General features: G+C 35.2%; 168 protein-coding genes, 4 tRNA genes, 3 rRNA genes, 1 other RNA gene and 2 pseudogenes (1 of these 178 cut by a window edge). 97 read left to right on the top strand and 81 right to left on the bottom strand.

What is annotated here, in order from left to right:
* Positions 1–179 precede the first annotated feature (179 nt).
* The 6 genes and pseudogenes from MG290_RS14385 to MG290_RS14365 all read left to right on the top strand — a co-directional run bounded on the left by MG290_RS14385 (position 180) and on the right by MG290_RS14365 (position 2,598).
* Positions 180–574: pseudogene (locus MG290_RS14385) on the top strand (acyl-CoA thioesterase).
* 181 nt (positions 575–755) lie between these two features.
* Complete coding sequence (locus MG290_RS14380) at positions 756–1,127, top strand: VOC family protein (protein WP_264561908.1); 372 nt, start codon at positions 756–758, stop codon at positions 1,125–1,127.
* Positions 1,128–1,135: 8 nt separating this feature from the next.
* Positions 1,136–1,351 (top strand): hypothetical protein, encoded by a 216-nt coding sequence (locus tag MG290_RS14375; protein WP_264561907.1) that lies wholly within the window; start codon positions 1,136–1,138, stop codon positions 1,349–1,351.
* Between the two features lie 9 nt (positions 1,352–1,360).
* Positions 1,361–1,618, top strand: a complete 258-nt coding sequence (locus MG290_RS14825; protein ID WP_319800363.1) for a DUF4199 domain-containing protein — start codon at positions 1,361–1,363, stop codon at positions 1,616–1,618.
* 22 nt (positions 1,619–1,640) lie between these two features.
* Positions 1,641–2,079 (top strand): annotated as a pseudogene (locus MG290_RS14370) (VOC family protein).
* Positions 2,080–2,598 (top strand): hypothetical protein, encoded by a 519-nt coding sequence (locus MG290_RS14365; RefSeq protein WP_264561906.1) that lies wholly within the window; start codon positions 2,080–2,082, stop codon positions 2,596–2,598.
* Between the two features lie 223 nt (positions 2,599–2,821).
* Here MG290_RS14365 and MG290_RS14360 read toward each other — a convergent pair whose 3' ends face one another.
* Positions 2,822–3,214: a group III truncated hemoglobin gene (locus MG290_RS14360; RefSeq protein WP_264561905.1), complete on the bottom strand. Its 393-nt coding sequence runs from the start codon at positions 3,212–3,214 to the stop codon at positions 2,822–2,824.
* A 99-nt stretch (positions 3,215–3,313) separates the two neighbouring features.
* Between MG290_RS14360 and MG290_RS14355 the strand changes: the two genes are divergently transcribed.
* Positions 3,314–3,733, top strand: a complete 420-nt coding sequence (locus MG290_RS14355; RefSeq protein WP_091521677.1) for a nucleoside-diphosphate kinase — start codon at positions 3,314–3,316, stop codon at positions 3,731–3,733.
* A gap of 108 nt (positions 3,734–3,841) precedes the next feature.
* The gene (locus tag MG290_RS14350) at positions 3,842–4,315 is read left to right on the top strand and encodes a lipocalin family protein (protein ID WP_319800362.1); all 474 of its coding nucleotides are present in this window, start codon (positions 3,842–3,844) and stop codon (positions 4,313–4,315) included.
* Positions 4,316–4,374: 59 nt separating this feature from the next.
* On the opposite strand, the gene MG290_RS14345 is transcribed toward MG290_RS14350, so the two are convergent.
* Entirely contained in the window at positions 4,375–6,933 is a 2,559-nt protein-coding gene (locus MG290_RS14345) for a gliding motility-associated C-terminal domain-containing protein (RefSeq protein WP_264561904.1), read from the bottom strand.
* 377 nt (positions 6,934–7,310) lie between these two features.
* On the opposite strand from MG290_RS14345, the gene MG290_RS14340 reads away from it, so the two are divergent.
* Positions 7,311–7,976, top strand: a complete 666-nt coding sequence (locus tag MG290_RS14340) for a potassium channel family protein (protein WP_264561903.1) — start codon at positions 7,311–7,313, stop codon at positions 7,974–7,976.
* A gap of 49 nt (positions 7,977–8,025) precedes the next feature.
* A complete protein-coding gene (locus MG290_RS14335; protein WP_264561902.1) occupies positions 8,026–9,027 on the top strand; it encodes a bestrophin family protein in 1,002 nt (333 codons plus the stop codon).
* Positions 9,028–9,131: 104 nt separating this feature from the next.
* Here the strand turns inward: MG290_RS14335 and MG290_RS14330 are convergent, their stop codons facing one another.
* Genes MG290_RS14330 through MG290_RS14320 form a run of 3 tightly spaced genes read right to left on the bottom strand, consistent with a single transcriptional unit; the run spans position 9,132 to position 11,462 of the window.
* Positions 9,132–9,941: a hypothetical protein gene (locus tag MG290_RS14330; RefSeq protein WP_264561901.1), complete on the bottom strand. Its 810-nt coding sequence runs from the start codon at positions 9,939–9,941 to the stop codon at positions 9,132–9,134.
* Between the two features lie 2 nt (positions 9,942–9,943).
* Positions 9,944–10,708, bottom strand: a complete 765-nt coding sequence (locus MG290_RS14325; protein ID WP_264561900.1) for a hypothetical protein — start codon at positions 10,706–10,708, stop codon at positions 9,944–9,946.
* A gap of 4 nt (positions 10,709–10,712) precedes the next feature.
* Positions 10,713–11,462: a hypothetical protein gene (locus tag MG290_RS14320; RefSeq protein ID WP_264561899.1), complete on the bottom strand. Its 750-nt coding sequence runs from the start codon at positions 11,460–11,462 to the stop codon at positions 10,713–10,715.
* Positions 11,463–11,739: 277 nt separating this feature from the next.
* Here MG290_RS14320 and MG290_RS14315 point away from each other — a divergent pair, with 277 nt between their 5' ends.
* From MG290_RS14315 to MG290_RS14295, 5 genes are all read left to right on the top strand, one after another.
* On the top strand, positions 11,740–12,438 hold the full coding sequence (locus MG290_RS14315) for a hypothetical protein (protein WP_264561898.1): 699 nt from the start codon (positions 11,740–11,742) through the stop codon (positions 12,436–12,438).
* Positions 12,438–13,430 carry an E3 ubiquitin ligase family protein gene (locus MG290_RS14310; RefSeq protein ID WP_264561897.1) on the top strand — a complete coding sequence of 331 codons (993 nt, stop codon included), beginning with the start codon at positions 12,438–12,440 and terminating at the stop codon, positions 13,428–13,430. The genes MG290_RS14315 and MG290_RS14310 overlap by 1 nt, the downstream gene beginning before the upstream one ends.
* Positions 13,431–13,441: 11 nt before the next feature.
* Positions 13,442–13,930 carry a hypothetical protein gene (locus MG290_RS14305; protein ID WP_272585771.1) on the top strand — a complete coding sequence of 163 codons (489 nt, stop codon included), beginning with the start codon at positions 13,442–13,444 and terminating at the stop codon, positions 13,928–13,930.
* Positions 13,931–14,124: 194 nt separating this feature from the next.
* Complete coding sequence (locus MG290_RS14300) at positions 14,125–14,808, top strand: hypothetical protein (protein ID WP_264561895.1); 684 nt, start codon at positions 14,125–14,127, stop codon at positions 14,806–14,808.
* Between the two features lie 18 nt (positions 14,809–14,826).
* Positions 14,827–15,456, top strand: a complete 630-nt coding sequence (locus MG290_RS14295) for a hypothetical protein (protein ID WP_264561894.1) — start codon at positions 14,827–14,829, stop codon at positions 15,454–15,456.
* 324 nt (positions 15,457–15,780) lie between these two features.
* Here the strand turns inward: MG290_RS14295 and MG290_RS14290 are convergent, their stop codons facing one another.
* Positions 15,781–18,156, bottom strand: a complete 2,376-nt coding sequence (locus MG290_RS14290; protein ID WP_264561893.1) for a heavy metal translocating P-type ATPase metal-binding domain-containing protein — start codon at positions 18,154–18,156, stop codon at positions 15,781–15,783.
* Positions 18,157–18,253: 97 nt separating this feature from the next.
* On the opposite strand from MG290_RS14290, the gene MG290_RS14285 reads away from it, so the two are divergent.
* From MG290_RS14285 to MG290_RS14260, 6 genes are all read left to right on the top strand, one after another.
* Positions 18,254–18,934 (top strand): Crp/Fnr family transcriptional regulator, encoded by a 681-nt coding sequence (locus MG290_RS14285; protein ID WP_264561892.1) that lies wholly within the window; start codon positions 18,254–18,256, stop codon positions 18,932–18,934.
* A gap of 48 nt (positions 18,935–18,982) precedes the next feature.
* The gene (locus MG290_RS14280; protein ID WP_264561891.1) at positions 18,983–19,996 is read left to right on the top strand and encodes a DHH family phosphoesterase; all 1,014 of its coding nucleotides are present in this window, start codon (positions 18,983–18,985) and stop codon (positions 19,994–19,996) included.
* Position 19,997: 1 nt separating this feature from the next.
* Positions 19,998–20,534: a gliding motility-associated peptidyl-prolyl isomerase GldI gene (gene gldI, locus MG290_RS14275; protein ID WP_264561890.1), complete on the top strand. Its 537-nt coding sequence runs from the start codon at positions 19,998–20,000 to the stop codon at positions 20,532–20,534.
* A gap of 2 nt (positions 20,535–20,536) precedes the next feature.
* Positions 20,537–21,598, top strand: coding sequence for a peptidylprolyl isomerase (locus tag MG290_RS14270; protein ID WP_272585770.1), 1,062 nt, complete (start codon positions 20,537–20,539; stop codon positions 21,596–21,598).
* A gap of 10 nt (positions 21,599–21,608) precedes the next feature.
* Positions 21,609–22,709 (top strand): peptidylprolyl isomerase, encoded by a 1,101-nt coding sequence (locus MG290_RS14265; RefSeq protein ID WP_264561889.1) that lies wholly within the window; start codon positions 21,609–21,611, stop codon positions 22,707–22,709.
* Between the two features lie 61 nt (positions 22,710–22,770).
* Positions 22,771–24,324, top strand: a complete 1,554-nt coding sequence (locus MG290_RS14260; RefSeq protein ID WP_264561888.1) for a M28 family peptidase — start codon at positions 22,771–22,773, stop codon at positions 24,322–24,324.
* A gap of 105 nt (positions 24,325–24,429) precedes the next feature.
* Here the strand turns inward: MG290_RS14260 and lon are convergent, their stop codons facing one another.
* The 4 genes from lon to MG290_RS14240 form a co-directional block, all read right to left on the bottom strand.
* Positions 24,430–26,895, bottom strand: a complete 2,466-nt coding sequence (lon, locus tag MG290_RS14255; RefSeq protein ID WP_264561887.1) for an endopeptidase La — start codon at positions 26,893–26,895, stop codon at positions 24,430–24,432.
* 144 nt (positions 26,896–27,039) lie between these two features.
* Positions 27,040–27,636: a hypothetical protein gene (locus MG290_RS14250; RefSeq protein ID WP_264561886.1), complete on the bottom strand. Its 597-nt coding sequence runs from the start codon at positions 27,634–27,636 to the stop codon at positions 27,040–27,042.
* Positions 27,637–27,720: 84 nt separating this feature from the next.
* Positions 27,721–29,031 (bottom strand): MFS transporter, encoded by a 1,311-nt coding sequence (locus MG290_RS14245; protein WP_264561885.1) that lies wholly within the window; start codon positions 29,029–29,031, stop codon positions 27,721–27,723.
* Positions 29,032–29,069: 38 nt separating this feature from the next.
* The gene (locus tag MG290_RS14240; protein ID WP_264561884.1) at positions 29,070–29,876 is read right to left on the bottom strand and encodes a M48 family metallopeptidase; all 807 of its coding nucleotides are present in this window, start codon (positions 29,874–29,876) and stop codon (positions 29,070–29,072) included.
* Positions 29,877–29,966: 90 nt separating this feature from the next.
* On the opposite strand from MG290_RS14240, the gene MG290_RS14235 reads away from it, so the two are divergent.
* Both MG290_RS14235 and msrB read left to right on the top strand, forming a co-directional pair.
* On the top strand, positions 29,967–30,821 hold the full coding sequence (locus tag MG290_RS14235; protein WP_264561883.1) for an alpha/beta fold hydrolase: 855 nt from the start codon (positions 29,967–29,969) through the stop codon (positions 30,819–30,821).
* Positions 30,822–30,903: 82 nt separating this feature from the next.
* On the top strand, positions 30,904–31,287 hold the full coding sequence (gene msrB, locus MG290_RS14230) for a peptide-methionine (R)-S-oxide reductase MsrB (protein WP_264561882.1): 384 nt from the start codon (positions 30,904–30,906) through the stop codon (positions 31,285–31,287).
* Here msrB and MG290_RS14225 read toward each other — a convergent pair.
* Positions 31,284–32,012: a biotin--[acetyl-CoA-carboxylase] ligase gene (locus MG290_RS14225; RefSeq protein ID WP_264561881.1), complete on the bottom strand. Its 729-nt coding sequence runs from the start codon at positions 32,010–32,012 to the stop codon at positions 31,284–31,286. The two genes, msrB and MG290_RS14225, sit on opposite strands and share 4 nt — an antisense overlap.
* A gap of 86 nt (positions 32,013–32,098) precedes the next feature.
* On the opposite strand from MG290_RS14225, the gene rsfS reads away from it, so the two are divergent.
* From rsfS to MG290_RS14190, 7 genes are all read left to right on the top strand, one after another.
* Positions 32,099–32,479: a ribosome silencing factor gene (gene rsfS / locus MG290_RS14220; RefSeq protein WP_257498409.1), complete on the top strand. Its 381-nt coding sequence runs from the start codon at positions 32,099–32,101 to the stop codon at positions 32,477–32,479.
* Between the two features lie 7 nt (positions 32,480–32,486).
* Entirely contained in the window at positions 32,487–34,427 is a 1,941-nt protein-coding gene (gene ftsH, locus MG290_RS14215; protein ID WP_264561880.1) for an ATP-dependent zinc metalloprotease FtsH, read from the top strand.
* 108 nt (positions 34,428–34,535) lie between these two features.
* On the top strand, positions 34,536–35,135 hold the full coding sequence (locus tag MG290_RS14210; RefSeq protein WP_264561879.1) for an LUD domain-containing protein: 600 nt from the start codon (positions 34,536–34,538) through the stop codon (positions 35,133–35,135).
* A gap of 1 nt (position 35,136) precedes the next feature.
* Positions 35,137–35,931 (top strand): phosphatidate cytidylyltransferase, encoded by a 795-nt coding sequence (locus MG290_RS14205; protein ID WP_264561878.1) that lies wholly within the window; start codon positions 35,137–35,139, stop codon positions 35,929–35,931.
* Entirely contained in the window at positions 35,931–36,584 is a 654-nt protein-coding gene (locus MG290_RS14200) for a phosphatidylserine decarboxylase family protein (protein WP_264561877.1), read from the top strand. The genes MG290_RS14205 and MG290_RS14200 overlap by 1 nt, the downstream gene beginning before the upstream one ends.
* Positions 36,585–36,845 carry an acyl-CoA-binding protein gene (locus tag MG290_RS14195; RefSeq protein WP_264561876.1) on the top strand — a complete coding sequence of 87 codons (261 nt, stop codon included), beginning with the start codon at positions 36,585–36,587 and terminating at the stop codon, positions 36,843–36,845.
* Between the two features lie 4 nt (positions 36,846–36,849).
* Positions 36,850–37,614 carry a superoxide dismutase gene (locus MG290_RS14190; RefSeq protein WP_272585766.1) on the top strand — a complete coding sequence of 255 codons (765 nt, stop codon included), beginning with the start codon at positions 36,850–36,852 and terminating at the stop codon, positions 37,612–37,614.
* Positions 37,615–37,667: 53 nt separating this feature from the next.
* On the opposite strand, the gene MG290_RS14185 is transcribed toward MG290_RS14190, so the two are convergent.
* The 3 genes from MG290_RS14185 to MG290_RS14175 are packed head-to-tail and all read right to left on the bottom strand — an operon-like array spanning position 37,668 to position 42,569.
* Positions 37,668–38,411, bottom strand: a complete 744-nt coding sequence (locus tag MG290_RS14185; protein WP_319800347.1) for a hypothetical protein — start codon at positions 38,409–38,411, stop codon at positions 37,668–37,670.
* Between the two features lie 20 nt (positions 38,412–38,431).
* The gene (locus MG290_RS14180; protein ID WP_264561875.1) at positions 38,432–40,888 is read right to left on the bottom strand and encodes a TonB-dependent receptor; all 2,457 of its coding nucleotides are present in this window, start codon (positions 40,886–40,888) and stop codon (positions 38,432–38,434) included.
* 10 nt (positions 40,889–40,898) lie between these two features.
* A complete protein-coding gene (locus MG290_RS14175; protein ID WP_264561874.1) occupies positions 40,899–42,569 on the bottom strand; it encodes a M23 family metallopeptidase in 1,671 nt (556 codons plus the stop codon).
* A 157-nt stretch (positions 42,570–42,726) separates the two neighbouring features.
* Between MG290_RS14175 and MG290_RS14170 the strand changes: the two genes are divergently transcribed.
* The 4 genes from MG290_RS14170 (at position 42,727) to rny (ending at position 45,112) form a co-directional block, all read left to right on the top strand.
* Positions 42,727–43,026, top strand: a complete 300-nt coding sequence (locus tag MG290_RS14170; protein ID WP_264561873.1) for a hypothetical protein — start codon at positions 42,727–42,729, stop codon at positions 43,024–43,026.
* Between the two features lie 5 nt (positions 43,027–43,031).
* Complete coding sequence (locus MG290_RS14165; protein WP_257498400.1) at positions 43,032–43,337, top strand: cell division protein ZapA; 306 nt, start codon at positions 43,032–43,034, stop codon at positions 43,335–43,337.
* 53 nt (positions 43,338–43,390) lie between these two features.
* A non-coding RNA gene (ssrS, locus tag MG290_RS14160) (6S RNA) lies at positions 43,391–43,497 on the top strand.
* A 49-nt stretch (positions 43,498–43,546) separates the two neighbouring features.
* Positions 43,547–45,112 (top strand): ribonuclease Y, encoded by a 1,566-nt coding sequence (gene rny, locus MG290_RS14155; RefSeq protein ID WP_264561872.1) that lies wholly within the window; start codon positions 43,547–43,549, stop codon positions 45,110–45,112.
* Between the two features lie 44 nt (positions 45,113–45,156).
* On the opposite strand, the gene MG290_RS14150 is transcribed toward rny, so the two are convergent.
* The 6 genes from MG290_RS14150 to MG290_RS14125 form a co-directional block, all read right to left on the bottom strand.
* On the bottom strand, positions 45,157–45,789 hold the full coding sequence (locus MG290_RS14150; protein WP_264561871.1) for a DEAD/DEAH box helicase: 633 nt from the start codon (positions 45,787–45,789) through the stop codon (positions 45,157–45,159).
* Positions 45,790–45,794: 5 nt separating this feature from the next.
* Positions 45,795–46,958 carry a sigma-54-dependent transcriptional regulator gene (locus tag MG290_RS14145; RefSeq protein WP_264561870.1) on the bottom strand — a complete coding sequence of 388 codons (1,164 nt, stop codon included), beginning with the start codon at positions 46,956–46,958 and terminating at the stop codon, positions 45,795–45,797.
* A gap of 2 nt (positions 46,959–46,960) precedes the next feature.
* A complete protein-coding gene (locus MG290_RS14140) occupies positions 46,961–48,250 on the bottom strand; it encodes an ABC transporter permease (RefSeq protein ID WP_264561869.1) in 1,290 nt (429 codons plus the stop codon).
* Entirely contained in the window at positions 48,250–49,173 is a 924-nt protein-coding gene (locus tag MG290_RS14135) for an ABC transporter ATP-binding protein (protein WP_264561868.1), read from the bottom strand. The genes MG290_RS14140 and MG290_RS14135 overlap by 1 nt, the downstream gene beginning before the upstream one ends.
* A gap of 141 nt (positions 49,174–49,314) precedes the next feature.
* Positions 49,315–50,436 (bottom strand): molecular chaperone DnaJ, encoded by a 1,122-nt coding sequence (gene dnaJ, locus MG290_RS14130; RefSeq protein ID WP_264561867.1) that lies wholly within the window; start codon positions 50,434–50,436, stop codon positions 49,315–49,317.
* A gap of 9 nt (positions 50,437–50,445) precedes the next feature.
* Positions 50,446–50,979 (bottom strand): nucleotide exchange factor GrpE, encoded by a 534-nt coding sequence (locus MG290_RS14125; RefSeq protein ID WP_264561866.1) that lies wholly within the window; start codon positions 50,977–50,979, stop codon positions 50,446–50,448.
* 178 nt (positions 50,980–51,157) lie between these two features.
* Here MG290_RS14125 and MG290_RS14120 point away from each other — a divergent pair, with 178 nt between their 5' ends.
* Positions 51,158–51,823 (top strand): YceI family protein, encoded by a 666-nt coding sequence (locus MG290_RS14120; protein ID WP_264561865.1) that lies wholly within the window; start codon positions 51,158–51,160, stop codon positions 51,821–51,823.
* A 72-nt stretch (positions 51,824–51,895) separates the two neighbouring features.
* Here the strand turns inward: MG290_RS14120 and MG290_RS14115 are convergent, their stop codons facing one another.
* Positions 51,896–53,092 (bottom strand): pyridoxal phosphate-dependent aminotransferase, encoded by a 1,197-nt coding sequence (locus MG290_RS14115; RefSeq protein ID WP_264561864.1) that lies wholly within the window; start codon positions 53,090–53,092, stop codon positions 51,896–51,898.
* Positions 53,093–53,202: 110 nt separating this feature from the next.
* Complete coding sequence (locus MG290_RS14110) at positions 53,203–54,456, bottom strand: T9SS type A sorting domain-containing protein (protein WP_264561863.1); 1,254 nt, start codon at positions 54,454–54,456, stop codon at positions 53,203–53,205.
* Between the two features lie 129 nt (positions 54,457–54,585).
* Here MG290_RS14110 and rsmG point away from each other — a divergent pair, with 129 nt between their 5' ends.
* The gene (gene rsmG, locus MG290_RS14105) at positions 54,586–55,215 is read left to right on the top strand and encodes a 16S rRNA (guanine(527)-N(7))-methyltransferase RsmG (protein WP_264561862.1); all 630 of its coding nucleotides are present in this window, start codon (positions 54,586–54,588) and stop codon (positions 55,213–55,215) included.
* 128 nt (positions 55,216–55,343) lie between these two features.
* Here the strand turns inward: rsmG and MG290_RS14100 are convergent, their stop codons facing one another.
* From MG290_RS14100 to MG290_RS14075, 6 genes are all read right to left on the bottom strand, one after another.
* Positions 55,344–55,775: a nuclear transport factor 2 family protein gene (locus tag MG290_RS14100; RefSeq protein ID WP_264561861.1), complete on the bottom strand. Its 432-nt coding sequence runs from the start codon at positions 55,773–55,775 to the stop codon at positions 55,344–55,346.
* A gap of 1 nt (position 55,776) precedes the next feature.
* On the bottom strand, positions 55,777–56,130 hold the full coding sequence (locus MG290_RS14095) for a DoxX family protein (protein ID WP_264561860.1): 354 nt from the start codon (positions 56,128–56,130) through the stop codon (positions 55,777–55,779).
* Between the two features lie 66 nt (positions 56,131–56,196).
* The gene (locus MG290_RS14090; protein ID WP_264561859.1) at positions 56,197–56,952 is read right to left on the bottom strand and encodes an SDR family oxidoreductase; all 756 of its coding nucleotides are present in this window, start codon (positions 56,950–56,952) and stop codon (positions 56,197–56,199) included.
* An 85-nt stretch (positions 56,953–57,037) separates the two neighbouring features.
* Positions 57,038–57,424: a helix-turn-helix domain-containing protein gene (locus MG290_RS14085; RefSeq protein ID WP_264561858.1), complete on the bottom strand. Its 387-nt coding sequence runs from the start codon at positions 57,422–57,424 to the stop codon at positions 57,038–57,040.
* 217 nt (positions 57,425–57,641) lie between these two features.
* Positions 57,642–58,550 (bottom strand): TIGR01777 family oxidoreductase, encoded by a 909-nt coding sequence (locus MG290_RS14080; RefSeq protein WP_264561857.1) that lies wholly within the window; start codon positions 58,548–58,550, stop codon positions 57,642–57,644.
* A 2-nt stretch (positions 58,551–58,552) separates the two neighbouring features.
* Positions 58,553–59,005 (bottom strand): DUF4442 domain-containing protein, encoded by a 453-nt coding sequence (locus MG290_RS14075; RefSeq protein WP_264561856.1) that lies wholly within the window; start codon positions 59,003–59,005, stop codon positions 58,553–58,555.
* Between the two features lie 285 nt (positions 59,006–59,290).
* Between MG290_RS14075 and MG290_RS14070 the strand changes: the two genes are divergently transcribed.
* Together MG290_RS14070 and MG290_RS14065 are read left to right on the top strand one after the other, a co-directional pair.
* The gene (locus tag MG290_RS14070) at positions 59,291–59,629 is read left to right on the top strand and encodes a PadR family transcriptional regulator (protein WP_257499423.1); all 339 of its coding nucleotides are present in this window, start codon (positions 59,291–59,293) and stop codon (positions 59,627–59,629) included.
* Entirely contained in the window at positions 59,622–61,130 is a 1,509-nt protein-coding gene (locus MG290_RS14065) for a PspC domain-containing protein (protein WP_264561855.1), read from the top strand. The genes MG290_RS14070 and MG290_RS14065 overlap by 8 nt, the downstream gene beginning before the upstream one ends.
* A gap of 387 nt (positions 61,131–61,517) precedes the next feature.
* Here the strand turns inward: MG290_RS14065 and MG290_RS14060 are convergent, their stop codons facing one another.
* From MG290_RS14060 to MG290_RS14040, 5 genes are all read right to left on the bottom strand, one after another.
* Positions 61,518–61,766: a hypothetical protein gene (locus MG290_RS14060; protein ID WP_264561854.1), complete on the bottom strand. Its 249-nt coding sequence runs from the start codon at positions 61,764–61,766 to the stop codon at positions 61,518–61,520.
* A gap of 127 nt (positions 61,767–61,893) precedes the next feature.
* Entirely contained in the window at positions 61,894–63,966 is a 2,073-nt protein-coding gene (locus MG290_RS14055; RefSeq protein ID WP_264561853.1) for a gliding motility-associated C-terminal domain-containing protein, read from the bottom strand.
* A 393-nt stretch (positions 63,967–64,359) separates the two neighbouring features.
* Positions 64,360–65,853: a gliding motility-associated C-terminal domain-containing protein gene (locus MG290_RS14050; protein ID WP_264561852.1), complete on the bottom strand. Its 1,494-nt coding sequence runs from the start codon at positions 65,851–65,853 to the stop codon at positions 64,360–64,362.
* A 64-nt stretch (positions 65,854–65,917) separates the two neighbouring features.
* Positions 65,918–66,922 (bottom strand): tetraacyldisaccharide 4'-kinase, encoded by a 1,005-nt coding sequence (gene lpxK, locus MG290_RS14045; RefSeq protein WP_264561851.1) that lies wholly within the window; start codon positions 66,920–66,922, stop codon positions 65,918–65,920.
* A complete protein-coding gene (locus MG290_RS14040; protein ID WP_264561850.1) occupies positions 66,919–67,431 on the bottom strand; it encodes a PH domain-containing protein in 513 nt (170 codons plus the stop codon). Before MG290_RS14040 ends, lpxK begins: the two co-directional genes overlap by 4 nt.
* A gap of 180 nt (positions 67,432–67,611) precedes the next feature.
* On the opposite strand from MG290_RS14040, the gene MG290_RS14035 reads away from it, so the two are divergent.
* From MG290_RS14035 to rluF, 6 genes are read left to right on the top strand one after another with little or no spacing between them, the layout of a single operon-like run.
* Positions 67,612–68,088, top strand: coding sequence for a DUF6932 family protein (locus tag MG290_RS14035; RefSeq protein WP_264561849.1), 477 nt, complete (start codon positions 67,612–67,614; stop codon positions 68,086–68,088).
* Between the two features lie 18 nt (positions 68,089–68,106).
* Complete coding sequence (locus MG290_RS14030; protein ID WP_264561848.1) at positions 68,107–68,415, top strand: hypothetical protein; 309 nt, start codon at positions 68,107–68,109, stop codon at positions 68,413–68,415.
* A gap of 4 nt (positions 68,416–68,419) precedes the next feature.
* Positions 68,420–69,514, top strand: a complete 1,095-nt coding sequence (locus MG290_RS14025; RefSeq protein WP_264561847.1) for a Nif3-like dinuclear metal center hexameric protein — start codon at positions 68,420–68,422, stop codon at positions 69,512–69,514.
* A gap of 2 nt (positions 69,515–69,516) precedes the next feature.
* Entirely contained in the window at positions 69,517–70,296 is a 780-nt protein-coding gene (locus MG290_RS14020) for a zinc ribbon domain-containing protein (protein WP_264561846.1), read from the top strand.
* Positions 70,297–70,330: 34 nt separating this feature from the next.
* The gene (locus tag MG290_RS14015; RefSeq protein ID WP_257499432.1) at positions 70,331–71,191 is read left to right on the top strand and encodes an alpha/beta fold hydrolase; all 861 of its coding nucleotides are present in this window, start codon (positions 70,331–70,333) and stop codon (positions 71,189–71,191) included.
* Between the two features lie 9 nt (positions 71,192–71,200).
* Positions 71,201–72,055 (top strand): 23S rRNA pseudouridine(2604) synthase RluF, encoded by an 855-nt coding sequence (gene rluF, locus MG290_RS14010; protein WP_264561845.1) that lies wholly within the window; start codon positions 71,201–71,203, stop codon positions 72,053–72,055.
* A gap of 129 nt (positions 72,056–72,184) precedes the next feature.
* Here the strand turns inward: rluF and MG290_RS14005 are convergent, their stop codons facing one another.
* Positions 72,185–72,901, bottom strand: a complete 717-nt coding sequence (locus tag MG290_RS14005; RefSeq protein ID WP_257499280.1) for a carboxypeptidase-like regulatory domain-containing protein — start codon at positions 72,899–72,901, stop codon at positions 72,185–72,187.
* Between the two features lie 78 nt (positions 72,902–72,979).
* Entirely contained in the window at positions 72,980–74,794 is a 1,815-nt protein-coding gene (locus tag MG290_RS14000) for a DEAD/DEAH box helicase (protein WP_264561844.1), read from the bottom strand.
* Positions 74,795–74,947: 153 nt separating this feature from the next.
* Here MG290_RS14000 and MG290_RS13995 point away from each other — a divergent pair, with 153 nt between their 5' ends.
* Complete coding sequence (locus MG290_RS13995) at positions 74,948–75,583, top strand: hypothetical protein (protein WP_264561843.1); 636 nt, start codon at positions 74,948–74,950, stop codon at positions 75,581–75,583.
* Here the strand turns inward: MG290_RS13995 and MG290_RS13990 are convergent.
* Together MG290_RS13990 and recG are read right to left on the bottom strand one after the other, a co-directional pair.
* The gene (locus MG290_RS13990) at positions 75,564–76,154 is read right to left on the bottom strand and encodes a non-canonical purine NTP diphosphatase (protein ID WP_264561842.1); all 591 of its coding nucleotides are present in this window, start codon (positions 76,152–76,154) and stop codon (positions 75,564–75,566) included. The genes MG290_RS13995 and MG290_RS13990 overlap by 20 nt on opposite strands.
* A gap of 3 nt (positions 76,155–76,157) precedes the next feature.
* Positions 76,158–78,266: an ATP-dependent DNA helicase RecG gene (gene recG, locus MG290_RS13985; protein ID WP_264561841.1), complete on the bottom strand. Its 2,109-nt coding sequence runs from the start codon at positions 78,264–78,266 to the stop codon at positions 76,158–76,160.
* A gap of 114 nt (positions 78,267–78,380) precedes the next feature.
* On the opposite strand from recG, the gene MG290_RS13980 reads away from it, so the two are divergent.
* The gene (locus MG290_RS13980) at positions 78,381–79,406 is read left to right on the top strand and encodes a peptide-N-glycosidase F-related protein (RefSeq protein WP_264561840.1); all 1,026 of its coding nucleotides are present in this window, start codon (positions 78,381–78,383) and stop codon (positions 79,404–79,406) included.
* Between the two features lie 68 nt (positions 79,407–79,474).
* Here MG290_RS13980 and dnaB read toward each other — a convergent pair whose 3' ends face one another.
* From dnaB to fahA, 6 genes are all read right to left on the bottom strand, one after another.
* Positions 79,475–81,001: a replicative DNA helicase gene (gene dnaB / locus MG290_RS13975; RefSeq protein WP_264561839.1), complete on the bottom strand. Its 1,527-nt coding sequence runs from the start codon at positions 80,999–81,001 to the stop codon at positions 79,475–79,477.
* 150 nt (positions 81,002–81,151) lie between these two features.
* A complete protein-coding gene (locus MG290_RS13970; RefSeq protein WP_257499286.1) occupies positions 81,152–82,105 on the bottom strand; it encodes an acetyl-CoA carboxylase carboxyltransferase subunit alpha in 954 nt (317 codons plus the stop codon).
* Between the two features lie 53 nt (positions 82,106–82,158).
* Positions 82,159–83,043 carry a DMT family transporter gene (locus MG290_RS13965; RefSeq protein ID WP_264561838.1) on the bottom strand — a complete coding sequence of 295 codons (885 nt, stop codon included), beginning with the start codon at positions 83,041–83,043 and terminating at the stop codon, positions 82,159–82,161.
* The gene (locus MG290_RS13960; protein ID WP_257499288.1) at positions 83,030–84,103 is read right to left on the bottom strand and encodes an LptF/LptG family permease; all 1,074 of its coding nucleotides are present in this window, start codon (positions 84,101–84,103) and stop codon (positions 83,030–83,032) included. The genes MG290_RS13965 and MG290_RS13960 overlap by 14 nt, the downstream gene beginning before the upstream one ends.
* Before the next feature lie 9 nt (positions 84,104–84,112).
* On the bottom strand, positions 84,113–85,243 hold the full coding sequence (gene tgt, locus MG290_RS13955; RefSeq protein WP_257499289.1) for a tRNA guanosine(34) transglycosylase Tgt: 1,131 nt from the start codon (positions 85,241–85,243) through the stop codon (positions 84,113–84,115).
* Positions 85,244–85,439: 196 nt separating this feature from the next.
* Positions 85,440–86,729, bottom strand: a complete 1,290-nt coding sequence (fahA, locus tag MG290_RS13950; RefSeq protein WP_264561837.1) for a fumarylacetoacetase — start codon at positions 86,727–86,729, stop codon at positions 85,440–85,442.
* 92 nt (positions 86,730–86,821) lie between these two features.
* Between fahA and glyA the strand changes: the two genes are divergently transcribed.
* Both glyA and MG290_RS13940 read left to right on the top strand, forming a co-directional pair.
* On the top strand, positions 86,822–88,096 hold the full coding sequence (gene glyA / locus MG290_RS13945; protein ID WP_264561836.1) for a serine hydroxymethyltransferase: 1,275 nt from the start codon (positions 86,822–86,824) through the stop codon (positions 88,094–88,096).
* 104 nt (positions 88,097–88,200) lie between these two features.
* Positions 88,201–89,367, top strand: a complete 1,167-nt coding sequence (locus MG290_RS13940; RefSeq protein ID WP_264561835.1) for a carboxypeptidase-like regulatory domain-containing protein — start codon at positions 88,201–88,203, stop codon at positions 89,365–89,367.
* Between the two features lie 7 nt (positions 89,368–89,374).
* Here MG290_RS13940 and MG290_RS13935 read toward each other — a convergent pair whose 3' ends face one another.
* Positions 89,375–90,013: a peptidylprolyl isomerase gene (locus tag MG290_RS13935; protein WP_264561834.1), complete on the bottom strand. Its 639-nt coding sequence runs from the start codon at positions 90,011–90,013 to the stop codon at positions 89,375–89,377.
* Positions 90,014–90,223: 210 nt separating this feature from the next.
* Between MG290_RS13935 and MG290_RS13930 the strand changes: the two genes are divergently transcribed.
* From MG290_RS13930 to MG290_RS13865, 14 genes are all read left to right on the top strand, one after another.
* Entirely contained in the window at positions 90,224–92,446 is a 2,223-nt protein-coding gene (locus tag MG290_RS13930) for an NADP-dependent isocitrate dehydrogenase (RefSeq protein ID WP_264563215.1), read from the top strand.
* 72 nt (positions 92,447–92,518) lie between these two features.
* Entirely contained in the window at positions 92,519–92,917 is a 399-nt protein-coding gene (locus MG290_RS13925; RefSeq protein ID WP_264561833.1) for an NUDIX hydrolase, read from the top strand.
* Positions 92,918–92,995: 78 nt separating this feature from the next.
* On the top strand, positions 92,996–95,368 hold the full coding sequence (locus MG290_RS13920) for a TonB-dependent receptor (RefSeq protein ID WP_264561832.1): 2,373 nt from the start codon (positions 92,996–92,998) through the stop codon (positions 95,366–95,368).
* Between the two features lie 2 nt (positions 95,369–95,370).
* Entirely contained in the window at positions 95,371–96,180 is an 810-nt protein-coding gene (locus MG290_RS13915) for a DUF4249 domain-containing protein (protein WP_264561831.1), read from the top strand.
* A 69-nt stretch (positions 96,181–96,249) separates the two neighbouring features.
* Positions 96,250–96,858 (top strand): flavin reductase family protein, encoded by a 609-nt coding sequence (locus MG290_RS13910; protein WP_264561830.1) that lies wholly within the window; start codon positions 96,250–96,252, stop codon positions 96,856–96,858.
* Positions 96,855–99,149, top strand: coding sequence for an oxidoreductase (locus MG290_RS13905; RefSeq protein WP_264561829.1), 2,295 nt, complete (start codon positions 96,855–96,857; stop codon positions 99,147–99,149). Before MG290_RS13910 ends, MG290_RS13905 begins: the two co-directional genes overlap by 4 nt.
* Positions 99,150–99,151: 2 nt before the next feature.
* On the top strand, positions 99,152–100,732 hold the full coding sequence (locus MG290_RS13900; protein WP_264561828.1) for an AMP-binding protein: 1,581 nt from the start codon (positions 99,152–99,154) through the stop codon (positions 100,730–100,732).
* 30 nt (positions 100,733–100,762) lie between these two features.
* Entirely contained in the window at positions 100,763–101,182 is a 420-nt protein-coding gene (locus MG290_RS13895) for an acyl-CoA thioesterase (protein WP_264561827.1), read from the top strand.
* A gap of 3 nt (positions 101,183–101,185) precedes the next feature.
* Positions 101,186–101,665 carry a DUF1572 family protein gene (locus MG290_RS13890; protein WP_264561826.1) on the top strand — a complete coding sequence of 160 codons (480 nt, stop codon included), beginning with the start codon at positions 101,186–101,188 and terminating at the stop codon, positions 101,663–101,665.
* Between the two features lie 55 nt (positions 101,666–101,720).
* The gene (locus MG290_RS13885) at positions 101,721–102,686 is read left to right on the top strand and encodes a carbon-nitrogen hydrolase family protein (RefSeq protein ID WP_264561825.1); all 966 of its coding nucleotides are present in this window, start codon (positions 101,721–101,723) and stop codon (positions 102,684–102,686) included.
* 336 nt (positions 102,687–103,022) lie between these two features.
* On the top strand, positions 103,023–103,469 hold the full coding sequence (gene tnpA, locus MG290_RS13880; protein WP_264561824.1) for an IS200/IS605 family transposase: 447 nt from the start codon (positions 103,023–103,025) through the stop codon (positions 103,467–103,469).
* 12 nt (positions 103,470–103,481) lie between these two features.
* Positions 103,482–104,591, top strand: coding sequence for a cupin domain-containing protein (locus MG290_RS13875; protein ID WP_264561823.1), 1,110 nt, complete (start codon positions 103,482–103,484; stop codon positions 104,589–104,591).
* 69 nt (positions 104,592–104,660) lie between these two features.
* The gene (locus tag MG290_RS13870; RefSeq protein WP_264561822.1) at positions 104,661–105,575 is read left to right on the top strand and encodes a fumarylacetoacetate hydrolase family protein; all 915 of its coding nucleotides are present in this window, start codon (positions 104,661–104,663) and stop codon (positions 105,573–105,575) included.
* A gap of 141 nt (positions 105,576–105,716) precedes the next feature.
* Positions 105,717–106,466 (top strand): maleate cis-trans isomerase family protein, encoded by a 750-nt coding sequence (locus MG290_RS13865; RefSeq protein WP_272585735.1) that lies wholly within the window; start codon positions 105,717–105,719, stop codon positions 106,464–106,466.
* Between the two features lie 84 nt (positions 106,467–106,550).
* Here MG290_RS13865 and MG290_RS13860 read toward each other — a convergent pair whose 3' ends face one another.
* From MG290_RS13860 to dapA, 8 genes are all read right to left on the bottom strand, one after another.
* Positions 106,551–107,144 carry a matrixin family metalloprotease gene (locus MG290_RS13860; RefSeq protein ID WP_264561821.1) on the bottom strand — a complete coding sequence of 198 codons (594 nt, stop codon included), beginning with the start codon at positions 107,142–107,144 and terminating at the stop codon, positions 106,551–106,553.
* A 44-nt stretch (positions 107,145–107,188) separates the two neighbouring features.
* Positions 107,189–108,841, bottom strand: coding sequence for a DNA repair protein RecN (gene recN / locus MG290_RS13855; protein WP_264561820.1), 1,653 nt, complete (start codon positions 108,839–108,841; stop codon positions 107,189–107,191).
* Between the two features lie 11 nt (positions 108,842–108,852).
* Positions 108,853–109,740 carry a type IX secretion system protein PorD gene (porD, locus tag MG290_RS13850; RefSeq protein WP_264561819.1) on the bottom strand — a complete coding sequence of 296 codons (888 nt, stop codon included), beginning with the start codon at positions 109,738–109,740 and terminating at the stop codon, positions 108,853–108,855.
* Positions 109,730–110,938 (bottom strand): bifunctional phosphopantothenoylcysteine decarboxylase/phosphopantothenate--cysteine ligase CoaBC, encoded by a 1,209-nt coding sequence (coaBC, locus tag MG290_RS13845; protein ID WP_264561818.1) that lies wholly within the window; start codon positions 110,936–110,938, stop codon positions 109,730–109,732. Before coaBC ends, porD begins: the two co-directional genes overlap by 11 nt.
* A gap of 7 nt (positions 110,939–110,945) precedes the next feature.
* Complete coding sequence (locus MG290_RS13840) at positions 110,946–111,254, bottom strand: DNA-directed RNA polymerase subunit omega (protein WP_257499314.1); 309 nt, start codon at positions 111,252–111,254, stop codon at positions 110,946–110,948.
* Positions 111,255–111,258: 4 nt separating this feature from the next.
* The gene (locus MG290_RS13835) at positions 111,259–112,068 is read right to left on the bottom strand and encodes an outer membrane protein assembly factor BamD (RefSeq protein ID WP_264561817.1); all 810 of its coding nucleotides are present in this window, start codon (positions 112,066–112,068) and stop codon (positions 111,259–111,261) included.
* Between the two features lie 153 nt (positions 112,069–112,221).
* On the bottom strand, positions 112,222–112,731 hold the full coding sequence (locus MG290_RS13830; RefSeq protein ID WP_264561816.1) for a ferritin: 510 nt from the start codon (positions 112,729–112,731) through the stop codon (positions 112,222–112,224).
* 17 nt (positions 112,732–112,748) lie between these two features.
* Positions 112,749–113,624, bottom strand: a complete 876-nt coding sequence (gene dapA / locus MG290_RS13825) for a 4-hydroxy-tetrahydrodipicolinate synthase (protein WP_264561815.1) — start codon at positions 113,622–113,624, stop codon at positions 112,749–112,751.
* 103 nt (positions 113,625–113,727) lie between these two features.
* Here dapA and MG290_RS13820 point away from each other — a divergent pair, with 103 nt between their 5' ends.
* Positions 113,728–114,507 carry a 5'-nucleotidase C-terminal domain-containing protein gene (locus MG290_RS13820; protein ID WP_264561814.1) on the top strand — a complete coding sequence of 260 codons (780 nt, stop codon included), beginning with the start codon at positions 113,728–113,730 and terminating at the stop codon, positions 114,505–114,507.
* Complete coding sequence (locus MG290_RS13815) at positions 114,507–115,418, top strand: bifunctional metallophosphatase/5'-nucleotidase (protein WP_264561813.1); 912 nt, start codon at positions 114,507–114,509, stop codon at positions 115,416–115,418. The genes MG290_RS13820 and MG290_RS13815 overlap by 1 nt, the downstream gene beginning before the upstream one ends.
* A 278-nt stretch (positions 115,419–115,696) precedes the next feature.
* Here the strand turns inward: MG290_RS13815 and ligA are convergent, their stop codons facing one another.
* The 15 genes from ligA to porU all read right to left on the bottom strand — a co-directional run bounded on the left by ligA (position 115,697) and on the right by porU (position 134,890).
* Entirely contained in the window at positions 115,697–117,706 is a 2,010-nt protein-coding gene (gene ligA, locus MG290_RS13810; RefSeq protein ID WP_264561812.1) for an NAD-dependent DNA ligase LigA, read from the bottom strand.
* Between the two features lie 8 nt (positions 117,707–117,714).
* Entirely contained in the window at positions 117,715–118,188 is a 474-nt protein-coding gene (locus MG290_RS13805; RefSeq protein ID WP_264561811.1) for a DUF6495 family protein, read from the bottom strand.
* 1,160 nt (positions 118,189–119,348) lie between these two features.
* Positions 119,349–119,460 (bottom strand): 5S ribosomal RNA (gene rrf, locus MG290_RS13800).
* Positions 119,461–119,655: 195 nt separating this feature from the next.
* Positions 119,656–122,533, bottom strand: a 23S ribosomal RNA gene (locus MG290_RS13795).
* A 265-nt stretch (positions 122,534–122,798) separates the two neighbouring features.
* Positions 122,799–122,872: transfer RNA gene (locus tag MG290_RS13790), tRNA-Cys, on the bottom strand.
* A 115-nt stretch (positions 122,873–122,987) separates the two neighbouring features.
* Positions 122,988–123,061 (bottom strand) — tRNA-Ile (locus MG290_RS13785).
* Positions 123,062–123,131: 70 nt separating this feature from the next.
* Positions 123,132–124,649, bottom strand: a 16S ribosomal RNA gene (locus MG290_RS13780).
* The 16S, 23S and 5S rRNA genes sit together here with 3 tRNA genes alongside, the layout of an rRNA operon.
* A gap of 201 nt (positions 124,650–124,850) precedes the next feature.
* A tRNA-Val gene (locus tag MG290_RS13775) sits at positions 124,851–124,925 on the bottom strand.
* A 279-nt stretch (positions 124,926–125,204) separates the two neighbouring features.
* Positions 125,205–126,158 carry a T9SS type A sorting domain-containing protein gene (locus MG290_RS13770; protein ID WP_272585727.1) on the bottom strand — a complete coding sequence of 318 codons (954 nt, stop codon included), beginning with the start codon at positions 126,156–126,158 and terminating at the stop codon, positions 125,205–125,207.
* The gene (locus MG290_RS13765; protein WP_272585725.1) at positions 126,089–126,301 is read right to left on the bottom strand and encodes a hypothetical protein; all 213 of its coding nucleotides are present in this window, start codon (positions 126,299–126,301) and stop codon (positions 126,089–126,091) included. The genes MG290_RS13770 and MG290_RS13765 overlap by 70 nt, the downstream gene beginning before the upstream one ends.
* Positions 126,302–126,311: 10 nt before the next feature.
* Complete coding sequence (locus tag MG290_RS13760) at positions 126,312–127,328, bottom strand: hypothetical protein (RefSeq protein ID WP_264561809.1); 1,017 nt, start codon at positions 127,326–127,328, stop codon at positions 126,312–126,314.
* Between the two features lie 482 nt (positions 127,329–127,810).
* On the bottom strand, positions 127,811–129,202 hold the full coding sequence (locus MG290_RS13755) for a nucleotide sugar dehydrogenase (protein WP_264561808.1): 1,392 nt from the start codon (positions 129,200–129,202) through the stop codon (positions 127,811–127,813).
* Between the two features lie 73 nt (positions 129,203–129,275).
* Positions 129,276–129,758 carry a cytidine deaminase gene (gene cdd / locus MG290_RS13750; RefSeq protein WP_264561807.1) on the bottom strand — a complete coding sequence of 161 codons (483 nt, stop codon included), beginning with the start codon at positions 129,756–129,758 and terminating at the stop codon, positions 129,276–129,278.
* A 62-nt stretch (positions 129,759–129,820) separates the two neighbouring features.
* Positions 129,821–131,029: a type IX secretion system outer membrane channel protein PorV gene (porV, locus tag MG290_RS13745; protein ID WP_264561806.1), complete on the bottom strand. Its 1,209-nt coding sequence runs from the start codon at positions 131,027–131,029 to the stop codon at positions 129,821–129,823.
* Positions 131,030–131,086: 57 nt separating this feature from the next.
* On the bottom strand, positions 131,087–134,890 hold the full coding sequence (gene porU, locus MG290_RS13740; protein ID WP_264561805.1) for a type IX secretion system sortase PorU: 3,804 nt from the start codon (positions 134,888–134,890) through the stop codon (positions 131,087–131,089).
* Positions 134,891–135,081: 191 nt separating this feature from the next.
* Between porU and gldJ the strand changes: the two genes are divergently transcribed.
* Positions 135,082–136,704, top strand: coding sequence for a gliding motility lipoprotein GldJ (gene gldJ / locus MG290_RS13735; protein WP_272585720.1), 1,623 nt, complete (start codon positions 135,082–135,084; stop codon positions 136,702–136,704).
* 71 nt (positions 136,705–136,775) lie between these two features.
* On the opposite strand, the gene MG290_RS13730 is transcribed toward gldJ, so the two are convergent.
* From MG290_RS13730 to MG290_RS13720, 3 genes are all read right to left on the bottom strand, one after another.
* Positions 136,776–137,432, bottom strand: coding sequence for a peptidoglycan-binding protein LysM (locus tag MG290_RS13730; RefSeq protein WP_264561803.1), 657 nt, complete (start codon positions 137,430–137,432; stop codon positions 136,776–136,778).
* 165 nt (positions 137,433–137,597) lie between these two features.
* Positions 137,598–138,698: an HmuY family protein gene (locus MG290_RS13725; protein WP_264561802.1), complete on the bottom strand. Its 1,101-nt coding sequence runs from the start codon at positions 138,696–138,698 to the stop codon at positions 137,598–137,600.
* Between the two features lie 12 nt (positions 138,699–138,710).
* Complete coding sequence (locus MG290_RS13720; protein ID WP_264561801.1) at positions 138,711–140,828, bottom strand: TonB-dependent receptor plug domain-containing protein; 2,118 nt, start codon at positions 140,826–140,828, stop codon at positions 138,711–138,713.
* 147 nt (positions 140,829–140,975) lie between these two features.
* On the opposite strand from MG290_RS13720, the gene MG290_RS13715 reads away from it, so the two are divergent.
* Genes MG290_RS13715 through MG290_RS13700 form a run of 4 tightly spaced genes read left to right on the top strand, consistent with a single transcriptional unit; the run spans position 140,976 to position 144,685 of the window.
* On the top strand, positions 140,976–141,836 hold the full coding sequence (locus MG290_RS13715; RefSeq protein WP_264561800.1) for a heme/hemin ABC transporter substrate-binding protein: 861 nt from the start codon (positions 140,976–140,978) through the stop codon (positions 141,834–141,836).
* The gene (locus MG290_RS13710) at positions 141,836–142,864 is read left to right on the top strand and encodes a FecCD family ABC transporter permease (RefSeq protein ID WP_264561799.1); all 1,029 of its coding nucleotides are present in this window, start codon (positions 141,836–141,838) and stop codon (positions 142,862–142,864) included. Before MG290_RS13715 ends, MG290_RS13710 begins: the two co-directional genes overlap by 1 nt.
* Positions 142,861–143,634, top strand: coding sequence for a heme ABC transporter ATP-binding protein (locus MG290_RS13705; protein ID WP_264561798.1), 774 nt, complete (start codon positions 142,861–142,863; stop codon positions 143,632–143,634). Before MG290_RS13710 ends, MG290_RS13705 begins: the two co-directional genes overlap by 4 nt.
* 13 nt (positions 143,635–143,647) lie before the next feature.
* A complete protein-coding gene (locus MG290_RS13700; RefSeq protein WP_264561797.1) occupies positions 143,648–144,685 on the top strand; it encodes a hemin-degrading factor in 1,038 nt (345 codons plus the stop codon).
* Between the two features lie 40 nt (positions 144,686–144,725).
* On the opposite strand, the gene mltG is transcribed toward MG290_RS13700, so the two are convergent.
* From mltG to dapF, 3 genes are read right to left on the bottom strand one after another with little or no spacing between them, the layout of a single operon-like run.
* Positions 144,726–145,763: an endolytic transglycosylase MltG gene (mltG, locus tag MG290_RS13695; RefSeq protein WP_264561796.1), complete on the bottom strand. Its 1,038-nt coding sequence runs from the start codon at positions 145,761–145,763 to the stop codon at positions 144,726–144,728.
* Positions 145,753–146,289 (bottom strand): GNAT family N-acetyltransferase, encoded by a 537-nt coding sequence (locus MG290_RS13690; RefSeq protein ID WP_257499537.1) that lies wholly within the window; start codon positions 146,287–146,289, stop codon positions 145,753–145,755. The genes mltG and MG290_RS13690 overlap by 11 nt, the downstream gene beginning before the upstream one ends.
* A 2-nt stretch (positions 146,290–146,291) precedes the next feature.
* Positions 146,292–147,086, bottom strand: a complete 795-nt coding sequence (dapF, locus tag MG290_RS13685; protein WP_264561795.1) for a diaminopimelate epimerase — start codon at positions 147,084–147,086, stop codon at positions 146,292–146,294.
* 120 nt (positions 147,087–147,206) lie between these two features.
* On the opposite strand from dapF, the gene MG290_RS13680 reads away from it, so the two are divergent.
* From MG290_RS13680 to MG290_RS13660, 5 genes are all read left to right on the top strand, one after another.
* Positions 147,207–148,601, top strand: coding sequence for a Do family serine endopeptidase (locus tag MG290_RS13680; RefSeq protein WP_264561794.1), 1,395 nt, complete (start codon positions 147,207–147,209; stop codon positions 148,599–148,601).
* Between the two features lie 117 nt (positions 148,602–148,718).
* On the top strand, positions 148,719–150,164 hold the full coding sequence (locus tag MG290_RS13675) for a glyceraldehyde-3-phosphate dehydrogenase (RefSeq protein ID WP_264561793.1): 1,446 nt from the start codon (positions 148,719–148,721) through the stop codon (positions 150,162–150,164).
* Positions 150,165–150,237: 73 nt separating this feature from the next.
* On the top strand, positions 150,238–151,338 hold the full coding sequence (locus MG290_RS13670) for a hypothetical protein (protein ID WP_264561792.1): 1,101 nt from the start codon (positions 150,238–150,240) through the stop codon (positions 151,336–151,338).
* A gap of 57 nt (positions 151,339–151,395) precedes the next feature.
* On the top strand, positions 151,396–151,959 hold the full coding sequence (locus tag MG290_RS13665) for a thioredoxin family protein (RefSeq protein WP_264561791.1): 564 nt from the start codon (positions 151,396–151,398) through the stop codon (positions 151,957–151,959).
* 191 nt (positions 151,960–152,150) lie between these two features.
* A complete protein-coding gene (locus tag MG290_RS13660; RefSeq protein WP_264561790.1) occupies positions 152,151–153,695 on the top strand; it encodes an FMN-binding glutamate synthase family protein in 1,545 nt (514 codons plus the stop codon).
* Between the two features lie 39 nt (positions 153,696–153,734).
* Here the strand turns inward: MG290_RS13660 and MG290_RS13655 are convergent, their stop codons facing one another.
* Complete coding sequence (locus MG290_RS13655) at positions 153,735–154,280, bottom strand: hypothetical protein (RefSeq protein WP_264561789.1); 546 nt, start codon at positions 154,278–154,280, stop codon at positions 153,735–153,737.
* Positions 154,281–154,510: 230 nt separating this feature from the next.
* Here MG290_RS13655 and MG290_RS13650 point away from each other — a divergent pair, with 230 nt between their 5' ends.
* The gene (locus MG290_RS13650; RefSeq protein ID WP_264561788.1) at positions 154,511–154,894 is read left to right on the top strand and encodes a hypothetical protein; all 384 of its coding nucleotides are present in this window, start codon (positions 154,511–154,513) and stop codon (positions 154,892–154,894) included.
* 49 nt (positions 154,895–154,943) lie between these two features.
* Here the strand turns inward: MG290_RS13650 and MG290_RS13645 are convergent, their stop codons facing one another.
* Positions 154,944–155,624, bottom strand: coding sequence for a sterol desaturase family protein (locus MG290_RS13645; RefSeq protein WP_264561787.1), 681 nt, complete (start codon positions 155,622–155,624; stop codon positions 154,944–154,946).
* Between the two features lie 52 nt (positions 155,625–155,676).
* Positions 155,677–156,684 (bottom strand): 3-oxoacyl-ACP synthase III family protein, encoded by a 1,008-nt coding sequence (locus MG290_RS13640; RefSeq protein ID WP_264561786.1) that lies wholly within the window; start codon positions 156,682–156,684, stop codon positions 155,677–155,679.
* A 184-nt stretch (positions 156,685–156,868) separates the two neighbouring features.
* Between MG290_RS13640 and MG290_RS13635 the strand changes: the two genes are divergently transcribed.
* The gene (locus MG290_RS13635; RefSeq protein WP_264561785.1) at positions 156,869–159,292 is read left to right on the top strand and encodes a S9 family peptidase; all 2,424 of its coding nucleotides are present in this window, start codon (positions 156,869–156,871) and stop codon (positions 159,290–159,292) included.
* A gap of 38 nt (positions 159,293–159,330) precedes the next feature.
* Here MG290_RS13635 and MG290_RS13630 read toward each other — a convergent pair whose 3' ends face one another.
* Together MG290_RS13630 and trxB are read right to left on the bottom strand one after the other, a co-directional pair.
* Entirely contained in the window at positions 159,331–160,260 is a 930-nt protein-coding gene (locus MG290_RS13630) for an ABC transporter ATP-binding protein (RefSeq protein WP_264561784.1), read from the bottom strand.
* Between the two features lie 37 nt (positions 160,261–160,297).
* Positions 160,298–161,242, bottom strand: a complete 945-nt coding sequence (gene trxB / locus MG290_RS13625) for a thioredoxin-disulfide reductase (protein WP_264561783.1) — start codon at positions 161,240–161,242, stop codon at positions 160,298–160,300.
* A gap of 192 nt (positions 161,243–161,434) precedes the next feature.
* Between trxB and MG290_RS13620 the strand changes: the two genes are divergently transcribed.
* The 21 genes from MG290_RS13620 to MG290_RS13520 all read left to right on the top strand — a co-directional run bounded on the left by MG290_RS13620 (position 161,435) and on the right by MG290_RS13520 (position 186,833).
* Positions 161,435–161,509 (top strand) — tRNA-Pro (locus MG290_RS13620).
* A gap of 51 nt (positions 161,510–161,560) precedes the next feature.
* Entirely contained in the window at positions 161,561–161,809 is a 249-nt protein-coding gene (locus MG290_RS13615) for a GIY-YIG nuclease family protein (RefSeq protein ID WP_264561782.1), read from the top strand.
* A gap of 69 nt (positions 161,810–161,878) precedes the next feature.
* Positions 161,879–162,160, top strand: coding sequence for a GIY-YIG nuclease family protein (locus tag MG290_RS13610; RefSeq protein WP_319800346.1), 282 nt, complete (start codon positions 161,879–161,881; stop codon positions 162,158–162,160).
* 348 nt (positions 162,161–162,508) lie between these two features.
* The gene (locus MG290_RS13605; RefSeq protein ID WP_264561780.1) at positions 162,509–163,741 is read left to right on the top strand and encodes a site-specific integrase; all 1,233 of its coding nucleotides are present in this window, start codon (positions 162,509–162,511) and stop codon (positions 163,739–163,741) included.
* A 125-nt stretch (positions 163,742–163,866) separates the two neighbouring features.
* Positions 163,867–164,145 (top strand): helix-turn-helix domain-containing protein, encoded by a 279-nt coding sequence (locus tag MG290_RS13600; protein ID WP_264561779.1) that lies wholly within the window; start codon positions 163,867–163,869, stop codon positions 164,143–164,145.
* A 299-nt stretch (positions 164,146–164,444) separates the two neighbouring features.
* Positions 164,445–164,762, top strand: coding sequence for a hypothetical protein (locus MG290_RS13595; RefSeq protein ID WP_264561778.1), 318 nt, complete (start codon positions 164,445–164,447; stop codon positions 164,760–164,762).
* 2 nt (positions 164,763–164,764) lie between these two features.
* Positions 164,765–165,400, top strand: coding sequence for a hypothetical protein (locus tag MG290_RS13590; protein WP_264561777.1), 636 nt, complete (start codon positions 164,765–164,767; stop codon positions 165,398–165,400).
* Positions 165,401–165,492: 92 nt separating this feature from the next.
* Positions 165,493–166,149 carry a sensor histidine kinase gene (locus MG290_RS13585; protein WP_264561776.1) on the top strand — a complete coding sequence of 219 codons (657 nt, stop codon included), beginning with the start codon at positions 165,493–165,495 and terminating at the stop codon, positions 166,147–166,149.
* Complete coding sequence (locus MG290_RS13580; RefSeq protein ID WP_264561775.1) at positions 166,146–166,838, top strand: response regulator transcription factor; 693 nt, start codon at positions 166,146–166,148, stop codon at positions 166,836–166,838. Before MG290_RS13585 ends, MG290_RS13580 begins: the two co-directional genes overlap by 4 nt.
* A gap of 526 nt (positions 166,839–167,364) precedes the next feature.
* Positions 167,365–167,931 carry a hypothetical protein gene (locus MG290_RS13575; protein WP_264561774.1) on the top strand — a complete coding sequence of 189 codons (567 nt, stop codon included), beginning with the start codon at positions 167,365–167,367 and terminating at the stop codon, positions 167,929–167,931.
* Positions 167,932–168,002: 71 nt separating this feature from the next.
* Positions 168,003–168,686 carry a hypothetical protein gene (locus MG290_RS13570; RefSeq protein WP_264561773.1) on the top strand — a complete coding sequence of 228 codons (684 nt, stop codon included), beginning with the start codon at positions 168,003–168,005 and terminating at the stop codon, positions 168,684–168,686.
* A gap of 16 nt (positions 168,687–168,702) precedes the next feature.
* Positions 168,703–169,167, top strand: coding sequence for a lipocalin family protein (locus MG290_RS13565; RefSeq protein ID WP_264561772.1), 465 nt, complete (start codon positions 168,703–168,705; stop codon positions 169,165–169,167).
* Positions 169,168–169,246: 79 nt separating this feature from the next.
* Positions 169,247–169,780, top strand: a complete 534-nt coding sequence (locus MG290_RS13560) for a hypothetical protein (protein WP_264561771.1) — start codon at positions 169,247–169,249, stop codon at positions 169,778–169,780.
* A 437-nt stretch (positions 169,781–170,217) separates the two neighbouring features.
* Positions 170,218–175,095 (top strand): PKD domain-containing protein, encoded by a 4,878-nt coding sequence (locus MG290_RS13555; RefSeq protein WP_272585708.1) that lies wholly within the window; start codon positions 170,218–170,220, stop codon positions 175,093–175,095.
* A 180-nt stretch (positions 175,096–175,275) separates the two neighbouring features.
* On the top strand, positions 175,276–177,141 hold the full coding sequence (locus MG290_RS13550) for a T9SS type A sorting domain-containing protein (protein ID WP_264561770.1): 1,866 nt from the start codon (positions 175,276–175,278) through the stop codon (positions 177,139–177,141).
* Positions 177,142–177,186: 45 nt separating this feature from the next.
* Entirely contained in the window at positions 177,187–179,130 is a 1,944-nt protein-coding gene (locus MG290_RS13545; protein ID WP_264561769.1) for a T9SS type A sorting domain-containing protein, read from the top strand.
* 53 nt (positions 179,131–179,183) lie between these two features.
* The gene (locus tag MG290_RS13540) at positions 179,184–181,097 is read left to right on the top strand and encodes a T9SS type A sorting domain-containing protein (RefSeq protein WP_264561768.1); all 1,914 of its coding nucleotides are present in this window, start codon (positions 179,184–179,186) and stop codon (positions 181,095–181,097) included.
* Positions 181,098–181,580: 483 nt separating this feature from the next.
* Positions 181,581–182,273, top strand: coding sequence for a toll/interleukin-1 receptor domain-containing protein (locus MG290_RS13535; RefSeq protein ID WP_264561767.1), 693 nt, complete (start codon positions 181,581–181,583; stop codon positions 182,271–182,273).
* Between the two features lie 85 nt (positions 182,274–182,358).
* Complete coding sequence (locus tag MG290_RS13530; protein WP_264561766.1) at positions 182,359–183,207, top strand: hypothetical protein; 849 nt, start codon at positions 182,359–182,361, stop codon at positions 183,205–183,207.
* A 7-nt stretch (positions 183,208–183,214) separates the two neighbouring features.
* Positions 183,215–184,456 carry an AAA family ATPase gene (locus tag MG290_RS13525; RefSeq protein ID WP_264561765.1) on the top strand — a complete coding sequence of 414 codons (1,242 nt, stop codon included), beginning with the start codon at positions 183,215–183,217 and terminating at the stop codon, positions 184,454–184,456.
* Positions 184,457–184,583: 127 nt separating this feature from the next.
* On the top strand, positions 184,584–186,833 hold the full coding sequence (locus tag MG290_RS13520) for an AAA family ATPase (protein WP_264561764.1): 2,250 nt from the start codon (positions 184,584–184,586) through the stop codon (positions 186,831–186,833).
* Positions 186,834–187,406: 573 nt separating this feature from the next.
* Here the strand turns inward: MG290_RS13520 and MG290_RS13515 are convergent.
* The 3 genes in view from MG290_RS13515 to MG290_RS13505 are tightly spaced (at most 20 nt apart) and all read right to left on the bottom strand, a layout consistent with a single transcriptional unit that may run on beyond the window.
* Positions 187,407–188,117, bottom strand: a complete 711-nt coding sequence (locus MG290_RS13515) for a HesA/MoeB/ThiF family protein (RefSeq protein WP_264561763.1) — start codon at positions 188,115–188,117, stop codon at positions 187,407–187,409.
* 20 nt (positions 188,118–188,137) lie between these two features.
* Positions 188,138–189,247, bottom strand: a complete 1,110-nt coding sequence (thiH, locus tag MG290_RS13510; RefSeq protein WP_264561762.1) for a 2-iminoacetate synthase ThiH — start codon at positions 189,245–189,247, stop codon at positions 188,138–188,140.
* 15 nt (positions 189,248–189,262) lie between these two features.
* A protein-coding gene (locus tag MG290_RS13505) for a thiazole synthase (RefSeq protein ID WP_264561761.1) crosses the window boundary here: on the bottom strand, positions 189,263–189,449 show its end. It continues 584 nt past the right edge of the window; 187 of the gene's 771 nt are visible here — the last part of the coding sequence; the start codon falls outside the window, past its right edge; its stop codon occupies positions 189,263–189,265.

Here is a 189,449-nt window from a genome sequence, read left to right as displayed (position 1 = left end):
TTTTATTAAAGATAATAGTGTTTAATAATAGTGTTTTAGAGAGTTACATAAAACACATTTACGTTTACAAATATGTGAATAAAAATCATCAAAAAAAATGATTTTACTATTTGATTTTTAGAAATAATATTGTAAGTGGATTTTTTATTGGAATTATAAAATTTTTGAAACATTTTTTTATGCAAGAACACAAAATTAGCATACGTGTGCGATACGCCGAGACCGACCAAATGGGGGTGGTTTACCATGGAAATTATGCCCAATACTTTGAGATGGGGCGCGTGGAATGGCTTAGAAACAAAGGGATTTCATACAAAGAACTTGAAAAAAGCGGTGTGATGCTACCGGTGGTTTCTTTGAGTATGAATTATAAAAAACCTGCCTTTTCGATGATGTTTTAACTGTGGTTACCAAGATGGTGTTTATTGGTGGCGTGAAGATTGAATTTACCTATGAAATTTACAATCAAAACCATGACTTATTAACAACTGCCCACACTGTTTTGGTCTTTGTGGACATGCAGACAAAACGCCCGATTGCTGTACCCGATTTTTTGATGGAGTTGGTGCGTTAAATTATACCATCTATAAAACCTAAAGCAATAAAATATTTTGCTCAAGAAAAATATACAAAATTGTGATTACGAGAAATTGTGAATTAAAAAACTATAGCTACTTTTTTTTATTATATTTGATATGTTAATTTTTTAACAAAAAAATAGCAAGCAATATATAAACATCTTAAAAATAAAAATCATGAAATTAGGCGCATTCTCCATAAGTTTGGCAGTAAAAGACATTCAAAAATCTAAAGCTTTTTACGAAAAATTGGGATTTGAATACAAAGGTGGAAATATCGACCAAAATTGGATCATTTTAAAAAATGATAATGCTGTTATTGGACTCTTTCAAGATATGTTTGAGGGAAATATTATTACATTTAACCCGGGTTGGGACAATGATGCGCAAAATTTGGAAACATTTGATGATGTAAGAACCATACAAGAGCATTTAAAAAAGCAAGGAATTGCATTAACTGCAGAAGCAGATCATAACACATCAGGCCCCGCTCACATCACACTAATCGATCCAGATGGTAACCAAATATTAATTGATCAACACAGATAAATTTAACAATGAAAAATATTAGAATTGAAGTAAAATGGGCGCTACTTTTTGCAATCATGAGTTTAGTTTGGATGTGGCTAGAAAAACTCAGCGGCTTACACAGTACGTATATCGATTATCACATGTATATAACCAACTTGTTTGCAATTCCTGCTATTTGGTTTATGGTTATGGCTTTAAAGGATAAAAAGAAAAATTTTTACAATGGCATCATGACTTATTAACAAGGATTAATTTCCGGAGTCATCCTATCTGTATGCATCGCTATATTAAGCCCTATAACACAATGGATTACTTCGTATGTCATAACTCCTGAATACTTTCCAAACGTAATAAAACGCTCAGTAGAGTTGGGTTCCTATCCATCCACATCTGCGGCTGAAGCATACTTTAATTATAATAACTATGCCATAAAAAGTGTCATCGGAGCGCTAGCAATGGGTATTGTTACTACTGCAATTGCAATGATTTTTATTAGAACAAAGAAATAATCTAAAATTTTAAATATATAAAATGGCAACAGTACACACTTACTTAAATTTCAACGGAAATTGCGAAGAAGCGTTCAATTTCTACAAGTAGGTTTTTGGGGGAGAATTCACTTACCTTGGAAGATTTAATGAAATGCCTCCGCAAGAAGGAATGCCACCAATGAGTGAAGCCGATCAAAATAAAATTATGCATGTTGGTTTACCAATTGGTTCAACAGTTTTAATGGGTAGCGATATAGGTGGTGAATGGGCACCGGCATTTTTGCAAGGAAATAATTTTTCAATCTCGATTAATCCTGAAAGCAAAGAAGAAGCAGATCAATTATTCAATGGTTTATCGGCAGGTGGACAAATTACCATGCCCATGGCTGATACTTTTTTGGGGTGCTTATTTTGGTATGTTTACCGATAAATTTGGTATTAATTGGATGATTAATTTTGAATCACATCAAAATGCATAAATGAATATAGAAGATTTGTTTAAAGATAAAACCATAAAAGCAAAAGCAAAAGTCAAAATTTTGGGTGAATGGTTACTAAGCGATGAAATGCCTATTGAAGAATTATTGGCTTTTGCAGAACAACAAAAATCCACAGACAAAGCAACTTGTATAGAAGCAATAGAATGGGCTACTAAGAAAACTCCCAGTATTGCAAACGAAGCTGTTTTTGAATATGTTACTGAATTGTTGAAAGAAGAAGAACCACGCTTGAAATGGGAAAGTGCTAAAGTGATAGGAAACACTGCAAAATTGTATCCTGAAAAATTAGAGAAAGCTATAGTCAATCTTTTGCTTAATGCGGAAAACGAAGGCACAGTTGTGCGTTGGGCAACAGCATATTCCCTAGCAGAAATCATAAAATTAAAAACAGAAAACAACTGGATATTAGTACCAAAAGTAAAAGTTCTTTGCGAAAATGAAGCAGACAATGGTGTTAAGAAAAAATATACAGACGCATTGAAAAAAGTTAAAAAATAAATACAGTTACAAAAATCTATAGTACATTCAGCATCTATTTTTTTGCTCAGTATAGAAAAATGCTCGGAGACATATCTTTGAGCATTTATTTATAATGTAATATCATTTTAGAAATGCAATCATTAAGAACTTTTCTAAGAATTATAACATTAATAATCTAGTAAGATACTCAATCAAATGCAACATGACTCTTAATGTATAACTTCAAATAAAATCGAAAAATCTATATTGTCTTCGATCGTGCCTGCACTATATTCACAAAGAAAACTGTTTGCATTTTGCGGGCTTTAAATTTCAATACTTCCTTATTAGGTCCTTCAAAAAGCTCGTCTAAAGTTTGCATCCAATAAAAAAGCCAAGTGCCAAAATTGTGTGCCGTAACATTATGTTTCATTCTAGCATCAACTTTATTGTGTGTTTCAATTGGGTTGCCTTTATACTTTTGAGCTCCGAAAAGATGTTGTTCCCAGAAATCGGTAATCTTTTGTAAATGAGGTTCCCAATCGGTAATTATCGAATTAAAAATAGGTGCCAATTCGGCATCACTTCGCACTTTTTCATAAAAAATTCGAACCAATTGCTCTAAATCATCTCGGCTTTCAATATCGTGCTTCATTTTTATTTTCTTTGTATAAAATTACAAACTATTTACAATAAAATTGCTTATAATTTTATAAAATACTTATTTTTGCATCCAAATTAAACAAAGAAAAAAATGGCAGGTACAAGAACATTTACAATGATTAAACCAGACGCTGTAGAAGCTGGAAGTATTGGTGGAATATTAAACATGATTGCTGAAGGCGGTTTTAGAATCGTTGCAATGAAATTAACGCAATTAACAGTTGCTGATGCTAAGAAGTTTTACGAAGTGCATGCAGAGCGCCCATTTTATGGTGAATTAGTAGAATTCATGTCGAGAGGACCGATTGTTGCAGCAATTTTAGAAAAAGAAAACGCAGTGGAAGATTTCCGTACATTAATCGGCGCTACCAATCCGGCTGATGCTGCGGAAGGAACAATCCGTAAAAAATATGCAAAATCAATCGGTGAAAACGCAGTTCACGGTTCAGATTCTGACGAAAATGCAGAAATTGAAGCTGCTTTCCACTTTGCAGGAAGAGAACAGTTTTAATTAACTGACACAGATATGTAAAATCCACCCGCTAAAGGTGGATTTTTTTATCTAGGTATTTTTTGATAGTTTTGCATCCATTATTTTAATCTAAGACTTAAAAAATAAATTATAAAAAAAATTTATACTTTTTTATCAATTGCCACAATAAGCGTATTTGGTTTAACGGCATGTTCTAGCGACGATCATACAGCAACACCAGAACCTCAACCTACAAACCAGTTAGTTGGAAAGTGGGATTTGCAAGCCATGGATATGAAACTTGAAATGGAAGGAAATGTTGTTTTTGACGAAAAAGATATACTCACAAAAGACAGCGGAATTATTGTTCAGTATGATTTTAAAGCAGATAACAACGTTACATATTATATGTACACGCCAGCAACTGCTCAAACAGAAGAAAGAGAACAACAAGGTACAGGAACGTATCAAAAAAATGGAAACACCCTTACAATTACCGCAGATGGTGCTCCTCAAACTTTTCAAATTTTATTGCTTGAACAAAATAAATTACACTTAAATCTTAAACAAGAAGATGAAAGTACTAAAATAAATATTACACAAAAATTTGTGAAAATTTAATCCAAAAAAAAAGTCGTTTCAGAATAGACATGAAACGACTTTTTTTAATGATGATTTTTTTACTTCACCTCTCTGATAACTTCTATATAGCCTGTTTTGTAGGGATTATTCAGAATATATGCAGTATAAAAATAGGTGCCTGATGGTAATATTCTATTATTGTTGTCTTGACCATACCATTCATTCGTATAATTATTTTTAGAATATACTTCTTGCCCATATCTATTAAAGATAACAATTCTACTCACAAAGAAGTACGACAAATCTAGGTAATCATTATCCCCATCGCCATTAGGAGAAATTCCACGAGGAATATTAAATTCGGGAAGATCTGTATCCGAACATCTAGTACATACCGGGTTTGGATCAACTACATACTCAGAACTAACATCTACGCTGTTTGTAAAAACACCTTTATGATCTGCGGGTACTCTTAAACGAACTTTATACTCTACTACCTCATTAGGGTTTAAAGCATTAATTGTATCTATCAAATCACCGGTACCTGATTTGCCATTTCCACTCCAACTCATCTCCGTTGTGGCATGTGGCATTTCATCTTTCACAAGTACATTTAATGCTCGTTGAGGTCCTTTATTGGTTACTTTTATTGAATATTCTAAATAATCGTTTGGAATATAAAGTTCTCTAAAATCATCTTTAACTGCATCAAGATCTGCAACTAATGCTTCTACTGTTGCTGTATCTTTATTATTTTTAGTATTTGTATCTTCAAAATCACCAGCAACTGTTGCAGTATTTACATAATCACCCGAAGATCCAATGGTGCAATCTATTACTAAAGTTTGTGATTCATTGGGCGCTAATGAACCTATATTCCAAATACCTGAGGTATTGTTATAAACACCTTTAGTTGTAGTGGAATTAACATACACTAAGCCTTGCGGCAGTATATCGGTGGCAATGGCGTTGGGTTCAGTAAAATGCGGATTTCGGTTTGTAACGGTTATTGTGAAAGTTACATCCAAATCTTTTTGATACGTGCGTTCTTTTACTACTTCCAGATCTGAACATGGTTCAATTTCTACATCTAAGGGTACAGATACATTTGATAATCCGCAGTCGCGCATCACTTGAACAGAATAACTCCCCGATTCAGTAACTCGAAGGGTGTTATTAGTAGTTGTTTGATAATTTATTTCATCTTTATACCATACATATTGACTGTAACCATCCTCGGCTTCTAATGTTACACTGCAGTCACTATTTCTTCTTGCGAACACGGGAGGATCAGCAGCTTCACCAAAAGAGGAGAAAAATGCCGACATGGAAAAGCCTCCACCTTGCTGCACCAAACTTGAGGTTAATGGCAACGTTGAGGTGATAATTAGATTGGCTGGATTATTTATTTGTATATTATCAAAAGTAATGAGATAAAAACCGGTTGTTCCAATAGGTACTCTTAAATTTCCGGTAAGCACTTCGATATTTTGTCCGTTCACAAAAACCGGCACCGTATTACTTTCAATAATGCAAAATCCATAGTAGGGTAAGTTTCCATTATTATAGTCTATAAACTTTTTGGTTTGAATATTCAACGATCCTGAACAACCTCCAATAGGCAAAACAGTTGAAATATCGGTTTCGCAATCAACAGCTGTTCCTGAATAAACAATTATAGGTTGATCAGAAGTAATCATTGATGATGATAACAAATCTAATCCATTTCCATGGTAAAAAGTATAGGAATCACCAGCGTTTAAAAACATTGATAATGGTGCACCGGCTACAGTTCCGTTTGCATTGAAATTTTGAATGGTAATTATAGTATTGTTTTTTGAAGCAACAATCGTAGTTTGTTCCGAACCAAAACCTTGTTGAGACTGAGCGATTGTTGGTACGCTTCCTTCTCCACGCACCACCATATACTTTGTTCCTAATGATTGAATAGGTGCAATTTGATCAAATGTTCCATCTTCGCCATCTTGACCAGCTGCTCCACAAATTTGCGGAGTATCGCCATAATTTCCTGTATTCATAACAATGGGCTTATCTGCAGTTATTAAAGATCCCATAGGCGCGTTAAACAAATAGCTTTGTCCTTTATTCAATGAAATAGTGCTCGCAGGTAAATAAACCAATGTATTATCTTCTGTTGCCATAACCGAATATACAGGAGCTCCCATATTTAAACCTTGAACAGAATTTCGATAGTACCCTACCCTGAATTCCAAACCTAATCCTTCCGAACCAAAACTTACTAATGATGCATTTCCTTTTATGTTAGCCACAGTACTTCCAACTGCATCTGAAGCAATATTCCTAACATTTACCATTACTGGATGTGTGGCCTCTATGATTAAACCTTTATCGTTTTCGATAATATTCAAATTGTTTTTAGGTGTAGTTGTGAAAGCACCCGTAAATATGTACGAAACTGGATTGTTTTCAGTGACATTCAAAGTAGTAACCAAAGTACCATCACTCTTACTAACTTGTACTACTACATTTACATTGGGTTCTATAGTTCCTATAACTATTTCGTTAGCATTGTTCCAATATTGCCAAGGAGCTGGGGCTATATAATGTTGTTCATAGTATTGACCAAAGCACACACTAGAAAATAACAACAAAAAAAGAAAGTATATGTTTTTCATAAATTAATTTATATTTCAACAAATATACAATCAGATTCATTAAAATAAACACTTTTTTAATAAAATATATCAACTTATCAAACTTGATTCTAAATTCTATTTTTAAACTATTGGGTAATTTTCAAAATAAATTATATTTGCCTAGTATTTAGAGAAAAAATCGATTGTTATAATAAAAAAATTAGCCTAAAAATCTCCGTGTTTTTCATTCACTTTTCGTACTATTTTTATTGATTTTAACGAATAAGTTATCATATTAATTTTATAGTAATATATGGATATTTAAATTGCATTTTTTTAAAAAAATTAATGAGGTAAGTTTCCTATTTGCAAAAAAAAAACGTAAAACAAAGATGATCATTAAGTATTCTTAATAAATGAAAACATTTTTACAAAAACGAAAATACGAACTGCTTCTTGCAGCACTTATTCAACATCTTTTTATTGGGATTGTGGTACAAGATATTCCCTTTTATATAGAAGTGTTGTGGCCGCTTAATATGGTATTTTTAGGGTTGGCTAGTATTGGTGTGTTTATTGAAAAAGGCAGAGCAAAAAACATCATAAAAAATGTTTTAACCATCTTGGTAATAGCTCTTCCGGTGCTGCTCCCCTTTTTTAAGGAAATCACATGGTTTATGATGCTTTTAAATATTTGCTATGTAATTTTTTATTTTTTCATTTTTCTTGAGATTTTTAAGTTTTTAACAAAACCCAGCTATATCAATACAGATATCATCTCGGCATCGGCTTGCGGATTTTTATTGTTGTTGGAAGCATTTGTATTTATGTTGCAAATTTTTGCATACATCGATCCAAATTCGTTCAAAGGTCTTGACTATAGCAGTCCGGCACACACGTTTATAGATTTGGTTTATTTTTGCTCTATTACCCTAACCACAATAGGCTATGGCGATATTACACCTAATTCGTATCAAACAAAACTCATCACGTCGCTTATTGGTATCATTGGTCAATTTTATTCGGTTGTTTTAGTGGGAATTATCATTAGTAAATTTTCTGGTAAAACAAACACGAATTAGTCATTCATTTCTAAAACAATACTTTTCAGTATCCTAATTATTAAAAAACATGAACGCAGGAAGAAGATTTAGCCCAACAGAGTTCATCATGTGGACCCGCAGAACCATTTACAAAGTTTTTATACTTTCTTTAATCCCCACATTGTGTTATTTTTTAGGCGCCCATTTTTTATCGTTGCCCTGGCAGCCCATCACCATTTTAGGTACGGCTGTGGCTTTTATCGTTGGTTTTAAAAACAATGCCAGCTATGCCCGCTTGTGGGAAGCCCGCCAAATTTACGGTGCCATTATCAACGACAGCCGTTCGTTTGCTTATTCGCTTCGCGATGCTTTAAATGGATCCAATAACGAGGTTAAAACGATTTTTTACAGACACTTTGCATGGTTAACTGCCCTGCGTTTTCAACTACGTGATCCGCGGACTTGGGAAAATATGACCGAAAAATCAAATGAAGAATATTTACAGTATTATACAATACCCGAAAGAGTATCTAACATTGAAAAAGAGTTAAAACCTTTTTTGTCAGCAGATGAATATTCATACATCTTACAAAAGAAAAACCGTGCCACACAACTTTCGGCCTTGCAGTCAAAACATTTGGCACAATTGTACAAAGACGGTGCTATTAACGATTTTCAATGGAATTTACTGCAACAATCGCTAACAAAATTTACCGATCATCAAGGGAAAGCAGAGCGTATTAAGAATTTTCCGTACCCGCGCAACTTCAGTTCTATAACCACTTACCTACTGTTTTTGTTTGTGTTGTCTGTTCCGTTTGGTTTGCTGAATGAATTTGACAAACTAGGCGCAAATACTATTATCGAAGGGTATTCGGTTTGGTTAAACGTACCTTTTTCAATGATTTTAACTTGGGTATTTATCACCTTAGATACCGTTGGCGAAAGTTCAATGAATCCTTTCGAGGGCAGTGCAAACGATGTTCCCATTACACAAATAAGCCGCACCATCGAAATTGATATGCGTGATATGTTAGATGAAGAAAATCTTCCACCAGCAATTACGCCGACGAATAATATTGTTTTATAAAGAAGCTTTCGATACTGTAGAGTTAAAAAAACAAAACCACATAGATTTAAACTATTTACGTTTTAATCTATGTGGTTTTTATTATTTTTGGGATACTCATTATTTTAAAAATCGCCCATAAACCTTAGTGTAATGTTCGATTTTGCATTTGGATCAGGAATTATGATATGTCCTGCAGGGTCATCTTGGACATCTCTGTAAGACCGAATAATTTTCATGGATAACCGATCGTTTGCATCAAGTTTTAAAACACCAGCTGCATTGATTGCAATGGTAAAAAAACCAATTGGATAGGCCTTGGTGCCTTCTAAATTAAAGTTTGCACTATTATCTACCGAAGCATCTACACCATTTACATAGATTTTCATATCTAGTTGATCTCTTTTATTTTGAGTTGTTCCGCTGTTTTTTCTAATAAATGATGCTGCCTGAACGTGGAAATACCCTGACTTTTTTACTACCAACTCCCCTGCTGTGTTTATTTCAAAACTTGGGGTGTCGTTTGTGTTTATCACATCAAATTCAAGTGTTCTGTTGTTTGTTGCTACATTTTCTGTCATGTTTCCTTCCTTAAACGTGCTTTTTGTAGAAACATAGGTTATCGATTTATTGTTTGTAACATTGCTAAGCGATAAAAACGGGTTCCATTGCACGCCGTCCCACCAATAAAAACCTCTTTGTGTGCTGTCTGCAACATTTAAAAAAACCAACAAGCCTTTTTCTTTGGTATCGGTAGTGTTTAAAACACTCACTCGTGGAATAATGATACCTGATGTGTTGGATGGATTTGCTTGATTTGCAGCGACAATGTCTAGTGTGGCTTGGGGTGTGTTTTTATTAATACCTGTTTGAGCAAAAGTTAAATTTGTTTGAGCAAACATTGTAGCTATTAAAATTAAAACGCTTTTTTTCATACTTAATCTAAATTTATCAATGTTAAGGTATATGGTGTATTTACACTAACGGTATTAGGAATTGTTGTACTGCCACGCGTTGTACGAATTGTTAACACATCGTCTTTGGTTAAATTTACAATAGCAGCAATATAAAACGTAGCTGATCTTCCATCAATAGATCCGCCTGGAGCAGAATCAACAGATGTTAAAGTTCCCGCTGTTCCGTTGATCAAAATGTCTGTAGTATATTGACTGGCTTGGTTACTTGCTGTTTTATAAATACCTCCTGTAAAAATGAGATAATATTTTGCTGTTTTTCCTACTTTTAAACCTCCGTTTGTTGTTAATGAAAAACTAGGGTCTAAACTATTTATAATTGTTAATGGAACAAACCTTGAATCTGTACCTATTCCTGTGATATTATTAGGTGTAAAGGCATTTCCGCTTACAATGGTTTTGGAAGTGTCTAAACCAATGGTTTTAAAATCTACAATATATTCCCAGCTATTGGTCGCTGCATCCCAATAATAAAACCCTTCTAAATTAGAATCGGTTGTATTTCGAAGAAATATTAACATGGCATTTTGATCGTTCGTTGGATTTGTTGCAGGAAAACGGTCTAAAACCGGTATTCCTAACCCTGCGCTTGATTCTGGTGTTACCGCATTTTGAGATTCAATATGCAATGCTGCTTTGGGAGTTTGTGTGCCAACACCTGTAAGTGTTTGTGCTTTTACAATTAATGTTGCCAAAAGTAAAGCGGTAGTGAAATATACTTTTTTCATAAAACTAATTTTGTATAAAGTACAAGGTTAAATTATTAATACCGAAAGCCTCATAATTGCTTAAGGTTGTAACAGTTGACCCTACATTTGACTTGTTAACACTTGCGGTGAGCTTATCGCCTGCATTTAATCTTTTCAAAAAACTAAAAGACGCGCTGGTTGATGACACTTCTTCTGCGGCAATTGATGTTTGAACAGCTGAGGCTGCCGTGCCATTCACTAAGATTGTATAGGTGAAATTTGCTTGCTCATTGGCTCCTAGTGGCTTTTTAGAATTTGCTGTAAAAGAAATAAGGTACAAGCCGTTTTTACCCACTGTAATCTCGTTATTATTTACCGAAAAACCATCGGTAGATGCTTTTAAAAAACGTGAAAAGTTTATAGTTCTCTGGGGAGAAGTACCTGTATAACCCTGTCCATCAAAGGCATATATCGTTTCGTCTAAATCTCTGTTCAGCACTTTTGTAAATGGTACCCAATTGGATCCATCCCAATAATAAAACTCGTCGTTTAAAGTGGCATTACCTGATAAATAAACCAACTGACCCAATCTTGTGGGGTTTGTAACCGGAAAATTTTGAACTCTGGGTACCAAAATTCCATCTTGCCCCGTGGGGTTTGTTATAGACGAAGGATCTATATGCAGATTGGCCTTTGCATTTTTTGTGACTATTCCCGATTGAGAAAAGGCAGAAAAACTGCTGAATAAAGCACTATATAGTAGTACATTCGTTATAGATATATAATATTTCATAACAACTTCATTAATTTGTGTATCATTTTTTTACAAAAAGAACAATTGCTATATGCTCTATTAAATATTAATTGGTAATAATGTTCCCTAAAACATTATAAAAGCATATATCAAAAGCAAAATTAAACTTTATTACCATAAACTCTAGCATAATAAATATAGTATTTTGTTTATATGTAGAACAAGTTCTACATCACACTTATTAAAATTTGATATTTTTATAACTCAATTAGGTGGATTGCTCGTACTTGAAAAAGGAATTTAAAAATTTTGAAAAGTGAAAAATTGGTGTTGCGTATGTATTGTTCTTAACTTTCTAATTGCTCAGAATATATCTGGTCAATCACGGAAAGAAGATACTTTATTCCTTAAAAAAGACACTGATTACGGAAGCCTGCAATCAGTTTTTATCGAAAAAAATAAAAATAGCGTATTTTATAATTATATTCTCGATTTTGAATTTGATGAGTTTGACAAACAGCATTTTCAATGGTCACTTGATTATTTAATGAAAAACAAAATCTCGTTAACAAAACAAAAAAATATACTTCCTTCAAACAAATGGATTCAGATTAAGTTTTTGAATAATGATTTCTATGCTTATCATCCGTGCGACTTTTTTACATTTTTTCAAGCATCAATCACAGACTCAACTTATCTTGAAATAACGGGCGAAGGTCCAGTTGCGAACAAAATTCTCAGTCAAAGAAAAATAAGCAATGCTACTTTCGAAATTAAAACCACTGGAATGTATCAACAAAACAGAACAATAAAAATATATCTCATAAATCAAGATAAAGGCATTGCTGTTTTTGAAGAACATTTAAATGACGGTTCTCAATTTCGGTATTTGATGGCTGAATCAAACAAAATAAAAAAATTGCCCTTCATAGTAAATCGCTGTGATAATTACAAACAAGAGGAATTTGAATTTGAAGAACCAGATTTTGAAAGATTAATCAAAAATCTAAAATAATGAAAAAACTTTTTTCACAACTCCCAACTTGGTTAGTATTATTGGTTGTAATGGCACTTTTTACACTGGTGTTTTTCAATATATACATCCTGGCAATTTTGCCTTTGGTTGTAGGAATTTTTGTTTATTTTATCACAAAAACCCAACGGACTTTTATTAAAAAATACTATACTTCAATTGATAATTTACCCGAAGGTTTTGTGAAAATTGAAGGAAAAATAGAAGCTGAAAAAACCTTGGAATCTCCTTATTTCAAAGAAGAATGTATCTCGTACACATACAAAGATGCAACCATTGATTATGACGACGAAACTGGTAGCGAATATACAAAAAATGCTATTCTGAAAAGTGAATTTCAGGATTTTTATATTTCAGATGCTACCGGGAAAATCAAAGTAAATTCTAAGGGTTTAGATATTTCATTTTTGTCGATCAAAACCAAATTAATTGGCAAAAAAAGACACACCGAACGAACCCTAAAAAATGGCGACGAAATTACCATTATAGGAACCGCTGTGAAAAATAATGAAAACAAAATAGAATTACAAAAATCCGACAAAAATCCGTTCACAGTAAGCGATCATACCAACATCAATAATCAAAAACAAGTGTTTCGAACCATAAAATTTTTCCTGCCCTACATCATTTTTATGTATATTTTGGTAAACTATTTTCTTTTCGCACCCTTGAAAATAAACATTAAAGAAAATGAAATCTTTCCATATTTTGCGATTTTTGGAATGCCAATTTTAGCTGTAATTTTGGGTATTATCGGAAATCAATTTGAAGGTTTCATTAAACAATTCCTATCCAATTTCGCAGGAATCTGTTTTTTTGTGGCACTCCTCACTATTCCTTTAATATGTTTATTTTATATCATTGAATTAGAATTTTCCCGAATCATTTGCATTTGGTTGAACATTTTAGTTTGTACAACTTTGGCTTTCGTTTTTGATTATAAAAAATTAGATGGCGTTTTTGATGAAAAATAAATTAGACAATGATGAAAAAATTGACACTTTTTTTAATAATAACAATCACAATAGTAAGCTGTTCTATAAACCGGAAAAATTATCCAACTTCTTTGAAAGGACAAAAATGGACTTGGGAAAGAACTTTTGACAGAGGAACTTCGGACGGAAAAGAATGGATTTTTACATCTGATACAAGTTTTATCGAAAAATCTTGGTATTCTGGTGGAGCGTATTGGACGAAGACCTTTTCTGGCAAATACTATTACGATGAAAAATCTAAGACTGTTTTTCTAAAGTATGAAAAAAATTCACAATTAAAATTCAGTAAATCATCAACTAAAAAAGCCGTTCAGCTTATTGAAACAAATAACAAATTGATGCCTAGATTTTATGATAATTGGAGACTAGAAAACAATCAATTGAAAACTTTAAATCATAAAGAAATACCAACTGATAGTTTGGTTATTTTTGATTTGAATGGGACTTTTAATTTCAAAATTGAAAAGGTAAAAAAATAGAATTACAAAAAAATGGTACAGCAAAAAACACCTATACAAAGATTTTACAATAGAAATCATTACCCAAGACAACAAAAAATTGGAGTGCAAACCAATCGAGTAATTAGACCATATACATTTACCAATAGATGTTTTTAGCTATCGTGGCTATTATTAATTTAAAGTTGAAAACACTCCAAAAAACATCAAATCCTATGCAATCAAAATATATTTTTCTTCCGTTGTTGTTCATTATTTTTGGTCTAAACGTTTATGGGCAACATAAAGAATTGGTTGTCAATACCCAAAAATTTCACATTGAAATTAAAAAAGGTAATACTTCCAATGTTTTTGATGAAGAAACAATTCATTTGTACAGAGGAAATCAGGAACTTCTTACGCATACAGTTTTTAAAGAAGAAGGAGATTGCAGTTCTATCAGTGTTGAATTGGGAACATACAAAACCACCGCAAACTCAATTATTTTTTATTCCTATTGGGCAACAGCAGACAGAATGCCCACTTTTGTAGTGCCTTTTGGTTTTAGAAAACAAATCTATTCCGTTGATAAAAATGGAAAACTCGCATTGGTAAAATCCGAAATTTATATGGAAGATTACCTCCAAAAAAATGCAGAAAATGAACGTATTTATCAACAAAATGAAGAATGGAAACACCTTGGATTGCCATTTCTACACGAAAAACCTAAAACTTCTTTTCAGCAATCCGCATTAAAAAATTATATAAAAAACATCGAAGAAAAATACCATTCCCGATTTGTTTCAGGAAAAGAAAAAAAATCCCTCGAAGCGGAAGTAAGACAAGCAATGAAAACAGAAATTGCAGAAAATACAAGCGATTGGATTCCGGGAGAAATCTATGGGAATGTGAAAAAATAATAAACAAAAACCATCAAAATGTCAAAATTAAAATCACTTTTTATTATAGCAACCATTCACATTTCATTTGGTGTGTATTCGCAAATTTCAATTCCGAAGCATTATCAAATTTTAGAAAAAAGTCCTGCCAATGGTAGAAAAATGGAAAAAATTACGCTCGATTTGGATAAGGATAACCAAAAAGATGTCGCATTGATAGTACAAAATACTTCAGAATTTGCAGATTATAAACTCCTTATTTATCTGTCGAGTCTCAATAAAACCTTTCAACTAAAACTCATTAACGAACACGATATGAATATTTATCCCGTTCAAATAAAATCCAAAAAAAATGTGTTGGAAGTGGGTTATTTTCTGGATGGGACTGCCGCATTCGGAAGATTTTTCAAATTAAGATTTGATGATATAAATATGAAAATGAGACTTATCGGTTATGATAGTGGCTATAGAGTTGGACCAGCTGAACATTGCAGTAAATCCTATAATTTACTTACAGGAGATTATGAAGTGAAAAATCAAAAATCAATTCCCAAAAACCACATCGAAACCTTTAAAGGAAAGAAAATTTACCCGCCTATTTACCTTGAAGACATCAATATTAAAACTTTAGAAAAATTAGATAAAATAGGGAGCGAATTCGAGCTTTAATACAATTTTAAAACACAAAACAATGAAAAAAATAACATCAATACTCATCATCATTTTTGCTGTACAAAGCAGTTTTGCTCAAAAACTTATCAAAGACATCGACTTTGATGCAAAAAAGACAGCATTTATGTAGATGAAAAAGAATCGCGAATTTTTTGTAGATTATCCACTCAAAATTTCAAAAAAATAAAAAGTCAACTAATTGAGACTTGAATTCAACTAATAATCTATCCAATCGTACTGCTGCTTTATGGATTATTTGCGTGGGGCGGTTATAAAATAATACGGAAATAGAAATTATTACCCTAAGAAAAATTCACAAAATCACCCCTCCTCTTTTCTTGCAAAGTAATTACTCATTATGGTAACAAAACTTATTATTGTGGCAGTGCTTACGGGCATTATTATTGCTGCAACTAAAGGCGATAAATTGTTTGAAAGTGCAAAACTTAAGCCCACAACATTATAGGTAAGTGCCAATACATAGCTCATTTTTATGGTTTTCATGGCGTTTTTGGCAAACTGTAAAAAATAGGGCAATTTAGTAAACGATTCTGCATCGAGTATGGCGTCGCTTGCGGGTGTAAAAACATTTACGTTTTCTGAAATCGATATACCAACATTGCTTTGTGCCAAGGCGCCGGCATCGTTCAAACCATCGCCAATCATTAATACATTATGATTATTTTCTTGCAATTTTTTAATAAATCGCAATTTATCATCGGGTTTTTGATTAAAAACAAGCTGCGTGTTTTTAGGCATTAAGCGCTCTAGCATGCGTTGTTCCCCATCATTATCGCCCGACAGCACAAAAAGTTGGTAGTTTTTGTTTTGCAATGATTGAAAAAGTGCCTCTAACCCTACTCTGTATTCATTTTCAAACACATAAAATCCTTTTATTTTGTCATTTATACTGATATAAACTTTTGTTTGATTGATGTCTAAAGCATCGGCTGCTCCTACCCAACTTGCTGAACCTATTTTTATGGTGTCATTTCTAAAAATGCCTTCAATCCCTTTTCCGGGAGTTTCCTTATAATTTTCAGGTTTTTCAATAGGTGTATCAGGTAAAATCATGTATAACCTTCTACTCAATGGGTGGTTAGATCCCCTAACAATATTTTTTATGGCCGTTAAATCATTTGTAGATAAATGTTCGCCAATAAACTGAATGTGTTGGTTGCTGTTTGATGTTAATGTGCCGGTTTTATCAAACACAATGGTATCAACCTTGGAAAGTTGTTCAATAACTGCTGTATTTTTTAGATACAATTTGCGCTTGCCCATCAACCGAATCACGTTTCCCCAAGTGTATGGAGCGGTTAATGCCAAGGCACATGGGCAAGCAACTATTAATACGGCGGTTAGTACGTTGAATGCGGCATTTAAACTAGTGAAGCTCCATACAAAAAAACCAATCAAGGCAATGGTAAGCAATGTGGGTGTGAAGATTCCACTGGCTTTATCGGTAATGGTTTGTATTTTTTGGGATACTTTTTTCTGAAATATATCATTGCTCCACAATTGGGTCAAATAGCTTTGCGAAACAGTATTAATTGCTTCAACAATCACGGCGTTTCCTACCTGCTTTCCGCCTGCATAAATTTTATCGCCCGACTTTTTTTCTAATGGAACAGCCTCGCCGGTAACAAAACTGTAATCAATAAAAGCGGTTTCAGACAATAAAATAGCATCTACCGGGATTAATTCTTCATTGCGAATCAACAATTGGTTTCCTTTTTCAATTTCATAAACCTGAATAGGACTTTCTTTTTCATTTTGTATTTTGGTTACTGCAATGGGGAAATACGATTTATAATCGCGCTCAAACGACAAAAAGTTATAGGTGGTTTGCTGGATCAATTTGCCCGAGAGCATGAAAAACACCAATCCGCACATACTGTCTAAAAATCCGGCGCCGTCTTGAAAAAAAATATCCACCAAACTGCGCACAAACATTACAATAATTCCCAATGCCATAGGAATATCAATATTGTATGCCTTGGTTTTAATGCTGTGGTATGCCGATTTATAATAAGGTGTGGCCGAATACAAGAAAACGGGTAATGCCAATAAAATATTAACGTATCTAAAAAAGCCCCGATATTGCTGCATCCATAAGTCATCTACATTAAAATATTCAGGAAATGAAAGCAACATTATATTTCCAAACCCAAAGAATGCAACCCCTATTTTATAAAGCAAACTGCGGTCGATTAATTTTGGTTGGGCGTCAAATTGTTCCAAACTTATATACGGTTCATAACCAATTGAAGCCAACAACAACACCAAATTTTTCAAAGAAATATTGTCGCTATTAAACGTGATGCTGACTTTTTTTTGTGAAAAAACCACTTGCGAATGGGTAATTGCTGGGTTTAAAGTATGCAGGTTCTCTAATATCCAAATGCACGAGCTGCAATGAATATGCGGAATATAGAGCCGAACAATGGTGGTTGTTCCTTCCTTAAAATCAATCAATTTATCGGCAATATCTGTATTGTCTAAATAATTGTATTTTGATGCAACATCTTTTGGAACCGCACCCGGATTTTGTTCAAAATCGTAGTAATCAGTAAGTCCGTTGCTTTCAAACAAGTCATAAACCGTTTGGCAACCTTTGCAGCAGAAATTTTTGTCGTTAAAAACAATCCCCTCATTTTCAACCACATCATTTCCACAATGATAACAATTCAACATTTTTTTTTGCTTTATACCTGTCACAAAATTGCAAAACCTGCTAGTCAAAAAAAATGATATTTATCATAATAATTGTATCTTTACAAAAACAACTTTCATGAGCAAATGTGAGCAATGTATCGTACGTGAATTAAGTTCTTTAAAAGCTTTATCAAAGAACGAATTGATTCATTTGGCGCAATGTAAAGACACCATCGAGATTAAAAAAGGTGATGTAATTTTTCAAGAAGGCGACACCGTGAATGGCGTGTATTGCATTAAAGAAGGAACATGTAAATTGGTGCGTATGGCATCAAACGGAAAAGATGCGATTTTAAAATTAATCACAAAAGGGGATTTATTGGGCCAAACTGCTATACTTACCCAAGAAAAAACCTCTTTAAGTGCTATTGCTGTTGAAGATATGCGCGTTTGTTTTATTCCCAAATCAGAAATTCTAGGATTTATTGATACCAACAAAAACTTTTCAAGAGAAGTGACCAAAGATGTGTGTAAAAATTTAAACTATGCCACCGATTTTGCATTAAACCACAACAGTAAAACCGTGAAAGAACGATTGGCTTTGGCTTTGTTGAGTATATTAGACTCAAGCGGTACCGATACAGAAGGCTTTTTAAACCTGCAATTAAGTCGCGATGAAATTGCAAGCATGGTGGGCACTGCCACTGAAAGTTGCATTCGCTTGTTGGCTGAACTAAAAAAAGAAGGCATTTTAGAGTTAAAGGGTAAAAAAATAAAAATAATAAAACCTACTTCACTAAAAAGTTTAGCAGAATAATTTTTGAAAGCTATTTAAAGTAAATGCTAATTTGTGTATTTTCGCAGTATGATGAATACAAATGACAAGGCATTTTTAACGCAGTTTTTAGAAACGCCCAAACAAATAGCAATTATACCACACCGCAATCCCGATGGCGATGCCTTGGGTTCGTGTTTAGGACTTTATCATGTTTTAAAACAGCTAAACCACACGGTGAAAGTACTTGCTCCAAACGAATTTCCCGAGTTTATATCGTGGCTACCGGCTACAAACGAAATACTTATCTTTGAAAAGAATTTTGATACTTGTGCCGCTTTTTTGCAGGGCAGTGATTTGGTCTTTACGCTCGATTTTAATGCACTGCACCGAGCTGGTGACCAAATGGGATCTTATCTAGAAAAATTACGAAAACCTTTTGTAATGATTGATCACCACCAAATGCCCGACAATTATGCGAAAGTTACGATTTCTGATACTTCTTTTGGTTCTACCTGCGAATTATTGTATCGTTTTCTTCAAGAATTAAATCTGCAAAAATACATCAATGTGAAAGTTGCAACTTGTATTTATACAGGAATTGTAACCGATTCAGGCTCTTTTAAATTTGTAAAAACCACTGGAGATACACACCGTGTGGTGGCAGAATTGATTGATTTAGGGGTTGATAACCCTAAAATACACAGTATGTTGTTTAACACTTCATCATACAATCAATTGCAATTGGTGGGTAGAGCGTTACAACAACTCAAAGTTTTGCCTAATCACAGCACGGCATACACATATTTAACCCAAGACGATTTAAACCAATTCCACTATAAAAAAGGAGATACCGAAGGTATTGTAAATTATGGTTTATCAATAAAAGGTATAGATTTTGCAGCTATTTTCATTGAAAATAAAGAAGAAGGAATGATTAAAATTTCATTTCGTTCAGAAGGAGAATTTGATGTAAACGAATTTGCTAGAACCTTTTTTAACGGCGGTGGACACATCAATGCGGCAGGCGGAAAATCGTTTATTTCATTACAAGAAACCATTTTAAAGTTTGAAACTATTATCAATGAAATCAACAAACAATAATATGAAAAAAGTACTATTTTGCTTTGCAGTAACCAGCTTGTTGTTTGCATGTAAACAGCCCGAACCTCGCAAACCGGTTAGTTACCGCTCTGGTACTTTCATAAAAGAATCGGTGCAGCGAAATAAAAATATCGTTCAAGACGAAGAAAAACTCATACAAAATTTAATAAAAAACGACTCTGCACATCATTACTATCAATCCGATTTAGGTTTTTGGTACAAATATGATGTGGCTGTCACCACAGATAGTTTGCTTCCCAAAAAAGGAGATATCGTAAAATTAGATTTTGAAATTTACGATATTAATAAACAATTAATTTATTCAAAAGAAGAAACTGCCCCAAAAGTATATGCAGTTGATAAACAAGAAATTATGGTAGGTCTGCGCCATGCCGTGAAATTAATGCACAAAGGCGAAACGGTTTCGTTTATCTTTCCATCACACATGGCTTATGGCTATTTGGGAGATAAAGAAAAAATTGGAACCAATGTGCCGCTGATTTGCAAAGTAACCCTTAATGATATAAAACCAGAATAAAAATGAAAAAACTGTTATTCGTTTTTGCGTTGATCTCTACGCAAGTTTTTGCTCAAACCAAGTTGACCGATGGTTTATACGCAAATTTTGTTACCAAAAAAGGAACCATCACCACACAATTGTTTTATAACGAAACACCACTCACAGTAGCCAATTTTGTGGCGTTGGCAGAAGGTACACACCCGCAAGTAAAATCGGAATATAAAGGCAAACCTTTTTATAACGGATTAAAATTTCATAGAGTAATTGCAAACTTTATGATTCAAGGTGGTGATCCAAAAGGCGATGGCTCGGGTGAACCAGGATATTTATTTGCCGATGAAATCGTTCCAACATTAAAACATGACGCACCTGGAGTTTTATCAATGGCCAATAGAGGCCCAGCTACTAATGGCTCTCAATTTTTTATCACACACGTTGCCACACCGCATTTAGATGGTCGCCATACGGTTTTCGGAAAAGTAGTAAACGGATTAGAAATTGTGAATGCCATTGAACAAAATGATGTGATTGACAAAGTGGAAATTGTTCGTGTGGGCAAAGACGCAAAAAAATTCAACGCTGTAAAAACATTTACTTCATCTTTAGAAAAAATTAAAAAAGAAGAAGAACTTAAGAAACAAAAAGCAGCAATTTTAAGAAAAGAAAATAAAACGCTTTTAGACAATTATCTTTCAAAAGCAACCGATTATCCTTCTGGAATTAAAATTTATGTAACAGAAAAAGGTGCAGGCATCAAACCAACCGAAGGAGAAAAAATTTCGTTTGATTATGCAGGATATTTAGCAGATGGAACATTGTTTGACACCGGAATTGAAGAATTGGCAATAAAACAAGACATTTTCAACCCGCAAAGAAAAGCAGCAAATGCATACAAACCCTTAGACTATACTTTTGGAAACAAAGGCGGTTTTATCGAAGGAATGACAGAAGGTTTGCTGCAGCTAAACAAAGGCGATAAAGCATATATCTTTATTCCCTCAAATTTAGGATATGGAGAACGTGCCATGGGGCCAATTCCCGCAAACTCCAATTTAGTTTTTTACGTTGATATCAAACCTTAATTCATAAATAATGAAAAAACTTTTTGCTTTGGCTGCTCTTGCAGCTACTCTATTTGTTTCGTGTAAAAAAGAAAACGAAACCAATCTACCAGAAGGATTGTATGCCGAAATTTATACCAATAAAGGAAAAATCGTGGCGCAATTAGAATATGAAAAAACCCCCTTAACAGTTGCAAACTTTGTAAGTTTAGCAGAAGGAAATAATCCATCTGTTGAAAATAAATTTAAAGGAAAACCATTTTACGATGGGTTAACGTTTCACCGCGTAATTGCCGATTTCATGATTCAAGGCGGCGATCCAAACGGAACGGGCGAAGGCGGTCCTGGTTATGTATTTGCCGATGAGTTTCACCCTGATTTAAAACATGATAAAGCGGGTATTTTATCAATGGCTAATGCCGGACCAACTACAAACGGTTCACAGTTTTTTATCACCCATGGTCCTACACCGCACTTAGATGGCATGCACAGTGTTTTTGGTCATGTAATTGAAGGGCAAAACATCGTAAACACTATTGCCCTAGGAGACAAAATAGAGCATATTGATATTGTTCGTTCGGGCGATAAGGCTAAAGCGTTTGATGCTCCAAAAGTTTTTAAAGAAAAACAAGCCGAAAATGAAAAAAAGCAAGAAGAGGCACTCAAAGCTAAAGAAGAAGCTATGAAAGCAACCGAAGGTGTTGCCAAAGAAATGGAAACTACGTTAAATACGGCGAAAGCTAAAGCAAAAACTACAGCTTCGGGCATATCGTATTATATCTTTGAAAAAGGAAACGGCGGAAAACCAAAACAAGGCGACAAAATTAATGTGGGCTATGCGGGTTATTTTGAAAATGGTCGTTTGTTTGATACTAGTTTTGAAACTACCGCTGCAAAATATAATATGGTAGATGCACAACGAAAAGCTGCCAACCAATACATTCCAATTCCATTTGTTGCCGGACAAAAAGATGGTTTAATCCCTGGATTTATCGAAGGTATTGACCAATTGAGTATTGGTGACAAAGCCTATATTTTTATTCCATCGCACTTAGCATACGGTGCCACAGGTGCTGGCGATGTAATTCCACCCAACACCAATTTAATTTTTGAACTGCATATCACAAAATAATAAAAAGAGGCTTTTGCCTCTTTTCCTTTTTATCTTTTCCCTAATCTATCCTACTAATAAAATGAGCAAATATTATTTAAAAACGTATTTTTCAGTTTGTTTTGCTGTAATAAGTCTATCAATTTCAGCCCAAACCACTTTTCAACAAAACAAACAATCCATCTATAAGGAGATCAGCAATGAGGTAGCAGAAAATCATCAGTTAGAACAACTAGCCTTTGAATTGTTAGATGTAATTGGGCCGCGTTTAGTGGGATCTCCTGAAATGGAACAAGCACACAATTGGGTGGTCAACACCTACAAAAAATGGAATATTGAAGCAGAAAATGTGCCGTATGGGGAATGGAAATCATGGCAACGTGGCACAACCGAAATTACAATGACTGCTCCAAGAGTAAAATCAATCGAAGGAATTCAACTAGCATGGAACGCCACTACCAAAAAACCGGTGGAAGCTGAAGTAGTTGCAATGCCCATCTTTCCATCGAAACTAGATTTTGAAAAATGGGCACATTCGGTTAAAGGAAAAATCGTTTTAATTGCTCCCTACCAAAAATCTGGCAGACCTGAAAATCAGTGGAAAGAACATGCCACTGAAGACGATTTTGCATCATACAAAAAAGAAAAAGAATATAAAAATTCACTTTGGAACAATAGCTTAAAAGCAACCGAAAAATCGATTCGGGAAATTGTAGAATATTTAGAAACAAAAGGAGCAGTTGGTTTTGTGCAATCCTATTTCACGGGCACTATGGGAAGCAATCGAATATTTTATAGTTTTTCTAAACACACGCCAATGGTAGATGTTAGCTTAGAAGATTATGGTTTGTTGCATCGTTTGGCTGTGAATGAGAAAAGTCCGATATTAAAAATCAACACCCAATCAAAAAAAATAGGAACAGCAAAAACATACAACACCATTGCTACTATTCCCGGAAAAACGAAACCAAATGAATATGTAATGCTATCGGCACATTTAGATTCTTGGGACGGAGCTCAAGGTGCAACCGATAACGGTACCGGTACTATTTTAATGATGGAAGTGGCACGTTTAATTAAAAAATATGCTCCGAATAACGACCGAACCATTGTAATTGGGCATTGGGGAAGCGAAGAACAAGGTTTAAATGGATCGCGCGCCTATGTGATGGACCACCCAAGCGAAGTGCAAAAAATAAAAGTACTTTTTAACCAAGACAGTGGCACGGGCAGAATAACCTATATCGGTGGTCAAGGATTTACACAAGCTTATAATTATCTGGGAACTTGGTTGCAAAATGTACCCGAAGAAAACAGAAAATATATTAAAACCGATTTTCCGGGAATGCCCCAAACTGGTGGAACAGATAACGCATCGTTTGTGGCAGCAGGTATTCCAGCATTTAATCTAGGTACACAAAATTGGGATTACGGACAATACACTTGGCACACCAACCGCGACACCTACGATAAAATTGTTTTTGAAGAAATGATGAAAAATGTTATTACTACAACCATATTAACTTTAGAAGCTGCAAATGATCCAAACGAAATTTCAAACGAAAAAAGAATTTTACCCGCAAATTCAGAATGGCCCACTCTAAAAGAAGCAAAGAGAAATTCTAGGGAGTATTAAATATAAGCTTCATAGATGGGGTAAATTGAGACTCTTTAAAATAATTTTCGCTAAAATAAAAAAGTCGGCATATTTCTATACCGACTTTAATAAATAATAATACTTTTAAGCCTCTTTTACCGTAAGTTCTTTTGCATTTTTAACTTGTTGGTTGGTTAAAGCAATATCAATCACCTCGGTCATTTTATCCACGTAATGGAACGTTAAACCTGTTAAATATTCGGGTTTTATCTGGTCGATATCGCGTTTATTTTCTTTGCACAAAATAATTTCTTTGATGCTTGCACGTTTTGCTGCCAGTATCTTTTCTTTGATACCACCCACTGGAAGTACTTTTCCGCGCAAAGTAATTTCACCGGTCATTGCTATATTTTTCTTTATTTTTCGTTGTGTGAAACTCGAAACCATTGATGTTAGCATGGCAATACCAGCCGAGGGGCCATCTTTTGGAGTGGCACCTTCTGGAACGTGTACGTGAATTTTGTATTTATCAAATATTTTTACATCAATTCCAAACAAATTGCTGTTCGATTTGATGTATTCTAGCGCAATCGTTGCCGATTCTTTCATTACATTACCCAAGTTTCCAGTCATGGTGAGTGTTCCTTTTCCTTCAGAAAGTATCGATTCAATAAACAGAATATCTCCTCCAACGCGGGTCCACGCCAAACCAGTTACCACACCGGCAACATCGTTTGTTTCGTATTTATCGTAATCAAATTTCGGAGCTCCTAAAATGGTAACTATATCTTCTTCAGTCAATTTTTCATTGTAAGCTTCTTCTAAAACAATCGATTTTGCTATAAATCGTGCAATATTTGCCACTTGTTTATCTAATTTACGAACTCCTGACTCGCGGGTGTATTTAGTTACGATAAATTCCATTACTTTTTTAGGAATAGTTACCGATTTTGATTCTAAACCATGTTCTTTTAATTGTTTTGGAAGTAAATGTTGCTTTAAAATTTCAATTTTTTCTTCTATGGTATAACCATTCATTTCGATTATTTCCATTCGATCCAATAAAGCTGGCTGAATAGTATTTAAACTGTTTGATGTTGCTATAAACATGACTTTCGACAAATCAAACCCCAATTCTAAAAAGTTGTCATAAAATTCTTTGTTTTGTTCTGGATCTAAAACTTCTAGCATCGCACTCGAAGGATCGCCTTGATGACTGCTTGAAAGTTTATCAATTTCATCTAAAACAAACACCGGATTTGATGTTTTTGCTTTTTTGATAGATTGAATAATGCGTCCGGGCATGGCACCAATATAGGTTTTTCGATGGCCTCGAATTTCGGCTTCATCTCGAAGACCACCTAGCGAAATACGAACATATTCACGCCCTAAAGCTGTTGCGATTGATTTACCTATTGATGTTTTACCCACACCAGGCGGTCCGTATAAACACAAAATTGGCGATTTCATATCGTTTCGAAGCTTTAAAACAGCCATGTGTTCTAGCACGCGACGTTTTACATCTTCTAAACCGTAGTGGTCTTTATCTAAAATTTTCTTGGCATTTTTAAGGTCAAATTTGTCTTTTGTATATTCATTCCAAGGCAGTTCCAGCAAAAGTTCCAAATAATTTCTTTGGATAGAAAACTCGGCAACCTGCGGATTCATGCGTTGCATTTTACTCAACTCCTTATCAAAATGTTCTTGAATTTTAGCATCCCATTTTTTTGCCTTTGCTTTTGCACGCATTTCTTCGAGTTCCTGCTCGTGTGAAACGCCACCTAACTCTTCTTGAATGGTTTTTATTTGCTGATTTAAGAAATACTCCTTTTGCTGTTGATCTAAATCTACGCGAACTTTGGTTTGAATATCATTTTTCAAATTTAGTTTTTGCAACTCCAGATTCATGCGTCGCAGCGTTTCCAAAGCACGTTCTTTTAGGTTGTTGTTTTCTAAAAGCGCTTGTTTATCGGCCACATCAAGGTTTAGATTAGATGCCACAAAATTCACCAAAAACGAATTGCTTTCAATATTTTTAATAGCAAAAGCAGCTTCAGATGGAATACTTGGGTTTTCGCGGATGATTTCTTGGGCAGTTTCTTTTATAGATTCAATAATCGCATGAAATTCTATATCGTTTGTTTCGGGCTTTATTTCCAAAACATCTTTCGTGCTGGCTTTAATGTAAGGATTCTCTTGCAAAACTGTATCAATAGCAAAATTCTTTTTACCCTGCAAAATCACTGTGATGTTTCCATCGGGCAATTTTAAGGTTTTTAAAATTTTTGCAACCGTTCCAAAACGATAAATTTCGTTTCCGGTTGGAACTTCAACCGATTCGTTTAACTGAGCCACCACACCAATTGTTCGGTCGCCCGCCAACGCATCATTAATAAGTTTTATTGATTTATCGCGACCAGCAGTTATCGGAATTACTACCCCTGGAAACAAAACCATGTTTCGCAATGGTAGAATACTAAGCTCTGCGGGGATTTCTTCTTTGTTCATTGCCTCTTCATCTTCTTGAGAAAACAAAGGAATAAATTCTGCATTTGAATCTAAGTCTTGAAGTGACAAATTGTCTAATGATATAATTTTTTCTTGTGCCATAAATATTTTATAAGTCAAAATGTCATTATTTTACCATAATAACATTTTAAAACATGTTGTTTACTGTATTTTAAATATATCAAGTAAATGTTTCAATATTTATGCCAATAAAAAAACGCCTTACAAATTGTAAGACGTTTTGTTTTATTCATATCTCAAATAGTTGAAAGATCCTGTTGTTAGTCTTTGTGGATCGAAAGGAGTTCCTTCCTCTGGAAACAAAATCAATTCAAAATTCCCATTCAAATATTTTGCGTTTGAGTTTACTCTAGTTATGTTGGAATAGCCCGCATTTTGATTCTCATCGGCATTGTCAGTTAAATATTCTACCCATACCTTTTGCATCACACCTTCATCATCGGCTACATACTCTTGAATCAATAACCTTGCATCACAAACTAGATTACTCGGATTTTCAACACTTAACTGTGTGGGAAAGTTTCCAACAACTAAACTATTATAGTTAATATATAGATAAGCAGGTCTATATCTGGTTTCAGGGTTCGAAGTATCCTCCTCATTCACCAATGATAATTTTGCTGTAATGGTCATGCCTCCGTTTGGAAAACCAACAGAAACATCGTCAGAAGTTACAGTTTGTTTACCGTTTAAGTTAAAACTAAATAGTGTTTTACCTGTTAAGGTGTCGTCATTTAACGTTTCATCAATAGGTTCTGTTTCACAAGATGCAAATCCAGCTGCTAAAACTACCGATGCCAAAATATATTTTAATTTTCTCATAAGAATTACTAAGAATGTTAAATTTATCCAAATATAAAATTATTTTTTTTACATACGAAAGTATTTTTAAAAATATTATTTTTTTTAACTTATACGTTCCTTTTTTGCTGTTTTTATTAATAGAAATATACCTACTGCAAAGAATACAATTAAAAATAAGATGGCATTTTGCATTTTTCCAGTTATTTGAGCTATTATTCCATAAAATAGCATTCCTATTACTATTCCAATTTTTTCGGTAACATCATAGAAACTAAAAAAAGAGGTGGTGTCGGTGGTATTTTCTGGCAACAATTTAGAATAGGTAGAACGCGACAGGGATTGAATACCTCCCATAACCATTCCAACCATTGCTGCAACAATATAAAAACTTATTGGTTTTACAACGAAATAGGCACAAATACAGATAAAAATCCATGCTGTGTTTATAATTATCAAGGCTTTTAGATTGCCTATTTTTTTTGATAATCTTGAAGTTAAAATAGCTCCAATCACAGCTATTATTTGAATGAGCAGAATACTGATAATAAGCCCCATTTGTCGCTGATCATCACTTTCCCATTGCACTTCTTTTTCACCAAAATAGGCCGCGATTATCATTACAGTTTGTACGGCCATACTGTAAACAAAAAAAGCAAATAAATATCCTTTTAAAACAGGATATTGCTTTAATTCTTTATAAATTTTCTTTAATTCTTTAAAACCTGAGAAGAATGCTTGTGTACTTATTTTCTTTGAATTCCTGAAGTTTGGTAATAATCTGTAAGATATCTGACTGAATCCTAACCACCAAATTCCGACCAATACAAAGGAGCATTTCATTGCCTGCATAGGTCCATCAAAACCAAATAATTCACTTTTCATAACCATTGCTAAATTGATAATCAGCAATATCACTGATCCAATATATCCCAATGAATATCCTTTGGCAGAAACAGCATCTTGTTGTTCAGGAAAAGCAATATCGGGCAGGTATGAATTGTAAAAAACCAAACTTCCCCAGAAACCTATCAACGCCATCATATAAAAGAACAGACTTATATATAGGTTGTTTAAATCGAAAAAATAAAGCATCATACAGGAAATAGCGCCTATAAAACAAAATAATTTCAAAAAAAACTTTTTGTTCCCTAAATAATCAGCAACACCTGATAGCAAAGGCGAAATAAAAGCTATTATTAAAAATCCAATAGCTGTAACATAACTTATTATGGATTCGCTAGGTGTTTCGATGCCAAAAAACGAGGTGGATGTTTTGCCTTCTATCCTAAATAACGCGCCATAAAACAACGGAAAAATGGAAGAAGAAATCACCAAGGCATATACTGAATTTGCCCAATCGTAAAAGGCCCATGCGTTTAGAACCTTTTTGTCGCCTTTTATAAATGTTTTCATAAAGATAAAAAGGCAGCTTTTAAACTGCCTTTATAAAATTAATATTTTTTACCAAATTTAGCGGCTTCTGCCTTTGCCACAGGTATTAATTTTTGAATATTAGAAATACGGGTTTTATCGCTTGGGTGCGTACTTAATATTTCAGGGGTACTACTGCCTCCTTGTGCAGACATTCTTTGCCAGAATGAAATGGCGTTATCAGGATTGTATCCAGCAATTGCCATTAATATCAAACCAATTCGATCTGCTTCTGATTCGTGTTTGCGGCTAAAAGGCATCATTCCAAGCACGTTGCTACCAGCGCCATAAGCTGCCATTGCCCTTTGCTGAGCTTCATTACTCATTTCACTAGTTCCAACAGCAACTCCTGCTCCTACTAACTGTTGCAAAAGTCCTGCACTCATACGCTGCTGTCCGTGATTTGCCAAAGCGTGTGCTACTTCGTGTCCCATAACGGTTGCCAAGCCTGCCTCACCTTGAGCTACTTTCATTAAACCTGAATAAACCACAATTTTTCCACCAGGCATACACCATGCATTCACAGCGTTGTCTTGTACTAGTTTATATTCCCATTTGTAATCTTTCAAATAATTTGAATATCCGTTTGCTTTTAACCATTGTTCGGATGCGTTTTTAATTTTCTCGCCAACGCGTTGCACCATTTGTGCGTCGCTGGTTCCTGTTACCACTTTATTCTCTTTTAAAAAGGCAGAATATTGCTGAAACGAAGATGCAAACAACGAACTGTCTGGAACAAAAGCCATTGTTTTCTTTCCTGTAAACGGATTTGTAGCACATGAAAGCACAAGCGCTGCACAAACAGATAGTACTAATACTTTTTTCATAGTAATAAATTTTTAATCAATTAATTTTTTCTAAAAATATAAAATATTCCCAAGAATACCTTTTAACTTTGTGTGTAAATTTATGAAATCATGGTGAAAAAACAAGCAAAAGTTTTAGAAGTTCCGGGCTATATAAAAAACACCTCTCGGATTTTAAGCAAATTGAACAAAAAATTAGCTGCAGCTTTTGCTTTAAGGCTTTTTGAAACTCCTATAAAACACAAATTGCCAAAACGTGAACAAAAAATGTTCGAAGCTTCGCATAAATCCAAACTATTATTACCCGAAAGCAAAAAAGAGGTGGTGGTTTATGAGAATAAATTCGGATCGAAAAAGGTATTATTGGTTCACGGTTGGAACGGCCGAGGCACGCAATTGGTATCTATAGCAAAAGCGTTTAAAGAATTGAATTATACCATTATTAGTTTCGATGCTCCCGGACACGGTAAAAGCATTAAAACCACAGCCAATATGAAACATTTTATTGAAACAATTTTTTTATTGGATAAAAAATACAATGGTTTTGACGCAATCATCGGTCACTCTTTAGGAGGAATGAGCGTTATTAATTGTTTAGGGAGAGGCCTACAAACAAACAAAGCAGTAATCATTGGTAGCGGAAACAGAACAAAAGACATTACGAATGACTTTTTAGACACCATTGGAATGAGCAGAAAAATAACACCACATTTGATTCACCTTTTTGAACAAAAATACAATGATAAGATGATGCATTATGATGTGGAGCAACATACTGAAAAGGTAGCAACGCCGGTGCTGGTAATTCACGATAAAAATGATAAAGATGTGCCTTTCACCGCAGCAGAAACCATACACCAAACACTACCTAACAGCGAATTAATGATTACTAATGGATTAGGACACCGAAAAATTTTAGGAGATGAAGCAGTTATTCAAAAAATCGTACAATTTGTTACCCTTTAAAATATTTTGGGTATTTTTATGTGTACAACTAATAAGTTGCAAAGAACATCATGCAACTGCCCAACCCCAAACAACAAAAGCTATGACAGAACAAAATTGGAAAGAAAAATTAACTCCCGAAGAGTATTACATTTTGCGTGAGAAAGGCACAGAACGACCTTTTAGTGGAAAATACAATGATTTTTTTGAAAAAGGAACGTATGTTTGCGCTGCATGTGGCCACAAACTATTTGATTCAAATACAAAATACAACTCTTCATGTGGTTGGCCCTCTTTTGACCAAGCAATAGAAGGATCAGTAATTTATACCAAAGATACTTCGCACGGAATGATACGAACTGAAGTTACTTGTGCAAACTGTGACGGTCATTTAGGACACGTTTTCGATGACGGACCGCAAGAAACCACCGGAACACGTTATTGTATGAACTCTGTTTCACTAAAGTTTATTCCTGATGAAAATTAATACATCAATTTCACTTCTTTTAAATTATAATAGTGTAAACCGTCATCTTCGCGCAAAACCACCAATTGCCCTTGGCGGTTTACGCCCTTTATTATTCCATTAAAAACAATTCCTTCTTGGTCTTGAAAACTACAAACACACTCTTTTTTAAAAAGATACTCATGAAAAAACGTCCATTGATTTTCTTCTTCGCCTTTTAAATTATTTGCGAAAAACGCTAAAAAAAATAGAATTTTTTGAAGCAACTCTTCCCTATTGAGCTTTATGCCAAATTGTTTAAAAACAGATGATGCGTTTGGAAAATCAGTAAAATCAGTTTGTTCTAAATTAATTCCGATTCCAACAATCGAAGAAAATCTACCATCTGTTTGAATGGAATTTTCTATTAAAATACCGGCAATTTTTTTATTTCCTGCCAAAATGTCGTTTGGCCATTTAATCGATATATCTTTCAAATTAAAAAAATGCAAGGCTTTTACAACCGCATTTGCAACCATTACATTCCATGTAAACAAATGATCAATCAATAAAAAATCTGCACTCACATACGCGCTAAATGTTAGGTTTTTAGCACCTTCAGTCACCCACGATGCGCCCATTTGACCTTTTCCCTTTGTTTGAATATCTGCCCAAACAACCGTAAAGTCATCAATTTTTGAAGCAACTGACAACTGTTTTAAAAAATCGTTTGTAGAAGATATGGCACTGAGTTTGATTAAATGCATTATATATAGTATCTTTAAGACAAAAATAACTTTTTAAGACGATACTATTTTGATAAATTTGCAATAATTAAGTACAAAATATATACATGAACGAAAACAAAAAGAACAACGAGGCACTTTTAGCCTTGATTATAGAAGGAATAGAAAACGTAAAAGGAGAAAATATTACTATTTTGGACTTAAGATCCATCGAAAATACAGCTTGCGACTACTTTGTAATTTGTGATGGAAATTCTAATACACAAGTAAATGCCATTTCGGGTTCTGTACAACGCACGGTGTCAAAAGAATTAAAAGACAAACCTTGGCACGTGGAAGGAACCGATCAAGCCAATTGGGTTTTAATGGATTACATTAACATTGTGGTTCATATCTTTCAAAAAGAAACCCGCGACTATTATAATATAGAAGACTTGTGGGGCGATGCTAAAATAACACAAGTAACTTCTAACCAATCAACACAGTAATTAATTTATGAAGAATCCCGTAAATAATAAGCCCAAGTACAATCCTTGGATGCTTTATGCAGGTATTATTTTTGTACTATTCGCCATCTCACTGACCACCGGAGGCGGCGGTTTTGGAGATGGAAAAACGATTGGTCTTTCTAAATTTTACCAATATTTAGATAACAGCCAAGTAGAAAAAGTGGTGTTTAGCAACTCTTCTGCACAAGTTTTTTTAAATGAAAGTGTAAAAAGCAATCCTGAACATCAGAAAAACAGCAAACCCACTTTGCTTAGCAATATGGCAAGTGGTCCGGATTATGTGGTAGAAATTGCCAATAAAGATTTATTTGAAGAACGCTTAACGCAAGCGCTTTCCGATGGTAAAATTAAAGAATTCACTACCGAAAAAGAAAGCAATTGGGGCAGCATTTTATTATCACTTTTACCTATCATTTTAATTCCAGTTGTATGGATTTTTATGATGCGCCGCATGGGCGGAGGTGCCGGTGGTGGTGGTGGACAAATTTTTTCGATTGGAAAATCACGAGCACGATTGTTCGATGAAAAGAACGATACACGCACCACATTTAGCGATGTTGCTGGGCTTGAAGGTGCAAAAGAAGAAATCCAAGAAATTGTAGAGTTTCTAAAAAATCCTGAAAAATATACCTCTATTGGAGGTAAAATTCCAAAAGGCGCATTATTAGTGGGGCCACCCGGAACTGGTAAAACATTGTTAGCAAAAGCAGTGGCTGGTGAGGCGCAAGTACCATTCTTCTCGCTTTCAGGTTCCGATTTCGTGGAAATGTTTGTGGGAGTTGGTGCATCGCGAGTACGTGATTTGTTTAAACAAGCAAAAGAAAAATCGCCTGCCATTATCTTTATCGATGAAATTGATGCCATTGGTAGAGCGCGTGGAAAATCGAATTTTTCAGGATCAAATGACGAACGCGAAAACACCTTGAATCAATTGCTAACAGAAATGGATGGTTTTGGAACCAATACCAACGTAATTGTTTTAGCAGCTACAAATAGGGCCGAAATTTTAGACAAAGCTTTGATGCGTGCCGGACGTTTTGACAGACAAATTTATGTGGATTTGCCAGATGTAAACGAGCGTAAGCAAATTTTCGCAGTTCACTTGAAAAAAATTAAAAAAGTAGAAAATCTTGATTTGGATTTTCTTGCCAAACAAACCCCTGGATTTTCCGGTGCAGATATTGCAAATGTTTGTAACGAAGCTGCTCTAACTGCCGCAAGAAAAGGCAAAACCGAAGTTGATAAACAAGACTTTTTAGATGCAGTGGACAGAATTGTGGGTGGTTTAGAAAAGAAAAACAAAATCATTACCCCAGAAGAAAAATATGCCATTGCCATTCACGAAGCCGGGCACGCAACTGTTTCTTGGTTAACAGAGCATGCCGCACCGTTAGTGAAAGTAACCATTGTGCCTCGCGGTATGAGTTTAGGTGCTGCATGGTACTTGCCCGAAGAGCGTCAAATTGTTCGCACCGAGCAAATGTTAGATGAAATGTGTGCTACAATGGGCGGAAGAGCTGCTGAAAAAGTAATTTTCGATAAAATTTCTACAGGAGCATTAAGTGATTTAGAAAAAGTAAACAAACAAGCTCGCGCTATGGTAACCATTTATGGTTTAAATGATTCGTTAGGAAATATAACTTACTACGATTCATCGGGGCAAAGCGAATATAACTTTTCTAAACCTTATTCCGAAGAAACAGCAAAATTGATTGATAAAGAAATTTCAATGTTGATCGAAGGTCAATATCAAAGAGCAATAACTTTATTGACCGATAATAAAGATAAATTAATCCAACTTGCTGATTTACTTTGTGAAAAAGAAGTGATCTTTAGAGAAGATTTAGAAGAAATTTTCGGCAAAAGACCATTTGATAAACCAGAAGTGATTGATGTTACTACCAACAACAATTCGGAAGTAATTTAAAACGAGCACTTTAACATATACTATAAAAACTTGGTTTAACCGTATGTTAAACCAAGTTTTTTTTTATCTTTGAACTATAATGGCCCTTAAATACTTTTTAATTAGCCAATGAATATATTTAAGAAAATTTTTAGCAGTTTTTCATCTTCTCATCAAAATAAAAATAATGAGGAAAGTAAATATCTGCCCGAAAAAGAAATACCTGTTGATGAGCAATTTACGCACAACTTTAAAATAAATGGCGGTAAATTTTTATATTGTGAGAATAATGAGGAACTAGAAGAAAACTTCATTAGTATTTTACAAGAAAACGATTGGTTTGAAACCGAAGCACTCACTTTTGAAAAAGGTTTGCAACACTTTTTAATTGATAACAAATTAAATTATAAAAACCCTACAAACCCAGTGTTTTTACTAACAAGCTGTGAAGGATTAATCGCACAAGACGGTTCGGTTTTATTATCATCTAAGCAGTTGTTTCACTACAAAACCAATGAACTGCCCATAAACATTATTGTAATAGCAAAAGCCAGCCAAATAACACGCACAAAAAGTGATGGTTTGCGCAATATAAAAATGCGTTATACCAATGAAATTCCAACAAACATTACCACTATGCAGCATTTTAAAGAAAGTACAAACGATGATTTTCTGCAATATGGCATTCAAACCAAAAATGTGTATTTGTTATTATTAGAAGACTTTTAAAATGAACGAAGTAGTAAAACGCACCTTATCGGGTATTTTATATATTGCCTTGTTGGTGGGTGCCATTTTGTTTTCAAAGAATACGTTTATTGCTTTGTTTACTTTTTTTTATTTAATAGGTGTTTATGAATTTTGCAAGCTCTACAAGATCAACAAAATAGTTGGGTTTACTCTTGCAATTGCATGGGCAATAACATTTATCTTGCTAAACAACACCGCCTACAATGCACTCTACTTATTGGTTTTACCTTTCAGTATCTATTTAATTATTGACTTGTTCCAAAAAAAAAAATCATCAACAAAGACTACTTTTGTAAAATACCTGCATTTATCAGGTTATGTGATTATTCCTTTTATAATCATCACCCAATTGCCGTATCACTTAAAAAAATATACCCCTTTATTGCTATTAAGTATCTTTATAATGATATGGTGTAACGACACTTTTGCGTATATTTGTGGCAAACTTTTGGGGAAACATAAGCTGTTCGAGCGCATATCCCCCAAAAAAACAATAGAAGGTTTTATAGGCGGTTTAGTGTTTACACAAATAGCAGCTTATCTTTTGTTTTTATACACCAATATGCAATTATCGCTTGCTTTCTGGATGTTAATTGCCTTTGTAGTTAGCTTTTTGGGAACGATTGGCGATTTAATTGAATCGAAATATAAACGATTAGCAGGTGTTAAAGACAGCGGAAATATCATGCCCGGACACGGCGGTATTTTAGACCGGTTAGACAGCATTTTATTTGCTGCACCATTTTTATTTTTAATTTATAAAATTGTGATGTAATGTTTCATAAAGAAGGCGCAAAAATAATTTTATTTTCACTTTTAATTGCAGTGATTGTTATCATTGGGGTAGAATACTTAATTACTATTCCTTGGCTTATAAAGACTATACAAATAATTACATTGCTTTTTTTGGTTATTGTTTTGCAATTTTTCAGAAATCCAAACAGAGCTTTAGATGATATTGCAGACCACTTAATCGTGGCACCAGTTGACGGCAAAGTGGTTGTGATTGAAGAAGTCTATGAACCCGAATACTTCAAAGACAAACGCTTAATGGTATCCATTTTTATGTCGCCCATCAATGTGCACGTAACCCGATACGCCTTAAACGGAATGGTGAAATACAGTAAGTATCACCCGGGCAAATACTTAGTGGCATGGCATCCAAAGGCTAGCGAAGAAAACGAACGCACCACTGTGGTGATTGATAATCCGGTGTATGGAGAAGTAATGTACCGACAAATTGCAGGTGCACTGGCCAAACGAATCGTAAACTATGCAAAAGTAGGTCATAGAGTAAACCAAGGCGATGATGCAGGGTTTATTAAATTTGGTTCGCGCGTTGATTTATACCTGCCTTTGGGTACAAATATCAATGTGGAGCTGAACCAAAAAGCACGAGGAAACAAAACGGTCATAGCAAATAAATAAATGACAACCGATCTTAACACGCTATTTGCTGAAGCATACGAAAAAGCATCAAACACAAATAAACATTTAGCACCTGATGTTCGTTTAAGGTTATATGCTTATTACAAACAAGCCACCTTAGACTATTCTCATAATTTTCTGCATCAAGATATGGATTTAATACGTGGATTTAAATTCAACGCATGGAAACAAGTTGCACATTTAACACAAGAAGAAGCCAAAATTTTGTATATTGAACTCGTTAATTCATTAAATCTTTAATTGTATGAAAAAGAATGTTTTATTACTAACAGGTATTGCATCATTTTTACTTTTTAGCTGTAAAGACAAAGAAGAAATGATTGAAGTAGAGGTTCCAAGTGCTACCACTACAGAAGCTACACCTGTAAATGGCGATCCAAAAACGGTAGTTGCAAATCAAGGTGCTTTTCAAATGAAAGGCCTTAATTACGGATACAACGATTTAGAACCTTATATGGACGCCCAAACAGTTGAAACACATTATAGCAAACACCACTTAGGATATTGCAACAAATTAAACGACGCTATAAAAGGAACGCCACTGGAAACCATGTCTATTGAAGAAATTTTAAATGGTTTAGATTTAAAAAATAACGCATTGAGAAACAATGCAGGTGGTTACTACAATCACAATATTTTTTGGGAAATAATTGGTCCTAAAGCTGGCGGAAAACCAACCGGAAAAGTAGCTGAATTAATCAATAAAGATTTTGGAAGTTTTGATGCTTTTAAAACACAGTTCACCGATGCTGCTAAAGGATTATTTGGTTCTGGATGGGTTTGGTTGGTATATCAAAACGATGGTACACTAAAAATTACCACAACTACTAATCAAGACAATCCGTTAATGCCAAACGCTGAAGTAAAAGGGTATCCTTTGATGAATATTGATGTTTGGGAACATGCTTATTATTTAAAATATAAAAATGAGCGTCCTAAATACATTGAAAACTTCTGGCAATTGATAGACTGGAGTAAAGTAGAATACAGAATGTCTTTGGCTAAGTAATTTTAAAAAAAAAAAAAAATCGAACCTTAAAAACGTTCGATTTTTTTTACGCTTTATCCCAAAGGATTATATACTTGCGGTTGCCATTGCTCATCTAAAAGGTAAATATATGAATAATGCACGGCATCTTTTGAATCAAATTCGCCATTTTTGTTGATGTCTTCAATTGATCGGAAATACAATTTATCGTCGATCACCTGCCAATCAAGCAATTCCTGTAAATCTTTTGTGAGTTTGGTAAATTTCAAACCATTGATGCTTGAAATGTAAAGTGCCTTGATATCGTTGTCGTCATACTTTCCATCTTTATTGGTATCCATATCAACCAATGTATAAACCAAAAACTGTTTATTGGTTTTTAATGCCAATTCATCTAAATAATTTATAGAAAGAATTTCCATTTTATGGGTCGTCAATGGCTTTAACTCTAACGAATCTTTATGTTGAAACATCACATTTGTAATAAACCCTGTAATTTCAGGTGTAGAGTAATTTGAAATTTTGTAGCTTACCTGATTGTTTATTTTTGTGCTGCCATAACGCGATGAACCGGTATTATATACCCGCACATTGCCCACTGGATGCAGCAAATAATTGGTTCCAGAGAATTTTATTGGTAAATCGGCAATTTTAATTTCGGTTGAATCTATTTTTTGATAATTAACATCTGCTGTTTTTTCCTGATTCCCGTAAATTACCTTTGGTGTTTCTGCTTCTTTTTTGCATGAAGCAAAAACGGCTAAACTGATTGCTAAAAGCGTTAAATGGTATTTCATAAGCTTTAAATCTTCGTTCAAATATACATATTTTTAAAGTGTTACCAACTCATATTTAGTTTTAAATTAAACGTACGCATAGTCATTCGGTTTGGTATGGCATACATTACTTTTGAATATACATCGCGCACCCAAGTGTTGGTGATGGCATTTTCATTGTTGAACAAATTGTAAATTTCAAAACCAACGGCCACTTCTTTAAAAGGTTGCAACCATTTTTTATTAGAGTTAAATGTTTGATCTTTAAAAATATACGAAAAACCAGCATCGCTTCGCATATAATTTTTTAAACGCAATTGATAATCATACGGATCTACATACGAGGGCGATCCGCCTGGCAATGGGGTGTTGTACACCTGATTCAAATACAATTTTAAGTTGGGAATGGCAGGCATATAATCTTGAAACATTAATCCCAATTTTAAGCGTTGATCGGTTGGGCGGGCAATAAAACCTCGATTGTTATAATTTTCTTCGGTTTTTAAATATCCAACAGAAAACCAAGATTCAATTCCGGGAACAATTTCTCCGTTTATCCGCACATCTGCTCCGTAAACATACGCCTTTGCATTGTTATCGGCTCTGTATCTGATTCTTACATTTTCTAACGTATAGGTATTTACGTTGGAAAGGTCTTTATAGTACAATTCCGTAAACAATTTAAACGGAGTACTTTTTATTTTAAAACTATAATCATTCGACAGAACCACATGAATGGATTGCTGGGCTTTTACATTTGGACGAATAGATCCATCCATTGCGCGCAATTCTCGATAACTTGGCGGTTGATGATACAAACCACCTGACAAACGAAACACCATATCGGTTTCCCAATCCGGTTTTATGGCAAACTGTGCACGCGGACTTACTGTAATTTGACCTTTAGCGGTTTCGTATCCTTCGGCAGCAACGTTCCAATAATGCGCACGCACGCCAAAATTTAGAAATGTTTCATGTTTGCCAATAGCTCCTCTTTTGTTCCATTGTGCAAAACCATTTAAGCGGTTAATTGTTACAAAATTAGTAGCACGAACGTTTTGAAAAGGCACTAATTCGCCTTGATAAGGCTCATAAGGTTGGTTGTTAGGTGTTGAAAAATAAGGATTTGCTAATGAAAACCCTGCTGAATCAATCACTTCCCATTCCAATAAACGGTCACGGATGTCTTCGCTCACATAACGCACACCCCACTCTATCTCGGTTTCGTCTAACTTGTGTTGTCCTTTCATTTCGGTACTAACTATGAATGCATCGTAATTGTTTCTACCATGATTCAACTGTGAACCTAAACCTACCGTGTATTCCACTTCGCCGGCATTTCCACCTAAATCTCCACTCACATTGCCCAATGCATAGCTTCCCCAAATGTCGTAATATTCTTCTTCTTTTGTATGATATGCAGATGCTATTAAGGTGTAGCTATTTTGCAAATTCGGTTTAAAAACACCTTTCAAAGCACCAAAATATGTTTGGTATCGGTCTATTTCACCTCCTTGATAACGCACTTGTAATTCTTTAGCATCTTGAATGGTTCCAAACTTGGTTCGTTTAAAGAGTGGCGTGTATTCATACACATTGCTCGATGCATTTAGCAACAAACTCCACTCCCATTTTGCTGTTGGTTGAAAAGTTATGAGCGATTGTACGTCTAAAAAACGAGGTGTGAAATCTACATCCACATCTTGTGATTTTACCAGCAATGCATTGTTTCGGTAGCGCACTCCGGTAATCGCCGTCCACTTTTTATTTTTTGAAGCAAGATCCACCGTAAGACCGCCTCCCAAAATACTGGCATCAAACGAGCCTCCAAATTGTGATGGTTTGCGGTAGGTGATGTCTAAAACCGATGACATTTTATCGCCGTATTTTGATTGAAATCCTCCGGATGAAAAATCTACTTTATCGGTCATTGAGGTATTTGTAAAGCTCAATCCTTCCTGCTGACCCGATCGAACTAAAAACGGACGATATACTTCTATCTCGTTTACATATACCATGTTTTCATCAAAATTTCCGCCTCTAACATTATATCCTGTAGAAAGCTCATTATTAGAATAAACTCCTGGTAATAATTTAGTTATATTTTCCACACCTGCATTTGCCCCAGGAATTTTCCGAATCACATCGGGCGATATGACAGTTGTACCTTCAAATCGTTTTCTTAAATTGGAATCGATCACAAGTTCTTTCAACTCTTCTGCGGCTGGACTTAAACGGATATTAAGCTCAAAAGATTGATTAGCTGCTACCGATTCTATATATGTTACTGGTAGATAATTTTCTGCTTGAAATTGAATAGTGATGTCATTGCCCGCTTCAACATCCATATAATAAAATCCGTTGGTATTGGTATAAACTTGCTTGTTTTGCGCTTGTACCATTACGTTTTTTATAGGAAAATCTTGATCATTCAACACAACTCCTTTAATCTGAGCCGTTTGTGAAAAACCGCTTGCACAAAGCAACGCAAACAAAATACTGTATAGGTTTTTTTTCAAAATATCTTATTTAATTCACCACAATTGTTTGTTCAAATGTAGTATTATTTCCAACACGGTCGGCAACTTCCAATCGCAAAGTATTGCTACCGCTATTAAATTTTTTATCAGTTAATTTATGAATTAATTTTTTTGTTTTGTAATCATATTCCAATAAAATCCATTCATTGTTCAAATATCCGTTAAAAGTTCCAATTCCCGAAAGTTTATCTTCAATTTCAAAAACTAAATTATCATTGACCGAAAATTCGCTTTGGTTGTTTAAAAAATGAACAATTGGTTTTTCTTTGTCTGTAACCAATTGATACGTTCCCAATTCTTTTGTACGAATACGAAAATCATTCTCGCGCTTCCATGTATCAAAAAACTTGATTTTTTTCCCATCCACTTTCCCAATAAAAGTTTGATCTTTATTGGGATAATCTTCTGGCAGGATGATTTTTATGTTGATGTTTTTTTGTAAAGCATATTCGTCTTTATGCAACACCAATCCATTTTCAATAAAATCGATTTTTAGGTACACATCTTCAAAAAAAGTACGTGCATCCCATTCAACTGATACATTTTTATCCTGAAAAACATAATCTTTCAAATAATCTATATATTTTCCTTCTGGTTGTGATTTAGCCATAAGTTCATAATCGTGATATTTAATAGGAATTTCAATAGTTTGTTTGTTATTATGCACATCAAAAACTTCAATTTTAAAATTCAAATCTTGAGCACCATCAACCACAATCTTTCCATTGTTCTTCTTAGTTTTAATTAAATTTAAAGGCAATTCATTTAAAATAAATAATTTTTGAATTCTATTGCCCGATTGCTGGTAATATTTATAATCAATATATTCATTTAGATATTTAGATTCATCAAAAGAAAACTCATCGAAAACCACTTCAAAATACTTTGATCCATTCAAATGAGTAACCAATTTATAAACTCCGTTTTTGCCTCGGCTTTTATTTTGAGTGTCGTGCGTATTGATGCCAAAACCAATCACTCCTTTTGCTTGAATGGTTTCACTTCGATAGGTATTATTCACTTTATTTAATCCTACTTCAAAAAACGAATGTGAGTTGTTAATTATTGTTTCATTGGTGAGCGGATAAACAAAAACACCGTTTATGATAGGTTGCTCGGTATCGGTAACAGCTTCTTTTAATGAAAAAACCAACGGATTTAAAATATGTTCTGTGCGTGTGTTGCGAATTTCGTAGTGCAAATGCGGACCACCCGAACCGCCCGTATTTCCAATATAGCCAATGATATCGCCTTTCTTTACAGGTAGTTCGCTTGCCAATGGAAACAATTCCATTTCAAATTGTTTCAACTCATAATGATGCTTGTTTACATAATTTGCAATATCGTGTCCGTATGCATTCAAATGCCCGTAAACAGTGGTATAACCATTATTGTGTTTCACATACAATGCCTTTCCATAGCCAAAACTACTCACTTTAATCCGGTTCACCACACCGTCTGCAGGAGCAAAAATGGGATCGCCAATTTTATAGTTAGCCGTAAAATCGATACCGGCATGAAAATGATTCGGACGCAACTCACCAAAAGTACCCGCAACCAATAATGGAATTTTAATCGGCGGGCTGAACTCTGTAATTGTATTCGTTTGCGCGAAACTATTCCAACAAAAAAGTGCAAAAAACAAAAATCGGTAAATCATACTTAAAAATTTAATTAAGAAGAAGATACCAAAAAAAAGAATACCACAAAATAAAAATCAAAAAAAAAATATCCGTCCGAATATGCGATTAATTGCATTTTTTTTTTTACTTTCGGTTAAAGAATTGTATTTTTGTATAAATTAGAATGCTCTATAAATGGAAAAGCTAAGTGACCTAACCAAAGCGGTTGAAACGAAGTTAAACAAACTTGTACAGCATTTGGAAAAAGTTGTAAAAGAAAACGAAGCTTTAAAAAGCGAACTTTTGCAACAACAAACACAGCAAAACGATTTGCAACAAAAACATATTGAATTACAACAAAAGTATGATCAATTAAAAATTGCAAATTCGTTGTTGGGCAGTGAAGATTTTAAAAAAGAAACAAAACTAAAGATAAATTCATTAGTACGAGAGATAGATCATTGCATATCACAATTAACGCACACAACTGATTAATGGATATGGAAGAAAAACTAAAAATAAAAGTTTCTATTGCAGATCGCGTATATCCGTTAACAGTTACGCCCGACCAAGAAGAGGGCATACGGGCTGCTGTTAAGAAGATAGAAGCAATGACACTGCAACTTGAAGAAAATTTTGCAATGCGCGATAAGCAAGATGTTTTAGCATTTTGTGCATTACAATTTGCTTCGCAAGTTGAACAAAATAGAATACAAAACGAAGAAGGTTTAGAAGATTCTAAAGAAAAATTAATGGAATTTAACAATAGTTTAGACACTATTTTATTAAAACATCATATAAAGTAACAACCTAATTTTAGGTTTGAAAATTACTGCTCACATTAGCTTCTGTTTGATAAACTCAACACTAACAAATTAAAATGGGCGAAGCATTATCACTAAAGCATGCCATCTTTGAATGGATCCTTGAACGATAAGATAGCTCAAAACTTGTTTTCTAGAGTTTATGCAACTCTTCTAATGTGAGCTTTTTTTTATTAACTATTTACACATAAATGGAAACAACAATATTTATTATTAGTGCAATTATAGTTGGTGCCGTAATTGGTTTTGCAATAGCAAAATATCTTGAAAAGAACAATGCATCCTCTATAATAAAAAATGCGAAAAACGAAGCCAAAGGCATTTTAAAAGACGCTCGTGCCGAAGGAGAAACCATTAAAAAAGACAAAATCCTTCAAGCCAAAGAAAAGTTCATTGAATTAAAATCAGAACACGAACAAATCATTTTATCGCGCGATAAAAAAATAGCCGAAGCCGAAAAAAGAACACGCGATAAAGAATCCCAAATTTCTAACGAATTAAATCGTGCTAAAAAAGCTGCCGATGAAAGCGAAAAAAGCATCAAAGAATACGAAGCCAAATTGCAATCGCTAGAAAAAAAACAAGAAGAAACCGAAAAACTACACCGCATTCAAGTTGATAAATTGGAACAAATTGCCGGTTTAACAGCAGATGAAGCCCGATTGCAGTTAGTAGAAAGCTTGAAAGCCGAAGCAAAAACGCAGGCAATGGCATATATTCAAGACACGGTGGAAGAAGCTAAGATGACCGCTCAGCAAGAAGCTCGAAAAATCATTATCAATACCATTCAACGCGTTGGAACTGAAGAAGCAATTGAAAACTGCGTGTCGGTTTTCAATATAGAATCAGACGATGTGAAAGGACGTATTATTGGTCGTGAAGGTAGAAATATTCGTGCTTTAGAAGCTGCTACAGGTGTTGAAATCATTGTAGATGACACGCCCGAAGCAATTATTTTATCATGTTTTGATCCGGTGAGAAGAGAAATTGCTCGATTGTCGCTACACCGTTTGGTGACAGATGGTCGTATCCACCCTGCCCGAATTGAAGAAGTTGTTGCCAAGACAGCCAAACAGATCGATGAAGAAATTATTGAAACCGGAAAACGTACCGTTATTGATTTAGGTATTCATGGATTGCATCCGGAATTAATCAAAATGGTAGGCCGCATGAAATACCGCTCCTCTTACGGACAAAACCTATTGCACCATTCCCGCGAAGTTGCCAGATTGTGTGGATTAATGGCTGCTGAGTTGGGATTAAACGTAAAATTAGCTAAACGCGCTGGTTTGTTACACGATATTGGTAAAGTGCCAGAAACAGAAAGCGATTTACCACATGCATTATTGGGTATGCAATTGGCAGAAAAGCACGGTGAAAAACCAGAAGTTTGTAATGCTATTGGTGCACACCACGACGAAATTGAAATGAATTCGTTAATATCTCCAATCATTCAAGTATGTGATGCTATTTCTGGTGCACGCCCAGGTGCTCGCCGACAGGTTTTAGATTCTTACATTCAACGCTTAAAAGACCTTGAAGATATTGCATATGGCTTTGGTGGAATTAAAAACGCATACGCAATTCAAGCAGGTAGAGAATTGCGCGTGATTGTAGATTGTGAAAAAGTATCCGATGAATTGGCTGCTAATTTATCATTCCAAATTTCGCATAAAATCCAAACTGAAATGACTTATCCCGGACAAGTAAAAGTTACTGTAATTAGGGAAACAAGAGCGGTGAACATCGCTAAATAAAAATAAAAAAAACAGAGCTGTTTAGCTCTGTTTTTTTTATGTTGTTACTCTACATCTTCTTCAAAATCATCATCAGAAAACCAATAACTGTCTAGCATGGTTTTATCTACAAAAATTTCCAAACGTTCGGTTTCTTTTTGGGTTACATACATTCTTTGGGTTTTACCAATACTTTCTGACAAACGATATAAACGGCTATCGTGTCGCAAACGCAACAGTTCATCGGTATTATTAATAACCAACATTTTTAGCTGATTTACATCAAAGCCTGCATTTCCAAACATAAAACTTAGGCGTTCGGGTGTACCAATTAGCACATCAATTCCTAGGGATATTTGATTTTTATCTTCGTCTAAATCGGTTTTGTCATGGGTCATGAAAATGCGCAAATCGGTATATTTTGCCAATTCTTTAAACAAAGCTTCCATTTCTAACGCCTGCGGTTTATCTTCTACAATTACCAACACACGTGGCGATAACATAAAGGCTTTTTCTAATCTTTGAATCACCGAAATGACAATAGCTTCAGCTCTTTCTTCTTGATTTTCTATCACCAAAACCACGTCATTACCTGATTTTATGGTTCCAAAAGCTTCTTTAATAACAGCAGGCGCTTCGGTTAAACCTTTTTCGGCTAAAGCTTGTTTTAAATTTGGATTGATTTTTTTTAAATTCATCTTGTTTATTTTGAAGCAAACAATTCAACATCTGATTTTGAAATTTCTTTTCCGCCTAAAATAATCAAGCGTTCAACCACATTTCGCAACTCCCGAATATTTCCTGTCCAATCATATTTTTTAAGAAGTTCAATTGCTTCCGTTGAAAAAACTTTTTGTGCACTGCCGTTTTCCTCTGCTATTTTTTTGGTGAAATGTTCAATTAATAACGGAATATCGTCTCTGCGATCATTCAATGCCGGAACTTTTATCAAAATAACAGCTAAACGGTGGTATAAATCTTCCCGAAATCTGCCTTCCTCGATTTCTTTTCGCAGGTCTTTGTTGGTTGCTGCAATTACACGCACATCTACTTTAATATCCTTATCTGCTCCTACTCTCGTAACTACATTTTCTTGTAACGCACGTAAAACTTTGGCTTGTGCCGCCAAGCTCATATCGCCAATTTCATCTAAGAAAATGGTTCCTTTATCGGCTGCTTCAAATTTACCGGCACGGTCTTTAACCGCCGACGTAAATGCGCCTTTTACATGACCAAACAATTCACTTTCGATTAATTCTGACGGAATTGCCGCACAGTTTACTTCGATCAATGGAAATTTCGCTCGGTTGCTTTTTTCATGCAAATTATGAGCTACCAATTCTTTACCCGTTCCGTTTGGTCCGGTAATCAATACGCGGGCATCAGTTTCGGCTACCTTATCAACCATATCTTTTATTTGTTGAATGGGTTCACTTTCGCCAATCATTTGGTAGTTTTTACTTACCTTTTTCTTTAACCGTTTATTTTCTACAACCAGCAATTTATTGTCTAACGCATTGCGAACAGTTGTTAGTAATCGGTTTAAATCGGGTGGTTTCGATATGTAATCAAATGCACCCAAACGCATGGTATTAACGGCTGTTTCTAAATCGCCATGACCAGAAATCATGATGAATGTAGATTCAGGTTTTATTTTTTTAGCTTCTTGCAACACTTCTTCGCCGTCTTTTTTTGGCATTTTAATATCGCAAATAACTAAATCGAAATCTTCGTTTTTTATTTTTTCTAAACCTTCTTCGCCATCGGCAGCTTCAAAAACTACATACTGATCGTTTTCTTCTGCCAATATTTTTGATAACACCCTACGGATGGAAGCTTCGTCTTCTATAATTAAAATTTTAGCCATACTTAATATTTAAGCCATTTTACAAGTTCTTTCCAAGTTGGTTTTTTGCCGTACATTAAAATACCTACACGATAAATTTTCGACGCCACCCAAACAATAGCAATAAAGGTAGCAAATAAAAGTGCAATTGAAAGTGCAATTTGCCAAAAAGGTACACCAAATGGTATACGCATAAGCATTACGATGGGTGATGTGAGCGGAATCATAGAGAAAATAGTGGCTACCGTGCCGTGGGGTTCGTTCATTACTGTGAAAAAGCCAATATAAACGCCCAACATTAACGGCATAATTACCGGAAACATAAACTGCTGTGTATCGGTTTCGTTATCAACTGCTGCGCCGATTGCCGCATACAATGAGCTGTATAAAAAGTAGCCGCCAATGAAATATATTAAAAAGTAAACTGCCATACTTAAAAGCGGAAGTTTTAAAAACTCAGCAAAATACACTTGAATATTTGCCAATTTTGAAGCTTCTATTGCCATTTCTGTCGTTGGCGTTGAGGTATTTAAACCAAAAACCAAATTTGCAATTACTAATAAAATACCACCTACAATTGCCCAAATTACAAACTGCAAAATTCCGGCTAAAGTGGTTCCAATGATTTTTCCCATCATTAATTGGATAGGCTTTATGGATGAAATAATAATTTCTATGATGCGACTTGTTTTTTCTTCGATCACGCTGCGCATGACCATGTTTCCGTAAATAATAATGAACATCATGATTAAATAGCCAAAAACAGAACCAACACCAACCTTCATTTCGTTTAAACCTTTAACGGTTTCTTCGCCCGATGCTTTTGTAAGATGCATGGTAACATCGATTTTTGATTTATCAAGCAAAACAGTATCAACGCCTTTATTGCTTAAATTTTTACGCAATAATTTTTCTGAAAGTTTAGATTCTGTGTTGGCGATAAACCCTAAACTTGGACTGTCTTCTGATACATATTCGATCGATTTTTCGTAATCTTTTAAATGATCTTTTTTAGGAATAAACAGAACGCCCTCATAATTCGCTTGCGAAACGCTGTCTTTTAATATTTTTGGATCAATCTTGGAAACATCGTGGTATTTATAGCTTTCGGAATTTTTAAATTCGTTTACAAACATTCCGCTTTCGTCGTGAATACCAATATGTTTCACTTCGGTTTTCATGGAACTTAAATAGCCAATTAATGCAGCAACTGCCACAAAAATAAGCGGACTTACGAAAGTCATTACAATAAATGATTTATTTCGTACTTTTGAAATAAATTCTCTTTTGATAATTAAAGATAAAACGCCCATTAGTTATTGGTTACAGTTTGAATAAAAATGTCGTTGATACTCGGAATTTTCTCAGAAAAATGAGTGATTTGACCAAATGGCAACACATCATTTAACAACTCGTTTGCTGATTGATCATGAAGTTTTACAGATAATTTTAAATCGTTGTCTAATGATTTAAAGAAAGTTTCTTCTACTTGATATTTGGCTCTTAGAAAATCTTTTAATTGATTCGGATTCATAGCATTTATTCCCAAATCAAAGGTATTTGAACGATATTCTTTTTTAATATCGACCACCGAACCATCTAACAACTTATTAGATTTATGAATCAAGGCAATTTCATCGCACATTTCCTCAACGCTTTCCATGCGGTGTGTGGAAAAAATAATGGTGCTGCCTTTTTGTTTCAATTCAAGAATTTCGTCTTTAATAATATTGGCGTTTACGGGATCGAATCCGGAAAAAGGTTCATCGAAAATCAATAATTTAGGTTGATGCAAAACAGTTACCACAAACTGAATTTTCTGTGCCATTCCTTTTGAAAGCTCTTGAATTTTTTTGTTCCACCAGTCTCCAATTTCTAATTTTTCAAACCAATATTTTAATTGCTTTTTGGCTTCGTCTTTAGAAATTCCTTTCAATTGCGCCAAATACAATGCCTGCTCGCCCACTTTCATACTTTTATACAAACCGCGTTCTTCGGGCATGTAACCAATATTTTTTACATGGTGAGGACTTAGTTTTTCGCCGTCGAGTAAAATTTCGCCACTATCTGGAAACGTAATTTGATTGATAATGCGTATTAACGAAGTTTTTCCGGCACCGTTTGGACCCAACAATCCAAAAACACTCCCCTTAGGAATGGCTAATGACACGTTGTTTAAAGCGGTTTTATCGCCGTATTTTTTTACAACATTATTTACCTGTAAAATATGATTCATGATTTTTTAAAAATTAGTACAAATATACGAAGTAGTTAAAAAAAAACCCATCCTTGTTTGCACAAGGATGGGAAAAATTGCTATGAAAAAGAAAATCCACCGTTTTATAAGTGTAATACAAAACTAAAAAACATTTTTTAATTACGAAAACATTTCTTTTACTTTTTCAAAAAAACTTTTATCTCCTTTTTGAGGATGTGGTACAAAATTTTCGTCTTCTTTCATTTTTTCAAAGAATTCTCTTTGTTCTTTTGTTAATTTCTTAGGTGTCCAAACATTGATATGTATTAAGAAATCACCATTTCCATAACCGTTTAAACTTGGTAAACCTTTGCCTTTTAAACGTAAAATTTTCCCAGACTGAATACCTTCTTCAATCTTTATACGAACTTTTCCGTTTACGGTATCAACCTCTTTAGATCCACCCAAAACTGCATCGGCAATGTTTAGGTATAAATCATAATGTATGTTTTCGCCTTCGCGCTTTAAAAATTCATGTTCCACTTCTTCAATAGCAACAATTAAATCGCCGGGAATGCTATTGGCACCCGGAGCATCGTTTCCTTTACCCGAAACTTTTAACTGAATACCATCTGAAACACCCGCAGGTATTTTAATTGATACGGTTTCTTCTGCAGTTACCATTCCGTCTGCATCAGCGCCTTGCGGTTTTTTATCAATTGTTTGTCCTGAACCTTGACAAGTAGGACAAGGCGAAGAAGTTTGCATACGTCCTAAAATGGTATTTTGCACGCGCATCACCTGACCGGAACCATTACAAGTTCCACAGGTTTTATACGAAACGCCATCGGCTTGCACTTTGCGTTTTACTTTTACTTTTTTCTCTACACCGTTTGCAATATCTTCTAAAGTAAGTTTAACCTTTATGCGCAAATTAGAACCTTTTACCCGGCGCTGACCGCCACCGCCAAAGCCACCAAATCCGCCAAAGCCACCGAAACCGCTACCGAAGATATCGCCAAATTGACTAAAAATATCTTCCATATTATTAAAACCGCCGCCGCCAAAACCGCCAGCACCTTCAAAAGCAGCATGACCGTATTGATCGTAGCGTGCTTTTTTATCAGGGTCGCTTAAAACTTCGTAAGCTTCTGCAGCTAGTTTAAAATTTTCTTCGGCTACTTTGTCACCCGGGTTTTTGTCTGGATGAAACTCTATCGCTTTTTTGCGGTATGCTTTTTTAATAGCGCTTGCATCGGCACTTTTATCAATACCTAATATTTCGTAATAATCTTTCTTCATTGTAGTTTTTTATTGACCTATAACAACTTTTGGAAAGCGAATGATTTTCTCTCCTAATTTATATCCTTTTTCAATCACATCGACCACTTTTCCTTTTAGATCGTCGCCAGCTGGGATTTGCGTTACTGCTTCTGCGCTGTCTGCATCAAAAGCATCGCCTGGATTTATTTCTACCAAACTTAATCCTTTTGCCGACAAATTGTCACGCAATTTTGTTGCTATTAAATTAAAACCTGTCAAATGTTCGCTTTCGCCCAGTTTTTCCATCTGTGAAATGGCTCTGTCGAAATCGTCTAAAACAGGTAAAATTCCTTTCATAACATCTTCGCTTGCTGTTGCAAACAATTCAATACGTTCGCGTGCAGTTCGTTTTCTAAAATTTTCAAATTCTGCAAAAAGTCTTAAAAACTTGTCTTTTTCGGCAGCCAACTGCTCTTGTAACTGATCTGTTTCAGACAATTGCTCGGTTGTATCTGCTGGTTCATTTGCTATTTCTTGTGCAGCATTTTGCTGTATGTTTTCTTTCAATTCTTCGTTTTCCATTGTTCATTACTATTACTATCATCACTTTTTAAACAAATTTAAAGCCATTGTTGTATTTTAGACAAATTGGCAGGAAACTGCAAAATTAATCTATATTAAGAAATAACCACTACATGCATTTTTATGTTTTTGATAATAGATTTTAAATATCTTTGCAATACAAATTAATAATTTAATTATGAAAAAAAATGTATTTGCATTAGTTGCTTTGGCAGCTTTATCATTAACGGCTTGTAAAAAAGAAAACACAACTGTTGAAACAGATGCAGTTGAAACTACTACAACAGCAGCAGATGCTGTAGCATATAACGCAAATGTTGCGGAATCTAAAATTGACTGGGTTGGCGGTAAAGTTTCTGGTGACGAACACACTGGAACTATTGCTTTAAAAGACGGTCAGGTTTTTGTTGCAAACAATATGGTAACAGGTGGTAAATTTACTATTGATATGAATTCTATCACAGTTACCGATTTAACTGATGCTGAAAAGAAAGCTGGTTTAGAAGGTCACTTAAAAGGTGCTACTGCTGAAAACGCTGACCACTTCTTTAATGTTTCTAAATACCCAACTGCAGTTTTTGAAATTACGAAAGTTACTGAGGAAAACGGTAAACAAATGGTTGAAGGTAATTTAACAATGAAAGAAATTACTCACGGAATTAAATTTCCAGCGACTGTTACGGTTACTGAAGGTGATGTTACAATTGCATCAGACGAGTTTGAAATTGACAGAACAAAATGGGCTGTTAATTACAGTTCTGGATCGGTTTTTAAAGATTTAGCTGGAGACAAAGTTATTAACGATAACATTAAATTGAAAATTGCTGTTAAAGCAACAAAATAATCAATTTTATATTGCTTAAATAAGAATCCCGAAGTTTTCACTTCGGGATTTTTTATGATATATCGAAAAGAATTATTGCTCTTTTAAAACCTCTTTTATACGTTTAAAAGCTTCAATTAAAATTTCTTCGCTGGTTGCATAAGATAAACGGATACAGTTTGGGTTACCAAAAGCATCGCCCGTTACTGTTGCAACGTTGGCATATTCTAATAAATACAAGGCTAAATCATCGGCATTGTTGATTAAAACTCCGTTTAAAGTTTTACCAAAATAATATGAAACATCTGGGAAAACATAAAAAGCACCTTCTGGTACATTTACTTCCAAGCCTTTAATATCGTTTACTAAATTTAAAACTAAATCTCTGCGTTTGTGAAAAGCTTCAACCATATAACCAATTTCCGATGGATTTGCTTCTAAGGCTGCAATTGTTGCACGTTGCGCAATGGAGTTTGCACCACTTGTAACCTGCCCTTGTAATTTGGTACAGGCTTTTGCAATAAATTCGGGTGCACCAATGTATCCAATTCTCCAACCCGTCATTGCAAAGGCTTTTGCAACACCGTTTACAGTAATGGTTCTTTCAAACATTCCTGGAATGGATCCGATACTGCAAAAACTTCCCGAAAAATTAATATGTTCGTAAATTTCATCGGAAACCACATAAATATCTTTACGATTCTTTAAAACATCAGCCAAAGCGGTTAATTCTTCCTTGTTATAAACCGAACCCGAAGGGTTACAAGGCGAACTAAACCACATCATTTTGGTTTTTGGTGTGATAGCCTGTTGAAGTTGTTCTGGCGTAATTTTAAAATCAGACGCAACTGATGTTGGCACAACAACCGGGATTCCGCCTGCCATTTTAATAATTTCGTAATAACTCACCCAATAAGGCGCTGGTAAAATCACCTCGTCGCCCTCGTTAATCATTGCTTGAGCAATATTATACAACGATTGTTTGGCACCTGTTGAAACCACAATATTTGCAGGTTGATAGGTTAATCCGTTATCGCGTTGAAACTTTTTTATAATGGCTTGTTTTAATTCCAAATATCCATCAACTGGTGGATAAGTGCTCCAATTTTCATCGATAGCCGTTTTAGCTGCTTCTTTAATAAAATCTGGAGTATTAAAATCGGGTTCACCTAAACTTAAACTGATAATGTCTTTGCCCAAAGCAGTTAATTCACGAGCTTTTGCAGCCATTGCCAAGGTTTGTGAAACCGATAAATTGTTTATTCGATCTGATAACGCGTTTACACTCATTTTTATCCTATTTTATAGTATCAAAGGTAACGATAATGTAACATAATATAAAACAACCTTTGCGCTTTTTTAACATTGCAAACGTATAATTTTTATTTTAAGCGTAATTTTTATTTTTTGATGAATTTCAGCACCGTAGAACTTCCGTTTGCTTTTACAAAATACATCCCTCCTGATAGATTTTGGGTTGAAATACTAATACTTGACCGATTATTTACCGAAACCGTTTTTACCAATTGCCCCAACGTATTGTAAATGTAAAGTTTGTTGTTTTGATTATTAAAACGCGATGAATCAACACCTATCAAAACATCAGCGTCGGTTACATTCGTTGATTCAAACCACATTAAAGTTTTATCTTTTTTGAATGATGTTGTTGCTAATGGTTCGTTTATTTGAAATTGCATTACCACTGGCAAATGATCGCTCATATTATACAAATTGTTGCGCAACGTTAAAGAATACGTTCCAGAACATGAAGGATCGTTCACGCTTTTGTTTAAACAATTTTCATTGTTACCATAAGCTTTATATGTTCCGTTCACATACGAAAAACGAGTACTTGTATTAAAATTTTCACTCATCATGATGAAATCAAATCGGTCGTCTAAACCTCCTGAAGCTCCGGCGTTTGCACCGCCACCAAAACCAGAACTTGACAAACGAGTACTTTGCGTGTGCAAATAACTAAACGATGCGTTGTCTTGCCAACTTCCCGGTGCATTTATAGGATCGATCAATTTAATCGCATTTGTGGGATCTAGAATTTTCTGGTAGCCAATTTCGTTGGCATTGTAAAAATTAAAATCACCCGCAAAAAGCACATAGGTGTTAGGTTGCGTTAAATTTTGTAATTCTTGCGTAACTTTTTCTACCATGTCATAACGCATTTGTCGGTTTGCAGGTCCGGTGCTCGATTTTAAATGTGCCACAAAAACTTCTAAATAGATCGGATTTTGAGGATCCACATTTACCTGAAATGAATAATGGTTAATGTCGCGATAAACCGTTAGCAAAGTTTGCTGACCAACCAAAGTAAGTTTTCTTGTATTATAAAAAACCATTGTTTGCAAAGGATCTGCCGTATCTGTAAGATCAGGCACAAAAACAGCGCGCGCAAACGGATCAACTTGATTTTTCAACGAAGTATTTAGAATTAAATTGGCTGCATTTTCATTTGCCAATTCGCAAATCATAAACAAATCGGGTTGGTATTCATCTAAAATATCGCGCAAAATAAGTTGGCGGTTTTGCGGCAGCGAATTTGGAAATTTAAACACGTTATAAAACATTGCGTTGATTGTTTCTTGCGAAAAACCGCACAACGAAACACATAAAAAAAGAAGTGTAATTGTTTTTCTCATATTGCCCAAGTTTTAAAAAAGGAATGAAATCTATGTAACCGATAGGTTATAAAAAAAATAAATTCATTCAAAATTAAATATACTTCTTTTCCTGTTGTTAAAAATGTATTTTTGCTAAAAATTTTAGTCATGGAAGAAATTTTAGCACAATTTCCTCATTTAAGCGAGGTACAAATCAATCAATTAGAAAAGTTAAATGATTTATACCAAGATTGGAATGCAAAAATCAACGTAATTTCTAGAAAGGATATTGATGAATTGTACACCAAACATGTTTTACATTCATTGGGAATTGCAAAAATCATGGAATTTAAACCAAATGCCGATGTGATGGATGTGGGTACAGGTGGTGGTTTTCCAGCGATTCCTTTGGCTATTTTATTTCCGGAAACCAACTTTTATGCTATTGACGTGATTGCAAAGAAAATAAGAGTGGTTAACGAAGTGGCAACTGCTTTAAAATTGCAAAATTTAAAAGCCGAACAAAAAAGAGCCGAATTGGTTACCGATAAATTCGATTTTATTGTGAGCCGTGCCGTTACCAATATGCCCGATTTTGTTACGTGGGTTAAAGGGAAAACCAAAAAACAATCGGTTCACGATTTAGAAAACGGAATTTTATATTTAAAAGGCGGCGATTTATCGGAAGAATTAAAAGATTTCCCAAAAGCAACCTTATATAATTTAAGCGATTTTTTTACCAATGAATTTTTCGAAACTAAAAAGGTGGTGCATTTACCGTTGAAGTTTAAGGCATAATAAAGCAACAAATATTAGATTTACGTAAAATACAAAAAGCCAATATCTATTGGCTTTTTGTATTTTATAGAAGAATTAATTTATGTAAAAGTAGAATCTTCTTTTTAAAATATAAGATCTAAAAACACTTAATACCTCATTCTCCAAGCAGTTATCAATCCGTCTTCAACAGTAAATAAAAAATCTGCTTTGTTGGTATACCCTTCACTAGAATACTGTCCTTTAACCACAGCTTGATTTTCATTAATTACCGTGTATTGAGGATTTGCAACTTTACCTTGACGGCTTATTATATCGCTTTCGATCCACCTTCTAGTTTCATCAGCTGTTTTCATTGTTCCTTCTGCGCCATAAGCTTGAGTTGCGGTTTTTGAAAATTGTGCTCTGATAAGTTCTGCATTTTCAGTTTGCATTGCTTCAATCAAAGCTTTTATCGGTTTTAATATGGTTTCGTTTTGCATTTTTTCTAAATTTTGAGTTTTTATCTGATCGCCTTTTTGTGTCTGTCCGCAAGCCGTTAATGCAAGTGAAGAAAATAAAACAATGATTATTTTTTTCATTTTAATTCGTTTTTAAAGGATGCTGTAAATATATAATAAACAAATTTAGCAATAAAAAGGGAATTTCTATTGCAACACCTTTTAGGTCTTTATTCAACAATTGCAAACATATAATCAACAATATTCCTGCTGCCATTAAGAAGTTTCCCCACACAAAAGTTTTAGGAAACAAGATTAAAGCCGATGCTATCAATGTTACTGCTCCGTTAATTATTACTGCATTTTTACTGAGATTCCATTTTCCGAACATTTCCAACATTTCGGGTTTTGCAGTAAGCATATTCCAGCCGTGTTTTGTACCCATAAATACGGCAAAAAGAATTAAAACGGAGTTGATTATTTTTAGTATCATCATTTTTAGGATTTAAAGAAAAAGGCAAACAACAAAGTCATTTGCCTTTCAAAAATAATAATTTTTCAATTATCTCGTTGTATAACCACCGTTTGCAAAAATGGTTTGTCCTGTAATCCACCAACCGTCAGTTACCAAAAATTCTACCAATGGAGCAATGTCTTTGATGTCGGTCAATCCACCTAAATCAGATGCTTGTTTGTGGTAAGCTACTGCGTCGTCGCTTTCTTGTCCGTAAAAGAAAGGTGTATCCATTGGTCCCGGAGCAACTGCTGTTACGGAAATTCCACGAGAACCAAATTCTTTAGAAGCCGCTCTTGTAAAATGTTCTACAGGAGCTTTTGCACCCGCATAAGTGGAATAATAGCCTGTAAACGCTGCCAATAATGAAGTAACAATTGTGTTGATTTTACCGTTATCGTTCAGTTTTTTTCCTGCTTCCTGTATAAAAAAGTATGCTACTTTCGAGTTAATGTCGCTCATACTGTCGTATTCTTCTTCTGTGGTATCGGTAAATGGTTTTTTCAGCACTTTTCCAACGGTATTAATTGCGATATCTATACCTCCAAATTTTTCGATTGTTGCATCAAAAAGGTTAGTGATATTTTTTACATCCGTTAAATCTCCCTGAAACAAAAATGCTTCACCACCAGCATTCGTAATGTCTGCCAAAGTTTTTTCGGCATCTGCTTTTGTGCTGTCGCTGTTGTAATGAATTGCTACTTTTGCTCCTTTACTTGCAAAATCACGACTCAATAAACCGCCTAAATTTTTTGCACCGCCTGCTATTAAAACTACTTTTCCTTTTAAATCGTTTCTTGCCATTTTATTTGATTTTAAATGTTATATAATTGATTTTGCAAAGATGGCAAGACTTAGTATTTATATCGTGGTGAACTTTTCGGAACTTTTATCTTTTGTTCTCTTTTCTAAATTGACCAGGAGTTTGTCCCACAAATTTTTTAAAGAACTTTGAAAAGTTGGAAGGGTCGTAAGTCAATATTTTTGCGATTTCCGCAACGGATTTATCGGTTTCGGAAAGCATTTTTTTTGCTTCTTCAATAATTTTCAGGTCGTAAAAATAACAAGGGTGATTTCCTGTTTCTTTTTGAACAGTGTCTGTCAAATGTTTGTGCGACAGAAATAACTCTCTTGCAATTTTGTTGATTTCCATAAATTCATCAACATTTCCCGAAACCACATCTGCAATATGATTGTCCAAAAACTGATAGTAGTTTTCAGTAATTTCTTTGCTTCGTTTTAATATGTCTTGTTCTGTTTGTTCTGTTTGTTCCATTTACGCTAAATCAAAAAAATAACACAAAGTTGCAATTTTATGAAAAAATATTTATGGTGAACTTTTCGGATTTAATATAACCAATTGAAATCCTTATAATACAAATTTCCAATTAAATTTAAAGCATCATCAGGGTTTGTAATAAGAATTTTGTCTGAAACTACTTCGGCAATTTCTATATTGTTTTTTTATGAGATTGAATAATCATATTTTAATATTACTTATACAAATCTTTCAGAGCACCTGATAGATGAGGGTACGAAAATATATAGTTTTTTTCTTGCAGGTTTTTGGGCTGTACATGCTGGCTTGATAATACCAAAGCAGAACGTTTGCCTAAACCAAATTTAATGACAAATTCTGGAATGTTTGGCAACCACAAGGGTTTATCTAGTTCGGCTGCTAAAAGCGTTAAAAATTGTTCTTGGCGAACCGCATTTGGTGCTACAACATTGAAAAGTCCAGCTTGTTGTTGCATTAATAACTTGTAAATAATTTGCACTACTTCTTGATAATGTACCCAGCTAATCCATTGTTTGCCGTTGCCTAAATTGGCGCCCATTCCCAATGACACCACTCGTGCCAATTCGCGCAACACCCCATTGTCTTTTGATAGAATTAAACCAAAACGCGTAATGGCTGATTGTATTCCTAAGGTTTCAAATCGTGCATTTGCAGCTTCCCATTGCTTGCATACATCAGCCAAAAAATCGGTACCAAAATCAGTGGAACTTTCATCATAAACCATTGTTTCACTGGATTGATAAATACCAATTGCCGATGCGTTTACAATAGATTTTACTTGATGTTGATTATCTTTCAATGCGTTAAAAAGTGTATTGGAACAATTGATTCTACTGTCGAGAATCTTTTTTTTGTTTTCTTCTGTCCATGCACAATTTATCGTATGTCCTGCCAAGTTTACAATGGCATCTACTTCTTTTAAACAATCCAAATCGATTTCGTTATTAGAAGGATTCCAAACAAAACCAGTGTAATTAGGAGTAGTGTTGTTTATTTTATCTTCAGAAGTGGTTAAATAATGCACTGAATGCTTATTTTCTAAAAGGAATTGGCACAATGCACTTCCAATAAATCCGGTGGCACCCGTAACTAAAATCTTCATAACTATTTTGCTTTTAATGTCCATTCAAAATCATAAATTCCTACTTTATCTCCTTTTTCGTCAAATCCTTCCGAACGTACCCAAAACGAGATGCCTTCTTTGCTTTGCAGTGCTTCATTCACTTTTTCGGCAATTTGCAGCCCTTCTTCGCATTTAAAGGTTATCACACCTGTGGCTTTTTTAGTGAATTGCGATTTTTGATTGAGCACCAACATCGATACTTTTTTGTTGCTTTCTTTAATGGCTTTCATTACTAAAACGCCCGTTGTGAGTTCAGCTCCCATGTTTTGAACAGCAAAATACATGGATCGAAAAGGGTTTTGATTGAACCATTTGTGTTTTACCCGCACGGTGCAATATGCATCGGTAAGTGCATAAACCCGCACCCCACATATATATGCCGAGGGTAGATTTTTTAATAAATAAAGATTTAAGTTCCTGGTGTTGAAATCCATAATTCGCTAGCTTTTTAGCTAATTTACAAAAAAAATATTGAACAAAAGCACAGAAATATATTTGTTAAAGAATTGTTAATTATTAGTACTATGCAATACAAAGTACAAGCTTTTATATATATCTTTGTTATGTCAAAGAAATAAAAACAATAAAGCACATGCGGATGTAACCATACTAATACAATAAGCAGCACATTTCTCATAAGGTTTATTAATTTGAATTTAAGTTTACTCGATCACCATTTGGAAACATCCGCCAACTGCTTTTAAAAACAAATACGTTCTATGAATATTGAAAACACAAAAGCGCAAATGCGTAAAGGAATTCTAGAGTTTTGTATTCTATCGGTATTGAAAGACAAAGACTGCTACACGTCTGAGATTTTAGAGATACTGAAAGATGCCAAATTGCTAGTAGTAGAGGGAACCGTTTACCCTTTGCTTACTCGTTTAAAAAACGATCAATTATTAAGTTATCGGTGGGAAGAATCCACATCGGGTCCGCCTAGAAAATACTACCGATTAACCGAGCAGGGCAACGACTTTTTAAAAGAATTGTCTATAACCTGGAAAGAATTAAGCGATGCCGTTCACATTATAACAAACTCAAACAGCCATGAATAAAACCGTAACAATCAACATAGCAGGACTTGTTTTTCATATCGACGAAGATGCATATAACAAGTTAGACACCTACATTAACGCCGTAAGAAATTCTATTCAACAAGAAAGTGAAGAAGAAATTATTTCGGATATAGAATCGAGAATTGCTGAGCTTTTTGCAGAGCGTATCGATCCAAAAACAGGCGTGATTCGTATGAACAACGTAGATGAAATTATAGATATTATGGGCAAACCCGAAGATTATATCATTGAAGACGACGAACCTATCCGAAGCAATCACTTCAAAACAACCTCTAAAACCTACAGAAAAATTTACCGCGATGGGGAAAAAAGAATTTTAGGTGGCGTGTGTTCTGGATTAGGACATTACTTTAATATTGATCCGGTTTGGGTGCGTATTCTTTTTATTTTGTTGTTTTTTGCTTATGGATTAAGCTGTGTAATTTACTTGATTCTATGGGTTATAATTCCAAAAGCAGTTACCGTTGCCGATATTTTAGAAATGAAAGGCGAACCTGTGAATATATCGAATATTGAAAAACAATTTCGAGATGGTGTGAACAATTCTTATCAAAAAATAAGAGCTACAGGAAGTTCGGCAGCATCGGTTTTAAGACGCATTGTGGGCATAGCTCTTATTGTGATTAGCGTAATGGGACTTTTTGGCAGTTTTTTTGTACCAATTGCTTTTAGCTCTGACAAAATCAACTTGGCCAACGAATTTGTAAGCTATAACGAAGCCGAAATTGGTATTCCTTTTTGGGGAATTGGCTTAAGCTTGTTTATAATGAGTGCCGTACCGTTTATCGTTTTGTTATTGTTAGGTATTAAATTATTAAACAGTAAGTTAAAACACATTGGTTGGGTTTCCGCTATTTTAGGATTTATTTGGTTGGTATCTATTTTTATTTTTTCATACGTGATGATAAATTTAGATATTCAGAAAGATAAAATTGAGTCGCTTTTGGAAGATCATTTTGAACAAAAAATTTCAAAAACCGATTTATTGTTGAGCGATAACGATACCTTAAATATAATTTTTCAGAAAGATGAACGCATTTTTACAATAAATGACACCATCACTAGTGCTTACAAATACAGCGAAGTTGATGATGTACGCATTGAAGTTTTAGAATCAAGTACAGGAAATTCGTATTTAGAAATCGATGAAAAGATTTTTAACAGTAAACATTTGAACCTTAAAAAACTAGGAAAATTCAACATTGAAATTGAATCTAGTAAATTTAGTAACACATTAAATTATAATTATTCAATAAAAAGTGATACCTTAGTGCTTTCAAATGCGATTTTGACCACATTGAACGATTTTACAGAAGATTCTAAAGTGCGTATCAAATTATATATTACACCGAATCACCCACTTAAAATCAACGGTAATGATGATCATTATTTTTGGAATTTGCGTGTTGAGAAAGGTAGAAATTACTACAAGTTTAACAAAGAAGGCGAATTAGAGAACACAAACAATACTATAAACTAAAAACTTTTAAGGCTTATGTTTTATTTATTATTATTAATCGGTCAAACTTTAATTGATCTCATCAAAAGTTTGTTTTAAAAAGATAAACGCTTTCCCAAAAAGGAGAGCGTTTTTTTATGTTTTCTGATATATTTTTTAAGTTAGTTTCGAATTTTGAGCGGTAAATTGGAACAAAATTACATCTGCGTAATCATGATTTTGGCATAGTTTTGTTTGCCATCAACATTTTTGATAGAATACCTACACCTCTTCTACCCAATCCTCTTCCATGTGTTCTTTAACATCATTATAATCAGAAGAGATTTGATTGACAATATTGAAATCTTGGTACCAATTTTCTAAATCAATAATTCTTTGATAAATATATAGAATTGTTCTATTTTCAAATTAAACGAAATAGGTCGTTAACTCCTCTTCTTTAATGCTTGTAATCGCAAAATCGAAAGTTACGGGATGCAATGTCCAATTATATTGAGCAAATATTTCATTACCATGTAATAGTTTAAATTGAAGTGAATTGAAAAATAAAAAAACGTTGTCTTCAAATTCTATTAATAGTTTTAATTCATAACTTCCTTTTCCATTATAATAATACAATGCTTTAACCTTTTTCCCAGCTATTTCGTTTTTTATCACCTTTTGAATTTATTTACGTTGGTTTACTATATACCTGCCCTATTTCTCAATGTGTGTTTGTTTTTTGTAACGGGATTTTGATTTATTTAAAAATGCGCCTTAAAAGCGAAACTTGCATTTTGTTTTTTTAAGGAAGCTCTTTCATTAAATAGACCCATCCTGAATAGGTATCAAATGAAGTTTTAAATAGGTAAAAATAAGTACCAGAAGGTAATTCTCTGTTATTTCTATCCTGACCTTTCCATTGATCTATATAACCCACACCATGCTCATAAACGAGATTACCATAGCGATTGTAAATTTTAAGATCGATTAAGTTAAAAATTTCCAAATTAAAGCCATCGTTCAAGCCATCGCCGTTAGGAGATATACCTTTAGGAACCACACAATCATTCACTTGGATTGGAATAACGTGATCACACAACAATCTATTGGTTCCTGTTGCTTTAATCCATACTATATACGGGAATCTAGGCGGTTCATATTTTTGAATGTTATTTATTTCATTTATTTGGTTCTCCGCATCACTTTTTGTCTCGTAAAACTGCAGTTGCACTAAATCGGCATAATCAAACATCCGTTTTAATAAAATAGAAGCAATACCTAAATTTACTTGCCGCGGATTGTCTTTATAGTTACAAATCATCAACGGGTCTTTTAATTCGGTAAAAGGTTTCATCTGTGCTGTTAACCTAAACGATGTAAAGGCACTACAACCATTGCTTTGGTCTTTCACCCGCATCCAAATGGTGTTAGACTTGTATGTTTTCAACTCATAATAAGCAATATTTGTTAGTTGGTTTATTCCATTTTGGGCATCGCTTTCACTTTCATGCAAAGTGATTGCAACATTTGAACTATTGGTAACTTCTTGTAATTTTGGTGTAAGATTAAATACAACATAGCCATCCTCATCATAATCACAAAGAATTATATCTGTTGGCTTATTTGCTTGTGGCGAAACAATTAATTGTACGATTTTATTTGCCGAATTATTAGTTTCATCTACTTCTACCACCGTGCCATTTACAGTACCATCGTCATCAACTTTTGAAGAGAGAATGAAATTTTCGGGAATTGTTTCAGGAATTGTTAGTAGTATTGATCCAGTTTCAGAGCCACCTATGGGGATCATTGCTTTTGTGGCAGTGCTTCCTACTAACTCATTGTTTGCATAGAAATTTATTGGCACATTGGCAACTAATTTACCGGTTCCATTGCTATTATACACCGTGTATTCAACATGTATTTCTCTGTTATCACATGAAACAGTTACATCATCTATCGTGATGGTGGCATCAGCAAACAAACTGCTTAAAGCAACTAGAATATTATTAATTATTACCAAATCTTGCCCTGTTTGTATTTCTACCGTCATTTCAGTATCTCCAAGAGACAGATAATTGCCAATTTGGTAATAATCAATATCCATGTTCCACAAATTAGTTGCTCCTGTAAAAGTGTTGGTACAATTAAACGCATTGTTTATAGGATTCAACGGTGGATTTCCAATAATTTGATTGTTGATGCGCAGTTCTTCTGTTACAGCCAAGTTTTCATCACCTTCCCAAGCCAAAAAACCTACCTTAGCATTGTTTAAATTAGTTACATTTAATCCGTTTAAGGTAATTGCTACTTTTGATCCGGTATGGTCAACCAGTTCAAAACCCTCATAAATACTCACTACTCTGTTGGGCAAAAATGGGTCTTCATAAACAATCACCATCGACCATCCGGCGTAATTACTTCCGGTGGGGCAATAAGGTGCGATAATTGCTGTTAAATCTAAATCGGATAGTGTGTAAAGAACATTGCCGGTGGCTTTTACCAAACTAGACACATCTGCAAATGCACTAAAAAAGGGCAAACCTGTAGGTCCATTTGCTGTAAATGTTCTTTCAGCTCGAATGGGCGTACCATTTAATTTTACGTCTAAATCTGCTTGATTTAAATCACCTGAACCAGACCAATACAAGAATGCCGCCTGAACTTCCTGCGTGGTGTTTAAATTTAACATGGCACTAGATTGAGTTAAAATAGTACATGGGGCATTGGTTCCGTTTGGTGCACTATTCATGGTATTACCCATCATGAAAAAATCATACTGACCGGTATATTGCTTGAATAAACTAACGGATTGGCTTTGGCTATATGTTAAAAAACCAAATAATAATACGAATAATTGTAGTATTTTTATCATAACCAAGTAGTTTCAATAAAAATACAAAAAAATCATTATCAATTAGTTAATCAAATGCACACTCCAAAACTTTAACATTATAAGTTCTGAACAGGCACTTAATCATTTCGCTGCTTTGATCAATTAACGTAACTTTTTTAGGAACTAATTTATAGAGCAATTGATACGCTGTGATGCTTTGAAATCTCATGAATGATAATTCTTCAAAAACCATTTTTAAAAATTAATGGTCACTATACAGATGCATCAACCGGGTAAAAGCCTTTTAACAGCAAAAATCGCATTAAATCTTCAAAATTTAGTTTGCTTTAATAGTCTTCTAAAATATCGTCTTTCACATCGCTACAACCAAAAAATGATATTATCATTAATTCTAAAAAAGAATTTTACTGATTATCTTAGTTCTTTAAGCAAATAAATGTATCCCGAAATGGTTTCATAAGGCGTTTTAAAAACATAAAAATATGTTCCTGAGGGCAACTCTCTGCCATTTGCATCTTTACCTACCCATTGGTTGGTGTATCCTTTTCCGTGTTTGTACACTTCTTTTCCGTAGCGATTGAATATTTTAAGTTCATCTGGATCATAAATACTAAGGTCAAATCCATCGTTTTTTCCATCAAAATTTGCAGAAACACCTTTTTGAATAGGGCAATCTTTCACTAAGTTCACATGCATTTGGGTACTGTTGTTTTCTTCGTCAATTTCATATACAACACCTTTCTTGGTGCCATCGTCATCAATATTCATGGTTATGTCAAAACGGTAGCCAAATTTTGCTGGAATATTTAATGTGGTGGTATATTTTGCTTCTGCTCCTATTGCTATTTCATCATTTGTTGTTGCTTTCCCAACAAATTCATCATTTATATAAAAAGCAACAGGAGTTTGTGCTTTTAAGGGATGGTTTCCGTTATAATTGCCAACTATATAATCAATATCAACCGTTCTTGTGTGGCAATAGTTTTGATAATCAACCGCTTTTATGGTGGCGTCTGGAAAAACGCTGTAAACCGAAAGCACAATGGTATTTAAGAAAACCACATCGGCAGCCGTTGTTACTTTAATATCTAAAACAGTATCATCTACTTCTACATAAGTACTTAAGTCGTATTGGTCTAAATCCATATTCCACATCTGAGTGGAGTTTGAGTAGCTGTTTGTACAGTTAAAGGCATTGTTAGCTGGGTTCAAGGCGTTGGAAACCACTATATCATTAATCAAAAGCTGTTCGCCATATGCCAATGTTTCATCTCCTTCCCATGCTAAAAATGAAATCTTAGAGTTGGCCGCGTTGGTAATTCTAAAACCATCTAAAACTATATTCACAAGCGGATTACCTATGTCTAAATTTTCAAATCCGTCATAGATTGCAACCAGATTATTCTCAATATTTTCATCCTTGTAAACTACAACTATTGCCCAACCAACATAGTTGCTACCACAATATTTTTGAATGTTTTTAGTTAAATCTAATTCAGACAACGTATATTCTGTTTCACCAAATTGTTTTACAATATTAGTAACATCTGCAAAAGCAGAAAAATAACCAAACTCTGCAGCCGCATCTGCTACTAAAAGGTATAAGCGCTCAGATTCAACATCAACTCCATTTAATTTAACATTTAAGTCAGCTTCTTTTTGATTTCCGTTTCCAGACCAATATAAGTAAGCTGCTTCTATTTCTTTAGTTCCAGGAATATTGAGTGTTGCTGAAGACGCGGTCAAAATATCACATAAACCTTGACCATTTGCTTGAACGTTCATTGTATTACCAAGCATCGTGTAATCGTAACTACCGTAAAACTGTTTATAAAATGATACTTTTTGAGCAAAAATTGATGAAGTGAGAAGCGTTATCGCAAAGAGAAAAAATGTTTTTAACATATTGTTGGTTATTTTATACAATCGCACAAAAATATTAAAAATCTTAAAAAAAACAACATTTCTGCTAAAAATTAGATGCGTTTTTTATTGTATTTAGAAATGTTTTTTTATTTTTCAATAAACACATTTCAATTGGCAAATAAAACAATTGATTTTTGGGAAGTAAATTTTGCAAACGCATATAATCTTTTTCGGTGGTAATGATTTTTCGCCCGTTTGCTTTTTGAAGGATATTGTTTATATCTTGATTTGAAAAAAAGTGGTGATCGGGAAAGGTTAAACAGTCTTTTGTGTTGCATTGCAAAAACTCATAAAAATACTCGGGTTTTGCAATTCCGGCAACGGCAATAAAATCGTTTTTTAAATCGGTAATCGCAATTTCCTCTAAATTATTTGTAATGGAATGATGATAACTAATCGTTGAAAAGAAAATTTTATCGTTATCAATGTCTATTTTCTTTTTTATTTGAAGTATTTTTTGTTCCGATAAATCTTCGGGGCATTTTGTAACCACCACAATATCGGCTCTTTTCACTCCACTTTTACATTCGCGTAAATTTCCGGCAGGCAAAACCAAATCGTTGTAAAACAAATCGTCAAAAGCAGTCAACATTATATAAAAACCTGCTTTAATTTTTCGGTGCTGAAACGCATCATCTAACAAAACAACATCGGTTTTTGGTAAAGCTTTTAAAATAGTTTGTACACCTGCTACCCGATCTGCATTTACAGCCACATTTATGTTTTTAAATTTTGAATGATACTGAAAAGGTTCATCACCAATTTCTTCTATGGTTGTTGCATCATTTGCTAAATAAAACCCTTTGCTTTTACGTTTGTAACCTCTACTTAAAACTGCTAAATTGTATCTATCAGACAAAAGTCTAATTAAATATTCAATCATTGGGGTTTTGCCCGTTCCACCCACCGACAAGTTTCCTACAGCAATAATAGGTAAATTAAAAGCAGTTGATTTTTTGAATCCTTTATCGTACAAAAAATTGCGCAAGCTGGTTACAGCTGCATAAATCAACGAAAACGGAACTAATATTTTGCGTAGATTTCTCATTGAATAAGCTCTGAAACTTTCGTAATAAATAATTCTCTATCATCTGGTGATAACACAAATTTCTGCTTTTCTGTGACAATCATAACTAATGTATCTTTCCGTGTTAAAAACCAAGTCATATCATCAAATTTTTTATTTCGAAACGAACCTGAATATCCAAATAAACCACCATTGCCAAATGTTCTTATAGAAAATCGTAAATCACTATATTCAATATCTTTAACCTCTAAAATTGTATCTTTTTTTATAAGTTCAAAATCATTTCCTTTAACTATTTTTACGCCTTCCTTCGAAATTTCATAACCTATTGTTCGTGATGTATATACCCAATATAGTATTCCTAAAAGTCCAAATGTAACTATCGGCAACATAATAGCTTTTCTATCAAACGGTTCTTCAAATAAACTCACAATGAAAAGTCCTATTAAAACAATACCAATTAGTAAAAAAAGACCTACAAAAATGAACGTTATTATTTTTACAGATTTACCTAATGAAGCTTTAAACATTTCTTTTATTTTAACAAAACGAAATTAACGATTATTTTTATGTTTTGAGAAATAATTAAAAACGAAACTTATTTATCTATTGATTTAATATCAAAAAATCTTCAAACTATCCGTGACAGCAAACCCGAACTATCTTAGATATTTTTCGTACATTTGTTTGTATCTGTTTAATATCACAAAATGTTTTTATTTAACAATTCCGGATTATTGGTGCCTGATAAAAAGATCACTTGTACTTTTCAAGAATTTGAAAAAGAGTTTGTTCATAACATTCCAACACCAAAACGACAAGAAATTTTTGAGTCTTTTGTGAAATACAACAATGATTTTAAAAGCGTTTGTAAACTACCGCAATTGCACCAATGGATAAATGGTTCGTTTGTTACAAAAAAATCTAACCCCGGAGATATTGATTTAGTAACCTTTTTAGATTTTGAAATTGTTCAGCGTTTAAATAAAGAATTAAATGATTTCATATTTCCAAATTCAGAAAGAATATATGGTGTAGATGCTTATATTATTGAAATATACCCTGAAACTCATAAAAACAGATACAGATATATAGCGGATTTAGCTTATTGGACGGATCGTTTTTCAAAAACAAGAAGAATCCGAGGTAACAAATTGGCAAAAGGTTTTTTGGAAACCAAGTTTTAAACATCAAATAACAGGCTGATGAAAGATAATAAATTATACAACATTCTTGACCTTATTGAAGAAATTAACAAGGTTGATAAAATGATAGAATTACATCAAGATTCTGCATCTGATTTGATGCTGAAACAATATCAAAATCAGAAACTAAAACTTTCGAACCTTTTATTTAAAGAGCTTTTAACAAATACAGACAGTAGAACAGACGTTATGTATTTGATTAAAATGTTTATTGAAAAATTCTATCAAAAGGAAATTAAAAACCATCGAAGATTTAAAAAAGAAGACCACCTAAAAAGAATTGAAGATGTTTTTTTAGAAATGAATTAATTTAATGAAAATACAACAACTTATTCCGATTTTAGAAGAAATGGCGCCTACCGCTTATGCCGAAGATTTTGACAATGTAGGCTTGCTTGTGGGCGATGTTAGCGCCACAATTACAGGCATTTTGGTTTGTCACGACGCTTTGGAAAGTGTTGTTACCGAAGCTGTTGAAAAAAATTGCAACCTAATTGTGTGTTTTCATCCAATCCTTTTTTCTGGATTGAAGAAAATCACCGGCAAAAATTATGTGGAACGCGCCGTTATAAAAGCCATTAAAAACAATATTGCTATTTATGCTGTTCATACAAGTTTGGACAATCACAAAATGGGTGTAAATAAAATTTTGTGCGATGCTCTAGGGTTGATTAACACAAAGATCTTGATTCCTAAACAAGATTTTATCTATAAACTCACCACTTTTGTCCCAAGAGAAAATGCACGCCAAGTTCAAAAAGCGTTGTTCAAAGCGGGTGCAGGTGCCATTGGAAATTATTACGATTGTAGTTTCACTTCGACAGGAATTGGATCTTTTACAGGAAATAACGAGAGCAACCCCGTAATTGGTTCGCAAAATGTTTATACCGAAGTAGAAGAAACAAAATTGGAAGTTACTTTTGAGAAACACCTGCAAAACAAGATTTTAAAAGCATTATTTGATAATCATCCGTACGAAGAAGTCGCCTATGAGGTTACAAAATTAGAAAACCAGCATCAAAACATTGGCTTGGGAATGATTGGCGAATTAGAACATGAGATTTCCGAAATTGATTTTTTGCATTTTGTAAAAGAAAAAGTACAAACGGGCGGCATTCGTCATTCCAACTTTTTAAATAAAAAAATAAAAAAAGTAGCCGTTTTGGGTGGATCAGGTAGCTTTGCAATTACTGCTGCAAAAGCTCAAAAAGCAGATATTTTAATAACCGCCGATTTAAAATACCACGATTTTTTTCAGGGAGAAAACAGCATTTTATTAGCCGATGTGGGACATTTTGAAAGTGAACGTTATGTAAAAAATTATATTTTTGATTATCTTTCCAAAAAAATTACTACTTTTGCAATTATTTTATCCAACATTAAAACAAATCCGGTTAACTACATATAAGTATGGCAAAGAAAGCAGAAACTGTTGAAGAAAAATTAAGAGCGTTGTACGACTTACAATTAATTGATTCTAGAATAGATGAAATTCAAAACATGAGAGGCGAATTACCTCTTGAAGTAGAAGATCTAAAAGATGAAGTTGCCGGGCTTACAACCCGTTTGGAAAAGCTTACCAACGAAGTGGAATCAATCGAAGAACAAGTTAAAGCTAAGAAAAACGAAATTGAATCACACAAAGCTGCAATTAAAAAATATACCGATCAACAAAAAGATGTTCGCAACAATCGTGAATTCAACTCTTTAACAAAAGAAATTGAATACCAAACATTGGAAATTGAATTGGCTGAAAAACACATCAAAGAGTTTAAAGCCAATATCGAACATAAAAAGAACATCATTGAACAAACTTCTGATAAGTTAGCACTTAAGAAAGAACATTTAAAGCACAAAGAAAACGAGTTGAATGGTATTTTAACCGAAACTGAGCGCGAAGAAAAAGCGTTGTTAGAAAAATCGGAAGAATTTGCAGCAGCAATCGAAGACCGTTTGTTGAATGCTTACAAAAGAATTAGAAACAGTGTAAAAAACCGTTTGGCAGTTGTTTCGATAGAGCGTGGCGCATCGGCAGGTTCATTTTTCACCATTCCGCCGCAAGTTCAGGTTGAAATCGCCGCTCGCAAAAAAATCATGACCGACGAGCACAGTGGTCGTATTTTGGTTGATGCTGCTTTGGCAACAGAAGAAAGAGAAAAAATTGATGCAATTATCAAAAAAATAAAATAAATTTAAGCCTCTATTAAAAAAGAGGCTTTTTTTTATGGCTTTTTGGAACAATTTAAAATATAAACTGCTCACCAAAGGTTTTGGTGTGTACATTAATTTACTGCATTATTTAAACGCAAAGTTTGCAGCAAATACTGCGTACACCCTGTTTTCAGTGCCGCGAGATGGTGTTTTAAAATCGCTACCCACTTTTTTAGGATCAAGTTCCATGAAAAAGTTAACTTTTGAGCAGTACCATATCCAAACCTATGAGTGGTATGGCGAACGGGAAACCATTTTGCTGATTCACGGTTGGGAAAGCAACGCCAATCGCTGGCAGGGTGTGATTCACTATCTAAAAAAATTGAATTACCACATTATTGCATTAGATGCGCCGGGGCAGGGTTTAAGCGATGGTAAAGAACTAAATGCTGTTTTGTACAGTCAGTTTGTAAATACCGTGAGCAATCACTTTAAGCCCAAATTCTTAGTAGGGCATAGTTTAGGCGGAATGACCATGTTGTATTATATGGCAACCTATCAACCCAATTTTGTAAAAAAAATAGTATCGTTGGGTGCACCCAATCGCTTTTTGCGAATCACCGAGAATTACAAGAAGTTAATCTCACTAAGCAATCAATCATACAATGCTTTTTTAAAAGAATTCACCAAACGATTTGCAATTGACCCTACCGATTTTAACAGCAGCACGTTTATTAAATCGATTAAAATTCCTGTTGGTATCATTCATGATAAAGAAGACAAAGTGGTGCCATACAGCGATGCTAGGGAAATTTTAAAAACGCACCCCGAAATTCCCATACACACTACCCACAATTTAGGACACAGTTTGTATGACGATACAGTGAACCAACAAATTGTTTATTTTTTAGAAAACAACCGGTTTAAGTCGTAATTTTGTGCTATGGAACAAGAAGGAATTCGTATTAATAAATTTTTGTCGGAAGTTGGCTATTGCTCGCGTCGTGAGGCCGACAAATTATTGGAACAAGGCAGAATAACCATAAACGGAAAAATTCCGGAATTGGGAACAAAAGTGTTGCCAACAGATGAAGTGCGCGTCAACGGAAAATTGATTCACGAGAAAGAAGAACCTAAAATTTATTTAGCTGTAAACAAACCTGTGGGTATTGAATGCACTACCAACCAATCGGTAAAGGGAAATATTGTTGACTTTGTGAATTATCCCGAACGTATTTTCCCTGTTGGAAGATTGGATAAAGATTCAGAAGGATTGATCATCATGACCAACGATGGCGATATTGTAAACAAAATTCTGCGTGCCCGAAACAACCACGAAAAAGAATATATTGTAACGGTAAACAAAACAATCACCGATCGTTTCATTAGCAGAATGGGTGCCGGTGTACCCATTTTAGATACCGTTACCAAAGAATGTCGCATTGAAAAAATAAGCAGCACTACATTCCGAATTTTCTTAACGCAAGGTTTAAACCGACAAATCCGTAGAATGTGCGAATATTTTGATTATGAAGTAGTGGCATTGAAGCGTATCCGTATTATGAATATTTCGTTAGATATTCCCGTTGGGAAATACCGTAAAATTTCAAAAACAGAAATGAACGAACTCAACCGATTAATTAGCGAAAGTACTAAAACCGAAGAGGGAAGTTTACCAAAACCCAATAAACCATTGGTTAATAAAAACCCAGCGCCAACCAAAGACCGTAAAGATTTTAAAAAGAAATTTACCGAGCAGCGCCCCTTAAGAAACGAACGCAGAGGGAATAGAAAATAAAAAAATCCGAGCAAATGCTCGGATTTTTTATAGATTATTGTAAGCATTTACCTTATTAAATCTTAATGAACGGAGGTATGCTCTTTTAAATGCATTTTATAAAAAACTAATTTTTATTCTTAAAAGAATTTACTTCCCTAATTTATAATTTTCATAACACTCGTTTACGGCATTAAATATTTGATAGTCGTTTGCAGTATAAATAAAGCGTTCCGATTGATTACAACGTTGCAAAACCTTTACGATATCTTCCTTAGAAATATTCAATAAAGCAGAAACCATTTCGCGATCGTATTTCTTTTTCATTAATTCAATCAATTCCACTTCTTTGCGAATTTGATTGATTTTCTTGGTTTCGCTAGAATTTCGTTTAATAGCATTGTAAATTCCGTTAATAGGATTTAACCCCCGGTTGTAGTTGGCTGCAAAGCCAGTGGGACCAAAATCACGATAGTACGGATAATCAGCTAATGCGATCAGCTTGGCATCTACAGCTAAAATTCCGGTTAGTTTCAGCGTATTGATCACCACCTCATCCAACACAGTAGAAAGATCTTTAATGTAAATATTCATTTTACCCTCTTTGTACCAATCATTCGTAACTTTTATTTTCAGCGAGCGAAATCCTTCTGATGAAACATGCAATGTATCGTTCACTTGAGCTAATATAGAAAAACTGCCGTCGGGATTGGTTTGGGCTACTTTTAAAGAGTTTAGGTTTACAATGCTTGCGTGGGATTCTGGTTGATAGCTAAGTTCGCTAAAAACGATTCCTTGAATGTTTTTTTCTTGTGCAACAATTGTAATTGATAAAAGTAGAAAAAATAAAACTGCGAAATATCTCATATTGTTTTTAGTATGCACCAAAAATAAAAGATATTTCGCAGTTTGTGTTATTTATTTTGTAAATATTAACAACAAATCTTAGTTTGATCTACGCGGTCGATCACCACGAACCGATCTTCGTTCATTGCGAGCCGGTCTATCGTCTTCCCGATTACGACCAAATCGACGCTCACCACCACTCGATCTTCTTTCTGATGAGGAACGATCGCCACGGAAACCGCCACCTCGTTCGCCACGGAAACCACCACTTTTACCACGTCCGTTATGATCTCTTCGTGATGAAGAAGAACCACCACCACTTGTAGAAATTTCAACATTTACCTGACGACCTTCGTGGTGCATATTGTTTAATATACCCATAATGCGTTCGCTGTGTGAAGCATCGGTGTTAAAGAATGAAAATCCTTCTTTCACATCTACTTTAAACAAATCATCTCTGCCTAAATCTAAAGTATCGCGTAAGAAATCTTTCAAACTCATCCAATCAAAATTATCGCGCGCACCAAGGTTTAAGAAATAACGTACAGAACCATCTGCATTTACTTTGGCTTCACCTTTTTCACGAGATTTTGGAGAATCGATGGTGTTTTGTTTTTTGTAATATTCGATAAAACGATTAAATTCTACAGAAAACATTTTTTTGATTAATTCTTCTTTCGTTAAATCGCCTAATAATTCTTCGATTTTTGGAAGATATTTATCAATTTCCGGATCAACTTCAACTCCTTTAACTTTATTTGCTAAGTGAATTAACTGTACTTCGCAAATTTCCATACCGGTTGGAATTGGTTTTTGAACAAACTTTGTTTTAATAATTCGTTCAATCATCTGAATTTTTTTGTATTCAGATTTGGTTACGATAACGATTGATGTACCTGTTTTCCCAGCACGACCTGTACGGCCTGAGCGGTGGTTATAGGTTTCAATTTCGTCGGGTAATTGGTAGTTGATAACGTGTGTAATATCGTCCACATCAATTCCGCGAGCGGCTACATCGGTAGCGACCAACATTTGAATTTGGCGGCCACGGAAAGCTTTCATCACGCCATCGCGCTGTGCTTGCGATAAATCGCCGTGCAGTGCTGCTGCGTTGTATCCGTCTTCAATCAACTTTTCTGCAACTGCTTGTGTATCGCGTTTTGTTCTACAGAAAACCACTGAAAAAATATCCGGGTTCATATCTGCCAAACGCTTTAAAACCGGGTAACGATCACGTGCACCCACTAAATAATATTCGTGCGATACGTTTACCGAACCTTGATTTTTATGCCCCACCGTAATTTCTTGCGGACGTTTCATAAATTCTTTAGCAATTCGTGCAACCTCTTGTGGCATGGTTGCAGAGAAAAGCCAAGTATTTTTCTCGTCTGGCGTATCCGATAAGATTGATGTAATGTCTTCATAGAATCCCATGTTCAACATTTCATCTGCTTCATCTAATATACACGTTTGGATATTTTTAATGTTAACATAGTTTCTGTTAATCATATCCTGCATACGACCTGGTGTTGCCACAATAATTTGTGCACCACGCTTCACTTCTTTTGCCTGCTCTGTAATGCTGGCTCCACCATAAACAGCAACAGTATGTAAACCCTTTACATATTTTGAATATTGCTTAATTTCGTTGGTGATTTGTAAACACAATTCTCTGGTAGGCGATAGGATCAATGCCTGTGTGCTTCTGTTCTCTGGATCAATTTTTTGAATCAGAGGAAAACCGAAAGCAGCTGTTTTCCCAGTACCCGTTTGCGCCAGTGCAACGATATCAGTATCTTGTTGCAACAATAAGGGAATAGCTTTTTCCTGAACCTCTGAAGGGTTTTCAAAACCTAAGTCTTGAATTGCTTTTAATAGCAATTCGTTTAATCCTAATTCTTGGAATTTATTCATATAATTTTTAAAATAGCTGCAAAGGTAGTGTTTTTTATGCAGATATTTGTATTAATGATAGGTTAAATTATTTATTTTGTAATTTTTATAGTTAATGTTAATAATTTATTTATCTTTAGTTAGATTAATCACAATATTACAAACTTACTATCAATGAAAAAAGATATCAGATTCATTATTCCAAAACCTTGCAAAATTAATATTGATGAAATGAATATTAGTTTAAATGACAAAGTAAGATTTTGCGAAAATTGCAAAACAAATGTTCATGATATTAGAGATTTATCAACAGATGAAATTAAGACCCTAAAAAATTCAAATAATAATAATCTCTGTGTGATAGCAGATTCAAATCAACTTTTAAAATCAAAGAAAATTAGAAACATTACATTATCATCATTATTTATATTTTCATCACTTTTTTCAAACGAAATAAATGCACAATACAAATCAAAATTAGGCAGTTTTGAAATTAAGCAATCTCTTATACGGACTGATTCTATTGAAGTCTCCGGTTTCGTTTATATTAAGGGGACTTTTGGATGGCGAAAAATTTCTGACTACGATTTAAATATATATTCAGATGGAAAGTTGATCGATAGTCAAATAATCAAAAAAAATAAAAAATTTACTCTCCAGTACGAATATGGAATCTATGATAACATATCATTAATTATCACTCATAAAGGATATGAAATGATGGAATTAAAAGATATTAAATTTACCAATACTAAAATTAAAGTATATTTGGCTCCTAAAAGGTTTAAGGTTATAGGTCGTTTTTTTTAAAATTATTCAAAAACTGAATCAATTGTTCAACAGCTCTTCCTCTATGGCTTAATTTATTTTTTTCATCAATAGTGATTTCGGCAAAAGTTTTACCCAGATTTTCAGGTTCAAAAATAGGATCGTATCCAAAACCGTTAGTTCCTGTTTTTTCATTTCTAATTTTGCCTTCTACAATTCCAGTGAACAAATGTTGTTCATTATTAATGTTTAAAGCAATAACCGTTTTAAACTGCGCTTTTCGGTTTGTTAAAGTATTTAGCTTTTGTAAAACCAAATCCATGTTTTTGTCGGCATTTTTATCTTCGCCGGCATATCGAGCCGAATAAACGCCCGGTTCACCATTTAAAGCATCAATTTCTAAACCGGTATCATCGGCAAAACAAGGCAATCCGTATTTTTCGGTGATGTAATTGGCTTTAAGAATAGCGTTTTCTTCTAACGTTGTGCCGGTTTCGGCAATATCTTCGGTGCAGCCAATCTCTTCTAATGTTACAATTTGAATAGATTTTGGTAACTGATTTTGAATTTCTTGTACTTTGTTTTTATTGTTAGATGCAAATATGATTTTCATACGTTAACTTATATAATTCCAGATGTTGTTTTTCTTCGCGAGTGTTTCAAACACATATTTAAGTGGCTGATGTTCTGGTTTTTCTAGATTGATATCTTCTTTTAAAAGTTCAACTGCTTTTGTTCGAGCCAACTTTAATATATCTTGATCTTTTACTAAATCGGCAATTTGCAAATTCAACACACCGCTTTGCTGTGTTCCCATAATATCGCCTGGACCCCGAAGTTTTAAATCGATTTCTGATATTTCAAAACCGTCATTGGTTCTGCACATGGCATCCATTCTAACTTTAGTATCGACACTTAACTTTTCTCCAGTCATTAAAACGCAGAAACTTTGTTCGGCACCACGACCAACGCGGCCTCGTAATTGATGCAATTGACTCAACCCAAAACGTTCGGCACTTTCAATAATCATTACCGATGCATTGGGCACATTCACACCTACTTCAATCACCGTTGTTGCAATCATAATGTGGGTTTCGCCTTTTACAAAGCGCTCCATTTCGGCATCTTTATCTTTAGCATGCATTTGTCCGTGAACAATACTTATTCTGTATTCCGGAAAAGGAAAATCGCGCGAAATTGCTTCGTATCCTTCCATTAGGTTCTTGTAATCTAACTTTTCACTTTCCTGAATCAGCGGATACACAATATAAATTTGTCTGCCTTTTGCAATTTCTTCCTTAATAAAATGCCAAACCTGCAAACGTTTACTTTCAAAAAAATGGAGTGTTTTTATCGGTTTTCTACCCGGTGGCAATTCATCGATTACCGAAACATCTAAATCACCATACAAACTCATAGCCAACGTACGCGGAATTGGGGTTGCGGTCATTACCAAAACGTGCGGTGGCAATATGTTTTTTTTCCACATTTTAGAACGCTGTTCCACTCCAAAGCGATGTTGTTCATCAATAATCGACAAACCTAAATTTTTAAATTGCACTTTATCTTCTAACAAAGCATGCGTTCCTATTAAAATATGAATGGTTCCATTTTCTAGTTCTTCGTGAATTTGATTGCGTACTTTGGTTTTGGTGGATCCAGTTAGCAGCGCCACTTTAACATTTATTTTATCAGCCAATTCTTTAATTCCTGTAAAATGTTGATTGGCAAGAATCTCAGTCGGTGCCATTAAACATGCCTGAAAACCGTTATCTAAAGCAAGCAACATACTCATAAAACCAACAATGGTTTTACCAGCACCCACATCGCCCTGGAGCAAACGATTCATTTGTGCTTGGTGCGCCATATCAAGCCGGATTTCTTTCAACACCCGTTTCTGAGCATTTGTTAAAGGAAAAGGCAAATGGTCATGATAAAAAGTATTGAAATAAAACCCTACATTTTGAAACGCAAAACCTTTAATTTTCTGTTTTCGAACCAAATTTTTCGACAATAATTGTAATTGGATAAAAAACAACTCCTCAAATTTTAATCGAAATTGGGATCGGTTTAATAAATCAGTGTTTTTTGGAAAATGAACGTTAAAAAAAGCTTCATTTTTAGGTAACAAACGCAGTTCATTAATTATATTTTCAGGAAAAACTTCTTTAAATAAGTGATGCGTTTCTATAAAAACCTGCTGCATCATTTTGGTAATGCTTCGGTTGGAAATATTTTTCTGATTTAATTTTTCGTTTGATGGATACACTGGTTGCAAAGCAGATTGCAGGCTTTTTTTATGCTCTTCAACGGTTTCCATTTCGGGATGTGGCATAGAAAACAATCCGTTAAAATGATTGATTTTCCCAAAAATCACATAAGGTGTGTTTAATTGCAAGTTTTCCTTAATCCATTTATGTCCTTGAAACCATATCAATTCCATTTCGCCCAAACCATCGGTAAAAATAGCAACCAAGCGACTGCCACGTTTCTGTTCTACGGTTTTAATTTTGATAATCTTTCCAACCAATTGCACTTCTGCATTTAAACCTGCATGCAGCTCGTTGATTTTATAATACTTTGTTCGATCTAAATATTTATACGGATAAAAATTAATTAAATCTTTATAGGTAAAAATTTGTAATTCTTTTTTTAAAACAGCAGCACGTTGCGGACCAACTCCTTTCAAGTATTCAATGGGCGTGTCTAAAACATTTTGCTGCATTTTCTAATTTTTTTGTAAAGTTAAATGTATTTCATGAATTTTTCAAAATGTAGAAATAGATTATTGTTTAAGCGATCTTTATGTTATATTTACAAATAATTAACAACATTTCAGATGAAAAAAATCATTACCTTATTATTCTTTTCAGCGATTACATTGATTGCATGTAAAGATGATGAAAAAACAAACGATGACACAGCAAGAACCATTAACGTTAAAACTTTTGACAAAGTAAAAGTTGCTTTCGGTGACAATTTATCACAAAGTGCAGAAGGAACCTTTACTTTTCCTGACAATTTAGACAATGTTAAGACCATTAAAATGTATATTAAAGATATTTGTCCAAACAAAGATTGCGATGAATGGGACAGATATGCCAATATCTACGCAAAAGATAAAGCTACGGGCACATGGTATGAATTGGGGAGATTTATCAATCCATATTGGGTTGGAAATGAAAAGTTAGAACGCGGATATGAAGTTGATGTTACTGATTTTAGATCTATTTTATCAGGAACAACCGAGTTAAAGATTTATACAGAAACATGGAACGCCAAAGGCCGTACATATAGTGTAGAATTTGATTTTGAACCAGGTACACCCGATTATAAATATTCTGCTGTTGTTCCTGTGATTCAATACAATAAATCATCTATTGATGGGGTGCCTTATGGAATTAATTTTGACACAAATGTATTCGATTTAACAAAACAAATTACGATACCTACTAATGCAGAAATTGCTTATTTTAGAACTATTATTTCTGGTTGGGGGCACGCTACTCCAAACGATGCAGGCGGTAGAGGTTGTGCAGAATGGTGTTTTCGTACGCATCATATCCTCATGAATGGCAACCCTGCTTTTTCACATGAGTTAAAAGCGATTGGTTGCGCACAAAACCCAGTTAATAATCAAGCACCAGGAAACTGGAAACCAGAGCGTGCAGGTTGGTGTCCGGGTATGGTTGTTCCTGTACGTTTTAACAATATCGAAAAAAATATGTTTGGCACAGCCTTTAACTTTGAATATGATTTTGAAGAATGGACAAATAACAATGGGAATGGGAACGCTTTTTATGCGGTTTCTACCTTTGTGGTTGTAAAAAGCAACGCACCAATTGAAAAACCTGTTGTCAATTAGGAGATACGAATATTGCTAATCTAAAAAAAGGTGCTTTCTATCAAGAAAAAGCACCTTTTTTATAGTTCTTAAAACGGAACATCATTATCATCGCTAAAACTGCTTCCAAAAATTTGATCGCTCGGTGGCAAATCATTTGCTAAGTTTCGGTCGTTCATACTTGAAGGAAACTCATCAAATGGCATAAAAGCATCATCTAAATTGTCGAATTTACCAAATTTACCTAAGAATTTCAATCGAATGTTATCTAAACCACCGTTACGGTGCTTTGCAACAATAAATTCTGCTTGTCCTTCCGTTGGGCTTTGTTCTTCATCGTCCCAAACATCAATTTTATAGTATTCGGGTCTGTAGATAAAGGAAACGATATCGGCATCTTGCTCAATTGCTCCCGATTCACGCAAATCTGAAAGCAATGGTCGCTTTGACGAGCCACGTGTTTCTACTGCACGTGATAATTGGGAAAGCGCAATAACCGGAATATCCAATTCTTTTGCCAAACCTTTCAAGTTTCTCGAAATGGTTGAAATTTCTTGCTCTCTGTTTCCTCCTCCTTTTCCGTTTCCGCCGGCTGTCATTAACTGTAAATAGTCAATAATGATCAATTGAATATCGTATTGCGACTTTAAACGTCGAGCCTTTGCACGCAAATCAAAGATAGACAAAGATGGGGTATCGTCAATATACAAAGGCGCTTTTTCAAGGTCTTTTACTTTTACGTTGAGCTGCTCCCATTCGTGTTGTTCTAATTTTCCGGTACGCAATTTTTCAGACGATAATCCTGTTTCTGATGAAATTAAACGGGTAATTAGCTGAACACTCGACATTTCTAGTGAAAAAAACGCCACACCTTTATTGGCATCAATAGCAATGTTTCGAGCCATTGAAAGTACAAAAGCCGTTTTACCCATACCGGGACGAGCTGCAATGATGATTAAATCGGAAGGTTGCCACCCTGATGTTAATCCGTCTAGTTTATGAAAACCGGTAGGCAATCCAGAAAGTCCTTCACGTTTGCCAATTTCTTCAATACGTTTTTTTGCTTGTGCAACCAAAGATTGCGCCGTTTCGGTACTTTTCTTAATGTTTCCTTGGGTTACATCGTATAATTTTGATTCGGCTTGATCCAATAACTCAAAAATATCTGACGATTCATCGTAAGCATCTTCAATAATTTCAGACGAAATTTTGATTAAACTCCGTTGAATGAATTTTTGAAGAATGATGCGCGAGTGAAACTCAATATGTGCAGAAGAAGCAATTTTCTGTGTGAGATTTATTAAATAAAAATCTCCTCCAATTAGCTCTAGTTTGCCATTTTTACGCAGCTGTGTGGAAACCGTTAAAATATCAATAGGTTGACTGGCTTTGAACAGCATTTCAATTGCTTCATAAATATGTTTATGAGCTTCTTTGTAAAATGCGTCGGGTTTTAAAATGTCAATTGCTTCATCAACTCCTTTTTTATCAATCATCATTGCACCTAGCACAGCTTCTTCTAAATCAACAGCTTGCGGTGGTAGTTTACCTTTTTCTAAGGTAATAATATTCTGATTAATTTTAAAATTAGGATTTAATACTTTCTCTTGTTCCATTCAGCGAATTTAGTTTTTTTAAACCTATTTTACTAAATAAATTTATTAACTATTTGGTTAAAGTTTTTTAATAATAATTGTTGATAAGTTATTAGCCAAAAAAAGCTGAACTTTATTGCTCAGCTTTTTTATATAGTACATAATTACAACCTATTCAGAGAATTCTCCCATGTTTGAATATTTGTCTATACGTTCGTTAATAAGTTTATCAATGTTTTTCTTTGCTAATTCTGCATAGGTTTTAACAATGGTTTTCTTCACCGTTTCAAAAGTAGCTTCTCGGTCGTAATGTGCGCCACCTAATGGTTCAGGTATCACATCGTCTATCAATTTGTTCTTTTTCATATCAACCGATGTTAGCTTTAAAGCATCGGCAGCTATTTCTTTGTATTCCCAACTGCGGAATAGTATGGAAGAACATGATTCAGGAGAAATCACAGAGTACCAAGTGTTTTCTAGCATAAAAACTTTGTCGCCCACTCCAATTCCCAACGCTCCGCCTGATGCTCCTTCGCCCACAATAATTACGATGATAGGCACTTTTATACGAAACATTTCAAAAATATTGCGTGCAATGGCTTCTCCTTGTCCGCGTTCTTCTGCTTCCAAACCAGGGTAAGCTCCAGGAGTATCAACAAAAGTTACAATTGGAATATTGAATTTTTCTGCCATACGCATTAAACGCAAGGCTTTGCGGTAACCTTCTGGATTTGCCATACCAAAGTTGCGGTATTGACGGGTTTTGGTGTTGGTTCCTTTTTGCTGACCGATAAACATAAATGATTGATCACCAATTTTACCCAAACCACCAATCATGGCTTTGTCGTCTTTCACGCCTCTGTCGCCAAACAACTCTAAAAACGTGTCTCCACAAATGGCTTTGATATAATCGAGTGTATAGGGGCGATTGGGATGGCGCGATAATTGTACACGTTGCCACGCATTTAGGTTGCCATATATTTCTTTTTTGGTTTCTTCTAATTTTTTTTCGATATTTTTACAAGTTTCAGTAACATCCACATCGGACTCTTGCCCAATAATCTGGCATTTATCTAACTGGTCGTTTAACTCTTTTATAGGTAACTCGAAATCTAAATACTCCATAAACCTTGTTATTTTGTCTGTTTTTGTAGCTACAAATATAGCGTTTTTATTAATTAAGCGATGGCTTTTTTGCGATTTTTAAAATATGCGTTCATCAACACAGTAAACAATATAATCACAGCACCTACATAGAAAGCGGCGGTCATTTTTTCTTGGTCTTTAAAAAACAATACGGCTAGAACAATTCCGTAAACGGGTTCTAAATTAATGGTTAGCATCACCGTGTAAGGCGACAAATATTTCATAATATCTATTGTAGCGATAAAAGGATAGGCAGTGCAAATAGAACCTAAAATTCCTAACCAAATATAATCATTGGTTTGAAAGTTAAAATTAACAGCTGTGAAACCATTTTGGTAGATTAAAAAACATCCCAAAATAAATAATCCTCCCAAAAGTTCATAAAAACTAATCACCACACTGTCATACGAATGTGCAAGTTTTCCGTTGATAATTGAAAACGAAGCCGACAAAAATGCAGATAATAATGCAACTAAAATTCCTATTTTGTATTGTGTTTCAAATCTAAAAATCAACATTAAACCGGCAACTACCAAACAACCCAACAGCACTTCATACAGTATGAATTTGCGTTTGTAAAAAATTGGCTCTAGAATCGATGTGAAAAAAGCGCCGGTTGATAAACACGCTAAGGTAATGGATATGTTTGCTATTTTAATGGCATGAAAAAAGGTGAGCCAATGAATGGTTATTACAAAACCAAAGAGAAAAAAACGCAACATATCTTTTGGACTAATGGATAATTTTTTTCGTTTGATTACCAAATAAAACAAAATTACGGCAACACCAATTGCGATACGCGTAAAAACCAGCGGCAACGCTTGTAATGATATTAATTGTCCCAATAAGGCGGTGAATCCCCAAATAAAAACAATTAGATGAAGATGCAGATGATTTTTTAAATTAACGTTTTGCATTGTTTAAGAGATAAACAGCTAATATTCCGAAAATTACGTTTGGAAACCAAACAGCAAATAAAGGGTTGATGCTTGATGCTTCAGCCAGTGTTCCAAAAATTTTATCAAAGAAAATATAGGTAAATGCCAATCCAATTCCCATGGCGAGGTTTACCCCCATTCCACCGCGACGCTTCATTGATGAAACTGCCACTGCAATAATAGTTAATATAAATGCCGAAACCGGAACACTGTATTTTTTATATTTTACCACCATATAGGCGCTAATGTTAGAAGAACCACGCATTTTTTCTTTTTCTATGAATTGATTTAATTCTGAAAGTGTCATGGTTTCTGCCGCATAAATAGCTGGTGTAAGTTCATCAACTTCAAAATGGAATTTCATTCTTTTTTCACGCTCTTTTTCAATTTGATCATCAAGGGCTCCTACTGTTCTTTTTTGGTAATTATACAGGGTGTAATCTTTTGTGCTGTCGTTATAAACAATACGTCCGGCTTCTATTTTTGAAACTAAATTATATCCTTTAAATTTTTCTAAGGTAAAATTATATCCGGTTTTGTTGGTATAGCTAAAGTTGCTCACATAAATAAACTCGTCTTTACTAATTTGCTTAAAAACATTTTGGGTTTCGCGTATTTCTTTTCGTTTCAGATATTTATACCTAAAATCGTTGTATCCCAAACTGGCCTTTGGAACAATAAAAAAACCCATTAATAAGGCAAAAATCGAGATGAATGTTGCACCAATAATGTAAGGACGCAAAAAACGAATGTATGAAATTCCAGAGCTTAAAATAGCTACAATTTCGGTGTTTGATGCCAATTTGGAAGTGAACCAAATGATTGATATAAACAAAAAAATAGGAAAAAGCATGTTGGCAAAATAAATGGTGAAATTGCCATAATACTCTAATACATCAACCAATGGAATATTGTTTTCTAGAATTTTATTGATTCGATCGGCTACATCAACCGCAATTCCAATAGGAATAAAAAGCAAGATCATTACAAAGAATGTTCCCAAATATCTTTTCAATATGTACCAGTCAATGATTTTCATTTTGCCTAATTATAAACGGGTGGCCATTTGTTTTACCATTTTTTCTTTCCATGCATAAAATGTTCCTGCAATGATTTGGCGACGGGCTTCGCGCACCAACCACATGTAAAAACCAAGATTGTGAATGGTTGCAATTTGTTTTCCTAAATATTCATCGGATACAAATAAATGGCGTAAATAAGCTTTAGAATAATCGGTATCAACCCAAGTGTTCCCCATTGGATCGATTGGGCTGTAATCATCGGCCCATTTTTTATTCTTAATATTGATGAAACCTTCGCTTGTAAACAGCATACCGTTTCGCGCATTTCGCGTGGGCATTACACAATCGAACATATCAATTCCCAAGGCAATATTTTCTAGGATGTTAATCGGCGTACCAACCCCCATTAAATAACGAGGTTTGTCTTTTGGAAGAATATCGGTAACGATTTCGCACATTTCATACATTTCTTCGGCAGGTTCGCCAACCGAAAGTCCGCCAATGGCATTACCAACCGCACCTGCATTTGCAATGTATTCTGCTGATTGTGCGCGTAAATCTTTAAAGGTTGATCCTTGCACAATTGGAAAAAACGCCTGATCGTATCCATATTTTGTTGGAACTTTTTCTAAATGATTAATACAGCGATCTAACCAACGGTGCGTCATGTGCATAGAACGTTGTGCATAACGGTAATCGCAAGGGTAAGGTGTACATTCATCGAACGCCATAATGATATCGGCACCAATGGTACGTTGAATTTCCATTACATTTTCAGGAGAGAAAAAGTGATAAGATCCATCGATATGCGATTTAAATTTCACACCCTCTTCTTTGATTTTTCTTCTGCCCGACAACGAATAAACCTGAAAACCACCTGAGTCGGTCAAAATATTGCGGTCCCAATTCATAAACTTGTGCAATCCGCCGGCTTTTTCTAAAATCTCGGTTTTCGGACGTAAATACAAATGGTAGGTATTTCCTAAAATAATATCTGGATTTATGTCTTCTTTTAATTCGCGTTGGTGCACGCCTTTAACGGTAGCTGCTGTTCCAACGGGCATAAAAATTGGGGTTTCAATAACGCCATGGTCAGTTGTGATAACTCCTGCCCTAGCTTTTGAGTTGATATCTGTGTGCAGTAAATCGAATTTCATACTTGTTGTTTACAAGCTGCAAATATACGTTTTTTGGTGGATAGTTTTTGGGTTATGTTTTTTTAGATTTTAAGAGAGGCTTTAAACGTAAAAAAAAATGCTTTTAAGAAACCACTTAATCGAAATTTAATATAAAAACGCCTTCAATTTTAATTATGAAGACGTTTTTTTTAGTAAAAATATAACTATAAAACTCTTAATCCTTAAACGGAACTGCAGGTAATAATTGAGAAGAAACTTCACCAAAACCAATACGCACACCGTCTTTCTCACAATAACCTTTCATGATTACAGTATCGTAATCTTCAATAAACGCACGGGTAGAACCATCGGGCATTTCAATTGGGTTTTGTCCGCCCCAAGTTAATTCTAACATAGAACCAAAGCTGTCTTTTGTTGGTCCTGAAATCGTTCCCGATCCCATTAAATCGCCAGATGTTACCATACAACCATTTACGGTATGGTGCGCCAGTTGCTGCGCCATGGTCCAGTACATATATTTAAAGTTTGATATACAAACTATTTTTGCTTCTTTATCTTCTGGTTGAATAATCACTTCTAAATTAATATCAAACGAATGATCTGTTTTTTGCTGCAAATAAGGTAACGGTTTTGGATCTTCTTGCGACGGACTTGCACAACGGAAAGGCTCTAAAGCATCCATTGTTACTACCCAACACGAGATTGATGATCCAAAGTTTTTCGCTAAGAATGGCCCCAATGGAACATATTCCCATGCTTGCAAATCGCGTGCAGACCAATCGTTTAACAACACCATTCCAAACATGTGGTTTTCTGCGTCTTCAACAGAAACTCTGTCGCCCATAATATTTGCATCACCGGTGATAAAAGCCGTTTCTAATTCAAAATCAACTCGTTTCGATGGACCAAAAACAGGCTCCGTTGCTCCTTTTGGCATTGATTGGCCTAACGGACGATTTACCGGCACTCCAGACGGAACAATTGTTGAACTTCTACCATGATAACCTACAGGTAAATGCAACCAGTTAGGCAATAAAGCATTTTCTGGATCGCGAAACATCATCCCTACGTTGGTTGCGTGTTCACGACTTGAATAAAAATCGGTATAATCACCAATAAAAACGGGTAATTCTACCGTAACTTCGTTCACATTAAAAATTACCAATTCGCGTGCTTTTGCATCATCTCGTAACTTTGGATTGTTTGCTTCAAAAATTTCTGAGATTCTGTTGCGTACAGCTCGCCAAACTTGTCGTCCTTCGCTAATAAAGGCGTTCAAAGTTTCATCATAAAGCACACTATCATCAAAATCAATATCTTTAAAAAAACCTAAATCGTTTAAAGCAGTTATACTTATAGCGTAATCGCCAATTCTTGTTCCAATTACTAATTCATCTTCTTCAACCGAAAAAACGCCAAAAGGTATATTTTGTATAGGAAAATCACTGTTTTCAGCAACGTTTAACCACGTTTTTAGATTGGGATTGTTAGCAGGTATATTCATACGTTTAATTATTTTTGTTTGAATTTATTTACTTATGCGAATATAACAATGATTTTTCATAAATTTGGTTTCATTTTAAAGAATTAATAGAAATGCAACGCGACGAACAAATATTTGACTTGATATTAGACGAGCAAGATCGCCAAATAAATGGTTTGGAATTAATTGCCTCAGAAAATTTTGTAAGCGACCAAGTAATGGAAGCTGCTGGATCGGTTTTAACCAATAAATACGCAGAAGGATATCCCGGAAAAAGATATTACGGCGGCTGTGAAGTTGTTGATATTGTGGAACAAATTGCCATTGACAGAGCCAAAGCTTTGTTTAATGCAGCTTATGTAAACGTACAGCCACACTCGGGTTCGCAAGCAAATACAGCGGTTTATGCAGCGGTTTTAAAACCGGGCGACAAAATTTTAGGTTTCGATTTATCGCACGGTGGACATTTAACGCACGGCTCACCTGTTAACTTTTCGGGTAAATTATACAACCCTATTTTTTATGGTGTTGATGAAGCTACTGGCTTGATTAATTATGATAAAATTGAAGAGATTGCTAAACGCGAAAAACCACAATTAATTATTGCAGGCGCATCGGCTTACTCGCGAGATATGGATTTTAAACGCTTTCGTGAAATTGCAGATGCAGTTGGTGCTTTGCTTTTGGCAGATATTTCGCATCCTGCTGGTTTAATCGCAAAAGGCTTATTGTCTGATCCGCTTCCACACTGTCATATCGTTACTACAACTACGCACAAAACCTTGCGCGGACCTCGTGGCGGAATGATTATGATGGGTAAAGATTTTGAAAATCCGTTTGGTTTAAAAACGCCTAAAGGCGAAACACGCATGATGTCTGCTTTGTTAGATGCTGCCGTTTTCCCAGGTAATCAAGGCGGTCCGTTAATGCACATCATTGCTGCAAAGGCGGTGGCTTTTGGCGAAGCATTGCAAGACGAATTTATGCATTATGCTTTGCAAGTTCAGAAAAATGCTCAGGCAATGGCAAGCGCATTTGTAAAACGCGATTATAAAATTATTTCGGGTGGAACCGATAACCACATGATGCTGATTGATTTACGCAACAAAAACATTTCGGGCAAAGAAGCTGAAAATGCTTTGGTTAAAGCCGAAATTACCGTTAATAAAAATATGGTTCCTTTTGATGATAAATCTCCGTTTGTAACATCGGGAATTCGCGTAGGAACTGCAGCAATAACAACACGAGGTTTGGTTGAAAGTGACATGGAAACAATTGTAGATTTAATCGACCGTGTAATTATGAATCATACCAACGAAGAAGTTATTGAACAAATTGCCGATGAAGTAAACGAAATGATGAGCGAACGCGCTATGTTTGTTTTTTAACAAATTATTCTAATAAAAAAGTTAAAGAGTCACTAAATGTGGCTCTTTTTTTGGTGGTACTGTAACAAAATAGTACTTTTCGCAAAAACAATTAAAATCATTTTATGAAAAACATTTTACTTACACTCCTACTCTTCTTAAACTTATCGGTTCAGGCACAGCAATTGGTTCAAGGAATTATTAAAGACAATGAAACCCAACAACCCATTCAGCATGCACTGATTATTGGAAATATCTCAGGAAAAAGCACGGTGACCAACAGCGAAGGCCGCTTTCAGTTTCATCTGCCAAAAGAAGATTCTAAATTAATTATTAAACATTTAGATTATTTCACACAAGAAATTTCGGCAAAAAACAAAAAATCATTTCAAGTGCACATGCAATCTTCCACCGAATCATTAGAAGAAATTGTCATCTTAAAAACATCAATTAAATCTGAAATAGAAAAAGCCATAAAAACATCCCAACAAAGTTTCTCTAAAAACTTAAAATTGAATACTTTTTATCGGGAATTGTTGTATATAAACGGAACCATGTATCAATATGAAGATGCCGAAGCCGATTATTACCTGCAATCGATCAATAAAAGCAATGTGGTGGTGAAGGAAAGCAGAAGTGTGAAATTTAATAATGAAGAAGCCAAAAAGTTTGATTCCTTATCTCGGGTACATTATTACTGGGGCGATTTTAAAGAAATTATTTCGCATGAATTTGATTTTAAATTGATAAAAAACATCATTTCAGACAAAGAATACAATTTATACCTTACCTCTAAAACCGCAGGCGACGGCACTGAACTGTATGTTTTAAACTTTAGTCCGATTGAAAATGCAAAGAAAGCCACACTTTCTGGAACGATGATTTATGGTTCAAACGATTATTTAATCAGAGAGATTAAGGCCAACTTGGCTGACAAATTTATGAGTAACAACGAATTCATGCAGCAAAACAACCATCGTTTTAAGCGCAGTTTTTATAACCGAACTACTATTTTTAAAATTTTCAATTCAAATTATTCATTAGCATATACTTCCTACCGTATTTTTGGAGTTTCAGAAGTATTAAACCAACTCACAAAAGTGGGTGGTTTTATGGAAATCTTGATTGATTCTACCGAGCAAAACCCCAATTTGCCAGCAGCTGATGCCTTTTATACTCGTGAAAAGTTAACTCCGCTTGGAAAGAACTATAAGACTCGCTATTGGGAAAAATTTAATGTGGTTCCCTTAACCTATAAAGAAGAGCAAGTGCTTCGGTTGATTAATAAATAATTGTAACTTATTCAAAAATCTCTATAATCTCAAACGAAATATCTTGAAGCGGAAAATCGTTCTCATTGGTTGGCATTTTGCTAATTGCCAACAAAACTTCTAAGCCTTCATACACTTCGCCAAAAACCGTATAATCGTGATCTAATCGAGGTTGTCCGCCAATTGATAAATAGGTTTCGCGCTGTGATTGTGTGAACTTCATTTCTTTTTTAATTTCTAAAGCATTCAATTCGTCTTCAGAAACATTTTTGCCAACAACAAAATAAATCTGGTTTAAAAAAGATGCTTTTTCAATATTTTCGTCCCTGCCTGCACCAATTGCACCCAATTTGTGAAACGCACGATTATTAAATTCAGGAAGCAACCTTTTGTGTTGGTCTTTAGGTAAATACGCTTCTCTTTCGGCAATACTATTGTCATGTTCACCACCTTGAACAACAAAATTTTCGATAATTCTATTGAAAAAAGATTCTTTGTAAACACCATTTCTGACTGCATTTATAATTAACTCTTGATGTTTTGGCGTAAAATCATAAAGCAACACTTTAAAATTTCCCTGAGAAGTTTTAAACAACAATTTATGCGACTGAGCCGATAACGAACCATAAAAAAAGGTGACCAATAAAAGCACTACTATTTTTTTCATTAAAAAAGTATTCATACATCTAAATGTAGTATTTATAATCCCAATTACCAAATTGCAAATTTTAAACAACTATATAATCAAAAGCATAAAAAATAGACCAACAAATCATTAAATTGCTAATTCTTAAATCATTCTAAAATTCTTCCTTAAAAATAAAACCGTATTTAGTATATTTGTAAACAAAAAAACAGACTTTAAACAAATCTTATCATAATGTCAAAATCTAAGATTATCTACACATTAACAGATGAGGCGCCTATGTTGGCTACTTATTCTTTTTTACCAATTGTTAAATCGTTCACTGCACCGGCTGGTATCGAAATGGAAACACGCGATATTTCCTTGGCGGGAAGAATTTTAGCAAATTTCCCTGAATTTTTAAAAGAAGATCAAAAAATCGGTGATGCATTGGCAGAATTGGGTGAATTAGCAAAAACTCCTGAGGCAAACATCATTAAATTACCAAATATTTCTGCATCGATTCCCCAGTTAACGGAGGCTATTGCTGAGTTGCAAGCTCATGGATATGCCGTTCCAAATTATCCTGCAGATCCAACAAACGATGAAGAAAAAGCAATAAAAGCTGCTTATGCAAAAGTATTAGGATCGGCAGTGAACCCAGTATTACGCGAAGGAAATTCTGACCGTCGTGCACCAAAAGCTGTTAAGAATTATGCAAAAGCAAACCCACATTCAATGGGCGCTTGGTCTGCAGATTCTAAAACAAAAGTGGCTCACATGGAAAGTGGAGATTTCTACGGAACAGAAAAATCAGTTACTGTTGAAAATGCTTCTCAATTTAAAATAGAATTTGTGGCAACCAACGGTTCTGTTAAAGAATTAAAAGGTTTATCACCATTAAAAGCAGGCGAAATCATCGATAGTTCGGTAATGAATCTTACTGCTTTAAAAGCTTTTGTTGCAAACACCATTGCAGAAGCAAAAGCAGCAGGCGTTTTATTGTCTGCACACTTAAAAGCGACAATGATGAAGGTTTCGGATCCTATTATTTTCGGAGCTATTGTTGAAGTATATTTTAAAGATGTTTTCACGCAATTTGCAGATTTATTTGCAGAATTAAACATCAATCCAAATAATGGTTTAGGCGAACTATACAGTAAAATAGCAGGCAAGCCACAAGAAGCTGAAGTAAAAGCGGCTATTGACGCGGCTATTGCAAACGGTCCTGATTTAGCAATGGTAAATTCCGACAAAGGAATTACCAATTTACACGTACCATCTGATGTAATTGTTGATGCCTCAATGCCAGCAATGATTCGTACATCCGGGCAAATGTGGAACAAAGATGGTAAGCAACAAGATACTTTCGCGTTGATTCCAGACCGCTCATATGCAGGTATTTACACAGCTGTTATAGAAGATTGCAAAGCAAACGGCGCATTAGATCCAAAAACCATGGGATCTGTTCCAAATGTTGGTTTAATGGCTCAAAAAGCAGAAGAATACGGTTCGCACGATAAAACATTCCAAGCTGATGCAGAAGGAACAATCCGTGTGGTTGATGCAGAAGGAAACGTTTTTATGGAGCAAAAAGTGGAAACTGGCGATATTTTCCGTATGTGCCAAACAAAAGACGCACCTATTCAAGACTGGGTTAAGCTGGCTGTAAACCGTGCACGTTTATCTGATACTCCGGCAGTTTTTTGGTTAGATGAAAACCGTGCACATGACCGTGAAATCATCAAAAAAGTAAACAAATATTTAGCCAATTTTGATACCACAGGATTAGACATCCGCATTTTGGCTCCGGTTGATGCTTGTAAATTTTCTTTAGAAAGAATTCGTAAAGGCGAAGATACCATTTCGGTTTCAGGAAACGTTTTACGTGATTATTTAACCGATTTATTCCCTATTTTAGAAGTGGGAACATCGGCAAAAATGTTGTCTATTGTTCCATTGATGAACGGTGGTGGTTTATTTGAAACCGGTGCAGGTGGATCGGCTCCAAAACACATCGAACAATTCATTGAAGAAGGCTATTTACGTTGGGATTCGTTAGGTGAATTTTTAGCATTAGGTGCTTCGTTAGAGCATTTATCGCAAACACAAAACAATCCAAAAGCAATGATTTTAGCAGACGCTTTAGATGTGGCAACAGAAAAATTCTTGGCAAACGATAAATCGCCGGGTAGAAAATTAGGAACAATTGATAACCGTGGTTCTCATTTCTATTTGGCAATGTATTGGGCAGAAGCTTTGGCAGCGCAAACAAAAGATGCAGATTTAGCAGCTTTATTCGCACCAATTGCTCAAGAAATGATTGCAAACGAAGCTAAAATCAACGAAGAATTGATCGCATCGCAAGGTAAACCGCAAGAAATTAAAGGTTATTACCAACCAAATTTTGATTTAACATCAAAAGCTATGCGTCCGTCTGCAACGTTAAATGCAATTGTTTCTAAATTAGGATAATTTCATAACAACATACATAAAACCGTCGTAAATTCGACGGTTTTTTTATGAAATCAGATTAATATTATCAACATGAAAACCTTACACATAGCATCGGTTGCCATTATCAATCCAAATAAAGAACTGCTTTTGGTTTGTAAGAAAAAATCAAAATTCTATCAATTAACCGGTGGCAAAATTCAAAATGGTGAACAAGATATTGAAACCATCATTCGTGAAGCTAAAGAAGAAATTGGTTTGGAAATTCAACCTCATCAACTAACTTTTTTAGGATCGCATCAAACAAAAGCCGTAAACGAACACAATACATTGGTTCATGGCAGCGTTTATTGGTTGCACGTACCCTTTTTTGAACCAATAATTGCCAACGAAATTCAGGAGTTTGTGTGGATGAACAAAAATAATTATCAAGAATATAGCTGGGCACATTTAGCTAAAGAATTGGTTCAACCTAAATGGTTGGTGTTATAGTTTGTTATTTCTAACTTTAATGAATAAATTCTTTTTAAATTTGCAGAAAAGCACAAACCCTCGCAACAAAAAACCGCTATGAAAAAAACGTTATTACTTGTATCATTTCTTATGTCGGTTGCGGCTTTTTCGCAAACCAAACATACCATTTCAGGTACTATTTTTCAGAAAAGCACCAGCCAACCCATACCTATTTCCAACGTAAGTTTTTTGGTTAACAATATAGAAACCTCAACCACAACAAACGAAAACGGAGATTATTCGATAATAGCAGAAAGCGGAACCTATCAAATATCTGTCTATGTGGATGGATATGGATACAGCACACAAAAAGTGAATCTTAAAAAAGACACGAAAATCAACTTTTATGTGGCGCCAGATACCGAAGCATTAGACGAAATCGTAATCAATGCCACCAATAAAATCAACATTCGCAAACCCGAAATGAGCGTTAACAAACTTACGGCTGCCGAAATTAAAAAAGCACCGGTGGTTTTGGGTGAAACCGATATTTTAAAAACCATTTTGTTGTTGCCGGGTGTTGTAAATTCCGGCGAAGGAACATCGGGTTTTAACGTTCGCGGTGGTGGATCCGATCAAAATTTATTGTTGCTCGATCAAACTTCGGTTTACGGTTCTTCGCATTTATATGGTTTTTTCTCGGTTTTTAATAACGATGCCGTAAGTAATATTAAATTGTACAAAGGCGGAATTCCTGCTCGCTATGGTGGTCGTGCTTCATCGGTTTTAGAAATCAATCAAAAAAGTGGCGATTTTGAAGATTTTAAAACCACCGGCGGAATTGGAATTTTATCAAGCAGATTGTTGGTAGAAGGTCCTGTGATTAAAGATAAATTGTCGTATTTGTTTGCCGGGAGAGCATCGTATGCCCATTTATTTTTAAAATTGACCGATATTGAAAGTGCCGCTTATTTTTACGATTTAAACACCAAATGGAGTTATTTACTGAACGATAAAAATCAGTTTTATTTTACCGGATATTTTGGTAGAGATATTTTTAAATTCAACGATAATTTCGACAATAAATTTGGAAATACGGTTGCCAATTTAACATGGAACAGTGTGCTATCCAATAAAATCAACAGCGAAGCTTCGGTTCGATATTCCGATTATTATTATGGTTTAATGCTCAATTTTGTTGGATTTAATTGGGATTCGGGCATTAAAAATTTTGAGTTTAATTATAAATTCAATCATAACATCAACCAAAAACTTTCGCTGAAATATGGTATAAACAGCTTGTATTACGATTTCAACCCCGGATTAATCGAACCAACCAGTATCGATTCGGAAATAAACCGCTATCAAATTCCCCATAAATTTGCTTGGGAAAATGCTGTTTTCCTAGAAGCAGAACACGATATCAATACGTTTTTATCCATTAATTACGGTTTGCGATATAGCATGTTTAACCGTTTGGGCGAAGAAAGCATTAACGTGTATGAAAACAATAATCCGGTGGTTTACAATCAACAGACTGATACGTATGAAAAAGCCGTTCCAATTGGAACACAATTTTATGGAAAAAATAAAGTAATCAGTACGTTTGATAATTTAGAACCGCGTTTGGCTGTTTCGGTAAAACTCACCGAAGACCAATCGGTAAAAATGAGTTATAACCGCATGTCGCAATACGTGCACTTAATATCAAACACTACTGCAGCAACACCTTTAGATATTTGGGAACCAAGCGGGCCGTACATTAAACCGCAAATAGTGGATCAATATGCCGTGGGGTATTTTCAAAATTTTAAAGAGAACGAGTATTCATTAGAGATAGAATCGTATTTTAAATTAGGAAAAAACAGGTTAGATTATATCGATGGAGCCGATTTAATAGGCAATCGGGCAATAGAGCAAGTGCTTCTCAATGGAAAAACCGAGGCTTACGGTTTGGAATTTTTATTCAGAAAAAACGAAGGAAATTTAACCGGTTGGGTGGCATACACCATTGCCCGCAGTTTGCAGCAAACCGTAGGTAGAACAGCCGAAGAAACCGGAATTAACAACGGCGAATGGTACCGCACACCGCACGACCGCTTGCAAGATTTATCGGTGGTGGCAAATTATGAATATAGCAAAAAATGGAGTTTCAACGCAGCTTTTGTTTTGCAATCTGGCCGCCCTGTAACGTATCCCGATGGTAAATATGAGTTTTTAGGTTTTCAAGTTCCAAACTACAACAAACGAAATAATTACAGCATGCCGGCTTTTCACCATTTAGATATATCGGCAACATATACGCCAACTAAAAACGAAAACCGCAAATGGCAAAGCGAATGGATTTTTGGAATTTACAATGTGTATAATCGTAAAAATGCAGCATCAATCAGTTTCCGTACTGTGGAAGGGTCAAACAATTTAACCGAAACCACCAAGCTTTCTATTTTTGGTATTGTGCCAAGTGTAACCTACAATTTTAAATTTTAGTTATGAAAAAATATCTGTACCTATTCAGTCTGCTCTTTAGTTTTTTATTGATAAGTTGCGAAGAAGAAATCGTATTAGATTTTGGTGAAACTATTCCAAGATTGGTGATAGAAGGTAATATTTTTGTGGGAGAACCTGCCTTTAATAAAATTACATTATCTACTACTACCGATTTTTATTCAAGCATTAAACCGCCTGTAAACAATGCGCAAGTTTCTATTACAGATTTGTCAAATAACACGGTGTATGAATTCGTAAACAATAATAATGGCGATTTTTTAAACACTACTTTTTTACCTGAAATAGGCCGAACTTATGAGCTAACCGTGATTTACAACAATGAAACCTATAAAGCTACATCAACTGTGATTGATTCGCCCGAGGTAATAAACGTGGATCAAAAAAACGATGGCGGTTTTACAGGCGATTCTTATGAAATTACCTTTAACTTTCAAGACAATCCCAACGAAGAAAACTATTATTTAGTGCAAATTATTTCTCCGGCAGATAAAAGTTTTGGTGTGATTAACGACCAGTTTTCAAATGGAAACATCATGGGTGATTTGTATTTTTATGAAAAAGAAGATGTTAAACCGGGCGATGATTTAACGCATTATATTGCATCAATCAATAAACAATATTACAATTATTTAGCAAAATTGTTTTCTATTTCGGGCGAAACCGGCAATCCGTTTGCAAGCCCCGTTGGTACGATTAAAGGAAACATTATCAACCAAACCAATGAAGCAAATTTTGCACTAGGTTATTTCCATATCGCTAAAAGAAATCAATATAATTATATCGTAAAATAATTCAATTCCTGACTAAAAGATACAAACTTTTTAATTATTTTTTGTTTAATTTGTGTAAACGATAATTTTATGCAAATTTCAATAAAAGAAACCGATTCAGGAATACTTTACAAATTACTCACAGGTTTGGTTATTCCGCGCCCTATTGGCTGGATTTCTACTGTTGATCAAAACGGTGTAAATAATCTTGCGCCCTTTTCTTTTTTTAATGTAGTGGGTGAAGATCCGCCGCATGTAATGTTTTCAACCGTTCGCACAGGTAACAAAAACAAAGACACATTGAACAATGTTTTGAAAAACAAGCAGTTTGTGGTGAATTTAGTTACCGAAGATGTGGTGGAGCAAATGAATACCACTTCTAATGCAGTTGATTGCACAATTGATGAATTTCAGTTAGCAAACCTTACACCCATTTCGTGCGAGTTGATTGAACCAAAGCGTGTTGCCGAAGCAAAAGCCCATTTTGAATGCGAAATGGTGCATCATTATTTTTTGGAAGATCACAAAAATGGCGGTGCATGCGTAGTGATTGGCAAAGTGTTGATGATGCACATTGCCGATGAAATTCTGCTTGAAAATTACCGAATTAATTTAGACAAATACCAACCTGTTGCCCGTTTAGCCGGATCTAACTACAGCAAACTGGGCGAAACTTTCTCTATAAAACGAAATCTATGAAAATAACGGTTATAGGCGGTGGTCCGGGCGGACTCTACTTTTCAATCTTAACCAAGAAGGCAATGCCCAATTGGGAAATTAATGTTTATGAACGCAACAAACCCGATGACAGTTTTGGTTTTGGAGTGGTTTTTTCGGATGAAACGTTGGGTGAATTTTTGAAACGCGACATGCAGTCATACGAACTAATTCGCAGCAAATTTGCGTATTGGGACGATATTATTGTAGCGCGCGACGGACAAGAAGTTAGCATTGCCGGTAACGGCTTTTGCGGTTGTTCGCGCAAAACGTTGCTTAAATTATTGCATCAGCGTTGCGAAGAAGAAGGCGTGAAATTGCATTTTGAACAAAACGTTGACGATCTTTCGCAGTTTAAAGATTCAGATATCATTGTGGCTTCAGACGGAATTGGCAGCGGAATTCGCACCCAGTTTCAAAATGAATTTGGAACGAATATTCAGTTAAAATCCAATCGATTTGTTTGGATGGGTTCCACTAAACCGTTAGATGCTTTTACCTATTTTTTTAGAACAACGCCCTACGGAATCATTGTTGCACACACCTATCAGTACGAAGAAGGCATGAGCACCTGGATTTTTGAATGTACTAATGAAACGTGGGAAAAATTACAATTTGAAATAGAAAACGAAGCAGATACTGTTTCCAAACTTTCCGAAATATTTAAGGAGGAATTAGACGGTCATCCGCTGATAACCAATAAATCGCATTGGCGACAATTTCCGCACGTAACTAATAAAAATTGGCACCACAACAACATTGTTTTATTGGGCGATGCTAAAGCAACGGCGCATTTTTCAATTGGTTCAGGTACAAAACTGACAATGGATTGCGCAATTGGTTTGTTCGATGCCTTGATGGCAAATCCGGATAATGTTCAAAATACCTTTCAGCAATACGAGAAAACTCGAAGAAATCCGGTAGAAATGATTCAGTACGCTGCATCGGTTTCTTTGGAGTGGTTTGAAAATATGAATCGATACGAAAAATATCCGTTCTATCAATTCTCCTTCGGATGCATGACTCGATCTAAAAAAGTAACCTACGAAAACCTTCGATTAAGAGATCAATCGTACACCGATAAAGTTTTAAACGAATTTAACAATAGCAATGGCAATGGCAATAGCAAAGTTGCTGCTTTTTCCACCTATAAATTACGTGGTTTAGAACTTTCTAACAGAATCGTTATGAGTTCTATGGGGCAATATGCTGCTACCGACGGCTTGGTAAACAACTGGCATTTTCAGCATTACACCTCGCGTGCAATTGGCGGTTTAGGTTTGATTATCACCGAAATGACGGCGGTTGATGCTAACGGAAGAATTACCTTGGGTTGTGCCGGAATTTACAATGAAGAGCAAATTGCAGAATGGAAAAAGATTACTGATTTTGTTCATGAACATACGGCAACAAAAATCGGAATTCAATTAGGGCATTCCGGCAGAAAAGGTGCTGTGAAAAAACCTTGGGAAGGTACAAATGAACCAATTGACAATGCTTGGGAATTACTTTCGGCATCGGCAATTGCGTTTAACGATAAAATGGCAGTTCCTAAAGAAATGACTGTAAATGATATGCAAAATGTCATCAAACAATTTGCAAATGCGACTATAAATGCAGAAAAAGCAGGTTTTGATATGATTGAATTGCAAGCACATCACGGCTTTTTACTGGCATCATTTTTATCGCCCTTAATAAATAACAGAACCGATGAATTTGGTGGATCTGTTGAAAATCGATTAAAATTTCCATTACAAGTTTTTAATGTAATTCGAGAAAATTTTCCTTCAGAAAAACCTATATCAGTCCGCATTTCAGCAACTGATTGGGCAGAAAACGGCATTTCACAAGAAGATGTTCTTTTCATCGCTTCGGAATTTAAGAAAGCAGGTGCCGATATCATTAATGTATCAACAGGAAATACCGTTGAAAATCAAAACCCGAAAACCGGTAGAATGTGGCAGGTTCCTTTTTCTGATATGGTTCGAAACGAAGCAGATATTCCAACCATTACCACTGGAACTATTACCGATATCGATCAGATAAATACCATTATTTTAAGCGGAAAAGCCGATTTGGTTGCTCTTGGAAAACCCTTATTGTTAGATCCTTACTTTGTTAGAAAAGCGCAAGCTTACGAACAAATTACTGTTACAGATATTCCAAATCCCTATCAAAAAGGAATTGAAAATTTATACAGTTCAATAGTTTCTGAAAGAAAGCAAACCGAACGTATGAAGAAGGCTTTGAAACCAAAAAGCAACAAGAAATAATTATGAAAGACAATTTTGCTCAAAATAATTTACCTGAACCAAATTTTCAACCCGATTATTTGTTTTTGGATTTGCCGCAGTTTAACCATCCGGAAAATGTGAATTGTGTGGAACGTCTTTTAGACCATCACATTGCAAACGGAAAAGGTTCAAATATCTGTTTGAAAACATTTGGCGAAACATGGACGTATAACGATTTGTTTGAAAAAGCAAATCAAATTGCGCATGTTTTGGTCGATGATTTAGGATTGCAACCCGGCAACCGTGTTTTATTACGATCTTGCAACAACCCAATGATGGTTGCGTGTTGGTTTGCCGTTTTAAAAGCGGGTGGCATTGTAGTTGCAACCATGCCTTTATTGCGATCGAAAGAATTAAAAACCTTGATCGATTGTGCTGAAATTTCACATGTAATTTGCGGCAGTTCGTTGGCAGATGAAATGAATCTGGTACAATCAGATTTTTTAAAATCGGTTTCTTTTTATAGAAATGGTTCTATTGATGAATTAATGAAATCGAAACCAAAAACGTTTCAAAACTATAACACTAAAGCAGACGATGTTGCTATTATTGGATTTACTTCCGGCACGACCGGAAATCCAAAAATGACGGCACATTACCATAAAGACATTCTGAATATTTGCGAAGCTTTTCCAAATTATTCACTTCAACCAACCGAAAAAGATATTTTCACAGGAAGTCCGCCAATTGGTTTTACCTTTGGTTTGGGTGGTTTGGTTTTGTTCCCAATGTATTTTGGAGCGAGTTCTTTTTTGATCGAAAAACCAAGTCCTGATGTACTTTTACAGGTCATTCAAAACGAAAAAATCACGATTTGCTTTACCGCTCCAACTGCTTGGCGTATTCTTACAGAAAAATCAAAAGATTACGATTTGTCAAGTTTGCGAAGATGTATTTCGGCAGGAGAAACGCTTCCTTTAAAAATTTGGGAAGATTGGTACAACGCCACCGGCTTAAAAATCATCGATGGCATTGGTGCTACCGAAATGCTTCATATCTTTATATCATCGAACCAAGAGAATATGAAACCGGGAGCAACTGGAATTGCAATTACAGGTTACGAAGCGAAAATCATCGATGAAAACGGAAACAACGTTCCACACAATACACCTGGAAGATTGGCTGTTCGGGGAATTACCGGCTGTAAATATTTAAACCGACCTGAAAAACAGCAACAATATGTACAAAACGGTTGGAATATTACCGGCGATATTTTTAAGCAAGATGAAGATGGTTATTTTTGGTTTGTGGCTCGTGGCGACGATATGATTATTTCATCGGGCTATAACATTGCTGCGATTGAAGTGGAAAGCGTGCTTTTAATGCACGATGAAATTTTAGAATGTGCCGTTGTGGGATTGCCCGATGAAGAGCGTGGCATGTTGGTTTGTGCGAATATCGTTCTAAAAAATCAAGCGAATGCTTCTCCAGAGCTAGCAAAGGAAATTCAAAACTGGTTTAAAGAAAATGCCGCACCTTATAAATATCCGCGGGTAATTAATTTTCTTGACCAATTGCCAAAAACCGAAACAGGTAAAATTCAACGTTTTAAGTTGAAGTAGTATTAAGATTTAAGTATTAAGACATATATAATGAGTTATTTTATAAAAGAAGAACAAATACGTTTTAGACATACCGATTTTGCAGGAATTGTTTTTTATCCACGATTTCTTGAAATGTTGAATGATTTGGTTGAAGATTGGTTTGAAGAAGCTTTAGATCGACCTTTTTCTAAAATCCATGAAACCAACGGAATTCCTACAGTAGATTTAAAGGTTCAGTTTAAAAATGCAGCGCGAATTGGTGAAATTCTAACCAAAAAATTATGGGTAAAAGAATTGAAAAGTTCATCGGTAGTTTGCGGTTTTCAATTTATCAATCAGCAAGATAAAACGGTTTTAGAAGGCGAAGTTACCTTGGTAAATGTTGCTATTGCCGAAGACAGAAAAACGATTAAAGCCGAAGCTTTTAATGACGAAGTGAAAGCAAAAATTGAGAAATATCATTTATAATTTATGAATCAGTCAACACAATTAGCTAATCGTTTTCGTGAAGTAATTCTCAACGGAACTTGGATTGCCAATACTAATTTTAAAGATCAGTTGGTTGATTCAGACTGGCAAATCGTAACAAAAAAAGTAGATTCCTTAAACACCATTGCCGCTTTGGCGCAGCATATACATTATTATATTTCAGGAATTTTGAATGTTTTTAATGGCGGAACATTAGATATAAAAGATCAATTCAGTTTCGATTTTTCTCCGGTTGAATCTCAAGAACAATGGAATTTGTTTTTAAATCGATTTTGGAATGATGCTGAAGAATTTATTCGAAAAGTTGAAACGATGAGCGATGATAAATTAAATTCGGTTTTTGTTGATGAAAAATATGGAACTTATCGAAGAAACATCGAAGCCATGATTGAACACAGTTATTATCATTTAGGGCAAATTGTCCTTATCAAGAAAATGTTGTCACAAAATAAACAAGATTAAGTCCATTTTATAAATGTCTTAATACTTAATACTCCAATCTTAATACAATCTTATTATGGAATTCAATCAATTTAAAGCAGCAACGGTTCAAACCGCACCTGTTTTTCTTAACGTAGAAAAAACAATCGATAAAGCTATATCGTTCATAAAAGAAGCGCATGAAAACGGAGCAAAATTAATTGCTTTTCCCGAGGTTTTTATTGCCGGATATCCTTATTGGAACTGGATTATGACTCCGGTTCAAGGCAGTAAATGGTACGAAGAACTGTACAAAAATTCAGTTTCTGTGAACGATGCATCTATGCAGAAACTATACAAAGCAGCAAAAGATTTCGATATGAATATTGTGATTGGAATTAACGAACGCGGCGATAGTTTTGGTGAAATTTACAACACCAATTTAATTATAGACAATCACGGAAATGTTATCGGTAAGCATAGAAAACTAGTTCCAACATGGGCTGAAAAATTAACATGGACATCGGGCGACGGTTCTTCGCTAAAAGTATATCCTACCGAAGTTGGTCCGGTTGGAACATTGGCTTGTGGCGAAAACACCAACACTTTGGCGCGATTTACATTGCTTTCTCAAGGCGAATTAATCCACATAGCCAATTATATTTCATTGCCAGTTGCCCCACCTGATTACGATATGGCAGAAGCGATAAAAATTCGTGCTGCAGCGCATTCTTTTGAAGGAAAGTTGTTTACCATTGTTTCGTGTTCAACGATTTCACAGGAAATTAAAGATGCTTTACGTGCCGATGTTCCCAATGTTGATGAAATGTTAGACAGAAAAAGCAGTGCCTTTTCAGGATTTATCGGTCCGAACGGAGCTGTGATCGGTCAGCCTTTAATTGATGAAGAAGGAATTATTTATGCCGATATCGATCTTTCAAAATGTATCCAACCAAAGCAAATGCATGATATTCTGGGGCATTACAATCGTTTTGATATTTTTGATTTAAGAGTGAATGTTGCTCCCACAAAAAAAATTACCTTTATAAATAAAGAAGATTAATTTTGACTAAAGTCAATATTTACAAATCATTTAATTCCTCCAGATAAATCTGGAGGCAATTCAAAATTGATTACAAAATCAAAATCTTAAAATATCATTAGTATTTTTGATATGACAAATAGATAGAAATTTTAGTTTATAAAAGGTTCAGAATTTATACAGTTTTTCAATCGCTTTAAATTTTGAATTATTAAGATAGATTTCAATTCTCAAAAGTTTGAGTTGTAACAGGTTTTGAATTGCCACAAGTTTTGAATTGCCACAGGTTTTGAATTGCCACAGGTTTCAACCTGTGGAAGAAAATAATAGAACATTAAAGGCTTTAGCCAAATTAAAATGCCATTTATAAAAGTCTACATACATTTTGTTTGGAGTACAAAAAACAGAAATCCTTTTCTCAAAACACTCGAGATAAGAGAAGCCATGTGGCAACATATAAAGCAAAATGCAGCAGAGAAAGGTATTTTTATTGATTTTATAAGTGGTTACACCGATCATTGTCATTGTTTAATTTCATTAGGATCAGATCAAACCATAAGTAAAATAATGCAGCTTATTAAAGGTGAATCGGCAAATTGGTTTAATAAACAACAATATATTGAAGAAAAATTTCAGTGGCAAGAGGAATATTTTGCAGTTTCAGTGTCAGAATCTATTGTTGATAAAGTAAGAAATTATATAAAAAATCAAGAGGTTCATCATTCAAAAAAATCTTTTCAAGAAGAATATATAGAACTAATTGAAAAATTTGGATTTAAAGAATTTAACGATAAAACCAACTAAAATATAAATTGTATGGATACACCACAATCAGACGATATTTACGGTCGTGCACGAGTTGAAGACACGCCGGAATTAGAAGCATATTATAAAGAATTAGAAGGATTGGGCGCTGGTGCTTTATGGACGGTTGCCAACGATATTGAACCTTGGGAACCAAGAAGTTCATCGATTCCAATGTTATGGAAATACGAAGATTTAAGGCATTTGGTTTTAAAATCTTCCGAACTGGTTACACCCGAAAAAGCAGGTCGTCGCGTTGTTTATTTAGTGAACGATAAACGCAGAGATGTAAGTGCTGCTGTGGGCTGGCTGTACACCGGAATTCAGGTTACGCGTCCCGGAGAATTTACTTCGGCTCATCGTCACAAAGCTTCGGCATTACGTTTTATCATGGAAGGAGAAGGCGGATACACGGTTGTTGATGGTAACAAAATTATGTTAGAAGTTAACGATTTTGTCATTACTCCCAATTCCACTTGGCATGAACATGGTGTAGAAGAAGGCGGAAAAACCTGCATTTGGCAAGATGGGTTGGATATTCCTCTCGTAAATGCTTTGGAAGCCAATGATTACGCAGTTTACGATGGAACGCAGCCTTTAACTGCACCTATCAATCATTCACCAATGACTTACGGCGGAACCGGATTGATTCCGCCTGATAAAGAATGGAACAAACCGTATTCTCCCCTATTTAAATATTCTTGGAAAACGGTTTATCCGGCACTTTTAGAAGCCGAAAAAGTGAACGATGTAAATAGGTTCGATGGAATTATCATGCAGTACAGCAATCCGTTAACGGGTGGTCACGTTATGCAAACCATGGGAGCTTCCATTCAATTGTTGCCAAAAGGTTTCAACGGAAAAGCGCATAAACACACCGGTTCATTCGTGTATCAGTGTGCAAAAGGAAAAGGTTACACGATCATCAACGGCAAACGTTTCGATTGGAAAGAGCGTGATATTTTCTGTGTTCCGAGTTGGGCTTGGCACGAACATCATAATTTATCTGATACCGAAGATGCTTGTCTGTTTTCGTTTAATGATTTACCTGTTATTGAAAGTTTAGGTTTGTATCAATCAAGAGAATTAGAGGAAAATAATGGGCATCAAAAAATTCAATAACAAAATCAAAAATCAATTTCAAAAAACTTAATGAACTTTAATTTCTTAATGGTTTAAATTTATAAAAAAATGAAACTACTTACATACAAAACAAAAGACAGCGATTCTCGTTTAGGATTTATTCACAACAATATGGTTGTTGATATGGAAGATTTTGGTGGAATTTCAAATTTCCCTTTACCAAATGATATGTTGGAATTAATTGACATGGGAATTGAAGTGATTGCTGAAATTACCAATCTAATAAATGACACCCGCGATGTTGATTTTGAAAATATTTCTTACGCATTGAACGATGTGGAAATTTTGGCTCCAATTGAAAAACCTCGAAAAAACATTATCGGTATTGGATTGAATTATACCGAGCACGTTGCCGAAAGCGCGCGTACATTGGATACCACAGGTAAACTTCCAACTAAACCAATTATTTTTTCTAAACCACCAACTACGGTTACAGGTACAAATACAGAAATCATTAAAAATACCAAGTTGACTTCACAATTAGACTGGGAATGTGAATTAGGTGTAATTATTTCCAAAAAAGGAAAATATGTTTCAAAAGCTGATGCTCTGGATTATGTTTTTGGTTATACCGTAATTAACGATATATCGGCGCGTGATTGTCGCCGTGAAGGTCAATGGATTGTTTCAAAAGGTCAAGATACGTTTGCACCCATGGGCCCATTTTTGGTTACGAAAGATGAAATTGAAAATCCACACAACTTGAATTTATCGTTGAAAGTAAACGGCATTGAAAAACAAAATTCAAACACCAAATTCATGTTATTCAATATCAACGATTTGATTGAAGATTTAAGTACCGTTTTCACCTTAGAAGCGGGCGATATTATTGCCACAGGAACTCCAGCTGGTGTGGGTGCAGGTCGTGATCCGCAAGAATGGCTGCACGATGGCGATGTGGTTGAAGCTACTGTAGAAGGTATTGGTACCATTGTGAATACGGTAAAAGAAATTTCAAAATAAACAATCAACCGCGTTAGGGATTGCAGTGGAAATCCTTTTTTGTTTGTCATGCTGAGCTTGTCGAAGCATAAAAACCAAAAAGATTGAAACGAAAAGCCCGACCCGCCTCAGCGGGGAACGCCCAAAATATAGAAAATAAAAATGAAAAAATATAGAATTGGTCAGATAGTTCCATCGAGTAACGTTACCATGGAAACCGAAATTCCGGCAATATTCAAGGCGCGCGAAACCATTTTACCTGAACGTTTTACGTTTCACAGTAGCCGCATGCGCATGAAAAAAGTAACCAAAGAAGAGTTGGAAGCCATGGATGCGATGAGTTTAAAATGTGCGCTGGAATTGTCTGACGCACAGGTTGACGTGATGGGTTATGCGTGTTTGGTGGCGATTATGAGTATGGGTCGCGGGTATCATTGCGTGTCTGAAGTGAATCTACATCAGGAAACAATTGCTAATGGTTTTCCTACGCCAATTGTTACTTCTGCGGGTGCATTGATTAACGGTTTGAATGTTTTGGGAGCCAAAACGGTTTCGGTGATTACGCCGTATATGCGTCCGTTGACCGACATGGTGGTTGATTACATTGAACATCAAGGTTTTAAAGTTAAGGAAAGTATTGCTTTGGAAATTCCTGATAATTTAGAAGTTGCGGCTCAAAACCCCTTGAATTTATTAGATATTTACAAACAGTTAGATTTAACAGGAGTTGATGTTTTGGTAGCATCTGCCTGCGTACAAATGCCGTCGTTAGAAGCAATTGACCAAATTGAACAAGAAATTGGTATTCCGGTAACATCGGCTGCTGTTTGTACCACTTACGAAATGATGAAAAAATTGGGAATTGAAGCGAAATCTACTATTGGCGGAAGTTTGCTAAAAGGGAATTATTAAGATTGATCCTGCAAGGTCTTTACTGACCTTGTGGGTTTTTACTATTTTTTGATACCTATAAGGTTTTAAAAACCTTGCAGGTATTTAATGAAAGTTTATTTTCCCTGCGCAATCACTACAAAGTTTTAATTCTGCGTTATCAATGGTTTTTACACTTTCCACGGCATCGGTCATCACACACTTTTTGTTGGGACAATGTGGTAAACCAAGATTATGACCAAATTCGTGAACTGTAACTTTTTTTAATCTGTCAAAATAAACAGCTTTATTTTTGCTATTTATTCGAAAAGTAGAAACAACGCAGCTTTCTCCAGGGCAATATGCCAATCCCATAATTCCCCAATCTTTATATTTGTATTCTGGCTTTTTGATGTTTCCTGAAGCTTCTTTTTTGGTAACAGAAATGTCTTGAGATGTCAACCCCAAAACATAATCAATATTACTGCTAATTTCTTTCTGTTGAAATTTAATGATACTGTCGGCTCTGTATCTTGGAGATTTTACATTTATAAATGCTTCCGGATATAATTTTTGTTTATGAGAAATTACTGTTTTAACGCCGTAAAACTTTTGTAAAATCGATGCTACTGTATCTATTTGACTTTTTGGAAATGTTTCATACTGTTTAAGTAAAACGGTTGTGTCTGCTGTAACGGTTGTTGTTTTCTGGCAACTCATAAACAACAAGAAGCTTAAAACGAAAAGGCAAAACTTCATAATTATTAGTTAAGCAATTGTTTTGCGTGTTGCAAAGCCGCATCGGTAATAGTGTTGCCAGAAAGCATCTGTGCAATTTCATGAATACGTTCTTCGGTACTCAACAATTTTATGGTTGATGTGGTTTGCTGGTCTTCATCAAACTTGGTTACTTTAAAATGTTGGTTTCCTTTTGATGCCACTTGTGGTAAATGTGTTATGGCAAAAATTTGCATGTGTTTGCCCATATCCTTCATGATATTTCCCATTTTATCGGCAACATCTCCCGAAACTCCGGTATCAATTTCATCGAAAATAATCGTTGGTAAGTTACTTTTCACGGCTAATATCGATTTTACGGCAAGCATAATTCTAGAAAGCTCACCGCCCGATGCTGTTTTTTTCAACAAACCAAACTGCATACCTTTGTTTGCAGAAAACAACCAATTAACATCGTCTTTTCCGTTGCTTAGAAAAGCTTCACCATACCTTAATTGAACGTCAAACTGGGCATTTGGCATACCCAATGGTGCAATCAGATTACTTATTTCGCTACTTAATTGCTGCAAAACGGCTGTTCGATTTTGATGCAGCTGTTCTGCTAAATTATTTAGCTTAATTTCGGTTTCTTGTAACAGTTTTTCTAAGGTGCTTATTTGCTCATCTATTGCTTCTAAACCGACAACTTTTTGTGATAGTTCGTTTTGAATATCCAATAATTCGTCAATTGATGCAACATTGTGCTTTTTTTGCAACTGATAAATCAATTGTAATTTTTGATTGATTAATTCTAATTGTTGTGGATCGGCAATAAGTTGTTGCAATTCGGTTTGCAATTCATCAGAAATATCTTCCAACTCAATAAAACTGCTTTCTAAACGTTGATACAGATTTTCGTATTTTGTACTGATTTGTGCCAACTTCTGTATGTGCGATTTTACTTCGTACAACTGTTTGGTTATTCCGAATTCTTCGTTTGATAAAATGGCATAGCTTTGTTCTAAAAATCCGCCCACTTTTTCAACATTCGCCAATACTTCAAACTGACTTTCTAATTCTTCTTGTTCGCCGCTTTTTAAATTTGCCTGAGTTAATTCATCAAGTAAAAATGCATTGTAATCTTGTTCTTTTGCGGCTTGCGATTGTTGTTCTTTTAAAAGATGTAATTGTTGTTGTTGCTTTTTAAAATGTTGCAAATGATGTTGGTAATCTTTAAGTAGATTTCCATTATCGGCATAAACATCAATTAAATTTAACTGATATTTTTCACTGAAAAGATCTTGTGTTTGATGCTGTGTATGAATATCAATTAACACATTTCCCAATTGTTGTAAGTTTTGTAATGTGGTAGGAACATCGTTTACAAAAGCTCTTGATTTACCCGATGGAAGAATTTCCCGTCTTACAATAGTATCCTTTTCATAATCTAAATCCAATTCTGAAAACAAACTTTGCAACTGATACGAAGCGATATTAAAATGTGCTTCGATGACGCATTTTTCATCTGCATTTCTTAAAACGTTTAAATCGGCACGTTTTCCAAGCACCAAACCCAATGCATCAAGCAAAATAGATTTTCCAGCACCTGTTTCTCCCGTGATGATGGTAAGGTTATTTGCAAATTGAACCGATGCGTGTGTGATTAACGCGTAGTTTCTAATTGATAAGTGTGTTAACATTTATAGTTGGTTTACATGCGGTTCCACTTGGTTCCGTTTGTAGAATTTATGCGTGTTAAAGTTTCAATTAATTGGGTGGTATCAAAAGTTGGTCCGGCGCCAAAAACTTTTGTAATCTCGTCGGCTTTTGCATCAAAGAAAATTCGGGTTGTTAAAGCATTTGGACGTGTTTTGTGCGTATTTGCTAAAATATTTATAGCGTTTGCAATACCTTTTTTACCTTGTTCTGGATTTTCTGCCATGATATCCAAACCTTTAATATGGTATTCGTATAAGGCTTCTCGGTAAGGTGCATATAAGTTTGAAAGCAGATCGTTTATTAAAGCATAGCGATTGTTTTGTTCTCCCATTGTCCAGCCTTTGTCTTCGGTTTGTTGCAGCATTGCCACTACATTTGAAGCTTTTTGATAATTAGCTGTTCCGCCGTATAAGGAAAACGAATCAGCATCTAATCCGATGATTAAATTGGCATAATAGGTTAGCAAACCAACCAAATTGGAACTGATGGCATTTTCTGAATATACCAATGGTTCAAATTCTAAATAATTAAAAGTGATGAATTTATCGCTAAAATTAAAAAGGGTGGTTCCGTAGCTTGAATTAAAAACTGGTCGCGATGACTGAATTTGTAAAGTGCCTGTGAAAGCATTGGTATTGGGGTCGTAACTATTCACAACCAAAAGCACGTTGCAATCAATTAATTCCGATCTCTTTACGTTGTAATTGGTGAATTTATTATTGTTAAAAAAATCGCGGATAGCATTTTGTAAGGTACTAAAAACCTGCTTATTCGATTGTTGAATTCGATCAGCATTTACCACCACATTTGCATTTAACTCTTGTGCAGCAGCATTTGTACCAACAAGCAATACAAGAAAAAAAACAATTTTATTCAGCATAATTTTTAACAATTTGGTCTATAATATCTTTTGCCACCGCTTCTTTGGATTTCAATTCCTGAGGAAAGATATTAAAATCTTTGTCTATAAAGGTAACTTTATTTGTTGGTTTTCCAAAGCCTGCGCCGTGATCATTTAACGAATTTAATACAATTAAATCTAAATTTTTCTTTTTTAGTTTGCCTTTTGCATATTCTATTTCGTTTTCGGTTTCCAATGCAAAACCAACTAAAAATTGATGTTTCTTTACAGCACCTAATGAAGCTAAAATATCTGGGTTTTTTTCTAAAACAATGGTGATTTCTTCATCGCTTTTTTTAATTTTTTGCGATGCGATTGTTTTAGGACGATAATCTGCAATTGCTGCTGCACCAATCACAATATCAGCAGTTTGAAATGCTTCATGACACGCTTGATACATATCGTTTGCAGAAACAATGTGCTTCACTTGAACAGCCGGATTGTTAGTTTTTAGCGAAGTGGGTCCAGTGATTAATAACACTTCTGCTCCGCGTTTGGCAGCTTCATTGGCTATATCAAAGCCCATTTTTCCAGTGGAATGATTTCCTATAAAACGTACGGGGTCTATTGGTTCGTATGTGGGACCTGCTGTAATTAAAATTTTTTTTCCTTTTAAATCTGAAGTAGTATCTTTCAAGAAGAAGTCGGAAATTTTTTGCAACATTTCTTCGGGCTCGGCCATTCTTCCTTTTCCTACCAATCCCGAGGCTAATTCGCCAAATCCGGCTTCAATCTCTATGTTACCATATCTTTTTAATGTATGGATATTTTTCTGATTAGCTGGGTGTTGAAACATATCTAAATCCATCGCCGGAGCAAAAAACACCGGACATTTTGCAGATAAATAAGTGGCTAACAATAAATTATCGCACAAACCGTTTGCCATTTTCGCCAAAGTATTTGCTGTGGCGGGCGCTATAATCATTAAATCGGCCCATAAACCCAATTCTACATGGTTGGTCCATTCACCAAAATTTTTTTCAAATTGAGAATATACGGGGCGTTTAGATAATGTGGCTAAGGTTAATGGTGTAATAAAAGCACAAGAAGCAGGTGACATGATTACTTGAACCTCTGCACCTGCTTTTATTAATAATCGTACAAAACTTGCCGTTTTATAAGCGGCAATACCCCCTGAAATTCCCAGAATAATTTTTTTACCGCTTATGTGTTGCATTTTTTGCTTACTCTTTAAAAGTTATATCGCCTTTTAACCACTCTTCTACTGCCAATGCATGTGGTTTTGGTAGCTTTTCGTAGTATTTAGAAACTTCGATTTGCTCTTTGTTTTCAAAAACTTCATCTAAACTATCATTGTAAGTAGCAAATTCATCTAACTTATCAATCAGTTCTTTCTTAATTTCGGTATTGATTTGGTTGGCTCTTTTTGCAATAATTGTAATCGCCTCGTAAATATTACCAGTTGGTTTTTCAATTTCGGCTTTGTTATAGGTAATGGTATTTACCGCAGCATTTGTTTTCTTCAAGTCCATTTTCTTATTTTGTTGAAAATTGTTTTAATTCTTTTTTTAGACGAACAAGCATTTGGTCTGCTTCTTCTTTATATTTTGTATCAGGTGCGTATGAAATTAAATCATCGTGCAAACTGATTGCATTTTTTAAACGCTCTTCCATTTTAGAGTACACGCTGTTTAGTGCTAATTTGTAAGCCGAGTCGAATTTATAAAACAATGCATCAGTTTTGTACACAGTTCCGGGATAATCTAGCAAAAAGTTGTCTAAAGCAACTATTGCAGCATTGTAATCGCGGGTGTAATCGCCAATTTTATTGAACAAACGTGCCGATTCAAATGCCTTACGCTCAATTTTTTCGTTCAACTCGCGCATTTTAGTGTTGGCATCTTCCTTGTACGAAGATTCAGGATATGCTGCTAAAAAGGTTTCAAATTTCTTTATTCCTTCGTAGGTTGCGTGTTGATCCAATGAATAAACTTCTGACAATTGATAGGCCGACATGGCTTCTAAGTACATGGTTTCTTCACGATTTGGACTGGTGATATAAACCAAATTAAACTTTTGAAACATAGGCTTTGCAGCTTCCCATTTTCTTGCATTGTAATACGATTTACTGTATTTATAATACATTGATTGAAAATTAGGAGTCCAACTTTCTTTTGCTTCGATTTGTTCGTATAATCGAATAGCTTGTTTGTATTTTCCTTTTTCGTATAACTGGTCGGCAACTTCGTTTTTATAAGCGGTATCATCAACCTTTAAAGCTTTCTGAAGCGGTGAACAGCTTGCAAATACTAATGCTGTGAAAATGATATACGAAATTTTTCTCATAAATTGGTGTTGTTTATACAAAAGCTATATGTTTTATAGCAAACGCAAAGTTACTACTTATCTTGTTAATGAACAATATCTTTTTAAATAAAAAAAGACACCCTAAAATAAGGCATCTTTTTCCATATTTAAACTTAACGATTCGTTAAATTATTAAACCGTTTGGTCATTTTGCTGTGGAAAGTTTTTTATATCATTATCAAATAGATATAAACCACCTTTATCATCACCAATTAGATTGATTTTATCTAAAATTGTACGTGCGGTTGCTTCTTCTTCTATTTGTTCTGCCACATACCATTGCAAGAAATTATGAGTGGCATAATCGCGCTCTTGAAGAGATATGTGCACTAATTCATTGATGCTTTTTGAAACAAAAACTTCGTGTTCAAATAATTGTTTGAACAAAGTTTTAAATGATGTATGATCTAACTGTGGTTGCTCTACATTCGGAATTATTGCCTCGCCGCCACGTTGATTAATGTATTTGATTAATTTAAGCATGTGCATGCGCTCTTCATCAGATTGAGCATACATAAAGGTTGCAATTCCCTCGAAACCTTGATTTTCTGCCCAAGATGCCATTGCTAGATATATTTGCGAAGAATCGCCTTCGATTTTCACTTGCTTGTTTAAAGCTGTTTGTAAATCTTTCGATAACATAGTTTTTACTTTTTAGGTTAAAATTTTTTAAGATAATCTGCCAAACGATTTGATAAATCTTGGTTTACATTTACTAAAGGTAAACGTACATAGTTTTCACATAAATTCAGATGTTTGAACAATTCTTTTACACCGCCTGGGTTTCCTTGTTCAAAAATCATATTAATGGCGTCGGTTAACTTGTAGTGCATCTTGAAAGCTTCGTCCACGTTTCTGTTTAAACCTAAACGCACCATTTCTGAAAATTCTTTTGGAAAAGCTTCGCCAATTACAGAGATTACACCAGCGCCACCTGCTAAAACCATAGGTAAGGTAATGATATCATCACCCGAAATTACAAGAAAATCATTCGGTGTGATGCGGATTAATTCCATTGCTTGCACTATATCGCCTGCTGCTTCTTTTATTCCAATAACGTTTTTAAAATCGGTTGCCAAGCGAACCACCGTGGCTGGAAGCATATTGCTACCTGTTCTTCCGGGTACATTGTAAACAATGATAGGTAGCGGTGATTTTTCGGCAATCATTTTAAAGTGTTGGTAAATACCTTCCTGGGTTGGTTTGTTGTAATAAGGCGAAACCGATAAAATGGCATCAAATCCTTTTAAGTTATCCGCATTTAATTGGTTTACAATGTCTGCAGTATTGTTGCCACCAACGCCCAAAACCAAAGGCAATTTTCCGTTATTTGCAGCGATAATGGTTTGCTTTACCAACGCTTGTTCTTCCTTGGTTAATGTAGCGGTTTCGGCTGTCGTTCCCAACACCACTAAATACTCCACACCACCATCAATATTGTATTGTACAATTTTTTTTAGTGCTTCAACATCAACCGATAAATCTTGTTTAAAAGGCGTAATTAAAGCAACACCTGTACCTATAAATGCTTTCATTTTTATAAATTAGTAATTAAATATAAACTAAATGAAACAAGTTACAAATTATTCGTTGTAATTTTGTTTACCAACAAAGTTAACCATTTTCATTAAAATAAACATGAAATATAGAAACTTACCCAAACAATATTTTTATCTGTTTTTTGTAAGTATTGCTGCGCTTTTAGCTACAAACTGTGCATCAAAAAAATATGTAAATACAAATATTGCTACTAAATACATTGAACTGAATGATACTGTTGAGGGAAACATTACCGTTGAAAATTTTCTAAAACCGTATCGAAATCATATCCAAAATGATTTATTGAAAGTTTTGACATATAATCCTAATGATTTAGATAAAGCTGCTGGAAAGTGGCAAAACCCAATGACTAATTTTTATGCCGATGCCATTTTTGAAATTGCACAACCTGTTTTTGAAAAAAAATGGAATAAAAAAATCGACTTTTGCTTGCTGAATTATGGTGGAATTAGAGCAACTATTGCCAAAGGAAATATCACCACTCGAACTGCTTATGATATTATGCCTTTTGAAAACAGCGCAGTGGTTTTAGCTTTAAAAGGCGATGTGGTTTTTGAAATGGCACAATTCATTATTGCCAATAAAACAGCACATCCTTTAAGCGGAATTGAAATCGTTGTTGATCAAAATCAGTTGATTAAAGATATAAAAATCAACAATGAATCTATCGACAAAAACAAAAGCTATTTTGTGGTAACTAATGATTATCTGGCAAAAGGCGGCGATAAAATGGATTTTCTTTTAAAAGCTACTGAAAATCATTCATTAGATTATAAATTGCGCAACATGTTTATTGCGTATTTCACAAAGATTGACTCATTGAATCCTTCTGTAAAACCAAGAATAATTTTTGAATAATGAAACGTCGCGATTTTATCATACAAACAGCAGCTGCAACAACTTTAACCCTTACCGGTTTTGGATTGAGCAGCTTTTCATCGGCAAAATCCAAACGCATCACCATTTTGCATACCAACGATACCCACAGCCATTTGGATGTTTTCCCAGCTAGCGATGCCAAATTTGCCAATCAGGGTGGTGCAGCAAAGCGGGCAACGATTTTCAATCAAGTTAAAAATGAAAATCCACACACGTTGATTTTAGATGCCGGAGATATGTTTCAAGGTACGCCCTACTTTAATTATTATGGTGGTGAATTGGAAATAAAAATCATGAATATGTTGCAATATGATGCCGCAACTATTGGCAATCATGAGTTTGACAACGGTGTGAACAGTTTAGCCGAGCAAATTTCGAAAGCTGATTTCACGGTTTTAAACGCCAATTACGACTTCACTAACACACTAATGAACGGATTTACAAAACCTTACAAAATTTTCATGAGAGATGGAATTAAAATTGGTGTGTTTGGTTTGGGAATTAAATTGGAAGGTTTAGTGAATAAAAGCGAATATGGGGAAACAGTTTGGAACAACCCCATAGAAATTGCGCAAGATGTATCCCGAATTTTAAAAGATGATTTAAAGTGCGATTTAATCATTTGTTTGTCGCATTTAGGCTATCAATACAACAGTAAATCGCAAATGATTTCTGATTTGGATTTAGCCGCACAAACCAAAAATATCGATTTAATTATTGGCGGACACACCCACACTTTTCTCGAAAAGCCTACTGTTGCAATTAATGCCGAAGGAAAAGAAGTAATTGTAAACCAAGTTGGCTGTTATGGTGTTCGCGTGGGGCAAATCGATTTTTACTTTGATGAATTAAAAAACAAGTCAACCACCGCAAGGGTTATAAAGGTGTGATTTCATAAAACAAAAAAACGTTCGGAAAATCGAACGTTTTGTGTTTTTTTTTACTAATTCAAATAATACTCTTACACTTTTTAATTGCTTTTACAAGTTAGAACACACCAATAGCATCAAAGCCACATAAGCACACAAACTTAAAATTCCTTTAAAAACGCATTTCATTTCGATAGATTTCATATTGTTTATTTTTTACAATACAAAGATCTAAACGCCGAGTTATTTGAGTATTTTCTAAATATTAAGTAATTATTATGTTCTTTTTTGCGAATTATTTAATTTTCGAGTTGATCAATGAACTCCTCTTCTGTCCAAATCGGAATTCCCAACTTGGTTGCTTTTTCAAGTTTTGCCGGTCCCATATCTGCACCTGCCACCACAATCGATGTTTTCCCGGTAATAGAACTTCCATTTTTCCCGCCGTAATCTTCAATCTTTTGCTTGATTTCATCTCGAGAAAATGTTTCAAACTTACCTGAAACAACCATTGTCATCCCTTCAAATTTTGTGGAAACTTGCGTATTTTCTTTAGTTTCAACTACAAACTGTAAACCGTAATTTTTCAATCGGTTTATCAATTCTAAATTAGATTCATTTTTGAAAAAAGACCGAATACTTAAGGCTATCTTATCGCCAATTTCATCTACATGAACCAACGCTTCATAATCTGCCTGCATTAAAGCATCGATAGATTTATAATGTTTCGCCAGTTTTTTAGCAACGGTTTCACCAACAAATCGAATTCCCAAAGCAAAAAGCACGCGCTCAAAAGGTATTTTTTTTGACTCTTGAATACCATTCAGCAAGTTATCAGCCGATTTGTCAGCCATACGTTCCAGTGGAACAATTTGCTCTTTTGTCAATTCATACAAATCAGCATAATTTTTAACCAATCCATTTTTGTAGAGCAAAGCAACGGTTTCCCCCCCTAGCCCATCAATATTCATGGCTTTTCTACTGATAAAATGTTCAATTCTACCAATAATCTGCGGCGGACATTCGTAAAAATTCGGACAATAATGCTGAGCTTCACCTGGTTTTCGCACCAATTCGGTGTGGCATTCCGGGCAGTGGGTAATATATTCCGTAGGCTGGCTATCTGGTTGTCGCTGATTAAAGTCAACCCCTACAATTTTTGGAATAATCTCTCCGCCTTTTTCAACAAAGACGGTATCGCCTTCGCGCACATCCAACTTTTCAATTTGGTCGGCATTGTGCAAAGAAGCTCTTTTAACAATTGTTCCTGCCAACTGCACCGGTTGCAAATTAGCTACGGGCGTAATAGCTCCGGTACGGCCCACTTGATACGAAATCACCTCCAAAACAGTGCTGGCTTGTTCGGCCTTAAATTTATAAGCAATTGCCCAACGCGGATTTTTTGCCGTATAGCCCAATTCTTCCTGCTGAAACAAATCGTTTACCTTAATAACCACACCATCGGTTTCATATGGTAAATCATGGCGATGCGTATCCCAATAGGAAATAAAATCAAAAACTTCGTCTAAGTCTTTAACCAGTTTGGAATGATTGGGAACTTTAAAACCATACGAACGCGCTGCTTCCAACGAATGTGCATGGGTATTAAAAAAATTATTTGCCCCAACAATATTATAAAGCAAACACTCTAACGGGCGCTTGGCAACTTCGGCACTGTCTTGCAATTTCAAACTACCCGAAGCCGTATTTCTTGGATTAGAATAAGGTGTTTCGCCAATATCGATCAATTCCATATTCATTTTTTCAAAACCAGCCAAAGGCAGTACAATCTCCCCACGAATATCAAATTTTTCAGGAAAGTCGCCTTTTAATTTTAAAGGAACCGATTTTATTGTTTTGATATTATTGGTTACATCATCACCCTGAAAACCATCGCCCCTTGTCACCGCTCGAACCAATCTACCGTTTTCATAAGTAATCGAAATCGAAGCACCGTCATATTTCAGCTCACAAACATATTCCACAGGCACATTGCCCAAAACTCGCTGAATGCGATTTTCCCAATCAATTAGATCCTCCTTAGAATACGAATTTTCCAAAGAATACATACGGTTTTCGTGAACAATTGTAGGGAAATTTTTAGTAACAGCTCCACCCACTCGTTGCGTTGGCGAATCCTCATCAAAAAATTCAGGATACAGTTGCTCTAGTTCCTGCAACTTCTTTAATTTCTGGTCAAACTCTAAATCCGAAATCACCGGTTGATCCAGCACATAATAGTTATAATTATGTTCGTTCAATTCCTCACGCAACAAACTGATTTGTGCCAAAACATTCGCATTTTCCATAACTTCAATTATTTCCCTAAAATATTCTTAATTTGTTCGTACAGTTCACCCTGACTTAAAATACCACCTTGCTGAATAATTTCAAAAATTTCACCGTTTCGGTCGCCCCCAAATTTTTTAGCTCCGTAGCGAATCTCCACTTCGTTGGAATGCAAATTTTCACCCAACCATTCCAAACCACTTTTCGTTAAAAAATTAACCGTTTCATTCGTAGTTTTTAAAACAATTGTATCAATTTGTTCATTATCAAACTGAAACAAAAAAATATGCGTAGCCGAAAAATGCTCAATATAACGAGCCGATTTTAAAACACCTTCCCAAACCAAATCCGAAAAAATATCAATTTCCTGTTCTGCTACCTCCGGTTTTTGAGTCTTTAGTAAGTCCCATTCCGATTTATCAATTTGTTGCGATGCCAAAAAATTGGTAAATTCCACATGTAATTCTTCCAATTGTTCCTTAGTTAAACGTGCGTATTTCATTTAAAACATTTTTACAAAAATACAAGTATAAAATCATACTCAAACAGATTTTTAAAGATTATTGACTGCTGTTTTTCTTGGGCAATCCCTTCCACTAACGTTTCAGGTCGGGCTTTCCGCCGTCGCTTTTGTTTTTTTGCAAAAACAAAAAGCTCCAACAAGGCTGCAATCCCTATTGCTGGGTGTTTGATGTGGGATGTTAGGTGTTGGGTGTTGGGTGTTTGAAATTGATATTTGATATTGATGTTTGATATTATTGTTTGATGATTATAAAAATTTGTAGTTAAAGGTTTAAAGTTTCAAGTTTAAGGTTTGATGCGGGATGTTGGATGTTGGATGTTGGATGTTTTAGATTTGATTCTTTAAAAGATGAATTGCGTCGGGCTTTAGCCTGATGTTATTAAGCAATAAGTAGTTGGCTTTAGCCACAGTTTCTGTATAATGTAAATTGTATTATTGTATATTGTACAAAATCTGAGTTAATTTTCGTGATCTGAGTTAGTTTAAGGTTTAAAGTTTCAAGTTCTCTTAAATCAATTGCCTCGAACTTTATTTCAATGATTATGATGTAAATTTACAATTGGCTTTAGCCACATTTTATGTATAATGTATAATGTAAATTGTATTGCTGTACATTTTAGAAAAGAAATTAGTGTAAATCTATAAATATGTGGTCAAACTAAATTCTACAAAACAATAAAAAGCCTTTTAAGCTGGTGTTAATAAAAGCAGGTGGCGACCCGATCCGCCGAGGCGGAGAATTGCGCCGCACCACCCGAGCGAAGCGAACGGTACGTAGTAAATAACAAAAAAAGAAAGCCCGTCTTGAAAAAGACAGGCTTTACTAAAAAAAGGCGGCGACCCGAGCTTGCGAATTGCCCCGATGGCGCGGATTTGCAACCGTGCCTATAACAATAAAAACCAACACCCGATGGCGCGGATTTGCAATCCGTGCCTATAACAATAAAAACCAACAGCCTCTTTACAAACGTATTGAGGCTGTTATTAATGGTAAGTGTTGTGCTGTACTACATACAACAAAAAAAGTCCTTTACTTTTCAGTAAAAGACTTCTAAAAAAAGGCGGCGGATCGACCGAAGGGACACGCCGTACCTATAAAAAAAGAAAGCCTGTCTTTTTAAAGACAGGCTTTACTAAAAAAAAGGCGGCGACATACTCTCCCACATGAAGATACAGTACCATCTGCGCTATCGGGCTTAACTTCTCTGTTCGGAATGGGAAGAGGTGAGCCCCGATGCTATAACCACCTTAAATCTTTGTTTAAAGTTTAATGTTTTTTTTGTTTAAGGTTTACAACCTTGAACTTTAAACCTTGAACTTTAAACGCCACGCCAATGGCGGGCTAATATTGTTAACATATTTTCGATACTTTTTTTTGTAGATATTCCAGTCTTAATACTTAATACTAAAATCTTAATACTATTCTTTACAAAGCAACTTCCAGAGCACATAAGCATACGGGCTATTAGTACTACTCGACTATGACATTACTGCCTTTACATCTATAGCCTATCAACGTTGTCATCTCCAACGACCCTTTAAAGAAATCTCATCTTGTGGTGGGTTTCGCGCTTATATGCTTTCAGCGCTTATCCCTTCCCAACGTAGCTACTCAGCGATGCACCTGGCGGCACAACTGATACACCAGAGGTTGGTCCAATTCGGTCCTCTCGTACTAGAATCAGATCCACTCAAATTTCTAACGCCCACAGTAGATAGAGACCGAACTGTCTCACGACGTTCTGAACCCAGCTCGCGTGCCACTTTAATGGGCGAACAGCCCAACCCTTGGGACCTTCTCCAGCCCCAGGATGTGACGAGCCGACATCGAGGTGCCAAACCCCCCCGTCGATATGAGCTCTTGGGGGAGATCAGCCTGTTATCCCCGGCGTACCTTTTATCCTTTGAGCGATGGCCCTTCCATGCGGAACCACCGGATCACTATGCTCTACTTTCGTACCTGATCGACTTGTAGGTCTCTCAGTCAAGCTCCCTTTTGCCATTGCACTCTACGCACGGTTACCAAGCGTGCTGAGGGAACCTTTAGAAGCCTCCGTTACTCTTTTGGAGGCGACCACCCCAGTCAAACTACCCACCAAGCAATGTCCCCCGCATAGCGGGGTTAGATCTCAGATAAGCAAAGGGTGGTATTTCAACAATGACTCCACAACGCCTAGCGACGCCGCTTCATAGTCTCCCACCTATCCTACACATCACTTATCCAAGAACAATACTAAGCTATAGTAAAGGTGCACAGGGTCTTTTCGTCCCACTGCGGGTAATCGGCATCTTCACCGATACTACAATTTCACCGAGCTCATGGCTGAGACAGTGTCCAGATCGTTACACCATTCGTGCAGGTCGGAACTTACCCGACAAGGAATTTCGCTACCTTAGGACCGTTATAGTTACGGCCGCCGTTTACTGGGGCTTCAATTCAATGCTTCTCCGAAGATAACATCTCCTCTTAACCTTCCAGCACCGGGCAGGTGTCAGGCCCTATACGTCATCTTACGATTTAGCAGAGCCCTGTGTTTTTGATAAACAGTCGCCTGGACCTTTTCACTGCGGCCCCCGCCGAGGCGGGGGCGACCTTTCTCCCGAAGTTACAGGTCTATTTTGCCTAATTCCTTAGCCATGAATCTCTCGAGCACCTGAGGATACTCTCCTCGACCACCTGTGTCGGTTTGCGGTACGGGTTGTAATAATCTAAGTTTAGAAGCTTTTCTTGACAGCCTTTAGGTACACTATCTCTTTGCCCGAAGGCTCCGAGTACTATCGCATTTCTCCATCCTCTACGCATTTTACTATAAAGGATATAGGTACGTGCTTTAACGAACTATTCCGTCAGTTCGCGGTACTTTCACCACTGCGTCACTCCATCACAACTATTACAAGTACGGGAATATTAACCCGTTGGCCATCGACGTCCCCCTTCGGGTGTGCCTTAGGTCCCGACTAACCCACAGCTGATTAGCATAGCTGTGGAAACCTTGGTCTTACGGTGTGCGGGTTTCTCGCCCGCATTATCGTTACTTATGCCTACATTTTCTTTTCTAAACAGTCCAGCAATTCTCACAAATCACCTTCTACCCAGTTTAGAATGCTCCCCTACCACTGTACATTGTACAATCCATAGCTTCGGTAGTATGCTTATGCCCGATTATTATCCATGCTCGATCGCTCGACTAGTGAGCTGTTACGCACTCTTTAAATGAATGGCTGCTTCCAAGCCAACATCCTAGCTGTCGGGGCAATCAAACCGCGTTTTTTCAACTTAGCATACATTTGGGGACCTTAGCTGATGGTCTGGGTTCTTTCCCTCTCGGACATGGACCTTAGCACCCATGCCCTCACTGATGAAAATCATTTAATAGCATTCGGAGTTTGTCAGGAATTGGTAGGCGGTGAAGCCCCCGCATCCAATCAGTAGCTCTACCTCTATTAAACTTTTTCAGCGCTGCACCTAAATGCATTTCGGGGAGTACGAGCTATTTCCGAGTTTGATTGGCCTTTCACCCCTACCCACAGGTCATCCGAAGACTTTTCAACGTCAACCGGTTCGGTCCTCCATTTGGTGTTACCCAAACTTCAACCTGCCCATGGGTAGATCACACGGTTTCGCGTCTACCATTACTGACTCATGCGCCCTATTCAGACTCGCTTTCGCTTCGGCTGCGTAACTTAATTACTTAACCTTGCCAGCAACGGTAACTCGTAGGCTCATTATGCAAAAGGCACGCCGTCACCCAACGAATGGGCTCCGACCGCTTGTAGGCGTATGGTTTCAGGTTCTATTTCACTCCGTTATTCACGGTTCTTTTCACCTTTCCCTCACGGTACTGGTTCACTATCGGTCTCTCAGGAGTATTTAGTCTTAGCGGATGGTCCCGCCGGATTCAATCAAGGTTTCACGTGCCCCGACCTACTCAGGATACCACTATGTATTACATCGCTTACCAATACGGGACTATCACCCTCTGCGGTTCATCTTTCCAGATGATTCTTATTCGCTTTGCATACAATATCGTGGTCCTACAACCCCAAAATTGCCGTAACAACTTTGGTTTGGACTTTTCCGCGTTCGCTCGCCACTACTTACGGAATCACTTTTGTTTTCTTCTCCTCCGCCTACTTAGATGTTTCAGTTCAGCGGGTTTGCTCATCTATCGATGTGACATGTCTTCAACATGCCGGGTTGCCCCATTCGGATATCTACGGATCAATTCGTGTGTGCCGATCCCCGTAGCTTTTCGCAGCTTATCACGTCCTTCTTCGCCTCTGAGAGCCTAGGCATTCCCCATACGCCCTTATTTTGCTTATTGTGCTCTATTTTTTTTGTTTCATGTTTCTTTTTTTAAGGTTTCAAGTTAAACTTGTTACTTTAAAAAAATTTATGACACAAAAAATGTGCTTTATATTATTTTCAACACCAGTTAAAACTGATGCCTATTGAAAATATTTTTAAATATTTCTACTTTTTAAATGTATCTCAATATGTCAATGAACTTTTTTTAGTATTAAGATTTTTGTATTAAGTATTAAGACTTAGTCTTGATACTTGATACTATCATCTTGATACTATCTCGTGGAGAATAAGGGAGTCGAACCCTTCACCTTCCCGCCTGTAGCGGGACGTTCTAGCCAGCTGAGCTAATCCCCCAATTTTTCTAATTACGAATTACGAATTGTGGATTCTTAACTTCTAGAATTTCCTTGTGAATAAATAGTGTACAGATCTTTTGACTTTCGAACTTTTGACTTTCGACTGCAAAAAGTAGTCCCGGGCAGACTCGAACTGCCGACCCCTACATTATCAGTGTAGTACTCTAACCAGCTGAGCTACGAGACTCTGTATTTTTTATTCTGCTTTTTTTTTGAACCAACAGTTAAAGAGTAAAAGATGTTTAAACCATCTCTAGAAAGGAGGTGTTCCAGCCGCACCTTCCGGTACGGCTACCTTGTTACGACTTAGCCCTAGTTACCGGTTTTACCCTAGGCAGCTCCTTGCGGTCACCGACTTCAGGTACCCCCAGCTTCCATGGCTTGACGGGCGGTGTGTACAAGGCCCGGGAACGTATTCACCGGATCATGGCTGATATCCGATTACTAGCGATTCCAGCTTCACGGAGTCGAGTTGCAGACTCCGATCCGAACTGTGACCGGTTTTATAGATTCGCTCCTTGTCGCCAAGTGGCTGCTCTCTGTACCGGCCATTGTAGCACGTGTGTGGCCCAGGACGTAAGGGCCGTGATGATTTGACGTCATCCCCACCTTCCTCTCAGTTTACACTGGCAGTCTTGCTAGAGTTCCCGACTTGACTCGCTGGCAACTAACAACAGGGGTTGCGCTCGTTATAGGACTTAACCTGACACCTCACGGCACGAGCTGACGACAACCATGCAGCACCTTGTAATTTGTCCGAAGAAATATCTGTTTCCAAATACGTCAAACTACATTTAAGCCCTGGTAAGGTTCCTCGCGTATCATCGAATTAAACCACATGCTCCACCGCTTGTGCGGGCCCCCGTCAATTCCTTTGAGTTTCAGGCTTGCGCCCGTACTCCCCAGGTGGGATACTTATCACTTTCGCTTAGCCACTCAAACCGAAGCTCGAACAGCTAGTATCCATCGTTTACGGCGTGGACTACCAGGGTATCTAATCCTGTTCGCTACCCACGCTTTCGTCCATCAGCGTCAATCATTTGTTAGTAACCTGCCTTCGCAATTGGTATTCCATGTAATATCTAAGCATTTCACCGCTACACTACATATTCTAGTTACTTCACAAATATTCAAGCCCTACAGTATCAATGGCATTTTTTTGGTTAAGCCAAAAACTTTCACCACTGACTTATAAAGCCGCCTACGGACCCTTTAAACCCAATGATTCCGGATAACGCTTGGATCCTCCGTATTACCGCGGCTGCTGGCACGGAGTTAGCCGATCCTTATTCTTACAGTACCGTCAAATTCCCACGCATGGGAGTGTTTCTTCCTGTACAAAAGCAGTTTACAATCCATAGGACCGTCATCCTGCACGCGGCATGGCTGGTTCAGGCTTGCGCCCATTGACCAATATTCCTCACTGCTGCCTCCCGTAGGAGTCTGGTCCGTGTCTCAGTACCAGTGTGGGGGATCTCCCTCTCAGGACCCCTACCCATCATCGTCTTGGTATGCCGTTACCACACCAACTAACTAATGGGACGCATGCTCATCTTATACCAATAAATCTTTATAATATAAATGATGCCATTTCTATTAACTATAAGGTATTAATCCAAATTTCTCTGGGCTATCCCTTAGTATAAGGTAGATTGCATACGCGTTACGCACCCGTGCGCCGGTCTCTCCCGCCCGAAGGCGGGATACCCCTCGACTTGCATGTGTTAGGCCTGCCGCTAGCGTTCATCCTGAGCCAGGATCAAACTCTTCATCGTATAATTTTTTTTATTGTTGATGTGTCGTTTAAAACCTCTTGGTTGCCCAAGAGCTTTTACTCTTTAATTCTCTGTTAATCCAATATGTCTATGAACTTGTTCTTCTTACATTCGCTTCTCTCTCAAAGCGGTTGCAAAAGTAAAACTTATTTTTTAATCAGCAAAATTATTTTTGCTTTTTTTTTGAAAAAGTTTTTTTTGTGGGCGATGAGGGGTTCGAACCCCCGACCCCCTCGGTGTAAACGAGGTGCTCTGAACCAGCTGAGCTAATCGCCCTTTTTCTTTTTTGAACGGACTGCAAAGATAATAACCTTTTTCTATACCATCCAAATTTATTTTTTACTTTTTTTTCTAGGAACGTGGCTTTCGTTGTCCTGAAAGCGGTTGCAAATATACTACTCTTTTTTTGGCTTTTCCAAATGCTTTTTGAAAGTTTTTTAATCTTTTTTGTAATTGTTTGACAGCGTGTGGTTTTGAAGTTTAAGCTAGGTAAAAATAATCTTTGCCAAAGTTTGGAACTTTGGCAAAGTTGTTTTGAAGCTACAGAAAAAAAAACTACTTTTTCACCAATTTTTTAACCGCTGTACCCTGATTCGTTTGCAAGTGCAGCATATACGTGCCACTTGCTAAATGTTCTACGTTTAATTGTATATCGGTTTCGTTGTTGTAGGTTTGGGTGCTTAACTGTTTGCCTGCAACATCATACACCGTGATTTGCTGTATCTGCATATTCTCAGCGTTGGTGATGTTTACAACATTGCTTGCTGGGTTGGGGTATAAGTTAAATTTTGCAGCCAACTGCTCGGTAGTTGCTAAAGTGGGTACCGTGTTTTGAGCTACTAAATTAATGTTATCTATTTTGGGGGTATAAAAAGTACCATCAACATCGCCAGACTTCGTGTAAAAAAACACTAATTCAACAGGGCTGTCATCAGGCAAGGGGTTGCCCTCGGTATCTAAACCACCCAACTCTAAAGTAAATGCAATGTTTTTAACATTCGTATAGTTTAAAGTTGGTATGCTGAAATACGCTTTGTTGTTATCATAATCTATATACATTTCTACAGTAATCCAACTGCCATTTGGTGGCGGTTGTAAGGGGGTACCGGGGCTTACCAATACAGCTTCACCACTTCCGCGATTAAAATTACCCCTAGAAAAATCAAAACCGGCACCAAAACGATGATAATCAGGTTCATATGAAAACCTGGTCAACCCTCCTTCCTTGCTGTATAAAATTATACGTATTGGATCAGATGGAGGAGTGGAGCTTATATAACTATCATCTACATACAAATCAAAACTGCACTTAAAAACATTATTACCTGCCGTGCGTTGTTGCCAATAGGTGTTTAAATCGGTACGGAATAAAGTACGGTTCGCTTCGCCTTTTTTGGTGAGGGGTCCTATTTGTGCAACATTCCCTTTGTTGGCCTCGGCTACAATTTTATAGTCGTTATTGGTAAGCGGCGTATTGTAAATGGTACATTTACAGATTTGGTAAACCAACCGCCTACACCAGATACCGTGCCGTTATAATCGGTGCCTATATTTCCCACAGGATAATTGTTAAAATTTTCGGTGTAGAGTACTTGGGCAGTTAAGTTATAAACGCCTAATAAGGTGGTTATAATAAGGAGAATCTTTTTCATAGTTAACTATTTACTCTATATAAATTTTTACTCCACGAGGTTGTCTGTTAGGCTTTGGCACCCAAGGACCGGTAAGAGCCGGAATTTGAACCCACTCATCATAAAACGGCACGGTAGTTATTTTGCGAATACAAGTGCCGCTGCCTGGGGTAGCAGTACCAAACAACTCTCTAGACCTTTTGCGATGTTGAGGATCTGGACCTGTAAACGTATCGGGATCAACAACAATTTCTTTTGTGCTTACACCACTGGGGCTATCGTGATAAAACAAAACGCTGCCAAAAGGCATATCTGAAAGCCCCATTGGAGACCAATCACCATTTGTAGTAACATTATTTTCTAAGGCTAATACATAATACGCATCGGGGTCAAAATTATACATATCGGTACCAAACTCTACTTTGTAATAAAACACTTTGCCATACTCGCGCAACAAACGTTCTTCTGCACCCGTACCAGCAGGTGGCGGCGCAGGTAATGGATACCCTAACTGCATAGGTTGTACAATATTGTTGTTTACAATATCAAAACCAATACTGTTTAAATTATAATTAATACCCACTGGTATGTTTACTAACGGGCAATGATCTTCATCGTGTTGCACCCACAACTCGTGGGTGTACCAACCTGTACCAGGCACTTGTGTTAATACAATAGGATTTGCTTGTACATAATCGCCGTATTCATTTCCACTGGCAAAAAGATTTGGATAGGCACCGCTTGCCAAGTTAAACCCACCTGTTGGGGTATTGTAAAAACCGTCATTAGCACCATCATAATATGCCAAACCTATATAAGGGGTTACCCGGACGTGTACACCGTCGTTCATTGTACCGCTGTATAATTCGTATTTCACTTTATACAATGAATCAATATCCCATGGCGACTCATAAGAATCAGACATGCTATAAGTTGCATACTGTGAACCGGGATTAGAAGGATGCTCTGAAGTACTTGCTTGACCATTGTCCTCAAATACACTGTCGGTTGTACATGCTGTAAGGGTTAGGCCTATTACCCCCCCCACAAAATTTTGCTTAATTTGCTCATAATTATTATATTTAAGTTGATTGAATTGTAAATATAATAAAAAAATTAACATGTTGTTAAATAAAAACAAAAAAAGCTAAAAATTTCTTTTTAGCTTTTTTTTGTTTTTGTATAAAATCTTATTTCATTTCCTGCAACCAATTGCGCATTGAAACTTCTTCGTTGATAATGTTTTTAATCTTTGCCAAAGTTCTAAACTTTGGCAAAGTTGTACAATTTTAAAACATACAATTTACATTATACAGTAAAAACCGCGTTAGGGATAGCAGCGAAAATCCTTTTTGTGAGCTCGCGAACAAAAAGATTGTAGCGAATAGCCCGACCCGACTGTTTGCTTGGATTTTTCTGTGGTGGACAAAATGGTATGTGTACCCTGAGCTTTGTTTTGAAACGGAATGGAAGGGGAACGCCCATATCATAAAAAAATTCCGCCACTTTTGAAGGTGACGGGATATTGTTTTACTTGCCAATACCAATGTATTGAAAGCCTATTTGTGTGATTTCGGCCGGATTTAGTATGTTTCTTCCATCAAAAATGAATGCGGGTTGTTGCATTTGTTTTTTGATATGGGTATAGTCAAATGTTTTGAATTGATCCCATTCGGTTACTATTACTATAGCGTGTGCTTGCTGAAAAATAGTGTCTGGATGGTTGTATATTTTTATTTTGGTTGCTAGTTCTTCTTGCGGAATGCTGGTGCTTATTTCTAAATCGGTAAAGATTTGTTGTGCGGTGACTTTGGGATCGTATATATGTAATTCTGCTTGTTCTTCTATGAGATAATTGGCGATATCGATGGCTGCTGATTCGCGCGAATCGTTGGTGTCTTTTTTGAACGCCCATCCTAATAGCACAATTTTTTTACCTGAAACGGTATTGAACATTTCTTGTACAATTTTGCGGGCGAATCGGCTTTTTTGATAATTGTTCATGCTTATTACTTGCTGCCAATAATCGGCAACTTCGTTTAAACCAAAAGTTTGGGCAATGTACACCAGATTGAGGATGTCTTTTTGAAAACATGAGCCTCCAAACCCGACAGAGGCTTTTAGGAATTTGTCACCAATCCGACTGTCTTTTCCGATGGCAAATGCCACTTCGTCAATGTTTGCCTCTGTGGCTTCGCATATTGCCGACATGGCGTTTATAGAAGATATGCGCTGGGCAAGAAAGGCGTTTGCTGTGAGTTTTGATAATTCGCTAGACCAGATATTGGTGGTGATGATTTTATCGGTAGTGACCCAATTTTTATATATTTCGGAGAGCGCAGCAATGGCGTTTTTACCTTCTGGGGTGTGATAATCGCCACCTATTAGAACGCGATCAGGTTTTAGCAAATCATTGACAGCGGTGCCTTCTGCTAAAAATTCGGGGTTTGAGAGAATCTCAAACTGTACATTGTTTTGGGATTGTTTGAGTATGCTTTTAATGGTTGATGCCGTGCGAACGGGTAAGGTTGATTTCTCTACAACTATTTTATTGTTGGTGGCAACGCTTGCTATTTGGCGGGCGCAAAGCTCGATATATTTTAAATCTGCTGCCATGCCCTTGCCTATTCCGTAGGTTTTTGTAGGAGTGTTTACAGATATAAAAATCATTTCGGCTTGTTGAATGGCTTCGTTTACTTGGGTGCTAAAAAATAAATTTACATTGCGCGTTTGTGCAATGATTTCTGCCAACCCGGGTTCGTAAACAGGTAAATTGTCTAAGTTTTGTGCGTTCCAAGCGTTGATGCGTTCTTGATTTACATCTACTACTGTAACTTTTATATGTGGATTTTTTAATGCAATTACTGCCATTGTTGGACCACCAACATAGCCTGCACCAATACAACAAATTGATTTTATCATAGAATTGTTTAAAAATAGTGCAACAAATTTGTTGCTTTAAAAGTCAAAATTACTAAATGATTTTTATTTATGCTTATAAACTATCTTCTCTAAATGTAAAAGGTAACAAATTTTTTATAGAGGGTGATTGAATGATCTCGCCGGCTTTTCCCATAAAGTAAATTGGAATATTGTTTTTTTGTTTGTTTTCGTATTCTAATAATGATTGCCTACAGGCTCCACATGGGGGAATGGGCTCTAATGTATCTTTTAAGGTGGATGATGCGGAGATACAAATAGCTATTATTTGTTCATTTGGAAAATTGGCTCCTGCAGAAAAAACAGCTGTTCGTTCGGCACAAAGTCCTGAAGGATATGCTGCATTTTCTTGATTAGCCCCCAAAACAATTGTTCCGTTTTTTAATAATATCGCTGCTCCTACTTGGAAATTGGAATAAGGTGCGTATGCTTTTAACCGGGCTGCTACTGCTTGATTCATTAAATTTTGAATGGACAATGGCAACTCGGTCAATTGTTTATAGCTGTATAATTTTGTTGGTATATTAATTTCTTGCATAAAAAAAGACAAAAAAGCCCAAACAGTATTTGCTTGGACTTTGTAATGATTTGTATGAGCGTTTAATTTTTATAATAATCTCTACCAAAGTTAAAGGTTAATGAAAAACGCAATGTGTTTTCTAATGGATTTTGCACTTTACCGGTTGCTAATAAATAAGACACATCGATATTTACGATATTATATTTGAAACCAGCTCCCAATGTAGCAAACTTACGTGCGCCTTTATCTTCGGCTTCGTTAAAGTAACCTAAACGGAATGCAAATGAATTTTGATACCAATACTCGGCACCTAATGACCATGTAAATTCGCGCATTTCTTCGCCAAAACCACCTGGTGCATCGCCAAACGATTTAAACATCCCTGAAAACCAACCAATGTCACGGTATTCTTGGAAGCGTGAATTAACATCTTCTCCAGCATCATATTCACCGTTTCCATTAGCATCTGTAAAAGTTGGCTGTAAATTAGAAGGTACCATTAATTTTGTTGTTTCCCCGTAAAAAGTAACGGTATTGTAATTATCTAAAATATAATCGTAACCTACTCCTAAACGCAAGGTAGTGGGAATATTGCTTGCGAAATTCGTATCGCCTGTGTAACTTACTTTTGGTCCCATGTTTTGAAAATTGAAACCGGCACGCAATCTTCCTTCTGAATTACTCATTTGGATACGGTCGCTTTCATAATATCCTGCTACATCTACTGCAAAAGTATTGGCTGCTGTTTCGCCATCACCGCGCAATCTTAAATTGGAACTGATGTATCTACCTGCAACTGCCATACCAAAATTATCAGAAAACTTTATGGTATAAGAAACGTCAACAGAAAATTCATTTGGTTTTTCAACTCCTTGAAATTCTCCTTGATTATTCGTTAAGTTAATTTCACCCAATGTAAAATAGCGCAAACTTGTACCAATAGCACTTCGCTCATTTACACGGTTGTAGTAACTCACTCCCATTAAAGAAATATCACTGGCAATTTTTGACATATAAGGTGTATATGACAATGCAAAACCTTGCTGTTTTTCTGCAAAAGCATATTTTGCTGGGTTATAAAACTGCGAAAAAGCATCGGCTGATGTTGCAACTCCCATATCCCCTAAAGCACCTGAACGCGCATCGGGGGTGATTGTTAAGAAAGATACACCTGTTGTAATTGCCGGATTATATGAAAGTGGTGTACCATCGGGCATTGGTAACTCTTGCTGTGCAAATGCTGCATTTACTGTAAATAAACTAACAACTGCTATTGAAATTTTTCTCATTTATCTTTTATTATATGGAACAAATATAAAAATTAGTTTTTAATAGTTTTTGATAAACTATAAGATTACCAATTTTTCAATTTTTTCTGCTTGTTCACCAGAAACGGTTGATTTAACTTTTAATCGGTAAATATAAACTCCTTTACCTATTCGGTCGCCGAAATCATCACGGCCATCCCATTTTAAATCTTTGGATAAAAATCCTTCAGAAACAATGGTTTGATTAATGGTTTTTACTATTTTACCAGTAACGGTTAAAATTTGAACTTGTACTTGTAAGGTTTCATTCGGACGATTGTGCTGAAACCAAAACTCGGTATAATCTACAAACGGATTTGGATAATTTAACACGCGCTCTAATGTTAATCCTGTTTCTGCCGCCACTACAAAGTCTAACGTTGCAGTTGCTAAATTATTGTACACATCCCAACCTTTAAATGTAATGGTATGCAAACCTTCTTTTAAATTGCTGAACGGATAATCCACAAATCCTTTCATAAAATTGTTTGGTTCGGTTTCGTAGAACTCGTTCATCACAATGGGATTGTTTTCATCACCATCTAAAATAGCTACCATATCATGGCCAATTCCGCTGGCTGTATTCATTCCGTTTTCATCTTCTAAGTGTGCTAAAAACAATGGAGAACTATTAGTGATACCTCCAGAAATAAACGTTTCATCATTCATAAACAGTTTTATCTGAGGTGGTTTATTGTCTTCGGCTGCATTTTCGTTTACACCTCCAATTTTTATTGTGGTGTTTGCGCCTGCATATTCATCTAAAACATTGGATTCTTTTACAGCATAAAAACTGGCTTTGCCCTCACCTACTGCGATTTTTATATCTTTTGGAACCACAAATTCTATTTCGAATCCACCGTTTGTAACCGATGCATTTCCTCGAAAAACGGTCTCTCCTAAAGTGGTAAAGGTCATTGGTTGGCCGTTCCCATCGTTCATCAATGTTGTTTTTTCTTGGTTTTTGTCGAACATTTGAACTGCTAAATCGCCATTGAAATTGCTAATTAATTGTCCGCCCTCAGTAGTCACTTGTCCTTTTAATTTTACTCTATCTAACGCACGAAGGCTGCCTGTAAAATTCTCTATAGGTTCATCGTTTACATGTGTGATGGTAATATTTGGTTTTGGAATGGCTAATTTTAATGCCGGATCACCCACAAATGAAATCATTGCTTGCTCTCCAACGTTTTTTACAAGATCGTTTTTAGTGTACATTAAAGCTTCTGCCATGGTTGCATTGGGCAATATATTATTGTAATTAAAAAGCCAAGCTGACGTATTCTCGGTAAAATCGCTTGCACTGCCAATTCCAATTTTTCGGTTGGTTGCTAGTATTCCAATAGCGCCTGAATTTTCGCGCAGGTACAAATATTCCCCTCCTGATTTTAGCTTTTGATTATCAAAACGAGTAAAATCACAAGTCATAATTGCAAATAACGGATATTTATCGATATTATTTAACCTTTCAATATCAGGAATTTCAAAATAACGTTCGGCACCCCATCCTGTTTCAGAGCCATGCCCCAAATAACTCACCATTAAACTGCCGGAATTTACTCCGTTTAAAAAATCTTCTTTAACTTTTGGGTATCTTGGCCCGCCTGCCACCACCTGCTGCTGATATGAGTCTGCAATAATTTTCTTTACATTCATAAAAGGCTTATTGGCTACAAGTTCATCGGCCATATTGTTTAAGGCCACTTGCAATACGGCATCAAAGCCGGCGTCTATATCGTCTGCCAAGGCTGTGTAAACATTTTTCCAACGCCCTGCATTTTCTTTGCTCAAATATTGTTCTACTTTATTCACCATTGCGTTTGCCTCTTGAACATTATTAACAGGCATTCTACCAATAACTACATCGATACCGGTGTAAGTATCGTTATTCATCAACCCTTCCGGGTCATCTAGCAAGGCATAAAAATCGTCGGTTGCAAAGGTGTGCCAGTCATTAAAGTTTTCACTTGAATTGGGAGACAGTGTGTTGTTCAAATAATGAAAAATAGGCACAATATTCGATGTTGGGTCGAAATAATCTGTAGAAGCATCACCAAACAAGTTTACATATTTAAGCGTTTGATTTCCTGCAAAATACACATATCTAATAAAATTCCGAATAGCCACTACATCTTGCTGACCCGACGAAAATTCGTTATAAATGGCATCTAGCGGAACCACTTTTACGTTTAAATTGCTTTGCGTTTTGTGAAGATTTGCCAAACGATTGGCTGCTGAAAGCAGGTTGTTATTGGTAATGATTAGATAATCTACGTTTCCATTGGCAAAAATAGTTCCTTTTAAATTTTGGTTTAAAATTTTTGCATTGCCCACTTCAATTGGCGTGTAGATGTCGTTTTGATCCACAGCCACAAAATCTTTCAACGCCCCTAAAGGCATTTTTAAATTTATTAATCCTGCTGTATTGGTTTTGAATGTGGGATTATATTGATCGGTCACATCCCACACTTGTGTAATACCTTGCGCATTTGATATCTGAAAAGAGCCCACACCAACTTGTGAAACGGCATCGGGAAAATTAAACTGGAATTGTTTATTGTTTCCAGCCAAGTATTTATAGTAATCTATTGCAACAAAATCGATATATCCCCGAGCCGATGGTATGCCGTTATTATTAAAATTTATGGCAAACGTATGTGTTTCACCGCTTAAATTTAACGTGTTGGAAAAATAGCCTTCGTTTGCTTGGGCATTACTAATTTTTCCATTGATAGCTTGCGAACCTATCTGCTGATTATTTAAGGATATATTAAAAAATGTTTGATTTTGCGAAATGGCAGCTAAATTGATACCTACTGTCGCCGGTTTGGAACTATTCATTAAAGGTGTTTGCAAAACTACTTGCTTTGTGAAACTTTGTCCAAAATTTTCACCAAATGTTTTCCGGCTAAGCTGTACAATATTTTCAATATTTTTTTCATCGAAAACCCTTTCGAGATAATCGGTATAGTTTACTGTTGAAGCACCAGCTGGTTCCACGTATGTTTGCATACGCTTGCCAACTGTTCCGCCATAGGTTACAAAATAATATGCATCATTGCTGTACAAATTTAAGTGCGTGGCGTTTTGTGCATTCCATCCTTTCGTACCCACTCCATAAAACAATGCAAAATCGTTATCATTTAAAACGCCGTCTTGTTCACCTTGAAATTGAATTGCAATTTCAGGTACATCAAAATGTTCGTTTTTATTGTTTTCAAGCGGAAGCATGCCACCACCGTATCCATAAACCTTAATAGTACGAGGGTCTACATCGTTCGGAACACCCAATTTATTCAAGAAATTTTTGTCTAAACGATAAACTCCTGTTTCATTGATTTTAAATTTAAACCAATTCCCCTGCGTCAGAACAGAATTCTGAACCGTAAAAACAGTGTTCTTTAAAGCAGCTGTTTTCGTTCCGTAAATATCAAATGTAATATTGGTTACTTTACTGTAGCCATTACTTGTTTTAATAATAGGATTAAATGTTACAATAGCCGATTGCACGCCTTTTGTAACATAAAACTGTATTTTAGGATCAATGGAACTAGGAATATTTTTCGGATTAATGTCTTTGTATTTAGACAAATCAATAGGTTGCACATTTTCAGAAACCACGCGTAGCTGATTTCCTTGCACATTATTTATAAAAACCTTTGCCCCAATAATGCGTTCTCCAGAATTATAATTAAAATATTCCTGTTGAAAACTTGGAACAAAGAAATTTTCTCCGTTACTGATGGTAAAGTTTTGTTCAGTCCATTGCAAACGAACATCTTTTGTTTGCGCGTTTAAGGCAAAACTGCCAAGCATCGCAAAAACTGGTAATAGTTTTTTCATTTTTATAGAAAAATAAGTATCTATTAATAATTTGATAAAAATAAATAAAATAATTACATTGACCATTAAAACGAATAGTAAGAGACTAATATTTTACATTTTTTAAGTTTTTTTTAAATATTTTTGATTTTGATATTGTTAATCAAAAGCTAATTATTATATTGCAACGAAATTTATTACCTACTTTAACAATGAAGATTAATAAAATTATGACATTACAATTGATAGCTGTAATAGCAGCGTCAATTGGACTAACAAGTTGTGGAAACAGCAATGCAAGTATGTCTTCGGCTACAGGCTGGAAGATCAACGACAAAAAAGGTGGTTTCCAATATAACACGTCATACGATGGCACAGAAGTTCCGTATGGAATGGTAGCTATTGAAGGGGGTACATTTACAATGGGACGCGTTCAAGACGATGTAATGGGAGAATGGAACAACAGTGCAACACAGCAATATGTGCAATCATTCTTTATGGATGAAACTGAGGTTACCAACCTAATGTACACCGAATACTTGGCGTGGACAAAAGCAGTTTATCCACCTTCTGAAGCAAGATACCGTCAAATATACAATGCTGCTTTGCCAGATACATTAGTATGGCGTAATCAATTAGGTTTTACAGAAACCTTAACCAACACGTATCTGCGCCATCCGGCATACGCAAACTACCCAGTAGTTGGTGTATCTTGGGTTCAGGCAAACGATTTCTCTAAATGGAGAACTGATCGTGTAAATGAATTAAATTTAGAGCGTGCAGGCTATATTGCTAAAAACGCTAAAACTGATAAAGTATATGGAGAACAATCGTTCTCTACGGACACCTACTTGAGTGCTCCTACAAAAGCATACGCCGGCAACGATAGCATTGTGCTTAGAGGAGTAAAAAACCGTGCACAACCTGGTCAAAGTGGTGTTTACGCAAAAATGGAATACGGTATTATTTCTGCTGAATTTCGTTTACCAACCGAGGCTGAATGGGAATACGCAGCTAGCGTTAGAAAATCGGATCGTGTGTACAATAATCAACAAGGAAGAAACAAATATCCTTGGGGATCAGATCAAACACGCACCAACTCTCGCAGATCGAAAGGTGATTATTTAGCTAACTTTAAGCAAGGACGCGGTGATTACGGTGGTATCGCAGGTTGGTCAACAGATGCAGGTGAAATTACTACAGCTGTAAAATCGTTCCCAGCAAATGATTGGGGATTATATGATATGGCAGGAAACGTGGCAGAATGGGTTGCAGACGTATATCGTCCGGCAATTTCTTCTGAGGTGAATGACATTAACTATTTCCGTGGAAATGTTTACAACAAAAGTGTGATTGCTCCTGACGGAACAGTACAAGTTGTAAGTACAAATATTGAATACGACACCTTGCCAAATGGTAAATTGCACCCACGTGCTTTACCTGGTGAAGTTCAAAAAGAAGCTGTTGGTACAGAAGACACCTTCTTAAGACGCAATTTTCAAGGTGACAACAGCATTAGTTATAATGATGGTGATAATCTTGCAAGAGTGGGTCAAGCAAAATCTAAAATGTATAACGCACCACAAAACACCGCAGCTTATGACGCTGAGGGGAACTTAACTTATACTTTAGATGATGCAAACAGAACCAGTTTAATTAACAATAATTCACGTGTTATTAAAGGTGGTTCATGGAAAGACAGAGCTTATTGGTTGGACCCTGCAACACGCAGATTCATAGATCAATACTCTGCATCAGACTTTGTTGGATTTAGAAACGCAATGACTAAAGTAGGTGTTACTAAATCAAACGGTAAGAAAAAAGCAAGAGGTTAATCCCTATTCTTCATTTATAAAAGGTCTTAAAATAATACTCTGATAATTAATTTATCGGAGTATTATTTTTTTTAAATAACCCTTGGATTTTTAGCTGCCTTAATTTCTTTTAAATCATAATTTGCAAATTTAGCTAAGTAGGTTCTGATGTTTGTTCCATACCCATCCACGAAAGTCACTGAGCCATTTGATCGTAAAAAATCTTGCACAGCACCTGCTCCTCCTAAATGGGCGGCAGCGAGCATGCCTGATTCGCTGATCGATATTCCTGCGATGGTTTTACCAGCATACTTTTTAATTTCTCTGCGTAATATCCATTTGTTTTTTTGGATATAAGCAACAAACGCTTTTTCTTGCAGCGCTGGATTATTTAAAAAATCATCGGTATTTTTTATGCCTATAAATTTCAAGGTTCCCTTACCGAATTGATATTTTCCCATATATCCATACGAATTAACCGATTGGTAATTTACATTTGATTCCTGCAAAGCCAAAGCTTCTTTAAAATCTATAAATGAACCAGTAGTTTTTATTGAGAACGGTTCTTTGTTTTCGATTTCTTTTGTGTTTTTTAAGATTTCCTTTTCGGTACACACATTATACGCCAATGGGGTGGTTACTTTGTAATAATTGCTCACTGTTTCAGGTGATTCAACACCTTTAAAAGCCATTGTAATGAGGGCAACTGCAAAAGCAATTACAATAAAATAAGAACATTTTTTTATCATTCTAAATCATTTCTCAAACACTGTCACTATTTGAATTTCAATGTGCAAAGATACGATTAATTTTTAAAATACTGATTTTCAACACTTTTATAAGATTTCATTAACATTTGATAAAAAAAAAGGCTCACAAAAACGTGAGCCTTTCTTTATAAACTTATATGGGTTTTACTTAAGTAATTCATATTCAAAAACAGGATTACCTCTTTCGCCCGCATCGTTACTCATTGCAATGAATTTAACTTTAAATACATTTCCATCTACATCTTTCACAATGTAAAAACGATCGTCTTTAATACTTGGCTGTGAAGAAGGTCCTCCACCATTTCTCCAAGTATCTCCAATAACTCTTTGATCGGTGATAGATGTGGTGAATTGCGTTTCTTCTACATTAGCTTTCGAAAAAGCGGCAAATTCAGAATCCAAATTCGCTGCAGTTGATTGCACCATATAAACTTTTGTTCCACTATGAATATTTGTGGTGATAAAGTCGGCAAAATAATATGTAATTTGATCTTGACCATAAGGAAAATAGTTTGTAAAACCAGTGAACGACAAATCCCATTGCTTTTTAGCTGGTTGCACAGCAACCTCTTGTCCTGTAGTTAAGTTTAAAAAGGTAAAATTAAAATCTGCTTTTTTAGATATCTTAACCGTTTTGTGTGTTGTATCAGCTAAATTTGCATAATCTACAATATAATCATTACCATCTCTAGTAATTCGCACTTTTTTCCAGCCACGCGGCTCCCCATCTAAAGCTACAGAACCCGGACTTGGTGCAGTTGTACCTACTTCAAATCCCATGTTGACTAAATACACATAGTTATCAGCAGCTGTCGCAGAAATCTCTGAGATGGCAGTACCGGTTCCGCCACCATTTCCAGTTAAAATACCTGTGGGGTTATCCACATATCCCCAACTAGCCATTGTACTATAACCTACTGCCACAGTAGGATCTTCGGTTTGAACAGCATCTATATTGGTAGTTTGCAATTTTTTAACAGCCATTTTTACAGAACCGTTAATAATTACTCTAAAATCAGATCCAGTTGAAAAACCTAAATCCCACGTATCGCGCTGAACACTTGTTTGCTTATTTGTGCTTAAATCTACAAACACTTGATTGGGTTGGTTTGGACCACCTACTTGTGCAGCAATTGTACCCTTGTCAACTGGTTTAATGATTGGTTCATTTGCTGTGTTGTTGTCGTCTGAACAAGACGTAAAAATAAAAGAAGCGGCTGCTAAAATGAAAATTGATGTTTTCATATCTAAAATATATTAATTAAAATTGAAATTATATGTTAACTTAATAAAATAACTGCGTCCGTATGCCAACAGGATATTTGAGTCTATTGCATGTCCTCCGCCTTCGTTTAAGCGGGTTTGGTTTACATTGCCAATGTTAAATAAATTCCGAGCTCCTATTGTTGCTTCTAATTTATTCTCCCAAAAACCTTTTCGAATAGACGCATCAAACCAACTATAAGATGCTATTTCTGACAAAACATAATTGTTGGAACCTATGACCCACTGAGGCATTTTGCTTGTAAATTTGTAATATGCCGCAAATGTGGTGTTCCATCTAGGTATGTAATAGGATGCATTTGCGTTTGCACTATACATGAATAAATATTCGTCTGACGTTCTATATTCGGCATTATCTATTAACTGCGAAATCCAAGTGAATGAGCTGTTTAATGCAAAGTTCCAGTTGTTCATTTTAAACTGATTGGTAGTTGATATATTAATGCTCTTGTATTTGCTTACATTGATATTCTCATACATGGGTGTAGCTCCGTTGTTTCCAACATAAGCGCTGGTAATACGGTCTTTAATTTGGTTCATACTAACCATTAGATGATTTGACAGTAAAGAATTTTTAAAAGTGGAGATTTTTTTAATACTTGCTTCGAAAGAATTACTTGTTTCAGGCGTTAGATTTTCGTTTCCTACGAAATAGTGTCCATCAAAAATATTCCTAAAATACAACTCTTGAAAATCGGGAGTTCTGTAAGACCTTCCTAATGCAGCACGGGCTTCAAAACCGTTATTTAATAGATATCTTCCACCAAAAGAATAAGAATATTGGTTATCAAACATCGACTGCAAAGAATAACGAACACCTGGACGAATAGAGAAACGTTCGCTTATATGAATCTCAGACAAAGCAAAAAAGTCGTAATTATTAATTGTTTTACTAATTTCTTTTTTTTGATTCAATTCTGCATCAACCACTGAAAAGCCTTTATTGCTTACTAGTTCATATCCCAACTGAAGATTAAATGCAGCGTTATCGAAAAAATTACTGAAAGTTCCTGTTGAATAAAGTACTTCCATTGATTGGTCTCGCAATTTGCTGTTCAAACTTTCGGTATGGTTTGTTAGATTAAAGCGAAATGTTTCTTCTTCGCGCTTTTGCGTTTGATAGGATGCTGAGACATTAAAATGAATTTGATCTAAAATGGTACCTGAAGCGTTCAAATGATTGTAAATTCTATCAATAAAAAAGCGTTCATCGTTGCTATATTTATAGGCTCCAAAAGTGTTATTGTAACCAGATTGAACTGTTGGATGAAAATATGCGATTTCTTTCGATAGATACTCGAATTTATAAAACAAACGCAGATTCTCTTTTTGATAGCTTAGTAAAGCATTGGGTTGCATTTGCTTATAAGGATTCCATTGATACCCGCGCTTGCCATCGTTAAAATCGTGAAATGCACCAACTTGATCACCCATATATCCTTGAAAATCAATTCGATTGAAACCGAAAGTTACAAACCAATTATCGTTTATATTATGATTTATTTTTATGTTTTGAATATGCTTACCTTCGTTAAAAAAATTAAATTCATTTCCAACTGATTCTTCTTGAAGATTAGCGGAAATCTCCCACTTATAGTCTGATTTTTTCTTAGTAATAATGTTCAAAATACCGCTCACAGCATTGGCTCCATGAGTTACCCCCATTGCGCCTTCAATAATTTCAATTTGTTCCACATCATCCAAACTTATCTGGCTTAAATCGGTATTATTTCCTAAACCATTTTCATTTACCAAAGGAACATTATCAACCAGAATTTTAAAGTAAGCAGCATTTAAACCAAACATTGAAACAGTTGATCTACCTGAAGTTCCGCTTGGAGTCACTGTTATATTAATGTATTGATTTAAAACATCACTTAAAGTAACTGCTGCTAAATTTTGAATATCTTCTTTAGAGATTACACGAACATTGTTGATCGCTTTTTTCAGCGACTGTGGTTCTATTTGACTAGTAATAACCAACTCTTCAAGCTCTGTATCATCTATCCTTTGTTCTAATGAATCAACTTGTGCTTGCAGTACAAGCCCATTCATACAAATTAAAGAAAGATATATGTATTTAATTTTCATTATTTTTATTTATTCTAATGTTAAATAACGAAAGCAAAAGTAAAAAGTTATTTTTATTTATTCTAAATAAATGTTGTTTTTTTAGAAATTATATCTAATTTTGTGATGCGTAAAAGAATTTAATTTAATCTTAATATAAATAGTAAAATGAAAAAAGTTCTTACTGTTATTGCATTTACAATGGTTTTAGTAAGCTGCAATCAAAAATCGAGTACCGAGAATAATGGTACAAACACAGCCAATGAACCAGCAATAAACACCTCGCGAATTGTGTCATTAAACGGTGCAGTAACTGAAACCTTAGCGGCATTAGATGCATCAGAAAAAATTGTAGGAAGAGATGTTACTTCTACTTTTCCGAATGATTTAAAAGCAACCGATTTGGGACATGTTCGCTCCATTACAGCAGAAAGTATTTTGGCACTGCAACCAACAGTGGTTTTTGGAACAACGAAGGACATGAATCCCAATTTAAACGAGCAATTAAAAAAAGCAAATGTTCCCTTAGTACTTATTGACCAAGAATATAGCGTGGAGGGTACTAAGCAGCTAATTACACAAGTTGCATCAAAACTAAATAAAGAAAATTATCAACCTCTTTTAGATCATATTTCAACGAAAATAAGTACCATTCAACCTTTTGCAAAAAAACCTAAAGTGCTTTTTATCTATGCGCGTGGTGCAGGAAATTTAATGGTTGCTGGTAAACAAACGCCTTTGCACAACATGATAGAGTTGGCAGGTGCTGAAAATGCAGCCGCAGCTTTAACCGATTTTAAACCGTTAACTCCAGAAGCTTTGCTTACTACAAATCCCGATGTGATTTTAATGTTCGATAGCGGTTTGCAAAGTGTTGGTGGCGTAGATGGTTTACTGAAAATAGACGGTATTGCGGCAACAAATGCTGGTAAGAATAAAAAAGTTGTTACCATGGACGGGCAATTACTTTCTGGTTTTGGTCCTCGTTTAGGAGAAGCAGTTATTGAATTACATAACAAATTACAATAATGAAAAAGAAAATTGCTGTTTACAAACGCTTGTTTTACATTGTTTTACTGGTTGCTTTGGTAACAGCATTGTATTTGGGTGCTTATGATTTTAACACGTCGATAACAGAAATCATCAGCACCTATTTTTCTACACGTACACATACACCCGATTCTTTTGTTTTAATAGAGCTGCGTATTCCGCGCATTTTAATGGCCATTTTAACAGGTGCTGCATTGGCAATTAGCGGTACCAGTTTGCAAGGTTTGTTTAAAAATCCGTTGGCATCGCCCGATTTAATTGGCATCACATCAGGAGCGGTATTGTTTGCGGCTTTAACAATTGTTTTTGGTTCGGCAATAATGCCTTTGCTTCCTGCTTTTTTTCGATACATATTGCTGAGTATTATGGCGTTTATAGGTGCATTATTAACTATGTGGTTTGTATATAAAATGGCCACTTCAAACGGAAAAACCCATGTGCTCATTTTGTTGCTTTCGGGTGTGGCAATCACAGCTTTAACAGGTGCTGTCACCGGTTTTTTAACCTATATTTCAACAGAAGAAGAACTGCGAAACATCACCTTTTGGTCATTGGGTAGTTTAGCCGGAGCAAATTGGTGGAAAGTTTTGTTGGTATTTATTGTTGTTGCGGGCGGAAGTATATTTTTACTTAAAAAAGGCAAAGTGCTCAACGCTTTGATGTTAGGCGAAAAAGAAGCGGCACACTTAGGTTTCCACATTGAAAAAACTAAAAAACAAATCATCATTGCATCTTCACTAATGGTGGGTTGCGTGGTTTCTTTCAACGGAACCATTGGTTTTATTGGTTTAGTAGTGCCTTATATATTACGCTTTGTGTTTCATTCCAACTATACCATACTTTTGCCTTTGTCGATGCTTTTAGGAGCCGTTGTGCTTTTAATTGCCGATACCATTAGTAGATTAATTGTGATTCCGGCAGAATTGCCCATTGGTATTTTAACAGCTATAATGGGAGCGCCTGTTTTTATTTCAATTTTAATCAATTATAAAAGAAAATTAAAATGATACAAATTCACAATTTAAACGTTCAAGTAAACAATCGCTTTCTTTTAAAAAATATCAATTTAGAGATTCATAAAGGCGAACTCATTGCCATTGTTGGTCCAAACGGAGCAGGAAAATCCACCTTTTTAAGTTGTGTGGCAAACGAAATTTCGTATCAATCTGAAAAATTCTTTTTTAAAAACACCGAGATTAAATCCTACAAAAAAGACGAAATTCCCTTTCATAGGGCAAAATTTTCGCAGCATCATTCCAATGAAATCAACTTAAAAAACGATGAAATTGTGCTCATGGGCAGGTATCCTTACTTTAATGCAGAACCACATGCAAACGATTTAAAAATTGTAGAAAAATGGATGGCAAATACCCAAACCAATCATTTAAATGACCGCGAATATGAACAATTGTCTGGTGGTGAAAAACAGCGTTTACATTTAGCACGCGTTTTTGCTCAATTAGAAAATTCTGTTGAAAATAAATTATTATTGTTAGATGAACCTTTGAATAATCTCGATGTGGCGCATCAATTCAAAACCTTACATTTAATAAAAGAATTCACCCAACAAAACAATTCGGCTTTGGTGGTTTTACACGATTTAAACATTGCCGCACAATTTGCCGATCGCTTACTATTAATGAACAAAAGCTGCGTGGAGATATTCGATGAACCCCAAAAAGTACTCACTCAAGAACGTATTTCAAGGGTGTATCAATATCCGTGCAGTATTACACCTCATCCTAAAAACAAACAACCTATTATATTATTTGGATAAATTTTAATCAATTATGAATACAACAGAAAGTTTAAAAACACAATGGGATTTGCTAAAACAAGAGCAACCACATTTAAGAATACGCAACGCTGCAGCACAATTAGGCGTTAGTGAAATGGAATTATTGGCAACAAAAATAGACAATGGTGTTACACGTTTACGCCCGGAATTTAAAGAAATTTTATCAGAAATGGAATCGTTGGGCAAAGTGATGGCTTTAACCAGAAACGACGAATGTGTACATGAACGCAAAGGAATTTATTTGAACGGAGATTTTTCTAATCCACATGCAGGTTTATTTGTGGGCGAAGATATTGACTTACGAATTTTCTTGTCGCATTGGAAAAAAGCATTTGCAGTAACAGAAGAAAATGCACGAGGAACATCAAAAAGTATTCAGTTTTTTGGAAAAGATGGCGAAGCGATTCACAAAATATTTTTAACAGCCGAAAGTAATGAAACGGCTTTTGATGCATTAGTTGAAAAATACAAAAGCGAAGATCAGCAACCATATGAAACCACCGAAGCTTATACAGTTAACTTAGACGAAAAACCAGACAACGAAATTGATGTAGAAGGTTTTAAACAAGCATGGATAGATTTAAAAGATACCCACGAGTTTTTTGGAATGTTGCGTAAATTTGGTGTTTCTCGTACACAAGCATTGCGTTTGGCTCCGTCTGATTTTCATGCAAAACAAATCTCAAAAGATGCAATTGTCACCATGCTAGAAGAAGTTGCTAAAGAAAAAACACCAATTATGGTTTTTGTGGGCAACAAAGGAAACATCCAAATTCATACAGGAAATATTCGCAAAACCATGTGGCATCAAGAATGGTACAATATCATGGATCCCGATTTTAACCTGCATTTAGATATGAGTAAAATTGCACAAACTTGGGTGGTTCGCAAACCCACCGAAGATGGCGTGGTTACAGCAATTGAAGTTTTTAATGAAATGGGCGATATTATTGTTCAGTTCTTTGGAAAACGCAAACCAGGTATCCCAGAATTAGATGTTTGGAGAACAACGGTTGAGAAATTGAATTAATTAGGAAAGAAAGAAAGGTTGTTTTAAAGCAACCTTTCTTTTATTTAATATTTCTTTTATTTAACCAACTGGTATATTTTTCTCGATTTTTGGCATGCTCGTCTATAGTTGATGCAAATTCGTGATACCCAATTCGTTCAACACTGGCACAAAAATATATATAATTGTGTTTTTCTGCATTTAACACCGCATCAATTGAACTTTCGTCGGGCATAGCGATTAATCCGTTGGGTATTCCTTTGAATTTATATGTGTTAAATGGATGGTTTAATGTTAAATCTTTTAAATAAACACGCTTTATAACTTGTTCAAAATCATTCGATAATGCTTTTTTAGCATAAACCACCGTTGGATCTGCTTGTAGCAGCATATCTTGGTTCAATCGGTTTAAATATGCACCTGCAACTCGTGGACGCTCATCTACTTTTGCCGTTTCTTTTTGAACAATTGCAGCTAAAGAAGCCACTTGAACAGGCTTTAAACCTAATGCTTTTGCTTTTGCTTTTCGTTCATCGTTCCAAAAACGGATGTATTCCTTTTGCAGAATATTTCTAATTTTTAAGGGGGTGGTATTCCAATAAACTTCATAGGTGTTGGGCATGCACATGGCTAAAACATTGTCTTTATTCATGCCCATTTCCTCCAAAAAAGCAGGTTCCGTAAAAGTTTGGTATAAATCTGCAATATCGGGTTCCACTTGCGACGAAATACGTTGCAATAACTTTTCAAGGGTTTCTTGGTTATTAAATGTAAGTTTTACAGGCACGTTTCTGCGCAGTGCTTTAACAATTCGGTAGTTATTGTAACCATTTTCAATAAGGTATCTTCCAGGTTCTACTGTTGCCGATTCACCCAATTTTGAAAAAAGACCTTCTAAAGAAGTGTAGTTTTTTACATATTTTTTTAACGAGTCTTGCACTTGGCTGTAAGTGGCATTGGTAGGTATATGAATGTAAATACTTTTATCTGCAAAATTGGTATTGGGCGTGAAAGCTTTTCTGTACAGACTATAACCAAAAATCAAGGCAGCAAAAACGCCAAGTACAGCTACATAGCTAACTAATTTATTAATTTTCATTTAAAGGATTTATTAATTGGTACAGCAGTTCATCAACATATACAGCTCCGATTTTGTTCCACTGTTTTTTAACGCCTACTTTTTCGAAACCAAATTTAGAAAAAAGCTTGATACTTGCGTGGTTTGTTGCAGCAACATTAACATATATTTGATGAACATTTAAGATATGAAACGCATATCCCAACAAAAGTTCTACCGATTCGCTGCCAAAACCTTTGTTTCGTTCTTCACTGCTTTTCACAACAATTCCCAAACCAACTCTACTGTTTTTAGGATCAAAATCATATAAATCAATTAACCCTATTAAATGATTAGAGCCATTTTCGGCAATAGCTAACCGCAGTTGTTTTACTTCGTAAATATCCTGATGACTGTTTTCCAAATAATTTTTAAGCAACCATTTAGAATAAGGAGCTTGGGTATGGCTTACTTCCCACAACAATTCATCGTTTTCAATTTCGTATAAAAATGATAAATCTTCGGGTTCTAATGCACGTAAATGAACTTTATTTCCTCTTAAAAACATATTCAATCGATAGAAATTTCTCCTTTAAAAACTTGTTGAGCAGCTCCGGTTAACATAACGTTGTAGTATTTTTCTTCGTTTTGATCGAAAGAAACTTGCACTTCTCCACCTTCAACCTGAATAGTGATTTTGTTTGCAGTAGTTTTTTCTAAACTGTTCATTGCAAGTGCCACAGCCGTTGCTCCGGTACCGCAAGATAAGGTTTCGTCTTCCACGCCACGCTCATATGTTCGTATTTTAAAAGAATCGTTTGATAATTGTTCAACGAAATTTACATTCGTTCCGCCGGGTTTGTATTGGTCGCTGTAACGAATGTTTTTCCCGTTTTCAAAAACATTAAAATTTTTCAAATCATTGACTAGTTCCACATGATGTGGCGATCCGGTAAACAAAAACGTAAAATTGTTTTCATTCTTAATGGTATCCTTTGCAATATCAATCATTTGCAAAGCTACCACATCTTCCTTATTAATAGTTGCATGGTGCAAACCATCAATCGCATTAAAAGTGGTTTCATTTGAAAAAATTCCTAAAAAATGCGCAAAGGAAACAATACAACGTCCGCCGTTGCCACACATAGTGCTTTCGTTTCCATCGGCATTGTAATAAACCATTTTAAAATCGGCAGTAGCATCATTTTCTAGTAAAATTAATCCATCACCTCCAATTCCAAATCTTCTGTCGCACAAAAAAGCGATTGTTGCTGCATCATTTTTTTGAAAGAAAAGGCTGCGGTTATCAACCATAATAAAGTCATTCCCGGTGCCTTGGTATTTATAAAATGTTAATTGCTTCATTGTGCAAAGATATAAAATATTAAAGCTTCGTTAAGTAGTGTTAACAAGCGTTAAACTGTTTTTTAATGATTTAGTACTATTGTAATTTTACTGTTAAATAAATAAACATTAAATAATTATATGAAAAATATAGGAACTATTTTAGCAACATCGTTGTTAAGTGGTGTTGTAACATTGGGGTCGTACAAATTGTTTTTTGAAGATACCAATTATTTTGAAAACGCAAAAGAAATTACCACAAGTGCACCTTTTCGAAATGTGAACAATTCGGTTTTTGAAGCGCCTAATTTTAAGTTGGCCGCAGAAAAAACCATTCATTCGGTGGTACACGTTAAAAATGTATCATTTAGAAATGCACCACGAAACCCCATAATGGAATATTTCTATGGATACCAAGGCGGTGGGCAAACCTATGCACAAGTGGGTACGGGTTCTGGTGTGATTATTTCGGAAGACGGATATATCATTACGAATAATCACGTAATTCAAGGTGCAAGTGAATTGGAAATTACGCTAAACGACAACCGCACCTTTAAAGCAAAATTGGTAGGAACCGATTCTAAAATGGATATTGCCCTTTTAAAAATCAATACGTCTGAGAAACTACCGTTTACAACTTTCGCCGATTCTGATGCCATTAGTGTGGGCGATTGGGTGCTAGCAGTGGGAAATCCTTACAATTTAACATCTACTGTTACAGCCGGAATTGTTTCAGCCAAAGCCCGCAATTTATCAGAAAACGGTATTCAATCATTCATTCAAACCGATGCGGCTGTGAATCCGGGAAATTCAGGCGGTGCATTGGTAAACAGCAACGGCGATTTAATTGGTATCAACACCATGATTTCTTCTGCAACGGGATCTTATGTAGGTTATTCGTTTGCTATTCCCTCTAATTTAGCTCGAAAAATAGTGAACGATTTAATGGAATACGGAAAAGTGCAACAAGGTATTTTGGGGGTGCAAGGTTATGAAGTGAACAGTCAAATTGCAGCAGAAAACAAGCTCACCTTTAAACAAGGATTTTATGTGGAAAACGTAACAAAAAATTCAGGAGCCGAAGCTGCAGGTATCAAAAAAGGCGATATTATTTATAAAATAGACGGCAAAGGAATCAATTCTTTTCTAGATTTAAACAGCATCATTGCCACCAAACGTCCGAACGACGAAGTAACAGTTTCTTTAAAACGAAACAATCAAGACAAAGAATTAGTAGTTAAATTAAGTAAAAAAGAAATTGCCCAAATTCAATTTAACGGATTCGAAATTGAAAATTTGTCACCAAAAGAACAAAAAACATTGGGAATTAATTACGGTGTTAAAATCAACGGTATATCCAATGAGCGTTTTAAAGCATATGAAAGTGAATTGAAAAATGCGATTATTTTGGCAGTGAATGGTTCTAAAATCAAAAATACGGAACACGCCAACGAAATCCTTTCAAAACTAAATCAGGAACAACTCCGCATGGATTTAATCACTCCAAGAGGCGAACGATTACGATTGATTTTGTAATGTGTTGATAAAAAGTAGCTTATAAAAAAGCTACTTTTTTAATTATATGTGCTTGTATATCATAAAAATTAATATTTTTGTACAACTTTTTAAAATACAACACAATTTACACCCCAAATGGAAAATAATTTATACGAAAAAGAATTGGCTTTCCAAGCAGACAGAAGAAAAGCTTGCGTAGAGTTTATTAAAATCGTTAATGATTTATGGTATGACAAATCAATTGAATTGGTTTTATTTAGAAACCAATTAATTGACCGTAGCGTGAGCGACATTATTAATTTACATGAATATGCTGCAAAATTTGTTGAAAAACCAATTAATATTTTTGACACTGTTGAAATTGCTCGTGCCATTCAAACCGCAGATTTGCCAGCAGCGCGCATTGATATTGGTAAATTAACGTATGAATTCCATCTAGAAGACAACAAATACAACGATTCTTTGTCATTTGTTGTGGACAAGTTAAAAGGTGCAAAAGAAGGAAATACAATTGAGCCAAAAGACGTTGTTTTATACGGGTTTGGTCGCATTGGCCGTTTATTAGCACGTGAATTAATGGCTAAAATTGGTAAAGGTCAACAATTACGCCTAAAAGCAATCGTAACACGCGATAAAAACGATGAAGCTTCATTAGAAAAGCGTGCATCTTTACTTCGATTAGATTCTATCCACGGAGATTTTGAAGGATCAGTAGGAATTGATGTTGAAAACGAATCGTTGATTATCAATGGTTCACCTGTTCGCATGATTTCTGCCGCTCAACCAGAAGATATCGATTATACACAATATGGTATCAACGATGCATTGGTTATTGATAACACAGGTGTTTTTAAAGACGAAGCCGCTTTATCTCGTCACTTAAAATCTAAAGGTGCAACACAAGTTTTACTTACAGCACCAGGAAAAGGTGTTCCGAATGTTGTTTATGGTGTAAACCATGAAGATTATAATATCGACGAAACTCCGATTTGGTCTGCAGCTTCTTGTACTACAAACGCTATCACACCTGTTTTAGCTGTTATTGAAGAAGAATTAGGAGTGGTGAAAGGACATTTAGAAACCATTCACGCCTATACAAACGACCAAAATTTGGTGGATAACATGCACAAAAAATACCGTCGTGGAAGAGCAGCAGCCTTAAACATGGTAATTACCGAAACGGGTGCTGGTTCTGCAGTTGCAAAAGCATTACCAAGTTTAGCAGGTAAACTAACCTCTAATGCCATTCGTGTACCTGTTCCAAATGGTTCATTAGTTGTATTGAATTTAGAAGTTGGAAAACAAACTTCGGTAGCAGATTTAAACAAAATAATGAAACAATATGCTTTAGAAGGTGAATTGGTAGAGCAAATTAAATATTCGTTAAACAACGAATTGGTTTCATCAGACATCGTTGGAACATCAGCACCAGCAATTTATGATTCTAACGCAACAATTGTTTCAGCCGATGGTAAAAACATTGTATTATACATTTGGTACGACAACGAATATGGCTACAGCCACCAAGTGATTCGTTTAGCAAAACACATTGCTAAAGTACGCAGATACGTTTACTATTAGTAGATACACAACATATTTTAAAGCCAGCTTTTTAGTTGGCTTTTTTTATTCTATATTAGCATAAAACTAAAAAATGATAAGAAAACTCTACATATTTTTTTTTATAAATTTATTATATTTTACCTCATACAGTCAAATATATCTTGATAATACGCCTTCTAGATTTTTTAATATTTTTGTCCAAAATAAGTATGACAATGATTCTATAATTAAAGTAAATAAAATAAAACGTATTACTTATTTTCAATCAAACTCATATACTAATCTCAGAAGAGATACTATAGAAGTTCGAGAATATAATATGGACGGTCAGTTTACAAAACACATATATTATAACCAAAATAAAAAATCAAAACTAGGAGTTTACACAAGGGAGAATAATCGAGAAAAAAGTATTTATAAAAAATATTATAGTAATTCTGAAAAAATCTATGAAAGATATTCTGAAGAAATATTAAAGGAATATGAAGATAAAAATATAATTTACCAAATTGTAAAATATATGGAGGGTAAAGATACAGATATTAAGGAGTATAAATACTATTATGACGGTCTTAAACTAATAAAAAGAGAGAATATTTACAAAGGCTTTGTAGAAACTTCTTTAAATTACACTTATAACTCTCAAGGAAAACTCATTAATTATAACATGATTCGTTTTGAGGAATTACTCAACAAAGAAATAAAACAAACTGTTTCACAAGATGTTGATTATAGCTATGATCATCAAAACAATCTTATTAAAGTACTGTCCAAGCGTTATTCGACTTATTTCTCTGATGACGAACATCATTACACCTACAATAATAATCAAAAATTAATAAACGAGCGTTATAATTTGTCTCTTGGTAGCCTCAATGATGTAAGAAAAATGGGAACAATTGATTATTCTTATCTCAATAATAAAATGCTTGATAAAATTATTGAAAAAAGTGTCGATAATGATACATTAGAAGCCATTTTTTCATACAATGAAAATCAAAACATTTCAAATATTGTGTGTACGTTCATTAGCGATGACATTGGCAAATTCATTTTATTTAATCCATTATCAAAAAAAGGTATTTTGAAATACGAATATTTTTATGATACAAAAAATAATGTTACAAAAATGATTATTACAGAAAACAATTCTGTTCGAAACATATATGAAACAGAGATTGAGTATTACTAATACTTCAATTATTTATGTTTCCCTAATTTGTTTTATTTTACTAAATTTCAAAAAAAAATGGCACGAACACCTTCAAACATGTTAGCCTTAGGTACAACAGCACCCGATTTTTTTCTGCCCGATACAAATAGTAACGAATGGAAATCGTTTAATGACATAAATGGAAACCACGGAACAGTTGTTATGTTTATCTGCAACCACTGTCCTTTTGTGTTGCATGTAATAGAAGAAATTGTTCGTGTGGCAAATGATTACCGCGTACAGGGAATTGGATTTGTAGCCATCTCCAGCAACGACGCTGTTGCATATCCTGATGATGCACCTGATAAAATGAGTGAGTTTGCTTTTCAACATAAATTCGGTTTTCCTTATTTATATGATGAAACGCAAGAAGTAGCTAAAAAATACGATGCAGCATGCACTCCCGATTTGTATTTGTTCGATGCACAAAACAAATTAATCTATCGCGGTCAATTAGATGATTCACGCCCAAAAAACGGAATTCCCACCAATGGAAACGACCTTCGCAACGCCATTGATTCAATCTTGTACAACCGAAGTGTTAATCCTTTGCAAAAACCAAGTATCGGGTGTAATATTAAATGGAAAAATACACTTTAAAATCAAAATGTTTCTTACCTTTGCGAACACTATTTTTCTTTTTTTCATTTTAGAAAATGAACAGATTTTCTAGAATAAAATAAAGACATCGAATTTGAAAGAGAAGCTTGATGGTTATTTTATAAAAAATTAAGAACAATAGGTATTAAAATCAATTATTAAACAACAACAATTTTTGCATTTAAGAATGTATGTTACATCAAAAATTTTTTAATCGTTTTGTAATTAGGCAAGTTATTTGGGCATTTGTTATTACCTATTTAATTGTTACATTGTACCTCGTAATCTTTAGAAGTTGGAGTATAATATCACTCATATTGCCTGCAGTTTTGTTTTATTTAGCGTTTAAAGATGCTTTTCAAACGAAGCATACCATTCGCAAAAACTATCCAATTATTGGGCGTTTAAGATACATTTTAGAAGAAATTCGCCCAGAATTGCGTCAATATTTTTGGGAAGGTGAGCTAGATGGTAAACCTTTTAACCGCCGTGAGCGATCTATTGTTTACCAACGTGCTAAAAATGCCAAGCAAACCGTATCCTTTGGTATGCAAGATGACCCAAACCGCATTGGTTATGAATGGGCTTCGCATTCTGTTTATCCTAAAAACATCTCTGATTTTAACTTTAGAACTTTAATTGGAAATGATCAATGTGCCAAACCTTACAGTGCAAGTATTTATAATATTAGTGCAATGAGTTATGGCGCATTAAGTAAAAAAGCGATTATTTCGTTAAACAAAGGTGCTAAATTAGGAGGATTTGCGCACAACACCGGAGAAGGTGGTATTTCACCATATCACAGATCAGGAGGTGATTTAATTTGGCAAATTGGAACCGGATATTTTGGCTGTAGAGATGAAAATGGTTTTTTTAACGATGCTTTGTTTGCCGAAAGAGCGCAATATGACGACGTTAAAATGATTGAATTAAAGCTTTCTCAAGGAGCAAAACCCGGTCATGGTGGATTATTACCTGCTGAGAAAAACACTTTAGAGGTTTCTAAAATTCGTAATGTAAAACCTTTTACAACCGTACACTCGCCATCATCGCACTCTGCCTTTAGCAATGCTATTGAATTGGCATACTTTATTGGAAAAATGCGTAATTTAAGTGGTGGTAAACCCGTAGGTTTTAAAATTTGTATTGGACGAAAAGACGAGTTTACAGATATCATAAAAGCGTTTAGCGAAACCGGAATTTATCCCGATTTTATTACAATCGATGGCGCTGAAGGTGGAACCGGGGCTGCACCATTAGAATTTATCGATTATATGGGAATGGCACTATCGGATGCATTGGTTTTTGCAAACAAGATATTGAAACAATACAATTTGCGTGACCAAATTAAAATCATCGCTGCCGGAAAGATTATCTCAGCATTTGATTTAGCCAAAAATATGTCATTAGGTGCCGATGCTTGTTACAGTGCCCGAGGAATGATGTTTGCTTTGGGATGCATTCAAGCCTTGCAATGCGACAGCGGACACTGCCCCGTTGGTATTGCCACTCAAGATCCTTTGTTGTATGAAGGTATGGATATTACAGACAAATCAGTGCGTGTAGCCACTTTTCATAAAAACACCATGAAAGCTTTTGGAGAATTTATTGGAGCTTGCGGTTTCTCTAAACCAAATGAAATAAGCCCAGAGGTATTTCATAAACGTATTGAACACGGCAGAAACATTACTTTTGCAGAAATGTATTTTAAAGATAAAGAAGCAGTTATCAACTAATCATAAAAAACGGAAGACAATTGTTCTTCCGTTTTTCATTTAATATTTTTCCAAAACCACATCAATAGGTTTGTTCATTCTTCTGCCAAACTGCATGGCTTTTTGCTTTTCCTCAGACGTGCATAAGATATACATATTATAAGGTGCCAATTGCATCATAAAGGTTTTAAAATGTCCGCCATTTTCGGCGCCATCTGTATCTTCGATTTTTAAATAATAATCTTCGGCATTAAAGGTGTTGGAAACTGTTACCAAATAATGGTCATCGGCAAAATAATAAAACCATTTACCCTCGTCAAAACCTTCTAATTTTTTATTATTAGAATCAATTTTGTAATTGCGAACAAAATGCAACGGTTGGTTGTTATTTTTCCAACTTAACTTAAAATCTTTATTTATTACTTCATTGCCATCTTCATCGCAAATAGTCATTTTTAAACCGTTTATGGTTTGTGTTTTGCCGTCTTCGTGAGGTTTTACTACAATATAACTGGTAAAGTCGTACCCACAGTGAATAGCATCGCCAATTTGCGAATAAGCTCCTGTACTTAATAAGCTAGCAACATAAATAGTTAGTCGTTTCATAAAACAAAGATAGCAAGAAAATGAATTTTCATCTGTCTGCCTTTTCAATTAATTAACAATTAAAGCGAAATGCCGTTTAAGGTAAATAACTTACCATATCCTTTATCATTGAAATCGTAAAAAAATTAACTATATTATAAAAAACAAACATAAAAAATTTGGTTAACCAATATTTTTTGTATTTTTATAGCATTATTTAGTTAGTAAACGATTAACCTTATATATTTAAGATGAAAAAGATTTTATTCTTTATTGCAATAGCTAGTTTTTCAGTGATTGGTTTTTCTTCATGCTCTGAAGATGACACTGTATTAGAAACACCCGTTCCAAATCAAAATCCAAATATTGGGCAGCAATTAACACTTACTGCAAACGCTTCTTATTCAACTGAAAAAAAGAGGTATTTTTCGCCATTAGGAAATCAGGTGATGTTATCAGCAACGAGTGGTGGATCTGCTGTTTCCGATGCCACTTTTTATGTGAACGGCAAAGAAATAATGGGTAACCAATACACAAGCAATACTATAACTACGGTAACCGTTCAAGCAAAACGTGCAGGTTATCTAGACAGTAATGTAATCACAATTCAGTTTGCACAAAAACCTTATTTTTAATAATTATTATTTTGATAACTACTTACGTTTATAAAAAAAGTGAAGCATTTTAAGCTTCACTTTTTTGTTTTCTATCAAACATTAAATCTTTAGATTTTTGTTTATCGATACGGTCTTTTTTAAAATCGAACATAGTTCCAAAAACTCTGTCCCAAAAAGTATTACTCACTCCAAAACCAAGGTTTTCATTGCGGTAATGATGCAAATGATGGTTGCGCCACAAGGGTTGCAAGAACTTGAAAGGAGGTTCGATGGCATGAATCAAATAATGCATCGAAGCATACATTAACCATCCTAAAATAAAACCCGGATAAAAAGCAAAAGCATATTTTCCTAAAAGCAGATATTTAATACCAAAAAGCGCAGCCGCAATAATTAAACTAGGCACAGGTGGCATAAATAAACGCGATTTATCTTTTGGATAATGATGGTGGTTACCGTGCATGATGTAAGCAAACTTTTGCAAATTTTCCTTTTCACTTATTAAATGAAACACATATCTATGTGCGATGTACTCAAAAAATGTCCAAAAAAGCAATGCAAAAATGGAGATAGCAAACATTTCTGGCAATGTTAAAAAATAATGACTGTATCCATAATAAAAACAATACACCAAGATGGGAACATGAATACCCCAACTTAATGCAGGATGCCCCTTAGTTAACAATTCCAAAAATGGATTTTTAAACAATTGCGCTTGTCCTGAATTTTGTACTCTATGACCTTTCATAACCTTTTTTATTATTCGAATTTACTGAGAACTATTATCAATTACAACTTTTTTACCAACGAATTAGAGCACTTGCCCATGTAAAACCGCTACCAAATGCTGCAAGTACCACTAAATCACCTTCTTTAATTTTGCCTTGTTCCCACGCTTCGGTGAGTGCAATAGGCACCGATGCAGCTGTGGTGTTGCCGTATTTCATGATGTTGTTATACACTTGCTCATCAGTCAGTTTAAATTTTTGCTGAATAAATTGTGCAATTCGCAAATTGGCTTGGTGCGGTATCAACATATTAATGTCTGCAACTTGTAAATTATTTGCTTGCAGTCCTTCATTAATCACTTCTGAAAAACGAACCACTGCATTTTTAAATACAAATTGACCATTCATATACGGATAATACGATTCATCGTCTGGATTATTTTCTTTAATAATATCGGTCACCCAGCGCTTGCCCATTCCGGGAGCAATTAACGCCAATTCTTCTGCATGCTCGCCTTCTGAGTGTAAATGGGTTGATAAAATCCCTTTTGATAAATCTTCGGTTCGGCTTAAAACAGCAGCTCCTGCCCCATCGCCAAAAATCACCGAAACACCACGCCCGCGAGTGGTCATGTCCAATCCTTTTGAATGCACTTCAGAGCCAACCACCAATATATTTTTATACATGCCCGTTTTGATAAACTGATCGGCCACAGAAAGCGCATAAATAAAACCCGAACATTGGTTGCGAACATCTAATGCTCCAACAGTTTTTATGCCCAATTCTTTTTGAAGAGTAACTCCCGGACCTGGAAAATAATAATCGGGACTTAAAGTGGCAAATACAATAAAATCGATATCGTTCTTATCAATTCCTGCACGTTCAATGGCAATTTTCGATGCTTTTAGCGCCATACCTGAAGTGGTATCTTCTGGTAAAACTACATGGCGACGTTCTTTTATACCAGTTCGCTCTTGAATCCATTCATCATTGGTATCCATAAGTCGTGATAAATCATCATTTGTTACCACATTTTCCGGTACATAAAAGCCTAATCCGGTTATTTTTGAATGATACATACTTACTTTTTTATTTGGAATTCATACAAATTTACACTTATTTTTAAAACGATACTAAGGTATTCATTAATCGAATATCCTAAACAATTATTAGATTAAATCACAGGAAATACATTACTATTGATTGATTTTTGATAAATAATTGTATCTTTAAAAACATAATTTTACAATCAATTGTTTATTAATGAAACGAATAAAACAAACCTTATTAGCATTATTATTAGCCACAGCGCCTATGATTGCACAAGAAAACATTACGTTCCAAAAGCCTTCAAAAGAAATTTTACAGTTAGCCGATTATGAACGTGCCCCTTCTGTTTCTATAAGTACGAATAAAGAGTGGATGGTGCTCTCGTATCGAAATACCTATAAATCGCTTGATGAATTGAATCAAGACGAATTGCGTTTGGGTGGTTTGCGTATCAATCCAAACACAAATATTTCAAGCACAGCATCGTTCATCAACAACATAAAAATCAAAAAAATCAACGATAAAACCGAAACCGTTGTGAAAGGTTTGCCTGCCAATGCACAGATCAGCAACGTATCTTGGGCGCCAAACGAAACCAAACTGGCATTTACGAATACCACAGCAACCGGAAACGAATTATGGGTTTTAGACCTAGAAACAGCAACGGCAAAAAAACTGACCAATGCCATTTTAAATGCCAATTTGGGCAACCCGATTACTTGGTTTAGAAACAGCAACGAATTATTGATTAAGGTAATTCCGGAAAACAGAAAACCATTGATAGATGCTAAAAAAGCGATCCCTACCGGACCTATTGTTTCTACTGCCGAAGAAGGTGTGGTTTCGCAAAACAGAACCTATCAAGATTTATTGAAAAACAAAACCGACGAAGCCAATTTCGAGACCATTATAACCTCTGAATTATACACGATTAATTTAAACGGAACCAAAAAACTGTTTAAAAAAGCCGATTTATTTGCTGGTGAAACTTTTTCGCCCGATGGAAATTATGTTTTGTTAACAACTATTCAAAAACCCTTTTCATATTTGGTACCACTAAGTCGGTTTCCAATGAAAACGATTGCTTATAAAGCAAATGGTGAAGAAGTGAAATTGGTAAACGATGTACCTTTGAACGAAGTGATGCCAAAAGGTTTTATGGCAGTTCGCGAAGGAAAACGCAGCATGAACTGGAGAAGTGATAAACCAGCTACTTTGTTTTTTGTAGAAGCTTTAGACGGCGGCGACCCTGCAAAAAGCGTAGAAAAACGCGATGCTTTATACACTTGGGAAGCGCCTTTTAATAATGAGCCTGAGTTGCTCACAAAAACACCGCAACGCTTTGGTGGAATAGCTTGGGGCGATGAAGAAACGGCAATTGTTTACGATCAATGGTATGATACCCGAAACATAAAAACTTATTTGTTTAATCCAACTAAAAAATCGGAATTAGTGACCATTTGGGATCGAAATTATCAGGATATTTACAGCGATCCGGGTGATTTTCAAACAAAAAAGAATGCATTGGGAAGATACGCCTTGCAAAAAGAAAACAACAAATTGTATTTAATTGGCGAAGGGCATACTAAAGAAGGGCAATTTCCTTTTATTGATGAATTGGATTTAGCTACTTTAAAAACAAAACGTTTGTATCAATCAAAACTTACAGACCGCTTGGAATCAATTTCTGAAATCATCGATATTAAAAAAGGGGCTGTTTTGGTGAATATCCAGTCAAAAAACGATTATCCTAATTACTATTTCCGAAACATCAAATCTAAAAACGATTTAAAGCAGATTACATTCAACAAAAATCCGTTTGAAAGTATTAAAGATGTGCATAAAGAAGTAATTAAATACAAACGCAAAGACGGAGTGGAATTATCGGGAACCTTGTATTTACCGGCGGGTTATGACCGAAAAAATCCTACCGAAAAATTACCTCTTTTAATTTGGGCATATCCGGCTGAATATAAAGATAAAAACAGTGCGGGACAGTCATCTGCAAATCCTAATGAATTTACATTTCCTTATTACGGTTCGTTTGTGTATTGGGCTGCAAAAGGTTATGCGGTTTTAGACGATGCTGCTTTTCCGATTATTGGAGAAGGAACACAAGAACCAAACGACACGTTTATTGAACAATTGGCGCTGAATGCCGAAGCTGCGATTGATGCAGTGGATAAATTAGGGTATATTGACAGAACCCGTGTGGGCGTGGGCGGACACTCGTACGGTGCTTTTATGACTGCAAATTTATTGGCTCATACCAAATTGTTTGCCTGTGGAATTGCCCGCTCAGGTGCATATAACAGAACATTGACTCCGTTTGGTTTTCAAAGCGAACAGCGCAATTATTGGGAAGTTCCTGAAGTGTACAACACTATGTCGCCTTTTATGAATGCCGAAAAAATGAAAACTCCGTTGCTTTTAGTACATGGCGAAGCCGACAATAACCCGGGCACTTTTACATTGCAAACCGAGCGTTATTTCCAGGCTTTAAAAGGTTTGGGAGCACCGGTTCGTATGGTAATTTTACCAAAAGAAAGTCACAGTTACGTTGCCAAAGAAAACATTTTGCACCTACTTTGGGAACAAGAACAGTTTTTAGACAAGCATTTAAAGAATAAAAAATAATATTGTAGAAACGCCGGCTAATGTCGGCGTTTTTTGTTTTATCTAATTAAAAAATGAATCGTTCCGCTTAAAGGCTCACGCGATTCAATGGTTAGAACAACATCGTGAAATTGTGCTTTTAAAACATACCCTCTTCCACTGTAATAACACGAAATAACTTTGGCTTGATAGCCTTCGTTTGCTATAAAAAATTGATGTGGTCTAACGAGCAATATTTCATCATTTTGAACGCCTAAATAGCGTACGGGAATTAAATTTATTTCACCTGTTAAACGAGCAATGTATTCACTTGAAGGAAGTTCATAAATATGTTGTGGTCTTTCTTTAGTCAAAATGGCTCCATCTTTCATTACAATCACTTCGTCTGAAAACATTAAAATCTCTTCGGGTGTATGTGAAGTATATACAATCGTGATTCCTTTTGATTTACAATATTGAAATACGTGTTGACTTAATTTACTTTTTTGATGATGATCGATATGCGAAAAAGGTTCATCTAACAAAAGTAATTCCGGTTCTAAAGCCAAGACTCTTGCCAAAGCGGTTCGTTGCATTTGTCCTCCGCTTAAAAATTGAGCTTTAACGTTGGCAAATTCCGTCATATCAACCAATTCCAGCAATTCATCAACTCGTTGCTTCTTTTCTTCTAAATAGAAATTCGATAAAAATCGACCTACATTTTCAGCAACCGAAACAAAAGGCATCAAGTCAAAATCCTGAGCCAAATATTTCATAAAATCCATTCCAGGAACCAAATTGTAAGCAGGACCTAAAATCTGTTTATCTTTCCAAAAAATCGAACCTGAATCGGCATCCATCAAACCATAGATCAATTTTAGCAGGGTTGATTTTCCACTTCCACTTTCTCCAATAAGCGCAATACTTTGCCCTTTTAGAACAGAAAATCTAATTTGTGACAACACTTGTTTATCTTCGTAAGAAAACGAAATTGATTGAACTCTTAGCATAATAAAAAGGCGACCGAAGCCGCCTGTTGGTATAAAATTATAAACTTGCTAAATAACGTTCGGCATCTAAAGCCGCAATACAGCCCGATCCAGCAGCAGTAATTGCTTGTCGGTAATCTTTATCCTGCACATCACCACACGCAAAAACGCCGGGAACGTTTGTTTTAGATGTTTTTCCTTCGGTGATTAAATATCCTGTTTCGTCCATCGTTAATTGTCCTGCGAAAATATCGGTATTAGGTTTGTGACCAATTGCCACAAAAACCCCTGTAACGGCGATTTCCTTTTTCTCGTTGGTTTTATTATTCACTACACGCACTCCGTTAACAATTTGTCCGTCGCCCAAAACTTCATCAATTTCGGTACTCATTAAAATTTCAATGTTTGGTGTATTTTTCACGCGTTCCTCCATGATTTTTGATGCACGAAATTTTTCAGAACGAACCAGCATAGTAACTTTTTTACATAAATGCGACAAATAATGTGCTTCTTCACAAGCCGAATCGCCTGCACCAACAATAATTACTTCTTGATTACGGTAGAAAAAACCATCGCAAACTGCACAAGCCGATACACCGCCACCCATTTGCAAATAGTGCTGTTCAGACGGAATACCAAGGTATTTAGCTGTTGCCCCTGTTGATATAATTACGGTCTTTGCATGAATTTCAATCGTGTCATTGATCCATACTTTTTTCAATTCGCCCGATAAATCAACTTTGGTAGCATAACCGTCGCGCACATCGGTTCCAAAACGCTTAGCTTGTGCTTGTAGTTGCAACATCATTTCTGGACCTGTAACCCCATCTGGATAGCCTGGAAAATTTTCTACTTCATTTGTTGTGGTTAACTGACCGCCAGGTTGCATTCCTTGATACAATACAGGATTCATATTGGCACGAGCTGCATAAATCGCCGCAGTATAACCTGCTGGTCCCGACCCTATTATTAAACATTTTACCGCTTCTATAGTTGTTGACATATTTTTTTACATTGTTTTTTAACGATTACAAAAATAGCTATTTATCAATGGATTCAAAAGAAAGTTCTGTTATAAATAACTATGGTATAATCGATTTGCTCTATGAGTAAATATTTTTTTATCTTTTTTTAAAATTTTACGCATTAAATAAAAAAAACATGTATATTTGCACTCGAATTATCGAAAACAATTCGGGGTGTAGCGTAGCCCGGTCATCGCGCCTGGTTTGGGACCAGGAGGTCGCAGGTTCGAATCCTGCCACCCCGACAAAAAAGAGACTTCTAAAATGGAAGTCTTTTTTTATTTTAAAACAGTGTTATGTTTTATACTTATATTTTATATAGTACCAAGTCTTTGAAATATTATGTTGGGCAAACCAATAATTTATCCGACAGAATCAATCGGCACAACGCGGTACAACAAATTGCAACTAAAAACGGCATCCCGTGGATTTTGATAACTTATTTTGAATGTCAGTCGAGAAGTGAAGCGGTTCAACTCGAAAACAAAATAAAAAAAAGAGGTGCTAAAAGATTTCTTTTTGATATTGGATTTTATGAAATATAATCGCGTCCCGCCTGGCGGGAAGGTCGCAGGTTCGAATCCTGCCACCCCGACAAAAAAGAGACTTCTAAAATGGAAGTCTTTTTTTATTTTAAAAACAGTGTTATGTTTTATACTTATATTTTATATAGTACCAAGTCTTTGAAATATTATGTTGGGCAAACCAATAATTTATCCGACAGAATCAATCGGCACAACGCGGCACAACAAATTGCAACTAAAAACGGCATCCCGTGGATTTTAATAACTTATTTTGAATGTCAGTCGAGAGGTGAAGCGGTTCAACTCGAAAACAAAATAAAAAAAAGAGGTGCTAAAAGATTTCTTTTTGATATTGGATTTTATGAAATATAATCGCGTCCCGCCTGGCGGGAAGGTCGCAGGTTCGAATCCTGCCACCCCGACAACACTTACACTAAGTGAAGTCATAAACCCGCAAATTCTAAGGATTTGCGGTTTTTTTGTTTTTATTTCATATCAAAATATCCCAGTTTATATCAATCTATCCGTGAGCGATTGAGTGAGTAAATTTTATGTCTTAAATTTACTCACCGAAAAACATATAAATAAATGTATATCAGAATATTAATTCATTTATTTTAACACTTTTTATCGCCGTTTGACTTCTTTTTTACGAGCAACTAATGATTAGAATTTGTGAACTGTTTTAAAGTACAACAGTTAAACACAATATGAATGGATATGAAAACAATGAACACCTTTGGAATTCACTTTGTCATCAGAGTGACTAAACAGCAGAAAAATGAAATGGGAGCCGTATTTGCAAGAGTTACGGTAAATGGCAAAAAAACTGAAATTTCATTGAAAACTAAAGTATTGCCTAAAAATTGGGATATGACTAAAGGCAAAGCAAAAGGCAGAAATGATGATATGATTAAACTTAACAATCACATTGAACGGGTTCGTTCACTGATTACCGATTGCTACCATCAATTAATTCAACAACGGCAGGAAATAACCGCGGCAGCCGTGAAATCATTATACCTTGGAGAAGATAAAGAGGAAGGAATGACTTTGATAAAACTTTCGGAATATCATAAGCAGGTTGAAACTGGAAGACTTGCTCCGGGCACAATGAAAAATTATACTACCACGGTTTCGTATCTACAAAGGTTTATCAGAAAACAATACAACAAGAAAGATGTTTATCTTGAAAAACTGAACTATAAGTTTATGCTGGATTTTGAAAACTTCTTGCACAACTATAAACCCACAGATCATCAAAGACCGATGAGTAATAATGGTGTAATGAAACATTTGGAAAGATTAAAAAAATTCGTTAATATGGGAGTTAAAATGGATTGGCTGGAAAAAGATCCTTTTGCTAAATATAAGTTGCGCTTTGAAAAGGTTGAAAGAGGATATTTGTCAAAAGAAGAATTGGCGATTCTTGAAAAGAAAAACTTTTCGATAGAGCGCCTTCAATCAGTATTGGATATGTTTTTGTTTAGTTGTTATACTGGGCTTGCCTATATTGATATTTCCAAACTTGCCCATGAACATATCTGTAAAGGAATTGACGGAAAAGATTGGCTGATGACAAAAAGAGAAAAAACAAATATTTTAGTCAAAGTTCCTTTGTTGCCACAAGCTGTCCAGCTTATTGTAAAATACAAAAACCACCCTGCAGCTGTAGCAAACGAAACACTTTTTCCTGTATTAAGCAATCAAAGAATGAATGGTTATCTTAAAGAAATTGCAGATTTTTGCAAGATTAAGAAGAATCTGACTTTTCATCTGGCACGACATACTTTTGCTACAACTGTGACTCTAAGCAATGGAGTCCCGATTGAGTCTGTGAGCAAAATGCTGGGGCATACTTCTATCAGGACAACGCAAATCTATGCCAAGGTGGTAGAACATAAGCTGAGCGAGGATATGCAGAATCTAAAACTAAAAATGACTTCCTCTTAAAAATAAATTTTCAATAAACTACCTTTGAAAGCCAAATAATACTTCTGAGTGCCAGTTTCATTATAGATATATTTATTTTGGCTTCATTTGTATCAGTATATTTTAATAATTTAAAATTAATGCAAATGAAGGTAGAGCTAATTACAAAGGAAGATTTGGAAAGTTTTAAAAAAGAACTTTTTGAAGAAATCAGAAGAAACCGTTTCCATTTCAAAAAAATAGATCAAGTTCAAAAGGAATGGTTAAAAAGCTTTGAAGTCAGAAAATTATTGGGGATTTCGGCAGGCACACTCCAAAGCCTGAGATTAAATGGAACACTACCCTATACCAAAGTGGGTGGATTGATGTATTACCGTTACGAAGACATTCGAAAACTGATGGATGGTAGTGATGAAAAGAGTTAAATAAATAAGAACAAAACGCTTCTTGTTTTTTTATATTTTTCAAGATAAGTTTTTTTAAACCATAAATTAAATAAAATTTAAGACTTAATAAAATAACATCCTCGTTGATAAATTCCTAATAAAAGATGTTGTCTGATGGAGCACTTTTTATGTTCTTTATTCAAGTATCACTTCTGGATGGACGTCTTTGCATTTTTGATATTACCTCTTATTTATGATAAAATATAAGTAAAATTACTTATTGACTTTTGTGTTTTTATCGGAGAACTTTGCTTGTTTAACTATTAAAAATTTTAATTATGACTATTGACAACAATACCGGAGAGGTTATTACATTAGACCAAGCGATTAATTACACACACACTTTTCAGGATAACAACCCAAATGCAATTAAGTCTTTCTTTGCAGGGATTAATAAAATTAATCGTATCTTCGGGCAAGATGATTGTATAGGTATTCGTTTTTATAACGGGGTAGATTCAGTAACAGGGAAGAATAATCTTGTATTGGTAGGTGTAAATCAAAACGGTGAAGATATAACTTCAGGCGTAATTTTAGAAGATTTAGTAACTTGTCCTAATTATTGCCCTAAAAACAGTGCTTTAATAAAACCATAACTTTGTATTATATCTTTTTATATACGGCTCTTTTTGTAGGAATACTCCCTTTGTTAGTGTTGTTTTCCAAAAAAAGGGCCTTTATTTTCAATGAACCTATTATTCCTTTTGTTTGGGTTACGGCTATAGCTACTTTATATGAGTCAATAGGTTCAATTATTTTAAAAATAAATGTGGATTATTGGTTTCAAATATATTCCTTTTTAGAATTTTTGGCTATTTTTTATTTTTATTTTAAACTGTTCAAACCTCGATTTAAAACGGCTTTCCTTTTTGTTTTTATCTTATTAACAGTCACTTATGGTTTTTCATTTTACTATTGGCAAGAATACTCTTCCTTTATAGCCAAAGCTATTAATAAAACACCTTTGACATTCCTTGTTTTATTGGGGACTTTCTGGTGTGTAAGAGATTTGTTTAGGAGCGATGAAATACAAAACCTCTGGCAAAATCCTACTTTTTATTTTGTGTCAGCTTTTTATATCTACTATTTAGTTACGATGCCTTTGTTTTTGATGAGTAGCTTTATTTTTGACAGTAACTTATATTTTTATGATTTCGCCATTGTCAATATAATGGCAACACTTATTTTGCGAATACTTGTAACTATCGGGGTATGGAAAATGAAACCAGCTTGAAGATTTTTTTCTGGATTGCGACTGCTATTATGTTGTTTAGTGTCATTACAGTTTTACTTGTAGTTGTACTTTACAACAGAAGAACTTATAGAATGAAACAAAAAGAATCAAAAAACCTAATGAGCGCCACTTTTGAAGCCGAAAGAATGGAGCGAAGGCGTATTGCAGCAGATCTGCACGATGAGGTAAGTGGCGACTTAAATGCATTGCAGTACCATGTAAGCCGTCTGGCAGAACAAGACAAGGGTTCGATTACAAAAGAAGAGTTAGACAAGATTAGTAGTATGCTATCTAAAACATTGAATCATGTGCAAAATATAAGCTATAACTTAATGCCTCCAATGCTACAAGACTATGGACTTATATTAACATTGCAAAGCTATTTTGCGCGCATAATTCAAATATACGCAATAGAAATTACACAAGAATACCACACTAAAGAATTAGATCTCCCAACAGCTCTTTCACACGAACTGTTTCGAACAATTCAAGAGTTGACTACAAACATGATAAAACATGGTAATGCCAATAAAATCTCTTTTTCGATTTCGATGGAAGATGACTCCGTTTTTTTCGACACTTCTGATAATGGAACATCCTTTGATTTTTACAAATCATCAAAAAATTCAAAAGGAATGGGAATAAAAAATATTATTTCCAGATTATCAAATATCGACGGCAAACTTGTACAGTTTCCGGTAAATCAAGGAAATAAATTTAGAATTACTTTAAAAATTAAAAATAAATGACAGAAAATATACTAAAAATAGCAATAGCTGATGACCATACTTTGTTTAGAGAAAATTTAGCATTATGGATTAATACTTCTGAAGAACTTTATGTTGTGCTTGAAGCATCAAACGGAAAAGATTTATTAGAAAAATTAGAACACACTCAAATTGATATTCTATTATTAGATATACAAATGCCCATAATGGATGGTTTTGAAGCCGCAAAAATAATAAAGAGGAAATATCGTGATGTAAAAATACTCATACTAACACTAATGGATGATATTAGCATGATATCTAAGGTTATAGAAATGGATCTTCATGGTGTATTTACTAAAAATACATCACCAAAAGAATTAAAGAAAGCAATTATAGGTTTAAAAGAAGAAGGTTTTTATTCCGAAAAAAGCCTTTATTCACAAATAAAGAAAATCAAATCCAACTCAACTTTTGTATTACCAGAATCAAGACAGCCTAATTTTACCGAATCAGAACTTAATATTATTGAGCATTTTGCACAAGGCCTGAAAGCAAAAGAAATAGCAGATGTCTTAAATATCAGTAGTCGTACAGTTGAGGTGCACAAACAAAACATCTTAGGAAAAAGTGATTTTGATTCCATGATTACGGTAGTTGCCTACTGCTATCACCACAAAATAATAAAGACAGAAGATATACTATCCAAAATACGTAAAAACACTTATTGACAAATTACTTATCTTATTTGTGTCTTTATATATACCTAAAGAAAATTATGAAAGATAATTTAAAAATACGCTTTTTATGATTTTTAATTATTTTTTCATCTTTATTAATTAGTTTTTTTACCTCACAATACAGATTTTATCTGATATAATTTATTTACTCTTCTGAATATTTTCTCCAAAGCAACTCCCCAATTTAATTAATAAATCGGCTTTTATAATTCTATCAAATGATAAAAGTATAAAAGTATCTACATCATTTTTGATTTTAAATACCTCGATATTATCGAAAAACACCCAAAAAATACGTAAAAACACTTATTGACTGGCTTATTTAAGTCATCTAAATTTGGACTATCATTTTGTAGCTACGATGATATTTATTGTTAATTTAAAAGATTAAAAATTATGGCAGATGCATTAATCTATTATGCATACATAGAAAATTTGCATAACAACGGATTAGATTTATAGATTAAATTTATCAAGTTTTGACAGAGTACCATCAGAACCAGAAGTGATAATTAACTTGTCAGCAACTTTTGTAAATAACAGCAGTTCTTTTCCTGGAGCTACTTTTGACAATTTAGTAACCGCAGGAACTTTAGCTTATAATAATGTTCTTTCAGATTCTTATCCATCTGATTTTACAGAACGGCAAATTGAATATGCAAAACAGGTAGAGGCGGTTTTTGATGGTTATGAGCCCCCCTTTAATCATATAGACGAAATAAATACTAAAATAAATAGTGAGGTTCAAAAAGTTATCAATTCTGATCTTACTGAAGAAGAACAAATGCCTCTATTGGCAGGCTTAGCTGTTGGAAAATCAAGTTTACATTATTGGAATCAACAAGTTGTAGATTCCAATAGTTATTGGTCGCAAGTAAATTATCAACAGGCTTCTAAAATTGATTGGCCCGATATTAATTGGCGTAAAGTAGGAAGAGCAGATGTAAAAGGAGCAGTCGGAGGATTTTTTAAAGGATTATTTGGTGGAGGTGGGACTGCTTTAGGTGGAGCAGCTACAGGTGCTCTTGGAAGTTCTGCTGCTGAATTAGCTGTCCAAATATATGATTATTATTTTGGAAAGTAAGATTGTGATGAATCTTTAAGTTTTGGCACATCATAATAAATGTACCAAAACTTAATTATAAAAAATAAACAATGAGAAGATTTTGGAATAAACTAACGATGCTGGTAGTTATATGTATAAGTAGTTATGCTACTGCACAAAATATTAATGAAAAGAAAGGTTTGCAAGCATCAGCAATAATAGGAATGTCAAATTTTAATTTTGGAAGTATAAATGATGTATTAGAAAATCAAGGGCTACCACAAATTAAAGACGGCTTGCAATTTACACCATCTTTCAATATAAAACTATTCTCTGGGAATCGTGATTATTGGGAAGTGACTGTAGGTTTAAACAATTCTAAGAATAATGAAAAAGAATATACATTAGAACAGCAGGTTATTTTTAGTGAAATAGGTTATGGTAAATATATCAATTTTAAAGAACGAAACTACTTGTTGTTTGGTGTAGCTATCGGAAACGTATCGTATGATGTAGATTTATATAACAATGTAAAAGGCACTTCTTTTTTTGATTCTATCTCACAAACAAATGATGGTTCTAAAATAAGTTCAAGAAATAATACATATGCGGCTCTAAAAGCAGGTTACGATTGGGAAATTGATTCTGAAGGAGATATTTTAATTGGGGTTAGAATGGGATATAGAATAGGCTTTGGAAAAGAAAAATGGGAAATTAACGGAAACTCTTATGATGATAGTCCCAAAACATCGGCAAATGGATTCTTTATGGGGTTAGCATTATCAATACACTAAAAAAGCAATAGAAATAATGAATAGATTTTTTTACATTTTTACAATAGCATTTAGTTTAATTTTTTTATCATCTTGTTCCAATGATGATAGCAGTCCGGTCATAGATGATGAACCAAAGGAATACTTATTAGGGAAATGGGATTTCAACGCATTTGACATTAAGATGTCTATTGATGGAGAAATGGTTTATGAAGAAGAAGATATTCCAGATGGTGGAGTACAATACCATTTTAAAGAAGATGGAGTAATAGAGTATCGCTTTTTTGATAGCGATACCGGCGAAGATGAGGAGGTAGGTAGTGGAACATACCAAAAAACAGAAGATGAATTAACAATTAATAGAGACGGGATACCCTATAGTTTTACCATTTCTAATTTAAATGAAACTAATCTTCATTTAGCAGTTTCTGAAAATGGGATGGATGAACAAGGACGTTATGTTGAATTAGAATTAACGCAAAAGTTTATTAAAGTAGAATAAAGTTTTAACTCATAAACTTATTAAGACAAATAAATGTAATTTATCATTTTTAAAACGGTTAACTTTAAATATTTATTTTATGAAAAAATTTCTGATTTTATTTTTAGCCATTGGCTTTGTATTTTACTCGTGTGAGAGTGATCAGGGAAGCAAAGTTACAGAAGAATCAATTCTTAGTGACGAAGCTATTAGTGGATTTTCCACTAAATTAAACTTTTTTGGAGATTATTTTGCTCCGGTTGAACAAGATAGTGTACATAAACTTCAAAGAGTGATTATAGAAAATTATGAAGCGGTAGAAAAGATTATTGATGAAAGCAATGGTGACATAGAAGCTGTTATTTATGATGTATCAAGAGAACAAGGAGGAGTTAAGTTTCATAATTTTAATTATTATGCTCCAAAGGCTGGAGGACCTATTAGTGATATTGAATGGGAATTCGCAAAATGGAAATGCCCTGATGGTCAGTCGCTAGTTAATACCTGTTACAGTCAGAGTTGTGTTGAAAATACTCTTACTAATTTAAGTGATAACTTTTCTTCTGGAGAAACTATAACCATGCATCATAGTGGTATGGTAGGAGGTGTTAAAATTTGTTCCGATGTAGAATAAATTGTAATAAAAATGTTTTTCCATTTTTAACCAGAAACTATCAAAAACAGAGTTTGACTATTTGTAGTCAAACTCTGTTTTTTTTGTCAGAAAAGATTTACAGTTCTATTTTTTAAGAAAACTCTAACTATTTTGATAGTAAAAATACGTAAAAACACTTATTGACTGGCTTATTTAAGTCATCTAAATTGCAGAATCTTTCATCTGTTAAAAATTTAATTACAAATGTAATAACACTTACAAATCTTTATCATGGAAGAATGCGCAATAGTGAGTGAAGTCGAAAAACTTATATTTTATAATTTTTGTAATTACCCTATTAAACAAAAATAAATTATGTGCTCCTGAGTGAGTACCGCAATATCAGTAACTGAGTATTAACCTTTAAATAATCATCAAGTTTTAAAAAATGAATACTAACCAAAACATTAACTACAATGGCAAAAATTACCAGTCTGCCCGTCATACGGGCATTGGGCATCATGCTGATTGTCCTGTGGTCTTTAGGAATGAAGGCCCAAACAGCACACAACCCCGTTCTGACATGGGATCAGGAAGTAGGGTGTATTGACTACGACGACAGAGGCGAAAAAGACTACTATACGCTGATTGAACAAATTTCAATGGGTGTTTGTCTTCGTGTTTGTGAAGAAAGTACAGTAACTTATGGCTTTACAGCCAATGGTGTTACAGACGTTCAGTGGCAGGTTAACGGAGGTAACTTACAAAGCAGCAGTAATACCGGAGCTACAATACACTGGAACAGTGGTGGAAACGGAAGTTTAACACTGACCATAACTTATGACGACAATACCGTTGATGTATTAACGGTTTGTGTAGAAAAAGTAATTAGTCCAGAAGCCTATTTTGAAATAGACGGACCAGAACCCCATCAAAAGGAGTTTTGTACCTTTCTACCCATTTCTTTTAACAACCTTTCTAACGACAACGGCGGTTCTGCCATTGTTAATTACCTTTGGGATTTCGGCGACGGCACTACGTCCAGCCTTTTCGAACCAACTCACGCGTACGATCATCCGGGCACTTATACTGTGGAACTTGCTGTTACCAACAGTTGTAACTGTACCTCTTATTATAAGTGGGAAGTAAATGTTATGGACGCCCGTGAGTTTGAAATCACTTGTCCGTCTGTGGTTTGTGAAAATGCTCGCGAAACATACAGCGTAACTGATGGTTGCGGCGGTGAATGGAAAGTAATTGGAGGAACAATGATAGCCAACAACGGTACTTCAATCGAAGTAGTTTGGGACAACGTTGATCCGCAAGAAGGTTTTGGCTATGTGAGCTATCGTTCAAACTGTTCTTGTCCGATTTGGACTACGGTAAAAATACCTGTTGTTTTACGTAGAGGACTAATCAAAGGACCAGGTGTAGTTTGCCAAGATTCTCAGGGGCGTTTTACCCTGCCTCAGTGGCCTGCTACAGAATTTGAATGGATGATTGATGGAGACCCTAACCACCCGATGCTGGTACACACTGACCAACGCAACGAGATTGTGGTAGACGGAGCCACTCCCGGCGCTTATGTTTTGTCTGTACAATACACAAATACGTTGATTGATGATGGTAAGTGTATGGGTAAAGCTGAAATTAAATTTTCAGTTGCAGAGCGTCCTCAGATCATTACTGACGATGACCTTACCAATTGTCAGAATAATACTATGAGTTTCCAAACGCATAACGGCGTATCGGTAGAATGGCAAATTATGCTGGACGGAAATATAGTTTATACCCATACTGGTTCTACAATGGATTACGATTTCCCTGATTCGGGAACACACGTAATTACCGTGGGTTATGACGGATGTGACTCTGACCCTGTAATGGTAGAAGTTGTAGAATTACCAGTGATGACCGGTACTATTGACGGACCAGAAAAGGTATGTTTAAACACACCTTATACATACACGCTTAGTGAAGAAGAACCTGGTTTTATTTACGTATGGAGCGTTACCAACGGAGCAGTAATTGGAGACAATACTGGCGCACAGGCAGATGTACAGTTTACAGGTTCACCTGCAACGGTAAGCGTGGTAAAACAAGCTGTGAAAAACGGAGTGATATGTGAATCAGATCCAGTTGAATTTGCTGTAAGCGAAATTGTTATTAATCCGGTTATTATCAATAACAGCGGACTGGCACAATTTTGTCCGAGTAGCAGCGCTACTTTTACGGTAGATTTGGGCGGCGTAGTTGCCGATCACATTACATGGAGTATCAAAAGCAGTACAAGTGCAACCAATTTCGGAAGTATCACTGACGGTATTAACAGCACAACAGCAACCGTAGGTTTTAATGAAATCAGTACTTCACCAACCGGAATTTTACAAGTAGATGTCATTAAATGTGGACAGACCTTTACCCAAACATACGTTATCAACCTGATAGAAAACCCTACATTGACTATTGGAACGGTAGCTAATATTTGTCCGGCAGATACAGGAACCGTTGCTGTGCCTATAACGATAACCCCTAGTCCGCCTTATCCGGTATCAATTAAGGTGCTTATAGACGGTGTTGATGAAGGTACATATTCTTATTCAGGTGGGGGAACTTTGAATATTAATAACACTTTTGCCAACAGTTCCAGCAGTAATATTTCCAGAAATCTTACCTTACAGCTGGGCGTATGTAACTACAGCGTATCGGCATCACAAAATGTAATTGTATATCCGGAAACAGAAGTGTATGTATCGCCAAGCTACAGCTATATAGTTTGCCCTGCGACTTACGGATCTATAAGCTTAACATCAACGGTATCTACAGGCATCACATCTTCTACTGTATTTGAATGGTATAAAGTTCCAAGTACTACTCCGATAGCAGGGGCTAATAGTGAAAATTTCTCCATTACCGGACCAAATCCAGGCGGAACTTATTACGTAAAAGTAATTGACCAAAACGGTTGTGAAGTACGCTCAGACAATATTTATGTAACGGAAAGTTGTGCCGGCGGTGGACCAGGTGGCTGTATAGTATCACCAAACCCGAATGCGAGTGCATCGGCACAGTGGACAAGTTGTAACACTATTATTACCGACTTAAACTACGACTACCCGCCAACATCAATTGTTTGGACAGGCAGTACACATCTTTCTCCTGCAGGTGGACAGACAACAGACAATGCCACTTTTACCACAACGGTACCAGGCACACACGTAGTAACAGCATACCTGAATTATAGCGGTTGTACTATTGTGAAGACTTATACGGTAGAGAAAAACTACGAAGCCAAAATGTCGCCAGAGATAACCTGTAACGGAGACGGAACTTATAAAATAGTGCTGTACAATCATTCATTAACATATAATGCAGGCAGTATTAATCCGTTGACCTTTGAATATTTTGGTCCGGGTGTTACGGCAGGAGCCTCAGGCAACAGCACAACCATAAACAGTATAGGACCGGGCACGTATGTTTATACCATGAAAGTCAATTCACCAGGCAGTGGAACACCAGAGTGTGAAACTACGCTAACGATAACCTTAGACCCTGAACCGGACCCTAACTTTACGCTTTCGCCTCTAAGCTATTGTTCTGACGAGGTGATTACTTTAACCGCACCGGGGTATGACCCAAGCAACATCTATGAGTGGGTATTTAATGGTACATCGTATATAACCAGTGAAGAAAATACATTGATTCAGCTCCCCGCAGGACCAAACCAATTCATTACATTAACGGTTACCACACCGTATGGGTGTACTTATACCAGCAATCCTGTATTTGTAAACATTTATGAAGCTGATTTTAATGGAGGTATTATTAACCCTCTTAATGCTGACTTCTGTGCCAATAATCCTACACCACTATCATTTTCTGGTAGCCTTATGCCGGTTGATATTATATGGATGTTGGGTAATCAAGAAGTTGGTACAGGTTTGACTTATCAGCCAACACAAAGCGGCAGTTATTGGCCGGTGTTGATTGATGCTAATGGTTGTAAAAGTTATATCATGGCTACCGAAGCTAAAAGCTATATACTGCGTCAGCCTCCGTTTGCCAGCATCAGCGGCAATACTAGTGTGTGTTTTGACGAGAGCACCATATTGGTAGGTATTACTACCGATAATGCGGTGGAGCACCGATGGAGCGGGCCGTCACTACCTTCGGGCTACGGAACATGGGTAGCTGGTGATACCAACAAAGTGTTGGAGTTGACCGGACTGACTCCGGGTACATATAACTACACGTTTGAAACCCGTGCTGCAAGCGATCCGTCTTGTACCAACAGCTTTACCACTACGGTAGAAGTACACCCGCAAGTGCCTACGCCAACCATCAGTTACACGGTAATTAACTGCGACCCGTATACCATACAATTAACGGCTACCGGGCCAAGTACTGGTGTGTATAACTGGAGCAACGGCATGACCGGAACTACCATCGAAGTAACCCATGGCGGAGCGTATAGTGTAACCTATACCGAAACTACCGGTTGCAGTGCCACCGGATATATACAGGCACCGCACAATCCAGAACGTGCCTTATGGGTAGTTCCTGCGGGTTGTTATACGGTTTGTGATGCTTATTTGATTGGGCCACTGGGTACCTACGACAGTTACAGCTGGGAGGTAAACGGCAGTGTTACCCAATCGGGCAACAACACCTTTATCCCGAATCAACCAGTTACTTCCGGAGGAACTTATCAGTTGTTTATCAGCCAACAAGGTTGCACCTATGGCAGTAACATACCAGATATTACTATAGACCTTGAAAGATGTCCGCCGAAATCTTGCGATTTCAAAGTACAATTTGAATTGATGGAAATCATACCGGGGGGCTTTGTGTACTACGTTCAAATGACAAACCCTACAAGCAACCCTATCGCGGTACACCTGAGTAGTTATAACGGCTACGGCACATTTGTACCATCAGTGTTGGTATTGAATCCGGGATTCAACTCTTTTGCAGTAGAATTCTACGTCAACGGCACCTATATGCCGGGTGTGCCTGATATGTTTGTGGTCAGCGGGCCAGGTTGTGCCGACGTTGTAGAGGTTAAACTATCTGAAACCCATTGGGAAAATCTGGTAGAACCAGCATCTTTGGCACTCTCGCCCAATCCATCATACGATACCACTGTGGTAACGTTTAGCACAGGTACAGAATACGATAATGCACAAAGCATTAAAGTATATGATATTATGGGCTTACAGCGCTACAATGAAAGAGTAAGCGGACAAGACGGAGAAATTACGCTGGACGTAAGCCGTTTTATACCGGGTACCTACATCATTACGCTAGAAGCAGACGGTAAACGCATTGCGACCGAAAAATTGATTAAGAAATAAACTGTTTAATGAGTAAACGGTGCTAAGAGCTTGGCTTTTAGCACCGTTTTTATTAATTTTAGAAACCAATAATTAAAAAAACTAACAGATATGAAACAAAAAATACATAAAGCTTATTATTTTGAACAGCGTGAGGAATATCCTTTTAAAATACCTCATTTATTCATATTCTTTTTTCTTTTGTCTCTTACAGTCAACGCCCAACAACCCTATGAATGGCAGTGGGCAATGAAAGGAGGCGGAAGTCTAGGTGGTACAGGAGCAGGAATTGATGATGAAAGAATTTATGATATAAAAGTAGGTACAGATAATAACTATTATTTTATAACATCAATTGCAGGAGCATCAAATGCAAATTTAGACGGGTACACCGTACCAGTATACAATACCTCTAATACAATAGCTGGTGGCACTAAAGATATTTTTTTGTTTTCCACTGACTGTGAAGGCAATGTGCGTTGGAGTCAGGCTATTGGTGGCTGGAAAAATGATACTGCCTATAATTTGGTATTAGACGATCAAAACAATGTTTATGTAGGAGCAAATGTTAGAAATGAAGATCCAGGTTCAGGAGGAGGTATTAGACCACCATTACATTTTTCAGATAATGACTTTGTGCCTTTTCCAGATTTTAGTAATGGTGGAGTAAATATTCCACAAGAGGGTTTCAAAACTACTTATTTAGTAAAATATGATAGTAATGGCAATTATATAGAAAAAAAGGCTCTACAGGGAGATGTAACAGGGAATAATTTCACCTCACAAATTTCCGATTTGGCAATAGACGGTGACGGAAAAATACATTTTATTATTGGACTAATAAACGGTACGCATTTGGATGGAAATGTAACTGTACCTTCAAGTTTTAATACACTATACAATTACCAATACCATTTAGTAACCTATGACACATATCCCAACCTTGACTATAATAGTAGTATTTCTTTACCTATTTCAAATAGTACAGGTTTGTCTATGAAAGATACTCGCTTTGGTTATGATAGTGGTACTAATACATTTTATATAGCTGGTGAGCGAATAGGTGCACCACTTATGCCATTAACTTATGATGGACAAACTATTGTAAATCGTTCATATATTATTGCTATTAATGGAAATGATGGCAGTAAAAAATGGATACGAGAGATTTACTCAGACCCTGGAACAAGTAGTGATCTCACTGGTAACAAAATTAGCTCTGTAGTAATTGATGATAATTCCAACGTTTATATTGGAGGGGCCAGATTCAGACATCCTACCTACCTTGATTTAAAAATTTATGACCCTACAGACTCATCTGTTACCCCCTATAATATTACTACAGGAGCTGATTATACAGTTCCAATGATTGTAAAATTCAATAGTGATGGCGATGTGCAATGGGTACAGGCAACAACATCTCACGACTCAACTATCTCCGCATCTACCTTACGTCGAGGAAAAAATATTGCTATAAATGGGAATGAAATAGCTTTTGCAGCACAAGGCGGTGCTGACTCTTGGGGGGCAATAAACATAGCTCGTCCTTTAGGAGCTAATTTTCAGCCCGACCCTATATTGGTTCGTTTAGACAAACAAACAGGAAATGTGATAGGTGTACATGATATAGAAGGAGAACCACTAAGTACTAAGACAATGACGGCTGTAGCAGTTGATAACGACGGTAACTATATTACCGGAGGTAGTTTTAATGCCAATCTTTTTATAAATAATACACTGGGTATAAACCCATTAATCAGCACTGGCGAAGCAGACTTTTTTGTAGCTAAGCTAGCAAACAGTGCATGTGGTTCGGTGAGTACGGATGATTTTAATACATTATCGTTTAACGTATATCCAAACCCAACAACAAGTATCATCAATGTAGAAACTACAGAGCAGTTGTCTGCTTATACGATATACGATGCTACAGAAAGACTAGTACAAGAACGTATGTTTAACGGCAGTAACCAGATAAATATGGAAAACAACAGTAATGGTGTCTATTTTATAAAAATTGTTACCGTAGAAGGCAACACCGGAACAGTTAAAGTGGTGAAGCGGTAGGTATATTTTCTAGGTTTTAAATTTAAGTAAAAAAAACTAACAGATATGAAACAACAAATACATAAATCTTATCATTTTGAACAGCGTGAGGAATATCCTTTTAAAACTCCCAAAATATCCTGTTTATTCATATTCTTTTTTCTTTTATCTCTTACAGCCAATGCTCAACAACCCTATGAATGGCAGTGGGCAATGAAAGGTGGTGGAAGTTTGGGAGGAACCGACAAAGAAACCATTCACGATTTAAAAGTAGGAAGCGATGGAAATTACTATTTTATTGCCTCTATTTTTGGAACAGGGCAACACCATAACGCACAACTTGACGGTGTGACCGTACAAACCAACAATCAACCCAATAGTCAGGCTGGAGGGGCTGAAGATATTTTCTTATTTTCTACTGACTGCGAAGGCAATGTGCGTTGGAGCCAGGCGATAGGTGGAGGCTCACAAGATAGGGCATATAATTTAGTGCTAGATAGCGAGAACAATGTATATATTGGAGGGTATTTTAACCCAGGTGTTACTAATGCAGCAGGCACCTTCCCAGTACGTTTCAGTTCTACGGATTCTTTACCTATGAACAACAATCACCCCGACTACTATAAAAGAATTTATTTAGTAAAATATGACAGCGATGGTAATTATCAAGGAAAAAAAGCCTTGCAGGGCAATGTAAGTAACGATCCTAACAGCGCACATTATGGTTCGCAAATTTTAGACCTTGCCATTTATAACGATACCTTGCATTTTATAGTAGGCTTACTAAGTGGAACACATTTAGACAATCAGGTAACTGTTCCTTCACAATATACCTATGACCCTAATACATGGACATATAATTTTCAATATCATTTGGTAAAATACGATACAGGCTTAAATTATATCAATAATATTGTTTTACCTATTGCAGATGGTACAGGATTTGTTAATGGACGAATTAGATTTGTCTATGATACAACCTCTAACCAATATTATATTGGAGGAATGCGAGGAGGGGTTACTGGTGCTGTACAACCATTAATATACGATGGTAATGCATTTGTAGAACGCTCTTTTATACTAGCAATTAATGATAATGACGGCAGTGAAAATTGGCGTAGAGAAATTTATTCTACTTCTACTTCAGGACAGCTTAATGTTAACTGTATTTTTTCATTGGCTGTGGATGACGATTCCAATGTCTACGTAGGAGGAAGTTTCCATCAACATAACTCACCAAACATAAAAATTTATGACCCTACAGACTCATCTGTTAACCCATATTTTTTTACAGCTGGTATTACTTCAACTATTCCAATGATTATACAGTTTAATAATGATGGTGATGTGCAATGGGTACAGGCAACAACAGATATTGAAAATATTGCTCCTGGTCCACGTTATGGAAAAGGAATAGCTATAAATAACAATGAAGTCGCCCTTGGGGTACAAGCTGGTGCTGATACTTGGGGGAATATTCAAATAAATTTACCAGTAAATAACTATCAACCTGACCCAACACTAATACTACTCAATAAACAGTCGGGTGCTGTTTTAGAAGTTCACGGAATTGAAGGAGAGCCACTAAGTACTAAGACAATGACAGCTGTAGCAGTTGATAACGATGGTAACTATATTACCGGAGGTAGTTTTAATGCCAATCTTTTTATGAATAATACGTTGGGTATAAACCCATTAATCAGCACTGGCGAAGCAGACTTTTTTATAGCTAAGCTAGCAAACAGTGCATGTGGTTCGGTAAGTACGGATGATTTTAATACATTATCGTTTAACGTATATCCAAACCCAACAACAAGTATCATCAACGTAGAAACCACAGAGAAGTTGTCTGTTTATACAATCTACGATGCTACAGGAAGACTAGTACAAGAACGTATGTTTGATAGCAGTAACCAGATAAATATGGAAAACAACAGTAATGGTGTCTATTTTATAAAAATTGTTACCGTAGAAGGCAATGCCGGAACGGTTAAAGTGGTGAAGAAATAGCTCAATAGTCTTTAGCTTTCCTATGTTTTAAAGAAGTGAAAAAACTAACAGATATGAAACAAAAAATACATAAAGCTTATTATTTTGAACAGCGTGAGGAATATCCTTTTAAAACTCCCAAAATATCCTGTTTATTCATATTCTTTCTTCTTTTATCTCTTACAGCCAACGCCCAACAACCCTATGAATGGCAGTGGGCAATGAAAGGAGGTGGAAGTTTGGGAGGAACCGACAAAGAAACCATTCACGATGTAAAAGTAGGAAGCGATGGAAATTACTATTTTATTGCTTCTATTTTTGGAACAGGACAGCACCATAACGCACAGCTTGATGGCGTGACCGTACAAACCAACAATCAACCCAATAGCCAGGCTGGAGGATTGGAAGATATTTTCTTATTTTCTACTGACTGCGAAGGCAATGTGCGCTGGAGCCAGGCGATAGGCGGAGGCTCACAAGATTTGGCATATAATTTAGTGCTAGATAGCGAGAACAATGTATATATTGGAGGATATTTTAACCCAGGTGTTACTAATGCAGCAGGCACCTTCCCAGTACGTTTCAGTTCTACGGATTCTTTACCTATGAACAACAATCACCCCGACTACTATAAAAGAATTTATTTAGTAAAATATGACAGCGATGGTAACTATCAAGGAAAAAAAGCCTTGCAGGGCAATGTGGGAAGCACAAATTCTGGAGCACAAATTTTAGACCTTGCCATTAATGACGATATATTACATTTTGTCGTGGGATTACTCAACGGAACACATTTGGACAATCAGATAACCGTACCTAGTACAGTGACTGCTGGTCAGTACTATTTAGCAAAATACGACACCGATTTAAATTATATAAGCAGTATTCTTTTGCCTGTTACAGACGGAACAGGGTTTCCAACAGGAACTTCTCGTTTTACCTATGATGAAAGTACTAATACATATTATATAGCTGGAGAAAGAAGAGGTGCTCCTCTATTTCCCTTAACCTATGACGGACAGACTATTGTGAATCGGTCATTTATTATTGCTATTAATGGGAATGATGGCAGTAAAAAATGGATAAGAGAGATTTACTCAGACCCTGGAACAAGTAGTGATCTCACTGGTAACAAAATTAGCTCTGTAATAATTGATGAAAGTTCGAACGTTTATATTGGAGGAACCAGATTCAGACATCCTACCTACCTTGATTTAAAAATTTATGACCCTACAGACTCATCTGTTACACCCTATAATATTACTACAGGAGCTGATTATACAGTTCCAATGATTGTAAAATTCAACAGTGATGGTGATGTGCAATGGGTACAGGCAACCGCTGCTTTTAGTACAGGTGTTCTAGCACCTGGTTTACGTCATGGTAAGGGCATTGCTATAAACAATGATGAAGTAGCTTTTGCAGCACAGGCAAGTGCAGAGTTTTGGGGAACTATCGAAGTAGTTCGCCCAGTCACCAACTACCAGCCCGACCCGATATTGGTTCGTTTAGATAAACAAACAGGAAATGTGATAGGCGTACATGATATAGAAGGAGAGCCACTAAGTACTAAGAGAATGACGGCTGTAGCAGTTGATAACGATGGTAACTATATTACCGGAGGTAGTTTTAACGCCAATCTTTTTATGAATAATACGTTGGGGATAAACCCATTAATCAGCACTGGCGAAGCAGACTTTTTTGTAGCGAAGCTAGCAAACAGTGCGTGTGGTTCGGTGAGTACCGATGATTTTAATACATTATCGTTTAACGTATATCCAAACCCAACAACAAGTATCATCAATGTAGAAACTACAGAGCAGTTATCTGCTTATACAATCTACGATGCTACTGGAAGACTAGTACAAGAAAGTATGTTTGATAGCAGTAACCAGATAAATATGGAAAATAACAGTAATGGTGTCTATTTTATAAAAATTGTTACTGTAGAAGGCAACACCGGAACAGTTAAAGTGGTGAAGCGGTAGGTATATTTTCCAGGTTTTAAATTTAAGTAAAATTACTTATTGACAAATGTAAAAAGGAGTTTTACTTTTGAAAAGCAATTTAAGAATCTGTTATGAATAAAATGATTTCTAATCTTTTTATTGCCACATCTGGTGTTACTTATCTCTTGTTCATCAGGCGATAAGAACAATGTTGAAATGGCAGAGAGAAGCATAAACATGCTACATCAAGAACTTAACAATTTTAAAGTTTAGTTATAGATAATTTAATTTATAAAAATAGTTTAAAGAGGAATATTGTCAAACCTAAAATGGTAAAAGGACTCTGTTAAAGTCCTTTTACCATTTTAGGGGTTAAAGATTAAACTTAATATATTCTATACTTAGTTATTATAACGTTTTATTGAGATATAACACTGAATACAACTAGATAAATATTAATACATCAGTAAATCTACCATGGACTTGTATAAAAATAAAAACTAATATAAAAAAACATAGATTATGGCAAAATGTACAGCACCAGTTCATGGTCATCGCTCAGCTAGTGCTAGAGCAAACTGCCCTGCATGTGGGGGGAGTTATAGAAGTTACAATTCTTATTCGTCACCATATAGTTCTCCATCTTACGGAAGTTATGCAAGCAACGGATATAGTGGAGGAGGGCAAAGAAAAACCAAAGCAACCTGGTCTTCAGCTGGTTCAACAATACTCTACACTCCAAAAGAGATCAGAACACTTACTCCAGTCCGTGAAAATATAGAAAAACGTTCAGATTTACCTGATTTAAGAGATGTTTTTCTCTGTCACGCATGGGATGACCGTAAAGAATCAGCTCAGGAGTTACATGATATACTTGAATCAAAAGGTGTAACAGTTTGGTTTAGTGAAAAAGATGTCTTGTTAGGCTCTTCGTTGTTACGTGAAATTGATAAAGGATTAGCGAAATCTCGAGTAGGTATCGTTTTAGTAACACCTAACTTTCTTGAACGAGTTAAAGGAGAAGGTATTGCAGACAAAGAGCTTTCAGCTCTATTGGCTAGAGATTTACTTGTACCAATTGTCCACAATACAACTTTTGAGAAATTACGTGAAATAAGCCCTTTACTTGGTTCACGAAGTGGGTTGAGTACCGAGGAAGATACGATGACTAATATTGCTTCTAAACTAGCCGAATTAGTAACGGTAGAGGATTAAAATAAACACTTTGCTAATTATTACTTTTTTATTAGTAATGATAGAGAATGTTTCAAAAATTAAAAAATACTAGAAAACTTGAATTATGATTTTTAATATTTATTATATCAACTTTCCGAAAGTTTATGAAATAAAAATGATGCTTAGTAATGTCATTTCTATAAATAAGCAAACGACAAATGAATTAACAGGTGAAGGACAAGTATCAGCTAGAACTAAACTTGGAATAAATTTTATGGATTGGTTTAAATTAGGAGATGCAGAAGCAGGGGTTGATTTAAAAGGATCAGGATCAAGAAAGGTATTTGAAACATTCGAAATAAAAACAACAAAGTCTGTTATTTTAAGTGATGTAATGGAAAAAGCTAAAGTTCAGAACGATTTTTCAAAAGTAAAAGAAGGCGAACTAATTCGAATAGATGATGTTAAGTTAAGTCTAGAAAATGAAGATGAATTAAGAGTTGTTAAATTCATAAATAGTGGAGCTTTTAAAGATCTTGTAGCTCCTGGTACTAATGGATTTGATATGAACAATCTTTTCAATTCAATGTTTAAAGATTATGCTTATAAAATTAAAGGGGAAATGATGAATAATGGTGATAATATTTTGATTAAAATTCCTCTAACTTTTGAAAGTGAATTTGAAAGTTCATACAGTGTTGATGATTTATTTGTTGGGAAAGTTTCTGTTATAGGACTGTATAAAGGCAAGATAAATGTAGATGAATTAAAAAATTCTTTTCAATATTTTCAAGAATTAGGAGAATTGCAAAATTTAATGTCAAAGAAAAATACTGAAGACGATGAAATACAAGAAAGTCATTACTCTAATGAGGCTAATGCTTCAAAATTTTATTTTAAAAGTTCTGGAGACGAGACGGAATTTCACTATATTGATTTATTGGCAATAGTGCAAAATGTAAATATTCAGTAAATCTTTTATGAAAAAAATACTTTTTTATGATAAAGAAGATTTTTATGATTATAGAGAATCTATGGCTGAAGAAGGTCTTGAGATTTTTAGTGTTTCAAAATATACTCGAAATCCAGATTTAATAACAGACATTGATAGTGATTCAGAAATCATAGATTTATCTGTTTTAACAGAATATGACAAAATGCAGTTTGTGATAGAACAGTTTATTGTCCAATTCTCTGATGGTATTTTATTCATTTGCGATTCGTTAAAAAGAAACATTATTGAATATGAATTAAGATTTGTATTTGATGAATTTGGTTTTATAGACAAAAAGTTATTTGTTACAAATAAGGAAAGTAGCAATGAAGAAACTACGCATAATAAAATAGAAAAGAAACACCGAAAAATTATTGATTTGACAGATGATGAGTTAAGTGTTTTTTTAGATGATTTTAATAACGGTTTGTACGGACATCCAAAATTTAAAGATGATTTTGCAGAGCAAATCAGAACATTTAGAATTTTTAATAGATTAAAAGAGCACAAAGTTCTTTCACTTTTTTTAATGGGTGATTCTGGCGTTGGCAAAACTGAAGTTGCAAGAACAATTTTTAAATGTCTAAAAGGAAATAAAAGACTAGCAAAAATTAATTTTGGAAATTATAGTAGTGAATTTTCTTTAAGTTCTTTGATTGGGGCGTCACGAGGATATCGAGATAGTGAAGATGGTGAAATTTTTATGAAAGTAAGAGATTCTGATGTGGGGGTACTTTTGATTGATGAATTTGAGAAATCTAATAGTGCATTATTTAATTATTTTTTAAACGTTTTAGAAACAGGTGTAATTGAAGGTTCTCTAGGGCAACAAATAGATTTAAATGGGTTCATTATTATTTTTACTTCAAATATTTCAAAAGAAGATTTTCAAAAAAGAATTTCTCCAGAACTAAAGTCTAGATTTGACTACAAATGTATGTTCACACTTTTAGGTGATAAGGACAAGGGAAGATATATTGAATTTCGTGTTCAAACAATATCTAAAAAAGTAAATATAGAGTTTGGAGTTGAGATAGAAACAGATTTACAAAAATTTATGTCTCAAGAAATCAATGTTTCTCTATATAATAATATGAGAGACCTTAATAAAAAAATTAAAAAAAAGTTTTTAGAATTTACTGTTACTTTTTTATCACAAAATAAAGAAGTAACAATTGAAGATCCTACAAAATATAATTGGAAAAGAAAGTTTTTAAACTTGTTTTAAAAATATAAGGTTGATTGTTGTTTTTAGAAACTTTAATCTTAAAAACTGCTTCTACTTTAATCGTTGTTATCAAGATATACAACGTTAGAATGAGAAGAAAAACTATTAACTAAAGAAAATCAAGATTATGATAAAATCAATTAATTTAAAAAACGTTGCTACTTATGATCCCAAAAACGGAGTTACTATAAATAATCTTAAGAAAATTAATTTTATCTACGGTACGAATGGTTGTGGCAAGACTACTTTATCAAATTATCTATTAGACCCTAATAATAATAAATATGCTGATTGTACAAATGTCTGGCAAAATGAAACTCCTCTTAAAACTTTAGTATATAACAAGGAATTTAGAGAACGAAATTTTGGTAATGGAAAATTAAGTGGTGTTTTTACTCTTGGTCAGGCTACAACTGATGAAATTAAGGTAATTGAAAATAAAACAGAGGAATTAAAAAACTTAAAAATAGAAGGAGCTAAAAAACGAGAAACTCAAAATGTTCAAATTCAGAAAAAGGAGGCTTTAGAAAAGGAATTTACAGAGAATTGTTGGAAAAAACTATTTAAAAAATACGATAAAGAGTTTAAAGAAGCCTTTGTGGGCTCAATGAAGTCAGGAGAGCTGTTTAAAAGCAGATTGTTGCAGGAATTCTCGAGTAACACCTCTATTTTGGAAACAATCGAAGTACTACGAGAGAAAGCAGAAACTATTTTCGGAGACGTTCCGCAGAATATTTCTCAAATAAGTATTATTGGTTATGATAGAATAATTGAAATAGAAAGTAGTCCAATTTGGAAAAAAATAATTATAGGTAAGGCAGATGTAGATATAGCAAAGTTAATTCAGAAGCTGAATATTAACGATTGGATAAATCAAGGGAGAGACTATATTCAAGAAGACAATAGCACTTGTCCTTTTTGTCAACAACAAACTATTACACAAGATTTCAAAAATCAATTAGAGAGCTTTTTTGATGAAACGTATTTAAGCGATATCAATTCTATTAAAGACTTAAAACAAGAATACAATTCATTAACACAAAATTTGATTAATGAACTTAATGCGATTGAAGGAACCGAAAAGAGTTTTAAAGACACAAAGTTAGATGTAGATAAATTTTCAGCTTATCTCAAAACATTGATAAGTCAGATAAATACCAATAATGAGTTTCTAAATAATAAAATAAAAGAGCCAAGCAGAATTGTTGAGATGGTATCTTCAATAGAGCAATTAGATTTAATTACGGAATTAATTTCAAATGCTAATTTCGAAATAAAAAAGCATAACGATATAGTTGCCAATTTCACTACTGAAAAAAAATATTTGGTTAAGTCTATCTGGAAATTTCTTATTGAAGAATTTAAAACAGAAATTATTCAATTCAATTCAAGTAAAAATGGCTTGGAATCAGGTATAACAGCCTTACAAATTCAATTAGATAAAAAAGTAGCCGAACATAAAGCATTAGATACTGAAATCAAAGAGTTAAGTAAAAATGTGACAAGTATTCAACCTACAATTAATGAAATAAATAGATTGTTATTATCATACGGTTTTACAAATTTTAAAATTGTGCCTGCAGTAGAAACAGGTTTTTATCAAATACAACGAGAAAATGGTGAAATTGCTGAGCATACACTTAGCGAAGGGGAAGTTACTTTTATCACTTTTCTATATTATCTTCAACTAACTAAAGGTGGACATGATGAAAATTCAATAAATGATGAACGTATTTTAGTTATTGATGATCCTATTTCAAGTTTAGATAGTAATATATTGTTTATTGTAAGTACATTGATCAAAGAAATTTTAAAAGATGTACGTTCAAATAGAGGAAATGTAAAGCAAGTTATTTTATTAACCCATAATATTTACTTTCATAAAGAAGCTTCGTTTGAAGGATTAAATAGAGGTAAAGGTGAAAAGAATAACTATTACATTTTGAGAAAGATTAATTCGATTACTCATATTTTTCCATATAACGACAAAAATCCTATATCATCTTCATATGAATTACTATGGAATGAAATTAAAGATTATAAAAATAATTCTGGAATAACGGTTCAAAATGCTATGAGAAGAATTATTGAAAATTATTTCAGTATACTTGGTAGTAAAAGAGATGATACTCTACTAGCCAAATTTAAAAATCCACAAGAAAAAGAAGTTTTTAGATCTTTACTTAGTTGGATAAATGAAGGTTCTCATACATTACCAGATGACCTGTATATTGAATTACCAGATCAATCTATAGAAACTTATTTAAAGGTTTTTAAAGATATTTTTATTCACACGAATAATATTGGACATTATGAAATGATGATGGGAATTGAGGAAAACTTAACTATTAATACTATAGAAGCTGAATTAAATTAATTAATAAAAAATGGCTGGATACTATCCCACAAAGTGTGTAAGTTAAAAAGTTAAGGCTTGGATTTTATAATCTAAGTCTTTTCAAAAATAAGCATAAATTAGTTTATTCATTTGTAGTTTGTGGAACCTTAATAGCATTCCCAGACTCATCTAAAACAGGCTCATGGGTTAGAACAAACCGTTTTTTCTTCGAATGAGAGAGATCTTGTTTTGAATTGTATCCTGAAAAGCCTGAAGCCTGAAGACAGAACTCTTAAAGTCGATATAGCGTTCCTTTCAGAAGATTATAATGGAATTGACAAAAACCAGCAGCTAATTAAGTAGACGACCCCGTCCCTAAATAAGTACGGAGTTCGCCTCTCAAATATTTATATTCACGAAGTACTATAGTAAAAAAACAATGCACTGAGTATACTACCGTACGTAAACTGCTCTGATGTTCGACAAAAACGGAAATCTTAATTGGAAACAATAAAATCATTGTAGTATAAACAAAAAGGAAATCATTGAAGTGGAAAATAACTTTTTTATGCTTAACTGATGTGTGTTATAGAAACCATTAGAATAATTTATCTAAAATTCCACTTTACTAAAATTCCAATCCATTATATCTAGAATCGTTAATTGATTCATATCCACCGGCAATTCCATTATTATTTTCAACACCTGCATAGCCATCATCGAACCAATGATCCCTGGAAGTGGTCCCAGAACCCCGAAGCGATCACAATTGGGAACATCTTCAGGATTGGGTGGTTCGGGAAAAATATTCCTCAAATGTTTACTCCCTTTATAATTAAAAACCGCTAATTGCCCCTCAAATGCGTAAATACTTCCATAAACCAAAGTTTTATCCAAAGCAACACAGCAATCGTTGACAATATATCTTGTAGTAAAATTATCAGAGCCGTCGACCACAATATCGAAATTTTCAATTATTGATGAGGCATTTTCATCTGTGATTTTTTCATTTATCGGAATGATTTTTATGGATGAATTGAAAGCGGTAATGGTTTCTATTGCGCTCTCCACTTTGAGTTTGCCGATGTTTTTTTCGTTGTGAATGGTTTGCCGATTTAGATTATGTATTTCAACTTTGTCAAAATCAACGATACCAATCGTTCCAACACCTGCCGCTGCCAGATATTGAATTACGGGGCTTCCCAATCCACCGGCACCGATAACCAAAACTTTTGCAGCATCTATTTTCTGCTGTCCTTTAACGCCAATTTCTTCTATGAAAATTTGCCGGCTGTATCTATCGAATTGTTTGTCTGGATTCATTCTAATTCAATATTTTTAATTCAATAAACCGAGTCCCAGTCCTTCATCACCGGATCGTAACCTTTTTGTTTGATTACTTTTTTGAAATCTTCCATGCTACGTTCATCGCAAATTTCAAATTGTTCTAAAGATTCTTTGTCCATTTCGTAGCCACCTGGGTTAGTTTTGGAAGCCGCACTCATAGAAGTAGCACCCAAAGCAATGATGTTGTTTCTGAATTTTTCACTTTCTCGTGTAGAAATCGAAATTTCCAAATCGGCATTCCAAATCCGGTAAGCACAAATCAATTGCAACAAATCTCGATCTTCCATGATGAAATTCGGTTCGATAATACCCTCTGCTGGACGAAGCCTTGGAAAGGAAACCGAGTATTTGGTCTGCCAATAATTCTTCTGTAAATAATCTATGTGCAGTGCATTAAAAAAACTGTCCACACGCCAATCTTCCAACCCTAACAAAACACCCAATCCGATTTTGTGCATGCCCGATTTGCCAATTCGGTCTGGAGTTTCCAGACGGTAATTGAAATTGGATTTTTTTCCTTTCGGGTGATATTGTTTATACACTTCCCTATGATAAGTCTCTTGGTACACCAAAACCGAATGCACACCAGCTTTTTGTAAGGCTTGGTATTCTTCGGTTTCTAAAGGTTGAACTTCGATGGAAATATTCGCAAAATGAGGACGCAATAACTGAATGACATTGAGAAAATAATCAACGCCAACGATTTTATTCGCTTCGCCGCTTACCAATAAAATATGATTAACGCCCATTTGCTTTAGCACCATCGCTTCATGCATGATCTCTACATTACTTAGCGTTTTTCTTTTAATTTTATTATCCAAACTAAACCCGCAATAGGTGCAAATATTCTGGCATTCATTGCTCAAATACATGGGTGCGAACAATTGGATTGTTTTACCAAAACGCTTTTGTGTAATACGTTGTGCCATCACCGCCATCGTTTCCAATTCGGAAGCTGCTACAGGAGAAAGCATGATCAGAAAGTCATCTAAGTTATGTTTGCTTTTTTGCAAACTGAAAAGCACATCATCTTCTGATGTATTATAAATGCGTGTTTTTATTTCTTCCCAATTATATTGCTCAAATATTTCACTGAATTTTTTCATTGATTTCAATAAGTTTTAATCTAATAAAAAAGAAGTCAACGGACTCGATGCTTCAGCACGATTCTGTACCGACCCCAATCCGGCTTCGTAAGCTTTTCTTCCCGCAATCACTGCTTCTTTAAAGGCTTCCGCCATGCGAATCGGGTCTTTAGCAACAGCAATGGCGGTATTCACCAACACGGCGTCAGCGCCAATTTCCATC

The sequence above is a fragment of the Flavobacterium sp. CBA20B-1 genome (assembly GCF_028473145.1).
Classification (GTDB): Bacteria; Bacteroidota; Bacteroidia; order Flavobacteriales; family Flavobacteriaceae; genus Flavobacterium.
This window is presented reverse-complemented; position numbering and strand designations above follow the sequence as displayed.

Bases quoted from the DNA above. Each gene is read 5' to 3' on its own strand.
- MG290_RS14380 (WP_264561908.1), top strand. From the start codon at position 756: ATGAAATTAGGCGCATTCTCCATAAGTTTGGCAGTAAAAGACATTCAA.
- MG290_RS14375 (WP_264561907.1), top strand. From the start codon at position 1,136: ATGAAAAATATTAGAATTGAAGTAAAATGGGCGCTACTTTTTGCAATC.
- MG290_RS14365 (WP_264561906.1), top strand. From the start codon at position 2,080: ATGAATATAGAAGATTTGTTTAAAGATAAAACCATAAAAGCAAAAGCA.
- MG290_RS14360 (WP_264561905.1), bottom strand. From the start codon at position 3,214: ATGAAGCACGATATTGAAAGCCGAGATGATTTAGAGCAATTGGTTCGA.
- MG290_RS14355 (WP_091521677.1), top strand. From the start codon at position 3,314: ATGGCAGGTACAAGAACATTTACAATGATTAAACCAGACGCTGTAGAA.
- MG290_RS14345 (WP_264561904.1), bottom strand. From the start codon at position 6,933: ATGAAAAACATATACTTTCTTTTTTTGTTGTTATTTTCTAGTGTGTGC.
- MG290_RS14340 (WP_264561903.1), top strand. From the start codon at position 7,311: ATGAAAACATTTTTACAAAAACGAAAATACGAACTGCTTCTTGCAGCA.
- MG290_RS14335 (WP_264561902.1), top strand. From the start codon at position 8,026: ATGAACGCAGGAAGAAGATTTAGCCCAACAGAGTTCATCATGTGGACC.
- MG290_RS14330 (WP_264561901.1), bottom strand. From the start codon at position 9,941: ATGAAAAAAAGCGTTTTAATTTTAATAGCTACAATGTTTGCTCAAACA.
- MG290_RS14325 (WP_264561900.1), bottom strand. From the start codon at position 10,708: ATGAAAAAAGTATATTTCACTACCGCTTTACTTTTGGCAACATTAATT.
- MG290_RS14320 (WP_264561899.1), bottom strand. From the start codon at position 11,462: ATGAAATATTATATATCTATAACGAATGTACTACTATATAGTGCTTTA.
- MG290_RS14310 (WP_264561897.1), top strand. From the start codon at position 12,438: ATGAAAAAACTTTTTTCACAACTCCCAACTTGGTTAGTATTATTGGTT.
- MG290_RS14305 (WP_272585771.1), top strand. From the start codon at position 13,442: ATGAAAAAATTGACACTTTTTTTAATAATAACAATCACAATAGTAAGC.
- MG290_RS14300 (WP_264561895.1), top strand. From the start codon at position 14,125: ATGCAATCAAAATATATTTTTCTTCCGTTGTTGTTCATTATTTTTGGT.
- MG290_RS14295 (WP_264561894.1), top strand. From the start codon at position 14,827: ATGTCAAAATTAAAATCACTTTTTATTATAGCAACCATTCACATTTCA.
- MG290_RS14290 (WP_264561893.1), bottom strand. From the start codon at position 18,156: ATGTTGAATTGTTATCATTGTGGAAATGATGTGGTTGAAAATGAGGGG.
- MG290_RS14285 (WP_264561892.1), top strand. From the start codon at position 18,254: ATGAGCAAATGTGAGCAATGTATCGTACGTGAATTAAGTTCTTTAAAA.
- MG290_RS14280 (WP_264561891.1), top strand. From the start codon at position 18,983: ATGATGAATACAAATGACAAGGCATTTTTAACGCAGTTTTTAGAAACG.
- gldI (WP_264561890.1), top strand. From the start codon at position 19,998: ATGAAAAAAGTACTATTTTGCTTTGCAGTAACCAGCTTGTTGTTTGCA.
- MG290_RS14270 (WP_272585770.1), top strand. From the start codon at position 20,537: ATGAAAAAACTGTTATTCGTTTTTGCGTTGATCTCTACGCAAGTTTTT.
- MG290_RS14265 (WP_264561889.1), top strand. From the start codon at position 21,609: ATGAAAAAACTTTTTGCTTTGGCTGCTCTTGCAGCTACTCTATTTGTT.
- MG290_RS14260 (WP_264561888.1), top strand. From the start codon at position 22,771: ATGAGCAAATATTATTTAAAAACGTATTTTTCAGTTTGTTTTGCTGTA.
- lon (WP_264561887.1), bottom strand. From the start codon at position 26,895: ATGGCACAAGAAAAAATTATATCATTAGACAATTTGTCACTTCAAGAC.
- MG290_RS14250 (WP_264561886.1), bottom strand. From the start codon at position 27,636: ATGAGAAAATTAAAATATATTTTGGCATCGGTAGTTTTAGCAGCTGGA.
- MG290_RS14245 (WP_264561885.1), bottom strand. From the start codon at position 29,031: ATGAAAACATTTATAAAAGGCGACAAAAAGGTTCTAAACGCATGGGCC.
- MG290_RS14240 (WP_264561884.1), bottom strand. From the start codon at position 29,876: ATGAAAAAAGTATTAGTACTATCTGTTTGTGCAGCGCTTGTGCTTTCA.
- MG290_RS14235 (WP_264561883.1), top strand. From the start codon at position 29,967: ATGGTGAAAAAACAAGCAAAAGTTTTAGAAGTTCCGGGCTATATAAAA.
- msrB (WP_264561882.1), top strand. From the start codon at position 30,904: ATGACAGAACAAAATTGGAAAGAAAAATTAACTCCCGAAGAGTATTAC.
- MG290_RS14225 (WP_264561881.1), bottom strand. From the start codon at position 32,012: ATGCATTTAATCAAACTCAGTGCCATATCTTCTACAAACGATTTTTTA.
- rsfS (WP_257498409.1), top strand. From the start codon at position 32,099: ATGAACGAAAACAAAAAGAACAACGAGGCACTTTTAGCCTTGATTATA.
- ftsH (WP_264561880.1), top strand. From the start codon at position 32,487: ATGAAGAATCCCGTAAATAATAAGCCCAAGTACAATCCTTGGATGCTT.
- MG290_RS14210 (WP_264561879.1), top strand. From the start codon at position 34,536: ATGAATATATTTAAGAAAATTTTTAGCAGTTTTTCATCTTCTCATCAA.
- MG290_RS14205 (WP_264561878.1), top strand. From the start codon at position 35,137: ATGAACGAAGTAGTAAAACGCACCTTATCGGGTATTTTATATATTGCC.
- MG290_RS14200 (WP_264561877.1), top strand. From the start codon at position 35,931: ATGTTTCATAAAGAAGGCGCAAAAATAATTTTATTTTCACTTTTAATT.
- MG290_RS14195 (WP_264561876.1), top strand. From the start codon at position 36,585: ATGACAACCGATCTTAACACGCTATTTGCTGAAGCATACGAAAAAGCA.
- MG290_RS14190 (WP_272585766.1), top strand. From the start codon at position 36,850: ATGAAAAAGAATGTTTTATTACTAACAGGTATTGCATCATTTTTACTT.
- MG290_RS14175 (WP_264561874.1), bottom strand. From the start codon at position 42,569: ATGATTTACCGATTTTTGTTTTTTGCACTTTTTTGTTGGAATAGTTTC.
- MG290_RS14170 (WP_264561873.1), top strand. From the start codon at position 42,727: ATGGAAAAGCTAAGTGACCTAACCAAAGCGGTTGAAACGAAGTTAAAC.
- MG290_RS14165 (WP_257498400.1), top strand. From the start codon at position 43,032: ATGGAAGAAAAACTAAAAATAAAAGTTTCTATTGCAGATCGCGTATAT.
- rny (WP_264561872.1), top strand. From the start codon at position 43,547: ATGGAAACAACAATATTTATTATTAGTGCAATTATAGTTGGTGCCGTA.
- MG290_RS14150 (WP_264561871.1), bottom strand. From the start codon at position 45,789: ATGAATTTAAAAAAAATCAATCCAAATTTAAAACAAGCTTTAGCCGAA.
- MG290_RS14145 (WP_264561870.1), bottom strand. From the start codon at position 46,958: ATGGCTAAAATTTTAATTATAGAAGACGAAGCTTCCATCCGTAGGGTG.
- MG290_RS14140 (WP_264561869.1), bottom strand. From the start codon at position 48,250: ATGGGCGTTTTATCTTTAATTATCAAAAGAGAATTTATTTCAAAAGTA.
- MG290_RS14135 (WP_264561868.1), bottom strand. From the start codon at position 49,173: ATGAATCATATTTTACAGGTAAATAATGTTGTAAAAAAATACGGCGAT.
- dnaJ (WP_264561867.1), bottom strand. From the start codon at position 50,436: ATGAAGAAAGATTATTACGAAATATTAGGTATTGATAAAAGTGCCGAT.
- MG290_RS14125 (WP_264561866.1), bottom strand. From the start codon at position 50,979: ATGGAAAACGAAGAATTGAAAGAAAACATACAGCAAAATGCTGCACAA.
- MG290_RS14120 (WP_264561865.1), top strand. From the start codon at position 51,158: ATGAAAAAAAATGTATTTGCATTAGTTGCTTTGGCAGCTTTATCATTA.
- MG290_RS14115 (WP_264561864.1), bottom strand. From the start codon at position 53,092: ATGAGTGTAAACGCGTTATCAGATCGAATAAACAATTTATCGGTTTCA.
- MG290_RS14110 (WP_264561863.1), bottom strand. From the start codon at position 54,456: ATGAGAAAAACAATTACACTTCTTTTTTTATGTGTTTCGTTGTGCGGT.
- rsmG (WP_264561862.1), top strand. From the start codon at position 54,586: ATGGAAGAAATTTTAGCACAATTTCCTCATTTAAGCGAGGTACAAATC.
- MG290_RS14100 (WP_264561861.1), bottom strand. From the start codon at position 55,775: ATGAAAAAAATAATCATTGTTTTATTTTCTTCACTTGCATTAACGGCT.
- MG290_RS14095 (WP_264561860.1), bottom strand. From the start codon at position 56,130: ATGATGATACTAAAAATAATCAACTCCGTTTTAATTCTTTTTGCCGTA.
- MG290_RS14090 (WP_264561859.1), bottom strand. From the start codon at position 56,952: ATGGCAAGAAACGATTTAAAAGGAAAAGTAGTTTTAATAGCAGGCGGT.
- MG290_RS14085 (WP_264561858.1), bottom strand. From the start codon at position 57,424: ATGGAACAAACAGAACAAACAGAACAAGACATATTAAAACGAAGCAAA.
- MG290_RS14080 (WP_264561857.1), bottom strand. From the start codon at position 58,550: ATGAAGATTTTAGTTACGGGTGCCACCGGATTTATTGGAAGTGCATTG.
- MG290_RS14075 (WP_264561856.1), bottom strand. From the start codon at position 59,005: ATGGATTTCAACACCAGGAACTTAAATCTTTATTTATTAAAAAATCTA.
- MG290_RS14070 (WP_257499423.1), top strand. From the start codon at position 59,291: ATGAATATTGAAAACACAAAAGCGCAAATGCGTAAAGGAATTCTAGAG.
- MG290_RS14065 (WP_264561855.1), top strand. From the start codon at position 59,622: ATGAATAAAACCGTAACAATCAACATAGCAGGACTTGTTTTTCATATC.
- MG290_RS14055 (WP_264561853.1), bottom strand. From the start codon at position 63,966: ATGATAAAAATACTACAATTATTCGTATTATTATTTGGTTTTTTAACA.
- MG290_RS14050 (WP_264561852.1), bottom strand. From the start codon at position 65,853: ATGTTAAAAACATTTTTTCTCTTTGCGATAACGCTTCTCACTTCATCA.
- lpxK (WP_264561851.1), bottom strand. From the start codon at position 66,922: ATGAGAAATCTACGCAAAATATTAGTTCCGTTTTCGTTGATTTATGCA.
- MG290_RS14040 (WP_264561850.1), bottom strand. From the start codon at position 67,431: ATGTTTAAAGCTTCATTAGGTAAATCTGTAAAAATAATAACGTTCATT.
- MG290_RS14035 (WP_264561849.1), top strand. From the start codon at position 67,612: ATGTTTTTATTTAACAATTCCGGATTATTGGTGCCTGATAAAAAGATC.
- MG290_RS14030 (WP_264561848.1), top strand. From the start codon at position 68,107: ATGAAAGATAATAAATTATACAACATTCTTGACCTTATTGAAGAAATT.
- MG290_RS14025 (WP_264561847.1), top strand. From the start codon at position 68,420: ATGAAAATACAACAACTTATTCCGATTTTAGAAGAAATGGCGCCTACC.
- MG290_RS14020 (WP_264561846.1), top strand. From the start codon at position 69,517: ATGGCAAAGAAAGCAGAAACTGTTGAAGAAAAATTAAGAGCGTTGTAC.
- MG290_RS14015 (WP_257499432.1), top strand. From the start codon at position 70,331: ATGGCTTTTTGGAACAATTTAAAATATAAACTGCTCACCAAAGGTTTT.
- rluF (WP_264561845.1), top strand. From the start codon at position 71,201: ATGGAACAAGAAGGAATTCGTATTAATAAATTTTTGTCGGAAGTTGGC.
- MG290_RS14005 (WP_257499280.1), bottom strand. From the start codon at position 72,901: ATGAGATATTTCGCAGTTTTATTTTTTCTACTTTTATCAATTACAATT.
- MG290_RS14000 (WP_264561844.1), bottom strand. From the start codon at position 74,794: ATGAATAAATTCCAAGAATTAGGATTAAACGAATTGCTATTAAAAGCA.
- MG290_RS13995 (WP_264561843.1), top strand. From the start codon at position 74,948: ATGAAAAAAGATATCAGATTCATTATTCCAAAACCTTGCAAAATTAAT.
- MG290_RS13990 (WP_264561842.1), bottom strand. From the start codon at position 76,154: ATGAAAATCATATTTGCATCTAACAATAAAAACAAAGTACAAGAAATT.
- recG (WP_264561841.1), bottom strand. From the start codon at position 78,266: ATGCAGCAAAATGTTTTAGACACGCCCATTGAATACTTGAAAGGAGTT.
- MG290_RS13980 (WP_264561840.1), top strand. From the start codon at position 78,381: ATGAAAAAAATCATTACCTTATTATTCTTTTCAGCGATTACATTGATT.
- dnaB (WP_264561839.1), bottom strand. From the start codon at position 81,001: ATGGAACAAGAGAAAGTATTAAATCCTAATTTTAAAATTAATCAGAAT.
- MG290_RS13970 (WP_257499286.1), bottom strand. From the start codon at position 82,105: ATGGAGTATTTAGATTTCGAGTTACCTATAAAAGAGTTAAACGACCAG.
- MG290_RS13965 (WP_264561838.1), bottom strand. From the start codon at position 83,043: ATGCAAAACGTTAATTTAAAAAATCATCTGCATCTTCATCTAATTGTT.
- MG290_RS13960 (WP_257499288.1), bottom strand. From the start codon at position 84,103: ATGAAAATCATTGACTGGTACATATTGAAAAGATATTTGGGAACATTC.
- tgt (WP_257499289.1), bottom strand. From the start codon at position 85,243: ATGAAATTCGATTTACTGCACACAGATATCAACTCAAAAGCTAGGGCA.
- fahA (WP_264561837.1), bottom strand. From the start codon at position 86,729: ATGAATATACCTGCTAACAATCCCAATCTAAAAACGTGGTTAAACGTT.
- glyA (WP_264561836.1), top strand. From the start codon at position 86,822: ATGCAACGCGACGAACAAATATTTGACTTGATATTAGACGAGCAAGAT.
- MG290_RS13940 (WP_264561835.1), top strand. From the start codon at position 88,201: ATGAAAAACATTTTACTTACACTCCTACTCTTCTTAAACTTATCGGTT.
- MG290_RS13935 (WP_264561834.1), bottom strand. From the start codon at position 90,013: ATGAAAAAAATAGTAGTGCTTTTATTGGTCACCTTTTTTTATGGTTCG.
- MG290_RS13925 (WP_264561833.1), top strand. From the start codon at position 92,519: ATGAAAACCTTACACATAGCATCGGTTGCCATTATCAATCCAAATAAA.
- MG290_RS13920 (WP_264561832.1), top strand. From the start codon at position 92,996: ATGAAAAAAACGTTATTACTTGTATCATTTCTTATGTCGGTTGCGGCT.
- MG290_RS13915 (WP_264561831.1), top strand. From the start codon at position 95,371: ATGAAAAAATATCTGTACCTATTCAGTCTGCTCTTTAGTTTTTTATTG.
- MG290_RS13910 (WP_264561830.1), top strand. From the start codon at position 96,250: ATGCAAATTTCAATAAAAGAAACCGATTCAGGAATACTTTACAAATTA.
- MG290_RS13905 (WP_264561829.1), top strand. From the start codon at position 96,855: ATGAAAATAACGGTTATAGGCGGTGGTCCGGGCGGACTCTACTTTTCA.
- MG290_RS13900 (WP_264561828.1), top strand. From the start codon at position 99,152: ATGAAAGACAATTTTGCTCAAAATAATTTACCTGAACCAAATTTTCAA.
- MG290_RS13895 (WP_264561827.1), top strand. From the start codon at position 100,763: ATGAGTTATTTTATAAAAGAAGAACAAATACGTTTTAGACATACCGAT.
- MG290_RS13890 (WP_264561826.1), top strand. From the start codon at position 101,186: ATGAATCAGTCAACACAATTAGCTAATCGTTTTCGTGAAGTAATTCTC.
- MG290_RS13885 (WP_264561825.1), top strand. From the start codon at position 101,721: ATGGAATTCAATCAATTTAAAGCAGCAACGGTTCAAACCGCACCTGTT.
- tnpA (WP_264561824.1), top strand. From the start codon at position 103,023: ATGCCATTTATAAAAGTCTACATACATTTTGTTTGGAGTACAAAAAAC.
- MG290_RS13875 (WP_264561823.1), top strand. From the start codon at position 103,482: ATGGATACACCACAATCAGACGATATTTACGGTCGTGCACGAGTTGAA.
- MG290_RS13870 (WP_264561822.1), top strand. From the start codon at position 104,661: ATGAAACTACTTACATACAAAACAAAAGACAGCGATTCTCGTTTAGGA.
- MG290_RS13865 (WP_272585735.1), top strand. From the start codon at position 105,717: ATGAAAAAATATAGAATTGGTCAGATAGTTCCATCGAGTAACGTTACC.
- MG290_RS13860 (WP_264561821.1), bottom strand. From the start codon at position 107,144: ATGAGTTGCCAGAAAACAACAACCGTTACAGCAGACACAACCGTTTTA.
- recN (WP_264561820.1), bottom strand. From the start codon at position 108,841: ATGTTAACACACTTATCAATTAGAAACTACGCGTTAATCACACACGCA.
- porD (WP_264561819.1), bottom strand. From the start codon at position 109,740: ATGCTGAATAAAATTGTTTTTTTTCTTGTATTGCTTGTTGGTACAAAT.
- coaBC (WP_264561818.1), bottom strand. From the start codon at position 110,938: ATGCAACACATAAGCGGTAAAAAAATTATTCTGGGAATTTCAGGGGGT.
- MG290_RS13840 (WP_257499314.1), bottom strand. From the start codon at position 111,254: ATGGACTTGAAGAAAACAAATGCTGCGGTAAATACCATTACCTATAAC.
- MG290_RS13835 (WP_264561817.1), bottom strand. From the start codon at position 112,068: ATGAGAAAAATTTCGTATATCATTTTCACAGCATTAGTATTTGCAAGC.
- MG290_RS13830 (WP_264561816.1), bottom strand. From the start codon at position 112,731: ATGTTATCGAAAGATTTACAAACAGCTTTAAACAAGCAAGTGAAAATC.
- dapA (WP_264561815.1), bottom strand. From the start codon at position 113,624: ATGAAAGCATTTATAGGTACAGGTGTTGCTTTAATTACGCCTTTTAAA.
- MG290_RS13820 (WP_264561814.1), top strand. From the start codon at position 113,728: ATGAAATATAGAAACTTACCCAAACAATATTTTTATCTGTTTTTTGTA.
- MG290_RS13815 (WP_264561813.1), top strand. From the start codon at position 114,507: ATGAAACGTCGCGATTTTATCATACAAACAGCAGCTGCAACAACTTTA.
- ligA (WP_264561812.1), bottom strand. From the start codon at position 117,706: ATGGAAAATGCGAATGTTTTGGCACAAATCAGTTTGTTGCGTGAGGAA.
- MG290_RS13805 (WP_264561811.1), bottom strand. From the start codon at position 118,188: ATGAAATACGCACGTTTAACTAAGGAACAATTGGAAGAATTACATGTG.
- MG290_RS13765 (WP_272585725.1), bottom strand. From the start codon at position 126,301: ATGAAAAAGATTCTCCTTATTATAACCACCTTATTAGGCGTTTATAAC.
- MG290_RS13755 (WP_264561808.1), bottom strand. From the start codon at position 129,202: ATGATAAAATCAATTTGTTGTATTGGTGCAGGCTATGTTGGTGGTCCA.
- cdd (WP_264561807.1), bottom strand. From the start codon at position 129,758: ATGCAAGAAATTAATATACCAACAAAATTATACAGCTATAAACAATTG.
- porV (WP_264561806.1), bottom strand. From the start codon at position 131,029: ATGAGAAAAATTTCAATAGCAGTTGTTAGTTTATTTACAGTAAATGCA.
- porU (WP_264561805.1), bottom strand. From the start codon at position 134,890: ATGAAAAAACTATTACCAGTTTTTGCGATGCTTGGCAGTTTTGCCTTA.
- gldJ (WP_272585720.1), top strand. From the start codon at position 135,082: ATGAAGATTAATAAAATTATGACATTACAATTGATAGCTGTAATAGCA.
- MG290_RS13730 (WP_264561803.1), bottom strand. From the start codon at position 137,432: ATGATAAAAAAATGTTCTTATTTTATTGTAATTGCTTTTGCAGTTGCC.
- MG290_RS13725 (WP_264561802.1), bottom strand. From the start codon at position 138,698: ATGAAAACATCAATTTTCATTTTAGCAGCCGCTTCTTTTATTTTTACG.
- MG290_RS13720 (WP_264561801.1), bottom strand. From the start codon at position 140,828: ATGAAAATTAAATACATATATCTTTCTTTAATTTGTATGAATGGGCTT.
- MG290_RS13715 (WP_264561800.1), top strand. From the start codon at position 140,976: ATGAAAAAAGTTCTTACTGTTATTGCATTTACAATGGTTTTAGTAAGC.
- MG290_RS13710 (WP_264561799.1), top strand. From the start codon at position 141,836: ATGAAAAAGAAAATTGCTGTTTACAAACGCTTGTTTTACATTGTTTTA.
- MG290_RS13705 (WP_264561798.1), top strand. From the start codon at position 142,861: ATGATACAAATTCACAATTTAAACGTTCAAGTAAACAATCGCTTTCTT.
- MG290_RS13700 (WP_264561797.1), top strand. From the start codon at position 143,648: ATGAATACAACAGAAAGTTTAAAAACACAATGGGATTTGCTAAAACAA.
- mltG (WP_264561796.1), bottom strand. From the start codon at position 145,763: ATGAAAATTAATAAATTAGTTAGCTATGTAGCTGTACTTGGCGTTTTT.
- MG290_RS13690 (WP_257499537.1), bottom strand. From the start codon at position 146,289: ATGTTTTTAAGAGGAAATAAAGTTCATTTACGTGCATTAGAACCCGAA.
- dapF (WP_264561795.1), bottom strand. From the start codon at position 147,086: ATGAAGCAATTAACATTTTATAAATACCAAGGCACCGGGAATGACTTT.
- MG290_RS13680 (WP_264561794.1), top strand. From the start codon at position 147,207: ATGAAAAATATAGGAACTATTTTAGCAACATCGTTGTTAAGTGGTGTT.
- MG290_RS13675 (WP_264561793.1), top strand. From the start codon at position 148,719: ATGGAAAATAATTTATACGAAAAAGAATTGGCTTTCCAAGCAGACAGA.
- MG290_RS13670 (WP_264561792.1), top strand. From the start codon at position 150,238: ATGATAAGAAAACTCTACATATTTTTTTTTATAAATTTATTATATTTT.
- MG290_RS13665 (WP_264561791.1), top strand. From the start codon at position 151,396: ATGGCACGAACACCTTCAAACATGTTAGCCTTAGGTACAACAGCACCC.
- MG290_RS13660 (WP_264561790.1), top strand. From the start codon at position 152,151: ATGTTACATCAAAAATTTTTTAATCGTTTTGTAATTAGGCAAGTTATT.
- MG290_RS13655 (WP_264561789.1), bottom strand. From the start codon at position 154,280: ATGAAACGACTAACTATTTATGTTGCTAGCTTATTAAGTACAGGAGCT.
- MG290_RS13650 (WP_264561788.1), top strand. From the start codon at position 154,511: ATGAAAAAGATTTTATTCTTTATTGCAATAGCTAGTTTTTCAGTGATT.
- MG290_RS13645 (WP_264561787.1), bottom strand. From the start codon at position 155,624: ATGAAAGGTCATAGAGTACAAAATTCAGGACAAGCGCAATTGTTTAAA.
- MG290_RS13640 (WP_264561786.1), bottom strand. From the start codon at position 156,684: ATGTATCATTCAAAAATAACCGGATTAGGCTTTTATGTACCGGAAAAT.
- MG290_RS13635 (WP_264561785.1), top strand. From the start codon at position 156,869: ATGAAACGAATAAAACAAACCTTATTAGCATTATTATTAGCCACAGCG.
- MG290_RS13630 (WP_264561784.1), bottom strand. From the start codon at position 160,260: ATGCTAAGAGTTCAATCAATTTCGTTTTCTTACGAAGATAAACAAGTG.
- trxB (WP_264561783.1), bottom strand. From the start codon at position 161,242: ATGTCAACAACTATAGAAGCGGTAAAATGTTTAATAATAGGGTCGGGA.
- MG290_RS13615 (WP_264561782.1), top strand. From the start codon at position 161,561: ATGTTTTATACTTATATTTTATATAGTACCAAGTCTTTGAAATATTAT.
- MG290_RS13610 (WP_319800346.1), top strand. From the start codon at position 161,879: ATGGAAGTCTTTTTTTATTTTAAAAACAGTGTTATGTTTTATACTTAT.
- MG290_RS13605 (WP_264561780.1), top strand. From the start codon at position 162,509: ATGAAAACAATGAACACCTTTGGAATTCACTTTGTCATCAGAGTGACT.
- MG290_RS13600 (WP_264561779.1), top strand. From the start codon at position 163,867: ATGAAGGTAGAGCTAATTACAAAGGAAGATTTGGAAAGTTTTAAAAAA.
- MG290_RS13595 (WP_264561778.1), top strand. From the start codon at position 164,445: ATGACTATTGACAACAATACCGGAGAGGTTATTACATTAGACCAAGCG.
- MG290_RS13585 (WP_264561776.1), top strand. From the start codon at position 165,493: ATGAAACAAAAAGAATCAAAAAACCTAATGAGCGCCACTTTTGAAGCC.
- MG290_RS13580 (WP_264561775.1), top strand. From the start codon at position 166,146: ATGACAGAAAATATACTAAAAATAGCAATAGCTGATGACCATACTTTG.
- MG290_RS13570 (WP_264561773.1), top strand. From the start codon at position 168,003: ATGAGAAGATTTTGGAATAAACTAACGATGCTGGTAGTTATATGTATA.
- MG290_RS13565 (WP_264561772.1), top strand. From the start codon at position 168,703: ATGAATAGATTTTTTTACATTTTTACAATAGCATTTAGTTTAATTTTT.
- MG290_RS13560 (WP_264561771.1), top strand. From the start codon at position 169,247: ATGAAAAAATTTCTGATTTTATTTTTAGCCATTGGCTTTGTATTTTAC.
- MG290_RS13555 (WP_272585708.1), top strand. From the start codon at position 170,218: ATGGCAAAAATTACCAGTCTGCCCGTCATACGGGCATTGGGCATCATG.
- MG290_RS13545 (WP_264561769.1), top strand. From the start codon at position 177,187: ATGAAACAACAAATACATAAATCTTATCATTTTGAACAGCGTGAGGAA.
- MG290_RS13540 (WP_264561768.1), top strand. From the start codon at position 179,184: ATGAAACAAAAAATACATAAAGCTTATTATTTTGAACAGCGTGAGGAA.
- MG290_RS13535 (WP_264561767.1), top strand. From the start codon at position 181,581: ATGGCAAAATGTACAGCACCAGTTCATGGTCATCGCTCAGCTAGTGCT.
- MG290_RS13530 (WP_264561766.1), top strand. From the start codon at position 182,359: ATGATTTTTAATATTTATTATATCAACTTTCCGAAAGTTTATGAAATA.
- MG290_RS13525 (WP_264561765.1), top strand. From the start codon at position 183,215: ATGAAAAAAATACTTTTTTATGATAAAGAAGATTTTTATGATTATAGA.
- MG290_RS13520 (WP_264561764.1), top strand. From the start codon at position 184,584: ATGATAAAATCAATTAATTTAAAAAACGTTGCTACTTATGATCCCAAA.
- MG290_RS13515 (WP_264561763.1), bottom strand. From the start codon at position 188,117: ATGAATCCAGACAAACAATTCGATAGATACAGCCGGCAAATTTTCATA.
- thiH (WP_264561762.1), bottom strand. From the start codon at position 189,247: ATGAAAAAATTCAGTGAAATATTTGAGCAATATAATTGGGAAGAAATA.